The 227,150-nt window shown below is 72.5% G+C and carries 203 protein-coding genes, 9 tRNA genes, 1 other RNA gene, 4 pseudogenes and 1 riboswitch (2 of these 218 cut by a window edge); of the genes and pseudogenes, 62 read left to right on the forward strand and 155 right to left on the reverse strand.

What is annotated here, in order from left to right:
• Window positions 1-135, forward strand: a pseudogene (locus ACZ2G1_RS03860) (sensor histidine kinase) (it extends 512 nt beyond the left edge of the window).
• Window positions 136-215: 80 nt separating this feature from the next.
• Here the strand turns inward: ACZ2G1_RS03860 and ACZ2G1_RS03865 are convergent.
• From ACZ2G1_RS03865 to merA, 6 genes and pseudogenes are all read right to left on the reverse strand, one after another.
• Window positions 216-1,370 carry a heparan-alpha-glucosaminide N-acetyltransferase domain-containing protein gene (locus tag ACZ2G1_RS03865; RefSeq protein ID WP_470377496.1) on the reverse strand — a complete coding sequence of 385 codons (1,155 nt, stop codon included), beginning with the start codon at window positions 1,368-1,370 and terminating at the stop codon, window positions 216-218.
• Window positions 1,371-1,866: 496 nt separating this feature from the next.
• Window positions 1,867-2,256 carry a heavy metal-responsive transcriptional regulator gene (locus ACZ2G1_RS03870; RefSeq protein WP_284563944.1) on the reverse strand — a complete coding sequence of 130 codons (390 nt, stop codon included), beginning with the start codon at window positions 2,254-2,256 and terminating at the stop codon, window positions 1,867-1,869.
• Window positions 2,257-2,374: 118 nt separating this feature from the next.
• Complete coding sequence (locus tag ACZ2G1_RS03875; RefSeq protein WP_470377497.1) at window positions 2,375-3,763, reverse strand: FAD-dependent oxidoreductase; 1,389 nt, start codon at window positions 3,761-3,763, stop codon at window positions 2,375-2,377.
• A 91-nt stretch (window positions 3,764-3,854) separates the two neighbouring features.
• On the reverse strand, window positions 3,855-4,298 hold the full coding sequence (locus ACZ2G1_RS03880; protein ID WP_470377713.1) for a hypothetical protein: 444 nt from the start codon (window positions 4,296-4,298) through the stop codon (window positions 3,855-3,857).
• 24 nt (window positions 4,299-4,322) lie between these two features.
• A pseudogene (locus tag ACZ2G1_RS03885) lies at window positions 4,323-5,204 on the reverse strand (FAD-dependent oxidoreductase); the annotation flags it as partial.
• A gap of 256 nt (window positions 5,205-5,460) precedes the next feature.
• A complete protein-coding gene (gene merA, locus ACZ2G1_RS03890) occupies window positions 5,461-6,906 on the reverse strand; it encodes a mercury(II) reductase (protein WP_101851575.1) in 1,446 nt (481 codons plus the stop codon).
• A 234-nt stretch (window positions 6,907-7,140) separates the two neighbouring features.
• Here merA and ACZ2G1_RS03895 point away from each other — a divergent pair, with 234 nt between their 5' ends.
• Window positions 7,141-8,241 (forward strand): IS30 family transposase, encoded by a 1,101-nt coding sequence (locus ACZ2G1_RS03895; protein ID WP_255219435.1) that lies wholly within the window; start codon window positions 7,141-7,143, stop codon window positions 8,239-8,241.
• Between the two features lie 82 nt (window positions 8,242-8,323).
• Here ACZ2G1_RS03895 and ACZ2G1_RS03900 read toward each other — a convergent pair whose 3' ends face one another.
• The 11 genes from ACZ2G1_RS03900 to ACZ2G1_RS03950 all read right to left on the reverse strand — a co-directional run bounded on the left by ACZ2G1_RS03900 (window position 8,324) and on the right by ACZ2G1_RS03950 (window position 18,411).
• Window positions 8,324-8,788, reverse strand: a complete 465-nt coding sequence (locus ACZ2G1_RS03900) for a hypothetical protein (protein ID WP_424348330.1) — start codon at window positions 8,786-8,788, stop codon at window positions 8,324-8,326.
• Between the two features lie 150 nt (window positions 8,789-8,938).
• Window positions 8,939-9,559: a hypothetical protein gene (locus ACZ2G1_RS03905; RefSeq protein ID WP_424348329.1), complete on the reverse strand. Its 621-nt coding sequence runs from the start codon at window positions 9,557-9,559 to the stop codon at window positions 8,939-8,941.
• 216 nt (window positions 9,560-9,775) lie between these two features.
• Window positions 9,776-10,135 carry a hypothetical protein gene (locus ACZ2G1_RS03910; RefSeq protein ID WP_424348328.1) on the reverse strand — a complete coding sequence of 120 codons (360 nt, stop codon included), beginning with the start codon at window positions 10,133-10,135 and terminating at the stop codon, window positions 9,776-9,778.
• Between the two features lie 417 nt (window positions 10,136-10,552).
• Window positions 10,553-10,897, reverse strand: a complete 345-nt coding sequence (locus ACZ2G1_RS03915) for a hypothetical protein (protein ID WP_101851572.1) — start codon at window positions 10,895-10,897, stop codon at window positions 10,553-10,555.
• A gap of 133 nt (window positions 10,898-11,030) precedes the next feature.
• Complete coding sequence (locus ACZ2G1_RS03920; RefSeq protein WP_101851571.1) at window positions 11,031-11,513, reverse strand: hypothetical protein; 483 nt, start codon at window positions 11,511-11,513, stop codon at window positions 11,031-11,033.
• A gap of 194 nt (window positions 11,514-11,707) precedes the next feature.
• On the reverse strand, window positions 11,708-13,321 hold the full coding sequence (locus ACZ2G1_RS03925) for a hypothetical protein (protein WP_470377498.1): 1,614 nt from the start codon (window positions 13,319-13,321) through the stop codon (window positions 11,708-11,710).
• On the reverse strand, window positions 13,318-13,941 hold the full coding sequence (locus ACZ2G1_RS03930) for an ABC transporter ATP-binding protein (protein WP_470377499.1): 624 nt from the start codon (window positions 13,939-13,941) through the stop codon (window positions 13,318-13,320). Before ACZ2G1_RS03930 ends, ACZ2G1_RS03925 begins: the two co-directional genes overlap by 4 nt.
• A gap of 120 nt (window positions 13,942-14,061) precedes the next feature.
• Window positions 14,062-15,312, reverse strand: a complete 1,251-nt coding sequence (locus ACZ2G1_RS03935; RefSeq protein WP_470377714.1) for an IS256 family transposase — start codon at window positions 15,310-15,312, stop codon at window positions 14,062-14,064.
• A gap of 133 nt (window positions 15,313-15,445) precedes the next feature.
• Window positions 15,446-16,680 (reverse strand): IS3 family transposase gene (locus ACZ2G1_RS03940; RefSeq protein WP_272028149.1). Its coding sequence is split into 2 segments (ribosomal slippage): window positions 15,446-16,371 and window positions 16,371-16,680, totalling 1,236 coding nucleotides; the frame shifts between segments, so codons are not numbered across the junction.
• 892 nt (window positions 16,681-17,572) lie between these two features.
• Complete coding sequence (locus ACZ2G1_RS03945; RefSeq protein ID WP_470377500.1) at window positions 17,573-17,746, reverse strand: hypothetical protein; 174 nt, start codon at window positions 17,744-17,746, stop codon at window positions 17,573-17,575.
• Between the two features lie 116 nt (window positions 17,747-17,862).
• The gene (locus tag ACZ2G1_RS03950) at window positions 17,863-18,411 is read right to left on the reverse strand and encodes a hypothetical protein (RefSeq protein WP_424348324.1); all 549 of its coding nucleotides are present in this window, start codon (window positions 18,409-18,411) and stop codon (window positions 17,863-17,865) included.
• A gap of 273 nt (window positions 18,412-18,684) precedes the next feature.
• Here ACZ2G1_RS03950 and ACZ2G1_RS03955 point away from each other — a divergent pair, with 273 nt between their 5' ends.
• The 4 genes from ACZ2G1_RS03955 (at window position 18,685) to ACZ2G1_RS03970 (ending at window position 21,787) form a co-directional block, all read left to right on the forward strand.
• Window positions 18,685-19,152, forward strand: a complete 468-nt coding sequence (locus tag ACZ2G1_RS03955; RefSeq protein WP_424348323.1) for a hypothetical protein — start codon at window positions 18,685-18,687, stop codon at window positions 19,150-19,152.
• 632 nt (window positions 19,153-19,784) lie between these two features.
• On the forward strand, window positions 19,785-20,057 hold the full coding sequence (locus ACZ2G1_RS03960; protein WP_424348322.1) for a hypothetical protein: 273 nt from the start codon (window positions 19,785-19,787) through the stop codon (window positions 20,055-20,057).
• A gap of 148 nt (window positions 20,058-20,205) precedes the next feature.
• Window positions 20,206-20,613 (forward strand): hypothetical protein, encoded by a 408-nt coding sequence (locus tag ACZ2G1_RS03965; protein WP_424348321.1) that lies wholly within the window; start codon window positions 20,206-20,208, stop codon window positions 20,611-20,613.
• A gap of 628 nt (window positions 20,614-21,241) precedes the next feature.
• On the forward strand, window positions 21,242-21,787 hold the full coding sequence (locus ACZ2G1_RS03970) for a GNAT family N-acetyltransferase (protein WP_424348320.1): 546 nt from the start codon (window positions 21,242-21,244) through the stop codon (window positions 21,785-21,787).
• A gap of 561 nt (window positions 21,788-22,348) precedes the next feature.
• Here the strand turns inward: ACZ2G1_RS03970 and ACZ2G1_RS03975 are convergent.
• Window positions 22,349-23,953 (reverse strand): ORC-CDC6 family AAA ATPase, encoded by a 1,605-nt coding sequence (locus ACZ2G1_RS03975; RefSeq protein ID WP_470377501.1) that lies wholly within the window; start codon window positions 23,951-23,953, stop codon window positions 22,349-22,351.
• Between the two features lie 541 nt (window positions 23,954-24,494).
• On the opposite strand from ACZ2G1_RS03975, the gene ACZ2G1_RS03980 reads away from it, so the two are divergent.
• Entirely contained in the window at window positions 24,495-25,082 is a 588-nt protein-coding gene (locus tag ACZ2G1_RS03980) for a recombinase family protein (RefSeq protein WP_424348318.1), read from the forward strand.
• Window positions 25,083-25,086: 4 nt separating this feature from the next.
• Here ACZ2G1_RS03980 and ACZ2G1_RS03985 read toward each other — a convergent pair whose 3' ends face one another.
• Window positions 25,087-25,677, reverse strand: coding sequence for a recombinase family protein (locus ACZ2G1_RS03985; RefSeq protein ID WP_424348317.1), 591 nt, complete (start codon window positions 25,675-25,677; stop codon window positions 25,087-25,089).
• Window positions 25,678-25,979: 302 nt separating this feature from the next.
• Here ACZ2G1_RS03985 and ACZ2G1_RS03990 point away from each other — a divergent pair, with 302 nt between their 5' ends.
• The gene (locus tag ACZ2G1_RS03990) at window positions 25,980-26,411 is read left to right on the forward strand and encodes a hypothetical protein (protein WP_424348316.1); all 432 of its coding nucleotides are present in this window, start codon (window positions 25,980-25,982) and stop codon (window positions 26,409-26,411) included.
• Between the two features lie 899 nt (window positions 26,412-27,310).
• On the opposite strand, the gene ACZ2G1_RS03995 is transcribed toward ACZ2G1_RS03990, so the two are convergent.
• Window positions 27,311-27,943 (reverse strand): recombinase family protein, encoded by a 633-nt coding sequence (locus ACZ2G1_RS03995; RefSeq protein WP_101851568.1) that lies wholly within the window; start codon window positions 27,941-27,943, stop codon window positions 27,311-27,313.
• Between the two features lie 876 nt (window positions 27,944-28,819).
• Between ACZ2G1_RS03995 and ACZ2G1_RS04000 the strand changes: the two are divergent.
• The 3 genes and pseudogenes from ACZ2G1_RS04000 to ACZ2G1_RS04010 all read left to right on the forward strand — a co-directional run.
• Window positions 28,820-29,692 (forward strand): annotated as a pseudogene (locus ACZ2G1_RS04000) (IS256 family transposase); the annotation flags it as partial.
• Window positions 29,693-29,923: 231 nt separating this feature from the next.
• Entirely contained in the window at window positions 29,924-31,195 is a 1,272-nt protein-coding gene (locus tag ACZ2G1_RS04005) for an IS110 family RNA-guided transposase (protein ID WP_470377502.1), read from the forward strand.
• Between the two features lie 103 nt (window positions 31,196-31,298).
• Window positions 31,299-31,763: pseudogene (locus ACZ2G1_RS04010) on the forward strand (transposase); the annotation flags it as partial.
• A 167-nt stretch (window positions 31,764-31,930) separates the two neighbouring features.
• Here ACZ2G1_RS04010 and ACZ2G1_RS04015 read toward each other — a convergent pair.
• A complete protein-coding gene (locus ACZ2G1_RS04015) occupies window positions 31,931-33,067 on the reverse strand; it encodes a lycopene cyclase family protein (protein WP_470377503.1) in 1,137 nt (378 codons plus the stop codon).
• A gap of 202 nt (window positions 33,068-33,269) precedes the next feature.
• Between ACZ2G1_RS04015 and ACZ2G1_RS04020 the strand changes: the two genes are divergently transcribed.
• A complete protein-coding gene (locus ACZ2G1_RS04020) occupies window positions 33,270-35,357 on the forward strand; it encodes a M3 family metallopeptidase (RefSeq protein WP_470377504.1) in 2,088 nt (695 codons plus the stop codon).
• A gap of 49 nt (window positions 35,358-35,406) precedes the next feature.
• Here the strand turns inward: ACZ2G1_RS04020 and ACZ2G1_RS04025 are convergent, their stop codons facing one another.
• Window positions 35,407-35,985, reverse strand: coding sequence for an HIT family protein (locus tag ACZ2G1_RS04025; RefSeq protein ID WP_017834420.1), 579 nt, complete (start codon window positions 35,983-35,985; stop codon window positions 35,407-35,409).
• Complete coding sequence (gene thrS / locus ACZ2G1_RS04030) at window positions 35,982-38,099, reverse strand: threonine--tRNA ligase (RefSeq protein ID WP_470377505.1); 2,118 nt, start codon at window positions 38,097-38,099, stop codon at window positions 35,982-35,984. The genes ACZ2G1_RS04025 and thrS overlap by 4 nt, the downstream gene beginning before the upstream one ends.
• Window positions 38,100-38,304: 205 nt before the next feature.
• Between thrS and ACZ2G1_RS04035 the strand changes: the two genes are divergently transcribed.
• On the forward strand, window positions 38,305-39,495 hold the full coding sequence (locus ACZ2G1_RS04035; RefSeq protein ID WP_109243888.1) for an MFS transporter: 1,191 nt from the start codon (window positions 38,305-38,307) through the stop codon (window positions 39,493-39,495).
• 73 nt (window positions 39,496-39,568) lie between these two features.
• On the opposite strand, the gene ACZ2G1_RS04040 is transcribed toward ACZ2G1_RS04035, so the two are convergent.
• Both ACZ2G1_RS04040 and ACZ2G1_RS04045 read right to left on the reverse strand, forming a co-directional pair.
• On the reverse strand, window positions 39,569-40,600 hold the full coding sequence (locus ACZ2G1_RS04040; RefSeq protein WP_470377506.1) for a PRC and DUF2382 domain-containing protein: 1,032 nt from the start codon (window positions 40,598-40,600) through the stop codon (window positions 39,569-39,571).
• 185 nt (window positions 40,601-40,785) lie between these two features.
• Window positions 40,786-44,169: a DNA polymerase III subunit alpha gene (locus tag ACZ2G1_RS04045; RefSeq protein ID WP_109243887.1), complete on the reverse strand. Its 3,384-nt coding sequence runs from the start codon at window positions 44,167-44,169 to the stop codon at window positions 40,786-40,788.
• A gap of 280 nt (window positions 44,170-44,449) precedes the next feature.
• Between ACZ2G1_RS04045 and ACZ2G1_RS04050 the strand changes: the two genes are divergently transcribed.
• Together ACZ2G1_RS04050 and ACZ2G1_RS04055 are read left to right on the forward strand one after the other, a co-directional pair.
• On the forward strand, window positions 44,450-45,445 hold the full coding sequence (locus tag ACZ2G1_RS04050) for a LysR family transcriptional regulator (RefSeq protein ID WP_109267963.1): 996 nt from the start codon (window positions 44,450-44,452) through the stop codon (window positions 45,443-45,445).
• Window positions 45,446-45,572: 127 nt separating this feature from the next.
• Window positions 45,573-46,670: a tartrate dehydrogenase gene (locus tag ACZ2G1_RS04055; protein WP_109243885.1), complete on the forward strand. Its 1,098-nt coding sequence runs from the start codon at window positions 45,573-45,575 to the stop codon at window positions 46,668-46,670.
• A gap of 76 nt (window positions 46,671-46,746) precedes the next feature.
• Here the strand turns inward: ACZ2G1_RS04055 and ACZ2G1_RS04060 are convergent, their stop codons facing one another.
• A complete protein-coding gene (locus ACZ2G1_RS04060) occupies window positions 46,747-47,322 on the reverse strand; it encodes a hypothetical protein (RefSeq protein WP_109243884.1) in 576 nt (191 codons plus the stop codon).
• Window positions 47,323-47,577: 255 nt separating this feature from the next.
• Between ACZ2G1_RS04060 and ACZ2G1_RS04065 the strand changes: the two genes are divergently transcribed.
• Window positions 47,578-48,150: an MOSC domain-containing protein gene (locus ACZ2G1_RS04065; RefSeq protein WP_017834644.1), complete on the forward strand. Its 573-nt coding sequence runs from the start codon at window positions 47,578-47,580 to the stop codon at window positions 48,148-48,150.
• A 38-nt stretch (window positions 48,151-48,188) separates the two neighbouring features.
• On the opposite strand, the gene ACZ2G1_RS04070 is transcribed toward ACZ2G1_RS04065, so the two are convergent.
• The 3 genes from ACZ2G1_RS04070 to ACZ2G1_RS04080 form a co-directional block, all read right to left on the reverse strand.
• Window positions 48,189-49,157 (reverse strand): TIGR03885 family FMN-dependent LLM class oxidoreductase, encoded by a 969-nt coding sequence (locus ACZ2G1_RS04070; RefSeq protein WP_368828148.1) that lies wholly within the window; start codon window positions 49,155-49,157, stop codon window positions 48,189-48,191.
• A gap of 130 nt (window positions 49,158-49,287) precedes the next feature.
• Window positions 49,288-50,127 carry a fumarylacetoacetate hydrolase family protein gene (locus tag ACZ2G1_RS04075; RefSeq protein WP_035929081.1) on the reverse strand — a complete coding sequence of 280 codons (840 nt, stop codon included), beginning with the start codon at window positions 50,125-50,127 and terminating at the stop codon, window positions 49,288-49,290.
• Window positions 50,128-50,206: 79 nt separating this feature from the next.
• Window positions 50,207-50,530, reverse strand: coding sequence for a DUF6504 family protein (locus tag ACZ2G1_RS04080; RefSeq protein WP_017834641.1), 324 nt, complete (start codon window positions 50,528-50,530; stop codon window positions 50,207-50,209).
• A gap of 301 nt (window positions 50,531-50,831) precedes the next feature.
• Here ACZ2G1_RS04080 and ACZ2G1_RS04085 point away from each other — a divergent pair, with 301 nt between their 5' ends.
• Window positions 50,832-51,335, forward strand: coding sequence for a GNAT family N-acetyltransferase (locus ACZ2G1_RS04085; RefSeq protein ID WP_017834640.1), 504 nt, complete (start codon window positions 50,832-50,834; stop codon window positions 51,333-51,335).
• Window positions 51,336-51,459: 124 nt separating this feature from the next.
• Here the strand turns inward: ACZ2G1_RS04085 and ACZ2G1_RS04090 are convergent, their stop codons facing one another.
• The 9 genes from ACZ2G1_RS04090 to ACZ2G1_RS04130 all read right to left on the reverse strand — a co-directional run bounded on the left by ACZ2G1_RS04090 (window position 51,460) and on the right by ACZ2G1_RS04130 (window position 58,204).
• Window positions 51,460-51,861 (reverse strand): pyridoxamine 5'-phosphate oxidase family protein, encoded by a 402-nt coding sequence (locus ACZ2G1_RS04090; protein WP_017834639.1) that lies wholly within the window; start codon window positions 51,859-51,861, stop codon window positions 51,460-51,462.
• Between the two features lie 14 nt (window positions 51,862-51,875).
• Window positions 51,876-52,709 (reverse strand): SOS response-associated peptidase, encoded by an 834-nt coding sequence (locus tag ACZ2G1_RS04095; RefSeq protein WP_095650498.1) that lies wholly within the window; start codon window positions 52,707-52,709, stop codon window positions 51,876-51,878.
• 38 nt (window positions 52,710-52,747) lie between these two features.
• Window positions 52,748-53,464: a lipoate--protein ligase family protein gene (locus tag ACZ2G1_RS04100; RefSeq protein WP_017834637.1), complete on the reverse strand. Its 717-nt coding sequence runs from the start codon at window positions 53,462-53,464 to the stop codon at window positions 52,748-52,750.
• Window positions 53,465-53,508: 44 nt separating this feature from the next.
• Entirely contained in the window at window positions 53,509-54,078 is a 570-nt protein-coding gene (locus ACZ2G1_RS04105; protein WP_470377507.1) for a nucleosidase, read from the reverse strand.
• 60 nt (window positions 54,079-54,138) lie between these two features.
• Window positions 54,139-55,146, reverse strand: coding sequence for an MsnO8 family LLM class oxidoreductase (locus tag ACZ2G1_RS04110; RefSeq protein ID WP_035929088.1), 1,008 nt, complete (start codon window positions 55,144-55,146; stop codon window positions 54,139-54,141).
• Between the two features lie 60 nt (window positions 55,147-55,206).
• Window positions 55,207-56,058, reverse strand: coding sequence for a Rieske (2Fe-2S) protein (locus ACZ2G1_RS04115; RefSeq protein ID WP_017834634.1), 852 nt, complete (start codon window positions 56,056-56,058; stop codon window positions 55,207-55,209).
• 97 nt (window positions 56,059-56,155) lie between these two features.
• Complete coding sequence (gene sufU / locus ACZ2G1_RS04120; protein ID WP_035929092.1) at window positions 56,156-56,620, reverse strand: Fe-S cluster assembly sulfur transfer protein SufU; 465 nt, start codon at window positions 56,618-56,620, stop codon at window positions 56,156-56,158.
• Window positions 56,617-57,906, reverse strand: coding sequence for an aminotransferase class V-fold PLP-dependent enzyme (locus tag ACZ2G1_RS04125; protein WP_284563674.1), 1,290 nt, complete (start codon window positions 57,904-57,906; stop codon window positions 56,617-56,619). Before ACZ2G1_RS04125 ends, sufU begins: the two co-directional genes overlap by 4 nt.
• Window positions 57,907-57,973: 67 nt before the next feature.
• Entirely contained in the window at window positions 57,974-58,204 is a 231-nt protein-coding gene (locus ACZ2G1_RS04130; RefSeq protein ID WP_017834631.1) for a hypothetical protein, read from the reverse strand.
• Window positions 58,205-58,457: 253 nt separating this feature from the next.
• Here ACZ2G1_RS04130 and ACZ2G1_RS04135 point away from each other — a divergent pair, with 253 nt between their 5' ends.
• Entirely contained in the window at window positions 58,458-58,925 is a 468-nt protein-coding gene (locus tag ACZ2G1_RS04135; RefSeq protein WP_017834630.1) for an ArsI/CadI family heavy metal resistance metalloenzyme, read from the forward strand.
• Between the two features lie 370 nt (window positions 58,926-59,295).
• Window positions 59,296-60,534, forward strand: coding sequence for an FG-GAP repeat domain-containing protein (locus tag ACZ2G1_RS04140; protein ID WP_284563673.1), 1,239 nt, complete (start codon window positions 59,296-59,298; stop codon window positions 60,532-60,534).
• A gap of 73 nt (window positions 60,535-60,607) precedes the next feature.
• Here the strand turns inward: ACZ2G1_RS04140 and ACZ2G1_RS04145 are convergent, their stop codons facing one another.
• A complete protein-coding gene (locus tag ACZ2G1_RS04145; RefSeq protein WP_138976461.1) occupies window positions 60,608-61,165 on the reverse strand; it encodes a hypothetical protein in 558 nt (185 codons plus the stop codon).
• Between the two features lie 190 nt (window positions 61,166-61,355).
• On the opposite strand from ACZ2G1_RS04145, the gene ACZ2G1_RS04150 reads away from it, so the two are divergent.
• Window positions 61,356-62,468 carry an excalibur calcium-binding domain-containing protein gene (locus tag ACZ2G1_RS04150; RefSeq protein WP_470377508.1) on the forward strand — a complete coding sequence of 371 codons (1,113 nt, stop codon included), beginning with the start codon at window positions 61,356-61,358 and terminating at the stop codon, window positions 62,466-62,468.
• A 135-nt stretch (window positions 62,469-62,603) separates the two neighbouring features.
• Here ACZ2G1_RS04150 and ACZ2G1_RS04155 read toward each other — a convergent pair whose 3' ends face one another.
• Entirely contained in the window at window positions 62,604-62,816 is a 213-nt protein-coding gene (locus ACZ2G1_RS04155) for a hypothetical protein (protein WP_035929114.1), read from the reverse strand.
• A gap of 166 nt (window positions 62,817-62,982) precedes the next feature.
• On the opposite strand from ACZ2G1_RS04155, the gene ACZ2G1_RS04160 reads away from it, so the two are divergent.
• A complete protein-coding gene (locus ACZ2G1_RS04160; protein WP_031283641.1) occupies window positions 62,983-63,735 on the forward strand; it encodes a hypothetical protein in 753 nt (250 codons plus the stop codon).
• A 15-nt stretch (window positions 63,736-63,750) separates the two neighbouring features.
• On the opposite strand, the gene ACZ2G1_RS04165 is transcribed toward ACZ2G1_RS04160, so the two are convergent.
• Both ACZ2G1_RS04165 and ACZ2G1_RS04170 read right to left on the reverse strand, forming a co-directional pair.
• On the reverse strand, window positions 63,751-65,214 hold the full coding sequence (locus ACZ2G1_RS04165) for a protein adenylyltransferase SelO (protein WP_031283640.1): 1,464 nt from the start codon (window positions 65,212-65,214) through the stop codon (window positions 63,751-63,753).
• Window positions 65,215-65,263: 49 nt separating this feature from the next.
• Window positions 65,264-65,878 (reverse strand): class I SAM-dependent methyltransferase, encoded by a 615-nt coding sequence (locus tag ACZ2G1_RS04170; protein WP_109222914.1) that lies wholly within the window; start codon window positions 65,876-65,878, stop codon window positions 65,264-65,266.
• Window positions 65,879-66,258: 380 nt separating this feature from the next.
• On the opposite strand from ACZ2G1_RS04170, the gene ACZ2G1_RS04175 reads away from it, so the two are divergent.
• Window positions 66,259-67,761, forward strand: coding sequence for an FAD-dependent monooxygenase (locus ACZ2G1_RS04175; protein ID WP_470377509.1), 1,503 nt, complete (start codon window positions 66,259-66,261; stop codon window positions 67,759-67,761).
• Here the strand turns inward: ACZ2G1_RS04175 and katG are convergent.
• The gene (gene katG / locus ACZ2G1_RS04180; RefSeq protein ID WP_470377510.1) at window positions 67,730-69,937 is read right to left on the reverse strand and encodes a catalase/peroxidase HPI; all 2,208 of its coding nucleotides are present in this window, start codon (window positions 69,935-69,937) and stop codon (window positions 67,730-67,732) included. The genes ACZ2G1_RS04175 and katG overlap by 32 nt on opposite strands.
• A 105-nt stretch (window positions 69,938-70,042) precedes the next feature.
• Window positions 70,043-70,999, reverse strand: a complete 957-nt coding sequence (locus ACZ2G1_RS04185; protein ID WP_470377511.1) for a M12 family metallopeptidase — start codon at window positions 70,997-70,999, stop codon at window positions 70,043-70,045.
• Window positions 71,000-71,496: 497 nt separating this feature from the next.
• Here ACZ2G1_RS04185 and ACZ2G1_RS04190 point away from each other — a divergent pair, with 497 nt between their 5' ends.
• Window positions 71,497-72,477, forward strand: a complete 981-nt coding sequence (locus tag ACZ2G1_RS04190; protein ID WP_470377512.1) for a patatin-like phospholipase family protein — start codon at window positions 71,497-71,499, stop codon at window positions 72,475-72,477.
• 99 nt (window positions 72,478-72,576) lie between these two features.
• Here the strand turns inward: ACZ2G1_RS04190 and ACZ2G1_RS04195 are convergent, their stop codons facing one another.
• A complete protein-coding gene (locus ACZ2G1_RS04195; RefSeq protein WP_470377513.1) occupies window positions 72,577-74,088 on the reverse strand; it encodes an MFS transporter in 1,512 nt (503 codons plus the stop codon).
• 303 nt (window positions 74,089-74,391) lie between these two features.
• Between ACZ2G1_RS04195 and ACZ2G1_RS04200 the strand changes: the two genes are divergently transcribed.
• The 3 genes from ACZ2G1_RS04200 to ACZ2G1_RS04210 all read left to right on the forward strand — a co-directional run bounded on the left by ACZ2G1_RS04200 (window position 74,392) and on the right by ACZ2G1_RS04210 (window position 76,367).
• Complete coding sequence (locus tag ACZ2G1_RS04200; protein WP_017834617.1) at window positions 74,392-75,012, forward strand: dihydrofolate reductase family protein; 621 nt, start codon at window positions 74,392-74,394, stop codon at window positions 75,010-75,012.
• Window positions 75,013-75,164: 152 nt separating this feature from the next.
• Window positions 75,165-75,587 carry a hypothetical protein gene (locus ACZ2G1_RS04205; protein WP_017834616.1) on the forward strand — a complete coding sequence of 141 codons (423 nt, stop codon included), beginning with the start codon at window positions 75,165-75,167 and terminating at the stop codon, window positions 75,585-75,587.
• A 54-nt stretch (window positions 75,588-75,641) separates the two neighbouring features.
• On the forward strand, window positions 75,642-76,367 hold the full coding sequence (locus tag ACZ2G1_RS04210; RefSeq protein ID WP_109148721.1) for a YwaF family protein: 726 nt from the start codon (window positions 75,642-75,644) through the stop codon (window positions 76,365-76,367).
• A 109-nt stretch (window positions 76,368-76,476) separates the two neighbouring features.
• Here ACZ2G1_RS04210 and nrdF read toward each other — a convergent pair whose 3' ends face one another.
• From nrdF to ACZ2G1_RS04320, 22 genes are all read right to left on the reverse strand, one after another.
• Entirely contained in the window at window positions 76,477-77,475 is a 999-nt protein-coding gene (gene nrdF, locus ACZ2G1_RS04215) for a class 1b ribonucleoside-diphosphate reductase subunit beta (protein WP_017834614.1), read from the reverse strand.
• A 91-nt stretch (window positions 77,476-77,566) separates the two neighbouring features.
• Complete coding sequence (gene nrdE, locus ACZ2G1_RS04220) at window positions 77,567-79,726, reverse strand: class 1b ribonucleoside-diphosphate reductase subunit alpha (RefSeq protein WP_035929990.1); 2,160 nt, start codon at window positions 79,724-79,726, stop codon at window positions 77,567-77,569.
• Window positions 79,723-80,220: a class Ib ribonucleoside-diphosphate reductase assembly flavoprotein NrdI gene (nrdI, locus tag ACZ2G1_RS04225; RefSeq protein WP_109222434.1), complete on the reverse strand. Its 498-nt coding sequence runs from the start codon at window positions 80,218-80,220 to the stop codon at window positions 79,723-79,725. Before nrdI ends, nrdE begins: the two co-directional genes overlap by 4 nt.
• A gap of 74 nt (window positions 80,221-80,294) precedes the next feature.
• Window positions 80,295-80,531, reverse strand: a complete 237-nt coding sequence (nrdH, locus tag ACZ2G1_RS04230) for a glutaredoxin-like protein NrdH (protein WP_017834611.1) — start codon at window positions 80,529-80,531, stop codon at window positions 80,295-80,297.
• 298 nt (window positions 80,532-80,829) lie between these two features.
• Complete coding sequence (locus ACZ2G1_RS04235) at window positions 80,830-82,329, reverse strand: aldehyde dehydrogenase family protein (protein ID WP_470377514.1); 1,500 nt, start codon at window positions 82,327-82,329, stop codon at window positions 80,830-80,832.
• A 42-nt stretch (window positions 82,330-82,371) separates the two neighbouring features.
• Window positions 82,372-83,442 carry an App1 family protein gene (locus tag ACZ2G1_RS04240; protein WP_017834609.1) on the reverse strand — a complete coding sequence of 357 codons (1,071 nt, stop codon included), beginning with the start codon at window positions 83,440-83,442 and terminating at the stop codon, window positions 82,372-82,374.
• Between the two features lie 106 nt (window positions 83,443-83,548).
• Entirely contained in the window at window positions 83,549-84,766 is a 1,218-nt protein-coding gene (fdhA, locus tag ACZ2G1_RS04245; RefSeq protein WP_031283632.1) for a formaldehyde dehydrogenase, glutathione-independent, read from the reverse strand.
• Between the two features lie 240 nt (window positions 84,767-85,006).
• A tRNA-Ala gene (locus ACZ2G1_RS04250) sits at window positions 85,007-85,082 on the reverse strand.
• A gap of 110 nt (window positions 85,083-85,192) precedes the next feature.
• Complete coding sequence (rsfS, locus tag ACZ2G1_RS04255; protein ID WP_017834607.1) at window positions 85,193-85,603, reverse strand: ribosome silencing factor; 411 nt, start codon at window positions 85,601-85,603, stop codon at window positions 85,193-85,195.
• A gap of 116 nt (window positions 85,604-85,719) precedes the next feature.
• Window positions 85,720-86,598: a hypothetical protein gene (locus tag ACZ2G1_RS04260; protein WP_031283631.1), complete on the reverse strand. Its 879-nt coding sequence runs from the start codon at window positions 86,596-86,598 to the stop codon at window positions 85,720-85,722.
• Window positions 86,598-87,320, reverse strand: a complete 723-nt coding sequence (gene nadD, locus ACZ2G1_RS04265; protein WP_419720428.1) for a nicotinate-nucleotide adenylyltransferase — start codon at window positions 87,318-87,320, stop codon at window positions 86,598-86,600. Before nadD ends, ACZ2G1_RS04260 begins: the two co-directional genes overlap by 1 nt.
• Window positions 87,321-87,339: 19 nt before the next feature.
• The gene (locus ACZ2G1_RS04270; RefSeq protein WP_017834605.1) at window positions 87,340-87,588 is read right to left on the reverse strand and encodes a hypothetical protein; all 249 of its coding nucleotides are present in this window, start codon (window positions 87,586-87,588) and stop codon (window positions 87,340-87,342) included.
• Between the two features lie 122 nt (window positions 87,589-87,710).
• Window positions 87,711-89,069, reverse strand: a complete 1,359-nt coding sequence (locus ACZ2G1_RS04275) for a glutamate-5-semialdehyde dehydrogenase (protein WP_336649794.1) — start codon at window positions 89,067-89,069, stop codon at window positions 87,711-87,713.
• Window positions 89,066-90,319, reverse strand: coding sequence for a glutamate 5-kinase (gene proB, locus ACZ2G1_RS04280; protein WP_017834603.1), 1,254 nt, complete (start codon window positions 90,317-90,319; stop codon window positions 89,066-89,068). The genes ACZ2G1_RS04275 and proB overlap by 4 nt, the downstream gene beginning before the upstream one ends.
• A 143-nt stretch (window positions 90,320-90,462) precedes the next feature.
• Complete coding sequence (gene obgE / locus ACZ2G1_RS04285) at window positions 90,463-92,022, reverse strand: GTPase ObgE (RefSeq protein ID WP_470377515.1); 1,560 nt, start codon at window positions 92,020-92,022, stop codon at window positions 90,463-90,465.
• A 142-nt stretch (window positions 92,023-92,164) separates the two neighbouring features.
• Window positions 92,165-92,422, reverse strand: coding sequence for a 50S ribosomal protein L27 (gene rpmA / locus ACZ2G1_RS04290; protein ID WP_017834601.1), 258 nt, complete (start codon window positions 92,420-92,422; stop codon window positions 92,165-92,167).
• Between the two features lie 60 nt (window positions 92,423-92,482).
• Window positions 92,483-92,794 (reverse strand): 50S ribosomal protein L21, encoded by a 312-nt coding sequence (rplU, locus tag ACZ2G1_RS04295; RefSeq protein ID WP_017834600.1) that lies wholly within the window; start codon window positions 92,792-92,794, stop codon window positions 92,483-92,485.
• A gap of 220 nt (window positions 92,795-93,014) precedes the next feature.
• The gene (locus ACZ2G1_RS04300; RefSeq protein ID WP_115162775.1) at window positions 93,015-94,550 is read right to left on the reverse strand and encodes a bifunctional hydroxymethylpyrimidine kinase/phosphomethylpyrimidine kinase; all 1,536 of its coding nucleotides are present in this window, start codon (window positions 94,548-94,550) and stop codon (window positions 93,015-93,017) included.
• On the reverse strand, window positions 94,547-95,230 hold the full coding sequence (gene thiE / locus ACZ2G1_RS04305; RefSeq protein WP_095650521.1) for a thiamine phosphate synthase: 684 nt from the start codon (window positions 95,228-95,230) through the stop codon (window positions 94,547-94,549). The genes ACZ2G1_RS04300 and thiE overlap by 4 nt, the downstream gene beginning before the upstream one ends.
• Window positions 95,227-96,051, reverse strand: coding sequence for a hydroxyethylthiazole kinase (gene thiM / locus ACZ2G1_RS04310; RefSeq protein ID WP_017834597.1), 825 nt, complete (start codon window positions 96,049-96,051; stop codon window positions 95,227-95,229). Before thiM ends, thiE begins: the two co-directional genes overlap by 4 nt.
• A gap of 42 nt (window positions 96,052-96,093) precedes the next feature.
• A riboswitch (TPP riboswitch) is annotated at window positions 96,094-96,187 on the reverse strand.
• 49 nt (window positions 96,188-96,236) lie between these two features.
• The gene (locus ACZ2G1_RS04315) at window positions 96,237-96,971 is read right to left on the reverse strand and encodes a nuclear transport factor 2 family protein (protein WP_470377516.1); all 735 of its coding nucleotides are present in this window, start codon (window positions 96,969-96,971) and stop codon (window positions 96,237-96,239) included.
• 193 nt (window positions 96,972-97,164) lie between these two features.
• On the reverse strand, window positions 97,165-100,545 hold the full coding sequence (locus ACZ2G1_RS04320; protein WP_470377517.1) for an Rne/Rng family ribonuclease: 3,381 nt from the start codon (window positions 100,543-100,545) through the stop codon (window positions 97,165-97,167).
• Between the two features lie 427 nt (window positions 100,546-100,972).
• Here ACZ2G1_RS04320 and ACZ2G1_RS04325 point away from each other — a divergent pair, with 427 nt between their 5' ends.
• A complete protein-coding gene (locus ACZ2G1_RS04325) occupies window positions 100,973-101,605 on the forward strand; it encodes a vitamin K epoxide reductase family protein (protein WP_035930031.1) in 633 nt (210 codons plus the stop codon).
• 121 nt (window positions 101,606-101,726) lie between these two features.
• Here the strand turns inward: ACZ2G1_RS04325 and ndk are convergent, their stop codons facing one another.
• The 5 genes from ndk to ACZ2G1_RS04350 form a co-directional block, all read right to left on the reverse strand.
• Window positions 101,727-102,143 (reverse strand): nucleoside-diphosphate kinase, encoded by a 417-nt coding sequence (ndk, locus tag ACZ2G1_RS04330; RefSeq protein WP_017834593.1) that lies wholly within the window; start codon window positions 102,141-102,143, stop codon window positions 101,727-101,729.
• Window positions 102,144-102,186: 43 nt separating this feature from the next.
• A complete protein-coding gene (locus ACZ2G1_RS04335) occupies window positions 102,187-102,621 on the reverse strand; it encodes a DUF4233 domain-containing protein (protein ID WP_081994585.1) in 435 nt (144 codons plus the stop codon).
• Between the two features lie 64 nt (window positions 102,622-102,685).
• A complete protein-coding gene (locus ACZ2G1_RS04340) occupies window positions 102,686-104,059 on the reverse strand; it encodes a bifunctional folylpolyglutamate synthase/dihydrofolate synthase (RefSeq protein WP_017834591.1) in 1,374 nt (457 codons plus the stop codon).
• Window positions 104,056-107,403 carry an isoleucine--tRNA ligase gene (gene ileS, locus ACZ2G1_RS04345; protein ID WP_115163579.1) on the reverse strand — a complete coding sequence of 1,116 codons (3,348 nt, stop codon included), beginning with the start codon at window positions 107,401-107,403 and terminating at the stop codon, window positions 104,056-104,058. Before ileS ends, ACZ2G1_RS04340 begins: the two co-directional genes overlap by 4 nt.
• Window positions 107,404-107,759: 356 nt before the next feature.
• Window positions 107,760-108,539, reverse strand: a complete 780-nt coding sequence (locus ACZ2G1_RS04350) for an SDR family oxidoreductase (RefSeq protein WP_470377518.1) — start codon at window positions 108,537-108,539, stop codon at window positions 107,760-107,762.
• An 85-nt stretch (window positions 108,540-108,624) separates the two neighbouring features.
• On the opposite strand from ACZ2G1_RS04350, the gene valS reads away from it, so the two are divergent.
• Window positions 108,625-111,297, forward strand: a complete 2,673-nt coding sequence (valS, locus tag ACZ2G1_RS04355; protein ID WP_035930047.1) for a valine--tRNA ligase — start codon at window positions 108,625-108,627, stop codon at window positions 111,295-111,297.
• 90 nt (window positions 111,298-111,387) lie between these two features.
• Here valS and ACZ2G1_RS04360 read toward each other — a convergent pair whose 3' ends face one another.
• The 6 genes from ACZ2G1_RS04360 to ACZ2G1_RS04385 all read right to left on the reverse strand — a co-directional run bounded on the left by ACZ2G1_RS04360 (window position 111,388) and on the right by ACZ2G1_RS04385 (window position 116,679).
• Complete coding sequence (locus ACZ2G1_RS04360; protein ID WP_109267982.1) at window positions 111,388-111,984, reverse strand: mycothiol-dependent nitroreductase Rv2466c family protein; 597 nt, start codon at window positions 111,982-111,984, stop codon at window positions 111,388-111,390.
• Window positions 111,985-112,048: 64 nt separating this feature from the next.
• Window positions 112,049-113,344, reverse strand: coding sequence for an ATP-dependent Clp protease ATP-binding subunit ClpX (clpX, locus tag ACZ2G1_RS04365; RefSeq protein WP_017834586.1), 1,296 nt, complete (start codon window positions 113,342-113,344; stop codon window positions 112,049-112,051).
• A gap of 108 nt (window positions 113,345-113,452) precedes the next feature.
• A complete protein-coding gene (locus tag ACZ2G1_RS04370) occupies window positions 113,453-114,130 on the reverse strand; it encodes an ATP-dependent Clp protease proteolytic subunit (RefSeq protein ID WP_017834585.1) in 678 nt (225 codons plus the stop codon).
• A gap of 61 nt (window positions 114,131-114,191) precedes the next feature.
• Window positions 114,192-114,857 (reverse strand): ATP-dependent Clp protease proteolytic subunit, encoded by a 666-nt coding sequence (locus ACZ2G1_RS04375; protein ID WP_017834584.1) that lies wholly within the window; start codon window positions 114,855-114,857, stop codon window positions 114,192-114,194.
• Between the two features lie 188 nt (window positions 114,858-115,045).
• Window positions 115,046-116,497 (reverse strand): trigger factor, encoded by a 1,452-nt coding sequence (gene tig, locus ACZ2G1_RS04380; protein WP_017834583.1) that lies wholly within the window; start codon window positions 116,495-116,497, stop codon window positions 115,046-115,048.
• A gap of 109 nt (window positions 116,498-116,606) precedes the next feature.
• Window positions 116,607-116,679, reverse strand: a tRNA-Pro gene (locus ACZ2G1_RS04385).
• Window positions 116,680-116,904: 225 nt separating this feature from the next.
• Between ACZ2G1_RS04385 and ACZ2G1_RS04390 the strand changes: the two genes are divergently transcribed.
• A tRNA-Gly gene (locus ACZ2G1_RS04390) sits at window positions 116,905-116,975 on the forward strand.
• 82 nt (window positions 116,976-117,057) lie between these two features.
• On the opposite strand, the gene ACZ2G1_RS04395 is transcribed toward ACZ2G1_RS04390, so the two are convergent.
• From ACZ2G1_RS04395 to ACZ2G1_RS04405, 3 genes are read right to left on the reverse strand one after another with little or no spacing between them, the layout of a single operon-like run.
• Window positions 117,058-117,699, reverse strand: a complete 642-nt coding sequence (locus tag ACZ2G1_RS04395) for a methyltransferase domain-containing protein (protein WP_470377519.1) — start codon at window positions 117,697-117,699, stop codon at window positions 117,058-117,060.
• Window positions 117,700-117,731: 32 nt separating this feature from the next.
• On the reverse strand, window positions 117,732-118,622 hold the full coding sequence (locus ACZ2G1_RS04400; protein WP_470377520.1) for an Fpg/Nei family DNA glycosylase: 891 nt from the start codon (window positions 118,620-118,622) through the stop codon (window positions 117,732-117,734).
• The gene (locus ACZ2G1_RS04405) at window positions 118,623-119,144 is read right to left on the reverse strand and encodes a ribose-5-phosphate isomerase (protein WP_035930062.1); all 522 of its coding nucleotides are present in this window, start codon (window positions 119,142-119,144) and stop codon (window positions 118,623-118,625) included. It abuts the gene before it with no gap.
• Between the two features lie 246 nt (window positions 119,145-119,390).
• Here ACZ2G1_RS04405 and pepN point away from each other — a divergent pair, with 246 nt between their 5' ends.
• Both pepN and ACZ2G1_RS04415 read left to right on the forward strand, forming a co-directional pair.
• Window positions 119,391-121,958 carry an aminopeptidase N gene (gene pepN / locus ACZ2G1_RS04410; RefSeq protein ID WP_470377521.1) on the forward strand — a complete coding sequence of 856 codons (2,568 nt, stop codon included), beginning with the start codon at window positions 119,391-119,393 and terminating at the stop codon, window positions 121,956-121,958.
• Entirely contained in the window at window positions 121,955-122,500 is a 546-nt protein-coding gene (locus ACZ2G1_RS04415; protein ID WP_419720426.1) for a globin, read from the forward strand. The genes pepN and ACZ2G1_RS04415 overlap by 4 nt, the downstream gene beginning before the upstream one ends.
• Before the next feature lie 13 nt (window positions 122,501-122,513).
• On the opposite strand, the gene ACZ2G1_RS04420 is transcribed toward ACZ2G1_RS04415, so the two are convergent.
• Together ACZ2G1_RS04420 and ACZ2G1_RS04425 are read right to left on the reverse strand one after the other, a co-directional pair.
• Window positions 122,514-123,182: a DUF8185 domain-containing protein gene (locus ACZ2G1_RS04420; RefSeq protein WP_284563639.1), complete on the reverse strand. Its 669-nt coding sequence runs from the start codon at window positions 123,180-123,182 to the stop codon at window positions 122,514-122,516.
• 5 nt (window positions 123,183-123,187) lie between these two features.
• Complete coding sequence (locus ACZ2G1_RS04425) at window positions 123,188-123,673, reverse strand: acyl-CoA thioesterase (protein ID WP_017834576.1); 486 nt, start codon at window positions 123,671-123,673, stop codon at window positions 123,188-123,190.
• A 73-nt stretch (window positions 123,674-123,746) separates the two neighbouring features.
• Between ACZ2G1_RS04425 and ACZ2G1_RS04430 the strand changes: the two genes are divergently transcribed.
• A complete protein-coding gene (locus ACZ2G1_RS04430) occupies window positions 123,747-124,637 on the forward strand; it encodes an acyl-CoA thioesterase (RefSeq protein WP_368828118.1) in 891 nt (296 codons plus the stop codon).
• Between the two features lie 108 nt (window positions 124,638-124,745).
• Here ACZ2G1_RS04430 and ettA read toward each other — a convergent pair whose 3' ends face one another.
• The 6 genes from ettA to mptB all read right to left on the reverse strand — a co-directional run bounded on the left by ettA (window position 124,746) and on the right by mptB (window position 130,593).
• Window positions 124,746-126,428, reverse strand: coding sequence for an energy-dependent translational throttle protein EttA (gene ettA, locus ACZ2G1_RS04435; protein WP_368828116.1), 1,683 nt, complete (start codon window positions 126,426-126,428; stop codon window positions 124,746-124,748).
• A 122-nt stretch (window positions 126,429-126,550) separates the two neighbouring features.
• Window positions 126,551-127,144, reverse strand: a complete 594-nt coding sequence (locus ACZ2G1_RS04440; RefSeq protein ID WP_470377522.1) for a single-stranded DNA-binding protein — start codon at window positions 127,142-127,144, stop codon at window positions 126,551-126,553.
• Between the two features lie 205 nt (window positions 127,145-127,349).
• A complete protein-coding gene (locus tag ACZ2G1_RS04445) occupies window positions 127,350-127,484 on the reverse strand; it encodes a hypothetical protein (protein ID WP_470377523.1) in 135 nt (44 codons plus the stop codon).
• Between the two features lie 436 nt (window positions 127,485-127,920).
• A complete protein-coding gene (locus tag ACZ2G1_RS04450) occupies window positions 127,921-128,151 on the reverse strand; it encodes a hypothetical protein (protein ID WP_017834571.1) in 231 nt (76 codons plus the stop codon).
• Window positions 128,152-128,879: 728 nt separating this feature from the next.
• Window positions 128,880-128,952: transfer RNA gene (locus ACZ2G1_RS04455), tRNA-Arg, on the reverse strand.
• Window positions 128,953-129,021: 69 nt separating this feature from the next.
• Window positions 129,022-130,593 carry a polyprenol phosphomannose-dependent alpha 1,6 mannosyltransferase MptB gene (gene mptB / locus ACZ2G1_RS04460; RefSeq protein ID WP_333909567.1) on the reverse strand — a complete coding sequence of 524 codons (1,572 nt, stop codon included), beginning with the start codon at window positions 130,591-130,593 and terminating at the stop codon, window positions 129,022-129,024.
• 198 nt (window positions 130,594-130,791) lie between these two features.
• Between mptB and orn the strand changes: the two genes are divergently transcribed.
• From orn to def, 3 genes are all read left to right on the forward strand, one after another.
• On the forward strand, window positions 130,792-131,367 hold the full coding sequence (orn, locus tag ACZ2G1_RS04465) for an oligoribonuclease (RefSeq protein ID WP_348651676.1): 576 nt from the start codon (window positions 130,792-130,794) through the stop codon (window positions 131,365-131,367).
• Window positions 131,368-131,497: 130 nt separating this feature from the next.
• A tRNA-His gene (locus ACZ2G1_RS04470) sits at window positions 131,498-131,571 on the forward strand.
• A 98-nt stretch (window positions 131,572-131,669) separates the two neighbouring features.
• Window positions 131,670-132,242 (forward strand): peptide deformylase, encoded by a 573-nt coding sequence (gene def, locus ACZ2G1_RS04475; RefSeq protein ID WP_035929883.1) that lies wholly within the window; start codon window positions 131,670-131,672, stop codon window positions 132,240-132,242.
• Between the two features lie 31 nt (window positions 132,243-132,273).
• On the opposite strand, the gene ACZ2G1_RS04480 is transcribed toward def, so the two are convergent.
• Window positions 132,274-133,047 (reverse strand): YaaA family protein, encoded by a 774-nt coding sequence (locus ACZ2G1_RS04480; RefSeq protein ID WP_158279215.1) that lies wholly within the window; start codon window positions 133,045-133,047, stop codon window positions 132,274-132,276.
• 69 nt (window positions 133,048-133,116) lie between these two features.
• Here ACZ2G1_RS04480 and rnpB point away from each other — a divergent pair.
• Window positions 133,117-133,510: RNase P RNA component class A (gene rnpB, locus ACZ2G1_RS04485), an RNA gene on the forward strand.
• A 46-nt stretch (window positions 133,511-133,556) separates the two neighbouring features.
• Here rnpB and ACZ2G1_RS04490 read toward each other — a convergent pair.
• Both ACZ2G1_RS04490 and ACZ2G1_RS04495 read right to left on the reverse strand, forming a co-directional pair.
• Complete coding sequence (locus ACZ2G1_RS04490) at window positions 133,557-134,291, reverse strand: zinc ribbon domain-containing protein (RefSeq protein WP_095650532.1); 735 nt, start codon at window positions 134,289-134,291, stop codon at window positions 133,557-133,559.
• The gene (locus tag ACZ2G1_RS04495) at window positions 134,288-135,247 is read right to left on the reverse strand and encodes a Nif3-like dinuclear metal center hexameric protein (RefSeq protein WP_126350220.1); all 960 of its coding nucleotides are present in this window, start codon (window positions 135,245-135,247) and stop codon (window positions 134,288-134,290) included. The genes ACZ2G1_RS04490 and ACZ2G1_RS04495 overlap by 4 nt, the downstream gene beginning before the upstream one ends.
• 104 nt (window positions 135,248-135,351) lie before the next feature.
• Here ACZ2G1_RS04495 and msrA point away from each other — a divergent pair, with 104 nt between their 5' ends.
• From msrA to epsC, 3 genes are all read left to right on the forward strand, one after another.
• Window positions 135,352-135,954 carry a peptide-methionine (S)-S-oxide reductase MsrA gene (msrA, locus tag ACZ2G1_RS04500; RefSeq protein WP_232035287.1) on the forward strand — a complete coding sequence of 201 codons (603 nt, stop codon included), beginning with the start codon at window positions 135,352-135,354 and terminating at the stop codon, window positions 135,952-135,954.
• Window positions 135,955-136,091: 137 nt separating this feature from the next.
• The gene (gene cysK / locus ACZ2G1_RS04505; protein ID WP_017833731.1) at window positions 136,092-137,027 is read left to right on the forward strand and encodes a cysteine synthase A; all 936 of its coding nucleotides are present in this window, start codon (window positions 136,092-136,094) and stop codon (window positions 137,025-137,027) included.
• Window positions 137,028-137,185: 158 nt separating this feature from the next.
• Window positions 137,186-137,770: a serine O-acetyltransferase EpsC gene (gene epsC / locus ACZ2G1_RS04510; RefSeq protein ID WP_470377524.1), complete on the forward strand. Its 585-nt coding sequence runs from the start codon at window positions 137,186-137,188 to the stop codon at window positions 137,768-137,770.
• A gap of 76 nt (window positions 137,771-137,846) precedes the next feature.
• Here epsC and gndA read toward each other — a convergent pair whose 3' ends face one another.
• Window positions 137,847-139,304, reverse strand: a complete 1,458-nt coding sequence (gene gndA, locus ACZ2G1_RS04515) for an NADP-dependent phosphogluconate dehydrogenase (RefSeq protein ID WP_470377525.1) — start codon at window positions 139,302-139,304, stop codon at window positions 137,847-137,849.
• A 190-nt stretch (window positions 139,305-139,494) separates the two neighbouring features.
• Between gndA and ACZ2G1_RS04520 the strand changes: the two genes are divergently transcribed.
• A complete protein-coding gene (locus ACZ2G1_RS04520) occupies window positions 139,495-139,779 on the forward strand; it encodes a hypothetical protein (RefSeq protein ID WP_017833734.1) in 285 nt (94 codons plus the stop codon).
• Window positions 139,780-139,822: 43 nt separating this feature from the next.
• Here the strand turns inward: ACZ2G1_RS04520 and ACZ2G1_RS04525 are convergent.
• The 4 genes from ACZ2G1_RS04525 to ACZ2G1_RS04540 all read right to left on the reverse strand — a co-directional run bounded on the left by ACZ2G1_RS04525 (window position 139,823) and on the right by ACZ2G1_RS04540 (window position 141,873).
• A tRNA-Val gene (locus ACZ2G1_RS04525) sits at window positions 139,823-139,898 on the reverse strand.
• A gap of 130 nt (window positions 139,899-140,028) precedes the next feature.
• On the reverse strand, window positions 140,029-140,931 hold the full coding sequence (locus ACZ2G1_RS04530) for an NAD-dependent protein deacetylase (RefSeq protein WP_470377526.1): 903 nt from the start codon (window positions 140,929-140,931) through the stop codon (window positions 140,029-140,031).
• Window positions 140,932-140,962: 31 nt separating this feature from the next.
• Window positions 140,963-141,421, reverse strand: coding sequence for a peroxiredoxin (locus ACZ2G1_RS04535; RefSeq protein WP_017833736.1), 459 nt, complete (start codon window positions 141,419-141,421; stop codon window positions 140,963-140,965).
• A 35-nt stretch (window positions 141,422-141,456) separates the two neighbouring features.
• On the reverse strand, window positions 141,457-141,873 hold the full coding sequence (locus ACZ2G1_RS04540) for a DUF3052 domain-containing protein (protein ID WP_017833737.1): 417 nt from the start codon (window positions 141,871-141,873) through the stop codon (window positions 141,457-141,459).
• Window positions 141,874-142,326: 453 nt separating this feature from the next.
• Between ACZ2G1_RS04540 and aceE the strand changes: the two genes are divergently transcribed.
• The 6 genes from aceE (at window position 142,327) to ACZ2G1_RS04570 (ending at window position 150,406) form a co-directional block, all read left to right on the forward strand.
• Window positions 142,327-145,065 (forward strand): pyruvate dehydrogenase (acetyl-transferring), homodimeric type, encoded by a 2,739-nt coding sequence (aceE, locus tag ACZ2G1_RS04545; protein ID WP_115162788.1) that lies wholly within the window; start codon window positions 142,327-142,329, stop codon window positions 145,063-145,065.
• A 69-nt stretch (window positions 145,066-145,134) separates the two neighbouring features.
• Window positions 145,135-146,409 carry a PucR family transcriptional regulator gene (locus tag ACZ2G1_RS04550; protein WP_470377527.1) on the forward strand — a complete coding sequence of 425 codons (1,275 nt, stop codon included), beginning with the start codon at window positions 145,135-145,137 and terminating at the stop codon, window positions 146,407-146,409.
• Between the two features lie 78 nt (window positions 146,410-146,487).
• Window positions 146,488-147,402 carry an ACP S-malonyltransferase gene (locus tag ACZ2G1_RS04555; protein WP_095650538.1) on the forward strand — a complete coding sequence of 305 codons (915 nt, stop codon included), beginning with the start codon at window positions 146,488-146,490 and terminating at the stop codon, window positions 147,400-147,402.
• Window positions 147,403-147,513: 111 nt separating this feature from the next.
• A complete protein-coding gene (locus tag ACZ2G1_RS04560) occupies window positions 147,514-148,581 on the forward strand; it encodes a beta-ketoacyl-ACP synthase III (protein WP_109222449.1) in 1,068 nt (355 codons plus the stop codon).
• 208 nt (window positions 148,582-148,789) lie between these two features.
• Complete coding sequence (locus tag ACZ2G1_RS04565) at window positions 148,790-149,035, forward strand: acyl carrier protein (protein ID WP_017833742.1); 246 nt, start codon at window positions 148,790-148,792, stop codon at window positions 149,033-149,035.
• Window positions 149,036-149,146: 111 nt separating this feature from the next.
• Window positions 149,147-150,406 carry a beta-ketoacyl-[acyl-carrier-protein] synthase family protein gene (locus ACZ2G1_RS04570; protein ID WP_017833743.1) on the forward strand — a complete coding sequence of 420 codons (1,260 nt, stop codon included), beginning with the start codon at window positions 149,147-149,149 and terminating at the stop codon, window positions 150,404-150,406.
• 152 nt (window positions 150,407-150,558) lie between these two features.
• Here the strand turns inward: ACZ2G1_RS04570 and ACZ2G1_RS04575 are convergent, their stop codons facing one another.
• The 25 genes from ACZ2G1_RS04575 to ftsY form a co-directional block, all read right to left on the reverse strand.
• Window positions 150,559-151,062, reverse strand: a complete 504-nt coding sequence (locus tag ACZ2G1_RS04575) for a DUF3145 domain-containing protein (RefSeq protein WP_031283140.1) — start codon at window positions 151,060-151,062, stop codon at window positions 150,559-150,561.
• A 309-nt stretch (window positions 151,063-151,371) separates the two neighbouring features.
• Window positions 151,372-152,322, reverse strand: coding sequence for a tyrosine recombinase XerC (locus tag ACZ2G1_RS04580; protein ID WP_017833745.1), 951 nt, complete (start codon window positions 152,320-152,322; stop codon window positions 151,372-151,374).
• Between the two features lie 9 nt (window positions 152,323-152,331).
• Complete coding sequence (gene dprA / locus ACZ2G1_RS04585; protein WP_251355744.1) at window positions 152,332-153,540, reverse strand: DNA-processing protein DprA; 1,209 nt, start codon at window positions 153,538-153,540, stop codon at window positions 152,332-152,334.
• A 107-nt stretch (window positions 153,541-153,647) separates the two neighbouring features.
• Entirely contained in the window at window positions 153,648-155,219 is a 1,572-nt protein-coding gene (locus ACZ2G1_RS04590; RefSeq protein WP_470377528.1) for a YifB family Mg chelatase-like AAA ATPase, read from the reverse strand.
• Window positions 155,220-155,384: 165 nt separating this feature from the next.
• Window positions 155,385-156,575 carry a hypothetical protein gene (locus ACZ2G1_RS04595; protein ID WP_109244284.1) on the reverse strand — a complete coding sequence of 397 codons (1,191 nt, stop codon included), beginning with the start codon at window positions 156,573-156,575 and terminating at the stop codon, window positions 155,385-155,387.
• A gap of 174 nt (window positions 156,576-156,749) precedes the next feature.
• The gene (locus ACZ2G1_RS04600; RefSeq protein ID WP_035929827.1) at window positions 156,750-157,118 is read right to left on the reverse strand and encodes a YraN family protein; all 369 of its coding nucleotides are present in this window, start codon (window positions 157,116-157,118) and stop codon (window positions 156,750-156,752) included.
• A 112-nt stretch (window positions 157,119-157,230) separates the two neighbouring features.
• Window positions 157,231-157,575 (reverse strand): DUF2469 domain-containing protein, encoded by a 345-nt coding sequence (locus tag ACZ2G1_RS04605; RefSeq protein WP_017833750.1) that lies wholly within the window; start codon window positions 157,573-157,575, stop codon window positions 157,231-157,233.
• Window positions 157,572-158,345 carry a ribonuclease HII gene (locus ACZ2G1_RS04610; protein ID WP_470377529.1) on the reverse strand — a complete coding sequence of 258 codons (774 nt, stop codon included), beginning with the start codon at window positions 158,343-158,345 and terminating at the stop codon, window positions 157,572-157,574. The genes ACZ2G1_RS04605 and ACZ2G1_RS04610 overlap by 4 nt, the downstream gene beginning before the upstream one ends.
• Entirely contained in the window at window positions 158,335-159,240 is a 906-nt protein-coding gene (gene lepB / locus ACZ2G1_RS04615; protein ID WP_017833752.1) for a signal peptidase I, read from the reverse strand. Before lepB (ACZ2G1_RS04615) ends, ACZ2G1_RS04610 begins: the two co-directional genes overlap by 11 nt.
• Window positions 159,241-159,302: 62 nt before the next feature.
• Entirely contained in the window at window positions 159,303-159,983 is a 681-nt protein-coding gene (gene lepB / locus ACZ2G1_RS04620) for a signal peptidase I (RefSeq protein ID WP_017833753.1), read from the reverse strand.
• A gap of 16 nt (window positions 159,984-159,999) precedes the next feature.
• Entirely contained in the window at window positions 160,000-160,404 is a 405-nt protein-coding gene (gene rplS, locus ACZ2G1_RS04625) for a 50S ribosomal protein L19 (RefSeq protein WP_017833754.1), read from the reverse strand.
• Between the two features lie 195 nt (window positions 160,405-160,599).
• Window positions 160,600-161,418 carry a tRNA (guanosine(37)-N1)-methyltransferase TrmD gene (gene trmD, locus ACZ2G1_RS04630; protein WP_017833755.1) on the reverse strand — a complete coding sequence of 273 codons (819 nt, stop codon included), beginning with the start codon at window positions 161,416-161,418 and terminating at the stop codon, window positions 160,600-160,602.
• Window positions 161,418-162,056, reverse strand: coding sequence for a ribosome maturation factor RimM (gene rimM, locus ACZ2G1_RS04635; protein WP_470377530.1), 639 nt, complete (start codon window positions 162,054-162,056; stop codon window positions 161,418-161,420). Before rimM ends, trmD begins: the two co-directional genes overlap by 1 nt.
• A gap of 139 nt (window positions 162,057-162,195) precedes the next feature.
• Window positions 162,196-162,438: an RNA-binding protein gene (locus ACZ2G1_RS04640; protein ID WP_017833757.1), complete on the reverse strand. Its 243-nt coding sequence runs from the start codon at window positions 162,436-162,438 to the stop codon at window positions 162,196-162,198.
• Window positions 162,439-162,440: 2 nt separating this feature from the next.
• A complete protein-coding gene (rpsP, locus tag ACZ2G1_RS04645) occupies window positions 162,441-162,875 on the reverse strand; it encodes a 30S ribosomal protein S16 (protein ID WP_031283142.1) in 435 nt (144 codons plus the stop codon).
• A 181-nt stretch (window positions 162,876-163,056) separates the two neighbouring features.
• Window positions 163,057-164,238, reverse strand: coding sequence for an ABC transporter permease (locus ACZ2G1_RS04650; RefSeq protein ID WP_017833759.1), 1,182 nt, complete (start codon window positions 164,236-164,238; stop codon window positions 163,057-163,059).
• Entirely contained in the window at window positions 164,235-165,176 is a 942-nt protein-coding gene (locus ACZ2G1_RS04655) for an ABC transporter ATP-binding protein (RefSeq protein ID WP_017833760.1), read from the reverse strand. Before ACZ2G1_RS04655 ends, ACZ2G1_RS04650 begins: the two co-directional genes overlap by 4 nt.
• A gap of 160 nt (window positions 165,177-165,336) precedes the next feature.
• Window positions 165,337-166,026 (reverse strand): response regulator, encoded by a 690-nt coding sequence (locus tag ACZ2G1_RS04660; protein ID WP_176337505.1) that lies wholly within the window; start codon window positions 166,024-166,026, stop codon window positions 165,337-165,339.
• On the reverse strand, window positions 166,023-167,531 hold the full coding sequence (locus tag ACZ2G1_RS04665; protein WP_284563622.1) for a sensor histidine kinase: 1,509 nt from the start codon (window positions 167,529-167,531) through the stop codon (window positions 166,023-166,025). The genes ACZ2G1_RS04660 and ACZ2G1_RS04665 overlap by 4 nt, the downstream gene beginning before the upstream one ends.
• 67 nt (window positions 167,532-167,598) lie before the next feature.
• A complete protein-coding gene (locus tag ACZ2G1_RS04670; RefSeq protein WP_052133100.1) occupies window positions 167,599-168,906 on the reverse strand; it encodes a hypothetical protein in 1,308 nt (435 codons plus the stop codon).
• A gap of 71 nt (window positions 168,907-168,977) precedes the next feature.
• Entirely contained in the window at window positions 168,978-169,463 is a 486-nt protein-coding gene (locus tag ACZ2G1_RS04675; RefSeq protein ID WP_017833764.1) for an NUDIX domain-containing protein, read from the reverse strand.
• Between the two features lie 7 nt (window positions 169,464-169,470).
• On the reverse strand, window positions 169,471-171,054 hold the full coding sequence (gene ffh, locus ACZ2G1_RS04680) for a signal recognition particle protein (RefSeq protein ID WP_017833765.1): 1,584 nt from the start codon (window positions 171,052-171,054) through the stop codon (window positions 169,471-169,473).
• A gap of 199 nt (window positions 171,055-171,253) precedes the next feature.
• Window positions 171,254-171,592: a P-II family nitrogen regulator gene (locus ACZ2G1_RS04685; protein ID WP_017833766.1), complete on the reverse strand. Its 339-nt coding sequence runs from the start codon at window positions 171,590-171,592 to the stop codon at window positions 171,254-171,256.
• A gap of 51 nt (window positions 171,593-171,643) precedes the next feature.
• Window positions 171,644-172,957 (reverse strand): ammonium transporter, encoded by a 1,314-nt coding sequence (locus ACZ2G1_RS04690; RefSeq protein WP_081615781.1) that lies wholly within the window; start codon window positions 172,955-172,957, stop codon window positions 171,644-171,646.
• A 208-nt stretch (window positions 172,958-173,165) separates the two neighbouring features.
• Window positions 173,166-174,311 carry a signal recognition particle-docking protein FtsY gene (gene ftsY, locus ACZ2G1_RS04695; RefSeq protein WP_052133099.1) on the reverse strand — a complete coding sequence of 382 codons (1,146 nt, stop codon included), beginning with the start codon at window positions 174,309-174,311 and terminating at the stop codon, window positions 173,166-173,168.
• Between the two features lie 82 nt (window positions 174,312-174,393).
• Between ftsY and ACZ2G1_RS04700 the strand changes: the two genes are divergently transcribed.
• Window positions 174,394-175,629, forward strand: coding sequence for an MFS transporter (locus ACZ2G1_RS04700; protein WP_470377531.1), 1,236 nt, complete (start codon window positions 174,394-174,396; stop codon window positions 175,627-175,629).
• Window positions 175,630-175,654: 25 nt separating this feature from the next.
• On the opposite strand, the gene smc is transcribed toward ACZ2G1_RS04700, so the two are convergent.
• Window positions 175,655-179,353, reverse strand: a complete 3,699-nt coding sequence (smc, locus tag ACZ2G1_RS04705; protein ID WP_470377532.1) for a chromosome segregation protein SMC — start codon at window positions 179,351-179,353, stop codon at window positions 175,655-175,657.
• Window positions 179,354-179,677: 324 nt separating this feature from the next.
• Here smc and ACZ2G1_RS04710 point away from each other — a divergent pair, with 324 nt between their 5' ends.
• The 3 genes from ACZ2G1_RS04710 (at window position 179,678) to ACZ2G1_RS04720 (ending at window position 184,697) form a co-directional block, all read left to right on the forward strand.
• Window positions 179,678-180,703, forward strand: a complete 1,026-nt coding sequence (locus tag ACZ2G1_RS04710) for a 3-oxoacyl-ACP synthase III (protein ID WP_035929796.1) — start codon at window positions 179,678-179,680, stop codon at window positions 180,701-180,703.
• Between the two features lie 134 nt (window positions 180,704-180,837).
• Window positions 180,838-183,525 carry an alpha/beta fold hydrolase gene (locus ACZ2G1_RS04715; RefSeq protein ID WP_470377715.1) on the forward strand — a complete coding sequence of 896 codons (2,688 nt, stop codon included), beginning with the start codon at window positions 180,838-180,840 and terminating at the stop codon, window positions 183,523-183,525.
• Window positions 183,522-184,697 carry an NAD-dependent epimerase/dehydratase family protein gene (locus ACZ2G1_RS04720; RefSeq protein WP_109268002.1) on the forward strand — a complete coding sequence of 392 codons (1,176 nt, stop codon included), beginning with the start codon at window positions 183,522-183,524 and terminating at the stop codon, window positions 184,695-184,697. Before ACZ2G1_RS04715 ends, ACZ2G1_RS04720 begins: the two co-directional genes overlap by 4 nt.
• Window positions 184,698-184,799: 102 nt before the next feature.
• On the opposite strand, the gene ACZ2G1_RS04725 is transcribed toward ACZ2G1_RS04720, so the two are convergent.
• From ACZ2G1_RS04725 to coaD, 6 genes are all read right to left on the reverse strand, one after another.
• On the reverse strand, window positions 184,800-185,843 hold the full coding sequence (locus tag ACZ2G1_RS04725; protein WP_017833171.1) for an NAD(P)-dependent alcohol dehydrogenase: 1,044 nt from the start codon (window positions 185,841-185,843) through the stop codon (window positions 184,800-184,802).
• 324 nt (window positions 185,844-186,167) lie between these two features.
• A complete protein-coding gene (gene mutM, locus ACZ2G1_RS04730; RefSeq protein WP_017833172.1) occupies window positions 186,168-187,109 on the reverse strand; it encodes a bifunctional DNA-formamidopyrimidine glycosylase/DNA-(apurinic or apyrimidinic site) lyase in 942 nt (313 codons plus the stop codon).
• Window positions 187,110-187,129: 20 nt separating this feature from the next.
• A complete protein-coding gene (gene rnc / locus ACZ2G1_RS04735) occupies window positions 187,130-187,828 on the reverse strand; it encodes a ribonuclease III (RefSeq protein ID WP_017833173.1) in 699 nt (232 codons plus the stop codon).
• A gap of 5 nt (window positions 187,829-187,833) precedes the next feature.
• A complete protein-coding gene (gene rpmF / locus ACZ2G1_RS04740; protein ID WP_031282896.1) occupies window positions 187,834-188,037 on the reverse strand; it encodes a 50S ribosomal protein L32 in 204 nt (67 codons plus the stop codon).
• Window positions 188,038-188,039: 2 nt separating this feature from the next.
• Window positions 188,040-188,552: a YceD family protein gene (locus ACZ2G1_RS04745; RefSeq protein ID WP_165440247.1), complete on the reverse strand. Its 513-nt coding sequence runs from the start codon at window positions 188,550-188,552 to the stop codon at window positions 188,040-188,042.
• A gap of 170 nt (window positions 188,553-188,722) precedes the next feature.
• A complete protein-coding gene (gene coaD / locus ACZ2G1_RS04750; RefSeq protein ID WP_031282901.1) occupies window positions 188,723-189,190 on the reverse strand; it encodes a pantetheine-phosphate adenylyltransferase in 468 nt (155 codons plus the stop codon).
• 83 nt (window positions 189,191-189,273) lie between these two features.
• Here coaD and ACZ2G1_RS04755 point away from each other — a divergent pair, with 83 nt between their 5' ends.
• Window positions 189,274-190,602: a wax ester/triacylglycerol synthase domain-containing protein gene (locus tag ACZ2G1_RS04755; protein ID WP_470377533.1), complete on the forward strand. Its 1,329-nt coding sequence runs from the start codon at window positions 189,274-189,276 to the stop codon at window positions 190,600-190,602.
• Between the two features lie 28 nt (window positions 190,603-190,630).
• On the forward strand, window positions 190,631-191,863 hold the full coding sequence (locus ACZ2G1_RS04760; protein ID WP_470377534.1) for an aminotransferase class I/II-fold pyridoxal phosphate-dependent enzyme: 1,233 nt from the start codon (window positions 190,631-190,633) through the stop codon (window positions 191,861-191,863).
• Between the two features lie 96 nt (window positions 191,864-191,959).
• On the opposite strand, the gene ACZ2G1_RS04765 is transcribed toward ACZ2G1_RS04760, so the two are convergent.
• The 5 genes from ACZ2G1_RS04765 to thiL all read right to left on the reverse strand — a co-directional run bounded on the left by ACZ2G1_RS04765 (window position 191,960) and on the right by thiL (window position 198,387).
• Window positions 191,960-193,285, reverse strand: coding sequence for a UDP-glucose dehydrogenase family protein (locus ACZ2G1_RS04765; RefSeq protein WP_035928947.1), 1,326 nt, complete (start codon window positions 193,283-193,285; stop codon window positions 191,960-191,962).
• 89 nt (window positions 193,286-193,374) lie between these two features.
• A complete protein-coding gene (gene rsmD, locus ACZ2G1_RS04770) occupies window positions 193,375-193,974 on the reverse strand; it encodes a 16S rRNA (guanine(966)-N(2))-methyltransferase RsmD (protein WP_251355755.1) in 600 nt (199 codons plus the stop codon).
• Window positions 193,975-194,024: 50 nt separating this feature from the next.
• Window positions 194,025-196,322 carry an ATP-dependent DNA helicase RecG gene (locus ACZ2G1_RS04775; RefSeq protein ID WP_470377535.1) on the reverse strand — a complete coding sequence of 766 codons (2,298 nt, stop codon included), beginning with the start codon at window positions 196,320-196,322 and terminating at the stop codon, window positions 194,025-194,027.
• A 12-nt stretch (window positions 196,323-196,334) separates the two neighbouring features.
• Window positions 196,335-197,294 (reverse strand): DAK2 domain-containing protein, encoded by a 960-nt coding sequence (locus ACZ2G1_RS04780; RefSeq protein WP_313960165.1) that lies wholly within the window; start codon window positions 197,292-197,294, stop codon window positions 196,335-196,337.
• Entirely contained in the window at window positions 197,284-198,387 is a 1,104-nt protein-coding gene (thiL, locus tag ACZ2G1_RS04785; protein WP_470377536.1) for a thiamine-phosphate kinase, read from the reverse strand. Before thiL ends, ACZ2G1_RS04780 begins: the two co-directional genes overlap by 11 nt.
• A 64-nt stretch (window positions 198,388-198,451) precedes the next feature.
• Between thiL and ACZ2G1_RS04790 the strand changes: the two genes are divergently transcribed.
• On the forward strand, window positions 198,452-198,943 hold the full coding sequence (locus tag ACZ2G1_RS04790; RefSeq protein ID WP_095651683.1) for a DUF3515 family protein: 492 nt from the start codon (window positions 198,452-198,454) through the stop codon (window positions 198,941-198,943).
• Window positions 198,944-199,085: 142 nt separating this feature from the next.
• Window positions 199,086-199,391 (forward strand): DUF4193 domain-containing protein, encoded by a 306-nt coding sequence (locus ACZ2G1_RS04795; protein WP_017833185.1) that lies wholly within the window; start codon window positions 199,086-199,088, stop codon window positions 199,389-199,391.
• 31 nt (window positions 199,392-199,422) lie between these two features.
• On the opposite strand, the gene ACZ2G1_RS04800 is transcribed toward ACZ2G1_RS04795, so the two are convergent.
• Together ACZ2G1_RS04800 and ACZ2G1_RS04805 are read right to left on the reverse strand one after the other, a co-directional pair.
• Window positions 199,423-200,703 carry an ABC transporter permease gene (locus tag ACZ2G1_RS04800; RefSeq protein WP_035928937.1) on the reverse strand — a complete coding sequence of 427 codons (1,281 nt, stop codon included), beginning with the start codon at window positions 200,701-200,703 and terminating at the stop codon, window positions 199,423-199,425.
• Window positions 200,700-201,497, reverse strand: coding sequence for an ABC transporter ATP-binding protein (locus tag ACZ2G1_RS04805; protein WP_470377537.1), 798 nt, complete (start codon window positions 201,495-201,497; stop codon window positions 200,700-200,702). The genes ACZ2G1_RS04800 and ACZ2G1_RS04805 overlap by 4 nt, the downstream gene beginning before the upstream one ends.
• A 479-nt stretch (window positions 201,498-201,976) precedes the next feature.
• Here ACZ2G1_RS04805 and ACZ2G1_RS04810 point away from each other — a divergent pair, with 479 nt between their 5' ends.
• Together ACZ2G1_RS04810 and ACZ2G1_RS04815 are read left to right on the forward strand one after the other, a co-directional pair.
• Complete coding sequence (locus tag ACZ2G1_RS04810; protein ID WP_470377538.1) at window positions 201,977-202,678, forward strand: hypothetical protein; 702 nt, start codon at window positions 201,977-201,979, stop codon at window positions 202,676-202,678.
• Between the two features lie 109 nt (window positions 202,679-202,787).
• Entirely contained in the window at window positions 202,788-203,390 is a 603-nt protein-coding gene (locus tag ACZ2G1_RS04815; RefSeq protein ID WP_017833189.1) for a class F sortase, read from the forward strand.
• A gap of 34 nt (window positions 203,391-203,424) precedes the next feature.
• Here ACZ2G1_RS04815 and ACZ2G1_RS04820 read toward each other — a convergent pair whose 3' ends face one another.
• The 6 genes from ACZ2G1_RS04820 to leuC all read right to left on the reverse strand — a co-directional run bounded on the left by ACZ2G1_RS04820 (window position 203,425) and on the right by leuC (window position 210,044).
• Window positions 203,425-204,543, reverse strand: a complete 1,119-nt coding sequence (locus ACZ2G1_RS04820) for a D-alanine--D-alanine ligase family protein (RefSeq protein WP_109222469.1) — start codon at window positions 204,541-204,543, stop codon at window positions 203,425-203,427.
• Complete coding sequence (locus ACZ2G1_RS04825; protein ID WP_052133052.1) at window positions 204,540-205,661, reverse strand: NAD(P)H-dependent glycerol-3-phosphate dehydrogenase; 1,122 nt, start codon at window positions 205,659-205,661, stop codon at window positions 204,540-204,542. The genes ACZ2G1_RS04820 and ACZ2G1_RS04825 overlap by 4 nt, the downstream gene beginning before the upstream one ends.
• Complete coding sequence (locus ACZ2G1_RS04830) at window positions 205,658-206,407, reverse strand: lysophospholipid acyltransferase family protein (RefSeq protein WP_470377539.1); 750 nt, start codon at window positions 206,405-206,407, stop codon at window positions 205,658-205,660. The genes ACZ2G1_RS04825 and ACZ2G1_RS04830 overlap by 4 nt, the downstream gene beginning before the upstream one ends.
• Window positions 206,408-206,420: 13 nt before the next feature.
• Window positions 206,421-207,737 carry a UDP-N-acetylglucosamine 1-carboxyvinyltransferase gene (murA, locus tag ACZ2G1_RS04835; RefSeq protein ID WP_017833193.1) on the reverse strand — a complete coding sequence of 439 codons (1,317 nt, stop codon included), beginning with the start codon at window positions 207,735-207,737 and terminating at the stop codon, window positions 206,421-206,423.
• 172 nt (window positions 207,738-207,909) lie between these two features.
• The gene (gene leuD / locus ACZ2G1_RS04840) at window positions 207,910-208,509 is read right to left on the reverse strand and encodes a 3-isopropylmalate dehydratase small subunit (RefSeq protein WP_470377540.1); all 600 of its coding nucleotides are present in this window, start codon (window positions 208,507-208,509) and stop codon (window positions 207,910-207,912) included.
• A gap of 32 nt (window positions 208,510-208,541) precedes the next feature.
• A complete protein-coding gene (leuC, locus tag ACZ2G1_RS04845) occupies window positions 208,542-210,044 on the reverse strand; it encodes a 3-isopropylmalate dehydratase large subunit (protein ID WP_035928931.1) in 1,503 nt (500 codons plus the stop codon).
• 249 nt (window positions 210,045-210,293) lie between these two features.
• Here leuC and ACZ2G1_RS04850 point away from each other — a divergent pair, with 249 nt between their 5' ends.
• Window positions 210,294-210,971 (forward strand): IclR family transcriptional regulator, encoded by a 678-nt coding sequence (locus ACZ2G1_RS04850; protein ID WP_051063755.1) that lies wholly within the window; start codon window positions 210,294-210,296, stop codon window positions 210,969-210,971.
• 69 nt (window positions 210,972-211,040) lie between these two features.
• Here the strand turns inward: ACZ2G1_RS04850 and ACZ2G1_RS04855 are convergent, their stop codons facing one another.
• The 4 genes from ACZ2G1_RS04855 to ACZ2G1_RS04870 are packed head-to-tail and all read right to left on the reverse strand — an operon-like array spanning window position 211,041 to window position 216,388.
• Window positions 211,041-212,729 carry a dynamin family protein gene (locus ACZ2G1_RS04855; protein WP_035928927.1) on the reverse strand — a complete coding sequence of 563 codons (1,689 nt, stop codon included), beginning with the start codon at window positions 212,727-212,729 and terminating at the stop codon, window positions 211,041-211,043.
• Window positions 212,726-214,489, reverse strand: a complete 1,764-nt coding sequence (locus ACZ2G1_RS04860) for a dynamin family protein (RefSeq protein WP_017833198.1) — start codon at window positions 214,487-214,489, stop codon at window positions 212,726-212,728. Before ACZ2G1_RS04860 ends, ACZ2G1_RS04855 begins: the two co-directional genes overlap by 4 nt.
• Window positions 214,490-214,546: 57 nt before the next feature.
• Entirely contained in the window at window positions 214,547-215,467 is a 921-nt protein-coding gene (locus ACZ2G1_RS04865) for an NADP-dependent oxidoreductase (RefSeq protein ID WP_470377541.1), read from the reverse strand.
• Window positions 215,468-215,512: 45 nt separating this feature from the next.
• Window positions 215,513-216,388 (reverse strand): potassium channel family protein, encoded by an 876-nt coding sequence (locus ACZ2G1_RS04870; RefSeq protein ID WP_426118550.1) that lies wholly within the window; start codon window positions 216,386-216,388, stop codon window positions 215,513-215,515.
• Between the two features lie 178 nt (window positions 216,389-216,566).
• On the opposite strand from ACZ2G1_RS04870, the gene ACZ2G1_RS04875 reads away from it, so the two are divergent.
• Together ACZ2G1_RS04875 and ACZ2G1_RS04880 are read left to right on the forward strand one after the other, a co-directional pair.
• Window positions 216,567-217,814 carry a cation:proton antiporter gene (locus ACZ2G1_RS04875; RefSeq protein WP_470377542.1) on the forward strand — a complete coding sequence of 416 codons (1,248 nt, stop codon included), beginning with the start codon at window positions 216,567-216,569 and terminating at the stop codon, window positions 217,812-217,814.
• A gap of 51 nt (window positions 217,815-217,865) precedes the next feature.
• Window positions 217,866-218,423 (forward strand): DUF421 domain-containing protein, encoded by a 558-nt coding sequence (locus tag ACZ2G1_RS04880; RefSeq protein WP_470377543.1) that lies wholly within the window; start codon window positions 217,866-217,868, stop codon window positions 218,421-218,423.
• A 68-nt stretch (window positions 218,424-218,491) separates the two neighbouring features.
• On the opposite strand, the gene ACZ2G1_RS04885 is transcribed toward ACZ2G1_RS04880, so the two are convergent.
• The 4 genes from ACZ2G1_RS04885 to ACZ2G1_RS04900 all read right to left on the reverse strand — a co-directional run bounded on the left by ACZ2G1_RS04885 (window position 218,492) and on the right by ACZ2G1_RS04900 (window position 221,560).
• On the reverse strand, window positions 218,492-218,767 hold the full coding sequence (locus tag ACZ2G1_RS04885) for an SHOCT domain-containing protein (protein ID WP_470377544.1): 276 nt from the start codon (window positions 218,765-218,767) through the stop codon (window positions 218,492-218,494).
• 158 nt (window positions 218,768-218,925) lie between these two features.
• Window positions 218,926-219,627 (reverse strand): esterase/lipase family protein, encoded by a 702-nt coding sequence (locus ACZ2G1_RS04890; RefSeq protein WP_470377545.1) that lies wholly within the window; start codon window positions 219,625-219,627, stop codon window positions 218,926-218,928.
• Window positions 219,624-220,403, reverse strand: coding sequence for an alpha/beta fold hydrolase (locus ACZ2G1_RS04895; RefSeq protein WP_095651670.1), 780 nt, complete (start codon window positions 220,401-220,403; stop codon window positions 219,624-219,626). Before ACZ2G1_RS04895 ends, ACZ2G1_RS04890 begins: the two co-directional genes overlap by 4 nt.
• Window positions 220,400-221,560, reverse strand: a complete 1,161-nt coding sequence (locus ACZ2G1_RS04900; protein ID WP_470377546.1) for a glutamate--cysteine ligase — start codon at window positions 221,558-221,560, stop codon at window positions 220,400-220,402. The genes ACZ2G1_RS04895 and ACZ2G1_RS04900 overlap by 4 nt, the downstream gene beginning before the upstream one ends.
• Window positions 221,561-221,852: 292 nt before the next feature.
• Here ACZ2G1_RS04900 and ACZ2G1_RS04905 point away from each other — a divergent pair, with 292 nt between their 5' ends.
• The 3 genes from ACZ2G1_RS04905 (at window position 221,853) to ACZ2G1_RS04915 (ending at window position 225,055) form a co-directional block, all read left to right on the forward strand.
• Entirely contained in the window at window positions 221,853-222,902 is a 1,050-nt protein-coding gene (locus ACZ2G1_RS04905; RefSeq protein WP_136341637.1) for a TerC family protein, read from the forward strand.
• 318 nt (window positions 222,903-223,220) lie between these two features.
• Complete coding sequence (locus ACZ2G1_RS04910) at window positions 223,221-224,477, forward strand: heparan-alpha-glucosaminide N-acetyltransferase domain-containing protein (RefSeq protein WP_470377547.1); 1,257 nt, start codon at window positions 223,221-223,223, stop codon at window positions 224,475-224,477.
• Between the two features lie 146 nt (window positions 224,478-224,623).
• The gene (locus tag ACZ2G1_RS04915; RefSeq protein WP_470377548.1) at window positions 224,624-225,055 is read left to right on the forward strand and encodes an OsmC family peroxiredoxin; all 432 of its coding nucleotides are present in this window, start codon (window positions 224,624-224,626) and stop codon (window positions 225,053-225,055) included.
• 161 nt (window positions 225,056-225,216) lie between these two features.
• On the opposite strand, the gene ACZ2G1_RS04920 is transcribed toward ACZ2G1_RS04915, so the two are convergent.
• From ACZ2G1_RS04920 to ACZ2G1_RS04940, 5 genes are all read right to left on the reverse strand, one after another.
• On the reverse strand, window positions 225,217-226,185 hold the full coding sequence (locus tag ACZ2G1_RS04920; protein WP_109243467.1) for an NAD(P)/FAD-dependent oxidoreductase: 969 nt from the start codon (window positions 226,183-226,185) through the stop codon (window positions 225,217-225,219).
• Window positions 226,186-226,411: 226 nt separating this feature from the next.
• Window positions 226,412-226,487 (reverse strand) — tRNA-Glu (locus tag ACZ2G1_RS04925).
• 151 nt (window positions 226,488-226,638) lie between these two features.
• Window positions 226,639-226,714 (reverse strand) — tRNA-Glu (locus tag ACZ2G1_RS04930).
• 22 nt (window positions 226,715-226,736) lie between these two features.
• Window positions 226,737-226,808: transfer RNA gene (locus ACZ2G1_RS04935), tRNA-Gln, on the reverse strand.
• A gap of 88 nt (window positions 226,809-226,896) precedes the next feature.
• Window positions 226,897-227,150: the final stretch of a cupin domain-containing protein gene (locus ACZ2G1_RS04940; RefSeq protein ID WP_336649763.1), read on the reverse strand. It continues 325 nt past the right edge of the window; only the last 254 of its 579 coding nucleotides appear in the window; its start codon lies beyond the right edge, outside the window — the gene reads right to left on this strand; it ends in the stop codon at window positions 226,897-226,899.

The raw sequence follows: 227,150 nt of genomic DNA on the forward strand, positions 1-227,150 counted from the left end.
TCGGGTCTGGGTCTGGCCATCAGTAAGGCCCTGGCCGAGGCCCAGGGCGGGACCCTGAAGACCCCGGAGCTGGGCGCGGAGCCGGCTTCTGGATCCGCCTGCCCCGATACCAACCCGCGAACTGACCGGAGCTAACAGCTCCGGGCCGCGCCCGCCACCGAGGAATCCACCTGCTGTGGCTGGCACGGCGCGTGAGAGTCTGCCTCGACTGTTGCTCACATCCGGTGGAGCCAGTAGGGGCGGTGGAGCACGGTGCGGCGGGTCGTTTCCACGCTGGTGCTCAGCACCCGCTCCAGCGGTCCCTGACCCAGTGCTCGTTGCCAGGCCACCGCGAGCAGTGCCGCGACCACCACGTGGATGACGTACCACAGGTAGGGCTGGTCGTAGGGAGCCTGGAAGGACAGCGCCAGCAGGTGGACGGTGTACAGGGTCAGGGCCATCGCGCCCATCGCCGACAGCGGCAGCAACCATGCCCTGAACTGTTGGGAGACCAGCAGGAAGCTACCCAGCACCAGCAGTCCCACGCCCAGGCTGGCCGCAGTCTCCCACAGAGGGCTGGTGTGCGGGGTAGTGATCGCCAGCCACCAAGTCGTGTCGGTGGGCAAGGAACCCGGGCCCCACACCAGCACCTCGGCTAGCTCGTCCTCGCTCACCCCACCGGTGGTCAGCGACCGGTCATACCCGCCGAAGGCATAGGACACGAAGACGGAGGTGGTCTGGGCAAAAATCACCAGTCCCGCTCCCACCGTCAGCAGCCGACCCTGAATCCCCGTGTCGCGCAGGTGCACCCGCCCCAGGCCCAGTCCGACCAGCAGATAGGTCATGTACGGCAGGGCCGAGTAGGTGCCGGTGAGCAACAGCTGGGAGATCGTCCCCGCAGGCTCGTCCACCACCTCGGCGAAGGTGGGGTTGGAAAAGGTGTATGCGGGAAGGATTTCTGCCAGGCCCTGCATCAGCAGCGGACCCACGATCCAAGAGACCGCCGCGCAAACGAATAACACCGTCGCGGACAGGTGCAGGAACGGGATCGCCAGCAGGAGGAACACCGCGTAATAGATCAAGAGGTTGTCCGCCGGGGCGTCTGCGGGCAGCAGCGCCCCGATCCCCAGACCCACCACGGCGATCAGCACCGCCCGCACGGCCACCCCCACCCGATCTGCGGCCAACCACCTGCCGGTGTGCGGGAACCGCCCCCCGGAACCGAGTGCCAGTCCCACCCCGGCCAGCAGGGCGAACAGTGCCACCACATCCCCCGAAGACATGAGGTGCGACCAGGTCGAGTCCTGGGTCGCATCGTCATACTCGGGCAAGATCTGCATCGAGATCAGCCCGATCAAAGCCAGCCCGCGGGCCGCGTCAATGCCGACCAACCACCTCGCGGGCCTGCAGGCACCGCCCGTGGCACCCACCCGGGCAGGTTCTTCCGTTCTGGACGTCCAACTCATGACTCCCCCGACCTCCCAGGCCCGCCCCGGCACCCCAGGGTCCAGAGTCGAGCCGTATCTGAGGTCCCAGCACCCCCGGGACCATCCCGGACCTAGGATCTCTGCTGCACCTGGCGCTCCAGTTGAGCAATCCTCAAGATTCCATAAAGTCCCGCGAGCCCCACCGTGCACGTAGGTCTCCCCCCATGTGTGCGGACGGACACGATAGGGCGGCTGTGGCTACGCTGAGTTGAGCCCCCGAGGGGTCGGCAGAGGCGAGATCAAACTGCGGAGCTGGCGGCAATACCGGTGGCTGCGGTGGATGCAGGGCCCCCGTTGCCATGGCTACTGCTGACTTTGGCCGAGGTTGCCTCGGTGGTTCCCGGATTCACCGCTGTGTTCGCGCGTCTGGGCGTCCGCGGAGACCGCATCAATGGTGGCCTCAGAGGTAGCTGCAGATCTGCTCGGCATCGCACTGGGCGGGATCCCCCCGGACTGCGACCTGGTAGTACTCGGCCACGGAGGCTCGCAGGGCGGTGAGCTCAGCGATGTGCTGATCGAGGCGGGCCAGTTGCTGGGCCAGCTGGCCGGCCACGTGGGCGCAGGGAGCCTGCCCGGCGTCGCGGACCCGCAGGATCTCGCGGATCTCGGCCAGGGCGAGCCCGGCGATCTTGCTGCGGCGGATGAACTCCAGTCGGGCGAGGGTCTCTGGTGGATAGTCGCGGTACCCGTTGGGACAGCGTTGGGCCGGGGGGAGCAGTCCTTGCTGTTCGTAGAACCGCAGGGCTTTGGTGGTCATGCCGGCGGCCGCGGCCACTTCACCGATCCGCACGGTGCACCCCGATCCTGAACTGGTCCTTGGCCTTCCACGGTAGAGGAAGGTGCTGGTGCAGGGTACTGCCTGACCCTTGCGCGACGGTGACGACTCCGTCCCCGGGAGTCCCCGGGGGTCACCCGGGTTCGGTGCGGGAGCGGTCGGCCTCCACGGCTTGCCAGGTCTTGCGTGCGGCGATCAGCACCGGATCCCACACCGGGGAAAAGGGTGGGGCGTAGGACAGGTCGATGTTCAGCAGCTCCTCCACCGGCGTTTCGTGCCACAGGGCGACTGCGAGCACGTCGATGCGCTTGGCCGCGCCTTCCTCCCCGACGATCTGAGCTCCCAGCAGCCGGCCAGTGCCGCGTTCGGCGATGAGCTTGGTACGGATCGGTTTGGCCCCGGGGTAGTAGCCGGCCCGGGTGGTGGAATCAACCACCGCGGTGACCGGATCGAACCCGGCCGCCTGCGCCTCGGACTCCCCGAGGCCGGTGCGTCCGACTTCGATGTCGCAGATCTTGGTCACGGCCGTACCCAGCACCCCGGGGAAGGTGGCGTAGCCGCCGCCGATGTTGATCCCGGCGGTGCGGCCCTCCTTGTTCGCGTGCGTGCCCAGCGGCAGCGTGACGTGGCGGCGAGAAACACGGTGGAACTTCTCCACGCAGTCCCCTCCGGCCCACACCCCTTCGATCCCGGTGCGCAGCCGGCGGTCCACCGCGATCGCCCCCGTCTCCCCCAGCGGAATCCCCGCCTGGGCGGCCAGGGCCGTGTTCGGTTCCACCCCCAGGCCCAGGATCACCAGATCGGTCGGGATGGTGGCCTGATCAGTCACCACCGCGGTGACCGTCCCGTGACGGGTCCCGAAGCCGGTGACCGTCTCCTCCATCCGCACCTCCATCCCGAAGCCCTCCATCGCGGAGGCGATGAGCATTCCCATGTCCGGATCCAGGCCCGGCAGCGGGGCCGGAGGACGCCCGATCACGGTGATATCCACGCCCCAGGCGCTCAGCGCCTCGGCCAGCTCCAGGCCGATGTACCCGGCCCCGACGACCACCGCCCGGCCCGGCCGGTCCCGCTCCAGCACCGCCCGCAGTGCCAGGCCGTCATCGAGGGTCTGCACCCCGTAGATGCCCTGCGCCTGGATCCCGGGCAGTGGAGGGCGGGCCGGGGTGGCGCCGGTGGCGATCATGAGCTGATCAAAGCCCTCCCACCTCTCCCGTCCCGTGGGCAGCTCACGCACCAGTACGGCGCGCCGGTGAAGGTCGATCTCCTGGACCTCGTGACCGGTCCGGGCGTCGATGTCGTGGTGGTCGCGGAACTGCTGCGGGGTGCGAGCGATCAACTCCGAGGCCTCCGCGACGTCCTTGCCGATGAAGTACGGGATCCCGCAGGCGGAGTAGGAGGTGTAGTGACCGCGCTCAAAAGCCACGATCTCCAACTGACCCCGAGGCAGCTGGCGGCGTGCGGCCGAGGCCGCGCTCATCCCTGCAGCGTCCCCGCCGATGACGATCAATCGCTGGGCCATGTGCTTCCCTTTCCTCGAGCAGTTCTTCGGCTTGCTCTCGCGTTCTGCACCGGATCATCCCCGGTTTCCCGGAGCTGCGCAGGCCCGAGACCTAGACCTCGAGCTTGTCCAGTGCTGCCTGATAGGCCTCGTGGTAGGTGGGGAACTGGGCGACCTGATCGCGCAGGAGCTCTAGCGGCAGCTGCGCCCGGATGGCCAAGGAGGCGTGGTGGATCCATTCTCCGGCCTGCGGGCCGACCGCCCACGCCCCGATCAGCACTCCCCGCTCGGCATCGGCCAGCAGCCCCAGGTGCCCGCGCGGGTCCTGCTCGTAGGTCCAGGGCCGGGCGATGGCCTGGGCCAGATCCAGCTCGGTGGCGGTGGTGCGGATCCCGCGCTGCTGCGCCTGCTCAGCGGTGAGGCCGGCGGCGGCGATCTCTGGGTCGGCGAACACCACCCGCGGGATCCCCTCATAGGTGGCAGGATGCGCCCGGCCGAGGATCGCGTCGGCGGCGATCCGCCCCTGGTACTTCGCCACGTGGGTGAAGGGCAGCACCCCGGTGACATCCCCGATCGCCCACAGATTCTGCCCGGCCCGGGCGTGCTCGTCGATGAGCACCTCGCCGTGCTCGCCCAGGCGTGCCCCGCCCGTCTCGAAGCCCAGACCTTGGGTACGGGGTGCGCGGCCGGTGCCGAAGATCACGACGTCGGCGGCCACCTCACTCCCGTCCTCGAGGGTCACCACACTGTCCGCACCGTTCCGGTGGGCCGTGGCGGCCGAGGCACCCAGGCGGATGTCGACCCCGGCTTCGGTCAGGTAGTCGTGGACGAGCTCCCCCACCCGGGGTTCCTCCCGGCCCAGCAGGCGGTCCCCGCGGTGGATGAGGGTGACCTGCACCCCGAAGCGGGCCAGGAACGTGGCGGTTTCCACCCCGACGGCGCTGCCACCGATGATCACCGCCCGTTGGGGTAGGTCGTGGGTGGTGTAGGTTTCCCGGTTGGTCCAGGCGGTGATCTCCTCGATGCCCTCGATCGGGGGGACCACGGCCTCGGAGCCGGTGGCGATGATGATGTGCTCGGCGGTGATCTCCCGCTCCCCGACCTGGATCCGGCCCGGACCGGTGAGGCGGGCCTCGCCCCGGATCACGGTCGCGCCCTGGTCGGTGTAGCCCTCGGCCTGGGCGGAGTCGTCGAGGTCGCGGATCATGTAGTCGCGTTACTCGCGGGTGGACGCCCAGTCCACCTCGGTCCCGGACACCCCGGCGGCCCGGCGGACCTCGGTGCGGGCCTCGGCCGGGCGCAGCACCGTCTTGGAGGGGACGCACGCCCAGTAGGCGCACTCCCCACCGATCAGCTCCCGCTCCAGGACCACGACGTTCTTCCCCGCCGTGAGCAGGCGGCCGGCGGCGACCTCACCACCGGGGCCCATGCCCAACACGGCCACGTCGAAATGTTCGCCCATGATGTACCTCCTGCAGATTCGGTGGATTTTTCGGTTTCACTCGTCGAACTCGTCGTGCCGCCCCATCTCATCTCGGGGCAGGACGTGAGATCTCAGCAGCAGCCGCCGCCTGGCCTGTTGCCGGAGGTGTCGGCGGAGGCCTGGGTGAGCGTCTGCTCGGCCGTGGTGGCTGCCCGCCCGGTCACCGCAGAGCCATCGTGGCCCTTCACGGTCGTTCCCTCCCACGAGTCGGGTTGCTGGTGGGGTCGAACGGGCCTCAGGCGGCGCAGCAGGACAGTTTGGAGACATCGGTGCGGAAGGACTGGGCGGCGATTTTCAGGCCCTCGGCCATCGTCAGATACGGGCACCACAAGGTGGCGACCTGGTCCACCGTCATGCCCGCGGACAGGATGTAGACCCCGGCCGCAGCGAGGTCCCCGGCCTCCTGGGCCACCGCGGTGATCCCCACGATCCGCCCGGTATCGACCTCAGCGACGATCTTCACGAACCCGCGGGTGTCGCGGTTCACCAGCGCCCGAGGTACGTACTCCAGTGGCAGCACCCGGCACTCACACCGGATGCCGGCCTCCCTGGCCTGCTGGTCGGTCATGCCCACCGCGCCCACGGCCGGGGAGGTGAAGGTGACCCGGGGCAGGTGGGTGTAGTCGATCCGCTGCCCGGTCCCGTTGAAGGCGTTCTCCACCGCGGTCACCCCGTGGGCCGAGGCCACGTAGACGAACTCCGGGTACCCGGTGACATCCCCGGCCGCCCAGATCCGCGGATTCGAGCTCACCAGCGTGTCCTCCACGAGGACCTCCCCCCGCTCCCCGGTGGCCACCCCGACCGCCCCCAGGCCCAGGCCCTCGGTGACCGCCCGGCGCCCGGTGGCCACCAGCAGCCGGTCCGCGGTGAACTCCTGGCGCCCGGCCCGAGTGATGGCGGCCACCACGACGCCCCCGGTGGCCGGGTCGGTGGCCACGGACTCGACCGCAGCCCGGCGCACCACCTGGATGCCCTCATCGGCGAAGACCCCCATCAGCGTCTTCGACACCTCGGGCTCCTCCCCGGACAGCAACCGGGAGCGAACCAGCATCGTGACCCTCGAGCCCAGCCGGGCGAAGAGCTGGGCTTGTTCCAAGGCGACATAGCCGCCGCCGAGCAGGATCATGGACTCCGGGACCTCCTGCAGCTCCATCGCCGTCGTGGAGGTCAGGTAGTCGACCTGCTCCAGGCCATCAACCGGTGGAGCCCACGGGGCCGAGCCCGTGGCCACCAGGTAGTGCCGGGCCCGCACCGTCTCCACGGCCCCGCCGCGGCCGGTGATCTCCAGCACCGGATCCCCGGCGTCGCCGGTGAACGTGGCCTCCCCCGGGCGCAGATCCCACCCGTAGTCCCCGATCAGATCCACGTACTTCTCCGAGCGCATCCCCTCCACCAGGGCGTCCTTGCCCGTGATCAGCCCGGACATCTCCACCGAGCTGGCGGAGGTGCTGATTCCGGGAAACCGACCGGATGCGTCCAGGGCCACATGGCGGGCGTCCGCGGCGGCCAGCAACGCCTTCGACGGCACGCACCCGGTGTTCACACAGGTACCCCCCACCGTGGACCGCTCAACCATCACCACCCGCTGCCCCAGGCTGGAGGCCCGGATCGCGGCGGCGAAAGCACCACCACCGGAACCGATGATGGCCAGGTCGGTCTCGATCACTGCAGTTCCAGCCATGACAACCTCCACAAGTCCGTGAGGAACACTCCCATCGGAAGCCCTCCGCGTGCCCTTCTCCGAGCCAGCCTGCACCTTGCCCCCCGGGGGAAGGTCAAGGTGCCACTGCGATAACAGCTCATAAAGGAACCCCGGGTTCTTGCGGTGGTTGCAACACTGAGCGTTGGGGGTGGTGTTGTGGGTGGGTACTCGATCTTGATCAGGCCGGATCTGCTCCAGGTGTTTTGGGAGCGGATGCAGGCCGGGGAGTTCATCACCGGGGCGGTGGCAGCTATCCGTACAAGCCGGCGCACCGGGGCCCGGGTCCTGGAGGAGGCCGGTGGGGTGCGGCCACGCCGCGGACGCGACCTCAAGGGCCGGTGCCTGAGCTTCGCCGAGCGGGAGGAGATCGCCCTGTTGCGCGTTCAGGGACAGTCTTTGCGGCAGATCGGGGCGGCGATCGGCCGATCACCGTCGACGATCTCTCGAGAGCTGCGACGTAACGCCACCGCCCAAGGCGGCTATCGGGCCACGACAGCGCACGTGCTGGCCTATGAAAGAGCAGCGCGCCCGAAGCCAGCGAAGCTGCACACCCATCCCGAGGTGCGTGCGATCGTCGTGAGAGACCTCGCCAAGAAGTATTCGCCGGAGCAGATCGCTGGGCGCCTGCGACGAGAATTCCCCGACAAGCCGGAGATGTGGGTGTCGACCGAGACGATCTACCAGTCCCTCTACGTGCAGTCCCGTGGGGCCCTGAAACAGGAGCTGACCCGATACCTGCGCACCGGACGAGCTGTGCGCCGGCCCTGCCGCAAGGCCGGGCAACGCAAGAACCGGGTCCCGGACATGATCAACATCAGCGACCGGCCCGCTGAGGCCAAGGACCGCGCAGTGCCGGGCCATTGGGAGGGTGACCTGATCATTGGCAAGAACAATCAGAGCGCCATCGGAACCCTGGTGGAACGCACCACCAACTACACGATGCTTGTTCACCTGCCCGAGGGTTACAAACCCGAACAGGTCCGTGACGGGCTGGCCGCGAAGATCAAGACACTGCCGGAGGCGCTGCGACGGTCGCTGACCTGGGATCAAGGCACGGAAATGCGCGACTGGAAGCAGGTGCGGGTGGACGCCGGGATCGAGATCTTCTTCTGCGACCCACACTCGCCCTGGCAACGCGGTATCAACGAGAACACCAACGGCCTTTTGCGCCAATACTTCCCGAAAGGCGCCGACCTCTCAGCGTTCACTGCCGCAGAGCTCGACGCGGTCGCCGAGGAGCTCAACGACCGTCCCCGCAAACGCCTAGAGTTCCAGAAACCGATCGAAGTGATCGGCGACCTGCTGTTGCAATGACCACCAGAATCCGCCGAACCCCTACCGCAATGAAGAGTCTCAACCTGCCCCAGGCCCTCGGCCCTGCCGGTTCGGGCTCCGGTCACTTCGCCGGATCGAGCTCCGTGTCGCGCTCGTGGAGGTAGACACCCATGGTGAGCATGGCGATGAACTCGAAAGCGAACACGGCGAAGGTCCACTCACCCTGGGTGACGCCGAAGAAGACCGCGACCGGGATGAAGATGAACAGTTTCATCGCGTCGCTGGTGATCATGGACCGTCCACGGGCTCGCGGGGTGTCGATGTAGCCGTGCCCAGGGTAGAACATGCGCCCCTCCACGTGGTCAGGGTCAGCTTCTTCACCGGCCATCTGCTCGGCCCACTCGCGCCGGCGGCGGGCGTAGTGGAACATGCTGATCACCGTGATCACGTACATCAGAGCGGTGAGCCCGGTGACGAACAGGATGATCATCTGCTCGTCCCCGCCAGTGTTCACAGCAGCGCCTGCGCCGACGGCCAGAGGCACCAGCCACAGCGCCAGCAGCACCTTGTCGACCCTGGTCAGCATCGTCCCCTCCCCCAGTCATTGCCTGCGGTAACGGCATCCTGGCACGACAGCACACCACCAGTCTGACCCCTCATCCGAGGCGTGACCCGGCTCCAGCGTCGCCCGAAGAGCCCGCCGGGTCCTACTCCTCGGCCGACACGAGGAGAGACTTCAGGAACCGGTCCCCCGGGGATGTGCCCCCGGCGAAGAGAACTGTCGACGGTCGGCTCGCGCCCCCATCAGGTAGCTGGAACTCATCAGGAAGAACGCCAGGAAAGCCCCCAGCGACTGCCAGTCCCGCGCGATTGCGGAGAGCACACCGAAGGCACCGAAAAGCACGGAGCCGACCACCCCGACACCGATCATGGCCTGCACCCGGTGCGGACGGGCGGCGATGAGCTGGGCGTAGCGCTGCTGTTGCCGCGGCTTCTCGAACAGTGCTGCCACGGGGAACGCCACCAGGACGGGGAACAGCGCGACACCGGCCATGGCCGGCTTCTCCCAGCTGCTGAGCAGCATCAGCACCCCGGCGACCGGCCACCACACCAGCATGATCCAGGTGGACCGTCGCCGGTTCAGCTGCCGAGGAGCCCGACGGAGAACACCACCGATGAGCAGGACGCCGAGAACGACCGCCATCGCCCCGGTGAGCACGCCCAGCCACGGGGCGAAGAGTTCCGAGGTGGCCGGCGAGGTCAGGTGCCCGATGCTCCACCACAGGGGCACCGCCCCGACGGCGATCATGAACAACCCGCCCAGCACCGCCAGCTGCGCCCACCGTCGCTGCTGCACCCGCCACCCCCAGGTCTGGGCGGTCTTTTGTCTTACCGCCCGGTACAAACATCCATCATATGTGCATAAGTGAACGACCGTTGTTGCGAAGGGACATGCGCCGATAGCCATCGCGTCGCGTCAAGAACCCCAGCTGCACCCGTGGATGCTCGGCTTCCGCGCCCTATTCCACGGCAAGGGCCCGTGTCCACCCGGACAGGCTGGACAACTTCCATGTCAGCGAATCTCCCTCCCGCCGCCCTCGGACCCTTGCCCCTGCGCTCGGAAAGTGAACCAGCTAATGGTTCCGATGGTCGCTGCAGCAATCGCCGTGACGGGAAGGATAAACCAGGACATCCCCTCCCCCCGGACGACTTCGGGCAGAAGCATGGCCAGGATCGCCCCCAGCACGAAGACCGCCGTGTAGATCACCCGCTGGGCCTTCGGCGACCTCGGCCCCCAGGCGAGCCGTCGCCCCGGCAGGACGAACAGCAGAGCCAGAATGATGAAGACAATGGGAACCAGAGACCAGGCAAATTCCGGGGACTCGACAACCGTAAGCACGATCAGCAGAAGGCCGAACACACCGATGATCAACCGGGCTATCCCATTCGACGACATCTGCGCTTGCTCCGTTCTGCCGGTCTGCCACCGCTCATGGCGCAGGTAGTCGTATCCTCACACGCCAGTTCCGCTCTGCTCGATCCCCTCTTGTGCGCCAGAAAGACCACGGATGCTCTTCCGGGCTCCCCCTAGAGGCGCCCAGACCCAACCTCAACCGCAGCACAGTGGGTCGACGATTGAACTCCGGATGAGGCCGCCGTGGCCTTCAAGTGGTCTCCTTCCGCGTGTATAGAGGCCTCAGGTAGGTTCGTCCCACGGTATGGCCGACCTGTCGGTAAGGAGCACTCACGGGTTTCGTCTGAGAGGGCGAGAGAAGGGCAGGAAGTAGACCCCGGAGTCTCGCCATACCCTCCATCTGAGCCCGTGGAGGAATTTCTTGCCCTCCATCGATCAAGCAGCGGGTGGGGCCTCGTCGATGAACGTGAACATGACGGTCATGACCGGCCCCAAGGGGTCCTCGGGGTCTGTGGGCACCAAGGCCGCCCGCAAGCGGGCCGGCAGGTCGGGGATCGGTTCCTCCCACGGGATGAATCCTTCCCGGGTGCCATGGACGTAGGTACCGACACGGATCTTGCCCTGCTCATGAAGCCCCACGATGTAGTCAATGGCGTTTTCTTCGGTCCCGGGCAGGCCGTAGGCGGTGGCATCGTCGATCACGTTGGCGACCATCACCCAGTCGATCCCGTTGCGCTCCCGCAGCAGGCGCTCCAGTCCTGCATAGTCCGGGGTGTTCATCGCCGTTCCTTTCCTCAACTGTGCTCGTGGTCCTTGCGCCTGAGATCGCGGGGCCAGGCTTGTCTTCCCAGCGCCTCGACGCGATACCAGCGGTCGTGGGCACGGTCACCCGGCTCACGGGCGCCGTCGAAGCCTATGGGACCCGGACCTCGCAGGTCTTGCCGGTCGGCGCTCCGTCCAGGGTGAACTGGAGTCGGAGGGTCCCGGACACCTCCGAGGGCTGGGGCACGAACTCCCAGGCACTCTCCCACTCGGTGCCGTCCCCGGCCGCCTGTCCGGCCACCAGGCGGTACTCGGTACCGAGCTCATCGCTGAGCACCACCCCGACCCGGTCCAGGACGGAGAACCCCGGCATGAGCGGCACCGGCTCCTCCTCGGTCACCTGGTCCTGCCGCCGCTGGGCCCAGGCCAGGCGGGCAGCCTGGAACTGGCCGTCCCGGCGCATGGTCTCTTCCCCGCGCACCGCGGCGAGGCTGATCCGCACGCCGTTGCCACCCGGTGGCTCCTGCGCTTGGGCAGACAGGCTGGCGTCGAGGTCGATGCCGGCGAAGTGCACATCGATGCCGTCGCTGGTGGCGATCACCAGATCGGCAGGAGCAGACACGATGGATCCCATGCCACCACCGTAGAGACATCGACATGCCTCAGGTTCGCGCGCCACGCGTCCTCGGTCTCCACTGGTCAGCGGAATTCGGAAAGCACCTCAACCGACCGCCGGGCGCTGCCTCGCGCCCGGGCACGAACCCCTATCGCACCTCGGGAGCCCGGTAGGTGTGGTTCGGCTCGGCTGTGGCCCCCAGGATTCGGGTCTCAGTGTTTCCGGTCGGTGCTGATGGCCAGGGCCACGGCGGTGGCCGTCAGGGCGAGGGCGGCTGCCAGGGCCGCCGGCCAGGCGGTGGGGTGGAGCAGTACGGTGGCCGGTGCCGCGAGCAGGGCGGGCACCAGGATGAGCCCCCGGCTGTAGCCGATCAGCTGGGCTACGGGCACCGGTCCCAGGGGGGTGTCGATCGGGGGCTGGGTGTGGTCCGGTTCCGGGCCCAGAGCGCGGTAAAGGCCGGCCGCACCGATTCCGGTCCCGGTCACGGCACCGAGAAGCATCATCACCGCCCAGCTGGTGCCGGCCGCGAGCCCGGCCAGCAGTGCCACGGCGCCCAGGACCGCGGCGTTGAGCACGCACGGGAGGACCAGGTGCATCAGGGCGGCTGCGGTGGGGGCGATCGGGAGGTTCCGTTCGGCGGCGGCCCCGGCGCGCAGATCGGCCAGATAGGCCGTGCCGCGGCCCAGCCCCCGGTATCCCACCACCAGCAGCGCGGCCCAGCCGGCCAGCACCACGGTGTGGGAGAAGGCGGCCAGCAGCACCACGGTCAGCCCGAGGTCGACGACCAGCCCGGACCGCCACCGGCTGGTCCGCAGGGCCGTGAGCGAGGCGAACAGCACCACCGTGCGCGGCCCCGACACCCAGCCCGGTGTGCTCCCCGACAGTCCCCGCACCCCGGTCACCGTGGCGGGGGCCAGCGCGGCGGTCAGGTCCTGGGTCGACAGCAGGGACACGGCGTTGGACAGATGCCGGGTCCGCGCTCCGGACGCCCGCAGGTGCACCCCGTCCAGGCCCCGGGCCCACCGCAGCGACCAGACCCAGAACAGCCCGGCCACTACCACCAGTAATCCTGCGACCCCCACGACCCACAGGGGCGGCACGAGGACATCCCACGGGCCGGTGGCCCCGTCCCGGGTCCCGGCCAACACGACCAGCACAGCCCCCAGCACCAGGAACCAGCCCGCCCAGGGGCGGGACCGCAGCGAGTCCGGCACCCCGCCGGCGGTCTGGGCCCAGACAGAGACCCCGACCGCACTGACCCCCAGACCGGCCCAGCACACCAGCCGTGCCGCCGCCTCCCACCACGGCGCGCCCCGCCCGGCTGCCGGCCCGGCACCCGACAGCAGCAGCAGCCCGGTGCCACCGAACACCGCCCCGGCCGCAACCGCCACCCACAGCATCCGGCGCACACTGCGGATCGGTTCCTGCGCCCCGGCCCCGGGCAGCGGCCACACCCACACCGCCCGCTCCGGGGACACCCCCACCGGTCCCAGCCCCCGCAACAGGTCCACCACACCGACCCAGGCCACCCCCAGCAGCACAGCGACTCCGAGCACCGGCGCCCCGGCCCCCACCCAGGCGGCCGCCGGGCGGTGCAGCATCCCGCCGGGGGAACCGGCGGCCACCAGATCCCCCAACGAGGCCCCGAGACCCAGGACCCCGGCGACCGCCCAGGCCACCAGCACCACCGTGACGAACAGCCCGGTGTAGACATCGACGAACCGATCCGCACCTCGAGCCCGGCCTCGAACCTGCGCCCGGGCGCCTCGCAGGAACACCTCGATCTCAGCGGGCCCGGCAGGCCTCACGCCGACACCGGCCGTCACGACCGTCCCTCCCGTTGCGGGTCAGCAACGACCGGTGGAAGGGCGGTGTCCCTATCGATGGCGAGCACGGTGGTGCCCACCGCCTCCGCCAGCGACGCGTCGTGCGTGGCGATCAGCAACCCCGCCCCCGCGTCGCGGGCGGCGACCAGACGATCGGCCAGCCGGGACCGCATCAGAGTGTCCAGGCGCTGTTCGGGCTCATCGAGGACCAGCAGCTCAAACGGGCGGATCAGGGCTGCGGCCAGCAGCGCCCGCCGGCGCTGGCCCGAAGACAGAGCGAACGGCGAGGCGTCCACCCGGTCGCCCAACCCGAACTCCGCCACCGCCTCGCCCGCCACTACCGCCGCCTCGGCTACCCCGTGACCGCGCAGCACCAATTCCAGGTGATGACCCACCGACACCCCAGGCAAAAAAGCGTCCTCGTCGAACAGACAACTCACCACCCGCCGGTAGACCAGCGAGTTCTCCACCACCGGCCCACCCTTCAGCCACCTGTCCCCGCTCACCGCAGCCTGCTGGCCCACCGACGTGCGCAACACCGTGGACTTGCCCGCCCCATTGGCCCCGAGCAGCACCACCGCCTCCCCTGGCCCCACCTCGAAGCTGACCCCGGCGGTCACCGGCACCCCGGCATAACCACACACCAACTCACGAACAGACAGGACAGGAGCACCACTCACGGACAACGAGCCTTTGGGGGGACTGTCCGATAAACGGTGTGTGGGGCCCGGCGGTTTTCATCAGTGAGCGGTTCTCTCGAACCGTCCGGCAAAGGTGATCGCGAACGCGTTCAGCGCCGGCTTCCACCTCATCACCCACCGTGCTCTGCCTCCGCCGGTGGGGTCAAGGGACCGAGTGACCAGGTACAGGCACTTCAGCGCGGCCTGCTCGTGCGGGAAGTGTCCGCGCGCCCGCACCGCCCTGCGGTAGCGGGCGTTGATCGACTCGATCGCGTTCGTCGTGCAGATCACCCGGCGGATCTCCACGTCGTACTCCAGGAAGGGCACAAACTCCGCCCACGAGGACTCCCACAGCTGCACGATCGCCGGATACCGCTGGCCCCACTCGGCCTTGAACTCGGCGAACCGGTCCTTCGCCGCGTTCTCGCTCGGGGCGGTGTAGACGGGCTTGAGCGCCTTGACGATCCCGTCGCGGTGCTGGCGGCCGGCGTAGCGGAAGGAGTTGCGGATCAGGTGCACGATGCACTGCTGAACCACCGTCTGCGTCCAGGTGGTGCTGATCGCCTCCGGGAGGCCCTTGAGCCCGTCGCAAACGGCGATGAGCACGTCCTCGACGCCCCGGTTCTTCAGCTCGGAGAAGACCTGCAGCCAGAACCGGGCGCCCTCGGCGCCGTCGCCAGCCCAGATCCCGAGGATCTCGCGTTCCCCGTGCACGGTCACGCCCATGACGACGTAGAACGGGGTGTTGCGCACCTGCCCGTCGCGGACCTTCACCACAATCGCGTCGACGAAGAGCACCGGATAGAGCGGGTCCAGCGGACGGGAGGACCACTCGGCCAGCTCACCGGCGACCTTCTCGGTGATCCGGCTGATGGTGTCCTTGGAGACCTTCGCCCCGTAGACCTCCTCGAAGTGCACGGCGATCTCCCCGGTGGTCAGCCCGCGGGCCGACAGGGAGAGGACGATCTGGTCGATCCCATCCAGGCGCCGCTTCCGCTTGGGCACGATCACCGGCTCGAAGGACCCGTCCCGGTCCCGGGGCACCTCGATCTCGACCGGGCCGATCTCGGTCAGCACGGTCTTCGACCTAGTGCCGTTGCGCATGTTGGCCGCGATCGGGGTCTGCCCGTGGTCGTGACCGAGGTGCTCGGTCAGTTCGGCTTCTAGGGCGGTCTCGAGGACGTTCTTCGTGAGCTGGTTCAGCAGACCGCCTGGCCCGACCAGGCTCACGCCTTGCTCTTTGGCCTGGGCGAGCAGCCGTTCAGCGAGGTCCTTCTGATCGATGATCTCTCCGGTCACGGGATCGATCATCGTGCCTGTCATCTCGGTCGTGGACTCTGACACGGCCGTCTCCTTTCGGATCAGGCCGGACCCTCACACACCGTTGTTCTTACAGTCCCCCTTTGGGTCTTGACCCCGGGTCTTGGACACGGTGTCGTTTCGGTTATGCCGCTTCCGGGAGCGTAGCGGACGCAGCGGTCTCGTAGGCGTTCGGGGCGATGTTGCCGATCGCGGAGTGGCGGCGGCGGGTGTTGTAGCGGTTCGCCCACCGGAACACGGCCCGGTAGGCCGTGGCCTGGTCGGGGAACGCGGGGCGACCCTCGAGCAGCTCGCGCTTGAGAGCCGCGTTGAACGATTCGGCCAAGGCGTTGTCCGCGGACGAGCCGATCGCGCCCATCGACTGGGTCACCCCGAGCCGCTCGCAGAGAGTTGCGTACGACTTCGAGGTGTAGACCGACCCGTGGTCCGAGTGGAAGATCGCGCCGCGCAGAGTGCCGCGCTCGCGCCGCGCGGTCCTGAGCGCGTCCTCGACGAGTTCGGTGCGCATGTGCCCGGCCATGCTCCACCCTGCCAGCTTCCGCGAGCCCAGATCGATGCAGGACGCGAGGTAGAGATTCGTGCCGTCGGCGATGGGCAGGTAAGTGATGTCGCCCACGTAGCGGCGGCCCGGCTCCCCAGCGGTGAAGTCTCGGCCGACCAGGTCGGGGAACTTCCGGTCGGACTGGTCCGGCACCGTAGTCTTCACGCGCTTGCGCAGGCGGATGCCGGCCAAGCCGTGCTGACGCATCACGCGGGCCACCCGCTTGTGGTTGACCCGCTCGTCGGCAGGCGCGTCCTCGTTGAGGTCGGCGGTGATCCGCGGCGCCCCGGATGCGCGGTCCCCGCCCTGCTGCGGGTCTTGCAGCGCCCGGATCCGCGCCGCCAGCGCCGCGTCCGCTGCCACCCTCGCGGCCCGTTGCGGCGCGGCGGCCAGCCATGCGTAGAACGACGACCTCGCGATCTCCACGACCTCGCACAACCGCTTCACGCTCCAGGCGTCCTTGTGGTCCTCAACGAACTGGAAGCGGTTCACCAGTTCGTCTCCCCGGCGAAATACTTCGCCGCCTGGCGCAAGATGTCCCGCTCCTCGGCGAGCTTGGCCTGCTCGGTCCGCAGCGCCGCGTTCTCGGCCTCCAGCCGGGCGATCCGCGCAGCCTGCGACTCCGGCCGACCGGCCGGCGCGGCCGTGGGCGCCCCCGCGGTCGTGGTCCTAGAGCCGAGCTTGTCGACCCACTCCTTCAACGAGCCCCGGGACACGCCCAGATCCGCCGCGATCCCCTTGAGCGTCGCGCCCGGCGTGGACTCGTACAAGTCCACCGCCCGGCGACGGAACTCGTCGGTGTAGTTCTTCCTGGCCATCCTTGGATTCTCGCTTCCCCAGCATCGTGCTGGATACCGCGTGTCCAAGATCAAGGGTCAAGCCCCTTTCAACGGCAACACGGCCACCCCATTGTTTCCCGATGCCACCGCCCACAGATCCCCCACCAGCCGGACATCCGACACCGCCACGACCGAACACCAACCCCAACTGCACGTGCCGATGCCCATGGACCCGCAACGATTAGGAGCGTGAGCGGTCCCTGTCGTGACGGAGCCGCCCAGGTGTGAGCATCCCGGACTCGTTCAGAAGGAGTGCACCTCCTGCCGCGGGGAGAAAGAGGAGGGCGGGCAACCATTCAGTAATGGCGAACAGGCCTAGTGCGAGAAGGAGAACGACGATCGCTGCGACTCGGACTTTGGTGTGCATGACATCACTTCCGTTGAGTTCGCGAAGCCTAACATCGGCCCCTAAGACCCCCTGATAACCGACTCGCCGGGCGGACTCCCAGCGCAAACGGGAACCCGTATCGCACCCGGTGGGTGGAATCTAGCCTGGGTTCGGGCTCGTCTCGTGGAGACGCAAGTAGGCCCACGCACGACGCATACGTACCGCTGGTCCCAGTGCGACCAGAACGAACGCAATGAGCACCACCGTCCAGGCCATGTGAGGCCACAGCACCAGGCCCAGTCCTATCGTCAGGCCCAATCCAACGGCGAAAGCAGCTCCTTCGACGTCCTCGCATGACCTGACGGCTGCACCGGTTCGCAAGGAGGAAGAAGCCGGCACGTGCCCGATGCGGACCGTCTCATCACGGGCTCGATCGGCTTGCTTTCGTCCTTCGACACGGCGTACCACAGGGACCGGAATGCGGATGAGCCGTCGCACAGCCAGTCCGATCAGCAACGCTACGAGCAGTCCGACGAGGAAGCGCTAATAATTCAGGCCCCATAGCTGGTCGACGCCCCAGACGACGGTGAGGTTGAGCGCGGTGAAGATGCCGGCGAACGTTGCCGCGGACTGTAGCAGGCGCCGACGGGACGGGATCGGCCGCTGGGCATGCGCCAATTGCACCTGCGCCAAGTCCCCTGGCTCCGCATTGCTCATGCAATGACGTTATCGAGGGGATGGGGACCTGTCTGTCCGCCGTTCCAGCTACCCCTGGAGCATGTAGAACGATGCTAATCAAGGGAACCCCAACCGCGACATGGCAGGTCCAGTGGTCAAGCGGAGCGTGACCCAGCGTGCAGCACGTTCAGATAGCACCAAGCGCGCCGGATCCGGAAGGCGGAACCGATCGCGACCCCCAACGCCCCACAGGAAGCCAGCACCCACGGAAACTCCGGCCGGACGAGCTCACCGAGGAACATGCCCAGCAGGACTGCCACCATCACCACAAGCCCCTCGATGATGGCGCAGGCAGCCAGGCCCGCAGCGGCCCGGACGTCGGGATCCGACGGTACGGTCCTGAACTTCGGTGCCGAGGACAGCGCCCCCTGCCATCGCACCTTGCTGACCTTCTTGTTGAAACGGGGACGTGGGGCCTGAGCGAAGTGGTGGACGAGCATTAGCAACCCGAAGACGGCCAGGGTGGCCAGGAACCACAGCAGCTCCGGCGCAGCATTGGGCAGGAACCACGCCAGCGCCGGAAAGCTGATCACCGCCACTGCACTTGCCGGTAGGGCGCGCCTGATGAGTTGACCAACCGTGGGGATCGAGAGTCCGTCGGCGGGTCGAATGTCACGGCCCACGGCGCCAGCGTCCTCGTCCACGTTCGCGACGTTACCGCCCGATGTGGGCGGCAGTCTCGGCGCACAAAAGGGGACCCTCATCAGGCTCCACCCGAAGCCGAACCTCAACTGCAATGCCCGGGATGCGGCCGCCCAGTAGCGGTACCGCCGTAGTCACGATGGGACCACGACTATGTGGCTGGTAGGCGGAGGTGGGCGCTGATAGATCTAGAAGACAGGCCCCCGCCCCAGGGGGGCTTGTTCGAATAGATCTACTTTGAGGAGTCCAACGATGCGGAAGCAGGCGCAGCCCTGGTGCACACGCAGCGCCCGGCGGGCCCGATGAGAGCGATTGTTCTTGTTTACGCCGGCCTCCTGGTCGTAGGTGCGCTGGGCGTCATCGCCATGGGCGTCTACAACCAAACGGGGTTCGTCATCATCACAGGTGTTGCCTTGCTCATGGGTGCTGTGGTCTTTTTCTGGGCGCTGAAACAGGGGCCACGCTCATCCAAGCCCTCAGGTGATGGGACTCATGCCATTAAGGCGTTCTTGACGGACCTCACCGGATCCGCCCGCCACTTCGGCCTGACCCTCACCGGGGCCGGTGTCGGTGCCGCCCTGGCCATGTTCGTGCTCATGGAAGTCTCGCGTGCCCAAGATCCGACTGGGGTCCCAATTCTCCCGGCCGGCATCTTCATGATCGGGTCCGGATTGGCCTTTCTCGGCTCCATCTTCGTCGTCATCGACGCCGTACATTTCCGCCGCACCGGACGCCCCTTCTAGGGAACCCCAACCGCAGCTGGTCGGAGGTCCCTCATCTGCTTTGGGCGGGTCGGTCGCTTTCCCCATCTACGGAGTGCTTCGCGGTACCAGACGCCGCCACAAGGAGTACTTCAATAGGCCGATCGCCCAGAGGCCCATGGTCGCCCACGTTAAACGGCATTGGAGGCGCCGGCTGGACTGCATGTCCGGCGCAGGGAGTCTGTTTCACAAGAGCCGACAGACTCCCGTGACCCGCCCGTGCAAGGATCTGAAGCTAGGCAGACCGAGCAATTGGAGGGCAGATGACAACAGGGCGATGGGTCCTTGTGGGGCTCGCAAGCGCGGTTCTCGTCGTGTCATTGATCCTGGCCTTCCAAGGGCACCTGGGATCGTGGTTCACCAGCGTGGGCATGGTCTGTGTTTTGCTCAGCGTTTGGGTAGGGGTCCGCCAGACCCGTAAGAACCAGAATCCTCGGATAAATCGGTAGGACGAGCAGGGGCTATAGTCCAGGCCTTAGATCACGCTTGAGGGTCTACGCCTTGATACGTACAGCAATGGGAAGCAGGGCCAAATTGACTGCAGGCCATCAGTGAGAGCGACCACACGGTGGATCACCGCATGCACCGGGCTCACGCTGTTTCCGCTCCTTATCTTGGTCATCCTGCCGAACTTCGAGGACGCGGATGAGGTCGCCCTGCTTTCCCCAGTCTGGGCTCTCGTGTACATGGTCATGTTCGTCAGCTTGCGCCGTACAGGGCCAAAAGCTCGACGATCCGCCGAACGCTTTCTTTTCCTCACCTTCCCCGGCGATTCCACGACTCCACAGGAAATGGAGGCGCTGATGAGGCGGTCCTCGTGGTGCTTCCTGATCGGAGCCGTCCTGCTCCTTGCCGTGCCGGGGCAGTATCTCCTCTTCGTGAGGTGACCAGACCCCCAGGGAACCTCGACTGCACCTCAGCGGGACGCGTTGCCCGGGTTGAGCGACGGAAGAGCCCACATCTTTGACGTTCCGTTTCGCAAACAGGCGTGGTTGGCTGAGGACTGAGTCAGGGTGGATATCGGGGGACTGGGGCATGCACAGGCAGAAGGTCACCGGCTATGCCCTCATGGGATTGATCGTCCTCTGCATCATCGGCACCGGCGCCCTGTTTCAGCTCGGCCGCCCCATCGCCGGCGCTTTCACGGCCGCAGGAGCGGTGGTGCTCTTGCTCATCGGTCAACGTATGCTCACGCGGAGTCGAGCGGCCGAAGCCACCCAAGGTCCAGAAAAGGCAGCCCTTGTCGTCATGGCAGTGTTCCTGGGCATCGGCGTGCTCAGCATCGTCGCCACTGGAGCGTTCCGAATCCTCGAGGGAGCATTTCTCGCCGGGTCAGCCTTCCTGGTCGGCGGCCCCCTCCTCGCCCTCGCAGGCGCAAAGTTCGTCCGCGACCACTGGCCCCGTGGGAAACCGACCAAGGAAGCCCCACCTTTGGATCCATGACCCGAGGCCAGCATTGTTCCTTGGCGCGCACAGCCGGTAGCCCAAGACTAGGTGCGGGAGGCACTCGTGGTGAGCAGAGCCAGGTGACCAACAGCGGGCAGCCCTTCACTCCCGCGTCCCTGTCCAGGGGACGGTCCGCGCGCGGGCGCCCCCGGCTCTCGCTCCTACAGGGGAACCCCAACTGCACGTGCCGATGCCCATGGATCCGCGACGACTAGGAGCGTGAGCGGTCCCTGTCGTTACGAGGCCGCCCAGGTGTGAACATCCCAGTCTCGTTCAGCAGGAGTGCACCCCCTGCTGCGGGGAGAAAGAGGAGGGCGGGCAGCCATTCAGTAATGGCGAACAGGCCTAGAGCGAGAAGGAGAACGACGATCGCTGCGACTCGGACTTTGGTGTGCATGACATCACTTCCGTTGAGTTCGCGAAGCCTAACATCGGCCTCCAGGACCCCTTGCCACCCGACTCGCCGGGCGGACTCCCAGCACAAACGGGAACCCCTCCTGCAACGCGGCAGGACGGATTCGTTTTGAACTTCCCTAGTGCCTGGGTGTTCCGTGGAATCAAACTCAGGCTTCTCCTGTCGGTTCGATTGGATTAGGACCCAAAGGAGCGAGACGCTGACGGCAAAATGGAACACGGCGAACAGCACCTCGTCGTTCGCGATGGCTCGCCCTCCGGACCCGGCAGTCCAAGCGACGGCGACGGTAAGAATCTGCGCCCGTTCCAGGAGACGGACACCGCCTTCTTCACCGACCTGGCCACCGACGAACGCGTGACCCGCTACGTGGGCGACGGCCGCCCCTGGGCGCCGCAGCTCATCCAGGAACGACTTCGCACCGCCTTGCAGCAGATGCCGGTGGAGCAGGCCGGGGCCGTCCGGTGGTTCATCGCCGAGGAAGCCGGCGAGGCGATCGGTCTGGTCGTCTCCACCCGGTGGGAGACGGGTGTGGAGGTCGGCTACTGGGTGTCCCCCGAGCACTGGGGTCGCGGAGTGGCCGGGGCCATGATCGACCTGGCTGCGGCCACGGTCCCGGAGATCTATGGCCGGGCCCGGCTGATCGCCCGAGTCGACCCGGCCAACGCCGCCTCGGCCCGCGTTCTCACCCGCCGCGGTTTTGGACTGGAGGCCAACCACGATGGCCTCGACCACTACGTCCTGGTGCAGACGCAGTAGCCAGTTCCCACTCACTCGGAAGCTCGGGCTGCTCATGAGCAGCCCCGATCCACTCATCGACCGGGAAATTCCGGTTTAGGAGGTGCACAAGGGTACGGCCGACACGACTCAGCTCGGCACGGCGAAACTGGAAAGATTCTTCAACTACCACACGGTTGTGAACGCGAGCGAGTGGCTATTCCATCACCACGAGGACGAGAAATTCGTCCCGAGCAACTACCGGAACCCACTCGTGTGTCTGTCGACACGTCCGGCATGGACCACGAATTCGACGGTGAGCCGTGGTTCATGGCACCGAGGGATGCGTAGCACCCTCGGTGCCATGGGCGGCCTCCATTCGAGACCTACGGACGATACTCATAGTCATATTCGGACATCCCGAAAGCAGAACCTCTTGTGCGTCGTCGACCCGATGGCTTTCGGGATATTAAGCGGCCTTGGGCGATCAGCGCAGTGTTGACAGTAGTGAACTCGGAGTAATGAGGCGTCAAAACCTCCGTCTCAGCACAATTAAATCGAGTTAGGCGAATCTTTTATACATGAAAATTTAAGCCAACCAACTTATTGCGGGAGGCCTCGAAGCATGGTCGGAAGATTGAGAACCGCCCGCCGGATTGCACGGTAGTCGTCTTCGGGTACTTCAACAGCGCCAACAAGGGCGGAAAATGCAGTATCATCTTCTGCCTCGCCCAAAAAGCGTTGTGGGGCGGCAGTCGTTCCTAAAAGATGAACATAGCAACCATAGTCAATCTGCAAAACATCGAACCGCTCCCCGGGATCGTCTTTGCTCGAATACCCTCGCTTGATAATGTGAAGAATGCGATCGTCAACCAGTTGCTGAATCAACGGATGATTGGTTTGCTCTTGAGCAAGGAGGAATGCCCGAGCCTTACGGCCGGAAATGACATCCTGAACAATACGATCCAAAAGCATGCGCGCAGATGGAACCCCGTTAAGTTGAGCGGCCTTAGTAGTTGTATAAAGCTGAGCGGCGGCCTCGCGAACATGAGTTACCGCAATTTTCGAACCTCCCGCCCGAAGACCAGCCCGACCAACAATGTTTAAGGCGTCTCGAGGCACGCCTTCGGCCGCCCTAATCACTTCCTGCAGGGCGGTCACCTGCGTGAATAGAAGACTGACGAGCTCAGCTGGCGATACAGACTCATTGACTCCAATACTTGTCAATGCCTGTGACACGTGACGATGAAGCAGTGAGCGAAAGAAGGAAAGGGAGCGTTCTGCTTGCTCTTCTCGATTCCTTGCAGGGAAAACAACAAACTCATCCAAATCAAGTAACGGAAAAATCTCCGCTCCAATTTCGGCCCCGATATAACTTCCCCGTTCTCCAGCTATGCGCCATTCGGTGCGATGCGGAATGGCGCCGATACGAACCGTCACCTTTGGGATACCGAAGAAAAGCCGCCGCAGCATTTCAGCTAAATAGGGCCGGAGATCGAGCGGTATTCCACTCCACTCATCTATCAATACCCAAAAACGACTAGCAGACGAGGCCTGAATGGCCTGTTTCATCGACTGGGTGACACCCCCGAAGTGAATTCGATATCGTGGCTTTCCCGTCACGCGCACCCGTTGCGAATCTGAAACTTTAGATTCATTATTGCCACCAAGCTTTGCATCCCCACTGAGCCCAGCAAGGTTAGCCTTGATTCCAACAGATGCGTTCGCTCCGCCCTTATCCTCACGGCCGGAAATTCTTTCCTCTTCTGTTTCCTCGACCACTACGACCTGATCGAAGTGATCAAGCATGCGGTCGAGGATTTCTATTTGAGTATCCGCCTTTCCCGAAAAAGCATCTTCAAGCAATCGGGTGTGTACAATGCTAAGGACATCGACGACAAGACGCGTGGCACGCTCGCTTAAGGATAAATTTGTGTCAGCGTAACGGCCTTCCGTTGATCCAACATCTTGCTCCATGTCGATGTAAACTACAGAGTTGCCCTTCGCGCGTTCAATTTCTGCAAGATACTTCAAAGCATGGGTTTTTCCGGTGCCACGGCGGCCATAGACAATACCATTGTCTCGAGTTTTCAGGGCATTGACCAACGAATCAACACCTACGTACGTTGCGATGACGTCCTGTTCACTGACTCGCTCGGCACGCTTTTCAACCTCCTGCAAGGCAGCGAGGAGTGTCTCTGTATTCATCAGAGCCTTCCTTTAATTTTCTATTAAACTGACTTTTGCTCTAAGTCTGATTGTTGCGATATTTATTTAATTTACATTAATATCGCCTAAAATTTCCATTTTGGCTTTGCTGGGCAACTAGCTACTGCGACGTGCAAATTTCAGTCCCCGGGTGGCGTAGAAGCCAACCGGTCCGGTGCCCAAGGAAAATCCCGTCAGTCCAGCACCGACACGGATGTGGGATGCTCGCGGACCCATGTCGGTGCGAACACCTCGGTTTGAAGCTCGAGCTCGCACTCCGGATCCTTGCCTGCCCCATATTCCCATGCATCTAGCTAGACATATCGGCCGCAAATCTACAATCACCCTCACGCGTGACACTGATGGTCGAGGTCTTCACTATTTCGCCTTGACAGTGGTCAAGAAGTGCCCGCCAGGGGGACCCCTCCCGCTGCGGGCCTACATCACGATTTGAAGGCAGGAAACCGACTGGGGTTGATGCCCGTATGCCCCGCCCGTAAGGGGGTGCCCGCACAGGTACGGCATGCGCAACACTGGAAAGGTGAGCGGGAAGAGAATCGGCTACGCCCGCGTCTCCACCATCGAGCAGGACCTCACCGTCCAGCGGGAAGCCCTGCAACGCCTGGGCGTGGCCGAGGAACGGATCTACGTCGACCATGGCCTGACCGGGGCGCACCGGTCCCGCCCGGGACTGCGCGAGGCGATGGCCGCCTGCTGGCCCGGGGACACGCTGGTGGTCACCAAACTCGACCGCCTGGCCCGCTCCCTGCCCGATGCCCGCGACATCGCCGATGAGCTCACCGGCCGGGGAGTGACCCTCTCGCTCGGTGGCAGCGAGTACGACCCCACCGATCCGGTGGGGCGGTTGCTGTTCAACGTGCTGAGCATGGTGGCGGAGTTCGAATCCGACTTGATCCGGATGCGCACCCGCGAGGGTATGGCCATCGCTCGGGCCAAGGGCCGACTGCGTGGGCGGCAGCCGAAGCTCTCCGTGCTGCAGCGCCGGCACCTGATGTCCCTGCACGAGAAGGGCGAGCACACCCAGGCAGAGCTGGCGGAGTTGTTCGGGGTGGCCCGCTCCACGGTCTACCGCACGATCCAGCGAGAGCTGGCCAAGCGCACCAGCTAAAGCTTCACACCACCGTGGAGGGCAGCTCTCGAATCCGCCGGTAGAGCGTCGCCCGAGACATGCCGAGGTCCCGTGCCACTTGGGTGGCCGGCTCTCCGCCCTCGATGAGCCGCAGGGCATTGCGGATCTGGGAATCGGTGAAGGTCCGGCGTCTTCCGCCGAGGTCCTTGCCGGCAGCCCGCCTCTTGGCCACCGAGTCGGTGATCCGTTCCCGTTTGATCTCCAGCTCCATCTGGGCCAGTGCGGCCATGACGGTGAAGACCATCGAACCCATCGGGGTAGCGGTGTCCACGTCTCCCCCACCGAGGTTGAGCACCCGCAGTCCGGCGCCTCTGCCCCGCAGCGCCTCGGCAAAGGTCAGCATGTTCTGCGTCGACCGGCCCAGGCGATCCAACGTGGTGATAACCAGCGTGTCGCTTTCCTCGAGCGCAGCCACGGCACGGTCGAACTGCGGACGTGACGCACGTCCGCCAGACACTCCATGGTCGATATAGATGTCATCGCGTCGCACACCGGCACCAAGCAGGTCAGCGACTTGACGGTCGGCGCCCTGCTGCCGCGTCGACACCCTCGCGTAGCCGATCAGCTTCCCCACATCCACTCCATCTGTCTCGCAACTGACGTTGAGTATCCGATTTTAGGGGCATGGATAAAGCACAAGGATGCGAGACACCCAGATCCGCGGAATCATGCGGGCGCAAATTTTTCGGACGAGACGTCTCGCATCCCATGGTTTGAAAAGCGGCCTGATGTCACATTGCTCAGCCTGCTTCTAGAATTATCGACCCCGCGCCTACCCTGGTAAATCACCACGGGGCCCCGGCCTGCCGGCACGGCCCTGCCCTGCCCCAAGCCGGCGCCGCGGGACCATCCCTTACCTGCGAACAGGAACAACACATGACGACCTCCACCCCTGGAGCCCTGGCCGTCGAGTTGCACCCGGCCTCTCCCACCCAGTGGGCCGCCACCTACTACCCCATGGTGGTCACCCCCGCGGGCCGTTGGGCCGAGGTCACCTGGGAGCTGCACCAGCACCTGATGCCCACCACCTCCGCCCCATGGGAGCCGGCACGGTGGCTGGAGGCGTGCAGCTCCGATCCCGATCACCCCTGCTACGCCGGCCACCAGGAGTGGGCCACCGAACTGGCCGCCGGCTACGCAGCCGCACGCGCCGCCCACGACACCGAGGTCACCGAGGTCACCGAGGAACCCCTCTCGGACCAGGAGACGCAGTTGCTGCGCGAGGACACGCTCGTCGTCCCGGCCGGACAGCTCTCGGAGTGGGTGCTCGACGACCTCGAGGACGAGACCTCGAGCATCGGCGGCTGACCCTGCGCACGGGCCACTCCTTCCCGCCACGCCCGACCACCCCGACCCCTTCTATTCACGACCGCACATTGTTGTTTCAGGTTGTGAACGCGAACACAGCCCCGACATTGCCGCACGGGGCGGGAGCGAGCATCCTGGCTTACCAGGGGGACAGGTGATCTGCATCAGACCATCCTCCAGCTTCGGCCGTGTTGACCGGGCGCACCATGGTTCCGGGGGGATCCATGGTGCGCGCCAGATCATGGTCCGCGACGAAGCAGCACGGGGCGGGATGGCCGGGGGGCCACCCCGCCCCTGCCACATCTATCCACGATCTCGCAGCGACGGCAGGCGCATCCGCCCTCAAGAAGACGTCGCTCAGCCCAGCCCTCGACTGACGAGTCATCCCCTCGGTCGGGCGGCGCCCTTGTGAGCGACGTTGATCCCAGGGCAACTATCGTCATCGACGTCGCCCCCTGGACTCACTCGGTCATACGCGTCCACCACGGCACGAAACCTCTAGTCAGCGGCCCTCACGGTGTTTCACACTGGTGCTGTGGCGGAAAGGCATCTCCCACACAGAAAGCCGGACACCATCCCATGTCCGGCTCTCTGCTTTCCCAGCACAGCGAGGGATTCTCCGCCCAGGAGCAGGACCCGGCCCTGCCCTTGGCCCATCAGCTCTCCCATCCGGTGGTCCTGCGTAGCACCGCCACCGCAGCACCGGCAGTCCAACGCGCTGCTCACCCATGATCCGAGGCGGTCGAGCAGCCAATGCAGAAGCTCGGGACGGACGTCGGGAACACCGGCGTCGGTGCGGAGGGGATCATCGCCACTAACGCCCGTGACCGTGGGCAGAGCCCAGCCAGCTGGGGATGCTCTTCTGGCTGAGCCCGGACAGTCAGGGGTGTGGTGAGGAGTCAGTCTGTCGGACCAGGGTCGGCTTCGGCGGCGGTGACCGGCCCGGCGGTCACCGCCGCCGGAGGCCTCGGCGGCAGGTGGCGGTAGAGGGTGGTGCGGGTGATCCCGGTCTTGGCCACGATCTCAGCCACCGTGTGCCCGCTGGCGCGCAGATGGGCTGCGTAGGCCAGCTTGTCCGGATCCACCACCGAAGGCCGCCCGATCCGCCGGCCCTTGGCCGTGGCCACCGACCGGGCATGGGCGGCGCGCTCGAGGGTGTAGGTCCGTTCCATCTGCCCGAACAGCGCCAGCAGCACCACCGCCAGCTGCGCCATCGGATCATTCGGGTTAGTGGAGTCAACCTTGATCGGGTCCGCCAAGTTGCGCACCCCCACCCCCCGCTCCGCGAGATCGTGGATCAGGTTCAGGGTGTCGCGCACGGTGCGCCCGAGCCGGTCCAGGGTGTGCACCACGATCACGTCGCCTTGGCGGGCGTAGGCCAGGGCCGCGGTCAGTCCGGGACGCTCCGTGGTGGCCCCAGACTTCTTGTCCACATAGATCCGCTCGGGCGCGATCCCGACTTGCCGAAGGGCATCGATCTGCCGGTCGAGGTCCTGTTTGGCCGTCGAGACCCGCGCGTAGCCCAATTCCATGCGCCCAGCGTACCGGAAGTCGAATCCGTACGGCCTAACCGGTTCATGACTTTTGGTCCAAGCTTTGGTACAAGAAACGCCGAGCATGCACATCAGTCAAGGATCTCCACGCGGGTCGTCCCACTACCAAGGAAGTGGAACGTCCCCGCGAGAGCGATCAACACGTCGATCACCTCGAGCTCGGCCGGTCCGACGACTCCGATCGGGAAGCGAGACCTCGATGCCGCCATTTAGCTCCGTCAGAACACCGCCACTTTTCGTTGCGGTTCACAATCATGCGGCCGCAAATTTTTTGGACGAGACGTCTCGCATCCCATGGCTTGAGAAACGAGTCGCTGTCATCTTGTTCAGTTTGCTTCCTGAGTGATCAGCTCAGTGGTTACTCTGGAATATCGCCGACGGGGTTCCCTCCCGACCCGGCGTCGCGGTCCAGCCCCGGCCGTCTCGATCCTTGACCTGTGAACAGGAAAAAGGCATGACATCCTCTGTCTCCGGGGCTCTGGCAGTCGAACTGCGCCCCCATTCCCCCGCCCACTGGATCGCCACCTACTACCCCATGGTGGAGACTCCCGCCGGCCGCTGGGCCGACGTCACCTGGATCCTGCATCAATGTCGGATACCCCCTCCCGCTTCTGTTGCACTGCCTCGGGCGCAATGGCTGGAGCTGCGCAGCCCCGATCCGGGTCACCACGGTTACGCCAACCACCCTGCGTGGAGGGCGGCCCTGGCGAGCGGCTACGCGGCAGCGCTGGCCGTCTACATCGCCGAGGCCGATGACGTTCCCGCACCGACTCAGCAGGCCCAGCGGCCTCGAGCGGGACTGTACGTTTTTCGGTGTAACTCCTGAGCTGGGAGGCATGACCGATGGATGACGTGATGACGTCGCAGGACGTGGAGGTCCAGGAGCCCGTGACCGCTTTTGGGGAACAAGGGCAAGACGCCGAGCAGCGGCTCGGCAAGACGCCGGCGGTGGACCGGACGCTGGTGGCGCAACTGGTCGCCGGAGCCCGGGAGCAGGGCCTGGATCTGGCCGGGGAAAACGGGCTGCTGGGCCAGCTGACGAAGCTGGTGCTGGAGTCTGCCCTGGAAGGCGAGATCACCGATCACCTGGGCTACGAGCCCCACGAACGCGGCGGCTCGACCGACGGCAACAGCCGCAACGGCACCCGATCGAAGACGGTGCTGACCAAGGCAGGCCCGGTGGCGATCGAGGTGCCGCGCGACCGGGCCGGGACCTTCGAGCCTGGCATCGTGAAGAAGCGGCAGCGTCGGCTGGGCAGCGTTGAGGACATGGTGCTCTCGCTGTCCGCCCGCGGACTCACACACGGCGACATCTCCGCGCACCTGGCCGAGGTCTACGGTGCGGAGGTGTCGAAGACGACGATCTCCACGATCACGGACAAGGTCCTCGAGGGCATGGCCGAGTGGCAGAACCGTCCCCTGGACCCGGTGTATCCGGTGGTCTTCGTGGACTGTGTCCACGTCAAGGTGCGCGACGGGCAGGTTGCCAACCGGCCGATCTACATCGCCCTGGCTGTGACCGTGGACGGCAACCGCGACATCCTCGGGCTGTGGGCCGGGGACGGCGGGGAGGGCGCGAAGTACTGGTTGCAGGTCCTGACCGAGATCAAGAACCGCGGGGTCGAGGACGTGCTCATGCTCGTCTGCGACGGCCTCAAGGGTCTGCCCGATTCCGTGGCCACCGTGTGGCCGGCCACGATCGTGCAGACGTTATCCGTTCACACTGTTGGTGACCGAACCCTTCGGTCACCACCTGCACCGTGGCGGTCAGGACCTATGCAGACGAGCCACCTTCGAGGTCCCTATGCAGACCCGTCCGGCCGCCGCGGGGCAGAATCGTGAATCAGCCAGCGGGAGTTGCAGCGCCTTCAGGGTGATTGCCGGGATAAGGTTCTGACGCGAGACTGCCGCGCTTGCCGGTGTCGGGTGGATTCTTCGGTTGAGGAAGGACCAGCTGACATGGCACAACTTCGCGATCCAGGAGAACCCTCCGACGTGTTCGCAGGCATCGACTGGGGCTGCTCGTTCCACCAGCTCTGCCTGATCGATGCCGAGGGACGGACGCTGTTGCAGCAGCGCTTCGAGCACACCGTCGAGGGCCTTGAGCTCTTGGCGGATGCCCTCTTGTCTCAGGGCGGGACTGTTCGAGCGGCGATCGAACGCGCCGAGGGACTGCTGGTCGAGCGGCTTCTGGCGCTGGACATCGAGCTGTTCTGCGTCTCGCCCAAGATTTCTGCCCGTGCCCGGGAACGCTACCGGGTGGCCAGGACGAAGTCGGACACCTTCGACGCGTTCGTCCTGGCCGACACCCTGCGCCACGAGCACCCGTTCTGGCGCCCGCTGCGGCCCGGCTCCGAGACCCTGATGCAATTGCGCGCCACGATCAGGGATCGGGAGGCCCTGATCTGGAACCAACGGGATCTGGAGAACCAGTTACGCGCCACGATGGAGGCCTACAACCCTGCGGTGCTCCACCTGTTCTCGACCCTGGATCGGGACATCTCCCTGCAGTTCATCGGGCGTTACCCGCTGCCCGCCCAAGCAGCTCGCGTCGGGGTGAAACGGATGCAGGGGTTCCTCAGCGCAGAGCACTACAGCGGCAGGACTCCGGCCGGGACGCTCGTCGAGAGGCTCCACCCGCACCTGCTCTCGGCTTCCTCGGGCACGAACCAGGGCAAGGCCTTCGCCGCAGTCCGGCTCGCCGAGCAGCTGCAGCTGCTGAACCGGCACCTGAAGGACTACGACGCCGAGATCGGCCGGCTTCTGGCGCTGCATCCGGACACCGGGATCTTCACCAGCTTCCCGGGCATCGGACCGGTCATCGCTGCGACCTTGCTGGCCGGCATGGGAGAGGACCGCGCCCGGTATCCCTCCGCCCCGGCGCTGTTGGCTGAGGCGGGCCTGGCCCCGGTCACCCGTGCTTCCGGTCGCACCCGTCAGGTGCGGTTCCGCTATGCAGCGAACAAGCGGATGCGTCACGCGGTCGATTGGTGGGCGTTCGTCGCCGTCCGCGAAGATCCGCGCTGGTCGGGGGTGCTCTACGAGCAGGCCCGCGCCGCCGGACAGGGCCACCACCGTGCCCTGCGTGGCATCGGCGCGCGGTGGATGCGCATCCTGTGGAAATGCTGGCACGACGGCGTGGAGTACAACCCCGCACTCCATCCCCACCGTTGGCAAGCCCTCCAAGCCTCGGACGAAGCGGGTGACACCGTCCTGAGAATCGCCAGCTGACCCCGTACTGCAACCCCGCGGACAGGTCACCACGACCCGTCCGCCGCTACCGCCTGCCCACCGCACCAGCGCCCGATCACCCCAGAGGTAGACAGCGGGAGTCTGCGTGATCCATCTGATGAGGGCGAGCTTCCGCTACGCCGCCCGGCAGGACTGGGACGCGATCTCCCGAGCTCTCAAGCCCGTCTATCAGGCCGCGACCGTGGCCGAGGCCGAGGAACGCTTCTTGGAGTTCCAGGAGAAGTGGGGCCGGAAGTACCCGGCGATCGTCAGGCTCTGGTCGAATTCCTGGGCGGAGTTCGTGCCGTTCCTGCAGTTCGACCGCGAGATTCGCCGGGTCGTGTGCACCACGAATGCGATCGAGTCCGTCAACGCCCGAATCCGCAAGGCTGTCAGGGCCCGCGGCCACTTCCCCAACGAGCAGGCTGCGCTCAAGTGCGTCTACCTCGCCGTGATGGCCCTGGACCCGACCGGCAAGGGGCGGGCACGCTGGACCCAACGCTGGAAGGCAGCACTCAACGCATTCGAAATCACCTTCGACGGCCGGCTCTCCGCCGGCCGCCCCTGAACATCAACAACCCGAGTTACACCGAAAACTGGACAGACCCTTGCGGGCAGGGTGCTACGACGTCGGGGGCCCGCAGCGATCCCCGTGCCCCGGTGTCGAAACTGTTGCGACCGCGTGCCGACCGTTGGTGTTCCGGTTCGGCCGGACGAGAGGTCCTGATGACGGGCTCAGATCCAGAGACGCGGCTGCAGGAGCATCGTGACCGGCATGGACCCGAGCAGCCGCCGTTCCTGTGCGAACGTGGTCCGTTCGTCGAGGAAGTCGAGGACGAGATCAGCATCGCCGGAGGTGAATGCGGCTCTCATGAAGTGCACCGCGTGTTCGGGGTCGTGTTCCCACATCTTGAGCAAGGGCCTGTCGTACCAGCGGAAGCGTGGGGACGGCCGGGGAGCGTCGGGTGACCCGGTGGAGGCCAGCGTGGAGGCGAGGTGCTGGGTCTGACGAAGGATCCGGGTGAAGCCGTAGCCCGTGGTGGCCTTGACGGCCCCGGCGGGACATCCGGTGTGCACATGGCGGCCGCGGGGAGAACGGCGGCGGATGCCCAGGGGGATGGACCCTCGCTCCACGGACAACGACGAGAACTCGTTCACACCCCAGACCTTGCGCAGATAGTCCGACGTTGCCTGCTCGAACGAGAAATCCGGGGTGTGAGCCTTCCCCGGCATGATCCGGGTGACTTCGACGACGGCTTCTCGGGCTGAGAGCGGCAGGACGCAGTGGAAGTGCACGGGGTGGTGCTCACCGGACCGGAAATCGATGAAGGTGGCAGTCGACGGGTCGAAGGAGTCGTGCGCAGTCCGCACCCGATGAACCTCACCCGACATGAGCAGTGGTGCCGTGATCCCGGTGGGGGGCAAGGTGCTGTCGAAGCAGTGGGATGCCGTGACGAGCCGGCTGTCGGAGAGGGCCACGTCCACCGAGTCGGCATGAGCCCGTACTCGTGAAACCCGTGCGTCGAGACGGCTGATCTGAGGGTTGGCATCGATGACGTCGTCGAGGCATCGGAAAACGTCCCGTGACGAGGTGAGGCACAGGCGGTGGCGTTCGAGCGGCAGCACCCGCTGGGCAGGTCCTGCGTCAACCGCGAGGCTCGTGAACGTGGCTGCGGGCGTCAGGGGCAGCGGGAGGGCGCCGTCGTGCCAGTAGATCAGGGAGCGGTGCGGGTATCGATCTCCGGCGTCGTCGATGATGAGGATCCGCGCCCCGGACAGCCCTGGTTCCCGGCTCAGGAAGAAGGCGAGGCTGCGCCCGGCAAGTCCACCGCCGGCAATGACGACGTCGTACTCCCTCGCTGGGTGGGTCATGAGCAAGGCACTCCTTCTCCGGACGCAGGCATCTCTGCGGCCACTCCCGAAACCGTCAGTGACCCTCGGGGCGATGTCCAGTCTGGCCGATCCGTCAGGGGTCGTCGACGTCGTCATCGGCGGCGGCACCCGCGTCCACACCCGTTGCACGGGAGGCTAGTCTTGGTCGCACCAGTCCGCCCACCACGACAGAAGCCGGCCCTTGGACAACCCACTCCTGCGCCCCAGCCCGCTCCCCTACGAGCTGCCCGACTTCGGGCGGATCAAGGAGGAGCACTTCCTGCCGGCCTTCGAGGCTGCGATGGCCCAGGACCTCGAGTGCGTGCGGACGGTCCTGGCCGACCCGGACCCGCCCACCTTCGCCAACACCATCGAGGCCCTCGAGCGCGGGGGTCTGGCCCTGGACCGGGTCGAGTCGGTCTTCTTCACGCTGACCGCCGCGCACAACACGGAGGGCATCCAGCGGATCTACCAGGAGCTCGCCCCGCGGCTGTCGGAGCACAAGGCGGACTTCACGCTCAACAAGGAGCTCTACGCCCGGGTCCGGCGGGTGGACCGCACCGACCTGGAGCCGTGGCAGCTGCGCGCCCTGGACGAGTACGTCTCCTGGTTCGCGAACTCCGGTGCGGAGCTGACCCTGGACGACCAGCGGCGGCTCCGGGAGATCAACGACGAGCTCTCGGAGCTGAGCATCGGCTACGGCAACGACCTGATCCGGGAGGTCAACGCCTCCGCCGTGTTCGTCGACGACCGCGCGGAGCTGGACGGGCTGTCCCCCACGGACGTCGAGGCCGCCGCCTCCGCGGCCGCCGAGAACGGGATGCCGGGCCGGTACCTGCTCACGCCCTCGCTGTTCACCGTGCAGCCCGTGCTGTCGGTGCTCACGGACCGCGCGCTGCGCCGGCGGATCCATCTGGCCGCCGTCAACCGCGGCACCGGCGAGCACGGCGGCGAGGGCTCGCAGAGCCGCACGGACCTGCTGCCCGTGGCCGCCCGGATCGCCCGGCTGCGCGCGGAGCAGGCCGGGCTGCTCGGCTACCGCAGCCACGGCGACCACGTCATGGCCGGGAACACAGCGCCGTCCCAGGAGGCGGTGCACGAGATGCTGGAGCGGATCACCGGCCCCGCCGTGCGCAACGCCCTCGAGGAGCGGGCGGAGCTCGAGCAGCTGGCCGGGCACCCGATCGAGGCGTGGGACTGGCCGTTCTGGGCCGAGCGGCTGCGCCGGGAGCGCTACGCCGTGGACGCCTCCGCGCTGCGGGAGCACTTCGAGCTGGAATCCGTGCTGGAGCACGGGATCTTCCGCACCGCCCGGGAGCTTTACGGGCTGGTCTTCACCGAGCGCCCCGACCTGGACGGCTACCTGCCGCAGGTGCGGGTGTGGGAGGTCACCGACGAGGCGGGCCGCGGCGTGGGGCTGTTCCTGGGCGACTGGTTCACGCGGCCCACCAAGCAGGGCGGCGCCTGGATGGGATCGCTGGTGCACCAGAACCGGCTGACCGGTCAGCGCCCCGTCGTCGTCAACAACGCGAACTTCACCCGGCCGCCCGCGGGCAGGCCCAAGCTGCTGACCCTGGACGAGGTGGTGACGGTCTTCCACGAGTTCGGCCACGCGCTGCACGGGCTGCTCTCCGACGTGCACCTGCCCTCGTTCTCCGGGACGAAGGTGCCGCGGGACTTCGTGGAGTACCCCTCCCAGGTGCACGAGATGTGGGTGCTGCACCCGGAGGTGCTCCGGCACTACGCCCGCCACCACCGCACGGGCGAGCCGATCCCCGAGGAGACCCTCGCGGGCCTGCGGGAGGCGTCCGCGCACGGGCAGGGCTACCGGACCGTCGAGTACCTCGCCTCGACCTACCTGGATCTCGCGTGGCACGGGATCGAGGACCCCGCCGAGCTGCCGGACCCCCGGACCGTGGAGCAGGAGGCGCTCGCCCGCGCCGGGGTGGACGTGGACGGCATCGCCCCGCGCTACCGGACCGGGTACTTCAAGCACATCTTCGCCGGCGGCTACTCCGCGGGCTACTACTCCTACATCTGGTCCGAGATCCTCGACGCCGACACGGCGCAGTGGTTCGCGTCCCGCGGCGGACCGACCCGGGAGAACGGGCGGCGCTTCGCCGAGGAGGTGCTCTCCCGGGGCAACGAGACCGCTCCGATGGAGGCCTTCGAGGCCCTGCTGGGACGCCGCCCGCACCTCGGCGCGCTGCTGGAGCGGCGGGGCCTCCAGCCGCGGGAGGAGTTCGTCCACCGGCGGCGCGGTGCTCCCGCCCGGGACGCCCGCGACTGAGCGCCGCGGCGCCCGGGGGCGGAGGGCCCGGGTGTGACGACGACGCGGATCAGGCCGCGGGCCAGGCGTCGGCGATGTCCTGGCGGGTGTCCCCGAGGGTCTGCATGATGGCCTTGGTCCCGGCGAGGACGGGCATGAAGTTGGCGTCCCCGTTCCAGCGCGGCACCACGTGCTGGTGCAGGTGCCCCGAGAGGGAGCCGCCGGCCGCGGCCCCCAGGTTGATGCCCACGTTGAAGGCGTGCGGGGACGCGACGCCGCGGATCGTGGCGACCGCGGTGCGGGTCAGGTCCGTGAGCTCCCGCAGCTCCGCCGGCTCGAGCTCCGTCAGATCGGCCACGTGCCGGTACGGGCAGACCATGAGGTGGCCGGGGTTGTACGGGAACAGGTTGAGGATCACGAAGCAGTGCTCGCCGCGGTGGACGATCAGCGACTCCTCGTCCGCGCGCTGCGGGCCGTTGCAGAACGGGCACCCGGGGTCCTCCCGCACGGACGGGTCCTCGCCGCGCACGTAGGCGAGCCGGTGCGGGGTCCACAGCCGCTGGAAGCTGTCGGGCACCCCGGGGATCTCGAACTCGTCCTGGCGGATCCAGTGGTGCGGGGGCCCGGCGTCGGGCGCCGTACCGGTCACTGCCCCACCCCGGCCGTCTCCGCGGCGGCGCGGGGGTCCTCGGCGGCGGCGGCCGTCGGCTCCTCGTTGATCCGGCGCTGGACGTGCGCCACGATCCGCTCCACGGCCTCGCCGACCGGGACGCCGTTGTCCTGCGAGCCGTCGCGGAAGCGGAAGGACACGGCGTTCGCCTCCGCGTCCTCCCCGCCCGCGATGAGCACGAACGGGACCTTCTCCTTGGAGGCGGTGCGGATCTTCTTGGGGAACCGGTCCGAGCCGGCGTCGAGCTCCACGCGCACGCCGCGGGCCCGGAGCGTGTCCACCACGCCCTGCAGGTAGTCGTTGAAGGCCTCGGCCACCGGGATGGCCACGACCTGGACGGGGGCCAGCCACGCCGGGAACGCCCCGGCGTAGTGCTCCACGAGCACCCCCATGAACCGCTCCACGGAGCCGAACAGGGCCCGGTGGATCATCACGGGCCGCTGCCGGGTGCCGTCGGCGGCCTGGTACTCGAGGTCGAAGCGCTCGGGCAGGTTGAAGTCGAGCTGGATGGTGGACATCTGCCAGGTCCGCCCGATCGCGTCCTTGGCCTGCACCGAAATCTTGGGGCCGTAGAACGCGGCGCCGCCGGCGTCCGGGACCAGGTCCAGCCCGGACTCGGCCGCGACCTCGGCGAGGGTGTTCGTGGCCTCCTCCCAGAGCTCGTCCGAGCCCACGAACTTCTCGGGGTCCTTGGTGGAGAGCTCGAGGTAGAAGTCGTCCAGCCCGTAGTCCTTGAGCAGGTCCAGCACGAAGCCGAGCGTGGTGGTCAGCTCCGCCTTCATCTGCTCCCGGGTGCAGTAGATGTGGGCGTCGTCCTGGGTCATGCCCCGCACCCGGGTCAGGCCGTGCACCACGCCGGACTTCTCGTACCGGTAGACCTGCCCGAACTCGAACAGGCGCAGCGGCAGCTCCCGGTAGGAGCGGCCCCGGGAGCGGAAGATGAGGTTGTGCATCGGGCAGTTCATGGGCTTCAGGTAGTAGTCCTGGCCCTGCTTGGTCAGCTCCCCGGTCTGCGGGTCCCGCTCCTCGTCCACGTGCATCGCGGGGAACATGCCCTCGCGGTACCAGTCGAGGTGGCCGGAGACCTCGTAGAGGTGGCCCTTGGTGATGTGCGGGGTGTAGACGAACTCGTAGCCGGCCTCCGTGTGGCGCTCCCGGGAGTAGTCCTCCATGGTCTTGCGGATGATCCCGCCCCGGGGGTGGAACACCGGAAGGCCGGAGCCGAGCTCGTCGGGGAAGGAGAACAGGTCCATCTCCGAGCCGAGCCGGCGGTGGTCGCGCCGTTCCGCCTCGGCGAGGCGGTTCTTGTACGCGGTGAGGTCCTCCTTGGACGGCCACGCGGTGCCGTAGATGCGCTGGAGCTGCTTGTTCTTCTCGGAACCGCGCCAGTAGGCGGCGGCCGAGCGCATCAGGGCGTAGCCGTTGCCGATCAGCTTGGTGTCCGGCAGGTGCGGGCCGCGGCACAGGTCCTTCCAGACCGTCTCCCCGGTCTTGCGGTCCACGTTGTCGTAGATCGTCAGCTCGCCGGCGGCGACCTCCACGGAGGCGCCCTCCGCGGCGGCGTCCACGTCCGCGCCGGAGCCGGGGCCCTGGGACAGGCCGATGAGCTCGAGCTTGTACGGCTCGTCCGCCATCTCGGCGCGGGCCTCCTCCTCGCTCACCGCACGGCGGCGGAAGGACTGGGTGGAGTTCACGATCCGCTGCATCCGCTTCTCGATGGCCTTGAGGTCCTCGGGCGTGAACGCCTGCTCGACGTCGAAGTCGAAGTAGAAGCCGTCGGTGATGTACGGGCCGATGCCGAGCTTGGCGTCCTCGTGCAGCTGCTGCACGGCCTGGGCCATGACGTGGGCGGCGGAGTGGCGCAGCACCTCGAGGCCCTCGGGCTCGGAGATCAGCACCCGCTCCACGGCGTCCCCGTCGGCCAGCCCGGTGGCGAGGTCCCTGAGCACGCCGTTGACCCGGGCCACCACCACGGAGCGGTCCTCGCGGTACAGGTCCGCGGCGGACGTCCCGGTCCCCACCGTGCGCTGCTCGCCGTCGACGGTGATCGTGAGGGGGGCGGACTCGGGCTGGTGCTCGGGCACGGTGGTCATGGGGAAGGTGCTCCTCGGGTCGGGATCGGCACGCACCGGTACGGGGGGCGCGTGGCAGCGGCACCGGCGGGCGGCGCGCACTGCATCGATGGTACCTGTCGGCCGGTGGGGACCGCGGCGGTGAGATGATGGCCGGCGGAGGTGAGGCCACCCGATGCCCGCAGACGTTCCCGGACCGCCCGACCCGCCCGCACCGGGAGGGGAGGTGCCCTCTCCCCCGCCGCACCGGCTGTGGACCGCCGGCTTCGTGCTGATGTGGGCGGGCCAGTTCCTCATCTCCATGAACTTCTACCTGCTGATGACCGTCATGGCGCTCTACGCCATGGAGCGCTTCGGCACGGACGAGGCGCTGGCCGGGGTGGCCACGAGCGCCTTCATCGTCGGGGCGGTCCTGGCGCGGCTGCTCACCGGCAAGTACATGGAGCTGCTCGGGCGCCGGCGCGTGCTGCTCGCCGCGCTCGTGCTGCTGGCGCTGTGCGCCGCCGCCTACCTGCTCGACACCGGCTTCTGGGGCCTGCTGGTGGTGCGGGTGCTCAACGGCGTGGGCTTCGGCATGGCCACCACCGTGCTGCCCGCGTCCGTCCAGGCCCTCATCCCCGCGCACCGGCGGGGCGAGGGCACCGGGTACTTCATGCTCTCCACCACCCTGGCCGCCGCGCTGGGTCCCCTGGCGGGACTGAGCCTGTCCACGGCGGTGGGCTACGACACGCTCTTCGGGGTGTGCACGGCGGTCGCCCTGCTGGGTCTCGCCGTGGGAGCCGTCACCCGGGTCCCCGAGCTGAGCCTCTCCGCCGAGCAGCGGGCGGGGCTGCGGTCCTTCTCCGTGGGGCAGTTCGTGGAGGCGCGGGCCCTGCCCGTCTCGGCGCTCATGCTCTTCGTGGGCGTGGGGTACTCGGCGGTCCTGTCCTTCCTCAACCCGTTCGCCGTGCAGGCGGACCTCGTGGGCCCCGCGGGCGCGTACTTCGTGGCCTATGCCGTCACCGTCCTGGTGAGCCGCCCGTTCGCGGGCCGGCTGCAGGACCGGCGCGGGGACAACGCGGTGCTGTACCCGTCGCTGCTGCTCTTCGTGGTGGCGCTGCTGCTGCTCGCGGCCGCGGACTCGCCGTTCCTCGTGCTCGCCTCGGGCACGGTGCTGGGCGTGGGCTACGGGGCGGTGCTCTCGGCGGCCCAGGCCGCCGCGGTCCGCTCGGCCCCGCTCACCCGCGTGGGGCTGTCCACGTCGACCTACTTCCTGTGCATGGACGTGGGGGTGGCCCTGGGCCCGATGCTCATGGGGGCCCTGGTCCCTGCGCTGGGCTACCGGGGGATGTACGTGGCGGCCGCGGCGGTGGTCGCGCTGGGCCTGGTCTACTACGCGGCCGTGCCCGGCACGCGGGCCCGGCGGGCAGCGGGGTGAACCGCGTCCGGCACGACGACGGGGCCCCCGTCACCAGAACGGTGACGGGGGCCCCGGAGTCGATCGGGTGCGATCAGATGCGGTCGCGGCGATCGTCGTCGGTCAGGCCGGTGCCGCGGTTGCGGTCGGTCAGGCCGGTGCCGCGCTCGGCGTCGGTCTCGACCTCGACCTGCTCCTTGCGGACCTCGGCGTCGACGCGCTCGGTGTCGCGGACGGTCTCCTTCTCCAGGCCGACCTTCTCGACGCCCACGGTCTCCTTGGCGACGACGGGACGCTCCTCGTGGAGGGTCACGTCGACGTCCTCCTCGCCGATGGTGCCGGCGGTGGCCTCGGTGCCGCTCAGCGGGGTGCGCTCGACACGGACCTCTTCGCGCTCGAGGGGCACGTCCACGGACTCGTTCTCCGTGACCACGTACTTGCGCAGACGGGCGCGGCCGGTCTCCTGGCGCTCCTTGCCGACGTGCAGCTGCTCCTCGTGGCGGACCACGCCGTTGTCGACACTGTCGGTGCGGTCACGGTCGGTGAGCCCGGCGGTGCGGTCGCGGTCGGTGTCGACGTCGGTGATCCCGGCAGTGCGGTCACGGTCACGGTCGGTGTCGGCGTACCCGTCGTTCTCGGGGTAGCCGGCAGTGCCGGTCGCCGGGACGGCGTTGCGGTCGGTGTCCGCGGCGTAGCGGTCGTCGCGGTCGGCGAGACCTGCGGCGCCGGCGGTCCCGGCGGTCCCGGCGGCACCAGCGGTGCCGGCAACGCCGGCGGTGCGGTCACGGTCGGTGCGGTCGCGGTCGTCGGTGCCGGAGTAGTTCATCTTGTAGTAGCGGTAGATCTCCTCCTCCTCGGCCGGGGAGAGGTGCTGGTCCGCGTCCACGTTCGGGGCGTCCTTGACGACGTCCTTGGTGTAGGGAAGGACGAGGCGGTCGCCGTCCTGCTGGGCGCCGTCGGCGGGGACGAAGCTCTCCTTGGTGCCGAAGAGACCGGTGTTGACGGTCACGAAGGTGACCTCTTCGGTGTTGTCGTCCAGGAAGACCTGCTCGACCTTGCCGATCTTGTCGCCGTCCGACCCGTAGGCGGTGGCGGACAGCAGTGCGTTCACGTCGTACGTAGCCATGAGAACTCCTTCTCTATTCTGCGAGGCAACGGGCTCCCCTGGACGGGGGGCTCGCCGCGGACGATCTCCGCCCGGGGAGGCGGGGTGCAGCTCGTCCGCTGTTATTAGTAACCATACTGGCAATCAGTTCGCTGGCCAATGGCTTCACCGAGAGTGAAACCCCTGGATCCGGACGGTCTCCCTGCTCATCCTGCCCCGGCTCCCCGCAGGCTAGGCGGGGCCGCGGCGCGCACCGCGGCCGGGGTTCCGGGGTCGGCGAGGTCCCAGGCCTGCTCGGCGCTGATGCTGATCCCCCGGGGCCCGGTGCGCCGCGTCCGGCCCCGCACCAGCAGCATCCGCGTGCCGAACAGGTGCTGCCCCGAGCGGGCCTGGGCGTCGGAGAAGAAGGCGCAGTCCACCGCGCCCGTGCCGTCGTCGAGGCTGACGAAGACCACCCGCCGGCCGCTGCGCATGGGCGGGGTCATGGTCGAGACCCGCACCCCCGCCACGAGCACCTCGGACCGGTTGCGCAGCTCCAGCAGCCGCTCCGCGGGCGTGACCCCGAGCTCGCCGAGCAGGGGCGCCCAGCTCTCCAGCAGGTGCGCCGAGACGTCCACCGCGAGCAGGTCCAGCTCGGTGCGGACCTTCTCCGCCAGGGTGGGCTCGGGGCGCTCCGCGGGTAGGGCGCGCAGCTCGAGGTCCCCGAGCGGAAGGGCCAGCTGTCCCTCGACCTCCCCGGCCGGCCGGGCGGGCCGGCCGCTGTCCGCCCGGGCCCGCAGGGCGTGCACAAGGTCGGCGCGGGACGCGGGGCCGCCGGAGCGGCGCAGCAGGCCGTCGAAGGCCCCCACGGCGGCGAGACGCTCGAGGGTGCGCCGGGCGGGACGGGCCCGCTGCCGCAGCTCGGCGAGCGAGGCGTAGGGCTGCCCCGCCACGATCCGGCGGACCTCGGCCCGGGAGACCCCGTGGATCCCGGTGAGGGCCAGGCGCACGCCCAGGCGGGCGGGGTCGTCGTCGAGCCGTTCCACCCGGTAGTGCTCGTCGGAGCGGTTGACGTCCACGGGCAGGACGGGGATGCCCATCCGCCGCGCCTCCCCCACGAGCAGGCGCTTGGGGTACATCCCGGGATCGTGCTCCCACAGCCCCGCGAGGAACGCCTCCGGGTGGTGGGCCTTCAGCCACGCGGACTGGTAGGTGGGCACCGCGAACGCCGCGCCGTGGGCCTTGCAGAAGCCGAACGAGCCGAACGCCGCCAGGGTCTCCCAGACCCTGTCCACCACATCCAGGGGGTAGTCCCGCGCACGGGCCCGCTCGCGGAAGAACTCCTCCACCTCGAGCTGGCGCTCGGAGCCCAGCCGGCGGCGCAGCTCGTCGGCCCGGGCGAGACCGCATCCGGTGAAGGTGTCGAGGATGCGCAGGACCTGCTCGTGGAAGACGGTCACGCCGTGGGTCTCGGCGAGGATCGGGTCGAGGGACGGGTGGATCGAGACGGGCGCGGACCAGCCGTGGCGGTGCTCCAGGTAGGGGCGCACCATGTCCGAGTGCATCGGCCCGGGACGGAACAGGGAGATGTCCACGATGAGGTCGCGGAAGCTCGTGGGCGCCATCTTGCCGATGAGCTCGCGCTGGCCCGGGGACTCGATCTGGAAGCACCCCAGGGTGTGGGTCGAGCGGATGAGCTCGAACGTCCTCCCGTCGTCCACGGGGATCGCCTCGAGGTCCAGGCGGGGCCGGTCCGGGTGGGTGCGGGCCACCTCGTCGACGGCGTGGGCGAGCGCCGACTGCATCCGCACGCCGAGGATGTCGAGCTTGAGCATGCCCATGGGGTCCATGTCGTGCTTGTCGAACTGGCTCATGGGCATCCCCGTCCCACTGGACTGCACCGGGGTGCGGTCCAGGAGGCTCAGGTCCCCCAGGATCACCCCGCACGGGTGCATGGAGATGTGTCGGGGCAGCCGGTCCAGGCGCTCGGTGAGGTCCACGAGGAGGTCGAGCTGCTTCTCCTGGGCCACCTGCTCGGCGAAGTCCCGCAGCTCCGGCTGGCGGGCGATGGTCTCCCGCAGCGCCGAGGCCGGCAGGTGCCACAGCTGCTTGGCCGCGCCGTCCACGGTCTCGGGGTCGATGCCGAGCGCCAGCCCGGCGTCCCGGACGGCACCGCGGGCCCGGTAGGCGTTCTGCATGCTCATGAGGCTCACCCGTTCGGGGCCGAAGCGCTCGAAGATCCGCCGGTAGACGCGGTGGCGCTCGGCCGACTCGACATCGATGTCGATGTCCGGGAGGGTCGAGCGGTCGTTGGAGAGGAAGCGCTCGAAGAGCAGCTCGTGCTCGAGCGGGTCCACCTGGGAGACGTCGAGCAGATAGTTGACGAGCGAGGACACCCCCGAGCCGCGGGCGGCGTGGCGGACCCCCATCTGCCCGATCATCGCCGAGACCTCGGCCACGGTGAGGAAGTAGGAGGCGAAGCCGAGGTCCTCGATCACCCCCAGCTCCTGCTCCAGCCGGTCCCGCACGGCCCGTGTCATGCGGCGGCCCGGGTAGCGGCGGCCCAGCCCCGTCTCGCACCGGGCCCGCAGCTCTGCGGGCGCCGGCCGGTCCAGGCCCAGCACGGAGGCCTCGGGCACCACCGGCCGCCCCCAGCCGCAGTCGGCGACCGGGTCCAGCCGGCACCGGTCGGCCACCCGCTGGGTGCCCGCCAGCAGGGCCGCGGCCCCGGCCGCGCCGAGGTCCGCGGCCCGGGCGATCTCCGCGGCGAGCGCGCGCATCTGCCGGGCGGACTTGAGCCAGCCCTGGCCGTTGGGCTGCAGCGGCTCCGGCGCCGTCGTCCGTCGGGACGTCCCGGTCCGCCCGGTGGCCCTGCCGCCGGGGGCGTGGCCGGCGCGCGCCCCGAGGGTCTCGAGCGGGGTGAGGGCGCGGGCGGCGTCGAGGACGTCGGCGGTGGCGGCCTCGGCGGGCGTGGCGTAGCGCACCGCGTTGGTCAGCACGGGGGTCAGCCCCGCCTCGAGGGCGGCGCGCAGCATCCGGGCCGCGTGGGAGGTGCTGCACGCCGTGCCGGGGGCGGCGAGGTGCGAGACCACCTCCACGGCGAGCGCCGGTGCGGGGAGCAGGGTCCGCCACCGGGCCAGGGCGGCGCGCCCGGTGCGGTAGCGGCGGGCCGCGAGCTCCTGCCCGACGTCGGAGGAGGGCCCGAGCAGGACGGTCAGGACCGGCTCCCCGTGCCGGGGCGAGTGTGCGGCGGCCGCGATCTCGGCGGCGGTCACCCCGGGCGGGCCCGCTGCGGCGTGGGCGGTGGAGACGAGCCGGCACAGGGCGGCGTAGCCCGCACCGGCGGTGCCGCCGGCCGCCAGGACCACCACGCGGCCGAGGGCGCGCTCGCGGCCGGGGTCCAGCAGGGCGAGGTCGGCCCCCAGGACCGGGTCGATGCCGTGCTCCCGGCACGCGCCCAGGTGCTTGATCGCGCCGTAGAGCCCGTCCCGGTCGGTGCAGGCGAGCGCGTCCGCGCCGTCCGCCGCGGCGGCGGCCGCCAGGACGGCAGGTCGGCTGACCCCGAAGTGGGCGCTGAAGGCGGTGGCGACGTGCAGGTGCGGAAAGCTCACGCCCCCATTCGAATACGTGTTCGAATCTTAAGTCAATTGCAAACCGCCGGGGCCGCGAGAACTCCGGCTCCTGGGCGTCCGTGGCGGCGCACGCCGGCCCAGGAGGACGCCGGACCCGGGCGGGACACGATCCGCCCACGGCCCGCAGGGGCGCCGCGCACGGGGACGCCCTCGTTCCGGGACGGGGGATGCCGCACTTCTGTGGCATGTTGTTTCCTGCACCCACGGGCAGGACCGAGGGGCCCGCACCCCCGCCGCACGGACGCAGGAGGAGACGACGATGGACGTCCGGCAGCTCATGTACTTCCTGGCCGTGGTGGACCACGGCGGCTTCACCCGCGCCGCGGAGCAGCTGCTCATCGCCCAGCCCTCCCTGTCCCAGACGATCAAGGGCCTCGAGCGGGAACTGGGGGTGCCGCTGTTCCACCGGATCGGGCGGCGGGTGGTGCTCAGCGAGGCCGGCGAGGAGCTGGTGGGCCCGGCCCGGGTGGTGGTCCGGGACCTGGAGGCCGCCCGGTCCGCCGTCGACGACCTGCGCGGGGTGCGCAGCGGCCGCCTGGACGTGGTCGCCATGCCCTCCCCCGGCGTCGAACCGCTCACGTCGATGATCGCCGCCTACGCGCGGGCCCACCCGGCCGTGACGGTCAGCGTGGACGCGGCCTTCACCCCCGAGGAGGTGGCCGACGCGGTGCGCACCGGCCGCGCCGAGATCGGCGTCCTGGGCTCGGAGCACCCGTTCCGCTCCGCCGAGGTCGAGGTGATGCACCTGGAGCAGCAGCCCCTGGTGCTGATCGTGGCACCGCAGGCGGACACCTTCGGTGACGGGCACGCCATCCGCCGGGAGGACCTGGCCGGGCACCGGGTGGTCGTCTCCCAGCAGGGCTCGCTGATGCGGCGGCTGGTCGACGACGCCCTGGCCGGCGGGGTGCCGGTCGAGATCGCCGCCGAGGTCGCCCACCGCACCTCGGTCCTCCCGCTGGTGCTGGCAGGGGTCGGGCACGCGGTGCTGCCCTCCTCCTGGACCCCGCTGGCGCGCGCCGCAGGGCTGCGGGTGCTGCGGATCGAACCGGTCACCGTGCTGCACGTGGCCGTGCTCAGCCGCCCGGCGCACCTGACCCCGGCCGCCCGAGCGTTCCTGGCGGTCGCCGCCGAGCACGCGGCCCGGCACGCCGCGGATTGCTCCCGGGCACCGGAGGGAACGGCGCCGGACCGGGCCGAGAGGGCGGGCCGGCCGGAGGGGACGGCGCCGCAGGACGCGCCGCGGATCGTGTCATAGGGGATTCCTATCCGGGGGATGGGATTCCGGTCTTGGACCTCACGGTGCTCGGGGCGCTCTACTGGAACCCGGTGCCGCACTGCGCTGCGGACACCACGACCAGAGCACCCGAGAAGGAGAGCACCCCATGGCCGAGCACCAGGTCTTCACGATCGCCTCGATCCCCGCCGACGGCGTGGGCCCGGAGGTCGTCGCCGCCGGCCGCACGGTCCTGGACGCGGTGGCCGAGCAGTCGAACGGGGCGTTCTCCTTCGACTGGACCGAGTTCCCCTGGGGCAGTGCGTACTACGCCCAGCACGGGGTGATGATGCCGGCCGACGGGCTGGAGACCCTCCAGGACTTCGACGCCATCTACTTCGGCGCCGTGGGGTGGGAGAACGTCCCCGACCACGTGTCCCTGTGGGGGCTGCGGCTGAACATCACCCAGAACTTCGACCAGTGGGCCAACATCCGCCCCGTGCGCTTCCTCCCCGGCGTGGTCTCCCCGCTGCGCAAGGCCGACGACACCGAACTGGACTGGGTCGTGGTGCGGGAGAACAGCGAGGGCGAGTACGCCGGGCTCGGCGGGCGGAACCTCGCCGGCCGAGGTCCCGGCAACGAGGTCGCCGTCCAGTCCTCCCTGTTCACGGAGAAGGGCTGCGAGCGCATCATCCGCTTCGCCTTCGACCTCGCCCGCACCCGCACGGTGCAGAAGGTCTCCAGCGTCACGAAGTCCAACGCCCAGCAGTACGGCATGGTGCTGTGGGACGAGGTCTTCGCCCGCGTCGCCGCCGACTACCCCGACGTGCAGACGGAGTCGGTGCTGGTGGACGCGATGAGCGCCAAGTTCGTCCTGCACCCCGAGGAGCTCTCCGTGGTGGTGGCCTCCAACCTCAACGCCGACATCCTCTCCGACCTCGGCTCCGCCCTGGCCGGCAGCCTCGGCCTGGCCGCCAGTGCGAACCTCGACCCGGAGCGCCGGTTCCCCTCGATGTTCGAGCCCGTCCACGGCACCGCCCCGGACATCGCCGGCCAGGGCATCTGCAACCCGATCGGGGCGATCGCCAGCGCCGCCCTGATGCTGGACCACTTCGGTCTGCACGCCGAGGCCCGCCGGGTGGAGGCCGCGATCGAGGCCACCACCGCCGCCGGGCACCTCACCCGTGACATCGGCGGCACCGCCGACACCGCCGAGATCACCCGGGCCGTCGTCGACGCCCTGGCCGCCTCCCTGACCTCCGCCTGAGGCTTCCCGTCCCTCCGGCCCCCGCCCCGCCCGGGACACCTCCCGGGACCGGCCGGCGCCGCGCCGGGCGCGGCGGTCAGCGTCCCGTGGCGCAGATCGCCCGCTCGATCAGGGAGGCGCTGCGGCGGTCGATCTCGTCCTCCACGAGCCTGCCGGGCGCCTCGGGGTACCAGCCGAGGTCGTCCCGCACGTCGGCGGCGACCTCGGACCCACCGCCGCGGGGGACCACCCGGAAGGTGGCCCGCAGGGGCAGGGCCCGCCACCCGAACTCGGAGGCCGTCCCGCGCCGGCGGAAGGTGACGTCCGAGCCCACCGAGACCTCCACGCAGCACTCCTGGGAGCGGACCGCCGGGCCGAGGTCCTCGAACGCCGTGCGGATCCGCTCGAGGGCCTCCTCCGGGGGCATCGGGCACGTCCACGCCCGGGTCGTGGTGATGCGCGGCCGGTTCGGGGACCGGCGCGCCAGCCAGGGGACGAGGAACCGCTGGCCGAGCACCAGCGCGACGACGACGAGCGCCGCCGCTCCGAGCGCGAGCTGCGCCACGGAGATCACGCCCCGGAGGAGGAGCTGGACCACGAGGAGGACGACCACGGCCGACCCGGCCGGCCCGGCCAGCCGGTACCGTCCCCCGGCGGAGCGTCTGGCAGACACGCGACCTCCCTCCCCCGTCCGGACCACGGTGCCCCTCGGCTGTCCTCCGTCGCTGCCATTCTTGCCCGCGCGCACCCCCGGACACCAGGTGTGCATCCGTAAAGGGGACAGGCTCGCGGGGCGCTCCCCGGGTGCAGGGAAGATCGGGCGGCGCGGCCCGGCGCCCCGCGGTGTCGCCCGCCCTGCCTATGCTGAGGTCCGGCGACAGCGAGGCGGCGCCGGACCGGCGGCCGCGACGACGGAGGGGTGTGGGCCATGACGGCGACCTATCGGTACGACGTGGAGGTCCTGCACCTGCTCGTGTCACCGGCGCACGCCTACTTCGGCCGCGCCCGGGACGGCGCGGCGGAGGTCCCCACCACAGACGCCGAGCGGGTCGAGCTGGTGGCCGGCAAGGGCGTGGTGGGCGACCGGTTCTTCGGCAAGGCCGCGCACATGGACGCCGCCGTCACCCTGCTCGCCGTCGAGGCGCTCGAGGCTATGGCCGCGGACCTGGGCACGGACCCCTTCGACCCGCTCCTGACCCGGCGCAACGTGGTCCTCCGGGGCGCCCACCTGGCCCCGCTGCTGGGCGAGGAGTTCGCGCTGGAGTCCCGGGGCGCCCTCGTGCGGCTGCGGGGCGGGCGCCCGGCCCACCCCTGCGTGTGGATGGACCGGGTCCTGGCTCCGGGCGCGCACGCCGCCATGCGGGGGCGAGGGGGCCTGCGCTGCCGGCCGCTGTCCAGCGGCGACCTGCACCGCGGACCGGCCGTGCTGCACAGCCCGGTACCGCTCGAGCCGGAGCTGGCCGGCGCGGCCGTGCTGCGGCGCCCGTCCCGGCTGCCGTAGCCCGCCCACCCGGGACCGGCGCCCGGGCCCGCGCCGGGTCAGGCCTGCGCCAGCTGGGGCAGCACCGTCTCCCCGAAGGCGTCGAGGAAGCGGCCCTGCTCCTGCCCCACGTGGTGGAGGTAGATCTCGTCGAAGCCGAGGTCGGCGTACTCGTGCAGCCACTGGGCGTGCCGGCCGAGGTCGGCGGAGACGTTGACCGCCCCGGCGATCTGCTCATCCCCCACGTCCTCCTGGACCGCCTTGCGCAGGTAGTCCTGGGGCGAAGCGAGCTCGGCCATGGTCACGGGGTCGAAGACGTTGGTGCGCCACTGGTCGAAGGCGATCGCGCGGGCCTGCTCCGGGGAGGGCGCCCAGCTCAGGTGCACCTGCAGCGCGGTCCGCCCGGTGCCGCCGGCCTCGCGCCAGGCCTCGAGCATCCGGCGCAGGTCCTCGAGGGGCTGCTGGACGGTGATGAACCCGTCGGCCAGGGGGGCGAAGCGGCGGACCGTCGCCGGGGTGAGCGCGGCCACGCGCAGGGCGGGCAGGACCTCCGGCGGGTCCCAGACCCGGGCGCGGTCGGCGTGGAACGGCTCGCGGCAGGACACCTCCTCGCCCGCGTGCAGCCGGCGGACGGCGTCGAAGCTGCTCTCGAGGAACCGCTGCCGGTGCTCCTTGGCCGGCCAGTCCGGGGTGACGGCCCGCTCGTTGAGCTTCTGCCCGCTGCCCAGGGCGGTCCAGATCCGACCGGGGAACATGCGGGCGAGGGTGGCCGTGGCCTGGGCGGTGACCACGGGGTGGTAGCGCCGGCCCGGGGCGTGCACGAACCCGAAGGGCAGGTCCGTGGTGGCCAGGGCGGCGCCCAGCCAGGACAGGGCGAACCCGGAGTGGCCCTGGTGCGGCGACCATGGCTCGAGGTGGTCCGAGCACATGGCGGCGCCGAAGCCGGCCTGCTGGGCGTGCTCGACGTCGCGCAGCAGCTGCTCGGGAGGGATCTGCTCGTGGGAGGCGTGGAAGCCGATCGTCGCCATGGGGTCCTCCGGTCGAAGGCGGGAACAGGACAGTGGGATCAGGTCACGGGGATCAGGTCACGGGGATCAGGTCACGGGGATCTGGACAGCAGGAGAGGGAGGACGGGACCGGGTGGGGACGGGTGCCGGGTCAGCCGGCCGCCGCCCGGAGGTCCTCGGCGGGGGTGCAGACGTTGCGCAGCTCGCCGATGCCCTCGATCTCGGTGACGACCTCCTGGCCGTCCCGCAACCAGATCCGGCGGGGCTTCTGGGCCAGGCCCACGCCGGCGGGAGTGCCGCAGGCCACGAGGTCCCCGGGCTCGAGGGTCAGGAACCGGCTGAGGTACTCGACCAGCTCCACGGCGGAGAAGATCATCCGGTCGGTGCCGGAGTCCTGGTGCCGCACGCCGTCCACGGTGCAGCGGATCGCCAGTCCCGCCTCGGGGTCGATCTCGTCGGGGGTCACCACCACGGGGCCCACCGGGGTGGTGCGGTCGAAGTTCTTGCCCTGGAACCACTCGGAGGTCCGGCCCTGCCAGTCCCGCACCGAGATGTCGTTCATGATGGTGTACCCGGCGATCGCGGCCCGCGCCTGGTCCGGCGTGGCGTGGCGCAGGGGCGAGCCGATCACCACGGTGAGCTCGGCCTCCCAGTCGATCTTCTCGGACTCCTCCGGCATGGCGATGGGGTCGGTGGGGCCGATGAGCGCGGTGGCGTACTTCGCGAAGATCGTGGGGTGCTCCGGGATCTCCTGACCGACCTCCTCCGCGTGGTCGTAGAAGTTCAGCCCGGCGCACAGGATCTTGCCCGGGCGCAGGACGGGCGTCGCCAGGTCCTCCGGGGCCGGCGCGGGGCCCGGCTCCCCCGGCAGCCGCAGGTCGCCCCCGGCGAGGAGGGCCCCGACGTCGGGGACGGGGAGGTAGACGGTCCGCCCGTCCTCCTGCCGGAAGGCCTGGGTGGTGCCGTCTCGTCGCACGGTGCCGAGTCTCACGGGTGCTCCCTCACGTTCTGCGGTGCGGTCTCCACCGACGATCCTATGCACCTCCGGCGGGAGGGTGCACCGCGGCGGCCTACGCGCAGCGCACCACGCGGATCCCCGAGGCGCTCGTGGCGGCGAGCAGCCGCCAGCGCCCGGTGTCGAGGGTGTGGACGAGCTCGAGGGTCAGCAGCTCGGAGCGGGTGTTCAGCTGCACCTGGACCCGCCACATCTGCTGGTCCACCGCACCGATCCCCCGGTCCTTGGGCAGCCGCGCGTCCTCGGACCACCAGGCGCGGCGCTCGTACCAGCGCACGGGTCCCTGGGCCACCAGGTAGTCCCGCCCGCGCCAGCGCACGCCCACCGGCACCCCGTCCGTGTCGCAGTCCACGTCGACGCTCTCCGTCAGGAAACCCACGACGGCTCCTCTCTCCCTCGGCCCGGCGCCCGTCCCCGGTGCGCCCTGTTCCCTGGAAGCTAGAACACCTGTACGACACGCTAACCCGGAAGAGCGCGGAAAAGGAACAGGTGTTCCCGTGAAGTCCCCGCTCCGACCTGGCCGTTCACTTTTGCGATCGAGGACGGCGAAGCATGGACAAGCCCAGCGAAATGGATACGCTGAATGCACGGAGGGCCTGCCCTGCGCGGCCCTCCCGGACGTCCCCTGTCCCTCGTCCGCCCCGCCGGAGCAACCGGCGTCGACCTCACGGAGGCCTTCCATGACCGGAACCATCACGCTGATCGCCCACACCGCGGCGAACACCAAGAAGCCCGCGGTGAATCTGCGTCCGTCCGGCCCGGAGGACGCCGAGAGCCTCGCCCAGCTCTACTACTCCTCCTACGAGCAGGGCGGGGTCTCCAGTCTGGAGGAGGCCCGCCAGGTGATCCGGGGAGTCTTCGACGGGGAGTACGGGCCCTTCCTGCCCGAGGCCTCGCCGGTGGTGGTCGACGACGACGGGACCGTGGTGGCCGCCGCGCTCGTGCTGTCCCGGCGGGTCGGCGACGACCTCCCTGACGTCCCCTACATCTTCGAGCTGTTCACGGCGGCCTCCCGCCGCCGCCAGGGCCTGGCCGAGCAGCTGGTGCGCTGCGCCATGGGCACCCTCTACGACAACGGCTACGACCAGGTCAGCCTGCGGATCGCCGAGGACAACGCGGCGGCGCTCGCGCTCTACCTGACGCTCGACTTCAACCGGTGGGTCCCCGAGACGGACGACGTCTGAGCCCGGCGGGCGCTCCGGACCGGGGGACGCCGGAGGGGACGCCGGCACGAACAGGGCCCGGCACCCGGCCGTGGAAGAGGCCCGGGACCCGCGATGCGGGTCCCGGGCCTCTTCTGTGACCGGCTCAGAGCGAGAACTCCTCCCGGACGGGGGGATCGGCGGCGATGTCGACGAATCGCGCCCAGCGGGGGCGCACCGCCACGAGCCGGGTGCTGTCCTTGTCCGTGGCCCCCGGGTGCCGGGACTCCAGCACCTCGCCGGCGTCCTGCGCGGCGGAGCCCTCCAGCACGGCGGCCTCGCCCTCGAGCTGGAACTCCTGGCCCGTCCCGGAGACCACCACGAGGGAGACCCGGGGGTCGGCGAGGAGGTTGGCGTACTTGCGGCTGCGCTCGTTCGTGCCGAAGACCAGCCGCCCGTCCCCGAGGGCCGCGAGGTTGATCCACGCGGACTCGGGGCAGCCGGCGCCGCTGTTGGTCGCCACGACCCCGCCGCCGTGGGCGCGGACGAAGGCGGTGACCCGGTCCACGGGCTCCCGGGGGCTCAGAACAGGCTCCGCTGCGGCTCGACGAGCTCCGGGGAGTTGTTGCGCACGTTGCCGACCGCCGGGCCCACCGGGTCGAGCACCCAGCGGGCGGCCGTCCGGTGCGCCTCGGCCCGGACCAGGTCCACGAGCTGCGGGGCGTCGTCCTCCCCGGGGCGCAGCCAGTCCCCCACGTGCTCGGGCGCCAGCGGGATCGGCATCCGGTCGTGCAGACCGTGCAGCTCCGTGAGCACGGGGTGCTCGTCGGAGGGCTCCGGGGAGTCGGTGGTGAGGATGGAGCAGGACAGCAACCAGGTGCTCCCGCCGCCGTCCCTGCCCGGCTGCAGGGCCGCGGAGTGCAGCTCCGTGCCCTCGGGCACCCGCCACCACTCGTAGATCCCGGCGAACCAGATGGTCTCCTCCGGATCGGCCGGGTGGACGTAGTAGGGCTGCTTGCGCCCGCCCTTCCCGGCGCCGGGCTCCTTCTTCCACTCGTAGTAGCCGTTGGCCGGGACCGCGCACCGGCGGGCCCGGACCGCCTTGCGGAAGGACGGCTTCTCGAGGACGGTCTCCGAGCGGGCGTTGAACATCTTCGACCCGACCGCCGGGTCCTTGGCCCAGCCCGGGACCAGTCCCCAGCGGGCCACGTGCAGCTCGCGCACCAGCTCCCCGTCGTCCCGGCCGTTCCCGCCGGTGAGGCGTTCCAGGACGATCGGCACGTCGGTGGTGGGCGCGGTGTTCCAGTTGGCCCGCAGCCGCTCGGTGTCGGCCTCGCCCAGGCTCTCGTCCGGGACCGCCCCGGTCGCGGCGACGAGGTCGCCCACGGCCCGGGCGATGACGTAGCGTCCGCACATCTGCTGCCTCCTCGGTCTGCCCGGCCCGCGGCCGGGGCTCAGTCGGTGAGCGGCCCGTACCCCAGGTACCGGGAGTACATGCCGTACACCTTGCGGATCCCGCGCTCCACGTCGGCCACGGTGGTGCCCGGGCGCAGGTCGTCCACGGCCCCGGCGGTGGCCGGGTCCCAGTCCAGGTCGAGGGCCGAGTAGACGTCGGTGAGCACCGAGCGGATGGGCTCGGACTGCTCGACCACGAGCACGGTGCTGAAGTACCAGGCGCCCGCGACCACCCGCTGGGCCGTCCCGGCCAGCTTCACCTTCCGGCCCGGGGTGGACGACGACGCCGGGTGTGTCCCGTGCACGCTGTGCTCGCCGGCACAGTACTCGCCCGGGATCTCGCCGACGTCGGCCTCGACCTCGAGCTCCTCCAGGGCGGCCACGATCATGTCGCCGAAGAGCCGGTAGCGGTCCTGGATGCCCGAGGTGGGGTCCTCGGCGGCCTCGAGGTGGTCGATGATCAGGCACCCGCCGTGGTAGGCCGCGGCGCGGCCCCCCACCTTGCGGACCAGGGGCTCGAACCCGCTCTCGCGGGCGGCCCGGGCGGCGTCGGGGAAGCCCGGGCGCAGCTCGTCCCGGCGGCCGAAGGCGACCGTGGGGGCCGGTTCGTACAGGCGCAGGACGGGCCCGCTGCGGCGCACGTCGGCGAGGAGGGTCATGGCGCTCTCGTAGTCCTGCTGGGCGCCCAGGGACTCGCGCTGGCGGAGAAGTTTCATGCTGGCCCCAGTCTAGTGGCGGATCCGGACGGTCCTGCGGCAGGTCACGCCCCGGTGATCCCGCTGCCGCGGAACCAGCGCCCCAGGGCCAGGGCGCTGAGCTCGACCTTCTCGGCCCACGCGACCGCCTCCTCGTCGGCGGCGTCCGAGACGTGCTTGACCATCCGCAGCGGCACGCCCAGGTGCCGGCAGGCCACCGCGATCGCCCAGCCCTCCATGTCCACGAGGTCCGCCCGGGCGGCCAGGGCGTCCCGGGCGGGTCCGCCGGCCACGAAGGAGTCCCCGGTGGCGAGCACGGGGCCGTCGCCGCCGAGCTCGATGACGTTGTCCACGGGGATCCCGGCCGCGCGCAGCAGCTCCTCGTCCACGTCCCGGTTGATCATCCGGGAGGGCTCGAGCACCCCGGTCAGCCCGTGCTTCAGGGCGCCGGCGCTGCCGATGTTGAGCACCGTCAGCTCCGCCCGGCGCGCGGGGTCCGGGCAGCGGGTCAGCACCGCCTCGGTGGTGCGCACCGCCGCGGCCGACATCCCGACACCGGTCAGGACCAGGTCGATGTCCTCCGGGAAGTACTTGGTCTCCAGGGGGTGGGCGGCGAGAACGAGCAGCTGTGGCACCCCGTCACTCTATCCGCACTCCCTCCCGCTCCCGCCCGGCCTGACCTCCCGGCGGGGAGGTCAGGCCGGGCGGGTGGTGAACAGCGCGGCGAGCCGCCGGTCGGAGTCCGCCTGGGCGTCGAGATCGTGCGCGCCACCCGTCACGAGCAGCTCGTCCGCCCCGGTGCGCGCGAGCAGCCGTTCCAGCTGGTCCCGGACCTCCGGGGCCGTGCCGTGGACGGAGGACGTGAGGGTCTCCTGCACGAGGGCCCGCTCCCGGGCCGTGAGCCCGTCCGGCTCCGCGGGCCGTGCGGGCGCCAGGGGCGGGAACTCGCCCCGCGTGCGGGAGGCGGCCAGGGCGCGGGCCTCGGGCAGCAGCAGTTCACGGGCGGCCGCGCGGGTCCGCGCCACCGCGACGTTCGCCGAGACCACCGCGTAGGGCTCCGGCCACCACGACGACGGGCGGAACTGCGCGCGGTACCGCTCGAGCACCGCGGCGCCGCCGCCGGGGCCCTCGCGGAAGATCGCCGGGCCGCCGAGCACCACGGCGAGTCCCGCCCGGGCCGCGGTCTCCACCCCGGCGCCGGTCGCCAGGACGAAGACCGGCGTGGCGGCGTGGTTGCGGGGCCGGGCGGTCACCGGGGCCGCGCCGGAGAGGTGCGCGAGCAGCTCGGCCAGGTCGTCCCCGAAGCGGTCCGCGGCCTCCTTGCCGGTGCGCAGCGCGTCCCGGACCGCGGCGGTGAAGCCGAGGGAGCGGCCCACGCCGAGGTCGATCCGGCCGGGGTGCAGGGCCTCGAGGGTGGCGGCCTGCTCGGCGACCACGAGGGGCTGGTGGTTGGGGAGCATGATCCCGCCGGAGCCGATCCGGAGACGTCGGGTCCGGGCGGCCAGAGCGGCCATCAGCACCGCCGGCGCGGACCCGGCGATCCCGGGCACCGCGTGGTGCTCGGCCACCCAGAACCGGTGGTAGCCCAGCTCCTCCGCGCGCTCGGCCCGCTCCAGGACGCGGGCGAGGTCCTCGGCCTCCGTGGAGCCGTCCCGGGTGTTGGCGCGGTCGAGGAGGGAGAGCGGGACGTCGGAGAGGGCCATGGTGCGCACAACCCGGGCGGCGCCGGAAGCATTCCGGGCCGCTGCCGGAGTCCGGGACGGTCAGGGCCGGCGCCGGACCTGGATCCGTCCCTCCTCGACGCGGGTCTCGTAGCTGGGCTGCGCGGCGGTCGCCGGTCCGCGGACCACGGCGCCGTCCGCGAGCCGGAAGGTGCTGCCGTGCCAGGGGCAGGTGACGCAGCCGCCGTCGACCGTCCCCTCCTCGAGCGGGCCGCCCAGGTGGCTGCAGACGCTGTCGAGGGCCTCGACCCGGTCCCCGTCGCGGACGAGCAGCACCGAGACGCTGCCGGCCGGCACCCGTCGGTGCTCGCCGGCGGCGAGCTCGGCGTCGGCGAGGACGTCGGTCCACCGCCGTGGGCCTCTCCGCCAGGCGGTGCGGTTGACGTTGACGCCCCGCGCGAAGACGAGGTGGCCGCCCAGGTAGCCCCCGCCCGTGACGCAGCCGTAGCCGACCAGGGCGAGGGCCCTGCCGGCGCCGCGCCGGCCCCGGAGCCGGGCGGCGAGCGAGGCCGCGTAGAACGTCAGGGCCACGCTGTTGGCGGTCGCGTGCACCAGACCGATGCGCCGGTCGGCGCCCTGGGTGTCGGACCAGTCGTTGAGCCCGGTCGCCGCCGTGGGGACGGCGGCGGCCAGCCCCGCGGCCACGAGCACGTCGGCGGCGCGGGCCGTTCTGGGGCCGCCGGCCAGGTCCAGCACCGCCGCCATGGTCCACGCACCGATCGGGACGTCGGTGAGGAGGGGGTGCAAGGGGTGCCCGATCACTGTGCCGCTCAGCACGTTGCGCACCGGCGTGGGCCGCACCGCCCGGCCCACGGCGCGGGCCAGGGGCTCGGCCACCCGGTCCAGCGCCTTCCACGTCTCCACGCGGGCCACCAGGTCCTCGAGCTGTGTCATGACCGCCTCCTCAGCGCCGGGGCGGTCAGTGTCCCACCCCGCGCCGGGCGGGACAAGGACGTCCTGGTGTGTGAAGACCGGTGGCGCCGGGAGCCGTTCAGCCGGCGCGGTCGAGGGCCTCCTCGGCGGCGACCCAGCCGAGCATGGCGCACTTGACGCGGGCCACGAACCGGGAGACCCCGGCGAAGGCGGCGGCGTCGCCGAGGACCTCCTCGTCGGGGACCACGGTGCCCCGCGAGCGCAGGAGGTCCCGGAACGCGCCGATCATTTCCACCAGCTCGGCCCGCGTCATCCCGGGGGCGGTCTCGGCCAGCACGGAGGCCGCGGCCATGGAGATCGAGCAGCCCTCGCCCTCCCAGCTGAGTCGGGTCACCACCGGCTCCGCGTCCCCGGGGCCGGTCGCGAGCTCGACCCGCACGGTGATCTCGTCGCCGCATGTGGGGTTGTACTGGTGGGACTCCCCGGCCCCGTGCCCGGGTGCCGGGGCGGCCAGGCCCTCGCCGGAGCGCCGCTTGGCGTGGTCGAGGATGACCTCCTGGTACATCCCGTCCAGCGCGCTCATCGCGTGTTCTCCAAGCGGAAGTAGCCGCGGACCCCGGCGAGCTCGGCCAGGAACCGGTCGACGTCGGCGGTGGTGTTGTACAGGTAAGCGCTGGCCCGCGTGCTGGCGGTCAGCCCCAGCGCCCGGTGCAGCGGCTGGGCGCAGTGGTGGCCCACCCGCACGGCCACCCCGGCGGAGTCCAGCACCTGCCCGACGTCGTGGGCGTGCACCCCCGCCACGTCCACGGCCGCCAGACCCACCCGTTCGGCGCTCGGGGGCGGGCCGATCAGCCGGACCCCCTCCAGCTGTCCGAGACCGGCCGCGAGCCGCTGCCCCAGCTCGTGCTCGTGGGCGGCGACCCGCTCCATCCCGATGCCCTGCAGGTAGCGCACCGCCTCGGCCAGGCCCACGGCCTGGGCGACCCGCTGGGTGCCGGCCTCGAAGCGGGTGGGGGCCGGCAGGTAGCGGGCGGACTCCATCGTGACCTTCGTGATCATGGATCCGCCGGTGAGGAACGGGGGCATCGCGTCCAGCAGCTCGGACCGCCCCCACAGCGCTCCGATGCCGGTGGGACCGAGCATCTTGTGCCCGGAGAACACCGCGAAGTCGACCCCCAGGGCGGGGAGGTCCACGGGCAGGTGCGGCACCGACTGACAGGCGTCCAGCACGGTCAGTGCCTCCGCCGCCCGGGCCAGCTCGACGAGACGGGCGACGTCGGTGATCGCACCGGTGACGTTGGAGACGTGGCTGAAGGCCACCACCCGGGTGCGCTCGCCGATGACCTCGACAGCGGCCCCGAGATCGAGGGCGCCGGTCTCATCGACGGGGATCCAGCGCAGGGCGGCCCCGGTGCGGGCGGCCAGCTCCTGCCACGGGATGAGGTTGGCGTGGTGCTCGGCCTCCGTGGTGACGATCTCGTCGCCGGGGCCCAGCCGGAAGCGGGCGGCGTCCTGCCCCCCGCGTCCGGCCGAGGCGTTGGAGAAGGAGTAGGTGATCAGGTTGATCGCCTCGGTGGCGTTGGAGGTCCACACCAGCTCCCGCTCGGTGCCGCCCACGAAGCCGGCCACCACCCGGCGGGCCTCCTCGTAGGCGTCGGTGGCCTCCACGGCCAGGGCGTGGGCGCCGCGGTGGACCGCGGCGTTGCGGTGCAGGTAGAAGTCCCGCTCGGCGTCCAGGACGGCCAGGGGCTTCTGCGAGGTCGCCCCGGAGTCCAGGTAGACCGACGGGCTGTTCGTCAGCAGCGGGAAGTCCTCCCGCAGCGCACGCACCTCGGGATCGGTCAGGGGCAGCACGTGGTTTCCTTCCATGCTCCGACACTGTACGGCCCGGGCCCCGGGGTTCTCCGGCCGGACGCCTCCCGGCGTCACGGGCGGGCTACCGGTGGCGGGGGCGCAGATAGGTGTTGCCGTTCGCGTCCTTCTCGACCACGAACTCGTCCTGCAGGTCCTGGTACCACTGCTGCGTCTGCTCGCTGGGCTGGTCCTGGCCCCGGAGGTCGCGGGGACTGCGCACGGCGGGCCCGTAGAACCGCATGGCGAAGTCGTCGAAGCGCCGGAACAGGCTGCGCCGGGGCTCGTCGTCGTCGGCGTGCTGGTGCTTGCGCATGGTGTCCTTCCGGGTGGCGGGCCGGGCCGTCTCCCCCCATGATCTCCCGCCGGTCCGCGGAAGGCGAACCCGGAACGGTGCGCGAGGAGTCACAGCCGGCGCTACGGGGCGACGGCGGCCCCGGTCCGACCGGGTGAACGGCCTGTCAGGAGAACGCCCGAACGTATTGACGGCCATCGATGCTGGTGGCACTCTTCCACATAGACGAACGTCGATACCAAGGAGCGTTCGTCGCACCCGAAAGGAACCCGTCATGTCCAGAGTCCAGCTCGCCCTGCGTGTGGCCGACCTCGAGCGCTCCATCGAGTTCTACTCCACCCTGTTCCGCACGGCCCCGGCCAAACGGCGCCCGGGCTACGCCAACTTCGCCATCGCGGAGCCGCCGCTGAAGCTCGTGCTGCTGGAGGGCGAACCCGGTGACGACACCCGCATGGACCACCTCGGCGTGGAGGTGGAGAGCACCGAGATCGTCGAGGCGGCCGCGCAGCGCCTGGCCGACGCCGGCCTGGCCACCCGCCCGGAGGAGCAGACCACCTGCTGCTACGCCGTCCAGGACAAGGTCTGGGTGACCGGACCGGGCCGGGAGCCGTGGGAGGTCTACACCGTCACCGCCGACGCCCGGCCCGACCTGGAGGGCAGGACCGGCCGGGAGCTCTCCGAGGTGGGCGGCGACGGCTCGTGCTGCACCTCCGACCCCCGGCCGGAGCCCGTCAGCCCGTGACGGCCCCGCCGCGGTCGGCGACTCCGGCGGGTGCCGCCGACCGCGGCGGGCGCAGGACAGCCCTCGCCGCACCGCCGGAGCGGTGACCGGAGCAGTGGCCGGGGTGGTGGCCGGGACAGCCCCGTGGACCGGGCCGTCCAATGGCGTCACGAAAGGGAACGCCCCTGGTGACCACCTGATTGCAGGAGTAAACTGACACCCTCAGCTGTTGCGCCTCGGCGCCGGGACGTCGTTCCCGGTGCCACCGGTTCCCCGGGGGCGCACCGCGTCCCGGGGACGTCTCCCGGTCGGCCGGGGGCCGGCCGAGGACTCCGGCACGCGCCACCGGCGCCCGTGCCGACGATCCGTCTCATGACCTCGGGGACCCGCCATGAAACACCCACTCCTCTCGCGCGTGCTCACCGGCGCGTCGGCCACCGTGCTGGCGACCGCCGGGCTCGCCGTGGGCGCACCCGCCCACGCCGCGACCGCGCAGCCCATGTTCTCCTACGCCCAGGGCTGGCGCACCGACCAGCACGTGCGCGAGCTCGCGGACGTCAACGGCGACGGCCGCGCCGACGTCGTCGGCTTCGGCGGCGCCGGCGTCCAGGTCGCCTTCGGCCGGGCCGACGGCACCTTCGGCACGCCGCGCATGAGCGTGCGCGACTTCGGCACCGCGCAGGGCTGGTCCAGCGCACGGCACGCGCGCACGCTCGCGGACGTCGACGGCGACCGCCGGGACGACATCGTGGGCTTCGGCGACGCCGGCGTCTACGTGGCCTACTCCCAGGGCGACGGCAGCTTCACCGCACCGCAGCTCAAGGTCCGCGACTTCGGCTGGAACCAGGGCTGGCGCGTCGACCGGCACCCGCGCGAGCTCGCCGACCTCAACGGCAACCTGACCGCCGACATCGTGGGCTTCGGGCACTCGGGCGTCACCGTCTCCCACGGACTGTCCAACCGGACGTTCACCGGGACCGGCAAGCGCATCGACAGCTACGGCTGGGACCGCGGCTGGCGGGTCGACAAGAACCCCCGGATGCTCGCGGACGTCGACGGCAACAGCACCGCCGACATCGTGGGCTTCGGGGACGCCGGCACGTACGTCTCCTACTTCTCGGCGCTCGGGGACACGTTCACCCAGCCCGCCCTGGAGATCCGCAACTTCGGCTACGCCCAGGGCTGGCGCGTGGGCCAGCACCCGCGGATGCTGGCCGACGTCAATGTCAACCCCGCCGGCAACGCCGCGGCGGACATCATCGGCTTCGGCTACTCCGGGGTCTCCGTGGCGCACTCGCTCAACGGAGGGAACTACACCGGCGTGGCACTGCGGGTGAACGACTTCGGCCAGGCCCAGGGGTGGCGGGGCGACCGGCACCTGCGGACCCACGCGGACATCAACGTCGACGGCATCCAGGACCTGGTGGGCTTCGGCAACGCCGGGGTCCACGTGGCCCACGGCCGGGCGGACGGCACCTTCGCCCCGGTGTACCTGAAGGTCGCCGCCTTCGGCTACGACCAGGGGTGGACGGAGGACCGGTATCCGCGCCTGCTCGGTGACGTCAACGGCGACGGCCGCGACGACGTCGTCGGCTTCGGGCACTCGGCCACGTACGTGCAGCTCTCGTGAGCCCGCCGGCCGCGATCCGTCGCGGCCGGGCCACGGCTCCGCCCCCGTCCGCACGGACAGGGACGGGGCCGTGCTACGTGACGGGCTTCGGCTCCGCACCGCGCTCGTGCACGTAGGCGGCCATGGTGATCACGGTGACGAGCTGCACGGCGACCACCACGAAGGTCCAGCCGCCCTCCGCGACGACGTAGACGGCGGCGGAGACGGCGAGCACCAGCGGCAGGACGCGCGACGCGGCGAGCGCGCGGCCGGACTCCCCGGGGGCCCCCGGCGGGTCGGGGCCGTGCCCGGCGGCCGGCTCCGCGTGCTCCGGGAGATCCGACGGTTCCGGGGGTTCCGGGGGTTCCGGGGCGGGCTCGGCAGCGGGCTCGGTCCGTCGGCGTCGCCCGGTGTGGACGGTGCTGACCAGCACCGCCACGTAGAGGGCCGCGACGAGACCGGTGACGAACAGCATGACGGTGCCGTCGTCGTCTCCGACGTACAGCCCCACGACGAGACCGAGGGCCACCGGCAGGAGCCAGAGCCCCAGGAGCAGCCTGTCGCGCACGGTCAGCACGAGGCCCTCCCCCCGTTCGACGATCCCCGTGACCGCATCCTCGCACCCGGCGACCCCGCGTGTCTGACCCCTCATCCGGGGATGGCGCGGGCGTCCCCGGACGGCGCGGTGACCTCCGGCGTCACACACGCGGGGGCCGCCGTCCTCTGCGGCGCGCCGTGCGGTGCCGGACGGGCACCGGACGTAGAACAGGAGGGTGCCTCGCGCGATCCCCCGACGCGTGCCCTCCCCCAGGCGCACTTCCTCTCGTCCCCCCAGGAGCACCATGCGCAACACCCTCTTCCCCTCGCCTGCCCCGGGAGCGGACCCGGCGTCCCGCCGCGGTGTCGCCGCGGGCCGGTGGATCGTGGCGGGGCCGCTGCACCTCGTCCTGGCGATCGGGCTGGTGGCGGGCTGCGCGTCAAGCACCGCGTCCACCGACCCGGCCCCCGGCCCCGTCCCGGGGACCGTGACGACGGTGCCCGCCGCCCCCTCCCCGAGCGCCGAGCCCGGCAGCACGCCCTCGCCCACGGCCTCGAGGACACCGGGGACGGTCACCACGGTCACCCCGTCGCCGAGCTCCGCCCCGGAGCCGTCGGAGACCCCCGTCCGGGCCGTCGCCCCGCCCTCGGGGGCGTTCCTCGCCCTGGAGGACCTCCCGGTCGCCGCCGCCGGGACGATGTCCGACTACGACCGCGACGCCCTGTTCGGCGGGTGGATCGACGCCGACGGCGACTGCGAGGACTCCCGCAACGAGGTCCTGGCCCGGGACCTGACCGGCATCACCTCCGCCGACGGGTGCAGGGTCGACACCGGCACCCTCGCCGACCCGTACACGGGGGCGTCCATCGACTTCGTCCGCGGGGTCGCGACCTCCGCCGACGTCCAGGTGGACCACGTGGTCTCGCTCGGCAACGCCTGGGTCACCGGGGCGCGCCGGCTCTCCCCGGCCGACCGCGTGGCCCTCGCCAACGACCCGCTGAACCTGCTGGCGGTCGACGGCCCGGCCAACGGCTCGAAGTCCGACCAGGACGCCTCGCGGTGGCTGCCCTCGAACCGGGCCTTCGCCTGCGAGATGGTGGCCGTCCAGATCGCGGTGAAGACCCGCTACGGCCTGTGGGTCAGCGCCCCGGAGAAGACCGCCATGGCCGAGGTGCTCTCCGGCTGCCCCGACCAGCAGCTGCCCGGCGGCACGCCGTTCGGCGACATCCCCGGGGGCGCCGGGGCCGCCCCGGCGCCCGTCGAGAAGGCCCCGGCCGATCAGGCTCCCGTGCCCGCGGACGTGCACTACGCCAACTGCACGGCCGCCCGGGAGGCCGGCGCCGCACCGCTGCTGCGCGGGGAGCCCGGTTACCGCGAGGCCATGGACGGCGACTCCGACGGCGTCGCGTGCGAGTAGGACGACAGCGGGACGGGGACCGCACGACGGACGCCACCCGCTGCGTCGCCGCCCCCACCGTCCCCGCGGCCGCCGCCGGCCGGCGCCGGGGACGCGCGGCCGCCGCCGGCCGGCGCCGGGGACGCGCGGCCGCGCTCAGCCCTGCCAGGCGGTCCGACCACCGGCGCGGCGGGCGAACTCCGCGGCGCGGCGGTGCGGCAGCGCGTCCCACAGGGACCCCGCAGCCATGCCGACGAACCACAGGCACGGGAACCACCAGCGCCCGCCGCCCAGGTACAGATAGCACGACACGACGAGGACGAGGGTCAGCGCGATGTTGAGGAACATCAGCGTCATCTGGTGCGGCACAGCGGCCCCCTTCACAGTTCTGCGGCATGCCCTCCGCATCGTGGCACGGCCCGCCCCTCCCCGTCTGACCCCTCTTGGGTGGGCAACTCTCCGGCGGGCCACCCCGGTTCGCCGCCCGGCCCGCCTACAGTGGGAACCCCGCCCCCCAGCGAAGCAGAGGCACCCCATGAGCACGAAGGCCGTCGTCACCAGTCTGTTCCTCGCGTCCGGTCTCGCCCTGGCCGGCTGCGCCGGCGACCCCCCGGTCCAGGAGGACACCCCCGCCGCCCGGACCTCGCCCTCCCCCACGGGCACGGCCCCGGAGACGACGCCGGAGCCGACCCCCGAGTCGACCCCCGAGCCCACGGAGCCCCCGGAGTCCACGGAGCCCGCGGCGCAGCCCGACGACGCGGACGAGGAGCCGGCCGCGGAGTCGCCGGCGCAGCCCGGGGCCGCGCCCGCGGAGCCCGTCCCCGCCGACGCGTGGTCCGCGTTCTCCACGACGCCCGAAGGGCAGCCCTACGCCGGGACCGTCTCCGGGATCGAGCAGCAGGCGGCCCCGGGCGGCGGTCTCGTGCACCGGCTCACCGCGGACACGAACGACCGCGCCGTGGCCGTCGAGATCTGCCGGGCCTACCAGGCCGCGATGAGCACCGGCCAGGACCGGATCGACGTCGTCGACACCGTCGGGCAGCTCCTCGCCTTCGCCCCGGGCGGCCCCGGGACCTGCCAGGTGCAGGTCAGCACGGACGTCGGGGCCGTGCCCTTCCCGGCGAAGTTCAGCTACGAGGAGGCACTGGCCGCGTGGCGGAGCGGGGTGCCCTACTACGACGCCTTCTGCATCAACTACGACCCGGTGACGGAGGCCGGCGCCGCCCAGTGCACGGGCATCGAGAACGGCACCGTGGACAGCGTGACCGGGGAGTACATCGGCGGCTGACCTCGGGCCGGCGCCTCAGGTCCCGCAGTAGGTCGTGTAGGCGCCGAAGTCCTCCGGGGGGCCGGCGGCGTAGCGCTCCAGGCCCGGACGCTCCTCGTAGGGGGCGGTCACCGCCTCCAGGAGCCGTCCCAGCGGGTCGAGGTCGCCGTCCACGGCGGCGGCGAGGGCCTCCTCCACGAGGTGGTTGCGGGGGATGTGCACGGGATTCACGCGGTCCATCGCCTCGGGGTCCGGCCCCACGGCGAGCCAGCGCTCGGCCCAGGCGTCGAAGGCCGGCAGATCGAGGACCAGGTCGCGCGCGGCGGTCGCGCCGGTGCGGGCGGTCCCGGCGAGGGCGCGGAAGAACGAGGTCCAGTCGACGCGGTTCTGCTGGAGCAGCACGAGCAGGTCGTCGACCAGGAACGAGGCGACCTCGTCGTCGAGGTCCTCGGGCAGGCCGAGCTTCGAGCGGATCCCCGCGGACCAGGCCGCGCTGTACTGCGGCGCGAACGCCCCGAGCGCCCCCTCCGCCAGGGACACCGCCCGGTCCTGGTCCTCGTCCAGCAGCGGCAGCATGGCCTCGGCGAGCCGGGCGAGGTTCCACTGCGCGGCGACCGGCTGGTTCCGGTAGGAGTAGCGCCCGCCGTGGTCGATCGAGCTGTACACCGCGGCCGGGTCGAAGGCGTCCAGGAACGCGCACGGCCCGTAGTCGATGGTCTCCCCCGAGATGGTCGTGTTGTCGGTGTTCATCACCCCGTGCACGAACCCCAGGAGCATCCACCGGGCCACGAGCGAGGCCTGGGCGGCGACGACCGCCTCGAAGAGCGCGAGGTACGGGTGCTCGGCGCCGGCGGCGCCGGGGTGGTGGCGGCTGATGGCGTGGTCGGCGAGCCGGCGCAGGAGGTCGGGGTCGCCCGTGGCGCGGGCGTACTGGAAGGTGCCCACGCGCAGGTGGCTGCTCGCCACCCGGGCGAGCACGGCCCCCGGCATCAGGGTCTCGCGGCGCACCTGCCGCCCGGTGGCCACCACGGCCAGGGATCGGGTGGTGGGGACGCCCAGGGCGTGCATCGCCTCGCTGACGATGTACTCGCGCAGCATGGGCCCGATCGCCGCGAGACCGTCGCCGCCGCGCGCGAACGGCGTCCGCCCGGAGCCCTTGAGGTGCAGGTCCCGCCGGCGGCCGCCGGCGTCCACGATCTCGCCCAGCAGCAGGGCGCGCCCGTCGCCGAGGCGCGGGGAGAACGCGCCGAACTGGTGCCCGGAGTAGGCCTGCGCCACCGGTGTCGCCCCGGGCGGCACGAGGTTGCCGACCAGCAGGCGTGCGCCCTCCGGGCCGCTGAGCCACTCCGGGTCCAGCCCCAGGTCGGCGGCGAGGGGCTCGTTGAGCACCAGCAGCCGGGGCTCGGCGACGTCGTCGGCCCGCCAGGGCACGGACAGCTCCCCCAGCTCCTGGGCGAAGCGGCTCTCGAAGGTGACGGTGGACAGGGCTGCGGTGCTCACGATGTCCACGCTACCCCGCGGACCCGTCGCCGCCGAGGGGTCGGCGGGATCAGGAGTGCTCGGCGGTCCGCAGCACGGCCACGAGGAAGTCGCTGTCCTCCCGGAACGGGCGCAGGTCCCAGGTGGAGAGCAGCACATCGGGCACGAGCCCGGCCCGCTCGGCGTCCTGCAGGAACTCCGCGAACGGGTAGCCGCGGCCGGCGCCGAAGCCCACGGCCGCCCGGCCGTCGGCGGCCAGGTGGAGTCGGAGACGGCGCAGCACCTCGAGGCGCGTGCTGGGGGCCAGGAAGGCCATCACGTTGCCGGCGCACACCACGGCGTCGAAGGGCTCCGGGACGCCCCGGGCGGGCAGGTCCAGCTCGGCCAGGTCCCCCACGAGCCACCGGGGACCCGGGTGGTCCTCCCGGGCGGCGGAGACCAGCGCGGGGTCGACGTCGATCCCGACGACGGTGTGCCCGCGGCGGTGCAGGTGGCCGCCCAGCCGGCCGGGACCGCACCCGGCGTCGAGGATCCGGGAGCCGGGCGGGACCATGGCCTCGACCAGCCGCGCCTCCCCCACGACGTCCTCACCGGCGGCCGCCATGGTCCGGAACCGTTCGACGTACCACGACGAGTGCCCGGGATCCGCGCGCACCTTCTGCATCCACATGCTCTGCTCGACCACACGGCCAGGGTACCGCCCGCCAGGCGGCCTCCCGCGGTCCGGTCGCGGCGGGCCCGTTGCGGGGCCTCGAGCTCCGCGACCCGGTTGACGGGCTGGTTGCCGTCGTCGTCGACGTCGCGGTTGGGGTGGACCACCATCTTGCCGCCGGCCAGCCAGCCGACACGGGTCATGCTCGCCCCCGTGAGGAAGGGCGGCGCCAAGTGCCCGCGCTGCAGGAGACGGCGGGTCAGATCGGCGGACTGCTCTGGCCGGCGGTGACCGGGCCCGCCCTCTTCCCTCCGTTTTCAGGCTACAGCGCGCCGGGGGGCTTGCGGCAAGACCCCGGTCGCGCCGCAGAATGCTCGGGCCGGGAGCGGCACCTGCGGACGGAGGGGCAGCAGATGGACGAGCACGAGGTGGTGGTCGTCGGCGGCGGGCCGACGGGTCTGATGCTGGCGGGAGAGCTGGCACTGGCGGGGGTCGACGTCGTCGTCCTCGAGCGGAGGACCGGTCAGGAGCTCGTCGGCTCGCGCGCCGGCGGGCTGCACGCGCGGACCATCGAGGTCCTCGACCAGCGCGGCGTCGCCGACCGGTTCCTCGCTGAGGGCACGACCGCCCAGGTCGCCGGGTTCGCCGGGACCCCCCTGGACATCAGCGACTTCCCCACCCGGCACCCCTACGGTCTCGCGCTGTGGCAGAACCACATCGAGCGGCTCCTGGCCGGCTGGATCGGCGAGCTGGGGGTGCCGGTCCGCTACGGGCACGAGGTGACGGGCGTGGCCCAGGACGGCACGGGCGTCGACGTCGAGCCGGCCGACGGCCGGCCGCTGCGGGCGCAGTACGTCGTCGGGTGCGACGGAGGACGGAGCCGGATCCGGAAGGCTGCGGGCATCGGGTTCCCCGGGTGGGACCCGACGACGAGCAGTCTGCTCGCCGAGGTGGAGCTGGCCGAGGAGCCGGAGTGGGGCATCCACCAGGACGCCGTCGGCAAGCACGCCTTCCGCCGGCCCCAGGACGGAGGGCCGGCGGGGGTCATGGTGACCGAGCGCCACGTGGGGCCCGGCCGTGAGCCCACCCTGCGCGATCTCCGCGCGGCGCTCGTGGCGGTGTACGGGACGGACTACGGGGTGCACAGCCCCACCTGGATCACGCGGTTCACCGACACGACCCGGCAGGCGGCGTCCTACCGGAGCGGGCGCGTCCTGCTGGCCGGCGACGCCGCGCACGTGCACGCCCCGGACGGTGGGCAGGGCCTCAACACCGGGGTGCAGGACGCGGTGAACCTGGGCTGGAAGCTGGCCCAGGTCGTCGGAGGGACCTCACCGGAGGACCTCCTGGACAGCTACCACGCCGAACGACACCCGGTGGCCGCCCGCGTGCTGCGCCTCACCATGGCGCAGGTCGCGCTGCGCCGCCCCGACGACCGCGTCCGGGCCGTGGGCGAGACGGTCGCCGAGCTCCTGGCCATGGACGAGCCGCGCCGGCGGTACGCGGCGACGATGTCCGGCCTGGACATCCACTACGACCTCGGCGCGGGACACCCGCTGCTCGGGCGCCGCATGCCTGATCTCGACCTCCGCACGGCCGGCGGCCCGGCGCGGGTCTTCGCCCTCCTGCACGAGGCACGGCCGGTGCTGCTCGAGCTCGGCACGCCCGGCGGTGTCGACATCGGGCCCTGGGCGGACCGCGTGCGACTGGTCACCGCCGCGCACCACGGCCGCTGGGAGCTCCCGGTGCTCGGGCCGGTCACCCCGCCCACCGCGGTGCTGATCCGGCCGGACGGGCACGTGGCCTGGGTGGGCGAGGGCGACACGTCAGGGCTCGAGGCCGCGCTCACCACCTGGTGCGGTCCGCCGGCGGAGCCCCGTGCCGTCAGCGCAGATCGAACCGGTCGAGCTCCATGACCTTGACCCACGCGGCGACGAAGTCGCGCACGAACTTCTCCTGCGCGTCGTCGCTCGCATAGACCTCCGAGATCGCCCGCAGCTGGGAGTGCGAGCCGAAGACCAGATCGGCGGCGGTGGCAGTCCACCTGAGCTCGTCCGTGGCGAGATCACGGATCTCGAAGACCTCCTCCGCATCCTCGGACGCCCTCCACTGCGTGCCGGCGGTGAGGAGATTGACGAAGAAGTCGTTGGTCAGCGCCTCCTTCCGGTCGGTGAGGACGCCGTGCTCCGACTGCCCGTGGTTCGTCCCCAGGCTCCGCATGCCGCCGACCAGGACCGTCATCTCGGGGGCGGTGAGGTTGAGCATGTACGCGCGGTCGAGCAGCAGCGTCTCGGGCGAGAGCCGCACGTCGGACTGCACGAAGTTCCGGAAGCCGTCGGCCTGCGGCTCGAGCACGGCGAAGGACTCGACGTCGGTCTGCTCCTGCGCGGCGTCCGTGCGCCCGGGCCGGAACGGGACCCGGACCGGGTGACCGGCGTTCCGGGCCGCGCGCTCGACGGCCGCGCAGCCGCCGAGCACGATCAGGTCGGCCAGCGAGATCCTCGTGCCGTCGGACCGGGCGCCGTTGAAGTCCTCCCGGACCTGCTCGAGGACGCGCAGCACCTCGGCCAGCCGCTCCGGCTCGTTCACCTCCCAGCCGCGCTGCGGCTCGAGCCGGATGCGGGCGCCGTTGGCCCCGCCCCGGTTGTCGGTGCCCCGGAAGCTCGCCGCGGAGGCCCACGCGGTGGAGGCCAGCTGCGCCACGGTCAGCCCCGAGCCGAGGAGGGTCTCCTTCAGGGCGGCGACGTCCTCGTCCCCGACCAGCTCGTGGTCGACCGCCGGGACCGGGTCCTGCCACAGCTGCGGCTCCGGGACCCACGGCCCCAGGAAGCGCGTGACCGGGCCCATGTCGCGGTGCAGCAGCTTGTACCAGGCCTTGGCGAACGCCTCGGCGAACTCGTCCGGGTGCTCGTGGAACCGCCGCGAGATCTTCTCGTACACCGGGTCCGCCCGGAGCGCGAGGTCGGTCGTCAGCATCGTCGGCCGGTGCTTCCGCCCCGGGTCGAAGGCGTCCGGGACGGTCTCGGTCGCGTCCTCGGCGACCCACTGGTGGGCCCCCGCCGGGCTCTCGGTCAGCTCCCACTCGTGGCCGAACAGGTTGCCGAAGAAGCCGTTGCCCCACTGGGTCGGGGTGCTGGTCCAGGTCACCTCCAGACCGCTGGTGATCGTGTCCGGCCCCCTGCCCGTCCCGTAGCTGCTCCTCCAGCCCAGGCCCTGCCCCGTGACCGGGCACGCCTCGGGCTCGGGGCCCACGTGATCAGCGGGCCCGGCCCCGTGGGTCTTCCCGAAGGAGTGCCCGCCGGCGATGAGCGCGACCGTCTCCTCGTCGTTCATCGCCATGCGGCCGAACGTGTCGCGGATGTCCCGGGCGGACGCGAGCGGGTCGGGGTTGCCGCCGGGGCCCTCGGGGTTGACGTAGATCAGCCCCATCTGGACCGCGGCCAGCGGGCCCGAGAGCTCGCGGTCGCCGGCGTAGCGCTCGTCGCCGAGCCAGGTGTCCTCCGGGCCCCAGAACATCTCCTCGGGCTCCCACACGTCCTCGCGCCCGAAACCGAAGCCGAACGTCCGGAAGCCCATCGACTCGAGCGCCACGTTCCCGGCGAGCACCAGCAGGTCGGCCCACGAGATCTTCCGGCCGTGCTTCTGCTTGACCGGCCACAGCAGACGCCGGGCCTTGTCCAGGTTGGCGTTGTCCGGCCAGCTGTTGAGCGGGGCGAACCGCTGGGCGCCCTCCCCGGCTCCCCCGCGGCCGTCCGCGATCCGGTAGGTGCCGGCCGAGTGCCAGCTCATCCGGATGAACAGCCCTCCGTAGTGCCCGAAGTCGGCGGGCCACCAGGCCTGCGAGGTGGTCATGAGCTCGACGAGGTCGCGCTTGAGCTCCTCGACGTCGAGCGTGGCGAACTCCTTCGCGTAGTCGAAGCCGGGGCCCAGCGGGTCGGTCGTGGTCGAGTGCTTCCGCAGGACGTTCAGGTCCAGCTGGTTGGGCCACCAGTCCTGGACCGTCCGCGGCTGACCGGTCTTGGGGGTGGGCGCGTCGATCGCCGGGTTCTCGCTCTCGCTGCCGTGCACGGGAGCGTCAGGCGTCTGGGACATGGGTCTTCCTTCCAGGATGGCGGTACCGGTCCGGGGCCGGCGGTGGCCGGGTGGGGTGCTGGGCCGAGGGGCGCCGCTCAGGGAACCGAGCCGGTCCCGCCCCGGCTACCAGCACATGATGGCGGTGTCCCCGGACTGTCCTGCCCATGCGAGCCTGACGCGGACGACGTACCGCCTCCCCCGGAAGAGCTTCGCCGACAGGGTGGAGTTGCGGTCCTCCCCGCTGTCGTCGTCGCCGGCGAGGAAGCGCAGCTCTCCGTCGACCTCCTCGAAGAGCACCAGGGTGGTGTCCGCCGTCCCAAAGGTGGCGATCTGGTGCTTCCGCGACAGGGCGGGGGTGATCTCGAAGTCCGCCTGCTGCCCCGGGACCAGGGTCAGGGGCGTGGACCGGAACGGCTCGAGCGTCGGGAGCACGTGCGGCAGGACCGGGTAGAACTTCCGCACCCAGTCCTGGTCCTTGGCCGACAGGCCGCCCGGAGGGCTGATGCCCGGCTGGTAGCGGGCGGGCTCCTTGATGAGGCCTCCGGGGAAGGAGTACTGCATCACCGAGTCGGGGTCCCAGGTCGAGCCCTCCACCTCGTCCTGGCCCAGTTTGCGCAGGACGTTGTGGTGCGTGGTCTCCGGGGACCAGTGGTTCGGTGCCCCGGCGAAGAACGCGTAGACCTTCGCCTCGTCCCAGACGATCCCGGCGAACGGGTTCTGGTGCTCGTGGGGCAGGCCCATCGTGTGGCCGATCTCGTGCAGCGCCGTGGTGCGCCCGTACTCGTCGGTCAGGTCCCAGCCGAAGTTCATGGTCGCGTCCTGGGTGCCGATCGTCAGGACGTCCCTGCCCAGATAGGACCACGACCCGTCGGCCTGGTCGAAGGAGATCCGGACCTCGGCCTCCCCCGGCTCGTCCACCTCCTGGAATCCGAGGCCGATCTCCAGGTCCTTCCACTCCCGGAACGCGCTGCGCACCGCCTGGCGCTGCGGCTCGGGGCCCCCTCGGAACGCGTAGCGGAGCACGGTACCGTTGACCCACTTCTGGGCCATCACCCGGACGAGGCGCTGTCTGATGCCCACCAGCCCCTCCGGGAGGGGACGCACGATGCGTGGCTTGGCAGCACAGTAGGGACGAACTGAGGAATTCATCGTTCTCGGCTTCTGGACAAGCGCCTGTCGTGTGATCGCGACTCCCGCACGTCCCGTTCGGGGTGGCAGGAGGACCCCCGGCAATCGTTCTCCAACGCTTTTTTGCGGCGTACGGAGAATACCGGCGGAGTGATGTGCATCGACATAATCACGGGTGGGTCGCACGTCAAAGCAGACGGACGTTCCCGTGCTGCGGCTGTGACCATGTGACGCCGAGATGAAGATTTCCGGTGCACGGGTTCGTGCCCTGGTCAGAGCGTGTTTCGGTGTGCTGACGGGAATACCAGGGAATTTCCGCGACCGCTGATTGTTGTCGGGCGAATTCTTTCCCGTCACACGGGGCCCGATATCGGGCAGCCGTTCCGTGCCCGCACGGCATTTGCTGTACTGACCTCGGGGATCGAACCTGCCGAAGGGGCGTGGACAGCATGGAACGGTATGCCGACCTGGTGCTGGAGGGCGGGGGCGTCAAGGGCATCGCCCTGGTCGGGGCCATCGAGGTCCTCGAGGAGCACGGCTACCGCTTCAAACGGGTCGCCGGGACCTCCGCCGGAGCGATCGTCGGGGCCCTGGTCGCCGCCGGCGCCCCGGCGGCGAAGCTGGTGGACATCATCGGCTCCGTCCAGTACCCGGACTTCCGCGACGGCTCCCGCCTCACGCGCTACACCGCGGGCCAGGCCGCCGGGATCCTGGCCCGCAACGGCATCTACCTCGGCGAGCACCTCCGGTCCTGGCTGCAGTCCCAGCTCGACGAGTACGGGGTGCGGACCTTCGCCGACCTGCCCTACACCGACGAGGAACGGCCCCCCGCCCCGGAGCGGTCCTACCGGCTGGTGGTCACCGCCTCGGACATCAGCAGGGGCCGGCTGCGCTACCTGCCCTGGGACTACGACGACTTCGGCCGTGACCGGAGCGCCCAGCACGTGGTCGAGGCGGTCCGGGCCTCGATGTCCATCCCTTTCTTCTACCGGCCCGTCCGCTGGGACACCGCCGACGGGAAGAAGGCCTGGCTGGTCGACGGCGGCATGCTCTCCAACTTCCCGATCGCCGCCTTCGACGCCCCGCCGGGCACCGTTCCGCGGTGGCCCACGCTGGGCATCAAGCTCTCGGCCCATCCGGACGCGGTCCAGGGCAAGGGGTACCCGATCAAGGGGCCGGTGAGCATGAGCCGGGCGATGCTCAAGACCATGACCGGCTTCTACGACCAGATGCACATCGAGTCCCCCGACGCCCAGGCCCGCACGATCTTCGTCGACACCGGCACCATCCGCGCCACCGACTTCAACCTCACCGACGAGGACCGGGACTTCCTCTACCGCAGCGGCCGGGCGGCCGCCGAGAAGTTCCTCGACGGCTCGCCCACCCGACCGCCGTGGGATTTCGACGCCTACATCGCCGCCCATCGCTGAGGCGTGCCCGGGCCTGCCGATCCGGTCGAGCCGGAGTGCCGGCCCCGTCCCGCCCGCCGGCCGGAAGCCCGGGCTCACCGGGCCGGCGGTGGGACTCGTTCATGCGGAGGACCGGGAGGCGGTGACGCCGTCCGCGGCGTCCTCCGCCGCGACCTGGGCGTACGACGCCGAGACCCGGCGGTAGACCGGGGTCAGGAAGGCCAGCAGCGCGGCGGCGATCATGACGATGCCGGCCACCAGGAACACCAGGGCGATGCCGCGCGAGGTGCCCTCGCCGAGCAGCGGGGCCAGCTGGGCGCCGCCCTCCGCGGACCGCGCGTACGGGATGATCCAGAACTGGGCGATCGGTGCGATGAGGAACGCGGTGACCGGCGCCGCCGCGGACTCGAACGCCATGGCGAAGCCGAAGACACGGCCCTGCCGCTCCAGCGGCACGACCCGCTGGATGACCGTCTGTTCCGCCGCCTCCACGAAGGGGAAGAGCGCCATGTAGAGCCAGATGCCCAGGACGTACAGCCAGGCCCACTCCCGTACGGTGAACACCGCGCCGAGCACGCCCATCGCCATCACCGCGAACAACATGGTGCGCAGCGGATTGGACCCCAGCCCGAACTTGCCGATCAGCGCCCCGCCCACGATGAAGCCGGTGGCGCCGAGCGCGAAGACCGCGCCCCAGATCTCCACGGGAAACATCTCCAGACCGTACGGGTCCATCAAGGCCATGTAGACGCCGCCGATGAAGTTGTTGAACGTCGAGAACAGGATCAGCGCGAACAGCCCGGACACGGCCAGCACGGCGGCGAACGCCCCCCGCAGGTCGAAGCTGCCGTGGGCGTCCGTGGCCGCGGCGCGCACCTCCTCGGGCATGCGCAGCGTCAACAGGTGCCCGAAGGCCGCGGCCGTGAGCGCCACGGCGACCACGACCGTCCAGCCCATGCCCAGCAGTCCGACCGACAGCCCGGAGAGCACCGAGGTCACGATGAACATCAGGCCCTGCACCATGCCCACCAGGCCGTTGGCGTTGGCGCGCCGATCCGGCTCGATGAGGATCGTGACCGTGGTGGACAGGGCGATGTTGCGCATGTTCTCGACCACCGCCCCGATCAGGACGACCAGGGCGAAGACCCAGATCCACGGGCGGGTCAGGTCCGCCATCGAGGCCGCCGGGGCGAGGAGGAACAGGACGCCCGCCAGCACGAACATCACCAGGGTGAAGGCTGCGGCGAAGCGCATCACGGCGAGCTTGCGGTAGCGGTCCACGAAGGTGCCGAAGCTGATGCTGGAGAGCGCGATGAGCAGCATGTACGCGCCGCCGACCACCCCGGTGGCGATGACGTTGCGCGTCTCCAGATACACCCAGAACGTCAGGGCGAACCAGAGGTAGCTGGTCGTGATGTTGGCGAGGGCGGTGTTCACCAGGATCCCGGCGAAGGTGCGAGACCGCTGCGCCGGGCTGCGCACCGAGGTGTCCACGGCCTCGGGATCGATCAGCCCCGGTGATGCCCCGGCTTCATCGATCGGAGCGGACGTGTCGGTCGCGTCCGCGGGAAGTGCCGCACGGCCTGCGGGTGCCGAGGCGGCCCGGGACCGGCCCGGTTCCTGCTCGTTCATGCGGCTCAGTCTAGTGACGGGCGCGGACAGGCTAACGGCTCGGAGCCGACGACAGAACACCGCCGTGACCGCCCGGCGACCCGCCACTCCCGGGTCCGGCCGAGCCCGCCGCACCGGACGATCCCCGCCGGACAACCCCGCCGTTCCGAGGCCGACGAGCCCGCGCCTCGTGCTGAGGACGCACGAGGATTCCCGCTCGCGCCTGGGCGCGCCGTCATCCGGGGGCAACGGGTTGACCCCCGGATCCCGTGGCGAAAAACTGGGCACCACGGATGTCGTCGGAGCACACCGAAGGACCACGTCATGGGCATCATCCAGGTCGACCTCTTCCTCACCCTCGACGGCGTCTACCAGGCGCCGGGCGGGCCCGACGAGGACCGTGCGGGCGGCTTCGATCTCGGCGGCTGGCAGGGGGCGTACTTCGACGACGAATCGGGCGCGACGATCGGCGCCGGGATCGAGCGCATCGACGCGCTGCTGCTCGGTCGCCGGACCTACGACATCTTCGCCGGCTACTGGCCGGACCACGGCGACGCCGACCCGATCGCCGCGACGTTCAACACGGTGCCGAAGTTCGTCGTGTCCCGCACGCTGACCGACCCGTCGTGGGAGGGCACCACGGTGCTGACGGAGGTCGCCGCCGAGGTGCGCGCCCTCAAGGACCGGTTCGGCGAGATCCACGTCATCGGCAGCGGCGACCTCGTGCGGACGCTGCTGAGGGAAGACCTCGTCGACCGGCTGAACCTGCTCCTCTATCCGCTGGTGCTGGGCTCGGGCAAGCGCGTCTTCGGCGACGGCACCGTCCCGGCCGCCTTCACCCTGGCGCAGCCGCCGCGGGCGTTCCCGAAGGGAGCGGTCTCACTCGTCTACGAGCGGGCCGGCGACCCGGTCACCGGCGTGGACGTCTCCCAGCCGACGCGGTGAACGACTCCGTGACGCCCTGATCTCCGCATCCCTCTCACCGGCAACCGGGTCTCCGGGTGACCGGTGCCGCCGCCGCGTCGATCACGTGGAGGAAGACATCCAGAGGGATCCGCTATAATGCGGCCGTCCGAACCCGCGAAGAAGGGCCTGGGATGGACGAGCTGGAGGCACCGCGGTACCGGGTGCCGTTGCGGCTGCAGGGTGTGGAAGGCAGGATCGCGACCTTCGTGGTGCCGTCGGAGTTCGCAGAGCACATTGCCTCGGCCACGCCGGCGAAGAACGCCTGGACCCGCGATTTCAACACCGGTCTCGTCGGCGGGGTCCGCATCGATCGATCCACCACGCCGCCGACGGTGGTCAGCTACCTCACCCGGCCCTTGAAGCAGATCGACGTTGCCGGCGAAGGATGGGTGGCGCTGCTCCGGCGTGACACGCGGCCCCGGGCCAAGAGGCCCTACCAGTTGGTCTCCGTGACCCGCAGCATCGGTCCGGGCAAGGCCAAGAGCTCGGACGGCGGTCCGGCGCCGGTTCCGGTCCACACTGCCCCGCCCATGGCCCTGGACGACCGGATCTGATGTCCTGGCCTCACGGGCGCACCACCCAGGAGACCCGGTGGAGGGGGGACGGCGATGCCGAACGAGGAGGTCTTCGTACCCTACGGCCCCACTCACTGGGCCGCTCTGGGCATCTGCGTCCTCGGGGCTGTGCTCGTGGTGATGCTGGGCCGCCGCCTTCGGGATTCCCCGGCCGAGGTGGTGTTCTCGCGGGCCTTCGCCGCGGTGCTGACCACGTACACGGTGACGATGCTCGTCTACCGATCGGTGCCGGACAATTTCGACGTCCACATCTCTCTGCCGGTCCACCTCTCGGACCTCGCGTGGATGGTCGCTGTCATCGCCCTGTGGACACGGGCCCGCTGGGCGACGGCGCTCACCTACTACTGGGGACTGACTCTCAACCCGCAGGCCATCCTCACCCCGGCACTCGACTCGCCGGACTTCCCCCACATCGACTTCATCGACCTCTGGGTCCAGCACATCCTGGTCCTCTGGGCCACCCTGTACCTGATCTGGGGACGCGTCGGCCGCGTCGACTGGGGCAGCTACCGCCTGGCCATGGTCGTCACCGTCATGTGGGCCATGGCTGCCTTCGCACTCAACAGCTGGCTGGGGACCAACTACGGCTTCCTCAACGGCAAGCCGGACAACCCCTCGATCCTCGACCTGCTCGGACCCTGGCCGTGGTACCTGCTGGTCGAGTTCCTCATCATCGCCGTGGCCTGGGCGCTCATCACCTGGCCCTGGACGATCCGGCGACAGAGCACCGCCGACCCCCGGGTCGGCGCGGCAGGCTGAGGCAGCACGGCACCACGGGATCGAGTCATGCCTGTCGACGACGGCGGTCCGGCCCACCTCGGGAAGGTGGACCGGACCGCCGTCGTCGTCCTCATGGTTCAGGCCGGGATCAGAAATCCCAGTCCTCGTCCTCCGTGTTCACGGCCTTGCCGATCACGTAGGAGGAGCCCGAGCCGGAGAAGAAGTCGTGGTTCTCGTCGGCGTTCGGGGACAGCGCGGACAGGATGGCCGCCGAGACGTCGGTCATCTCCTTCGGGAACAGCGCCTCGAAGCCCAGGTTGTTCAGGGCCTTGTTGGCGTTGTAGTGCAGGAACTTCTTGACGTCCTCGGTCCACCCGACACCGTCGTAGAGGGACTCGGTGTAGCGCACCTCGTTCTCGTAGAGCTCCTCGAGCAACTCGTAGGTGTAGAGCTTCAGCTCGTCCTGACGCTCCTGGGACTCCAGGGCCATGGCGCGCTGGAACTTGTAGCCGATGTAGTAGCCGTGCACGGCCTCGTCACGGATGATGAGGCGCACCAGGTCGGCCGTGTTCGTCAGCTTGGCCCGGGAGGACCAGTACATGGGCAGGTAGAACCCGGAGTAGAAGAGGAAGGACTCGAGCAGGGTCGAGGCCACCTTCTTCTTCAGCGGGTCGTCGCCCTTGTAGTACTTGATGATGATGTCGGCCTTCTTCTGCAGGTACGGGTTCTCCCGTGACCAGCGGAAGACGTCGTCGATCTCCTTCATGGAGGACAGCGTCGAGAAGATGGAGGAGTAGGACTTCGCGTGCACCGACTCCATGAACGCGATGTTGGTGTACACCGCCTCCTCATGCAGGGTGACGGCGTCCGGGATCAGGGAGACGGCGCCCACGGTGCCCTGGATGGTGTCCAGCAGCGTCAGACCGGTGAACACCCGCATGGTGAGCTGCTGCTCCTCCGCGGTGAGGGTCTTCCACGAGGGGACGTCGTTGGAGATCGGCACCTTCTCGGGCAGCCAGAAGTTCGCGGTCAGCCGGTCCCAGACCTCGTCGTCCTTGGGGTCCTCGATCCGGTTCCAGTTGATGGCCTGGGCCTGGTGGTGGAGCAGCTGCACCTTGTCGATGCTCTCGCTCTTCTCCAGAGTCATGATCTGTCTCTTCCTCGAACGGGGTGGACCCCCGCGCGCGTCCTGCGGACGCGCGCGGGGAGTTGTGGGGTGGTCGCCGGGGCTCCGGCGGTCAGAGCATGCAGGAGACGCAGCCCTCGACCTCGGTGCCCTCCAGCGCCAGCTGGCGGATGCGGGAGTAGTACATCGTCTTGATGCCCTTGCGCCACGCGTAGATCTGCGCCCGGTTGATGTCCCGGGTGGTGGCCGTGTCCTTGAAGAACAGGGTCAGCGACAGGCCCTGGTCCACGTGCTGGGTGGCCGCGGCGTAGGTGTCGATGATCTTCTCGTAGCCGATCTCGTACGCGTCCTGGAAGTACTCCAGATTCTCGTTGTTCATGAAGGGCGCCGGGTAGTACACGCGGCCCAGCTTGCCCTCCTTCCGGATCTCGATCTTCGAGGCGATCGGGTGGATCGAGGACGTCGAGTTGTTGATGTAGGAGATCGACCCGGTCGGCGGCACGGCCTGCAGGTTCTGGTTGTACATGCCGTGCTCCATGACCGAGGCCTTGAGCTGCTCCCAGTCCGCCCGGGTGGGGATGTGCACGCCCGCCTCGGCGAACAGCTCCCGCACCCGCCCGGTGGCCGGGACCCAGTCACGGTCGGTGTACTTGGTGAAGTACTCCCCCGACGCGTACTGGGACCGCTCGAAGCCGGCGAACACCGCCTTGCGCTCCTTCGCGATCTCGTTCGACGCGCGGACCGCGTGGTACGTGACCGTGTAGAAGTAGATGTTCGTGAAGTCGAGGCCCTCCTCGGAGCCGTAGTGGATGTGCTCCTTGGCGAGGTAGCCGTGCAGGTTCATCTGCCCGAGGCCCACGGCGTGGGACATCTGGTTGCCGCGCTCGATCGAGGGCACCGAGGTGATGTCGGACATGTCCGACACCGCGGTGAGCCCGCGGATCGCGGTCTCCACGGACTGCCCGAAGTCCGGGGACTCCATGGTCAGCGCGATGTTGAGGGAGCCGAGGTTGCAGGAGATGTCCTTGCCGACCTCGTCGTAGTTCAGGTCCTCGTGGTACGTGGACGGCTCGGAGACCTGGAGGATCTCGGAGCAGAGGTTGGACATGATGATCTTGCCGTCGATCGGGTTGGCCCGGTTCACCGTGTCCTCGAACATGACGTACGGGTAGCCGGACTCGAACTGGACCTCGGCGAGGGTCTGGAAGAACTCGCGGGCGTTGATCTTCTTCTTGGTGATCCGGCCGTCCGCGACCATCTCGTGGTACTTCTCGGACACGTTGACGTCGGAGAACGGCATGCCGTAGACCCGCTCCACGTCGTACGGGGAGAACAGGTACATGTCCTGGTTCTTCTTGGCCAGCTCGAACGTGATGTCCGGGATGACCACGCCCAGGGAGAGGGTCTTGATCCGGATCTTCTCGTCCGCGTTCTCCCGCTTGGTGTCCAGGAAGCTGTAGATGTCCGGGTGGTGGGCGTGCAGGTACACCGCGCCCGCGCCCTGGCGGGCGCCCAGCTGGTTGGCGTAGGAGAAGGAGTCCTCCAGCAGCTTCATGATGGGGATGATGCCCGAGGACTGGTTCTCGATCTTCTTGATCGGGGCCCCGGCCTCGCGGACGTTGGTCAGCGCGAACGCCACGCCGCCGCCGCGCTTGGACAGCTGCAGGGCGGAGTTGATCGACCGCCCGATGGACTCCATGTTGTCCTCGATGCGGAGCAGGAAGCAGGAGACGAGCTCGCCGCGCTGCTGCTTGCCCGCGTTGAGGAACGTGGGGGTCGCCGGCTGGAAGCGCCCGGAGATGATTTCGTCGACCAGCTGCGTGGCGAGCAGCTCGTTGCCGTCGGCGAGGTAGAGGGAGACCATGACCACACGGTCCTCGAAGCGCTCGAGGTAGCGCTGGCCGTCGAAGGTCTTCAGCGTGTAGGACGTGTAGAACTTGAACGCGCCCAGGAAGGTCTCGAAGCGGAACTTCTGGGAGTACGCGCGCTTGGAGAGCTCCTTGATGAACTCCATGCTGTACTTCGCCAGGACCTCGGGCTCGTAGTACTGGTGCGAGACCAGGTAGTCGAGCTTCTCCTCGAGGTCGTGGAAGAAGACGGTGTTGTTGTTCACGTGCTGCAGGAAGTACTGCCGGGCGGCCTGCCGGTCGGCGTCGAACTGGATGTGGCCGTCGGCGTCGTAGAGGTTCAGCAGGGCGTTGAGCTCGTGGTAGCCCAGGCCCCGGTACTTCTCGGGGACGCGCGTGTCCTCGTGGCCGGGCTCGACGCTCACGCCCGGAGCTGCGGAAATTGTCGCCAAAACTGTTCCAATCCTTGATTTACCTGGTGGACATCCTCGGGGGTGCCCATGAGTTCGAACTTGTAGAGGACGGGGACGCCGCACTTGGTCGCGATCTTGTCCGCGGCCAGGCAGAACGCCGACCCGAAGTTGGTGTTGCCCGCGCCGATGACGCCGCGCAGGAACCGCCGGTTGGTCTCCTTGTTGAGGAACTTCACGACCTGCGGCGGGACGGCCCCGCTGCCGTTGGGCCGCCCGTACGTCGGGGCGGCCAGCACGAAGGGCTCGGTGATCTCGGGGGGCTCCTCCCCGGTCAGAAGAGGAAGGCGCAGCACGCGGGCGTCGAGCTTCTCGACGAAGCGGTGCGTGTTGTTGGAGACCGAGGAGAAGTAGACCACCAGTGGGGCGTGGCTGTCCGGTGCCGCGGCGGTGTCGCCGTGGTCCTGCTGAGCGGTCCCGGGACGGGTGCCGGGGTGGTGCGTGCTCATTGCTTCCGCGCTCCGAAATGGGGTCGGTGGTGGATGGACCGGGGCGCCGCGGGGAAGCGGGCGGCGCTCCGGCCTCAGGCCGAGAGGAGGACGGCCAGGGAGGTGATCTTGTCCGGGCGGTAGCCGGACCAGTGCTCGGTCGCCGTCTCGACGACCGGGACCTGCTGGTAGCCGAGGGCCAGGACGTGGGCCAGGGCGGCCTCGTCCTCGGTGACGTCGACGACGTTGTACTCGATGCCCTTCTTGGTCAGGGCCCGGTAGGTGGCATTGCACTGGACGCAGGCCGGCTTGCTGTACACGGTCACGGACATCGCTGTTTCCCCTTGGTCGATCGGGTGGTTTGTGGGGGAGATCCGGGACTTCCGCAGGGTCTGCGGCGGTGTAGGGGTCTCTCCGGGTGGCTGATTTCAATACTACATCTAGTGCCAGGAAGGGGAAGCGACCCCTAGATGCAGTGGTGAGGGTTGTCCACAGCTCCTCTCTCGCTATCCCCAGAACCACCGCCGGCCATCCACAGGCGGCCTCCGCGGGGGGTCGCGGAATCCCGCCGCCGGGGTCCCGTTGTGCACAGGCTGTGCGCACCGCGGGACCCCCGGCCGGTGGACAGGATTAATTTTCGGACACGGCGTGTCGGGTCCGGCGGCGGGGCCGGCGCAGCCCGACCGCCGCGGCCGCGAGGCGGGCCCGCAGACCCCGGTAGGGCGGGTAGACGACCCGCAGCGTGTCGGGGGCGAGCGGCTTGTCCAGGACCGCGCGCGCGTGGGAGAACGTGGTGAACGAGAACTTCCCGTGGTAGGCGCCGGTGCCGCTCTCACCCACGCCGCCGAACGGCAGCTGGGGGCTGGTCAGGTGCAGCAGCGGGGCGTTGAAGGACAGTCCACCGGAGGACGTGCGCCGGCGGAACAGCTCCTTCACCGAGCGCTCCTCGGAGAACACGTAGAGGGCCAGCGGCTTGTCCCCGGCGGTGATCAGCTCGACGGCGTGCTCCGCGGAGGCGACCGGGACCAGGGGCAGGACGGGACCGAAGAGCTCCTCGGCCATGAGCGGGCCGTCCGGGGCGGAGCGCACCACCGTGGGCGCGAGGTAGCGCTCCCCCGGCTCGGCGGTCCCGCCGCAGACGACGTCGTGGGCGGGGACCTGCTCCAGGAGCCCCACCAGCCGGTCGAGGTGGCGCGCGGTGACGATCCGCCCGTAGGAGTCGCTGCGGGACGGGTCCTCGCCGTAGTGCTCCTCCACGGCCCGCAGGAGCTCCGGTTCGAGGGCGGCGAGCGTCTCCGGGGTGCCGAGCACGTGGTCCGGGGCCACGCAGGTCTGGCCGGCGTTGAGGAACTTCCCCCACACGATCCGCCGGGCGGCGGTGCGCAGGTCGGTCGAGCCGTCCACCCAGACCGGGGACTTCCCGCCCAGCTCGAGGGTCACCGGGGTCAGGTGCCGGGCCGCGGCGGCCATCACGATCCGGGCCACCGTCCCGTTGCCGGTGTAGAAGACGTGGTCGAAGCGGTGCTCGAGCAGCCGCGTGGTCTCCGGCACGCCGCCCTCGACCACGCGCACGCAGTCCCCCAGGTAGCGCTCGAGCAGCTCGGCCAGCACCCCGGAGACGGTCGCGGAGACCTCGGAGGGCTTGACGACGACGGTGTTGCCGGCGGCGAGCGCTCCCGCCAGGGGGCTCAGGACGAGCTGGACGGGATAGTTCCACGGCGCCATCACGAGCACGGTCCCGAGCGGCTGGTGCTCCACGCGGGAGCGGGCCGGGGCGAGGCTCAGCGGGACGGGGACGCGGGCCGGGGTCACCCAGCGGCCGAGCTCCTTGCGGATGCCGGCGATCTCCTCGAGGGTGAAGCCGAGCTCGGTCAGCCACGCCTCCGCCGGGGGCTTGCCGAGGTCGGTGGACAGCGCCTCCTCGAGCACCGTCCGGTTCTCCCGCACGAGGTCCTCGAGCCGGTGCAGCCGGTCCAGCCGGGTCGCGAGGTCGACGTCGGGCACGAAGGCCGCCCGGGCACCGGCGACGGCGGCGTCCACGGCCGGGAAGTCCGCCGAAGTGTCCGCCGGGACGTCTGCCGAGTCGTCTGCCGGTGCGGGGGCGGGGAGGGTGCTGCGGGTGCTGGTCATGGGTCCAGGGTAGGGCCCGGCTCGGACGCCGCAGCCCGCCGGTCAGAGCAGGCCGTGCTCCGCGAGCTGCCGCGAGATCGAGGCGCCGTCGTTGCCCTCGATCCACAGCGTGCCCTCGGGGATGGTGACCCGCCGCTCCTCGTTGACCAGCGGGGTGCCGGCCAGCACGGCCTCCGCCGGGGACAGGTTGCGGATCACGATGGCGGCCACGTGCTCGGGATAGCGGTGCACGAAGCCGCTGTAGATCTCGGGGTCGTGCTGGCCGTCGTCGCCGATGAGGATCCAGCGCACGTGCGGGAAATTGCGGGCCAGCCGCTCGAGGTTCTGCACCTTGTGCGCGGCCCCGGCCCGGAACCACCGGTCCGTGGTGGGTCCCCAGTCGGTGAGCAGCAGGGCCCCGGCCGGGTAGGCGTTGCGCGTGAGGAAGCGGCGCAGGGTCGGCGCCACGTTCCACGCCCCCGTGGAGAGGTAGAGGAACGGCGCCTCGTGGTGGCGGTGCAGCAGCCGGTCCATCATGACCGCCATCCCGGGGGTGGGCGTGCGGGCGTGCTCGTTGAGCACGAACGAGTTCCAGGCGGCCAGCATGGGCCGGGGCAGGGCCGTGACCATGACGGTGTCGTCGATGTCGGAGACCACCCCGATGCGCTGCTCGTCGGCCACGACGAACACGCGGGACTCGACCGTCTCGGAGCCCTCCGTCTGCATCCACACGGTGTGCTCGCCGGGGGCCAGGGACACCTGCAGGTCGACGTCGACCACCCCGCCCTTGTCGGCCACCAGGTGGAACTCGAACTCGTCGATCCAGATGTTGACGTGGGCGAAGGCGATGGGCACGGAGGTGAACGAGCGCCAGCCGCGGATGGACTCGGCGCTCTCGTCGGTGGACTCGATCAGCCCCCGGGTCTTCAGCAGGGCCCGGCCCAGGACCCGCACGTGGTGCTCGGAGCCGTAGCCCTCGAAGGCCACCATGACCGGGATGTCCCCGCGGGCCTCGGCGCGCCGCTGCCGGAACCGGTGGAGCCGCTGCTCGAGGCGGTAGCCCACGTTGATGGCTTCCTCGGCGACCTGGTCGACGGTCTGCTTGAGCTCCGAGCTGCTGGATTTCTTGGCCATGCGCCCAGTCTTCCACAGGGCACACCGCGGACACGGCGGCGCCCGCGGGGCGGGCCGCGCCGGAGGTCCGGTGCGGCCCGCCCCGCGGGCGGTCGGGGTCCGCGGACTAGTTCTTGATGTAGCCGTTGGGGTTGAGCACGTACTTGGTGGCCGCCCCGGCGTCGAACTCGGCGTAGCCCTGCGGCGCCTCCTCCAGCGGGATGGCCTTGGCGTTGACGGCCTTGGCGATCTGGATCTTGTCGTGCAGGATCGCCATCATCAGCTGCCGGTTGTACTTCATCACCGGGCACTGCCCCGTGGTGAAGGACAGCGACTTCGCCCATCCCGTGCCGAGGCTGATCGACAGGGACCCCTTCTTCGCGGCCTCGTCCACGGCTCCGGGATCCCCGGTGACGTACAGGCCCGGAATGCCCAGCGCCCCGCCGGCGGCGGTGATGTCCATCAGGGAGTTGAGCACGGTGGCCGGGGCCTCGTGGGAGGCGTCCTTGCCGTGCCCACGGGCCTCGAAGCCGACGGCGTCCACGCCGCAGTCGACCTCCGGGACACCCAGGATCTGCTCGATCTGCTCGGCGGGCGAGCCCTTCGAGACGTCGACGGTCTCGCAGCCGAAGCTGCGGGCCTGGGCCAGCCGCTGCTCGTTCATGTCGCCCACGATCACCACCGCGGCTCCCAGCAGGTGCGCCGAGGCCGCCGCGGCCAGGCCCACCGGTCCGGCACCGGCGATGTAGACGGTCGAGCCCACGCCCACCCCGGCCGTCACCACGCCGTGGTAGCCGGTGGGCAGGATGTCGGAGAGCATGGTCAGGTCCATGATCTTCTCCAGGGCCTGGTCCCGGTCCGGGAACTTCAGCAGGTTCCAGTCCGCGTAGGGCACCAGCACGTACTCGGCCTGACCGCCGACCCAGCCGCCCATGTCCACGTAGCCGTAGGCGGAGCCCGGCCGGTCCGGGTTGACGTTGAGGCAGATGCCGGTCTTGCGCTCCTTGCAGTTGCGGCACCGGCCGCAGGAGATGTTGAACGGGACGGAGACGATGTCCCCGACCTTGATGAACTCGACGTCCGGCCCGCACTCGATGACCTCGCCCGTGATCTCGTGACCGAGGACCAGGTCCGTGGGGGCCGTGGTGCGCCCGCGCACCATGTGCTGGTCCGAGCCGCAGATGTTGGTGGCCACGGTCCGGAGGATGACCCCGTGCGGGACCTTCCGGCCGATGTTGGCCGGGTTGATCCCCGGCGCGTCCTTGAGATCGAACTCCGGGTACTCGGTGTCGATGACCTCGACCTTGCCGGGACCCTTGTAGGCGACCGCTCTGTTCCCTGCCATCATGACCTCTTCCGTGGTGGATGTCCGTCACGGGCGTCCACGGTGGGTCTCCACCGTCGACGCCCTTGTCCCCGACGGAACTCCCCACGCTGTGGCCTCGAGCTCGCTGTGACCCGGGTCACGGAGGACGGCCGCCGGTGGTGCTGACGGTAACAGGACGCGTCAACGAACGGAAGGGAAGGAAGCTGAGAAAACGCGAAAGAGCCCGCCCCGCGTGATGCGGAACGGGCTCTTTCATCCTGGTGGAGCTGAGGGGACTCGAACCCCTGACCCTTTGCATGCCATGCAAATGCGCTACCAGCTGCGCCACAGCCCCAGGTCGTTACCTCGGAGACATTATCACAACCTTCACGGGCTCCTTTTCAGTCACCCTTTTCCGGTTGTTCCAGCGCCTCGCTGGGCAACGCATTCATAGTAGACAGCCGATCAGGCTCCAGGCAAATCGTCGGTGGCGGGGGCCGCGGCGGTCCGGCCGGAGAGCGGTCCGAGGTCCACCACGGGGCTGTCCCGCCACAGCCGCTCGAGGGCGTAGAACGCCCGGTCCTCGTCGTGCTGCACGTGGATCACGACGTCGCCGTAGTCCAGGAGCACCCAGCGCCCCTCGGAGCGGCCCTCGCGGCGGATCGGGCGCAGCTCGAGGCGCTCGACGAGCTTCTCCTCGATCTCGTCGACCACGGCGTTGACGAGCCGCTCGTTGGAGGCGGAGGCGACGAGGAAGGCGTCGGTGATGCCCAGGGCCTCGCTGACGTCGAGGGCCACGATGTCGTGGGCCTGCTTGGCGTCCGCCGCGGCGGCCGCGACCTGGAGGATGGAGAGGGAGAGATCGTTGACAGTCAAGGAGGATCCTTTCCCGGCGAACCGGAGGTCCCGTCCCGTGGGGACGGTTGGAGTGGACGAGTCGTGCAGGTACGGGTGGTGCGGGAACGGTCGGTGCGGTGGAGCCGGCGGGGTGCTCAGAGCACGAACAGCACGAGCACGACGGCGAGGGCCGCGAGCACCGCCAGCAGCAGGAACCACCAGGCGCCGTTCGTGCGGCGGCGGTACTCCCGGGGCTCCAGCAGCTCGAGCCCCTCGGCGGTGCTGGCCGGCACGGGGGCGGCCGGCGGATCGTCCTCGGCCGCGGGCCACGACGCCGCGGGCCCGGACGGAACGGCCCCCGGCGGAGCCGGTGGGTCCTCCGCGTGCCCGTGCTCCTCGTGGTCACCGGCCGCGGCGGGCGCGACCGGTGTGGAGCCGTGGTGCTCGGGATCCGTGGGCGCGACGATCTCGATGTGCGTGAGCGCCGCCAGGTCCTCCGGGGCGAGCCGGTTGCTGAACAGGGCCGGGTCGACGTGCACCGGGTCGTGGGACACGTGCTCGTCCGGCCCGTCCGGGCCGCCGCCGGGGAACACGACGGTGATCTGCTCGAGCGGCTCCTGCGGGTCCTCCGGCACCGCCGGAGGACGCGGGGCCGCAGCGGGCTGCCCCGGGCCGGGCGGTGCGGAGCCGGGCGCCGGGGCCTCCGGAGCCGCCACCGGCTCCCGGACCGCGGTGTCAGCGCCCGGGTCGGCCTGCGCGGCGCCGGCCTGGGCGGCGAGCTCCGCGAACCGGCGCTGCTTCTCGAGCAGCTCGGGGTCCGCCGGGCCGGCGCCGGCCTCCTCGAGCTCGCGGGCGCGCTCGGCCAGCTCGCGCTGCAAACGGGCCAGCCGCCGCGGCCCGAGAGGCTTGACGGGGCGGACCGGCACGCCGTCCCCCCCGAGGTCGATGATGGGCGCCGGTCCGGAGGGCGGCGGCGCCGGGGCGCGGTCGGGGTCCGGTGCGGCGCCGTCCCGCACGTCGTCCTCGCCGGCCATCAGGGTGCCTTAGCCGAGACGCCGCGGGCGCCGACGTGGTCCGTCGTCGTCCCGTCCTCGGGTCCGAGGTAGAGGCCGTACTTGTTGATGTACTGCACCACGCCGTCGGGCACGAGGTACCAGACGGGCTTGTGCTCGGCCACGCGGGCGCGGCAGTCCGTGGAGGAGATCGCCATCGCGGGCACCTCGAGCAGGTTCACGCCGCTGGAGCCCACGGGCGCGGCCAGGTCGTGGCCCGGCCGGGTGACGCCGACGAAGTGCGCGAGCTGCCAGAGCTCCTCGGCGCCCTTCCACGTCAGGATCTCCGCCATGACGTCCGCGCCCGTGATGAAGAACAGGTCCGCCTCCGGGCGCTGCCGCTTCAGGTCCCGCAGGGTGTCGACCGTGAACGTGGGGCCGTCGCGCTCGATGTCCACCCGGCTCACCGTGAACCGCGGGTTGGAGGCCGTGGCGATCACCGTCATGAGGTAGCGGTGCTCCGCGGGGCTCACCGCCCCTGCGGCCTTCTGCCAGGGGTGCCCGGTCGGGACGAACACGACCTCGTCGAGGTCGAACTCCCCCGCCACCTCGGACGCGGCCACGAGGTGGCCGTGGTGGATGGGGTCGAACGTCCCGCCCATGACGCCGAGCCGGGTGCGGCCCGGCATCCGGGGCGGGACGGCCGTGCCCGTCAGGGGCAGGTCCCGGGTCCGGGCGGCGGTGTCCTGCGGAGCGGTCGTCACGACGGTGGGGTTCGCCGGCTCAGCCGTGGCGCTTGGCCGCGTACTCGTCGAGCATGGCTCGCTCGTCCGCGGGCAGGTCGGCGGGGTCCTGGTGCTGGCCGACCTCCGGGCTGAGGCCCCGGTTCGCGAAGGAGAGCGTCACCACCATGAGGCCGATCAGCACGACGAACACGGAGGCGCCCCAGACCCACGGGGGAACTCCGGCCTCGGCGGCGGCGTGCCCGCCCTCGGCTGCTGCGAGGACGGTGGTGACGGTCTGCTGGAACATGGGGATCCCTTCTGTCGCCGACGTGGCGGCGGGTGGTCGGTGGACGGCCCTGCCGCCTCGGCCGGCTGGCCCGGACGGCTCTCATCGTACTGAATCCGCGGCGGGCCCGCCGCGTCCGGGGCTCAGGCGCGGACGTGCCCGTCGCCCTGGACGATCCACTTCGTGGTGGTCAGCTCCTCCAGGCCCATGGGTCCGCGCGCGTGCATCTTCTGGGTGGAGATGCCGATCTCGGCGCCGAGGCCCAGCTGGCCCCCGTCGGTGAACCGGGTGGAGGCGTTGACCATGACCGCGGCGGCGTCGATTTCGGCGACGAACCGCTCGGCGGAGGCGAGGTCGTTGGTCACGATCGCCTCGGTGTGCCGGGTGGACCACCGGTCGATGTGCTGGAGCGCCTCGCCCAGGGAGTCCACCACCTTCACGGCCAGGTCCATGGACAGGTACTCGGTGCCCCAGTCCTCGTCGGTGGCGCGCAGGTGGTGGCTGCCGGCCGGCAGCAGGGCCTCGGCCCGCTCGTCCACGTGCAGCGTGACGCCGGCCCGGTCGAGGGCCGCGAGCACCGCGGCCCCGTGCTCGAAGCCGCGGTGCAGCAGGAGGGTCTCCGTGGTGTTGCACGTGCTCGTGCGGTGGGTCTTGGAGTTGACGACCACGTCCACGGCCATCTTCTTCGACGCCGAGTGGTCGACGAAGAGGTGGACGTTGCCCTCGCCGGTCTCGATGACGGGGACCTTGGCGTTCTGGACGACGGACTGGATCAGACCGTGCCCGCCGCGCGGGATGAGGACGTCGACTTTACCGCGGGCCGCCATGAGCGCGTTCGCGCCCTCGCGGCCGTACTCGTCGACGCTCTGGACGCAGTCCACGGGCAGCTTCACGTCGGCCAGGGAGTCCCGGATGATGCCCACGAGGGCCCGGTTGGACTCCTCCGCGGCCGAGCCGCCGCGCAGCAGCACCGCATTGCCGGACTTCAGGGCGATCCCGGCGATGTCCACGGTCACGTTGGGGCGGGCCTCGTAGATGGCGCCGACCACGCCCATCGGCACGCGCACCTGGCGCATCCGCAGGCCGTTGGGCAGGGTGCTGCCGCGGACGAACCCGCCCACGGGGTCGGGCAGCGCGGCGAGCTCGCGCAGGCTCTCGGCCAGGCCGGTGATCCGCTCGGCGTCCAGCTTGAGCCGGTCCAGGAGGGCGGTGGAGGTCCCGTTCACGCGGCCGCGCTCGAGGTCCTTGGCGTTCGCGGCGAGCACCACGTCCTGCTTGCGCTCGATGCGGTCGGCGATGGCGAGCAGCGCCCGGTCCTTCCAGGCCCGGGTGGCGCGGCCCAGGACGCGGGCGGAGTCCCGGGCGTCGTCGGCCATCGCGGCGACGCCGGCGACGGGGTCCTCCCCGAAGGTGGCGATGACGCCGGTGTCGGTCACGACCGCCTTGCCGGTCGTGCGGGTGGCTTCGTCGGTGGTCACGGAATCGTGTGCGGCGGAAGTCATTTCTTCAGTTTAGTCCGTGCGCCGCGGGCGCGCAGGACCACGAGGTTGTCCACGTGCACGAGCTCCCGGCTGTAGTCGTCCCCGAGCTCCTCCGCCAGCACGGAGGTGGACTTGCCGAGCATCGGCGGGATCTCGTCCGAGGAGTAGTTGCTGAGCCCGTGGGCGATCTCCTTGCCCTCCTCGTCCCGCAGCGAGACGGGCTCCCCCGCCTCGAAGGTCCCGGACACGCCGGTGACCCCGGCAGCCAGCAGCGAGTTGCGGTCGCGGATCGCCTCGACGGCGCCCGGGTCCAGGGTCAGGGAGCCCTTGATGTCCGCGAGGTGGGCCAGCCACAGCAGCCGGACGTTGCGCCGCCCGCCGGAGGTCGCGAACCAGGTGCCGACGTCCTCGCCGTCCAGGGCGCGGGTGATGTTCTGGGCCGAGGTGACGAGCGCGGGGATGCCCGAGGCCGCGGCGATCCGGGCCGCCTGGACCTTGGTGACCATGCCGCCGGAGCCGACGCCGGCGCGGCCGACCGACCCGATCTGCACGCCCTCGAGGTCCTTGATGGGGTCGTTCACCACCGGGATCCGCTCCCCGCCCTTGCGGGGGTCCATGGTGTAGAGGGCGTCGACGTCGGAGAGCAGCAGCAGGACGTCGGCCTTGATCAGGTGGGCGATCAGGGCGGCGATCCGGTCGTTGTCGCCGAACTTGATCTCCTGGCTGGACACGGCGTCGTTCTCGTTGACGATGGGCAGCACCCCGAAGTCCAGGAGCCGTTCGATCTGGCGGTGGGTGTTCTTGTAGTGGCTGCGCCGCATCAGGTCCTCGGCGGTGACCAGCACCTGGCCCACCGTGACGCCGTAGCGGGCGAAGGACTCGATGTAGCGGCCCATGAGCAGGCCCTGGCCCACGGCCGCGGCCGCCTGCTTGCCGGCCAGGTTCTTCGGCCGCCGGGACAGCCCCAGGGGCGCCAGACCGGCCGTGATGGCGCCCGAGGACACGAACACGAGCTCGATGCCGCGGGCCTTCGTCTCGCCGAGGGCGTCCACGATCATCCGCACGGCCTGCTCGTCGATCGAGCTCTCGATGGACGTCAGCGAGGACGAGCCGACCTTGACCACCACGCGGTGGGCGCGCGGGATGTCCTCGCGGCGCTCGATGGGGCTGCGCCGGTTCTTGCCGCGGTTCTCGCTGCTGAGCTGGACCGCGGACTTCTCCGCGACCTCCTCGAGCTGCTCGACGTCGATCTCGTTCGTCTGCTCGTTCATCCTGGGCGTCTCCCTCGTCCGGTGGGCGTCGTCGGTGTGTCGGTCAGTCGGTGTGTCGGGTCGGTCGGTGTGTCGGGTCGGTCGTCGGGTGGTGGCCTGGGGGCTCCCGGCACGTGCGGCCGCGGTCCGCCCCGCGGGCGGGCTCAGTCGTCGGTGCCGGCCGGGGCCTCGCCGCGCCGGGCGTCGACCGACTCGGTCCACACCCCGGCGGAGCGCTCGGCCTCGAGCTCGGCGCGGGCGGCGGCCTTGGCGTCCTTGCGGTCCTGGTACTGCTGGCGCTTCTGCTCGCGGGTGGGACGGTCGATGTCCGCGAAGCGCAGGTCGGTGCCGCGGGGCCCGGCCAGCAGCTCGGCGCCGCCGACCATCGTGGGCTCCCAGTCGAAGACCACGCCGTCGTCCTCGGGACCGATGAGCACGGCGTCGCCGGGCCGGGCGCCCTGCTTGAACAGCTCCGTCTCAACACCGAGCTTCGCGAGCCGGTCGGCGAGGTAGCCGACGGCCTCCTCGTTGTTGAAGTCGGTCTGCAGGATCCACCGGTCGGGCTTGTCGCCGCGCACGTGCCACAGCGGCTCGAGGTTGCGCTCCTCCCGGGTGATGGTGAACTCCGGCCCGCGCACCCCCTTGGGGCGCAGCACGACCCGCGGGGCCTCCGTCGGGGCGGGGCGGGCCGCACGGGCCTCCTGCACGACCTCGCCCATGGCGAAGGTCAGCGCCCGCAGCCCCTCGTGGGAGGCGGTGGAGATCTCGAACACGCGGTAGCCGCGGGACTCGAGCTCGGGTCGCACGAACTCGGCGAGCTCCCGGGCCTCGAGGACGTCGATCTTGTTCAGCACCACGAGCCGGGGCCGGTCGTTGAGCGGCACCGCCTGGCCGCCGTCGAGGTCGCCGTCGACGGCGTAGCCGGCGAGCTCCGCCTCGATCGTCTCGAGGTCGGAGACCGGGTCCCGCCCGGGCTCGAGGGTCGCGCAGTCGAGGACGTGCACGAGCGCGGCGCAGCGCTCGACGTGGCGGAGGAACTCCAGCCCCAGGCCCTTGCCCTCGGAGGCGCCGGGGATCAGGCCCGGGACGTCCGCCACGGTGTAGCGCACGTCCCCGGCCTCCACCACGCCGAGGTTCGGGACGAGCGTGGTGAACGGGTAGTCGGCGATCTTGGGGCGGGCGGCGCTGATCGCGGCGATCAGGCTGGACTTGCCGGCGGAGGGGTAGCCGACCAGGGCGATGTCGGCGATGGACTTCAGCTCCAGGACCACGTCCCGGGCCGAGCCCGGCGTGCCGAGGAGCGCGAAGCCGGGGGCCTTGCGCTTGACCGAGGCCAGCGCGGCGTTACCCAGCCCGCCCTGCCCGCCGGGGGCGGCCACGAACTCGGAGCCCTGGCCCACGAGGTCGGCCAGGACGTTGCCGTCCTGGTCCTTGACCACGGTGCCGTCGGGGACGGACAGGACGAGGTCCTCGCCCTTGTGCCCGTGGCGGAGGTCGCCCTTGCCGGGTCCGCCGTTGGGGGCGGACTGGTGCGGGGCGTGGTGGTAGTTCAGCAGCGTGGTGGTCTGGCCGTCCACGCGCAGCACCACGCTGCCGCCGTCCCCCCCGTTGCCGCCGTCCGGACCGCCGAGCGGCTTGAACTTCTCGCGGCGGATGGACACGCAGCCGTGCCCGCCGGAGCCGCCGGAGACGTGCAGGACGACGCGGTCGACGAAACTGGCCACGGGGAACTCCTCTGGTTCAAGAACGGACGGGCCACGTTAAGACTGTAGAGGGCGGGCGCTGGACGCACCCACCCTCTACAGACCAAACATGGGTGGTGCGGGTCGTGACCCGCACCGGGGCCGGCAGCGCCGGCCCTGTGGACTACTCTGCGGCAGCCTGGATGTTGACGACCTTGCGGCCCCGGCGGGTGCCGAACTCGACCTGACCGGCGGCCAGGGCGAACAGGGTGTCGTCGCCACCGCGGCCGACGTTGAGGCCGGGGTGGAAGTGCGTGCCGCGCTGCCGGACGAGGATCTCGCCGGCGTTGACGGTCTGGCCGCCGAAGCGCTTCACGCCGAGGTACTGCGCGTTGGAGTCGCGACCGTTGCGAGTGGAGCTCGCGCCCTTCTTGTGTGCCATGAGGTGTGCCTACCTTCGGGTCTTTACTGGCTGGTGGAGTCTGGACGGGGACCGGGCCGGTCAGGCGTCGATGCCGGTCACCTTCACGGTGGTCAGCTCGGCACGGAAGCCCTGGCGCTTCTTGTAGCCGGTCTTGTTCTTGAACTTCTGGATGGAGATCTTGGGACCGCGGAGGTTCTCGACGATCTCGGCCGTGACCTTGACGCTCGCCAGGGTCTGGGCATCCGAGGTGATCTTGTCCCCGTCGACCAGCAGCAGGGCAGGGAGCTCGATGGTGCTGCCTGCTCCGCCGGCGACGCGGTCAAGGGTAACGAGGTCTCCGACGGAAACCTTTTCCTGGCGGCCGCCAGCGCGGACAATCGCGTACACCACTTGGGAACTCACTTCTCTCGACGTCATGTGTAAACAGTGTGGGTCGAGCGCATACCTGTCAGGACCAACGACGTTGAGACGAGCTGACGGTGACCGGCCCGTGGGACTAGGCCGAGGTCAGCGCAGGTTCGCCGCAATTCAGGAACTGCACCCGCATGTGCCGCCAGGTGGGGTGTCGAGTTTTTACACGCGCGCACCGGCAGGGCACCGAAGATCAAGACTACTCGATCCGGTCAGCGCCCGCCAACCGGCGCTCCGCCACCGGCGCGGCGAAGAAGTCCCGCTCGAGCGCGCAGGCCTCCAGGAACACCTCCCGCATCCTCGCCCGGACGTCCGCAGGGGCCGCGCGGGCGGCGTCGTCGAGCAGCCGGCGGGCCGTGCGGGTGGCCTCCTGGAATCCCTCGTCCGCGTACGTGGCCAGCCAGTCCGCGTAGGGGTGCCCGTCGGTCCCGTCGGCCGCGGCGAGCTCGTTCAGGTGGCGGCCCACGTCCGCGTAGACCCAGTAGCACGGCAGCACGGCGGCCAGGCCCACCGGGTAGGGCTCGGCGGCGGTGGCCGCGAGCAGGAACGTGGTGTAGCGCCGCGTCACCTCGCCGAGGCCGTCCCGGGCACTGCCGGCCCGGGCTCCGCCGTCCCCGGCGTGCCGCAGCCGGGCCCGGTGCAGCTGCGCCTCGGTCTCGGTGCAGGACACGGCGCCGGCGGCGAAGAACAGCCGCTGCTCCTCGTCGGGCGCCCTGGCGGCCAGCAGGGCCAGCGCCCGGCTGTAGCCGTCGAGGTACTGCAGGTCCTGGTCGAGGTAGGCGAGGAAGCGGTCCGGCTCGAGCCGGCCGTCGCCGAGGAGGCGGACGAACTCGAGCTCCTCGATCTCCCGCCGCACGGCCGCGGAGGCCTCCCACAGCTCGTCGGTGAACCGCTTCGGCGCCGTGCCCCAGCTCTCGAGGGCGTCCTGGACGTGGTGGAAGTGGTGGACGGGCCCGCTGCCGTGGCCGACCTCGAGGTCCCCGGCGGCCTCGAGGGCCCCGCGCAGCCAGTTCCGGGCGATCCGCAGGCTCCGGGGCCAGTCCCCGTGCCTGGCCTGGAGGGTGGCCAGGGCCGAGGAGAGGGAGCAGCCGGTGCCGTGGGAGTTCTCGGTGGGCACGCGGGCGCCGTCGAAGGCCACGAGGGGCTCGGGGGCGTCCGGGCCCACGAGCGCGTCGGGCGTCCGGTCCCCCGTGAGGTGCCCGCCCTTGACGAGCACCAGGGTGCCGTGGGCGCGGGCCACGCGGTGGCCCTGCGCGAGGGCCTCGTCCCACGACGACGCCGTGTCCTCCCCGGCGAGCACGGCGAGCTCCTGCAGGTTCGGGGTGATCAGGTCGGCGAGGCCGAGCATCGCGCGCAGGGCGTCCTCGGCCTCGCGCTCCAGCAGGCGGCCCCCGGAGGTCGCGACCATGACGGGGTCCAGGACCACGACCGGCGGCCGGTGGGTCCCGAGCCACCGGGTGACGGCCTCGATGACCGGCACGGACCCGAGCATCCCGATCTTGACGGCGTCGATCTCGACGTCCTCGGCGACCGCGTCCAGCTGTGCCGAGAGGAACTCGACCGGCGGGACGTGGATGTCGCGCACGCCCACGGTGTTCTGGACGACGACGGCGGTGACGGCGCTCATCCCGTAGCCGCCCATCGCGGCGATCGACTTGAGGTCCGCGTGCTGGCCGGCGCCGCCCGTGGGGTCGGTGCCGGCGATGGCCAGGACGCGGGGCACGCGGGCGGTCACGGGGCCACCTCCCCGGCGGGCACGGCGGTGAAGGCCCGCAGGTAGCGAGCGGCCGCGGCGGCGGGGTCCGGGTCGGCGCAGATCCCGGAGACCACGGCCAGCCCCGCGGCGCCGGCGGCGCGCAGGCCGGGGGCGTCCTCGACCCGCACCCCGCCGATGGCCAGGCAGGGCAGGGCCGTGCGGGCCGCGGCGCGGGCGAAGCCCTCGACGCCCAGCGGCTCGGGGTGGTCGGGCTTGGTGCGGGTCGCCCGCACCGCCCCGACGCCCAGGTAGTCGACCGTCCCGGCCGGCAGCGCGGCGGCAGCATCGAGCTCCTCCGCCGTGGCGGCGCTGAGGCCGAGCACGGCGTGCGGGCCGCAGATCTCCCGGGCGAGCGCCACGGGCAGGTCCGACTGGCCCACATGCACGCCGGCCACGGGGGCGCCGGCCGCGCGGGCGGCGAGGTACACGTCGGCGCGGTCGTCCACGAGCACGGGCACCTCCCGGCCCACGCGCTCGGCCACGGCCGTCAGCAGGGCGACGAGCTCGCGGACCGGGGCGTCCTTCTCCCGCACCTGGACCATGGTGGCTCCGCCGCGCACGGCGGCGGCCACGACGTCCGGGACCGCCCGGGGAGCGCTCAGGGCGGTGTCCGTCACCAGGTGCAGGGACAGGGCCGCGGGGTCGAGGCTCGGGCTCACCGGGCGACCTCCTCGCGCACGAGCTCCGCCCGGGCGGCGATCCCCTCCGGGGTGACGGCGTGCAGCCGGTCCAGCAGCGCCACGGCGAAGGAGCCGGGCCCGGCGGAGTCGGCGGCCGCGTCCTCGGCCGCGAGGGTGTACACCGTGGTGGCGGCCACCGCCGCGGCGGCCGGGTCCGTGCGCACGGCGGTGAACGCCGCCATGAGGGCACCCAGGGCGCACCCGCCGCCGGTGATGCGGGTCAGCAGGGGCGTGCCGTGCGGCACCCGGACCACCGTGCCGTCCGGGGAGCGCACGAGGTCCACGGGCCCGGACACGGCCACCGCCGAGCCGGCCCGCTCGGCGAGCGCGGCGGCGGCGTCCCGGGCCGCGTCGACGCCGTGGGTCGCGTCCGTGCCGCGGCCGCCGGCGCCGCCGGCGAGGGCGATGACCTCGGAGGCGTTGCCGCGCACGATCGCCGGCTCGAACCCGAGCAGGTCGCGGGCCAGCGCCGTGCGCACGGGCAGGGCACCCACCGCCACCGGGTCCAGGACCCAGGCCCGGCCCGCGCGGCGCCGGGCCCCGACGGCCTCGTAGGCGGCGCCGCGCTGCTCGGCGGTGGGCGTGCCGGTGTTGACGAGGAGGCCGTCGGCGAGCTCCGCGAAGACCCCGCCCTCGCCCTGGATGTCGGTCATCGCCGGGGACGCGCCCACGGCGAGCAGCACGTTGGCGGTGAAGTTGGTGACCACGGCGTTGGTGATGCACTGCACCAGCGGCGCCGCGGCGCGCAGGTCCGCCAGGGCCGCGGCGGCGTCCTCGGCGAGCGCGGGGTCCGGCGGCACCGGCCTCCCGGGTCCTGGTGTGCGGTCGGACGGGGGTACGGCATCGCGCATCTGCGACATCCCTTCGCTAGTACTGGCTAGATCAGGTTCGACGGGTGTGTTCTCAGCCGCTCGTGCGGCACCCCGTGTCTGGTGTCCTGCCAGTCTAGTCGTCGTGCGGGAGCCGGCACGGACCCCGCACGGGATCAGAACATGCCGTTGGCGTGGGCCATCCGCTCGGGCACCGGCTGCGCGACGCCCCAGTGCTCCACGATCCGGCCGTCGTCGAGGCGCCAGAGGTCGTAGCAGACCACAGTTCCGGTGGGTCCCCCGTCGCTGTTCCCTCCGGGCACGGCCTCCGCGACGGTCAGCACGAAGTTCCCCTCGCCGACCACGCGGCGCAGCCGCTGGTACGCGGGCTGCGGGCCGTCCGGCGTGCCGCCGGTGTGCTCGGTGCAGCCCCGGGGGCTCATGTGGTCCTGGACGGCGTGGCGGTCGCCCCCGACGAGGGCGGCCTCGACCCACTCGGCGGCGATGCGCTTGTTGTCCTGCGTCCGCTCGTGGTCCGTGACCGCGACGGGACCGTCGAGCTGGGGGCGGGCGCCGTCGGGGCCCGTGCGCAGGGGCTCGAGGACGTCCCAGTGCTCGGCGATCCGTCCGTCCTCCCCCCGGAAGACGTCGAAGCCGACCAGCGGCTCCGGACCGAGCCCTTCGTACACCGAGTGGACGGCCACCGTCCCGTGGTCGTCGAGCATCCGGACCATGTCCACGCGGAAGTCGTCGGGCATGCTCTGCACGAACTGCCTGAGACCCTCGCGCCCGTCCGGCGCGAGCGGCGAGTGCTGGACGAAGTCCTCCGTGTAGTGACGGTCCACGGCCGACGGATCCCGGTGGACGAACAGTTCCGTGCCGGTGGTGCGGATGATGTCTGCACTGGTCATGGCGATGCTCCCTGGAACGGGCGGCCGCTCTCCCGGCGGACGGGCCGGCGGCCCCGGGTGTGCTGTGGTGCGCACCACGGTACGCCGCCGTGCGGAGGGCGGGCAGGCCGGGACGGTCCGTGACGGTCCGCGACGACGGAGGACCCCGACCGTGCCGGTCGGGGTCCTCCGTGGTGCTGCTCGGCGGGGCGGGTCAGCCCCGGTCGGCGGGCCGGCCGCTGGTGAGGTCCTCGGCCTTGACGCCGACGCCGACGACGGTCGGCGCCCGGCGGGAAGGCTCCTCCGGGGCGCGCTGGGCGACGGTCTTCGCCTCGTGCCGGGCGCCCTCCGCGGCGGCCGCCCGGCCGGCGGTCACCTCGGCCTCGCCGGGCCGCGCCGTCGGGGCCGAGGCCCGCCGGGAGCGCCGCCGGGGCCGCACGGGCTCGACGTCCGCCTGCTCCGCGGCAACCGCCGCGGCCGGGGCGGGCGCCTGCCGCTCCGTGCGGTCCTGTGCCGTGCTCTCCTGTGCCGGGGCCTCCGCCGCGGCGGTGGCCCCCTCCGCGGCGTCATCCGCACCGGTGACCGCCTCGGCGGCGGCCTCCGGGGTAGCGGAGCCGGCGTCCGGTCCCCGCTGCCCGAAGACCTCCGCGAGGGAGTCCAGGCTCAGCGGCCGGGCCTCGACGGGCTCGACGACCACGGCGTGGCCCTGCGGCAGCTCGATGACCTCGCCGTTGATGGTCAGGCGCGAGCCCTGCTCGCCCGGCGCCTCCTCGGCGGGGAGCTGCTCCGGGGCGGCGGGGGCGGTGTCCTCCCCCTCCTCCGGCTGCTGCTCGGCGGCGGTGTCCCCGCCCTGGCCGCGGCCGCGGCTGCGCTTGCCGCGGCGCTTCTTCCGGGAGCGCCCCGAGCCCTCGGGCCGGGACTCCACCGGCTGAGCGGCCTCCTCGGCGCGCTCCGGCTCGTCCGCGGCCGCCTCCTCGTGGTGGGTGGCGGCGGCGATCGTCGCGAACGCCGTCCGCGCGGCCTCGGCCTTGGCCTTCTCCGCGGGGTCGGCCTCGGCGGAGCGCTGCTCCGTCCGGGCGGGCTGCTGCTCGTTGCGGCCCCCGCGGCCGCGCTTGCGCTCCGTGCGGTTCGGCCGCTGGTCGCGGGACTCGCTCGTGGCACCGCCGGAGCGGCCCTCGAGCGGGTGGTCGTGGACCACCACGCCGCGGCCGGCGCAGTGCTCGCACGGCTCGGAGAACACCTCCAGCAGTCCGGTGCCCATGCGCTTGCGGGTCATCTGCACGAGGCCCAGCGAGGTCACCTCCGCCACCTGGTGCTTGGTGCGGTCCCGGCCCAGGCACTCCACCAGCCGGCGCAGCACGAGGTCCCGGTTGGACTCGAGGACCATGTCGATGAAGTCGATCACGATGATCCCGCCGATGTCCCGCAGCCGCAGCTGCCGGACGATCTCCTCGGCCGCCTCCAGGTTGTTCTTGGTGACGGTCTCCTCGAGGTTGCCCCCGGAGCCGGTGAACTTGCCGGTGTTCACGTCGACCACCGTCATCGCCTCGGTGCGGTCGATGACGAGCGAGCCGCCCGAGGGCAGGAAGACCTTGCGCTCGAGTGCCTTCTGGATCTGTTCCTCCACGCGGTAGTTCACGAACAGGTCCTCGTCCTCGTCCCACTTCTTGAGCCGGTCGAGCAGGTCCGGTGCGACGTAGGTCACGTACGCCTCGATGTTGTCCCACGCCTCGTCGCCCTGGACGACCATGGTGGTGAAGTCCTCGTTGAAGACGTCGCGCACCGTCTTGATCGTGAGGTCCGGCTCCGCGTAGAGCATCTCGGGCGCGAGCGTCCTGGTCGACCCGGCCCGCTCCTGGATCTGCTCCCACTGGGCGCGCAGCCGGTTGATGTCGTGGGTGAGCTCCTGCTCGGAGGCCCCCTCGGCGGCGGTGCGCACGATGACGCCCGCCCCGTCCGGCAGACGGTCCTTGAGGATCTTCTTCAGCCGGGCGCGCTCCACATCGGGCAGCTTCCGGGAGATCCCGGTCATCGACCCGCCCGGGACGTAGACCAGGTACCGGCCGGGCAGGGAGATCTGGCTCGTGAGCCGGGCGCCCTTGTGCCCCACCGGGTCCTTGGTGACCTGCACCAGGACCGAGTCCCCGGACTTCAGCGCGACCTCGATCCGGCGCGGCCCGCCCTCGAGCCGCGACGCGTCCCAGTTGACCTCGCCGGCGTAGAGCACGGCGTTGCGGCCCCGGCCGATGTCGATGAACGCGGCCTCCATGGACGGCAGCACGTTCTGCACCTTGCCCACGTAGACGTTGCCGATCAGGGAGTCCTGCTGGGTGTGCGAGACGAAGTGCTCGGCCAGGACGCCGTCCTCGAGGACGCCGATCTGGATCCGGTTGTCCTTCTGCCGGACCAGCATCTGCCGCTCGACCGACTCGCGGCGGGCCAGGAACTCGGCCTCGGTGATCACCTGGCGGCGGCGGCCCGTCTGGCGGGACTCGCGCCGGCGCTGCTTCTTGGCCTCGAGCCGCGTGGAGCCCTTCACGGCCACGACCTCGTCGACCGTGGCGGTCTCCGCGGCGCGGGGCGCCCGGACCCGGGTCACCGTGTTGGGCGGGTCGTCGTCGCTGCCGCCCACGAGCTCCATGTCGACCTCGCCGCGGCGGCGGCGCCGACGGCGGCGGCTGGTGGCGCTCCCGCCGGTCCCCTGGCCGGCCTCATCGCCCTCGTCGGCGAGCTCCGCCGTGTCCGGCTCCTCGGGACCGTCGCCCGGGTCCTCGGCGGAGGCGTTCTCCTCCTGCTGGCGGCGCCGCGCCTCCCGGCGGCGGGCGGCGCGCTGCTGAGCGGCCTCGCGCAGCTCGTCGAGGTCCGGGGCGTGGAACATGAGCGAGGTCGCCGTCACCGCGGCGGCCGGCGCCGTGCGCGGCTCCCCGTCGTCGTCGGTGTCCTCGTCGTCGGTGTCCTCGTCAACGGTGTCCGCGCCGTCGTCGGTGTCCGCCTCGTCGTCCTCGGCGGACGGGGCGGAGTCCTGCCCGGCTCCGGCCGGCGCGTCGGCGGCCGGCGCGTCGGCGGCCGGCGCCTGGGCCCCGGGGCCCAGGTCCTCGGTCTCGCCGGCGGGCTCGACGCCCTCGGCGGCCTCCTCGGCACCGGGCGTGCCGGGCGCGGGGTTCGCGGGAGCGGCGGCCTCCTCGGCCACCGCACCGGGGCGCTCGTCGCCGGGGACCGCGGTCCCGGGCGCGACGTCGAGGGTGTCGGTCCCCGCGGCGTCGCCGGTGGCCGGCGCGGACGGCACGGTCTCCGACGGCTCGCCGGGGACCTCGCCCGGCGTGCCGGGCCCGGCCTCCGGGACGCCGTCCGGCGCGGCCGGCGCCTCCTCCGACGGCTCCTCGAGCACGTGGCCCGAGACCTCGGGGGCGATGTCCGGCACGGCCGGTGCGTCCTCCGACGGCTCCTCGGGCACGTGGCCCGGGGTCTCGGGGGCGGTGTCCTGCACCGTTGCCTCCGCCACCGGGAGGTCCCGGTGGGCGTCGTGCGATGTGTTCTGCTGACCAGCGTCCAGGGCGTCCTGCGCCCCGGCCTGGTTCACCTGTTCGGCATCCATATACAGCTGTGCTCCTGCCGCGGTACGCCGTCCGTACCCGGTCCCCGCAGCTGCTTGGTCGGCGTATCGCCGGTGGGGGTCCACGCGGCGGCCAGAAGTCCTGTGCGTACCCGTCGCGTCCCGCACACCTCGCGAACGGGCGGGGACGGCAGCGAGCCAGTCCGGGGCTTCGAGCCGCTGCTCACGAGGGCAACGGTCTTGGGCCGGCGGCGGACGCGCTCAATCCGATGAGAGCCGCGGGTCCTGCCGACCTGGGGTCGAAGTCCGACTGGGCCGAGATCCCGCGTACGGGCGGGCTCGACCGTGGCCAGTATCTCACAGACGCCCCGGTGCGGGCCGGATTGGCTCCGTCACGGCCCGCAACCCGCGGGCACGGGGCCGGGAGAGCCCCCGGGGAGCATCAGGGGGCATCGCCTAGGATCGGCGTGTGACCTCCACTCCGCCCCGCCTCGACGACTCCCCCGCCGTGTCCCGCGGCCCGGACGCCCGCGCCGACCGGCGCTGGGGCCTCGTGGCCCTCGTGACCGGGCTCCTGGGCTTCTACGGCGCCGCCACGCTGGTGTACGAGCGGCTCCAGCTCTTCCTCGACGCCGGCCACCGCACCAGCTGCGACATCAACTCGTGGCTGTCCTGCGGCACCGTCATGCGCACGCCCCAGGCGGAGGCCTTCGGCTTCCCCAACCCCTTCATCGGCATCGTCGCCTACGCGGTCGTCGTGGCCGTGGCGCTCGCGGTGCTGGCGGGTGCGCGGTTCGCCGCCTGGTACTGGTGGGGGCTGCAGATCGGGGTGACCCTCGGCTGGGTCTTCGTGCTGTGGCTGTGGTGGCAGACCACCTTCGAGATCAACGCCCTGTGCCTGTACTGCATGCTCGTGTGGGTGATGCAGACCGTCCTGCTGGTGCACACCACGACCCGCAACCTGCGCGGCGGGGTGCTGCCGGCGCCGGCCGGCGTGGCGCGCGGCGCCGAGCAGTGGGCGTGGTTCGTCTCCGCCGCCCTGCTCGTGCTGCTCTTCGGGACCGTCCTGGTCCGGTTCGCCGGGGTCATCTTCCCGGCCTGAGCCCGCCCGGTGCCGTGCGGCTCCGCCGGACGCGGCACGGCACCGACGACGAACGGCCTCCGCCCGTGCTGGGCGGAGGCCGTCGTCGTCGGTGCGCACCGGGGTCCGGCGGGCTCAGGGCTCAGGCGAACCAGATGCCGATCTCGCGCTCGGCGGACTCCGGGGAGTCGGAGCCGTGCACGATGTTCTGCTGGACCTTCTCGCCCCAGTCCCGGCCGAGGTCGCCGCGGATCGTGCCCGGCGCAGCGGTGGTCGGCTCGGTGGTCCCGGCCAGGGACCGGAAGCCCTCGATCACCCGGTGGCCCTCGACGACGGCGGCCACGACCGGGCCGCTCAGCATGAACTCGACGAGCGGCTCGTAGAACGGCTTCCCCTGGTGCTCGGCGTAGTGCTGCTCCAGCACGGAGCGCTCCGCGTGCAGCAGGCGCAGATCGACGAGGCGGTAGCCCTTCGCCTCGATCCGGGCGAGCACCTCGCCGGTGAGGCCGCGGGCCACGCCGTCGGGCTTGACGAGGACGAGGGTGCGTTCCGTGGTCATGGGGGTCCTTCCGAGGTGCGGGTCCAGGATGTCGGTGCCCAGCCTAGCCGTCCGGGTGCTCCCGCTCCCACTGCGCCTGGGCGGCGTCGCGAGCGGCGTTCTCCCGGTCCAGCCGCGCCCCGGTGCGCACGGCGTACCACCAGGCGAGCACGGACAGTCCACCCACGAAGAACATCGTGGGCAGCACGAAGCCGGTGGCCAGGAACACGGCCTGCAGGACCCAGCCGACCGTGTACCCCCAGGGCCGGCCCAGCACGGCGGGGGCCAGCCCCAGGAGCAGCGCGAGCGCGGTCCCGCCGGCCAGGATCGCCGTCCGGGCCCCGTCCCCGAGCTCCCGGCCGAGGACACCGTAGGCGGTGAGGGCCGCGAAGAACGCGATGAACGCCTCCATGACCAGCACCGAGGAGGCGAACATCGTGCGGATCGAGCGCCGCGGCCGGGGCTGCCCGGGGCTCCGGTCGCGCTGGGCTCTGGTCATGCGTGCCACGTGGGACGGGTCCTCTCCTGCGGGGGGTGCGGTCGGTGCGGGGCGCGGGGCACGGTCACAGCCCCAGCAGCGTGCGGGCCTCGCCGACCACGGTGATCGAGCCCGTGACCAGCACGGCGCCGTCGAACTCCGGGCGGGCGGCGGCGTCCTGGACGGCCTCGGTCATCGCGTCGTCGAGCTGCGGGACGGCGTGGACCACGTCCTCCGGGAAGCCGAGGTCCACGGCGAGCTCCACGAGCTCCTGCGGGTCGACCGCCCGGGGCGAGGAGGACCGGGTGAACCAGAACTCGGTGTGGAACTCCTCGTACTCGTCGAGCAGGACCCGCAGCATCGCCTCGGCGTCCTTCTCCCGGAGCATCCCCACCACGAGGTTGAGCTTCCCGAACGTGAAGGCCTCCTTGAGGGCGGCCGCCGCGGCCGTGAGCCCGTGCGGGTTGTGCGCGGCGTCGAGGACCACCGGGGGCGCCTTGCGGGCCAGCTCCAGGCGTCCCGGAGACTCGACGGCGCCCAGCCCGGTGCGGACCAGCTCGGGGTTGAGCTCCTTCTCCCCGCCGCCCAGGAAGGCCTCCACAGCGGCGAGGGCCAGGGCCGCGTTCTCCGCCTGGTGGGCGCCGAACAGCGGCAGCAGGACCTCGGGGTACCGCCCGGCCAGGCCCTGGAGCGTGAGCACCTGACCGCCCACGGCCGTGGCGCGGGCCTCCACGCCGAACTCCACGCCGCCGAAGCGGAACGGGACGCCGAGCTCCCGGGCCCGGGCGAGGAGCACCTCGGCGGCCTCCGGGTCCTGCGCGGCGGAGACGAGGAACCCGCCCGGCTTGAGGATCCCGGCCTTCTCGGCGGCGATCTCCCCGAGCGTGTCGCCGAGCAGGTCCGTGTGGTCGAGGTCGATCGGGGTCACCACGGACACCGCGGCGTCCGCCACGTTCGTGGCGTCCCAGGAGCCGCCGATGCCCACCTCGAGGACGACGACGTCGACCGGCGCGTCCGCGAAGACCGCGAACGCGAGCGCCGTGACGGTCTCGAAGTAGCTGAGCCGGGGCTCCCCCCGCTCGGCCAGCTCGGCGTCCACGAAGCCCAGGTACGGGGCGATCTCGCCGAAGACGCGCACGAAGGTCTCGTCGTCGACGGGCGCGCCGTCCACGCTGATCCGCTCGGTGACCCGGGAGAGGTGGGGGCTGGTGTAGCGGCCCACCCGCAGGTCGTGGGCGAGCAGCAGGGCCTCCACCATCCGGGCGGTCGAGGTCTTGCCGTTCGTGCCGGTCAGGTGGATCACCGGGGCGGCGCGCTGCGGCTCCCCCAGGACCTCCATGGTCCGGCGCATCGCGTCCAGGCGCGGGGCCATCCGGTTCTCGGGGGCGCGCTCGAGCAGCCGGGAGTAGACCTCCTCGACGGTCCCCGCCCCACCGGTCCCGGCGAAGGGGGCGCTCACGCCCGCACCGCCCCGGTGCCGGCGGAGGCTCCGGTCGGGGCGCCCACGACGGACACGGCCACGGCCGGTTCGCCCACGCGCAGCTCGAGCTCGGCGGAGAGCGTCTCGCCGGCCACGAGCCCGCGGTTGGCCTCGAGGGCGGCGACCGTCCGCTCGTCGGCGGTGACGACGGTACGGATCCGGTCGGAGACCTGGAGGGCGGCGTCCTTGCGGGCCTGCTGGATCGCCCGGACCATGTCCCGGGCGGTGCCCTCGGCCTCGAGCTCGGGGGTGAGCTCGGTGTCGAGGACGAGGAAGCCGCCGCCGGGCAGGACCGCCACGGCGCGGGACCCGGCCGCGGCGTCCTGCGCCACGACGGTCTCGAGCTCGTACTCGCCCTCCTGCAGCGCCGTTCCGCCGGCGGTGACGGTGCCGTCCTCGGCCGTGCCCCAGTCCCCGGACTTCGCGGCCTTGATCACGGCCTGCACGCCCTTGCCCAGGCGGGGTCCCGCGGCGCGGGCGTTGACCTTGAGCTGCTGGGAGATGCCGAACTGCTCCGCGGAGGCCTGGCCGGCGTCGAGCAGGGTCACCGACTTGAGGTTCAGCTCGTCCGCGACGATGCGCTCGAAGGTGCCCGCGAGCTCGTCTCCCCCGGGCACCACCACGGTCATCCCGGCCAGCGGCTGGCGCACGCGCAGCTGGTGGGCCTTGCGCAGGGCGGAGCCGTTGGAGCAGATCGTGCGGGTCGTCTCCATGCGCGCCACCAGGTCGGCCTCGGCGGGGAACAGCGAGGCGTCCGGCCAGTCGGTCAGGTGCACGGAACGCCCGGCGGTCAGCCCGCGCCAGATCTCCTCCGCAACCAGGGGCAGCAGCGGGGCGGCCACCCGGCAGACGGTCTCCAGGCAGGTGTACAGCACGTCGAAGGCGACGGTGTCCTCGTCGAAGAACCGGTCCCGGGAGCGGCGCACGTACCAGTTGGTCAGGGTGTCCATGTAGGAGCGCAGGCGCTCCGCGGCCCCGGAGACGTCGTAGCGGTCGAAGGCGTCCTGGACGTCCGTCACGAGCCGGCCGGTGGCGGCCAGCACGAAGCGGTCCATCACGTGCTCCGAGTCGTGGCGGGTCCGGGCCTCGTAGCCGGCGCCGCCGTTCGCGGCGTTCGTGTAGAGGCCGAAGAAGTGGTAGACGTTCCACAGCGGCAGCATCATCTGGCGCACGCCGTCGCGGATGCTCTGCTCCGTGACCACCAGGTTCCCGCCGCGCAGGATGGGGCTGGACATCAGGAACCAGCGCATCGCGTCCGCGCCGTCCCGGTCCAGGACCTCGTTGACGTCCGGGTAGTTGCGCAGGGACTTCGACATCTTCTGCCCGTCCGAGCCCAGCACGATGCCGTGGCTGATGACGTTGCGGAACGCGGGCCGGTCGAACAGCGCGGTCGCCAGGATGTGCAGCGTGTAGAACCAGCCGCGGGTCTGGCCGATGTACTCCACGATGAAGTCGCCGGGGTTGTGGGTCTCGAACCACTCCCGGTTCTCCATGGGGTAGTGCACCTGGGCGTACGGCATCGACCCGGAGTCGAACCACACGTCCAGCACCTCGGGCACGCGGCGCATCGTGGCGGCGCCCGTCGGGTCGTCGGGGTTCGGGCGGGTCAGCTCGTCGATCCAGGGCCGGTGCAGGTCGACCTCGCCCCGGTCGTTGACGGGCAGCCGGCCGAAGTCGGCCTCCAGCTCGGCGAGGGAGCCGTAGACGTCGCGGCGCGGGTGCTCGGGGTCGTCGGACTCCCACACCGGGATGGGCGTGCCCCAGTACCGGTTGCGGGAGATCGACCAGTCGCGGGCGTTCTCCAGCCACTTGCCGAACTGGCCGTCCTTGACGTTCTCCGGGATCCAGGTGATCTGCTGGTTGAGCTCGACCATCCGCTCCTTGATCCGGGTGACCTCCACGAACCAGGAGGACACCGCGCGGTAGATGAGCGGGTTCCGGCAGCGCCAGCAGTGCGGGTACGGGTGCTCGTAGCTGGCCTCCCGGACCAGCCGGCCCTGGGCCCTGAGGTCCCGGACCACCGTGCGGGCCACGTCCTTGTCGAAGACGTTGCGCCCGGCGATCCCGGCCAGGGGCGCGCCGGGGGCGAGCCGCTCGTCCTCGAAGAGCCGGTAGAACACCCCGGACTCGTCGAGGGAGAGCACCACGGGGATGTCGTAGCGGGCGCAGACGTTCTGGTCGTCCTCGCCGTAGGCGGGCGCCTGGTGCACGAGCCCGGTGCCGTCGGTGGTGGTGACGTAGTCGGCCACGACGAACTGCCAGGACGTGCCCGTGCCGAAGCGCTCGGCGTCCGCGAAGTAGTCCCACAGCCGCTGGTAGCGCAGCCCCTCGAGGTCGGCCCCGCGGTGCCGGGCGGTCACGGCCGCGGCCGCGGCCGCCGCCGGGTCCTCGGCCTCGCCCCAGCCGAGGTCCTTCGCGTAGGCGCCCAGCAGCTCCTCGGCGACCAGGAAGCGCCGGCCCTCGAGCTCGCCGGCGCCGGGGACCACGGCGTAGACGATCTCGGGGCCCACGGCGATCGCCTGGTTGGTCGGCAGCGTCCAGGGCGTGGTGGTCCAGGCGAGGGCCTCCACCCCGGCGAGCTCGGCGGCCAGTTCGGGCCGGACCGCCCACGAGGCGTCGTCGAGCACGGGGAAGGTGACGGTCACCGTCTGGTCCTGGCGGTCCTGGTAGACGTCGTCGTCCATCCGCAGCTCGTGGTTGGACAGCGGGGTCTCGTCCTTCCAGCAGTAAGGGAGGACGCGGTAGCCGGAGTAGACGAGGCCCTTGTCGTCGAGCGCCTTGAACGCGGCGATCACGGACTCCATGTAGTCCGGGTTGAGGGTCTTGTAGTCGTTGTCGAAGTCGACCCACCGGGCCTGGCGGGTGACGTAGTCCTGCCACTCGGAGGCGTACTTCATCACGGAGGACCGGCAGGCGTCGTTGAACGCCGCGACGCCCATCCGCTCGATCTCCTGCTTGTCCGCCATCCCGAGCTGCTTCATCGCCTCGAGCTCGGCGGGCAGGCCGTGGGTGTCCCAGCCGAAGCGGCGCTCCACCCGGCGGCCCCGCTGGGTCTGGTAGCGGGCCACGAGGTCCTTGACGTAGCCCGTGAGGAGGTGCCCGTAGTGCGGCAGTCCGTTGGCGAAGGGCGGGCCGTCGTAGAAGACGAACTCGTTGGAGCCGTCCCGGCCGGGGTCGCGCTGGTCCACGCTGGCCTGGAACGTGCGGTCCTGCGCCCAATAGGCGAGGACGCGCTCCTCCACGGCCGGGAACGCGGGCGCCGCGGGCACGCCCCGGGCCGCGGGGTCGGTGGTCGCCTTGGGGTAGACGGGCTGGTCTGACACGGGGTCCATCCTCGTTCTGACGTCGGTGCTGCTCGTGCGGGTCAGGGTGCAAGGACGCTGCCGGCCGGTCGCCCGGGGCGGAACGCGGTACCACCTCGCTTGCGCCCCGGTCCCCTGGGGGACGCGGGCCGCCGCTCGTCGACTGCTGTGACGGGCTTACCCGTTCGGTTCTACTGGGGGCCCGGGGGCCCTGTTCTTCCGAAGACTCCCCGGTGATGGCCGGATCGACGCCGTGATGACTGCCCCCATCTTAACCCACCCGGGGCGTCGCCGAGATTGCGGCTGCCGGCGACCCGGCGGTCTCCGGTGGCCGCCAGCCACGACCTCGGCGGGGGCGGGTGAGTTCGCGGGGAGGGCTACCGGCCGCGGATCAGCTTGTGCGGGGCCGCCTGGGCGACCGGCTTGATGGTCACGGTGTCGAGGTCCACGTGGTGGGGCAGGTTCACCGCGAAGGCGCACACCTGGGCGACGTCCTCTGAGGTGAGGGGCTTGTCCACGCCCGCGTAGACCTTCTCCGCGACCTCCTGGTCCCCGCCGAGACGGTTGAGGGAGAACTCCGGGGTGTGCACGAGGCCCGGGGCGATCTCGACGACGCGCACGTTGTGCTCGGCCTCCTCGAGCCGCAGCGCCTCCGTCATGGCCCGCTCGGCGAACTTCGCGGCGTTGTAGCCGCCGCCGCCCTCGTAGGCCCGGTGCGCGGCGAGGGACGTGAGGTTCAGGACGGTGCCCTCGCCGTTCGCGCGCAGCGCCGGGAGGAAGGCGCGGGTCAGGCGCATCGTGCCGAGCACGTTGACCTGGTACATCCACTCCCAGTCCTCGGTGCTGGCCTCGGCCACGCGGTCCGTGCCGCGGGCGCCGCCGGAGATGTTGAGCAGCGCGTCCACGCGGCCCTGCTCCTCCAGCACCTGGTCCCGGAGGGCCTCGACGTCGGCGTCCGAGGTGATGTCGCACGGCGCGGGCACGGCCCCCGTCTCGCGGGCCAGGGCCTCGAGCCGTTCGGCGCGGCGGGCCACCGCGTAGACGGTCCAGCCGGACCGGCGCAGCTCGCGCGCGGTGGCCTCCCCGATTCCGGTCGACGCGCCGGTGACGACGGCGACCCTGCCGGTGTGCGTGGTGGAGCTCTGCTGATCGGTCATGGGCCCCACGCTAGCCGGGCACCGGGCGCCGCCCAAGCACCGGGGCGTCGGGGCGCGCGCCGGGGCTCGTGAGAGACTGGTCGGCATGGCTGACAACACGCAGGGCACAGACACGCCCGGGACCGCACCGGAGACCACGCCCGAGACCACGCCCGAGACCACGCCCGTGACCGTTCCCGACAAGCCCGCCCTGGAGGGCCTCGAGCAGAAGTACGCGCGCAGGTGGCGCGAGGAGGGCACCTTCGCCTTCGACGAGGACACCACGCGCGAGCAGGTCTACTCGATCGATACTCCCCCGCCGACCGCCTCGGGCTCCCTGCACGTCGGCCACATGTTCTCCTACACGCAGACGGACGTGATCGCCCGCTTCCAGCGGATGAGCGGCAAGAACGTCTTCTACCCGCTGGGCTGGGACGACAACGGCCTGCCCACCGAGCGCCGCGTGCAGAACTACTACGGCGTGCGCTGCGACCCCACGAGGCCCTACGTCGAGGGCTACCGCCCGCCGGAGAAGCCCGCGAAGAACCAGCGCGACTGGGACGTGGTCTCCCGCAAGAACTTCATCGAGCTCTGCGAGGAGCTGGCGGTCGAGGACGAGAAGGTCTTCGAGCAGCTGTTCTCCACCCTGGGCCTGTCCGTGGACTGGACCCGCACCTACCGCACCATCGACGCCCGCTCCCGGGCCGTCTCCCAGCGCGCCTTCCTCCAGGACCTCGCGGCCGGCAACGCCTACATGGCCGAGGCCCCCACCCTGTGGGACGTCACCTTCCGCACCGCCGTGGCCCAGGCCGAGCTCGAGGACCGGGAGCGGGAGGGCACCTACCACCGGGTCGCCTTCCACCGTCCCGACGGCGAGCCGGTGCACATCGAGACCACCCGCCCCGAGCTGCTGCCCGCGTGCGTGGCCCTCGTGGCCCACCCGGACGACGAGCGCTACCAGCCGCTGTTCGGCACCACGGTGCGCTCCCCCCTGTTCGACGTCGAGGTCGAGGTGCGGGCGCACCCGCTGGCCAAGCCGGACAAGGGCTCCGGGATCGCCATGATCTGCACCTTCGGCGACCTCACCGACGTGACGTGGTGGCGGGAGCTGGACCTCCCGACCCGGGCGCTGATCGGCCGTGACGGCCGCTTCGCGAGCGAGACCCCGGAGTGGATCGCCGCCGGCGCCCCGGCCGAGCGCTACGCCGAGGTGGCGGGCAGGACCGTGTTCTCGGCGCAGCAGGCCGTCGTGGAGATGCTCCGGGAGTCCGGGGACCTGGTGGGCGAGCCCCGGAAGGTCATGCACCCGGTGAACTTCTACGAGAAGGGCGACAAGCCGCTCGAGGTCGTCACCTCCCGCCAGTGGTACATCCGCAACGGCGGCCGCGACGCCGACCGGCGCGAGGCGCTCATCGGGCGCGGGCGTGAGATGGCCTGGCACCCCGCGTTCATGCGGTCCCGGTACGAGAACTGGATCGAGGGCCTGCACGGCGACTGGCTGATCTCCCGCCAGCGCTTCTTCGGGGTGCCCTTCCCGGTCTGGTACCGGCTCGACGGCGACGGCAACCCGGACTACGACGACCCCGTCCTGCCCGCCCTCGACCAGCTGCCCGTGGACCCGGCCGCCGACCCGGCCCCCGGCTTCGACGAGACCCAGCGGGATCAGCCGCACGGCTTCACCGGCGACCCGGACGTGCTCGACACCTGGGCGACGTCCTCGCTGTCCCCCCAGATCGCCACCGGCTGGGCGTTCGACGAGCGGCTGCACGCCAACACCTTCCCGATGGACCTCCGGCCCCAGGGCCACGACATCATCCGCACCTGGCTGTTCTCCACGGTGGTGCGCTCCGAGTCGCTGGCCGGCACGGTGCCCTGGACCAACACCGCGCTCTCCGGGTGGATCCTCGACCCGGACCGCAAGAAGATGTCCAAGTCCAAGGGCAACGTGGTGGTCCCCACCGAGGTGCTCGAGAACTACGGGGCCGACGCGGTGCGCTACTGGGCCGCCTCCGCCCGCCTGGGCGCGGACACCGCCTACGACGAGGGGCAGATGAAGATCGGCCGCCGGCTGGCCATCAAGCTGCTCAACGCCTCGAAGTTCGTCCTCGCCCAGGGCGTCACCGAGGCCTCCGTGCTCGGCGCCGGGGCGTCCGCGGACGTCGTGACCGACGCGGTGGACCGTGCGCTGCTCGCCCAGCTGGCCACGGTCGTGGAGCGCGCCGGCCAGGCGTTCCGGGACTACGAGTACGCCCGGGCCCTGCAGCTCACCGAGCAGTTCTTCTGGACCTTCACCGACGACTACGTCGAGCTCGTGAAGGACCGGGCCTACGGGGCCCGCGGGGCGGCCGCGCAGGCGTCCGTGCACGCCGCGCTCGCCACGACCCTCGACGCGCTGCTGCGCCTGTTCGCCCCCGTCCTGCCGTTCGCCACGGACGAGGTCTGGTCCTGGTGGCGCACCGGCTCCGTGCACCGGGCCTCGTGGCCGGGCGTCGAGGGCTTCGCGGACGCCGTGACCGACGCCGACCCGGAGGTGCTCACGACCGTGGGCGAGGCCCTCTCGGGGCTGCGCAAGGCCAAGTCCGAGGCCAAGGTCAAGCAGCGCACCGAGGTGCGCTCGGCGACCATCACGGCCGCCGCCGAGGACGTCGCCCGCCTCGAGGCGGGCCTGGGCGACCTCAAGGCCGCGGGCAACGCCGCCGAGCTCGTGCTCGTCGCCGGGCCCGAGGGCCTCGCCGTGCGCGACGTCGAGCTGGTCCCCGCGGAGGAGCCGGCCCGGTAGCGCCGTCCCCGGTGCGCAGCACGAGGGCCCGGCCGCCGCGGCGGCCGGGCCCTCGTGCTGTCCGGGACCCGGGTCGGTCCGGGTCGCTGCTCAGTCGAAGATCGGGCCCTCGTCACGACCGCGCTTGAGCTCGTAGAACCCGTGGTGGGAGACCAGGGCCAGGCAGCCGTCCCAGACCCGGGCGGCGTCCTCGCCCCGGGGCGCCGGCGTGAAGACCGGGCCGAAGAAGCCCACGCCGTTGACGGAGATGCAGGGCGTGCCGATGTCCTCGCCGGCGACCGCCTGGGCGGCCTCCGTGGAGGCCCGCAGCGCGTCGTCGAACTCGGTGGCGTGCCGGGCCGCGGCGAGCTCCGCGGGCAGGCCGACCTCCTCGAGGGACTCGGTGATGATCCGCTCCAGGTCCTCGATCCCCCCGGGGTGGCGCCGCGTGCCCATGGCGTCGTAGAGCCTCTTGTTGTACTCGTCACCGTGGGCACGGGCCGCGGCCTCGACCACGCGCACGAGCCACATCGACTCCTCGTGGCCGTGGTGGTGGCTGCCGGGGTTCTCCTCGTTGAGGATGCCCAGCGAGATGATCCGCCAGTGCACCTCGACGTCGCGCAACCGCTCGACCTCCTCCATCCACCGCGAGGTCATCCAGGCCCAGGGGCACAGGGGGTCGAACCAGAACTCCACCTTGTCCGTCATCAGCTTCCTCTCGTGCGGGCGTCCGCCGGGAGTGGCGGACGCTTCACCGGGTAGAAGCCACGGCTCAGGCTGTTTTGTTCCGGTTCTGCTCCTCGCGGATCATCTCGTGGGTGATGATCTCCGGCTCGGCCTGCTTGGCCACGGCCTCGGCGGTGACCAGCACGGCGGCGATGTCCTCCCGGCTGGGGAGCTCGAACATGACGGGCTGGAGCACGTCCTCGAGGATGGCGCGCAGCCCGCGGGCGCCCGTGCCCCGCTGGATCGCGAGCTCGGCGACGGCGGTCAGCGCCTCGGGGTCGAACGTCAGCTCGACGCCGTCCAGCTGGAACATCTTCTTGTACTGCTTCACGAGCGCGTTGCGCGGCTCCGTGAGGATGCGGGTGAGGTCGGCCACCGACAGCTCGCGCAGCGTGGTCACCACGGGCAGACGGCCGATCAGCTCGGGGATCAGGCCGAACTTCAGCAGGTCCTCCGGCATGACGTCGGCCATCACCTCGTGGCGCGGCCCGCTCTGCTTCAGCTCCGCGCCGAAGCCGATGCTCGTCCGGCCCGCCCGGGAGTCCACGATGTCCTCGAGCCCGGCGAAGGCGCCGGCCACGACGAACAGCACGTTGGTGGTGTCGATCTGGATGAACTCCTGCTGCGGGTGCTTGCGCCCGCCCTGCGGGGGCACCGAGGCCACGGTGCCCTCCAGGATCTTCAGCAGCGCCTGCTGCACGCCCTCGCCGGAGACGTCGCGGGTGATCGAGGGGTTCTCGGACTTGCGGGAGATCTTGTCGATCTCGTCGATGTAGATGATCCCCGTCTCGGCCCGCTTGACGTCGTAGTCCGCCGCCTGGATGAGCTTGAGCAGGATGTTCTCGACGTCCTCGCCGACGTAGCCGGCCTCCGTGAGGGACGTGGCGTCCGCCACCGCGAAGGGCACGTCGAGCTTGCGGGCCAGGGACTGGGCCAGGTACGTCTTGCCGGAGCCGGTGGGGCCGACCAGCAGGATGTTGGACTTGGCGATCTCGACGTCCTCGTCACCGGCCGCCGTGGCCAGGGACAGGGGCTTGCCGTTCTCGCCGGCCCGGACCCGCTTGTAGTGGTTGTACACGGCCACGGCCAGCGCCCGCTTGGCGGTCTCCTGGCCGATCACGTACTGGTGGAGGTGCTGGTAGATCTCGTGGGGCGTGGGGAGCTCCTGCTGCTCGAGGTCCTTGACCTCGCTCAGCTCCTCCTCGATGATCTCGTTGCACAGCTCGATGCACTCGTCGCAGATGTAGACGCGCGGGCCCGCGATGAGCTTGCGGACCTGCTTCTGGCTCTTGCCGCAGAAGGAGCACTTGAGCAGATCCGCGGTCTCGCCGATGCGCGCCATGAAACAGTCCTCTGGTCGGGGTACGGGAATCCTCGTCCAGGATAGGCGAGGACCGGGTCCCGCCCCAACACCGGGGCGCTGCGGGTGGGCTGCGGCGGGTCGCCCGGGTCAGGAGGTGACGGTCGCGGGCTTGTGGATCTTCCGGGACTCCAGGACGTGGTCCACGATCCCGTACTCCTTGGCGGCGGACGCGGTGAGGATCTTGTCGCGCTCGATGTCCCGGTTGACCTCCTCGGCGGTCTTGCCGGAGTGCAGGGCCAGGGTCTCCTCCAGCCACTCGCGCATGCGCATGATCTCGTTGGCCTGGATCTCGATGTCCGAGGCCTGGCCCCCGCCCTGACCGGACATGGCCGGCTGGTGGATGAGCACGCGGGCGTTCGGCAGGGCCAGGCGCTTGCCGGGGGTGCCGCCGGCGAGCAGGACGGCCGCCGCGGACGCGGCCTGTCCGAGGCACACCGTCTGGACCTCGGGGCGGATGAACTGCATGGTGTCGTAGATCGCGGTCATCGCGGTGAACGACCCGCCCGGGGAGTTGATGTACATCGTGATGTCCCGGTCGGCGTCCTGCGCCTCGAGCACGAGCAGCTGCGCCATGACGTCGTCGGCCGAGGCGTCGTCGACCTGGACGCCCAGGAAGATGATCCGGTCCTCGAACAGCTTGGTATAGGGGTTCTGCCGGCGGTACCCGTAGGGGGTGCGCTCCTCGAAGTCCGGGAGCACGTAGCGGCTGGTGGGCAGGGCGGCCGCGGAACCGGCCGTGGACGAAGGTCCGTGGGTGAAGGTCATGGTTGAGTTCCTCGGAGGTCTGGAAGAGCGTGCCTGATGACGTGGTGGGACCGCCGAGGTCCTACTCCTGGTCCTTCATGGTCCCGCCGCCGCCGGTCATGGAGCCGGCCGAGCTGGCGATGTGGTCGAAGAAGCCGTACTCGAGGCCGCGCTGGGCGTCGAACCAGTTGTCGCGGTCGTTGTCCCGGAGGATCGTCTCCAGGGACTGGCCGGTCTGCTCGGCGGTGAGCTCCGCGAGTCGCTGCTTCATCGACAGGATCAGCTCGGCCTGCACCCGGATGTCCGAGGCGGTGCCGCCCATGCCGCCGGAGGGCTGGTGCATGAGGATCCGGGCGTTCGGGGTGGAGTAGCGCTTGCCCTTGGTGCCCGAGGACAGCAGGAACTGGCCCATCGACGCGGCCAGGCCGGTGGCCACGGTCACCACGTCGTTCGGGATGAGCTGCATGGTGTCGTAGATCGCCATGCCCGCGGTGACGGAGCCGCCCGGGGAGTTGATGTACAGGAAGATGTCCGCCTGGGGGTCCTCGGCCGAGAGCAGCAGCATCTGCGAGCAGATGAGGTTCGCGTTGTCGTCGCGCACCTCGGAGCCCAGCCAGATGATGCGCTCCTTGAGCAGCCGGTTGTAGACGTAGTCGTCCTGGCCGCCCATGGGGCCGCCGCCCTGCAGGCGCGGTCCGGTGGAGGTTGCGTGGGTCGAGCCGAACGGCGACTCGTGAGCGGAGGTCATGTAACAGTGCCTCTTTCGTCCGTGTGGTCCGGTGATCTCTGAACAGAACACTAGTGCCCGCCCCGGGTCCCGGCCGGTCCCCGTCCGGGTTGTTCGCTGATGGCGCATGGTCTTAGGGCGCCCGTCGCACACGACGACGCCGCCGTCCCGGGCGGGACGGCGGCGTCGTCGGGAGCGGCGTCAGGACGTCACTTGGCGGAGTCCGGGGAGTCGGCAGAGTCGGCCGACTCCGGGGAGTCGGCGGACTCCGCGGACTCGGGCGAGTCGGCGGACTCCTCCTCGGTGCCCGGGGTCGGGGCCGCGGTGGTCTCCTCGGGCTCGACCTCCTCGGCGGGCTCCCCCGCCTGCTCCTCGCCCTGCGGGCGCACGAACTCGGAGAGGTCCACCGTGTTGCCCTCGGTGTCGGTGACCGTCGCGTACTCCAGGACCTTGGCCAGGGCCTTGCGGCGGCGCACCTCGCCCACCATCAGGCCGGCCTGGCCCGAGGAGTCGAGCAGCTGGGCGAACTGGTTCGGGTCCATGCCGTACTGCTGGGACATGTTGATGATGTAGTCGATCAGCTCGGACTGCTCGACGCCGATCTCCTCGGCCTCGGCGACCGCGTCCAGCACGATCTCGTTGCGGAACGCGTCCTCGGCGTTCTTCTGCACCTCGGCCCGGTGGTCCGCGGTGTCGTGGTCCGCCTCGGCCTGCGGGTTGTCGAAGTGCTGGGCGATCTGCTCATCGATCACGGCCTGCGGCACGGGGATCTCCACGAGGGCCAGCAGCTTCTCCAGGACCTTGTCGCGGGCCTCGACGCCCTGCTCCACCACGGTGCCCTCGGCGGCCTGCTTCTTCAGGTCCTCCTTGAGCTCCTCGATGGTGTCGAACTCGGAGGCCAGCTGGGCGAACTCGTCGTCGGCCTCGGGCAGCTCGCGCTCCTTGACGGCGGTGACCTTGACCTTGACGACGGCGTCCTCGCCGCTGTGCTCGCCGCCGGCGAGCTTGGTCTCGAAGGTGGCGTCCTCGTCGGCGGACAGACCGGTGATGGCCTCGTCCATGCCCTCGAGCATCGTGCCGGCGCCCACCTGGTAGGACAGGTCGTTGGCGGCGTCGACCTCCTCGCCGTCGACCAGGGCCTGCAGGTCGAGGGTGACGAAGTCGCCCTCGGCGGCGGGACGGTCCACGGTCTTGAGGGTGCCGAAGCGCCCGCGCAGCTCGTCGAGGGCCTTCTGCTCGTCCTCGGCGGAGGCCTCGCGGGCCTCCACCTCGACCTCGAGGCCCTTGTAGTCCGGCAGCTCGATCTCGGGGCGCACGGCCACGTCGATCTCGACCTTGACGTCGGCCTCGCGGTCCGTCTCGTCCGGCTTGGCGAGGACCTCGACCTGGGGCTGGGTCAGCGGGGTGATCTCGTTCTCCGCCAGCGCCTGCTGGAAGAAGGTGTTCAGGCCCTCGTTGAGCGCGTTCTCGACGACGAAGTCGAAGCCCACGCGCTGCTCGATCAGCCGCGCCGGAACCTTGCCGCGGCGGAAGCCGGGGACCTGGATCTGGTTGGCGAGCGAGGTGTAGGTCTGGTCGATGAACGGCTTCAGTTCCGCGAACGGGACGTCCACCACGATCTTGACCTGGGTGGGGTTGAGTTTCTCGACGGCGCTCTTCACTTCCGCTGCACTCCTGAGTGGTAGGTCGGTTGGGTCTTCCGGTGCCGCTCTCCGGCCCGGGACAGTCGGGAAGGCGGCTGCCCGGCAGGACCGGGCAGCCGCTCCAACGTCGGGGCGACAGGACTCGAACCTGCGATCTCCTGCTCCCAAAGCAGGCGCGCTAGCCACTACGCTACGCCCCGGTACCTGCAGCCTCGGCTGCAACGACTGCGGTCCGGTGCACGAGCACGGACCACCGGCGAGTCTACCGGCTGGGCGGACGGGGCCGCACCTCGGCCCGCCGGACCCCGCTCCGCACGGCCCGCCGGCGTTCTGCCGGCCGCGCTCCGCGGGTGCGACGAGGCCCCGGGATTTGACACCGCGCGCGCCGGGCCGGTTAATGGGAAGGCCTCGACAGAGCGCTGCGCGGGGATGTAGCTCAATGGTAGAGCCTCAGTCTTCCAAACTGATTACGCGGGTTCGATTCCCGTCATCCCCTCTCCGTGCACGAACGCCCCGGTCCCGCTGGACCGGGGCGTTCGTCGTCCCCGGCGGCACCTCGGCCCGGCCCCCGGCGCGTCTCAGCGGCGCAGCCCGACCACCCGCCACACCGCGCCCCGGTCCGCGTGCACGGGACGCAGCCCGTGCTCCTGCAGGACGGCGAGCATGGCCGCCGGGGAGTGCACGTAGGTGCGGAAGGGCGTCCCGGCGGCGCGGAGGCCCAGGTTCTCCAGGGCGGCGAGCGCCCGCAGGAGGCGGTGCCCGGGCGGGTGGCTGAACACGAGCAGGCGCGTGGCACGGTCCGCGGCGGCGCCCAGGAGCCGTTCGTGGTCGGGGTAGCAGCACACGACCCGGTGCAGCACCACGACGTCGTGCGGGGCGACCGCCTCCGGGTCCGTCGCGATGTCGAGCTGCATGCGCACCACGCGGACGGACATCCCGGCAGCGGCGGCCAGCTCCGCGGCCTCGGCCTCGTAGGAGTCCACGAGCTCCAGGTTCGTGCTCCGCGCGGCGCCCCGGCGCAGCAGCTCGAGCTGGATCCCGCCCACGCCGCCGCCGATCTCCAGCACGCTGGCCCCCTCGACGCCCTGGGCGGCGAGGAAATCCACGACCCGCCGGGAGGCACGGTCGAGGCCCCGCCGCCGGTACCGGCGGGCGAGGCGCCGCGCGAAGCGGGGGCCGAAGACGCGCCGGTAGCCGGGCGCGCCGCAGCAACTGGACACGGCTCCAGGCTACGCCGTGGGCCCCGGCGCGGTCAGCGCTGGCAGGAGGGGCACCAGTAGAGCGTGCGCCCCTCCAGCTCCCCCGCCGCCACGGGCGTCCCGCACCGGCGGCACGGCAGGCCCTGGCGCTTGTAGACGAGGTGGGCGTGCCCGGGCCACGCCTGTGCCTCCGAGATCCCCGGGCGGTCAGCGGCGTCGGTCGTCAGGATCCGGCCCAGCCGCACGCCCGTGCGCATGAGGGCCGCGTTCTCCGCCCACAGCCCCAGCAGCGCCGGCTCGTCGAGGGCGCGCCCCGGCGTCATCGGGTCCAGTCCGCGGCGGAACAGGGACTCCGTCCGGAAGATGTTGCCCACCCCGGCCAGCACGGCCTGGTCCATGAGCAGCGCGCCCACCGGGCGGCGGCTGCGCCGCACGGCGGCCACGAAGGGCGCGGGGTCCGCGTGCGGGTCGAGCGGGTCCGGGCCCAGCCGCGCCCGGGCCGCCTCGGCCTCGGCGGAGCTCTCCAGCACGCACAGCGCCGGCCCGCGCAGATCGGCCCAGCCCTCGTCCCCGACCAGCCGCACGCGCACCGCCCCCACGGGCGCCGGCGGCAGCAGCGGGCCGGCGGGGGCGGCGTCGTCGTCGTGCGCCTCCCGCTCCCCGATCCGGCGCGGGGCCCCGATGGAGGAGGCGCCGCGGAAGCGGTCGGTGCCGCCGAAGCTCCACGCGCCGTAGAGGCCGAGGTGCGAGCGCAGCACCCGGTCCCCGGCGAAGTCGAGGAACAGCTGCTTGCCGTGGGCCCGTGCCCCCTCGAGCACGGCGCCGTCCAGGGCGTGCGCCCCGGCGGCGAAGCGCCCCTGCGGGGAGCTCACGGCCAGGGCCTGGCCTGAGAAGCAGTCGGCGAACTGGCGGGCGAGGCGGTGGACCGAGTGGCCCTCCGGCACTCAGGCCTCCCGGGCGGCCGGGAACTCGCGCGGGCGCAGGTCCTCGAGTTTTCCCGCGACGGTGCCGGTGGACTCGTACTCGCCGATCTGGGCGATCCGGCGCTCGTGGCGCTCGTCGCCGGAGAAGGGCTCCGCGAGGAACGCCCGGACGATGGCCAGCGCCTCCTCCTGCGGGTGCTGGCGTCCCCCGACGGCCACGACCTGGGCGTCGTTGTGCTGGCGCGCGAGCCGGGCGGTGTCCAGGTTCCAGGCCAGGGCGGCACGGATGCCCTCGACCTTGTTGGCGGCGATCTGCTCGCCGTTGCCCGACCCGCCCAGGACGATCCCGAGGGAGTCGAGCCCCGCCTCCCGGTCCGCCCGGACGGCGCGCGCGGCGCTGATGCAGAACGCGGGGTAGTCGTCGAGGGCGTCGTACTCGGCGGGGCCGTGGTCGACGAGGTCGTAGCCGGCGGCGACGAGCTCCTCGACCAGGTAGCGGGAGAGGTCCAGGCCGGCGTGGTCGGTGGCGATGTGGACGCGCATGGGCGGCGTGCTCCTGGGGTTCGCGGGAACGGGGCGGGATCGAGGCGCAGGGCCCGCGCGGACGGACCGGCCGCCCTCCAGCGTAGTGCGTGCCGCGCACACCGCAGGGCCTCCCCGGGCGGCCGGGACCCGGCTGACATAATGGGACGATCCCCTGCGGCCCACCGGTCGCGGACGCCCCGATCCCGAGCCATCCCGACCCGACCCCGACCCCGACCCCGACCCCGACGAGAGGACGGCACTGAAGTGCCCGGAACCAACCTGACCCGCCAGGAGGCGGCCGCGCGGGCCGAGACCGTGGCGGTGGACGCCTACGAGGTGGTCCTCGACCTGACCCGCGGCGAGCGCGTCTTCCGCTCCACGACCACCGTGCGCTTCCGGGCGACCCCGGGCGCCTCGACGTTCATCGACGCGATCACCGACGCGGTGCACTCCGTGGTGCTCAACGGCACCGTGCTCGATCCCGCCGAGGTCTCGGACGGCGTGCGGATCCGGCTGCCCGGGCTCGCCGCGGACAACGTGCTCACGGTCGAGTCGGACTGCCGGTACATGAACACCGGCGAGGGCCTGCACCGGTTCGTGGACCCGGTCGACGACGAGGTCTACCTCTACACCCAGTTCGAGGTGGCGGACACCCGGCGCGTGTTCGCCGTGTTCGAGCAGCCGGACCTCAAGGCGCGCTTCGCGTTCACGGTCACGGCCCCCGCGCACTGGACGGTCGTCTCGACCCAGCCCACCCCGGAGCCCGTCGCCGCCGGCGAGGGCGCCGCCACGTGGTCCTTCACCCCCACCCCGGTGGTCCCCTGCTACGTCACGGCGCTGATCGCCGGCCCGTACGCGTCCGTGCACGACGAGCTCACCAGCGCCGACGGCCGCACGATCCCCCTGGGCCTGTACGCCCGCCGCTCGCTCGTGGAGCACGTCGAGGCGGAGGAGATGTTCGGCATCACCAAGCGCGGCTTCGAGTTCTTCGAGGCGCAGTTCGGGGTGCCCTACCCGTTCGAGAAGTACGACCAGCTGTTCGTCCCGCAGTTCAACGCCGGGGCCATGGAGAACGCCGGCGCGGTGACCTTCGTGGAGCTCTACGTCTTCCGCTCCCGGCCCACGCAGGCCCGGGTGGAGCGGCGGGCCATCACGGTCCTGCACGAGCTGGCCCACATGTGGTTCGGGGACTTCGTGACCATGCGTTGGTGGAACGACCTGTGGCTCAACGAGTCCTTCGCCGAGTTCATGTCCACCCTCGCCGCGGCGGAGAACACCCGGTACACGGAGGCGTGGACCACGTTCGCCGCCGGGGAGAAGTCCTGGGGCTACGAGCAGGACCAGCTGCCCACCACCCACCCCATCAAGGCCGAGATCCGGGACCTCGAGGACGTGCTGGTGAACTTCGACGGCATCACCTACGCCAAGGGCGCCTCGGTGCTCAAGCAGCTGGTGGCCTGGGTGGGCCAGGCGCAGTTCATGGCCGGGCTGAACCGGTACTTCCGGGAGCACGCGTGGGGCAACACCGAGCTGCGCGACCTCATGGTCCGGCTCGAGGAGGCCAGCGGCCGGGACCTCGACGAGTGGGCCGCGAAGTGGCTCGAGACCGCCGGGGTGAACACGCTGACCCCGGAGCTCGAGACCGACCAGGACGGGATCATCCGCTCCTTCCGGATCCGGCAGACCGCCCCCGACGAGCACCCCACGCTGCGCCCGCACCGCCTGGCCGTGGGCTTCTACGACCACGACGGGGAGCAGGGCAAGCTCGTGCGCACGCACCGGGTCGAGCTCGACGTCGACGGCCCGTCCACGGAGGTGCCGCAGCTGGTGGGCCGGGAGCTGCCGGACCTCGTGCTGCTCAACGACGACGACCTCGCCTACGCGAAGATCCGCCTCGACGAGTGCTCCCTGGACACCGCCCTGACCCACCTGAAGAACTTCGAGGACACGCTCCCGCGCGCCCTCGTCCAGGCGTCCGTGTGGGACGGCGTGCACGACGGCGAGACGCCCGCCCGCCGCTACGTGGAGCTCGTGCTCGGCAACATCGCCCACGAGACGTCCTCGACCGGCATCCAGGTGCAGCTGCGCCAGCTGGACACCGTGCTCGACGGCTACGTGGCCGAGCCCGTGCGCGGGGCCACCGTGCGCGCCGCCGCCGACCGGCTCCGCCGGCTCACCGAGGAGGCGGCGCCCGGCTCCGACCAGCAGCTGCAGTTCCTCCGGGCCTTCGCCCGGCACGCCCGCACCGACGAGCAGCTGGACGTCCTCGAGCAGCTCCTCGACGGGCGGCGCGCCCTGGAGGGCCTGGCGCTGGACACCGACCTGCGCTGGAGCCTGCTCACCGCGCTGTGCGCCGGCGGGCGGACCGGCGACGCGGAGGTGAACGCGATGCTCGCGCAGGACAACACCGAGAACGGCGCGATCGCGGCCGCCCGCGCCCGGGCCGCCATCCCCACGGCCGAGGCCAAGGCCCGGGCGTGGCAGCAGATCATGGTGGACGGGTCCCTGCCCAACTCCATCCAGGACGCGGCGATCGACGGGTTCCGCACGGCCGCCGACACCTCCCTGCTGGCGCCCTGGGCGGAGGGGTACTTCGCGGCGATCCCGGGCGTGTGGCGCACCCGGACCCACGAGCTGGCCCAGCAGATCGCGACCGGCATGTACCCGAACATCCCCGCCCAGGAGACCGTCGACGCCGCGGACGCCTTCCTCGCGGACCTGCCCGAGGACCTGCACGGACTCCGCCGGCTGGTCCTCGAGCAGCGCGACGCGACGGCCCGCGCGGTCCGGGCGCAGGCCGTGGACGCCGCCTACGAGGTGGTGCGCGCATGAGCGACGAGCAGCAGCGCCCCGGTCCGGCCGGCCAGGACCCGCGCACCGACCCCGCCGCCGCGGCGCCGCCCGGGGCGCGCTCCTTCGCGGTCGGGGCGCCCCTGTCCCAGCTGCGCCGCCCCGTGCCGCAGGTCGGCGACGAGCGGGAGCAGGCCGAGGCCGGCGCGGCGTCGTCGTTCTACGACCAGGTGGGCGGGCACGAGACGTTCGTGAAGCTCGTGCACGAGTTCTACGCCCGGGTGGCCGAGGACGAGCGGTTCCGGGCGCTCTACCCGGAGGACGACCTCGGCCCCGCCGAGGAGCGGCTGCGGATGTTCCTCGAGCAGTACTGGGGCGGGCCGACCACCTACTCGGAGCAGCGCGGGCACCCGCGGCTGCGGATGCGGCACATGCCGTTCCCCGTGGACACGTGGGCGCGCGAGACGTGGCTGACGCACATGCGCGCGGCCCTGGACACCCTGGAGCTCTCCCCGCTGCACGACGGGATCATCTGGGACTACTTCGACCGCGCCGCCCACGCCATGATCAACCGTCCCGGCTGATCCCCCGGGAGTCTCAGCGCTTGGCCAGGACGTGCCCGCCGGGGGTGCTCAGGCGCACCCAGCGGCCGTTCTCCGCGACGGCGACCTCCGCGCCCGGGCGCAGGAAGCCGAGCGAGTACGCGGCGAACGCCGCGCCGTCCGGCAGCGGCGCCCCGGTCAGCCGCCCCGCGAGCGGCTCCGCCCACCCGGACGACCGACCCCAGACCTGCGAGCGCACGGTGTCCACGACGGCGGCGCCCGCGTCCGTGGGCACCGCCCGGGCGACCTCGGCGATCCCGGCCCGGGCGACCTCGCGCAGCGCGTCCCCGGCGACGGAGCCCACCGGGGTCCACCCGCCCAGGGGCGGGGCGATGCCCGCCCACGAGACGTTCGCGTCCACGGGGGGCAGGCCCACGTCCGTGGCGTCCTGGTCCTGGCGCGGCATCCGGTCGAGGACCCCGCCGAGCGGGACGGTGACGTCCAGGGCCTGCTCCCCGGACAGCGCGGCGGTGCGCAGGCCCAGGACCGTGGGCGTGGTGTCGAGCAGGCCGTGGGGCTCGAGCACGCACACGTAGACGCCGAGGGCCCGCCCGCGCGCCTGGAAGCGCACCGCGCCCTGCGGGTCCACCCCGCGGGCCCGGGACAGGTACGTCCGCAGGTCGGCGACGTCCCGCGGATCCGTCAGCGGGAGGGACCGGCCCACGGGGCTCAGGCCTCCGCCGGCGCGGGCCGGCGGGCGAAGCGGGTCGGGGCGTCCTGCCACTGCTCGAGCAGGCCCCGCTGCGTGTCGTCGAGGCGCACCGGCCGCCCGGAGGAGCGGTCGATCACGACGACGACCGTCTGGGCCACGGCGTAGACGCGCGACCCGTCCTCCTCCTGGACCGCGTAGTCCAGCACGAAGCTCGACCCGCCCACGGAGGAGACCCACACCCGCACGGACACCGGGTCGTCGCGGTACAGCAGCTGCTGCGTGTACTCGACCTCCTGCCGGCCGATCACGGTCATCAGGTCCCCCAGCAGGGTGCGGAACGTCGCGCCCTCCGGCACCCCCGCGGCGGCGTCCTCGGGCAGCGGACGGGCCATGAGCCGGACCCGGGCGTCCTCGAGGTACTGGAGCATGGTGACGTTGTTGACGTGGCCGTAGCTGTCGATGTCGCCGAAGCGCATCTGGATGGGGATCAGCAGCGAAGACATGCCCCCATCCCATCACACCCGGGCGCGCCGGACGCGCCCCGGCGCGACCGGCGGCTTGGCTAGAGTGAAGGCCATGACCTACAGCCCGATCCCGGACCCCACGCAGGCCCTGCTCGACATGCTCGACCTCGCGGACGGGGGTGGCGCGCGCACGCTCGAGGACATCTACGTGGGCCACTCCATCTCCCCCGCACGCGGCCGGGTCTACGGTGGGCAGGTCCTGGCGCAGGCCGCGACCGCCGCCATGCGCACCGTGGAGCCGGAGCGGATCATTCACTCGATGCACGCGTACTTCCTGCGCGCCGGGGACGTGTCCCAGCCGATCACCTTCGGGGTGGAGCGGATCCGGGACGGGCGGTCCTTCTCCGCCCGCCGGGTGCACGCCTACCAGGACGGGCGCGCCATCCTCTCGGCCATCGCGTCCTTCCAGGCCCCGGCCCGGGGCCTGGACCACCAGGACGAGTCCCCCCGGAACCTGCCCGAGCCGGAGTCCCTGCCCAGCGCCGTGGAGCTGCTGGGTCACGTCGACGCCCCCGAGGCGCAGGCGATCGCGCACGAGCGGCCCTTCGACATGCGGTACATCACGGAGCCGATCTACTTCAAGCCGGACTCCCGGGGCGAGCCGTTCAACGCGGTGTGGATCAAGACCCTCAAGCCACTGCCGGACGACCCGAACATCCACCGCGCCGCACTCGCCTACGCGAGCGACTACACGCTGCTCGAGCCCATCCTGCGCCTGCACGGCAGGACATGGATCGAGCCCGGCATGAACATCGCCTCCCTCGACCACGCGATGTGGTGGCACCGGGAGACCCGCGCGGACGAGTGGCTGCTCTACGTGCAGTCCTCCCCCAACGCCTCCTCGGCCCGCGGCCTCGGGGTGGGCCGGATGTTCTCCCGGGACGGCCGGCTCGTCGCCACCACCGCCCAGGAGGGCATGATGCGCTTCCCGGAGTTCTCCTAGCCGCACCGGAGCACGCCGAAGGGGCCCGCCGGGCGGGAAGGAGCTGCTCCTTCCCGCCCGGCGTGCCCCTTCGGCGGCACGGGGTCCGGGCGCGGCCCGGCCCCCGGGTCAGTCGCGGGTGAGGCGGCGGTGCGTGACGCGGTGCGGCCGCGCGGCGTCCGCGCCGAGGCGCTCCACCTTGTTGGCCTCGTAGGACTCGAAGTTGCCCTCGAACCAGTACCACTGGTCCGGCTCGTCCTCGGTGCCCTCCCACGCCAGGATGTGGGTGGCGACCCGGTCGAGGAACCACCGGTCGTGGGAGACGACCACGGCGCAGCCCGGGAACTCCAGCAGCGCGTTCTCCAGGGAGCCGAGGGTCTCGACGTCGAGGTCGTTGGTGGGCTCGTCGAGGAGCAGCAGGTTGCCGCCCTGCTTGAGGGTCATGGCCAGGTTCAGCCGGTTGCGCTCTCCGCCCGAGAGCACCCCCGCCTTCTTCTGCTGGTCGGGGCCCTTGAAGCCGAACGCGGAGACGTAGGCGCGCGAGGGCATCTCGACGTTGCCGACGTTGATGTAGTCCAGGCCGTCCGAGACGACCTCCCACAGCGACTTGCTGGCGTCGAGGTTCGCACGGTTCTGGTCCACGTAGGAGATCTTGACGGAGTCGCCGATCTTCAGCTCCCCGCCGTCCAGCTCCTCCATGCCGACGATGGTCTTGAACAGGGTCGACTTGCCGACGCCGTTGGGGCCGATGACGCCCACGATGCCGTTGCGCGGCAGGGAGAAGGACAGGCCCTTGATGAGGGAGCGGTCCCCGAAGCCCTTCTGCAGGTCCTTCGCCTCGATCACGAGGTTGCCCAGGCGCGGTCCCGGCGGGATCTGGATCTCCTCGAAGTCCAGCTTGCGGGTCTTCTCGGCCTCGGCGGCCATCTCCTCGTAGCGGGCCAGGCGGGCCTTCGACTTCGCCTGGCGGCCCTTGGCGTTGGAGCGCACCCACTCGAGCTCGTCGGCCAGCCGCTTGGCCTGCTTGGCGTCCTTCTTGCCCTGCACCTCCATGCGGGCGCGCTTGGTCTCGAGGTAGGCCGAGTAGTTGCCCTCGTAGCCGTACAGCCGGCCACGGTCGACCTCGCAGATCCACTCGGCCACGTGGTCGAGGAAGTACCGGTCGTGGGTCACGGCCATGACGGCACCGTGGTAGTCCTTCAGGTGCTGCTCCAGCCACAGCACGGACTCGGCGTCGAGGTGGTTGGTGGGCTCGTCGAGGAGCAGGAGGTCCGGCTTCTGCAGCAGCAGCTTGCACAGGGCCACGCGGCGGCGCTCACCACCGGAGAGGACCGAGACGTCGGCGTCCGGCGGCGGGCAGCGCAGGGCGTCCATCGCCTGCTCCAGCTGGGAGTCGAGGTCCCAGGCGTTGGCGGCGTCGATGTCCTCCTGGAGCTTGCCCATCTCCTCCATGAGGGAGTCGAAGTCGGCGTCCGGCTGGGCCATCTCCTCGGAGATCGCGTTGAAGCGGTCGACCTTCGCCTTGATCTCGCCCACGCCCTCCTCGACGTTGCCCAGGACGGTCTTCTCCTCGTTCAGCGGCGGCTCCTGGAGCAGGATGCCGACGGTGTAGCCGGGGCTGAGCCGGGCCTCGCCGTTGGACGGCTGGTCGAGGCCGGCCATGATCTTGAGGATGGTGGACTTGCCGGCCCCGTTGGGTCCCACGACGCCGATCTTCGCGCCGGGGTAGAACGACATGGTGACGTCGTCCAGGATGACTTTGTCGCCCACGGTCTTGCGGGCCTTGGACATTGTGTAGATGAATTCCGCCATGCCCTCAAGGCTACCCCGCCCGGCGGAGGCCGAGGGGCGGCCACCGGGCGGGGACGGACCGGGGGCTGGGGCGCCGCAGCCCCCGCTCCGTCCCCGCGCCGGGACGGCTCCGCCCGGGAAGCTCAGGCGGTGGCGGGCTGGCGGCGCGGGCGCCGTCCCGGCCCGGCAGCGGCCCCGAGGAGCTCACCGGTCTCCGGGTCGACGCCCTCCGGGAGCACGGGGGCCCCGCCGTCGAGGTCGCCGCTCGACTCCGACGGGTCCCCGTCCGGGGCCGCCGGGGCGTCCGCGGCCCCGGTCGCCGCCGCGTCCTCGGGCTGCCCGGCGGGCCGCTCCCCCGTCTGGTCGGCGGGCGGCGAGGAGGTCACGGTGCGCTGGAAGCAGGCCGTGCCGAGGGCGAGGTCGTGCCCGAGGGACACGGCGTCCACGTCCACGGCCGTGTTGCGCCCGTGCTCGCCCTCCCAGAACCGGACCTTGAGCTTGCCGACCACCACCACGGGCTGGCCCTTCTTGATGCTGGCCAGCGCGTTGAGCCCCAGCGCACGGAACGCCTGGACGGAGAACCAGTTGGTGTGCCCGTCCCGCCACGAACCGGCCTGCTGGTCGAACCAGCGCGGGGTGGAGGCGAGGCGGAAGGTCACCACCACGGTGCCGTCGGGCAGGTTGCGGGACTCGGGGTCCGTGGCCACGTAGCCGCGGACGGTGATCTGCTCGGTCATCGGGAACTCCTCTGGACGGCGGCCGGTGCGGCCGGTGCTGGCCCCGGTGGCGGGGTGCACCCAGCGTCCTGCAGGAGCCGGTGCCGCCGCGGCGGACGGGCCCCGGTTGTGGACGGCCGCGCTCCTCGGGTCCGGAGACCGTGTGCTGTGCAGTGCGACCGCCGTGCGAGCTTCGTGCGACCGGCTCACGGTCCGCGAGCGCCCGTCAGTCGATGTCGACGGCGTTCCAGGCGATCACGGAGAGGGGCTCCCGGTGCCGCTCCTGCTCGTGGGAGCACGCCCAGCACCACGGGCCGTAGAGCGGTGGGGCGCCGCACTGGCAGAGTCGGATCCGGGCCATCGGACTCACCTCGATGTTCGTTGCAGTGGCCTGGCAGGTGGCGGCCTGCCGGACGACATCCTGCGCGGGTGTCCTCACCCCTACTACCGGCGCAGTGGCTCCTGTGGATGCACCGCGGACCGGTTTTCGTGGCCGGCGCGGCGCCCGGACCGCCGGAGCGGGCGCCGCGCCTACCCCGTCCCCGCGCGTCGCCCCGCTGCGCGGAGCCGTCGCCCCGCCCCTCGGAGCCGTCGCTCCGCGCGGCGGGGCGTCGACCGCGGACGTCAGCCACGGGCGTCGGCCGCGATCTCGCCACGGCAGGCCGGTGCCGGTGCAGTGCGGGCGCCCGGACGGGAGGCGGCGGTCGGCCTCGCATGCGACGACCCCCGCAGTCTCCCGGGCACGGCGCAGCGGCGCCGTGCCCGGTTCGCCGCCGGCCCCCGTGCGTTCCGTTCGACTAGGCGGCGTGCCCCGGCTCGACCACGATGCAGTCCTCCCGGAAGTCGAGGTGCATGCAGTGCAGCGCGACGACGCCCCGGGTGATCGCCTCCAGCTGCTGCGGATCGATGTCCGGGCCGACGTTGCGGACGATGAAGTCACGGGTGTCCTCCGTGGCCTCCTCCACCGTGTCGTAGTGGTAGTAACGGGCCCCCCGGCCGGTCCACTGCCTGATGATGGTGACGCTCATGGTTACTCCCCCTGAATCGGATCCGGACGCGTGGTCCGTGGCCGCCCCGGGCACCCCGTCCGGGAACTGCGGCCGTCCCGGCGGGCTGCCGCCGGGGTCGTCGCGGAGGTGCTGCTCCGGCTCCTCGTCCGTCCTGGCGCGGAGCTCAGGTGGCCGGATCACTGCACCCCTCGATGTGCTACTTAACGTATGCGAATTCACAGGGTGGTGCTTGTCCACACTTTCGCGACCGCAAACAATCCAGAGCGGGTTGTAGCTCGGGAAGAGGCACCGGCAGGACTGCCCGGGAGGGGGACGGCCGGGCCGTGCCCGCCGAGGGCCGGAGCTGGGCCGGTCGTCCGGGGTGTGGCGGGAAAGTGCTCCGGCTCCGGGCGCCTGCCGGGACGCCGCTCAGCACCTGCCGGCTCCGCCACCGACGAAAGATGGCCCGCCCGGTCCAGTAAGACCGAGCGAGCCGCGGACACACAGACGGCGAGATCTGCGTGCCCACCGCACAGCCTACTCCGCCTCCGCTCCGCTCGGAGGTACCGGTCCACCGAACGGGCGCCGGCACGCTCATCCGGTCCGCCGGCCCTGCCCGCAAGGGCCGTGCGTCTCGCCACCGGAGAGATCCCGCCGGGCACCGCAGCACGATGTGCCGTCGGATCTGCCGTCGGATCTGGCGTCGGAGACGACGAGATCCCCGCCACCCTGAGCCGTGAGGGCCGGAATGGCGGGGATCGCGAGTGTGCCCCAGGAGGGAGTCGAACCCCCGACCAAGAGATTAGAAGGCTCCTGCTCTATCCACTGAGCTACTGGGGCGTGCCGCCCGGGACCGCGTCCCGGGCACCGCGGTCGAGTTTATCAACTCGCGGGGGCCACACCGGCTCCTCAGATCACGGCGCTCTGCACCGGGGGCTGGTAGCGGCCGCGGAAGAGCCGCCGGGTCGCCGGGTCGATGAACCACAGGTACACGCCGTAGGAGAGGGCGACGACCGCCGCGATCAGCCGGCCGGAGCTGAGGTCGAGGTCCAGGTACGGGAAGACGTCCAGCTGGTCGGAGACCGCGTAGATCATGAAGAAGACGGTGAGGAAGAACAGGATGTCGACCTGCCAGTCGCTGCGGATGCCCGTGACCGCGAACAGCGGGATGAGCCACACCACGTACCAGGCCTGGATCATCGGGGAGAACAGCACGATCGCGGCGAACGCCCAGGTCAGCCGGCGGATGATCCGCTCGTCCCGGCCCACGAACATCAGCCAGAGGATGACGGGCACCGCGAAGGCCTGGCCCACCGTGTGGACCACCTCCCGCCACTGGCCCGCGTCGGCGCCCACGGCCGCGGCCAGGGTGGTGGCGAGCACGCCGGCGAGACCCACCGGGGCGTACCAGATGGACACCGAGCCGGGGGTGGACATGGCGGAGACCCAGCCGAAGCCGAAGCCGTTGAGCAGCCCCATCAGCCCGAGCAGGGCGACCGAGTAGACGAGGACCAGGAACCAGATGACGAAGCGGCGGGTCCACGACGCGTTCCGGCCCGCCCACAGCAGGCCGATGAAGGGCAGGAAGACGAGGGTGATGGGCTTGATCGCCACGGACAGCGTGACGAGCGTGGTCCCGAGCAGACCGCCCTTCCAGTTGCGGTGCGCGGCGGCCGCGTAGGTGCCGCCGAGGGCGAGGGCGATCATGATGGCGTCGTTGTGCACGGAGACGATGAAGTTCGTGAGGAACAGGGGGTTCGCCACGCTGAGCCACAGGGCCCGAGCCGGGTTGATGCCGTGCAGCCGCGCGAGCCGCGGGATCAGCCACATGCAGGCGATCACGGCGAGCACGCACATCCCCCGGAACCAGAGCACCCCGGCGTCCGGGTCCGCGCCGGTGACGGCCACCACGAACTGCTCGAGCCACAGGAAGAGCGGCCCGTAGGGCGGCGGGGACTCCGACCACATCTGGTCGGCCCCGAGCTGGAAGAAGTTGTCGATCGTGGAGACGCCGTGCTCGTAGGGGTTCAGCCCGCTGGCCATCACCCGGCCCTGGCCGATGTAGGAGTACACGTCCCGGCTGAACAGGGGGATCGTCACGAGCATGGGGGCGGCCCACGCCGCGATGGCGATGAGCACCCACCGGCCGCTGCCGGGTCCCCACGTGTTGAGCTTCTGCCCCAGGCGCAGCCACTCACGGATCAGGAGCATCCCGCCCACGGCGAGCAGGAGGATGGAGACGATCACCCCGGTAGTCGTGAAGCGCATGCCGATGATGACCGGCGCCTGCCGCAGCGGGGAGACGGAGGCGAGCCAGCCGACGCCCAGGGAGCCGACCAGGAGCATGAGCGACCCGAGCGTGCCCATGAGCACCGTCCGCAGGAGGGAGTCGGAGTCGTACCACGAGCTCCCGGGATCCGCCGGCGGCCGGACGCCGTCGGGTCCCTCGCCCGGCGCCGGCGTCGTCGAAGTGGTCTGCACTGCTCTCCCGATGCGCCCGTCCGGTGGCTGCGGGCGCCCCGGCTGGGCGCAGCACGGACCCGTGGTCGCCCCGATCCTATCCCCGGCTCCTCGGGGAGTCCCCGACCGGTCCCGGCGGCGACCGGCGGCGTCGGGGCGGCACGGTAGATTGTCCGGGTGGCTAATTCGAACGGACGCATTGTGTGGATCGACTGCGAGATGACGGGGCTGTCCATCGAGGACGACGCCCTGATCGAGGTCGCGGCGCTCGTCACCGACGACGAGCTCAACGTCCTCGGGGAGGGCGTCGACGTCGTGATCCGCCCGGACGAGGCGGCGCTGGCGCAGATGGGGGACTTCGTGCGGAACATGCACACCTCCTCCAAGCTGCTCGACGAGCTCCCCTCCGGTCTGACGATGGAGCAGGCGCAGGAGCAGGTCCTCGCCTACATCAAGGAGTGGGTGCCCGAGCCCGGCAAGGCCCCGCTGGGCGGGAACTCGGTGGGCACGGACCGCACGTTCCTGGTGCGCGACATGCCGGAGCTCGTGGCGCACCTGCACTACCGCGTGATCGACGTCTCCACCATCAAGGAGCTCTCCCGCCGGTGGTTCCCGCGCGCCTACTTCCAGGCCCCGCCGAAGACCGGCAACCACCGGGCCCTGGGCGACATCCGGGACTCGATCGACGAGCTGCGGTACTACCGCCGCGCCGTGTTCGCCGCCGAGCCGGGGCCGGACTCGGAGACCGCGAAGGGCATCGCCGCGGAGATCGCCGCGTCCCGCACGGGCGCCTGAGTCCCCCGTCCGGCGCCGGGACCCCGGCCCGGACGGGCGGGCGTCCCGGCGTGGTCCGGAGCCCTCCGGGAATGCGGTACACTCGTATGCGTTGCCCAGCGGAAGCACGGTCTTCCGGCGGGCGTTCATGGTGGGCGTAGCTCAGTTCGGCAGAGCGCCTGGTTGTGGTCCAGGAGGTCGCGGGTTCAACCCCCGTCGCTCACCCACTGTGAAAGGCCGTCCCGTTGACTCGGGGCGGCCTTTCGTCGTTCCCGAACCGGTTCGAAGGGGCGCAGGCCCCGGCAAGTCGAAGGAAGTGCGTCATGGCCGTCCGTCCCGTGGTGATCACCGGCGATCCCGTCCTCCACCGCCCCGCCGCCAAGGTGGCGCAGTTCGACGAGGACCTGCACGCCCTCGTGGCGGACATGTACGAGACCATGGACGCCGCCCACGGCGTGGGGCTCGCCGCCCCGCAGATCGGCGTGGGGCTGCGGATCTTCACCTACACGTTCCAGAACGACGACGACGTGGCGCCGCGCGGCGTCCTCGTCAACCCCGTGCTGACGCCGGGGAAGATATCCCAGGAGGCGCCGGACCCGGACGAGGAGTCCGAGGGCTGCCTGTCCGTGCCCGGCTACAGCTGGCCGCTGAAGCGGGCGGACTGGGTCCGGGTCGCCGGCTTCGACGTGGAGGGCCGTCCGGTCGACTTCGAGGCCACCGGGTGGTTCGCCCGCGTCATGCAGCACGAGTATGACCACCTGGACGGCAAGCTCTACGTGGACCGGCTCAACGACAAGTGGTCCCGCAAGGCCCGGAAGGCGGTCAAGGCCGAGGGCTGGGGCCGCGGCGGCCACACCTGGACCCCTGGCGTCGACGAGGACCCGTTCGGCCACTGATCCGTCCGCGCACCGGCCCCGGCGCGCCCGCTCAGTCCTCCGTCAGCACGACGACGAGCTCGCCCGCCGACCGGGCCGTGGGCTCCGTCAGCTCGGCCCGCCAGCGCTCCTGCGCCGCCGAGAGCAGGTCCAGCGGCGTCTCCAGGCGTTCGCCGGCGGCGGCGCGCTCGACGAGGTGCCGGGCCAGCAGGCCGCGGGTGTGCTTGGCCATGTGCGAGACGACCTGGCGCCTCCCGTTCCGCTCCCGCACCGCTTTCACCCCCACCGTCCGGGCCCGGGGACCGCGCCACGCCGCCGCGTAGGCGGCCGACCGGCAGTCCACGACGAGCCCGTCCCCGGCCGCCGGCTCCAGCACCGCGGGCAGGTGGTGCTTCCAGTGCGCCGCGAGCCTGCCGAGCCCCGGCAGCTCGGCACCCATGGACAGGCGGTAGGCCGGGATCCGGTCGTCGGGGCGCACCGCGCCCCACAGCGCCGAGACGACGACGAGGGAGGCCGCCGCGGCGGTCCGCTGCGCCCCGGTCATCCCGGCCGGGTCGAGGGCGTCGTAGAGCACCCCGGTGTAGACGCTCAGGGCCGGTGCGGCCGGCTCGGCGCCCAGCCGGGTGTTGCGCTCGACCTCGCCGCGCAGCCGCTCCCCCACGCCCAGCACCTCGAGCGCGTCCTCGCGGGCGCTCGTCGCGGCAAGCTCGGCGAGCACCTGCTCCCGGGCGGCCGTGAGCTCGGGGAAGGACAGGACGGCGGGGTCCACGGGGGCGCCGGCGCCGGGGGCGGTCTTGGTCTCGGAGGGCGGGAGGAGGATCAGCACTCGCAGCAGTCTAGTGACCCCGCGGGCCGGTCCGGGCGCCCCGGACCGGCGGGTAGGATGGGCCTCGGACAGGTCGGCCGGGTGACCGCGGGCCGCGCAGCTCCGGCTGTCGCGGCGCGAGGAAAGTCCGGGCTCCGCAGAGCAGGATGGTGGGCAACGCCCACTCGGGGAGACCCGCAGGAAAGTGCCACAGAGAACAGACCGCCCGTCCCCGGTCCGTCCGGGCGGCGGGTCAGGGTGAAAAGGTGGTGTAAGAGACCACCAGCGCGCCGGGTGACCGGCGCGGCTCGGTAAACCCCATCCGGAGCAAGGCCAGACAGGGTGCGCCCGAGGGCTGCTCGCCCGAGCACCCGGGTAGGCCGCTCGAGCCCACCGGCAACGGTGGGCCTAGATGGATGGTCACCGGCACGGCACGGGCGACCGGCCGTGCGCACAGAACCCGGCTTACAGGCCGGCCTGTCCCCCGCCCCCGCACCGCGCGCTCCGGGCTCGAGCGGCACCGTGAAACCTCAGGAGCGGACGAGCAGAACCCCGCACTCGGGGCACGTGAGCACCTCGTCCGGGGCCGCAGCCCGGAACGTCGCGGCGTCCGTGGGGCTGAGCGCCGTGCCGCAGGACCCGCACGCGGTGCCCCGCAGCTCCGCGGCCGCCGGACGGTCGGTGCCGCGCCCGGTCCGGATCTTCTCGTACCGTGCGAGCAGCCCGGGGTGCCCCACGCCCTCCGCGGCGGCGGGGCGCGTGCGGGCCAGCTCGTCCCGCTCGGCCGTCAGGGCGCGGCCCTCCGCGTCCCGGGCCTCGACCCGGCGCCGGGCCTCCGTGTCGGCCTCCTTGAGCCGCGGCGTGATCCGGGCCCGGTGCGCCACGGCGTCCTCGAGCTCCTGCATGACCTCCAGCTCCGCCTCCTCCGCCTCTGCCAGCTGCCGGGTGCGGGTGTCGATCTCGTGCTGCAGGCCCATGAGGTCCTTGGCGGAGCCGCCCTGCTCGAGGCGCCGGCGGTCCTTCTCGATCGAGGCCTGGACACGGGCGACCTTCTGCTCGGCGGCGGCCAGCCGGTCCCGGACGTCCTGCTCGGCGGCCCCGAGCTCCTTGGCGGTGGCGATCGCCCGGGCCCGGAGCTGCAGCGCGGCGGCGACCTCGGGGTCGGTCTGCAGCTCCGCGATCCGGGCGGCGATCCGGCGCAGCCGGGCGTCCACCCGCTCGAGCTCCAGCAGGGCTCGTTGCTGCTCGGGCGTGGCGGTGCTCATGCGGGTCCTCCTGCGGTCGGTGCGGCGGGGTCGGGGGCGGAACGGTCGTGGCCGGACCGGACGGGGTCGGACCCGTCGTGGCCGGGGTGGTCGAGGCGGAAGTCCCACGGGTCGGAGCACCGCTCGGAGACGTCGACCTGGACGTCGTGGCCGCGCGCCGCGAGCGCCTCCCGCAGCGCGGCGGCGCCCACGGGCAGCCACAGCCACTCGCTCGCGAAGTGGGAGAGGTCCACGAGGTACGGGGTGCCGCCGGCGCCGGGGCCCAGTGCGGCCTCGCGCGCCTCGGACGCCGGGTGGTGGCGCAGGTCCGCGGTCACGTAGACGTCGGCCCCGGAGGACCGCACCGCGTCGAAGAGCGAGTCCCCGGCTCCCCCGCACACGGCGACACGCCGGACGAGGGCGTCGGGGTCCCCGGCCACCCGGACCCCGTGGGCGGTGGGCGGCACGGCGTCGGCCAGGCGCCGGGCCAGCTCCCGCAGGCGCACGGGCCGCGCCAGGTCCCCGACGCGTCCGATGCCCACGGCCGGGTCGGCGGGGTGCGGCGCGAGGGGCGTCGTCGTCGTGAGGCCGGCGGCCCGTGCCACGGCGTCCGAGACGCCGTCCGGGGCGGAGTCCGCGTTGGTGTGGCAGGCGAGCAGGGCGCACCGGTGCTCGATGAGCTCGTGCACCACGGCGCCCTTGAAGCCGTCGGCGGCCACGGACGTCACGCCGCGCAGGAGCAGGGGGTGGTGGGTGACCAGCAGGTCGGCGCCGGCGGACACGGCCTCGGCGACGACCCCGGCCACGGGGTCCACGGCGAACAGGATCCGGCGCACGGGCTGGTCGGGGCGGCCGGTGACGAGCCCGCTGGCGTCCCAGGGCTCCTGCAGGTGCATCGGCCACAGCTGCTCGACGGTCTCGAGCACCTCCGACAGGGTGGGGGCGGGCCGGGGCGGGGACGTGCTCTGCTCGCTCATGCGCCCCAGTCTAGGAGTCCGTTCCGCGCCGGCCGCCGAGGCGGGCGCGGAGACGCCCGGGGCGGGTGCGGGAATGATGCGGGCCGTGCGGTGTTGTACGGGTCATGGCCTACTCCGCGCACGACGACGACGACGCACGCCCCGCCCCCGATCCCCGCCCGGACGCGGCGGAGCCCGCCGCGACCGAGACGTTCGTGCTCGCGGGCGGGTGCTTCTGGTGCCTCGACGCGGTCTACCGGATCACCCGGGGCGTCACCTCCGTGGTCTCCGGCTACACCGGCGGCGACCCCGGGCGTGCCGACTACTACGCGGTGTGCACGGGCACCACCGGCCACGCGGAGGCGGTCGCCGTGACCTTCGACCCGGCGGTGGTGCCGGCGGACGTGATCCTGGACCTGTTCTTCACCGGTCACGACCCGACCACCCTCAACCGGCAGGGCTACGACGTGGGCACCCAGTACCGGTCCGCCATGTTCTGGGCCGACGAGGCCCAGCGGGAGCTGTTCGAGCAGTCGATCCGCCGGACGCAGCCGGCGTGGGACCAGCCGATCGTCACGACGCTGGAGCCGCTGGGCCCGTTCTGGGAGGCGGAGCCCGAGCACCAGGACTTCTACGCCGCGCAGCCCTGGAACGGCTACTGCCAGGTGATCATCAACCCCAAGCTGGCGAAGGTCCGGAAACGTTACTCCGCGTGGCTTACCGCATAGTAGCGCTTGCGGCGCGTGGCTAGGCTGAGCTAGGACCGCGCCGCCGCGGGCCCCCCAGAGCGCCGGCGGCCGCAGCACGACCCGAGCAGCACCCAGATCCGACAGAGAACCGACCACGCAGAAACCGAGGTACGCACATGCCGAAGATCTACAACGACGTCACCGAGATCGTGGGCCGCACCCCGCTCGTCCACCTCAACCGGCTCGACGAGGGCCTGCCCGGCAACGTCGCCGTGAAGCTGGAGTTCTACAACCCGGCGAACTCCGTCAAGGACCGGATCGGCGTGGCCATCATCGACGCCGCCGAGAAGTCCGGCCAGCTGAAGCCGGGCGGCACGATCGTCGAGGGCACCTCCGGGAACACCGGCATCGCGCTGGCCATGGTCGGCGCCGCCCGCGGCTACAAGGTCATCCTGACCATGCCGGAGACCATGTCCACGGAGCGCCGGGTCATGCTCCGCGCCTACGGCGCCCAGATCGTGCTCACCCCGGGCGCGGAGGGCATGCGCGGCGCCGTCGAGAAGGCCCAGGAGATCGTCGACACCACCGACAACGCGGTCCTCGCCAGCCAGTTCGCCAACGAGGCCAACCCGGCCATCCACTACGCGACCACGGGCCCGGAGATCTGGGAGGACACCGACGGCCAGGTCGACGTGTTCATCTCCGGAGTGGGCACCGGCGGCACCATCACGGGTGCGGGCCGCTACCTGCGCGAGCAGAAGCCGGACGTGCGCCTCGTCGTCGTCGAGCCCGCCGACTCGCCCCTGCTCACCGAGGGCAAGGCCGGTCCGCACAAGATCCAGGGCCTCGGCGCGAACTTCATCCCCGACATCCTGGACCGCGAGATCTACGACGACGTCTACGACGTGACGGTCGAGGACTCCGTGCGGGTCGCCCGCGAGCTCGGCACCAAGGAGGGCATCCTCGGCGGGATCTCCTCGGGCGCCATCGTGTGGGCCGCCCTCCAGGAGGCGGCCAAGGAGGAGAACCGGGACAAGCTGATCGTCGCCATCGTGTGCGACTTCGGCGAGCGCTACATCTCCACCCTGCTCTACGAGGACATCCGGGGCTGAGCCGCGCCGCGGACCACGACCCGTCCCCGCCGGGAATAGCGCCGCCTGCCGGTGACGTTGCTCCCGGTGATGGGCGGGTCGTTCCCGTCCGCGCCCCAGCACGTCCCGCCGGTCCCGGCGGGCCAGGACCCCCGCCCCCGGAAGAACAGAGGAAGACCGTGAGTTTTTGGAGCAGACTCGCCGAGGACCTGCAGACGGCTCAGACGCACGACCCGGCCGCGCGGTCCAGGGTGGAGATCGCCCTCAACTACTCGGGTCTGCACGCCATCTGGGTCCACCGCCTGTCCCACCGGCTGTGGCAGCACCCCGACCGGCGGCTGCTGGCCCGCACGGTCTCCCAGCTCGGCCGCTTCCTCACGGGCGTCGAGATCCACCCGGGGGCGACCATCGGGCGCCGCTTCTTCATCGACCACGGCATGGGCGTGGTCATCGGGGAGACCGCGGAGATCGGCGAGGACGTGATGATCTACCACGGGGTGACCCTGGGCGGGCGCTCCCTGGAGAAGGTCAAGCGGCACCCCACCGTGGGCGACCGCGTGGTGATCGGCGCCGGGGCGAAGATCCTGGGCCCCGTGGAGATCGGCGCCGACTCCGCCGTGGGCGCCAACGCCGTGGTGGTCAAGGACGTGCCGGAGGACTCGATCGTGACCGGGATCCCCGGCAAGGTCCGCCCGCGCACCCCCGAGAAGCAGCAGCCCCTCGTGGACCCCTCCAGCTACATCGACCCCGCGATGTGGATCTGACCCTGCCCCGCTGCGACGCCGGCCGGCCGCCCCCGGGACGGGGACGGCCGGCCGGCGTCGTCGTGCGGGGTCCGGGTCAGGAGACGACCTCGGAGCGGTCCCCGCTCCACAGGGTGTGGTAGACACCCTCGGCGTCGTCGGTGCGCCGGTAGGTGTGGGCGCCGAAGAAGTCCCGCAGCCCCTGCGTCAGGGCCGCGTTGAGCCGGGGCCGGCGCAGCGAGTCGTAGTAGTTCAGCGTGGTGGCGAACACCGGCGCGGGGATGCCGCGCTCCACGGCCCGGGCCACGACGCGACGCCAGGACGGCAGGGCCTCCTCGACGGCGGCGACGAACTCCGGGGCGAAGAGCAGGTTCAGCGGCTGCTTGTCCCCCTTGTACGCCTCCATGATGACCTCGAGCAGCTCCGCCCGGATGATGCAGCCCTCCCGCCACAGGCCCGCGATGGTCGCGAGGTCCAGGTCCCAGCCGTACTCCCGGCCGGCCATGGTGAGCATGTCGAGTCCCTGGGCGTAGCTGACCAGCTTCGAGGCGTAGAGGGCCTTGCGCACGTCCTCCACGAACTCGGGGTCGTGCACGACGTCCTCGGTGGTGCCGCCGATGCCGGCGGGCAGCACGCGCTGCGCCTCGAGGCGCATCTCCGGCTCGGCGGAGGACAGCGCCCGGGCGAAGACGGACTCGGCGATCGCGGTGACCGGGGAGCCGAGCTCGAGGGCCTCCTGGACGGTCCAGCGGCCGGTGCCCTTCTGCCCCGCGGCGTCCACGATCACGTCGATGAGGGGCTGGTCCGTGCGGGCGTCGACCTGGCGCAGCACGTGCGCGGTGATCTCGATGAGGTAGGAGGCCAGCTCGGTGCGGTTCCACTGCTCGAAGACGTCGGCCTGCTCGGCCGGCTCGAGCCCGGCGACGGAGCGCAGCAGCTCGTGCGCCTCGCCGATGACCTGCATGTCGGCGTACTCGATGCCGTTGTGCACCATCTTCACGAAGTGGCCGGCGCCGTCCGTGTCGATCCAGGCGCAGCACGGCGTGCCGTCCTCCGCCTTGGCCGCGATGTCCTCGAGGAGGGGGCCGAGGGAGTCGTAGGACTTGCGGGGTCCGCCGGGCATGATGGAGGGCCCGAGCAGGGCGCCCTCCTCACCGCCCGAGACGCCGATGCCCACGAAGTCCAGGCCCTTCTCGGCGAGCTCGCGCTCGCGGCGCCGGGTGTCCTGGAAGTAGGAGTTGCCGCCGTCGATGATGATGTCGTCCTTCTCGAGCAGCGGCACGAGCTGCTCGATGACGGCGTCCACGGGGGCGCCGGCCTTGACCATCACGAGGATGCGGCGGGGGGTCTCGAGGGCGTCCACGAGTTCCTGGAGGGTCTCCGTGCGGAGGAACGTCCCCTCGTCGCCGTGGGCGTCGAGCAGGGCGTCCGTCTTCTCGACGGAGCGGTTGTGGAGGGCGACGGTGTAACCGTGCCGGGCGAAGTTGCGGGCGAGGTTCGCGCCCATGACCGCGAGGCCGGTGACCCCGATCTGAGCTTTCTGTTCTGCTGCCATGCCCCCAGCCTACAAACTCCGGGAGGGCGCTCCGTCCGGTGCGCACTTGTTGCCGCGATCCCCAAGGGAAGGAGGGCCTGGGAGGGCCGACGGCGACATCCGGAAAACGAGCCCCGTCACAATCTCCGTTCGCCCCCGGAGGCTCCTACATTTACATTAGTGCTGGAACACGACGAGCCGGGGGGCCGGGATGGACGCGTGGAAGAGCGCACTGACGGTGGCCGTGGCCGGTGCCGCACTGTGGTCGGGCGCCGGGCTCGCACCTGCGGCGGCCGCCGAGGGCAGTGTCGACCTGGTCCTCGGCACCAAAGTGGTGCTCGATGAGGCGACGATCGCCCAGGTCACCGAGGGGGCGTCGCGGCTGTGCGGGGGCACGGCCTCCAGCTACGCGGCGCGGGCCCGGAAGGCCGATCGCACAGGCAGCATCGTGGTCCTGTGCACCCGGCCCGGGAACAAACAGGTTTACTTCCGCTGACCGCGCTCCGCGCCGGCTCCCGCGGGCGGTGCCGACCAGCTCGTGGTGGGTCCTACCGGGATCGAACCGATGACATCCACGGTGTAAACGTGGCGCTCTACCAGCTGAGCTAAAGACCCTGACAACCGGGTGGGCGGTTTTCGCAACCGCCGGCACCCGGTTCCCGAACAGGCTACCCGCCGGGGCGCATCGGTGCCGACCGGGTGCGGGCCCGGCCCGGCGTGACGTTCGCCATATTCGCGGTCCGCCCTACGGCCGGGCGAGTCGCTGTTCGAGCCCCACCAGGAAGGCGGTCGCGGACGCGTCGACCTTCAGCCGCGCCGCGGCGTCCCCCCGGGTGCGCCCGTGGTTGAGGATCACCACGGGCACGTCGGCGCGCACCGCGTGCCGGACGAAGCGGCGCCCCGAGTTCACGGTCAGGGACGAGCCCACGACCAGCAGGGCGTCGGCGGCGTCCACCATGCGCAGCGCGCGCAGCACCCGGTGCCGGGGCGCGTTCTCCCCGAAGAACACGACGTCGGGCTTCAGGACCCCGCCGCAGACCGGGCAGTCCGGCACCCGGAACCCGGCCGTTCGCGGCACCACCGCGTCGGCGTCCGGGGCGAAGTCGATGTCGTCCGGGGACGAGATCGAGTCGTAGAAGCCGGGGTTGAGCTCGTCGAACAGGTCGGAGAGCACCGCCCGGGGGATGCGGGTGGCGCAGCGCATGCACCCGACCTGCGTGTAGCGCCCGTGCAGGTCCACGACGTTGAGGGACCCCGCGGCCTGGTGCAGGCGGTCGATGTTCTGGGTGACCACGCCCGTGACGGACCCCCACTCCTCGAGCCGGGCCAGGGCCGCGTGCCCGGCGTTGGGCCGGGCCCGCGCCAGGTGGCGCCACCCGTACTGGTTGCGCGCCCAGTAGTGGCTGCGCATGGCGGCGCTGCCCATGAACTCGTCGAAGGTCATGGGGGTGCGGGGAGTGGAGCCGGGGCCGCGGTAGTCCGGGATCCCGGACTCCGTGCTGATGCCCGCGCCCGTCAGGACGGCGGTCCGCCGCCCGCCCAGCAGGGCGGCCGCACCGGCCAGCCCCGCCTCGAGCCCGGCGGCGTCGGGGTCCGGGAACTGGTCGGGGTGCTCGGGGGCGCCGTAGCCGGCGCGGACGGTGGGCATCGCTGCTCGCTGGGGACCGGGCCGGCCGGGCTCAGCCGTGCAGCTTGGTGAGGGCGGTGCGGTAGGCCTCGAGCTCCCGCGGCGTGCCGCGCTCCGACCGGAAGGCGTCGACGACGACGCCCTGCGCGTCCAGCACGAAGGTGGCCCGCTCCGCCAGACCGGCCACCGGGTCGAACACCCCGTAGCGCTGGGCCACCTCCCCGTGGGGCCAGAAGTCGGACAGCAGATCGAAGTCGAAGGACTCCTCCCGCGCGAACGCCCGCAGCGTGTACTTCGAGTCCACGGACACCGCGAGCAGCTTCACCCCGGCGTCGTCGAACACGGAGAGGCTGTCCTGGAGCCGGCACAGCTCGCCGGTGCAGACCCCGGAGAACGCGAACGGGTAGAACACGATCGCCACGGGGCGGCCGCGGAGGGCGCTCAGGGTCACCGGCTCGCCGAACTGGTTCTTGAGGGTGAAGTCCGGGGCGGGCGCGCCGATCTCGAGCATGCGTGGTCTCCTCCGCTGGGGTCCGGGACGCCCGGTCAGACGTTGCGCTTGGGCATGAGCCGGGTCGCGGCCCAGTCCGCGCTGACGCGTGCGGTCGTGGTCACGTGCAGGCCCGCCGTGGGCGCGGCCTCCTGGACCTCCGCGGGCGGCACGTAGCCGTCGCGGCCCGCCTTGGGGGTCAGCACCCACACCACGCCGCCCTCGTCCAGGGTGGTGGTGACGTCCACCAGCGTGTCGACGAGATCACCGTCACCCTCGCGGAACCAGAGGAGCACCGCGTCGACGACCTCCTGGTCGTCCTCGTCCAGCAGGTCCGACCCGATCACTTCCTCGATGCCGTCCCTCAGGTCGAGGTCGACGTCCTCGTCGTATCCGAACTCCTGGATGTAGTCGCCATCCTTGAAACCGAGCTGGACTACCGCGTCACCCGCGGTGGTCTTGGCCTCGCTCACTGTTCTTGCTCCTTCTGGGATCGGGCCGACGAACGACGACCACGCACTGCGTACCGGTGCTGGGCTCCGCCTGCCCGTCGGCGGACCGCGGGGGCACGGTGGCGGGCCGGATACCGGCTTCACCGTCCAGACAACACCGGATCAGGGACTCTTTCAAGCTCCCGCACGGTGAGCGCCTCCGAATCATGGGGGTGACGCGTGGGCTGACACGCCGTGTGACGGCCGGCCCCGGGTGTGGAAGCATGGTCCCCACAGACACCCCGTACGCCCGAGACGGCCCCGGCGGCGCGATCCGCACGACGGGCCCGGTTCCCGGACGTCCGCCCCTTCCGGGTGGCGTTCGGACAGCGGAACGGGCAACGGGTATTTTGAGACTGTCGGACGTCCCGGCCGCGCCCTCGCGCGCGCACCCGCCCGGGATCCGTCGGACAACTCGACGAAGAGAGGTTGAACGTGCCTTCATCCAGCAACCACCACATCCTCAGTGGCTTGACCAACAACCTGAAGGACTCCGACACCGAGGAGACCCGGGAGTGGATCGAGTCCTTCGAGGGCCTGATCGAGACGCAGGGCACGGAACGGGCGCAGTACATCATGCGCGCCCTCCTCCAGCACGCCGGCGCGAAGAGCGTGGGCGTGCCGATGGTCACCACCACGGACTACGTGAACTCGATCCCGGTGGACCAGGAGCCGGAGTTCCCGGGCGACGAGGAGATCGAGCGGCGCTACCGTGCGTTCCTGCGCTGGAACGCCGCCGTGATGGTGCACCGGGCCCAGCGCCCGGAGATCGGCGTGGGCGGTCACATCTCCTCCTACGCCGGTGTGGCGACCCTCTACGAGGTGGGCCTCAACCACTTCTTCCGCGGCCCGGAGCACCCCGGCGGCGGCGACCAGGTCTTCTGGCAGGGCCACTCGGCCCCCGGCAACTACGCGCGCGCCTATCTCGAGGGCCGGCTCACCGAGGAGCAGCTGGACGGGTTCCGGCAGGAGAAGACGAAGGCCCCGAACGGGCTGCCCTCCTACCCGCACCCCCGCTCCATGCCCGACTTCTGGCAGTTCCCGACCGTGTCCATGGGCATCGGGCCGATGAACGCGATCTACCAGGCCCAGTTCAACCGCTACCTGCACAACCGCGGGATCAAGGACACCTCGGAGCAGCACGTGTGGGCGTTCCTGGGCGACGGCGAGATGGACGAGCCGGAGTCGCGCGGCCTGCTGCAGCTGGCCGCCAACGACAAGCTCGACAACCTCACGTTCGTCGTCAACTGCAACCTGCAGCGCCTGGACGGGCCGGTGCGCGGCAACGGCAAGATCGTCCAGGAGCTCGAGGCCTTCTTCCGCGGCGCGGGCTGGAACGTCGTGAAGGTCCTCTGGGGCCGCGAGTGGGACCAGCTGCTCGCCAAGGACGAGGACGGCGAGCTGGTCCGGATCATGAACGAGACCCTCGACGGCGACTTCCAGACCTACAAGGCCGAGTCCGGCGGGTTCATCCGCGACCACTTCTTCGGCAAGTCCCCGGCCACCAAGGAGCTCGTCGCGGACATGACCGACGACGAGATCTGGGAGCTCAAGCGCGGCGCCCACGACTACCAGAAGGTCTACGCCGCCTACAAGGCCGCGACCGAGCACGAGGGCCAGCCGACCGTGGTGCTGGCGCAGGGCGTGAAGGGCTACGGCCTGGGCAGCCACTTCGAGGCGCGCAACGCGACCCACCAGATGAAGAAGCTGACCCTGGAGGACCTCAAGGCCTTCCGCGACCAGCTGCGCATCCCCATCTCGGACGAGGAGCTGGAGAGCGACCTCTACGGCGCGCCCTACTACCACCCCGGCAAGGACTCGCCGGAGGTCAAGTACCTCCTGGAGCGCCGCAAGGAGCTCGGCGGCTTCGTCCCGGACCGCCCGCACGAGCAGCACGAGATCGCGCTGCCCACGGACGCCGCGTACAAGTCCGCGAAGAAGGGCTCGGGCAAGCAGATGGCGGCCACCACCATGGCCTTCGTGCGCATCCTGAAGGACCTCCTGCGGGAGAAGGAGTTCGGCCACCGGATCGTGCCCATCGTCCCCGACGAGGCCCGCACCTTCGGCATGGACTCGTTCTTCCCCACGGCGAAGATCTACAACCCCAACGGGCAGAACTACCTCTCCGTGGACCGCGAGCTGATGCTGGCCTACAAGGAGTCCCCGCAGGGCCAGATCCTGCACGCGGGGATCAACGAGGCCGGCTCCGTCGCGGCGTTCACCGCCGCGGGCACCGCCTACGCCACCCACGGCGAGCCGATGGTGCCGGTCTACATCTTCTACTCGATGTTCGGCTTCCAGCGCACCGGCGACTCCTTCTGGGCCGCCGCCGACCAGATGACCCGCGGGTTCATCATCGGGGCCACCGCCGGGCGCACCACGCTCACCGGCGAGGGCCTCCAGCACGCCGACGGCCACTCGCCGCTGCTGGCCGCGACCAACCCGGCGGTCATCCACTACGACCCCGCGTACGGCTACGAGATCGCCCACATCGTCCGGCGCGGCCTCGAGCACATGTACGGCACGGGCGACGAGGACCACAACGTCATGTACTACGTGACGGTCTACAACGAGCCGTACCAGCAGCCGGCCGAGCCGGAGGACGTCGACGTCGAGGGCATCCTCAAGGGCATCTACCTGCTCAAGCCCGCCGAGAACGAGGGGCCCCGGGCGCAGCTGCTCGCCTCCGGCGTGGCCGTGCCGTGGGCGCTCGAGGCGCAGAAGCTGCTCGCCGAGGACTGGGGGGTCTCCGCCGACGTGTGGTCGGTGACCTCGTGGGTCGAGCTGCGCCGCGACGGCGTGGCCGCCGAGAAGGAGGCGTTCCTCAACCCCGGCGACGGGACGCGGACCCCGTTCGTGGCCCAGCAGCTGGCCGGGGCCACGGGCCCGGTCGTGGCCGTCTCGGACTTCAGCGCGGACCTGCCGGACAAGATCCGCCAGTTCGTCCCGAACGAGTTCGCGTCCCTGGGCGCCGACAGCTTCGGCTTCTCGGACACCCGCGCCGGCGCCCGCCGGTTCTTCAAGATCGACTCCCACTCCATGGTGGTCCGCGCCCTGGAGATGCTCGCCAAGCGCGGCGAGGTCGACTGGCGCGCTCCCGGCGAGGCGATCGAGAAGTACTCGCTCAAGGACGTCACCGCCGGCACCTCCGGCAACGCCGGCGGCGACGCCTGAGCCGAGCCCTCCGGTGCACCACGGCGCCCCGGGTCCGGGGCGGCGATCCGGTGCTCTAAGCTCGGAGGCATGGCTGGACAGGACGGGAACACCACGACGCGCTGGCTGCGCCCCTCGCGCAGACGGTCCACCGACCGGCACCGTCCCGTCGCCCCGCCCCACCCCAGGACGCTCGAGAACCTCAAGGCCAACCTGGGCGCGATCTCCACGGTCGCGACCCGCCGGCTCGAGACGGACCTCGGCTGGTTCGAGGAGCTGCGCGCCGACGAGCGCTCCGAGCTGGGCCTCGTGGCCCAGCGGGGCATCTCCTCGTTCGTGCGCTGGTACGAGGACCCGGAGGAGCCCCTGTGGGTGCTCACCCAGGTCTTCCGGGGCGCCCCCACGGACCTGACCCGCTCCATCTCCCTCCAGCACGCCCTGCAGCTGCTGCGGATCGTCGTGGACGTCGTGGAGGAGAAGGTCCCGGAGCTCGCCAAGCACCACGACGAGGCCGCGCTGCGGGAGGCCGTGCTGCGCTACTCGCGGGAGATCGCCTTCGCCGCCGCGGACGTGTACGCCCGCGCCGCCGAGAACCGCGGGTCGTGGGACGCCCGGCTGGAGTCCCTCGTGGTCGACGGGATCCTCCGGGGGGAGCACTCCGACGCGCTGCGCTCCCGCGTCGCGGCCCTGGGCTGGACCTCGACGGGCCCGGTCACCGTGCTCACGGGCTCCGCGCCCGAGGGCGCCGGCCCGTCCACCGTGGCCCGGCTGCGCAGGCTCGCCGGCCGCCACGCGCAGGACTCTCTCGTCTCCATCCAGGGCGACCGGCTCGTGCTCATCCTCGGAGGGCTGTCCGACCGGGACCTCGCCCTCGAGAAGCTCGCCGCCGCGTTCGGGCCGGGACCGGTGGCCTACGGCCCGGAGTCCCCCACGGTCTTCGCGGCGGGACGCTCCGCCCGGCTCGCCCACGCCGCCCTGTCCGTGGCGCCGGCCTGGCCCGCGGCGCCCCGCCCGGTGCACTCCGAGGACCTGTGGCCGGAGCGGGCCATGGCCGGGGACGAGAGCGCGCGCACGGCGATGATCGAGTCGGTCTACCGCCCGCTGACGCGCTCCGCGACCGGGCTCGTGGAGACCCTGTCCGCCTACGTCTCCGTCGGCCACTCCCTCGAGGCCACCGCCCGGGAGCTGTTCGTGCACGCCAACACGGTGCGCTACCGGCTGCGCCGGATCAGCGACCTCACCGGCTGGGACCCCCTGGTCCCCCGCGACGCGTTCGTGCTGCACTGCGCCCTCGTGGCGGGCCGGCTCGCGGACTCGTGCGCCCCCATCGACACCTCCACCCCCGCCGTGGGACCGGTCTTGTAGCATCCCTACAAACACCGCCGCCGGGCTTGGTGGCCTCCGGGCCACCGCGCGGGGGCCCATCCTTGCGAAGCTGTAGCGGTGATCGCGATCGTCTGCCCCGGACAGGGCTCCCAGAAACCCGGCTTCCTCACCGAATGGCTCGCCCTCGACGGCGTCCGCGCCCACCTCGAGGAGCTGGGCGAGGCCGCAGGACTCGACCTCGTGCACTACGGCACCGAGGCCGACGAGGACACCATCAAGGACACCGCGGTGGCCCAGCCCCTCATCGTGGCCGCCGGCCTCGTCGCGGGCCGGCTTCTCGGCGACCGGATCGGCCCCGGCCGGGACGACCTGGTCTTCGCGGGGCACTCGGTGGGTGAGATCACCGCCTCCGCCCTGGCCGGCGCCCTCACCGAGGCCGACGCCATGGCCTTCGTGCGCACCCGGGCCAACGCCATGGCCCGGGCGGCCGCCGCCGTCCCCACCGGCATGAGCGCCGTGCTCGGCGGCAAGGAGGACGAGGTCCTCGCCGCCATCGAGGCCGCGGGCCTGACGCCCGCCAACGCCAACGGGGGCGGGCAGACCGTGGCCGCCGGCACCCTCGAGCAGCTGGCCGCCCTCGCCGCGGCCCCGCCGGCCCGCGCCCGGGTGATCCCCCTCAAGGTGGCCGGCGCCTTCCACACCGAGCACATGGCCCCGGCCCTGGAGCCCCTGCACGAGCTGGTCCCCCGGCTCTCGCCCGCCGACCCCGTGCACCCGCTGCTCTCCAACGCCGACGGCGAGCCCGTGAGCGGCGGCGCCGCGAACCTCGAGTCGCTCGTGGCCCAGGTCTGCCGGCCCGTGCGCTGGGACCTGTGCACGCGGACCCTCCTGGAGCGCGGCGTCGAGCAGCTCGTCGAGCTCCCGCCGGCGGGCACCCTCGTCGGCCTGGCCAAGCGGGGCATGAAGGGCGTCCCGGCCCTGGCCGTGAACTCCGCGGCGGAGCTGGAGCAGGCCAGGAGTATTCTTGACTGACGTCCGCGCGCGCACCGCGTGCGCCGCCCGTCCCGAGGCCGGAGCAGCCGTTCCGCCCCGCCCAGCCGGCCCGTCCGTCCCGCCCGGCCGCACGAAGGAGCAACGACCCCTGTGGTGACCCTGAAGCAGCAACAGACCAACGCGCACTCCCGGATCCTCGGCCTGGGCGTCTACCGCCCGGACGTGGTGGTGACCAACGACGACGTCTGCCAGTGGATCGAGTCCTCGGACGAGTGGATCCAGCAGCGCACCGGCATCAGGACCCGGCACCGCGCCGCCGAGGACGTGAGCGTCCTCGACATGTCCGAGCACGCCGCCCGCGAGGCGCTGGCCGCGGCCGGCATCGAGGCCTCGCAGCTCGGGGCGGTCATCGTCTCCACGATCTCCTTCCCCTACCTCACGCCGTCCGCCGCCGCGGCCCTGGCGGACCGCCTGGGCGCCACCCCGGCACCGGCCTTCGACATCTCGGCGGCCTGCGCCGGGTACTGCTACGGCGTCGCCCAGGCCGACGCGCTCGTCCGCTCGGGCGCGGCCGACTACGTGCTGGTCATCGGCGTGGAGAAGCTCTCCGACGTCATCGACAACAGCGAGCGCTCCATCTCCTTCCTGCTCGGCGACGGCGCGGGCGCCGTGGTCATCGGCCCCTCCGACACCCCCGGCATCGGCCCGTCCGTGTGGGGCTCCGACGGCTCCAAGTGGGACGCCATCCGGATGACCCACCCGCTCACCGACATCCGGGCGGTGGAGCAGGGGCGCGAGCGGGCCCAGTCCCCCGACCTCCTCGACCCGGAGACCGGCGCGGTGCGCGAGGACGCCACCCTCTGGCCGACCCTGCGCCAGGACGGGCAGACGGTCTTCCGCTGGGCCTCGTGGGAGGTCGCCAAGCGCGCGCAGGAGGCCATGGACGTGGCCGGGGTGCGGCCCGAGGACCTGAGCGCCTTCATCCCCCACCAGGCGAACATGCGGATCATCGACCAGATGGCCAAGACGCTCAAGCTCCCCGAGTCCGTGGTCATCGCCCGGGACATCGCCGACTCCGGCAACACGTCCGCCGCGTCCGTGCCCCTCGCCACGCACCGCCTGCTCGCCGAGCACCCGGAGCTGTCCGGGAAGCTGGCGCTGCAGATCGGCTTCGGCGCCGGCCTCGTCTACGGGGCGCAGGTCGTCGTCCTCCCCTGACCGCCGCCGGCACGCGGACCGGGCCCCCGGGGTCCTGCTCACGTGTCGGTGCCGCCGCGGGGCCCTGCGAGTCGTCGTAGGGTTGAACCGCACACCCGATGTCCCCCGGTCCGGGCCCACGGCCCGACCGGGACAGATGCACCCGGCACCTGCCCGGGGCGCACGTCACCACCGGCTGCTCCGGCAGCCGCAGAGAAAGGAAGCCACCATGGCGAGCAAAGAGGAAATCCTGACCGGCCTGGCCGAGATCGTCAACGAGGAGACCGGCCTCGAGACCGAGGCCGTCCAGCTGGACAAGTCCTTCACCGAGGACCTCGACATCGACTCCATCTCGATGATGACCATCGTGGTCAACGCCGAGGAGAAGTTCGACGTGACCATCCCCGACGAAGAGGTCAAGAACCTCAAGACCGTCGAGGACGCCGTCAACTTCATCGACAACGCCCAGGCCTGATCCGGCCGGTCGGTGCGGGGCGCGGCGGACCGCAGGATCCGCCGCGCCGCACCGACCCGCGACCGGGCGGGCCGCCCGCCGCATCACCCCAGGACACGAGGAAGTGCAGTCATGACCCGCAAAGTAGTCGTCACCGGTCTCGGTGCCACCACCCCGATCGGTGGCACCGTCCCCGAGCTGTGGCGCAGCGCCACCACGGGCGTCTCCGGTGTCAGAGCCATCGAGCACGACTGGGTGGACACCTACGATCTGGGCGTGCGGATCGCCGCGCCCGTCTCGACCCCCGCCAGCGAGGTGCTCTCCCGGGTCGAGGCCAAGCGTCTGGACCCCTCCGGGCAGCTGTCCGTCATCGCCGCCCGCGAGGCGTGGGCCGACGCCGGCTTCTCCGGCAACAACGCAGAGACCTCCGAGGAGGTCGACCCGGACCGCTTCGCCGTGGCCTTCGGCACCGGCATCGGCGGGGTCTGGACCCTGCTGGACGCCTACGACACCCTCCAGAAGCGCGGCGCCCGGCGCGTCATGCCCCTCACCGTCCCCATGCTGATGCCCAACGGCAACGCGGCGGCCGTGGGCATGGACCTCAAGGCCCGGGCCGCGTCCATCACGCCCGTCTCCGCGTGCGCCTCCGGCACGGAGGCCTTCTACCAGGGCATGAACCTCATCCGCTCCGGCAAGGCGGACCTCGTGGTGGTGGGCGGCGCCGAGTCCGCGATCCACCCCGTGACCATCGCGGCGTTCGCCTCCATGCAGGCGCTGTCGAAGCGCAACGACGAGCCGGAGCGCGCCTCCCGCCCCTACGACACGGCCCGCGACGGGTTCGTGATGGGCGAGGGCGCCGGCGCCGTGGTCCTCGAGTCGGAGGAGCACGCCCGCGCCCGCGGCGCACGGATCTACGCCGAGCTCGCCGGCGCCGGCCTCACCTCGGACGCCTACCACATCACCGCGCCCGACGAGGAGGGCCGCGGGGCGGCCCGCGCCCTCGCGGAGGCCATGGAGACCGGGGAGTTCGGTCCGGCCGACGTCAAGCACGTCAACGCCCACGCGACGTCCACGCCCAAGGGCGACGCCCCCGAGGCCGGCGCCCTGCGCCGGGCGTTCGGCTCGGCGGTGGACGACATGTGCGTCTCGGCGACCAAGTCGATGACGGGCCACATCCTCGGCGGCTCGGGCGCCGTCGAGGCCGTGCTCACCGTGCTGGCCGTCCACCACCGCACCGCGCCCTGCACCATCAACCTGGAGAACCAGGACCCGGAGATCGACCTCGACGTCGTCACCGACGCCCGCGACCTTCCCTCCGGGGACTTCGTGGCCGTGTCCAACTCCTTCGGCTTCGGCGGCCACAACGCGGTCGCCGCGTTCCGCACCGTCTGAGCGCACGCCCGCCGCGCCCGCGCCGTCGGGCGCAGCCCGTCCGGGCGCGGACCGTTCGGACGCACGGAAGAGGGCCGTCCCGCTGATCGCGGGACGGCCCTCTTGCGCGCTGCGGGCCCGTGCCCCCGGAGGCGGGGCGGGGCCGCGGGGGCTCAGCCGACGCGGTGCAGCCAGCGCACCGGGGCGCCCTCCGCGGCGTGCCGGAAGGGCTCGAGCTCCTCGTCCCAGGCCTCCCCCAGGGCGAGGGAGAGCTCGTTGATGACGAGCAGCGGGTTGCCGGCCGCCGTCTCGTAGGCGTAGCGGATCCGGTCCTCGGAGACCATGATGTTGCCGGCGGCGTCCGTGGTCGCGTGGAAGATCCCGAGGTCGGGGGTGAAGGACCAGCGGGCGCCGTCGTGGCCGCGGCACGGGTTCTCGGTGACCTCGAACCGGAGGCGGCCCATCGTGCGCAGCGCCGAGGCGAGGAGGGCGCCGGTCCCCGCGGGTCCGGACCACTCCAGCTCGGCGCGCACGGAACCGGGCTCGGCGTTCTGCTGGGTCCACTCGAGCTCCGTGCGCTGGCGCGCGACCGACTCCAGCGCCCACTGGATGTGCGGGCACAGCGCTCGCGGAGCCGAGTGCACGTAGAGCACTCCGCGCGTGGTGGGTGCAGACATGACCTGTTCCTCCGTCGTGTAGGTACGTCTTCCCCAACGCCCTGCACGGAAGCGGTCCCACCCGTCGGGCCGCGGCGAGCGTGCCGCGACCGGACGATGCTGTTGTCCGGGCTCGCGTCCCGCCGCGGGGATTCGAGGCCCGCGCGGCGTCCGGTCGCCCGGGTGCCGCACCCGTCGTTCCGGCCGGCTCCGAGCGTGTTGCCGTGTCCGGGACGTCGAGTACAATACGCCACTCATTCAACTGCAAACATTCCACGGGCGTCAACCCGGGACGCCGTGTTGCTCCGCGATCCTCCGCCCCGGCGCACCTCAGGCCCGGGGGTGGGCCTGACGGTAGACGGTTCCCAGGCGGTCCACGGAGACGTGCGTGTAGATCTGGGTGGTCGCCACGGAGGCGTGCCCCAGCAGCTCCTGCACCGTGCGCAGGTCGGCGCCGCCGTCCACGAGGTGCGTGGCCGCCGAGTGGCGCAGGGCGTGCGGACCCCGGGCGGCGGTGTCGGGGACGGTGCCGAGCTCCCGCTCCACGACGCGCCGGACCTGTCGGGCGTCGATCCGGCCGCCCCGGGACCCGAGGAACAGCGCCGGCCCGCTGCCCGCCGCGGCCAGCACGGGCCGGCGGGCCAGCCAGAGCTGCAGCGCGTCGTCGGCGGGGCGGCCGAAGGGCACCGTGCGCTGCTTGTCGCCCTTGCCGATCACCGTGAGGACGCGGCGGGAGCGGTCGACGTCGTCGACGTCGGCACCCGTGAGCTCGCCCACCCGCGCACCGGTGGCGTAGAGCAGCTCGAGGAGGGCGCGGTCCCGGGCGACGAGCGCGCCCTCCACCCCCGCGGTCCCGGGCTCGGTGGAGCGGGCCGCGAGATCGTCCAGCAGCTCGCGCATCCCGTCGGCGGGCACGACGTCCGGGAGGTGGCGCCGGCGGCGCGGGGCGACGAGCCGCAGACTGGGGTCGGCGCCCACCAGGCCGGTGCCGGCGGCCCAGCCGAAGAAACCGCGGACCGACGCCGTCCAGCGGGCCATGGACGAGCGGCCCGCCCCCTCGGCGTGCCGGGCGGCCAGCCAGGCCCGGAGCATCTCCAGGTCCACGGCGGCCGGCGCGGCGACCCCGTACCGGGCGTGCAGCCAGGTGAAGAGGGCACGGAGGTCGCCCGTGTAGGCGTCCACGGTGCGGGGGCTGCGCGCCAGCTCGTGCACCAGGTGGTCCGTGTACCGCTCCAGGGCCCGGACCACGGCCGTGGGCAGCGGGGCGGCGTCGGAGGTCATGCGGCGATTCTAGCGGCGGCGCCACCCCTCCCCCGCCCCCTCCGCCAGGCCGCGCTCCTCGAGCCGGCGCAGCCCGCCCAGCACCTCGCGGACGGACAGGCCGGCGACGCGGGACAGGTGGTCCGGGCGGCTGCGCACCCTCAGGGGCAGCGCGTCGAGGAGCACGCGGTCCCGGTCCGAGAGCCCGTCGACGACGGAGGCCGGGGCGGGGCGGTCGGGCGCCGGCGCCGTCCCGAGGGGCTGGACGAGCTCGAGCACCTCGTCGACGTCCGTGACCAGGACGGCGGTGCCCTCCCGCACCAGCCGGTGGCAGCCGGCGGAGGTGCCGGCGTGGACGCTGCCGGGCACCGCGCCCACCGGGCGGCTGAGCCCGTCCGCGTGGTGGGCCGTGTTCTGAGCCCCGGACCGCCACCGGGCCTCGACCACCACCGTGCCGGCGGAGAGGGCTGCGATGATCCGGTTGCGCTGGAGGAAGCGGTAGCGGCTGGGCGTGCACCCGGGGGCGGCCTCGGCCAGCAGCAGCCCGGCGGCCTCGACCCGGTGGAGCAGCTCGTGGTTGCCCGGAGGATAGAGGCGGTCGATCCCGCACGCCATGACCGACACCGTGGGCGGGTGCGCGGTGCCGGTGGCCAGCGCGGCCGAGTGGGCGGCCTGGTCGATGCCGTGGGCACCGCCGGAGACCACCGTCCAGCCGCGGGCGGCCAGGGCGCCGGCGATGTCCAGGGCGACCTGCCGGCCGTAGGTCGAGCAGTCCCGGGAGCCGACGACGGCGACGGAGCGGGCGGCGGGGAAGCCGAGGAGCCGCCGGTCGCCGCGGCCCCACAGGCCCACCGGCTGGAACAGGCCCAGGTCGGCCAGCGCCGCCGGCCAGTCGGGGTCCTCGGGGATCGCGAACCACGCTCCCGCCCGGGCGGCGATCCCCAGGTCGGCGGAGGGGTCGAGGTCCGCCGCCCGGGGCGCCCAGCGGGCCAGGGCGCGCCGGAGGTCGACCTGCCGGGGACCGTACCCGGCCTCGGCGGCCGCCCGCACGAACACCGGGTGCTCCCCGGCGCCGATGGGGCGCGTCCCCGTGGCGATCTCGAGCGCGGCGACCGGTCCGAGCGCCGCCAGCAGCAGCATGGCGGTGGCGTCGGTCGGCTCCACGAGCCGGGACAGCCCGGCGCGGGCCAGCAGCAGCGGGTCGTGGCCGGAGCGTGTGCCGGGCGGGGCGGAGTGCATGGCGGGCCTTCCTGTCGCGGACGGGTCGGACTAGACGGAATGGGTCGGACCGGACCAACCGGGCCGGACGGGGCGGGACGGGCGGGACGGGGCGGATGCGGCGGCGCTCAGGCCGGGACGAGGGAGCGGAAGTACAGCGCGGTGTCGACGTCGTCGAGCACCGGGACGCCCCGGCCCTCCAGGTCGGCCAGCGTCCAGGCGACCCGGAGCACCCGCTGGTGCCCTCGGGCGGTCAGCGAGCCTCGGTCCATGGCCCGCTCCAGCGGGGCGGTGACCGGGCGCGGGGGACGCAGGGCACCGTGCAGGAGGCTGCCCCCGAGCTCGGCGTTCGTGCGCAGCCCCAGGCCGCGCAGACGCTCCGCCTGGGCCGCCCGCGCCCGGGCGACGCGCACGGCGACCTCCGCCGTGCTCTCCCCCTGTCCCGCCCCGGCGGCGAGCTCGCCGTAGGAGACCTTCGGCACCGCGATCTGCAGGTCCACCCGGTCCAGCAGCGGACCGCTCAGCTTGCCGAAGTAGTTGCGGCGCATCCGTGGGGTGCACGTGCAGTCGGCGCCCCGGCCCCCGGCCTGCCCGCACGGGCAGGGGTTCGCCGCGAGGACCAGCTGGAAGCGGGCCGGATAGACCGCCGAGGCCGTGGACCGGTCGATCACGACCCGGCCGTTCTCGAGGGGCTGGCGCAGCGCGTCGACGACCCCACGGTCGAACTCGGGGGCCTCGTCGAGGAAGAGGACGCCGCGGTGCGCCCGGGAGGCGGCACCGGGGCGCGGGATCCCGGACCCGCCCCCGAACAGGGCGGCCGCCGAGGCGGTGTGGTGCGGCGCCTCGAAGGGAGGGCGCCGGATCAGGGCGGTGCACCGCCCGGCGGCCCCGTTGAGCGAGTGGACGGCCGTCACCTCCATCGCGGCGTCGTCCTCGAGGTCCGGCAGCAGGCCCGGGAGCCGCTCGGCGAGCATCGTCTTGCCGGATCCTGGCGGGCCCACCATGAGCAGGTGGTGCCCGCCGGCGGCGGCGATCTCCAGGGCCAGGCGCCCGTCGGTCTGCCCGGCGACGTCGGCGAGATCCGGTGCGGCGCGGGGTGCGGGGTGGGTCCCCACGCCGTCCGTCCCGGGCAGGCCCGGCGCTGCCCCGCCCGGGACGGACCCGGCAGGTGCCGGCCGGCACAGACCGGCGGGATCGGCCCCGGCGCCGGCGAGCACGTCGGCGAGGCAGCTGAAGCCCTCCACCCGTGCGCCGGGGACCAGCCCCGCCTCCGCCGCGTTGGCCGCCGGGACGACGATCCGCTCGTGCCCGGCGCGCACGGCGGCCATGACCGCCGGCAGGATGCCGCGCACCGGCCGCAGCGCCCCGTCCAGGCCCAGTTCGGCCAGGAAGACGGTCCGTCCGGTTGCGGGCACGTCACCGGCGGCCTGCAGGGCGCTCATCACGATGGCGAGGTCGAAGAGGGATCCCCGCTTGGGCAGCGTCGCGGGGGTCAGGTTGACCGTGAGCTTGCGCGGGCTCAGGGGCATCCCGCTGTTGCGCGCCGCCGCCCGCAGCCGTTCCCTCGCCTCGTTGAGCGCGGCGTCCGGCAGCCCCACGATGGAGAAGGCGGGCAGGGTCTGCCCGATGTCCGCCTCGACCTCCACCATCGACCCGTCGAGCCCGACCAGGGCCACCGCCCAGGTGCGTGCGAAGCCCATCAGCGCACCCCGGTGGCGGGCGCGACGGGGTCCCGGGGGCGGCGCCCGGGGACGGGGAACGGAAGGGGACGACGACGGTGCATGGGAACCTCCTCGTTCCCAGACTGTGCCGTGCCGGCGGAGCGCGGCGGTGTCGCCCGCCCGACGGTGGAGAAGTCCGCCGGCTCAGGCCAGTTCGGCCCCGCTGGGGAGCGAGGGTGACGGCCCGGGCGTCGCGGCCGGTGACGGAGCGCCCGTGGAGGCCGTGGGGGTGGGTGTCGCCGTGGGGGACGGAGCGGGCGACGGAGCGGTGGTCGAGGCCGACGGCGCGGGCGTCGGCGTGGACTCCGGGCGCGGGGGCCAGTTCCAGCGCCTGGAGGTGCTCGGCGAGGGCGAGGCCGAGGCGCCGGCGGTGGCCCCGGGGGTGGCGACCTCGCCCCTGGCGGGGTTCTCGGCGGGAGGCATGGTCTCCTCCGGCGGTGGCGCGACCGGGGGAACGGGCGTCGGCGTGGGCTCCGGCGTCGGCTCCGCGGGAGGCATGACGGGAGGGACGACGGGAGGGATCACCGGGTCCACCGGCTGCTGGGGGTTCGCCGGTTCCACCGGCGGCTGCGGCGCCGCCGGCTCGGGCTCGGGCTCGGGGGCCGGTGCGGGTTCGGCCGGCACCGGCGCGGCAGGCACGCGAGGCGGCTGCGCGGCGGGACGGGCGGGTTCGGGTGCCGCCGGTGCCGGCGCCGGTTCCGCCTCGATCCGCTCCCGGGGCGCCGGCTTCGGCACCCCGGCCCGGTACTGGCGCTGCTCGGGCCCGTGCCCGACCGGGGCGGGGTCCTGTGACCGGTCGTTGGGGTACGGGGACAGCTCGATGTCGTCGAAGGTCTTCGGCAGCTTCTCGAAGTCGCCGACCATGAGCTCCCGGCCCGTGGCGCCGACCGGCACGGCGCCGGTGTACTGGGCGATCAGCTCGTGCGTGCGGGCGTCGAGCCGGGCGCCCTCCTGCGGGTCGAGGGGGGAGCCGTCGGCGCCCCAGAAGCCGCCCTCCCCGGAGCGGTTGGGGTCCCAGTCCGAGAGGACCTCGGCGACCGGCTCGAACGGGAACTGCCCGCCCTCGTGGCTGATCACCTTGAGGTCGTCGATCTGGACGGTGCGGGTGCCCTCGGTGTTGTCGATGTGCAGCTCCACGTAGACCACCGGCTCCACGCTCAAGTCCCGCCGCAGCTGCTCGACGTCGTCGTCGGGGGCCGGCACGGTGGGCAGGTCGAAGGTGATGACCGCGCCCTCGTCGGTGGTGAGGGCGTACGGGCCCGGGCTGAGACCGCTGGGCGCGGTGGTCACGGTGCCCGGCTGCGCGATCGCGTCGGGCTCCGGGGCCTTCAGCACGCCGCACCCGGTGGCGGTCAGCGCGACAGCCGCCGCGAGAGCCGCAGCGCGTCGTGGAGCGGCGAGCGGTCCCGCAGCGACCACAGCACACCTCCGTCGTTACTCCCGGTCATCGACGGTTCAACATTGGCACGTCGCACGAGGCATGTCACGCGGGCCCGGGCGCGCCGCGTCTCATTGGATCTGCCGCAGGACCTCGATCTCCGGCCCTCCGCCGTGTGCGAAAGTAATTGCAACGGCATCGACCCTGACCACCCGGGGGTCGCGGTCGTGGGCCCGCGCCCAGGCGGCCGCCAGGCGGTGCAGACGGACGATCTTCTGCCGCGTAATGGACTCGAACGGATGCCCGTACCGCAGGCTCGAGCGGGTCTTCACCTCGACGACGACCACCCAGCCCTCGTGCTCCGCGACGAGGTCGGCCTCCCCCCGCAGTCCGTCCCGGGAGGGCCGTGCGCGCCAGTTGCGCTCCAGGACGCGGTACCCCCGCGCCTCGAGGTGGGCGGCCGCCAGCTGCTCGCCGCGCGCGCCCAGTCCCTCGGACACGGGACACCTCCCTGCTCGGCGGCGCCGTCCCGGCGGCGGCCGGTCGGGTGCCCTCATCGTGCGCCGCGCCGGTCCCCCGCCGAGGGGCCCCAGGGGCCGTGTGCAGGGCGGATCAGGGGGCCGCGGGCCCCTCCGGCACGGGCCCGGCGGCGCCCGGCACCGCGAAAGGGTCCGCGTGGGCGAGCTCCTCCACGTTGACGTCCTTGAAGCTCATGACGTGCACGTGCTTCACGAAGCGGGCGGAGCGGTAGACGTCCCACACCCAGGCGTCCTTGAGCTCCACGTCGAAGTACAGCCCGTTCTTCGTCTCGACCGGCTCGACCCGGACCGAGTTGGCCAGGTAGAAGCGGCGGTCCGTCTCCACCACGAACTGGAAGAGCCCGGCGACGTCCCGGTACTCGCGGTACAGCTGCAGCTCGAGGTCCGTCTCGAAGTTCTCGAGTTCTTCGGCGCTCATGTCGTCCCGTCTCCGCTCGTGCTCGGCGCGGCCGCGGGCGGCGCCTGCGTGAGCCGCCAGCTGAGCCGGTGGTGCGGCGTGGTCCCGTGCTCCTCGAGGGCGCGGCGGTGCCGGACGGCGCCGTAGCCCTTGTTGCTGTCCCAACCGTACTGCGGCCAGCCCGCGGAGAGCTCGCCCATGACCCGGTCCCGCTCGACCTTCGCGAGCACGCTGGCGGCGGCGACGGACGCGCACGTCAGGTCGGCCTTGACGCGGGTCACGACCTGTCCGTCCCACCCGTGCACCGGGAGGCCGTCCGCCGCGGGCGGGGGGTCTCCGAAGAGCGTCCCGGCGCCGGGCTCCGAGAGCCAGTCGTGCGCGCCGTCGAGGAGCACGACGTCGGGCGGCGTCCCCCGCCGCGCCGCGGCCGCGATCGCCCGGTGTCCGGCCAGGCGCAGCGCGGCCGTCAGCCCGAGTCCGTCGATCTCCTGCGGCGAGGCGTGGCCGACGCCGGCGGCCGCGCACCAGGCGAGGATGCGGGGGACGAGCGCCTCTCGCCGTGCAGGGGTGAGCAGCTTGCTGTCCAGCAGCCCGGGGACCCCGCGCCCGGTCCCGGGTCGCAGGACGACCAGCCCGGCGGTGACGGGTCCGGCGAGGGCCCCGCGGCCCACCTCGTCCATCCCGCCGACGAGCCGCCCGTCCGGCTCCTGCAGGGACCGCTCGACGACGAGCCCCGGGGCCCCGCCCCGGGGCGGCGCCGCGCGCCGGCCCGGCCGGGGCTCAGGAGCCACCGGCGGACCGGTCGGCGACGTCGGCGAAGACCTCGTCCGGGTTCTGCAGCAGCTGGAACCGGTCCAGCGGCCAGGCGATGACGAACGCGGTCCCGACGACGTCGTCGTGGCTGATGAACGCGCCGTTGTCCGCGATCTCGGCCAGGTGCACCCGGGCGTCGGCGGACGCGTCCCGGTGGTCGCCCAGCACGAAGTAGTGGTTCTCGGGGACCTCGACCTCGAACTCGAGCTCCGAGGGCGCGGACCCGGGGTGGAGGTACGCGTCCTGCTCCTCGAGGGCCTCCCCGTTGACGGTGACCCGCCCCGAGGCGTCGCAGCACGCCACGGTGTCGCCCCCGACCCCGATGACGCGCTTGATGAGGTGCTGGTCGGTGCGGTCGGGCAGCACGCCGACGAAGGCCAGGGCGTCGTAGACGGCGTCGGTCGGCCCGCCCCCGCTGTCGGGCTGGGCCGGCAGCCAGCCCTTGGCGTCCTCGAAGACCACGATGTCCCCGCGCTCGAGCGGGCCGAAGGTGGGCTCGAGCACGTTGACGAAGATGCGGTCGTTGAGCTGGAGGGTGTTCTCCATCGAGCCGGAGGGGATGTAGAACCCCCGCACCAGCAGGGTCTTCACGACGAACGCGATGAGCACGGCCCAGACCAGCACGAGGAGGATCTCCCGCGCCGAGCCCCAGAAGGTGTCGGGGCGCTTCTTGCGGGAGCGCCGGTCGGAGGAGCGCCGGCCCGCGCGGCGCGACGACGCCTGGTCCGGCCCGTCCTCGGCGCCGTCGAGGGGTGCGCTGGCGCGCTCCGCGTCGGCGGTGGGCGCTGCCGGGACGGGAACGGCGGCGTCACCGTGGACGCCGTGGTTCTCCTGGGGCACGCCGTCGCCGGCGGGCTGGGTCCTGTCGGCCACTGCTCTCGTCCTTCCTGGGCGGACGCCTGTGGGCGTCCGGATCCGGATCCGTGCGGATCGCGTCAGAGCTGCCCGGCCCGGTCCCGGGGCCACAGAACAGCAATGGGTTCTCCGATGACCTTATCCGCTCGGACCAGTCCGCCACCGGGCGCGCCGAGCAGGCTGCGCGAGTCCACCGACACCGACCGGTGGTCGCCCATCAGCCAGAGCCTGCCCTCCGGGACCACCGCGGTGAACTCGACCTCGCTGGGCCGGTCCCCGTCGAGGACGTAGTCCTCGACGATCTCCTCGCCGTCGACCTCGAGGCGGCCGGAGGGACCGCAGCAGGCGACGGTGTCCCCGGGGGTGCCGATGACCCGCTTGAGGTACACGCTGTCCGAGCCGGTGAGCCCGCTCCACCGGCCGAGGGTCTGCAGGACCTGCACGGGCCACGGGTCGTCGCTGTGCAGCGGGGCGAAGCTGCCCCGCCCGTCGAAGACCACGAGGTCGCCCCGTTCGAGAGCGTCCTCGTCGACGAGCTTGCCCACGAGCACCCGGTCCCCCGGTTCGACCGTGGGCTGCATCGAGTCCGACCCGATCCAGTAGACGTCCAGCACGAAGGCGCGCAGCAGACCCGTGACCAGCACGGCCGCCAGGAGGGCGAGGACGACGGAACGCCAGCCCCGAGCACGGGGCTGGCGTTCTCGCCGAACGGCGTGGGACCCGGTGGCGCGGGGGTCCCGTGCGCGGGTTCCGGTGGACACCGAAGCGCGCGCTGTCCTACTTGCCGGACTTGCCGGACTTGACGGCCTTGCCGGACTTCGAGGACTTGGCCGTGGTGTTGTCGCGCTTCTCGCGGATGCGGGCGGCCTTGCCGTGGCGGTCGCGCATGTAGTAGAGCTTCGCGCGGCGGACGTCACCGCGGGTGACGACCTCGATCTTCTCGATGACCGGGGAGTGCACCGGGAAGGTGCGCTCCACGCCCACGCCGAAGGAGACCTTGCGGACGGTGAAGGTCTCGTGCACGCCGGCGCCCTGGCGGCCGAGGACGAAGCCCTTGAAGACCTGGACGCGGGAGCGGCTGCCCTCGACGATGTTGACGTGCACGTTGAGGGTGTCGCCCGGACGGAAGTCGGGGACGTCGCTGCGCAGCGACTTGGCGTCGAGCTGGTCGAGAATGTTCATGGTGACTCTCCTGGTGAACGCCGCAGGTCGCTCACGTGGGTCGGCACGGATCCGTGGTGGCGGGGCGGTGCCCGGTCCGGGTGCGGGATCCGCAAGACGTGGTGACGGGAGCCCTGTTCGGGGTCCCGGGTGTCCGGCTGTTGGTCGCTCATCCCCCTGCGGCAGGGGCGTGCCCAGCAGACACACAGCTGAACATTATGCCACAGGTTCCCCGGAGGCGCCGTCCCCGGCGCGCACCACGTGTCCGCCCGAGACGACCCACCCGGCCTCGGCCAGGACGGCGCGGTCCGCGCGGTCCAGGCCGGCGGGGTCGAGGGACGCGACGAGGTCGGGGCGGCGGGCGGCGGTGCGCTGCAGCTGGCGGTCCCGCCGCCAGCGGGCGATCCGGCCGTGGTGGCCGGAGAGCAGGACCTCGGGGACCGGCCGGTCCCGCCACAGCGCGGGCTTGGTGTAGACGGGGTACTCGAGCAGGCCGTCGGCGTGGGACTCCTCCACGAGGGACTCGGGGTTGCCGAGCACGCCGGGCACGAGGCGCCCGATGGCCTCGACCATGGCGAGCACGGCGACCTCCCCGCCGTTGAGGACGTAGTCGCCGAGGCTCATGGGGCGGACCTCGAAGTGCTCGCGGGACCAGTCGACCACGCGCTCGTCGATGCCCTCGTAGCGCCCGCACGCGAAGACGAGGTGCTCCCGCAGGGCCAGCTCGCGGGCGGTGGCCTGAGTGAAGACCTCACCGGCCGGGGAGGGCACGACCAGCACCGGCCGCTCCCCCGCCGGCGCGGGTCCGCCGCCGAGGACGGCGCCGAGCGCCGCGGCCCACGGCTCCGGCTTCATCACCATGCCGGCCCCGCCGCCGTAGGGGGTGTCGTCCACGGTGCGGTGCCGGTCGGTCGTGAACTCGCGCAGGTCCGTCACGGTCAGCTCGAGGAGGCCCTGCTGCCGGGCCTTGCCGATCAGGGAGAGGTCCAGGGCGGAGAGGTACTCGGGGAAGATGCTGACGACGTCGATGCGCATCAGCGCCCGCCCTCCGTCGCCTCGTCCGCGGGGTCCCCGGTGCCGGGGTTCACGGCGTCGCCGTTCCCGTCGTCGTCGTTCCCCTCGTCGGGCTTCCCGCCGTCGAGGCCGAGCTCGAGCAGCCCCGGCGGAGGGGTCACTACGACGAAGCCCCCCTCGGGGTCGACGACCGGGACGATCTCCTCGACGAAGGGGAGCACGGCCTCGCGCCGCCCCTCGTCGAGCTCGATCTCCAGCAGGTCCTGGACGGGCAGGGTGCGCAGCCCGGTGACCACGCCGATCCGCGGGCCCGACCCGTCCTCGGGGCCGGTGCGCACCTCGAGGTCGACCAGCTCGTGCTCGTACCACTCGTCGGACTCGGGGTCCTCCTCCAGCGCCTCGGCGTAGAGGTGGGCTCCGCGCAGGGTCTCGGCCCCGTTGCGGTCGGGGACCTCCTCGAAGGCCACCACGAGCACGGCCTTGTTCCAGCGCGCCCCGCGCACGGTGACCACGCCCTCGGGGGCGAGGGGGACGGACGGCTCGAGCAGCAGCCGGGCGCCGGGGGCGAAGCGCTCCTCCGGGGCGTCGGTGAACAGCTGCACGGTGACCTCCCCCCGGATGCCGTGGGGCTTGCCGACGCGGGCGACCTGGACCTTCATGGATCTCCTGGGGGTCGGCGGCCGGGTGGCCGCGGGGAGGGGTGCGGTGGCGGGGAAAAGCCGACGGTCCCCGCATCCGGTGCGGATGCGGGGACCGTGCGGGCGGCGGGACCGGACGCCGGGGCGCCCGGTGCGCGCCTCAGCGGGTGCGGTCGGTGTCGACGACGTCGATCCGGACCGGGCCGTCCTCGGCGAGTGCGCCCACGACGGTGCGCAGCGCCTTGGCCGTGCGGCCCTGGCGGCCGATGACCCGCCCGAGGTCGTCCGGGTGCACCCGGACCTCGAGGGTCTCCGACCGGCGCCCGCTCTTGACACGGACGTCGACGTCATCGGGGCTGTCCACGATCCCGCGGACCAGGTGCTCCAACGCGTCGGCGAGCATGACTACTCGGCCTTCTCGGCGTCAGCCGCGGGGGCGTCGTCGGACTCGGCACCGGGGGCGGCCGGCTCGGCCTTCTCGCCCTTGGGGGTGATCGCCTCGGGGACGATCACGGAGCCCTTGTCGGGGGCGACGAACTCGGCCTTGGGCTCGCGCGTCCGGAGGGTGCCCTCGGCGCCCTCCTCGCCCTTGAACCGCTGCCAGTCGCCGGTCACCTTCAGGATGGCGGCGACGGCCTCGGACGGCTGGGCGCCGACGCCGAGCCAGTACTGGGCCCGGTCCGAGACGACCTCGATGTAGGAGGGGTGCTCGGTCGGGTGGTACTTGCCGATCTCCTCGATGACGCGGCCGTCGCGCTTCTTGCGGGAGTCGACGACGACGACGCGGTAACGGGGATCGCGCATCTTGCCCATGCGCTTGAGACGGATCTTAACAGCCACTGGTGTGGACTCTCCTGGTTCTTGGATGAGGTGAACGCCCTGGTCTCGCTCCCGTGGGGCGGGCCGGTCACAGGGGTTCTGTGGACACGAAAAAAGTGCGGCGAGAGGGACCGCACGCATCGAGTACCCGTCCAGTATGCCAGACGCCGTCAAGTCCGGCGTCCGGCGGCGCGCTGCCCGCTCACTGCTCGAGGCGTGCGGCCTCCCGCCACGTGAGGGAGCGTCCGCCCTGGAACACGGCGCGCTGGTAGATCCGCTCCCCGAGGCGCAGCAGCACCCAGGCCGCGGCGAGGGCCAGCGCGAGGGACAGCACGGGCTGCCACCAGGCGACGCCGCCGTCCAGCATCCGGATGGGCATCGCCACCGAGGAGACGACCGGGACGAAGGACGCGGCCGTGAGCCACGCGCCCTCGGCGTAGAGGCCCACGAAGAGGGCTCCGATGAGCACCGTCATGATCGGCCCGGTGCTCGTCTGGAGGTCCTCGGAGCGGGAGGCCAGGGAGCCGAGGACCGCCCAGACGGAGGCCTGCGCGGCGAAGCCCGCCACGAAGAAGGCCACGAACCAGCCGGACGCGGCGAGGATCCAGCCGACGTCCGCGGCGGCGCCCGTGACGTTGACGCCGACGAGGCCGACCGCGGCGTAGAGCCCGATCTGGCCGAACGCGAGCAGGGAGTTGCCGAGCACCTTGCCGTAGAGCAGCTGCCGGACGGGGACGGCGGTGGCCAGGATCTCCACGACCCGGTTCTGCTTCTCCTCGAGCACGGAGTTGGCGATGGCCATGCCGAAGAGGATGGCGGCCAGGTAGAACAGGAACGCGAAGACGAAGCCCACCACGAGCCGTGCGGGGCCGCGGTCCTGTCCGCCGGACAGCAGCTCGGTGCGCACCTCGGCACCCGCGGTCAGCTCCTCGGCGGTCGTCCCGGCGGCCCGGGCGCCGGCCGCCAGCATCTCCGCGGCCACCGCGTCCTCGAGGACCCGCGCGAGGGCGGGGTCGACGTCGTCCTGGCCGACCACCGTCCACCCGTCGAGGTCCCGCAGCAGGGCGGCGTCGGCGGTCCCGTCGGCCACCGCCTCGCGGGCCGCGTCCGGGGAGTGGGCGGAGTGCACGGTGAGGGTGTCCTCGCCGCGCTCGGCCAGCTCCTGCGCGGCCCGCGCCGCGACGGGCGCCGCGTCGGGCGCCGCGGTCGCCAGGACGTGGTCGGCGGCCCGGCCTCCGAACAGGGCGGAGGCGGCGATCGAGGCGGCCACGAGGAGCACCGTGACCACCGTGGAGAGCAGGAAGGACCGGTCCCGCAGCTTGACGGAGATCTCGCGGGACGTGACGATCCACCAGGGACGGGCTGCGGGCGGGCGGGCGCTCATCGGGTGACCTCCCGGTAGACGTCGGACAGGGAGGGCACGATCTCGGCGAACTCCAGGAGCCCGCGGGGCACGGCGGTCTCGAGGACGCGGCGGCGGGCGGCGGCGTCCGCGAGCTCGAGCACCGCGGCGGGTCCGTCGACGTCGACGACGCGCACGCCCGGCAGGTCCCGCACCCAGCCGGCGTCCTGCTCGCAGCGCAGCCGGTGCCGGCGGGGACCGGTGCGGCGCAGGTCCTCGGCCGTGCCGGAGGCCAGGACCCGGCCGCCGGAGAGGACGACCAGGGAGTCGCAGAGCCGGTCGACGAGATCGAGCTGGTGGCTCGAGAAGAGCACGGGCACGCCCTGGGCCGTGTGCTCGCGCAGCAGCTCGACCATGGAGTCCACCGCCACGGGGTCCAGGCCGGAGAACGGCTCGTCCAGCACCAGGGCGGCGGGCCCGTGCAGGAGCGCGGCGGCGACCTGCACCCGCTGCTGGTTGCCGAGGGAGAGGGACTCCAGCCTGTCCTTCCCGCGCTCGGCCAGGCCGAAGCGCTCCAGCAGCCGCCCGGCCTCCGCGAGGGCGTCCCGGCGGTCCATGCCGTGGAGCCGGCCGAGGTAGCCGAGCTGGTCGAGCACCGGCTGCTTGGGGTAGAGCCCCCGCTCCTCGGGCATGTACCCGAAGCGGGCCCGGTCCGCCGCGGTGGCGGGACGTCCGTCCCACAGGACCTCGCCGGCGGAGACGCGCAGCACGCCCATCAGCATCCGCATGGTCGTGGTCTTGCCCGCGCCGTTGGCGCCGACGAAGCCGGTCATCCGGCCGGGCTCGACCCGGAAGGAGACGTCCTCGACCACGGTGCGGCCCCCGAAGGACCGGCTCAGGCCGCGCGCCTCCAGGACGTGCCCCTCGGGGCGGCTCCGGAAGCGGGTCGTGGTCGCGGCGGGGGTGGTGCTGGTGCTCATGGGCCCGGGTCCTCTCGGGGTGCGTCCTCCCGGTGGGTGCCGGGCGGCTCGTGGTCAGCCTACGAACGCGGGGGCCCCGGCGGATCCCCACCCGGGCGGAGTGCGGGTGCCCCGGGGAGCGGGTCGCGGCCGGCTGCCTCCGTCCCGGGGCGGAGCCCGCTCAGCCGACGAGGCCTGCCCGGTGGGCGAAGACGACGGCCTGCACCCGGTCCCGGGAGCCCGTCTTGGCGAGGATGTTGGACACGTGCGTCTTGACGGTGGCGGGCCCGAGGAACAGCCGCTGGGCGATCTCCGCGTTGGACAGCCCGTCCGAGACCAGCAGCAGCACCTCGTGCTCCCGCTCGGTGAGGGACTCGACGACCCGGCGCCGGGCGGGGTCGGACGGCAGGGGGTCGGCCGGCGCGGGAGCGGCTTCGGGGGCGGGTGCCGGGGCGTCCGCGGTCAGGGCCCGGATGACGCGCAGCGTGGCCTCGGGGGCGAGCAGCGCGTGGCCGCCGGCCACGGCGCGCACGGCCTCCACGAGGTCGTCCGGGTCGGCGTTCTTCAGCAGGAACCCGCTGGCCCCGGCGGCGAGCGCGTCGAAGAGGTAGTCCTCGCGGTCGAACGTGGTGACGATCACGACCTTCGCGCACCCGGTCCCGACGATCCGGCGGGTGGCCTCGATGCCGTCCATGACCGGCATCTGCACGTCGAGCAGCGCCACGTCCACGGCCCCGTCGCGGGCGGCGGCGACGGCCTGCGCGCCGTCGGAGGCCTGGGCCACGACCTCGATGTCGTCCTCCACGGACAGGACCATGGCGAAGCCGGAGCGCACGAGGGCGTGGTCGTCGGCGAGCAGGACACGGATCATGCCTCCGATCCTCGCAGAATCCCGTCCGGGGCGCCGGAGGCGGCGCCGGCGGCCGCGTCCGGGGCGTCCTCCCCGGTGCCGCCGGGGGGCAGGGGGCAGCGGGTGCGGACCCGCCAGCCGGGCCGGCCGGAGCGCGGCCCGATCTCCGCCTCGCCGCCGTGCAGGCGGACGCGCTCGCGCAGCCCCTGGAGGCCGAACCCGGTGCCGGCGGTGCCGCGGCGGGGCGAGCCGTCGTCGAGGACCTCGAGCTCGAACCACGGCTGCCCCTCCGGGCCGCGGCCGGTGCGCAGGGTGACGGACGCGGTGCCGGCCGTGGAGTGGCGGATCACGTTGGACAGGGACTCCTGGGCGCACCGGAAGACGGACAGGCCGAGGGCCGGCGGGATCCTGTCCAGGTCACCCGGGACGGCCTCGACGGTGCGGACGTCCACCGCGAGCCCGTTGTCCGCGTGCCGGCGGGCGAGGGCCGCGATGTCGGCGAGGCCGGGGTCCGGCCGGCGCGCGGCGTCGGGGGCGCCTCCGCCGGGGCCCGGGGCGCCCTCCTCGCCCTCGGCGCGGAGCACGCCGAGCAGCTGGCGCATCTCCCCCACGGCGGTCCGACTGGACGCCTCGATCGTGCGCAGGGCGGTGGTGGCGGCGGCGGGGTCACGGTCCAGGACCTTGCGCGCCGCCCCCGCCTGGATGCCGATGACGGACACGTGGTGGGCGACGACGTCGTGCAGCTCCCTGGCGATGCGCAGCCGTTCGTCGACGACGGCGCGGCGGGCGATCTCGGCGGACTGGTCCCGGATCCGCTGCGCCTGGGCCGCGAGGCGGTGCTGCTGCAGCGCGGCCCGCCAGGACGCGCGCCCGGCCAGCACCGCCCCCCCGAAGTACACGGCGTTCACGATCAGGGTGTACACCGCGTAGGACGGCAGCTGGGGCAGCGGCCCGTCGACCTCGCCCAGACCGGAGAGGAAGTCCGCGTAGGCGTTGGTGATGGTGAAGGCGCCGAGCAGCCACAACCCCATGGTGCCCACGACCACCGACATGGCGACCCACAGGGCCTGGCGGTCGCGCGACCAGGCGACGGCGGCGTAGAGGGCCGCGAAGTAGGCGCCCTGGAAGGGCAGCGTCATGGCGGCCGTGGGGCTCGCGTACGTCAGCCCCAGGAACAGCGCGGAGGACGCGACCACGACCGGCAGCGGGAAGCGGCGGCGCACGGCGAGGGGCACCACGATGAGCACGGTGCTGAGGTAGAAGCGCCAGGGCTCGTCCCCCTCGGCGAGCCCCGCGTAGCTGTGCAGCAGCACGGAGGCGAGGAGGGTGACGAGCAGGAAGCCCAGGGCGGCCAGCACGTCGTTCCGCCGCTGGGCCGCCGTGGGCGCGGGCCGGGACCAGAACGGGTCCTCGGGGTCGTTCAGCCAGGCGGTGACGCGCACCGCGAGCGGAGCGCGCCGGACGGGGGCCGGGTCCGGTCCCGCGTCCGGGTCGGTGTCCGGGTCGGTGGTGGGTCGGGTGTGCACGCCCCCACGGTAGCCCGCGGCGGCGGCGCGGGACTTCCGCCCCGCGGGGGATCCTGTGGGGGCGCTCTCAGCCGCGGTGCAGGCCGAAGAAGCGGCGCAGGCGTGCTCGCGAGCCGGGGGCTGCGGAGGGCTCGGAGAGCTGGGCGGCGGGCCCGGGGGCCGCGGGCCGCTCCTCGTTCCGCCGGCGGCGCGCGCCGCGCAGGGCGGCGTAGTAGGCGCTCTCCGCGGCGGCGTCCGCGAGCAGCGCCGCGGAGAGGGTGCCGAGCACGCGCGCCCCGGCCCCGCCGCGCCGGGCCGCGCCGGCGAGCCCCACCCCGAGGGCCGTCTCGGTGCCGGCGACGGCCAGCAGCAGCTCCGGGCGGCGGACGAGGGCCCGCTGGTACCGCGCGAACAGCCCGTCGCCGGTGGGCTCGGTGGTCATCCCCCGCAGCAGGGCCGAGCCCACGCCCGTGGGCTCGTAGTGCTCGGCGCCCTCGGTGGCCGTGAGCTCCCGGTGGCCCTCGACGACCTTGGCGGCGAGCACGGGCAGGCCCAGCAGCTGCAGGACGGACTCCAGGACCAGGTCGGTGGACTCCCCCAGCACGTAGTTGCGCAGCCGGTTGGTCTCGGCCGGGTCCAGGTCGAAGACGGAGGCCACGGACTCGATCTGCAGGTCCGAGGTGCCGCCGGAGCACAGCCGGACGAGGTCGCGCTCGAACCGGGCGGCCGGCGTCTGCTCGGCCTCGACGGACACGCCGCCCGCGGGGAGCCAGTCGGGGCCCCACTCGAGGGCGCACACGGCGTCGGCCGCATCGAGGTCGGTGACGGACGCCGGGTCCTCCCCCGCGAGCAGGACCTCGAAGGAGCGGGTGGCCCCGTCCGAGGACAGCGCCACGGCGGTCTCGGCGAGACCGGTGCGCACGGCCCAGAAGTCGACCTCGGCGTCGAAGACCACCACGGACCAGCCGTGCCGGGACACGGCGGTGAAGCCGGTGCCGGACAGGGCCGCCAGCACGGGCAGCTCGGGGGCGTCCAGGTGCACGAGCAGCACCCGGCGAAGCCCCGGGTGCTCGGGCTGGAGCTGCTGGCCGGTCATCCGCACGAAGGTCTCGGAGAGCTCGTCGAGGGTGCAGCCGGGCTGCACGGAGCCGTCCTCGGCCCCCTGCGCCAGCCGGCCCTCGGCGTCGGCGAGGAACATCAGCTGCGTGGCCCGGGGGCCCTCGGCGTAGGCGCTGATCAGGCGGTGGTGGGCGATGACCTTGCGCATCCCCTCGCAGGTGGGGCGCGGCCCGGGTCCTTCGGACGCGGTGTCCTCCGTCGCGCACAGCACCGTGGCCGGGACCAGGTCCCACGCGGAGGTGGGGGATGCGATGTCGTCGGCGGGGAGTGAGGTCATGGCGTCCATGCTACGCCGTCGCCGGGGCCGGGCCGGGGGTCCGGGGCGTGCGCCCGGTGGCCCCGGGGCGCTCAGCGGGGCCCGTCGACGAGCTCGGCCGTGGTGCCGTCCTCGAGGGCGGCCAGGCCCGCCCGCAGGCGGCGGGCCAGTCCGGGCCGCAGGTACCGGTCCAGGTCCTCCGGCGCCGTCCAGCGGTGGCTGAGCAGCTCCTCCTCCTGGATCGTGATGGGCGTGTCGGCGCCGATGACGCCGCCGTCGTAGACGAAGGAGACCGAGTCCCCCCACAGGCCCATCGCCACGCCGTGGTGGACGACGAGCAGCCGGCCCTCGGGCAGGTGCAGGCCGACCTCCTCGACGACCTCGCGGAAGCACCCGGTGCGGGGGTCCTCCCCCGCCTCGACGGTGCCTCCGGGCACGGTCCAGTCGGACTTGTAGTTGGGCTCCACGAGGAGCACGCGGCCCTCGGGGTCCCGGATGAGGGCCTCCGCGGCGAGGCGGCGGGTGGGCAGCGAGTCGACGAACTGCTTCAGCTCGGTCTCGGACAGGTAGGAGCTCACGGCGCGATCACTGCCCCAGGAACTTCTCGAAGCCCTTGGGCAGGTTCAGGTCCGCGGGGTCCGGCTGCCCCGGTGCCGCGCCGAACGCCGATCCGGCGGGTGCCTTCTGCTTGCGCTGCTGCTCGAGGGCCGCGTTCTCCTGCGCCCGCTTGGCGGGGTTGCCGGAGCGGGACCCGCCCTTCTTCGCGGCGCCCTTGCCCTTGCCCTTCTTCGGGCCGCCGCCCGCACCGGGCATGCCGGGGATGCCGGCGGGCATGCCGGGCACGCCCTTGCCCTGGGCCAGGCGCTTCATCATCTTCTGCGCCTGGGCGAAGCGCTCCATGAGCTGGTTCACCTCGGAGACGGTGACGCCCGAGCCCTTCGCGATGCGGGCGCGGCGTGAGCCGTTGATGATCTTGGGCGCGACCCGCTCGTGCGGGGTCATGGACCGGACGATGGCCTCGACGCGGTCGATCTCGCGCTCGTCGAAGTTCTCGAGCTGCTCGCGCATGCCGGCGGCGCCCGGCATCATCATGAGCATCTTCTTCATCGACCCCATCTTGCGCAGCTGCTGCATCTGCGCGAGGAAGTCCTCGAAGGTGAAGTCCTCCTGGTCGGTGAACTTCCGGGCCATCTTCTCGGCCTCGTCGCGGTCCCACTGCTTCTCGGCCTGCTCGATCAGCGTGAGGACGTCGCCCATGTCGAGGATGCGGGACGCCATGCGGTCCGGGTGGAACTGCTCGAAGTCGTCGACGTTCTCCCCGGTGGAGGCGAACATGATGGGCTTGCCGGTCACGGAGGCCACGGACAGCGCGGCGCCGCCGCGGGCGTCGCCGTCGAGCTTGGACAGGACCACGCCGGTGAAGTCGACGCCCTCGTTGAAGGCCTGGGCCGTGTTCACGGCGTCCTGGCCGATCATGGCGTCGATGACGAAGAGCACCTCGTCGGGCCGGACGGCGTCGCGGATGTCGCGGGCCTGGTCCATGAGGGCCTCGTCGATGCCGAGGCGGCCGGCGGTGTCCACGATGACCACGTCGTGCAGCCGCGCGCGGGCCTGGGCCACGCCGTCCCGGGCGACCTGCACGGGGTCGCCCGTGGGGTCGTCGAACTCCGAGGTGGTGCCCGGGTGCGGGGCGAAGACCGGCACGCCGGCGCGCTCGCCCACGACCTTGAGCTGGGTGACCGCGTTGGGCCGCTGGAGGTCGGAGGCCACGAGCAGGGGGCGGTGGCCCTGGCCCTTGAGCCACTTGCCGAGCTTGCCGGCCAGGGTGGTCTTGCCGGCGCCCTGGAGGCCGGCGAGCATGATGATCGTGGGCCCGGTCTTGGCCATCCGGATCCGGCGGGTCTGGCCGCCGAGGATGTTCTGCAGCTCCTCGTTGACGATCTTCACGACCTGCTGGCCGGGGTTCAGCGCCTCGGAGACCTCGAGCCCGAGGGCGCGCTCCTTGACCGCGGCGGTGAACTCCCGCACGACCGGCACGGCGACGTCGGCGTCGAGCAGGGCGCGGCGGATCTCCCGCACGGTGGCGTCGACGTCCGCCTCGGTCAGGCGTCCCTTGCCTTTGAGGTTCTTGAAGGTGGCGGTCAACCGGTCGGACAGTGAATTGAACACGGGTCGAAAGCTGCTTTCGTCGAGGGAGGCGGCCGGTGCCCCGCGGTCTGCGCCGCGGGCCGCGGCCCGGCCCGGTGTGGCGGGTCAGTGTCCAAGGTTAGCAACTCCGGGCGGCGCGGGGCCCGCCCCGTCGCCGTGCGGGGACGACGACGGCCGGCCCCCTCCCGGTGGAGGGGGCCGGCCGTCGGGACGGGTGGGGTCAGAGCGCCGTCTCGTCGCGCTCGCCGGTGCGCACGCGCACGGCCTGGTGCACGTCGGTGACCCACACCTTCCCGTCACCGGCGCGGCCGGTGTTCGCGGAGGAGACGATGACGTCGACGATGTCCGTGGCCTGGTGGTTGTCCACGAGGATCTCGACCCGGACCTTCTCGAGCAGGTCCACCGTGTACTCCGCGCCGCGGTAGACCTCGGTGTGCCCGCGCTGCTGCCCGTAGCCGTGCACGTTCTGGACCGTCATGCCCTGGACGCCGTAGGACTCGAGGGCGGACTTGATGTCCTTGAACTTCTCGGGGCGCACGATCGCGGTGACGAGTTTCATGGAAGGGATGCCTTTCGTGAGGAGGGAATGCGCCGGCGGTCGCCGCACGGCTCAGCTGTGCACCGGCTCGGAGCGGCCGGGCTCGAAGGACGAGGCGTCCTCGCCCGCGGCGTGCCGGCCGGGGCTGAAGGAGCCCGTGGCGTCCCCGGCCAGGGCGTAGCCGGACTCGGCGTGCTGGGTGATGTCGATGCCGTCGATCTCGTCCCGCTCCGTGATCCGGAAGCCGATGGTCTTGTCGATCGCGATGGCGATGACGAAGGTGAGCACGGCGCAGTACAGGACAGAGACCAGCACCGCGACGACCTGGGTGAGCAGCAGGCCGAAGCCGCCGCCGTAGAACAGGCCCGCGGTGCCCTCGGAGGGCAGCGCCACGAAGCCCAGGGCCACGGTGCCGACGATGCCGGAGACGAGGTGCACGCCGATGACGTCCAGGGAGTCGTCCATGCGCAGCCGGTACTTCAGGCCCACGGCGAGGGCGGAGCAGATGCCGGCCACGAAGCCGATCACGATCGCCCAGACCGGGGAGACGTTGGCGCAGGCCGGAGTGATGGCCACGAGCCCGGCCACGGCGCCGGAGGCGGCGCCCAGGGAGGTGGCGTGCTTGTCGCGGATGCGCTCGGTGAGCAGCCAGCCCAGCATGGCCGCGGAGGGGGCCACGAGGGTGTTGATCCAGATGAGGCCGGCCTGCTCGGCGGTGCCCGCGGCACCGGCGTTGAAGCCGAACCAGCCGAACCACAGGATCGCGGCGCCGAGCATCACGAGCGGCAGGTTGTGGGGGCGCTGGCTCGGGTCCTTGCCGAAGCCCTGGCGGGCGCCGACGATCATGATGAGGATCAGCGCGGCCACGCCGGCGTTGATGTGCACCACGAGGCCGCCGGCGAAGTCGATGGCCTCGCCGATCGCGGAGCCCACGGCGCCGTCCTCGGTGAGCAGCCCGCCGCCCCAGACCATGTAGGCCAGGGGGGCGTAGACGAGCGTGGCCCAGACGGGCACGAACACGGCCCAGGCGCCGAAGCGGGCCCGGTCTGCGATCGCCCCGGAGATCAGGGCGACGGTGATGATGGCGAAGGTCCCGCCGTAGGCGGCGCCGAGGAGGTCCTCGGTGCCCATGATGTCGGCCAGGGCGAAGGACGGCACGGGGCTGCCCGTGAGTCCGCCCAGCAGCGGGTCCCCGCCGCTCATGGAGTAGCCCCACAGGACCCACACCACGGAGACGAACGCGATGGAGATGAAGCTCATCATCATCATGTTCAGGACGCCCTTGGCGCGGGTCATCCCTCCGTAGAACAGGGCCAGTCCGGGGGTCATGAAGAAGACCAGGGCTGCCGCCACGATCGTCCACACGTGTCCAGCGGTGATTTCCACGATGTGCACCTCTCTCTGAAGCTTGTCAGGTCACCGGTGCCACTGGCCCGTTCCCCGAGGGGCCGTCCGGTGCTCACCGTTCACTGTCGAGTCTCCGAGAGAGATGTTTCGCCTGCCGCCGCGCGGGGTTGCGGACATGTTTCACGCCCGCCGCAATGGTTACGAGCACGTGAACTGCGGCGGGCGTGTGGGGGAAAAGGGGGACGGATCAGTCGAGCAGGGCGTCCACGAAGCTCTCGGGCTCGAAGGGCGCGAGGTCGTCGGGTCCCTCGCCGAGGCCGATGAGCTTGACCGGCACCCCGAGGCTCTTCTGGATGGCGACCACGATGCCGCCCTTGGCGGTGCCGTCCAGCTTGGTGAGGACGATGCCGGTGACGTCGACCACCTCGGCGAAGACCCGCGCCTGGGTCATGCCGTTCTGCCCGGTGGTCGCGTCGATGACGAGCAGCACCTCGTCGACGGCGGCGGCCTTCTCCACGACCCGCTTGATCTTCCCGAGCTGGTCCATCAGCCCCGCCTTGTTCTGGAGCCGGCCGGCGGTGTCGATCATCACGACGTCCACCTCGTGCTCGATGCCGGCGGTCACGGCGTCGTAGGCCACCGAGGCGGGGTCGGCGCCCTCGACGTGCGAGCGCACGGTGGGCACGCCCACGCGGGCGCCCCAAGTGGAGAGCTGGTCGGCGGCCGCGGCGCGGAAGGTGTCCGCGGCGCCGAGCACCACGTCCTTCTCCTCGGCGACGAGCACGCGCGCGAGCTTGCCCACGGTGGTGGTCTTGCCCACGCCGTTGACGCCCACCACGAGGACGACGGCGGGGACCGGCCCCTTTCGCTCCACGGCCAGGGACCGGTCCATCGACGGGTCGACCAGTGCGAGGAGCTCCTCCCGGAGCATGGCCTTCACGTGGGCGGGGTCGTTGGTGCCCTCGACCTTGACCCGGCGCTGGAGGGCCTCGACGAGGGCCATGGACGAGTCGGTGCCGAGGTCGGCGAGGAGCAGCGTCTCCTCGATCTCGTCCCACACGTCCTGGTCGATGCGGTCGCGCGAGAGCAGGGCCAGCAGGCCCTTGCCGAAGACGTTGTTGGACCTGGCCAGCCGCCCGCGCAGCCGCGCCATCCGGGACGCGGCGGACTCGGGGCGGTCGAGGGCCGGCCGGGTGTCGGCGGGCGGGACCGGAGCGGTGCCGGGCTCCAGGTCCCCGGGGGCCGCGACGGGGCCGCCCTCGAGGTCGTCGGGGTCCCGGGTGGAGGGGTAGCCGCCGCGGGGCGCCTTGGGCCCCCGCAGCAGGACCAGCCCGAGCAGACCGAGGACCACGACGGCGATGAGCACGTATGCGAGAACGGGTATCGAATCCACGTCGCCCAGCTTCTCACACCGCCCGGTCTCCGGGCCGGGGGCCGCGGGGCCGGGTAGCCGCCCGGGGTCCTAGACTCGACGGGTGCCTGTCCAGCCCGCCGCCGCCGCGCCCGAGCGCGACCGCGTTCCCCAGCAGATCACGGTGCTCATCGCCGCCGCCTTCGTCATCGCGATCGGCTACGGCATCGTGGCCCCGGTGCTCCCCCAGTTCGCCACGACCTTCGGGGTCGGGGTGGCCGCGGCCTCGGCCGTGGTCAGCGTCTTCGCCGTGGCCCGCCTCCTCTTCGCGCCGGCGGGCGGGCGGATCCTCAACCGGATCGGCGAGCGCCCGACCTATGTGACCGGCGTGCTCATCGTCGCGCTGTCCTCCGCGGCCACCGCCTTCGCCCAGACCTACTGGCAGCTGCTGCTGTTCCGGGGCCTCGGCGGGATCGGCTCGGTGATGTTCACGATCTCGGCGATGGGGCTGATCGTGCGGCTGGCGCCGCCGCGGATGCGCGGGCGCGTCTCGGGCTACTACGCCTCTGCGTTCCTGGTGGGCGGGGTGCTCGGCCCCGTGGTCGGCGGCCTGCTCGCCGGCTTCGGCATGCAGGCGCCGTTCCTGATCTACGCGGTGTCGCTGCTGGTGGCCGTGGCCGTGGTGCACTTCCGGCTCAAGGACGAGGTGCTCGGCGGCGGCGCGGACCGCCGGAACCAGCCGGTGATGACCGTGGCCGAGGCGCGCCGGGTGGGGGCCTACCGCTCCGCCCTGGTCTCCAGCTTCGCCAACGGGTGGACCGCCCACGGGATCCGGGTGGCCCTCGTGCCGCTGTTCGCGGTGGCCGTGCTGGGGGCCGGCCCGGCCGTGGCCGGCCTGGCCCTGGCGGTCTACGCCGCGGGCAACGCGATGACCCTGCCGGTCACCGGCCGGCTCACGGACCGGTTCGGGCGCAGGCCGCTCGTGCTCTCGGGCCTGGTGCTCAACGGGGTCGCGACCATGGGGCTGGGCCTGGTCCAGGACGTCCCGTGGTTCGTGGTCCTCTCGCTCGTGGCCGGGATGGGCTCCGGGACCCTGAACCCGGGCCAGCAGGCGACCGTGGCCGACGTCATCGGACCGGACCGGGCCGGCGGACCGGTGCTGGCCCGGTTCCAGATGAGCGCCGACGCCGGGCAGATCCTCGGCCCCGTGGTGGCCGGTGCGCTGGCGGACGCCGCGGGCTTCGGCTGGGCCTTCGGGGTCTCCGGGGCGATCATGCTGCTGGCCGCCGGGGCGTGGCTGCCGGTGCGGGACACGATGGAGCGGCCCGAGACCCCGCCCGTGCGCGGCGCCGGGCAGTAGCGCCCCGGACACGAGCACGGCGGGCTCAGCGCAGTTCGGCGAGCCGCTGCCCGATCACGGTGGTCACGCCGTCCCCGCGCATCGCGACCCCGTAGAGGGCGTCGGCGATCTCCATGGTCCGCTTCTGGTGGGTGATGATGATCAGCTGCGAGGTCTCCTGCAGCTGGCGGAAGATGCTCAGCAGCCGCCCGAGGTTGCGGTCGTCGAGGGCCGCCTCGACCTCGTCCATGACGTAGAAGGGCGAGGGGCGGGCCTTGAAGATCGCCACGAGCAGCGCGATCGCCGTCAGCGACCGCTCCCCGCCGGAGAGCAGGGACAGCCGCTTGATCTTCTTGCCGGCCGGGCGCGCCTCCACGTCGATCCCGGTGCTGAGCATGTCTGTGGGGTCGGTGAGGCGCAGCCGGCCCTCCCCGCCCGGGAACAGGGTGGCGAAGACGCCCTCGAACTCCCGGGCGGTGTCGGCGTAGGCCTCCGCGAAGACGCGCTCCACGTGCTCGTCGACGTCGCGGATGATGCTGCGCAGGTCCTGCCGCGAGCGCTTGAGGTCCTCGAGCTGCTCGGCCAGGAAGCGGTGGCGCTCCTCGAGGGCGGCGAACTCCTCCAGCGCCAGCGGGTTCACCCGCCCCAGGGAGGCGAGCTCCTTCTCGGCCCGGCGCAGCCGCGCCTCCTGCTGGGCGCGCACGTAGGGGGCGCCTCCCGCGGCCTCGGCCGGGTCGCCGGACGCGACGCCGAACAGGGCGTCCTGGCCGTCCTGGGCCGCAGCCGGCGCGGTGCCCGCCCGCCCGTTGCCCTCCGGCGCCCCGGGGCCGCTGTCGGCGCCGGGGTCGAGGTCGGGGTCGGGGATCAGCAAGTGCGGCCCGTAGTGCTCCACGAGCGCGTCCGGGGTGAGCCCCAGCTCCTCGAGGGAGCGGTCCTCCAGGGCCTGGATCCGGGCGCGCTGCTGGGTGCGGGCCAGCTCGTCCCGGTGCACGGAGTCGGTGAGCCCGGCGAGCCGCGCGGCGAGCCGGTCGTTGGCGGCGCGCAGGTCCGTCAGCTCCGCGTCCAGCCCGGCGCGGACGGCCTCGGCCCGGTCCCGCTCCGCGGCGGCGACCGCCGCGGACGCCGCCACGAGCTCGAGCAGCTGCTCGGCGCCGGCGAGCACCGCCTCGGCGTTGCGGGCCTGGATCCGGCGGCGCCGGGCCCGCCGCTCCGCCTCCTCCCGCGCCCGGCGCTCGGCGGCGGCGGCCCGCTCCTGGGACGCGGCCCGGTTGCCGAGGGCCCGGGCCTGCTCCTCGAGGGAGCGCAGGGCGAGCCGGGCCTCCGTCTCCGCGGTGCGGGCCGTCGTGGCGGCCCGGTGCAGCTCGTCGCGGCGGGCGGCGGCCTCGAGCTGGACGGTCTCGGTGTCCTCCTCGCCGTGCTCCTCGGCGGCCCCGAGCCGCTCGGCGGCCTCGCGCAGCCGCTCCTGCTCCCGGGCCAGGTGCTCCCGCGCGGCCGCGACCTGCTCGTCGTAGCGCCGGGTCTCCGCCTCGGCCGAGTCCAGCACGGCCCGGACCCGGGAGAGCTCGGACGCGGCCCGGTCCGCCGTGCGCTCGGCGGCGCGCAGCAGCCCCGCGGTCTCCTCGGCGGCCCGGCGGGCGGTGTCCCGCGCCGCGGCCGCCGCGCCGGAGGCGGCCCGCGCCCGGTCGAGGGCCGCGCCCAGCTCGGCCCGCTCCGCCTCGGCGGCCTCGGCCGCGGCGCGGGTCTCGAGCGTGCCGGCCGCCTCCGCGGCGCCGCCCCAGGCGCTGCTGCCCGTGAACACGTCGCCGCCCCGGGTGACGGCCGTCAGCTCGGGCCGGTCGGCCACGATCCGGGCGGCCGTGGCGGCGTCCTCCGTGAGCACGGTCGCGGCCAGCAGGGCCCGGACGGCGGCCGCTCCGCGCCGCGCGTCGTCGTCGCCCGGGCCGGCGCCCTCGCCGTCCCGCAGCACCGCGGCGGCGGGCCGGACCCCGGGACGGTCGGGGAGCGCCGGGGCGGGGCCGGACCGTTCCGGGGCGCCGGCGGCCACCAGCAGGTGCACCCGGCCCACGCCGTCGGCGCGCAGGGACTCGAAGACGGAGACGGCCGCGCCGTGGGAGCGCACGGCGAGGGCCTCGGCGAAGGGGCCCATGGCGGCGGTGACCGCCCGCTCCCAGCCGGGCTCGACGTCGACGAGGTCGACGACGGCGCCGAGCACGGCGTCGGCGTGCCCGTCGAGGACCGCCGCGGAGCCGTCGGGCTGGCGCAGGGCGGCGCGCAGGGTCTCGGCGCGGGCGCGCTGGGCGTCGTGGGCGCGCAGCAGCTCCTGGGCCGCGGCCTCGGCCTCCCGAGCGGCGGCGCGGGCGCCGGCGGCGGCCTCGGCGTCCTGCTCGTGGCGGGCGCGGGCCCGTTCGGCGGCGCCGGCGGCGTCCTGGGCCGCGAGCGCCAGGCTGTCCGCCTCGGCGCCGGCCTGCACCCGGCGCCGCCCGGCGTCCGCGTGGGTGGTGTGCAGGCGGGAGAGCTCGTTCTCGGCCGCCTCGACCCGGGAGCGGGCCGCCGCGACCGCGCCGGTGAGCCGGGCCGTGCCCTCCCGGCGGTCGGCGGCCGCCCGGAGCAGACCGGTGACCACGCCGTCCTGGTCGCGCGCCGCGGCCTCCGCGTCCTCGCGCTCCTGGATGGCCTCGGCGAGGGCGTCGACGGCGTCCTCGACCTGCTCGAGGAGCTGGTGCTGCTCCTCGCGGGTGCGGGCCGCCTGGGCGTCGAGCCGGTCCGGGTCCCGCCCCGGGTCCGCGGGCTCGGCCGCGGACCCGAGCAGCCGGCGCCGCTCGGCGGCGAGCGAGGCGAGGGACCGGTAGCGCTCCTGCACGGCGGTGAGCTGGTACCACGTGTCCCGCGCGGTGTTCAGGGCGGGGGTCGCCTCGGCGGCGCGCGCCTCGACGTCGGCCTGCCGGGCGCGGCCGGTGTCGAGGGCCTGCTCGGCCTCGGCGCGCTCGGCGCGCAGCCGGCGCTCGGCGTCCTCGTCGACGGCGAGGCTCGTGCGGGCCTGCACGAGGTCGTCGGCCAGCAGCCGGGCGCGGGCGTCGCGGACGTCGTGCTGGATCCGCTGGGCACGCCGGGCCGTCCTGGCCTGCCGGCCCAGCGGGGTGAGCTGGCGGCGGATCTCGGCGGTGAGGTCCTCGAGCCGGTCGAGGTTGGCCTGCATCGCCTCGAGCTTGCGCAGCGTCCGCTCCTTGCGGCGCCGGTGCTTGAGGACCCCGGACGCCTCCTCGACGAAGCCGCGGCGCTCCTCCGGGGTGGCGTGCAGGATGCGGTCGAGCTGGCCCTGGCCCACGATGACGTGCATCTCCCGGCCGAGCCCGGAGTCGGAGAGCAGCTCCTGGATGTCGAGCAGCCGGCACGGCCGGCCGTTGATCGCGTACTCGGAGCCCCCCGAGCGGAAGAGCGTGCGCGAGATCGTGACCTCGGAGTACTCGATGGGCAGGGCGCCGTCGGCGTTGTCGATGGTCAGCGACACGTGGGCCCGGCCGAGCGGGGCCCGGCCGGCGGTGCCGGCGAAGATGACGTCCTCCATCTTCCCGCCGCGCAGGGACTTCGCGCCCTGCTCCCCCATGACCCACGCCAGGGCGTCCACCACGTTGGACTTGCCCGAGCCGTTGGGGCCGACGACGGCGGTGACCCCGGGCTCGAACTCGAAGGTGGTGGCCGAGGCGAAGGACTTGAACCCCCGCACGGTCAGGGTCTTCAGGTGCACGGGTGTCCGGTCTCCTGGGGTGGGCGTGGCGGGCAGGGGGTCGCCACCACTGTACTCGCGCGCCCCGACGGCCCCGCGGCCGCCGGCCGGGCGCCGCGCACCGGAGGGAGCGCCGGCCCGCCCGGAGCGGGCGCGGGCGGAGACGAGGAGCGGGGACGAGGAGCGGAGAAGATGATCAGCCTACAGAGAAACGGCCGGGCCCCGGCCGGCGCCGCGGAACCGGCCGGTAGACTGACCGCGACCAGCACGACCTGCCCTCCCCGCGACCGCGCCCTCCGTGGGCGGGCCGGGGCGTCGGCGAGACCCTAACGAAAGCCAGAGACCTTGACCGGTAATTCCTCGATCCGTCACCGCAACGCCGCCCTCCTGGCCATCACCAAGGTCGAGGCCGACGAGGTGGTGCCCTCGTCCCACGCCGACGAGGTCCTGGCGGACACGTTCGCCCGGCTGAAGATGCCGAAGGGCCTGCTCGAGCGGCTCGCGGGCGTCAACGAGCGGCGCGTCTGGGCCCCCGGGCGCCACTTCACCGACGGCGCCGTGGAGGCGGGCGAGGCGGCCCTCGCCCGCGCGGGCGTGCGCCCGGACCAGGTGGGGCTCCTGATCAACGCCTCGGTGACCCGCGACGGCTACGAGCCCGCGGTCTCGGTGTCCGTGCACCACCGGCTCGGCCTGGCCCCCTCCGCCCTGAACTTCGACGTCACCAACGCGTGCCTGGGCTTCGTCAACGGGCTCACGATCGCGTCCACGATGATCGACGCGGGCGCGATCGACTACGCCGTCGTCGTCGCCGGCGAGGACCCGACCCCCTGGCACCGCGAGACGTACGAGCGGCTGCAGGGCCCGGACGTGACCCGGGCGGACGTGGTGCGCGAGTTCGCCACCCTGACCCTCGGCTGCGGCGCGGCCGCCGCCGTGGTCGGCCCCGCCGACCGGCACCCGGAGGGCCACCGCATCGCGGGGTCCGTGACCCGGTCCGCGACCGAGCACCACGGGCTGTGCATCGGGGGCTTCGACGGCATGTACACCGACGCCACGGGGCTGCTCAAGCACGGCGTGGGACTGCTCGCGGACGCGTGGCACGACGCGCACGAGGACGGCTGGGACTGGGCGGACATGGACCGCTACATCGGCCACCAGGTCTCCATGTCCCACACCAACAAGCTGTTCCAGGACGTCGGGATCGACCCGGAGAAGTTCCCCCTGACCTTCCCGTTCTGGGGCAACGTCGCGGCCGCCGCGCTGCCGATGACCCTCGCCCTGGAGGCCGAGCGGCTCCGGCCCGACGAGCGCGTGCTGCTGCTCGGCGTGGGCTCCGGGCTCAACGCGACCTACATGGAGATCGACTGGTGAACCGCCGGCGCTGACGCCGCGCCCGCCCGAGACACCCCGCACGAGACGCACCCTCGAGGAGCCCCACGACCATGGCACGCACACGACCGTCCACGACCCAGCAGCCCGGAGGGCCGGACGCGGCGCGGCTGCCCATGACGGAGGTCCCCCTGCCCGGGGTGGACCCGGCGTGGTCCCGCACGGTCACGGTGGCCTCGACGGCCCCCGTGGAGCCGGTCCCCGGCCGGCGGCGCCGCTGGCACGTCCTCGACAACGCGGCCTCCCTGGAGGCCGCCGGGCTCACCCCCCGGGGCACGGTCCTCGCCGTGCACGGCAACCCCACCTGGTCCTACCTGTGGCGCGACGTGCTGGCCGCCGGGACGGACCCCGCGAACCCCTGGCGGGTGATCGCCGTGGACCAGCTCGACATGGGGTTCTCCGAGCGGACCGGGCTCTTCCGCCGCCTCGACGACCGGGTCCGCGACCTGGGCGACCTCACGGCCGAGCTCGGCCTGGACGCGAGCGAGGCCCCCGTGGTGACCCTCGCCCACGACTGGGGCGGGCTCGTGTCCTCCGGCTGGGCCCTGGAGCACCAGGACGTCCACCGCGCCACGATCCTCACCAACACCGCCGTCCACCACGACAACGCCGAGCGGATCCCCGCCTCGCTGCGGCTGGCACTGGCCCCGGCCGCGCACGGGCTGCTTACCGAGCGGACCACGAGCTTCCTCGACGTGGCCCTGGCACTGGCGGAGCCGTCCCTGTCCCGCGAGGTGCGGGCGGCCTACCGGGCGCCCTACGCCACGCGCGCCCGGCGGGAGGCGATCCGCAACTTCGTGGCCGACATCCCGGCCGCCCCGGACCACCCCTCGCACGCCCGCTACGAGCAGATCGCCGCCGGCGTGGCCGCCCGCGAGGTCCCCGCCCTGCTGCTGTGGGGCATCGGCGACCCCGTGTTCCAGGAGCGCTACCTGCAGGACCTCGTGCGCCGCATGCCGCACGCCGACGTCCACCGCTACGAGGGAGCCCTGCACCTGCTGCCCGAGGACCGGGACGTCGCGACGCCGGTGATGGCCTGGCTCGCGGACCGCTTCGGCCCCGGCCCCCGCCGCCGCGAGCTGCACCTGCAGCGGCGCGCCGTCTCCCGCGGCGAGCACGTCCCCTTCCCCGCGGAGCTCGACGCGCGGCGGGCCGACCTCGGCCTCGCCGTCGTGGACATGGCCCCCGCCTCCGGGGACGCGGGCGCGGGGGCGCACGCGGCCCCGGTGCGGGCGAGCCTGAGCTGGGCGGAGCTCGCCGACCGCGTGGACCGCCTCGCCGCGGGGCTCACCGGCATCGGGGTGCGCCCCGGGGACCGCGTGAGCCTCATGGTGCCGCCGGGCTCCGACCTCACCGCGCTGCTCTACGCGTGCCTGCGCATCGGCGCCGTCGTCGTCGTGGCGGACTCCGGACTCGGCCCCAAGGGCCTCACCCGGGCGCTGCGGGGGGCCGCCCCGGCCTGGCTCGTGGGCATCCGCAGGGCGCTCGTCGCCGGCCGGGCCCTCGGCTGGCCGGGCACCCGCATCTCGCTCGAGGCCCTCGACCCCGTGTCCCGCCGGGCCCTCGGCGTGGCGCACGACGTCCCCGCGCTGCTGGACTCGGCCCCGCGCGCCGACCTGCCCGCGCCGGACCCGGACGCGGACGCCGCGGTGCTGTTCACCTCCGGGTCCACGGGCCCGGCCAAGGGCGTCGTCTACACCCACCGCCAGCTCTCCGCCATGCGGGACGCCGTGCGCGGCACGTACGGGCTCACCGCCGGCACGGGGCTCGTGGCGGGCTTCGCGCCCTTCGCGCTGCTCGGGCCCGCCATGGGCACCACGTCCGTGACCCCGGACATGGACGTGACCGCGCCGAAGACCCTCACCGCCCGCGCCCTGGCCGACGCCGCCTCGGCCATCCAGGCCACGGCCGTGTTCCTCTCCCCCGCGGCGATCGCCAACGTCCTCGCGACCCGGCACGAGCTCGACGAGGGGCAGCGGCGGGCGCTCGAGCTCGTGGAGCTCGTGCTCTCGGCCGGGGCACCCCTCCCGGAGCCGCTCCTGGAGCAGCTGCAGGAGCTCGTACCCGCGGCGACGCTGCACACCCCCTACGGGATGACCGAGGGGCTGCCCCTCACGGACGTGACCCTCGGGACCATCCGGCAGGCCGGCCTGGACAGCGCGGGATCCGCCGTGGCCGGCGCCGGCAACGGCGTGTGCGTGGGCACCGCCGTGCACGGCGCCGAGCTGGGGGTCACCGCCCTGGGCCCGGACGGCGTCCCCGACGACGGGATCACCACCGAGCCCGGGGTCACCGGCGAGATCGTCGCCCGCGCCCCGCACGTCAAGGACCGCTACGACCGGCTCTGGTACACGGAGCACCTCAGCACCCAGCTGCCCGGCTGGCACCGCACCGGGGACGTCGGGCACTTCGACGCCGCCGGGCGGCTGTGGGTCGAGGGCCGCCTCGCCCACGTCATCGTCTCCGCCGGCGGCGTGCTGACGCCGGTCGCCGCGGAGCACGCGGCCCGGACCGTGCCCGGCGTCGGCCGCACCGCCGTCGTCGGGGTCGGCCCGGCGGGCACGCAGGTGCCCGTGGCCGTCGTGGAGACCGTCCCGGCGGCCCCGCGCCCGGGCCCCGCCGACCCGCTGCTCTCCGGTGCCGTGCGCGCCGCCGTGCGCGAGGCCACGGGCCTGGACCTCGCGGCCGTGCTCGTGGTCCCCGAGCACCCCACCGACATCCGGCACAACTCCAAGATCGACCGAGCCCTGCTGGCCGGATGGGCGGAGCACGCCCTGGCCGGAGGAAGGATCAGGAACCCGTGAACGGCAAGCACCGCCAGGACGGCACGCACGACGACAAGGTCCCCGCCTACGACGCCTCCGTGACGGAGGGCGCCCCGCCGGCCGGCACCGGCAGCCACGAGGTGGAGCGCGGGCGGCAGGAGCTGTCCGGCGACGGGCGGACGGTGCTCGTCACCGGCGCCTCCGGGATGCTCGGGGAGCACGTGGCGCGGCTGCTCGCCGCCCGCCACTGGACGGTCCGGCTGCTCCAGCGCCGGCACGCACCGCTGGCCGACCAGCCGAACGTCGAGGAGGTCCTGGGCTCGGTCACGGACCCGGACGCCGTGGCGCGGGCCATGGAGGGCGTCGACGACGTCGTGCACCTCGCCGCCAAGGTCTCCTTCGCCGGGGACTGGGACGAGTTCGTGCTGACCAACGTCACCGGCACCCGCGTGGTCCTGGAGACCGCGCGGCGGGCCGGCGTGGACAACGTGGTGTTCGTCTCCTCGCCGTCGGTCGCCCACACGGGCGACTCCATCGTGGGCGAGCCCGCCCGGGCGGCCGACCCCGTGCACGCCCGCGGCAACTACGCCCGGTCCAAGGCCGCGGCCGAGCTGCTCGCGCTCGAGGCCGACGGCCGTGGGATGCGCGTCACGGCCGTGCGCCCGCACATCGTGTGGGGCCCCGGGGACACCCAGCTCGTCGAGCGGATCGTCGACCGCGCCGCGAAGGGGCGGCTGCCGCTGCTGGACCACGGGGCGGCCCTGATCGACACCACCTACGTGGACAACGCGGCCGAGGCGGTCGTGCGGGCGCTGGAGCGGATCGAGTGGGCGCACGGGCGGGCGCTGGTGGTCACGAACGGCCAGCCCCGCACCGTGGGCGAGCTCGTGGCGGGTTTCTGCCGGGCGGCCGGCGTGGAGCCGCCCACGCGCAGGATCCCCGGCGTCCTGGCCCGCCTCGCCGGCACGGTCATCGAGAAGGTGTGGGCGGTCCGCCCGGGGACGGACGAGCCGCCGATGACGGCCTTCCTGGCCGAGCAGATGTCCACGGCCCACTGGTTCGAGCAGCAGAGCACCCGCGAGGTGCTCGACTGGACGCCGTCCGTGACGGTCGAGGAGGGCATGGCGCGGCTGGCCGAGTACTACCGGACCCACCCCCTGGGCGCCCACGACGCCCCGATGCCCGCCACCGGGTCCACCGCCGCCCGCTGATCCCCCGCCGCGTCGGGCGGCGGGCCGGTCGGCGGTCTGCGCGCGGCGCACCCCCGGGGCGGCCGCACGTGCGGTCGCCCCGGGGGTGCGCGGGGCCGGGGATCAGACCAGCGTGGCGGTGTCGATCACGAACCGGTAGCGCACGTCCGAGTTCTGCACCCGCTCGTAGGCCTCGTTGATCTGCTCGGCCGAGATGACCTCGATCTCGGCGCCCACCCCGTGCTCGGCGCAGAAGTCGAGCATCTCCTGGGTCTCCCCGATGCCGCCGATCATGGACCCGGCGAAGGTGCGGCGGTTGGCCAGCAGCGAGAACACGTTGACGTCCAGCGGCTCCGCCGGGGCGCCGACGTTGACCATGGCCCCGTTGACGTTCAGCAACGACAGGTGGGCGTCGAGGTCGATCTTCGCGCTGACCGTGTTGAGGACCAGGTCGAAGGTCCCGGCCAGCTCCTCGAACGTCTGCGGGTCGCTCGTGGCGTAGTAGGCGTCGGCGCCCAGGGCCAGCCCGGCCTCCTTCTTGCGCAGCGACTGGGAGAGCACCGTGACCTCCGCGCCCATGGCGTGGGCGATCTTCACGCCCAGGTGCCCCAGCCCGCCCAGACCCACGACGGCGACCTTCTTGCCGGGGCCGGCCTTCCAGTGGTTCAGCGGGGAGAAGGTGGTGATGCCGGCGCACAGCAGGGGCGCGGCGACGTCGAGCTCGATGCCCTCCGGGATGCGCAGCACGAAGTCCTCGGTGACCACCACGTGGGTGGAGTACCCGCCCTGGGTGACCGTGCCGTCGCGGTCCTCGGCGCCGTAGGTCATCACGGCGCCGTCGAGGCAGTACTGCTCGTCGCCGGCCCGGCAGTTGGCGCACTCGCCGCAGGAGTTGACCATGCACCCGACCCCGACCCGGTCGCCGACCGCGTGGCGGGTGACGCCGGCGCCGACCTCGGTGACGATCCCGGCGATCTCGTGCCCGGGGGTCAGCGGGTACTGCTGGGGGCCCCAGTCCCCCTGGACGGTGTGCAGGTCGGAGTGGCAGATCCCGGCGTACTTGATCTCGATGAGGACGTCGTGGGCGCCGAGGTCCCGGCGCTCGAGAGTGGTCGGGACCAGCGGTGCGCCGGCGGACGGGGCGGCGTAGGCGTTGACGGTGCGCAAGAGGTGCTCCTCGGAGGGTGTGGGTGCAGAAGTGTGCGTGCAGCAGTGCGGGTGCGGCGGAAGGGGGCGCCCGCCCGGGCGCACGGCGGCCTCCGGAACCGGGTGCGGCTCCTGGTGCCGGCGGTGACCGGGGGTCGCGACCGCAGGGGCGGCCGCCACGGAGGGTGGAGGACGGTGCGGGGCCGGCGCGGGGTCTTCCCCGACGGGATCATGGCGAGTCGCACGTCCTCGACGAGCCTACACGCGCAGGAAGTTGGAAAGGAAGCTGATCGATTCCGGGCCGCCGGGGACCGGCGCCCCCCGTGCCACGCCCGGGGCCCGGTCTCAGAACCGGGCGTTGCGGGGCGTGCGCTGGCAGACCGGGCAGCGGTAGGAGGAGCGGTTCATGAACTGCTCCCGCACGATCAGGGTGCTCCGCCCCTCCTCCGCGCAGCGCGGGCAGGGCAGGGAGGCCCGGCCGTAGGCGGAGAGGGAGCGGGCGAAGTAGCCGGACTCGCCGTTGACGTTGACGTAGAGGGAGTCGAAGCTCGTCCCGCCGGCCGCCAGCGCGCGGTCCATGACCTCGCGGACGGCCGCGAGAAGGCGCAGCGTCTCGGGCCGCCGGAGCGTGTCGGTGGGCCGCGCCCAGTGCAGGCGCGCCTGCCACAGGGCCTCGTCCGCGTAGATGTTGCCGATCCCGGAGACCAGCGCCTGGTCCAGCAGCGCGCGCTTGAGCCCGGTCCGGCGCCGGCGCAGCCGGTCGTGGAGGCGCTCCGCGTCGAAGGCGGGGTCCAGCGGGTCCCGGGCGATGTGGGCGGCCCGGGCGGGCACCAGCGGGACGCCCGTGGCCGAGCGGCCGCCCGGGGCGCCGTCGTCGGTGGGGACGAGCCGGTCGAGGAGCATGCCGCCGAAGATCCGCTGGTCCACGAAGCGCAGCTCCGCCGGGGTGCCGGGGCGCTCGGACAGGCCCAGCCGCACCTTGAGGTGCTTCTCGTCGGGCAGCCCGGCGTCCTTGACCAGCAGCTGCCCGCTCATCCCCAGGTGCACCAGCAGCGCCTCCTGCGGCGGGGCGCCGTCCGCCCCGGTCAGCGGCAGCCACAGGAACTTGCCGCGGCGCACCGCGTCGGCCACGACCGCGCCGTCGAGCTCGTGGCCGAAGGAGACGGGGCCGGGCTCGTGGCGGCGCACCGAGCGGGGGTCCAGGACCTGCACGGACTCGATCCGGCGGCCGACCACCCAGCGCTCCACCCCGCGGCGGACCACCTCGACCTCGGGCAGCTCAGGCACGGGCGCTCCGGGGCGTGCGCTCAGCCACCGCGGCGGGCCACCAGGGTCGCGTAGGCCTGCGCCGCGGCGGAGCGCTCGGCCTCCTTCTTGGTGGTGCCGGTGCCCGTGCCGTGGTCCTGACCGCCGACGAGCACGTGCGCCTCGTAGCGGCGGTCGTGGTCGGGGCCCGTGCCCTCCACGGCGTAGCGCACGGGGCCCAGGGCGCGGGCCGCCGCCAGCTCCTGGATCTCGGTCTTCCAGTCCCGGCCCTCGCTCATCACGAAGCCGTCCTCGAGCAGGGGCACCACGAGCCGCAGCACGAAGGCCCGGGCCGCGTCGAGGCCGGTGCTCACGTACACGGCGCCGATCAGCGCCTCCATGGTGTCGGCGAGGATCGAGGCCTTCTCGTGCCCGTTGGTGCGCACCTCGCCCTTGCCCAGGCGGATGTGGGGGCCCACGTCCAGGGACCGGGCGAGGTCGGCGAGCGTGCGGGTGCTGACCACGGCCGAGCGGATCTTCGCGAGGTTGCCCTCGGAGTCGTCGGGGTAGCGGTGGAAGATCTCGTCGGTGACCGCGAGACCCAGCACGGAGTCCCCGAGGAACTCGAGCCGCTCGTTGTGGCCCTGCCCCTCGTGCTCGTACGCGTAGGAGCGGTGGGTCAGGGCAAGACGAAGCGTCCCGGCGTCGATGTCGACGCCGAGACGCTCCAGCAGGTCCTGAGGTGTCGCGGTGGAGGTCACCGTGGTCAGGCGTCGGCCACCTTGCGGCCCTTGTACTCCAGGAACAGCGCGGTGCCGGCGGAGTCGGTCACGACCTTCGCCTGGTGCGGCAGGCTGTAGGTGACCTTGCCGTTCTCGACGGTCTTGACCAGCTTGGGCGCGGTCGCCTTCCACTGCGAACGGCGTGCACGGGTGTTGGCACGGGACATTTTCCGCTTCGGAACAGCCACGGCTATCTCTCTTCTCTCGGTTCGGTCGTCTGGGTCGAGGTGTCCTGCTCGAGCAGCCCCGACAGGGCGCTCCAGCGAGGATCGAGCACCTCGTGGTGGTGTCCCGGGTCGTCCTCCAGGCGCGCGCCGCACTGGGCGCACAACCCCTGGCAGTCCTCCCGGCACACCGGTTGGAACGGCAGCTGCGTGATCACTGCGTCCCGAAGCATGGGCTCGAGGTCGATGGTCTCGTCCTGAACTTCATACATCTGGTCGTCCTCGGAGTCCTCCCCGCCGTCGGCGGCGGGGTCGAAGACGTAGAGCTCCTGCACGTCGACGTCCAGATCGTAGTCGATCGGGTCGAGGCACCGGCTGCACTCGCCGTGGATGGCCACGGCGGCCGTGCCGGACACCAGGATCCCGTCGTGGACGGATTCCAGCCGGAGGTCCAGGTCGATGTCCGAGCCCTCCGGGGCGCCGATGAGTGCGTTGCCGAAGTTCTCCGGCGCGGGCACAACTTCTTCCAGGCGTCGCATCGTCCCCGGGCGGTGCTCGAGGTCTCGGACACCGATGGTGAGGGGCGAACTGTTCTCGCGACTGATGACTGACTCCTGGTGAAATTCTGACCGACAGACCATGTTAGCGTGCCGCCCCGCGCGTTCTCAAACGGGCCGGGTCCGGGCGCGCCGGGACGGGCCGCGCCCGCTCAGCCCTGCAGGGCCCGCAGCACGGGCGCCGGCACGAACCCGGAGACGTCGCCGCCGAGGCCCTGGACCTCCTTCACGAGGGTCGAGGACAGGTGCAGGAACCGGGGGTCGCCGGGCAGGAAGACCGTCTCCACCCCCGTGAGGTGGCGGTTCATCGTGGCCATCGGCACCTCGTACTCGAAGTCCTCGCCCGAGCGCAGCCCCTTGACCAGGGCCACCGCCCCCCGCTGCGCCGCGTACTCCGCGAGCAGGCCCGCGCCCATGGGCTCGACGACGACGCCGGCGACGTCCGCGAGGCTCTCCGCCACCAGGGCCAGCCGCCGGTCAGCGTCGAAGCGGTAGCGCTTGTGCGGGTTGGTGGAGACCGCGACGACGACCTCGTCGAAGAGCGCCGCGGCGCGCGCGACGACCTCCACGTGGCCGTTGTGCAGGGGGTCGAAGGAGCCGGGGCAGATCGCTCGGTGCATGGGTGCCATCCTAGGGGCGCTCCGTGCCGGGGCGGCGTACCGTGGTGGACGAGGGAGTCCTCCGGCCAGAGCGGAGCACCGACATGGGCATGCAGTGCCGCCGGGCGCGGACCGGGGAGCGGATCAGCGCCCTGGACGAGGCCAACCTCCGCGTGGAGCGGCGCGGGGTGCCCATGCACGTCGCGGCCCTGGCCCTTCTGGAGGCCGGTCCCCTGCTCGATGCCGGCGGGCGCGTCCGGCTGGCGGAGGTGCGGGAGCACGTCGAGCGGCGCACCCGGGACGTCCGGCCGCTGCGCCGGCTGCTCACCCGCCCCGGGGGCGGACGCCCCGTGTGGCTCGACGACCCGGTCTTCGACGTCTCCCGGCACGTGCGCAGCCGTCCGGTGCCGCCGCCCGGGGACGAGGAGAGCCTGCTCCGGGTGTGCGCCGGGATCGCCGCCGTCCCGCTGCCCCGGGACCGGCCCCTGTGGGAGCTGTGGCTGCTCCCCGGCCTCGCCGGCGGCCGGGTCGGCCTGCTGATCCGGTGGCACCACGTGCTCGCCGACGGTCTCGCGGCGCTGACCCTGCTCGCGCCCCTGTTCGATCCCGCGCCCGGCGGCGCCCCGCGCGCCCCGGACGCGCCGGGTCGCCCGGGGACGGGCGGCGGCCCGCCGCCCGTCCCTGCCACGGCCCGCGCTCCGGCCCGCGCCGCTGCCCGCCTGCTCGGCGCCGCGGCCCAGGTCCGCGGCGCGCTCGCGGAGGGCCGCGCCCCGGCGCTGTCCGTCAACCGGCCCGTGGGCGCGCGGCGCCGGGCGGTGCTGGTGCGCGCCGACCTGGCGGCGGTCCGGGAGCTGGCCCACCGGCACGGCGGGACGGTCAACGACGTGGTGCTCACCGCCGTGGCGGGCGGCGCCCGGCGGCTGCTGGCCGCGCGCGGCGAGCTGGCCGGCGTGCCGGAGCTGAAGGTGTCGGTGGCCGCCTCCGTGCGCGCGGCGGGGGACCCCGCCGGCGGCAACCGGGCCGGTGTGCGCGTCGTGGCCGTGCCCGTCGACGAGCCCGACCCGGTGGCCGGGCTGCGGCGGATCGCGGCCACCACCTCCCGGCAGCGAGCCCGTCCGCCGTACCGGCCGGGCGGCCGCCTGGCCCAGCGCTGGATGGTCCGGGTCATGGACCGGCAGCGGCTCGTCAACGTGCTGCTCAGCAACGTGCGCGGCCCCGCGGCGCCCCTGCTCTTCGCGGGGGCACCGGTGCTCGAGCTATTCCAGCTCGGCGCCGTGCAGGGCAACCTGGCCCTCGCCGTGGGCGTCGTCTCCTACGCGGGGACCCTGGGCATCGACGTGGTGGCCGACGCCGACGTGGTGCCGGACCTCCCGGTGTTCGTCGAGGGGCTTGCCGGGACTCTCGTGCGCCTCGGCGCCGGGCCGCCGCCCTGAGCCGCCGCGGGACCCTAGACTGGCGGCCATGGATGCCACCGACGCCGCCGTCCCGTCCACGCACACGTCCGGCCCCCCGTGGGAGCGGATGGCCCGCGGGGGCGGTCTGCTGACCGGGGCCGGGGAGCTCACCGGGACCGTCTTCGAGGAGATGTCGCGGCTGGCCGCGCGCACGGGCGCGATCAACCTGGGCCAGGGCTTCCCGGACGTCGACGGTCCGCGGGAGATGCTCGACGCCGCGACGGCCGCACTGCACGGCGGCGGCAACCAGTACTCGCCGGTGGCGGGTCTGCCGCTGCTGCAGGAGGCCGTCGCCGCGCACCAGCACCGGTTCTACGGGATCGACCTGGACCCGGCCTCCGGGGTGGTCGTGACCGTGGGCGCGTCCGAGGGGCTGGCCGCGAGCCTGCTCGCGTTCCTGCGCCCCGGGGACGAGGTGGTCGTGTTCGAGCCGCACTACGACCTCTACGGCGCCGTGGTGGAGTTCGCCGGCGCGCGGCTGGTCACGGTCCCCCTCGAGCCGCCGCACTTCTCCCCCGACCTCGACCGCCTCGCCGCGGCCTTCGGGCCCCGCACCCGCATGGTGATCCTCAACGACCCGCACAACCCGACCGGGACGGTGTTCGACGACGCCGTCCTGGCCCGCGTGGCCGGACTCGCCGCCGAGCACGACTGCGTGGTGGTGACCGACGAGGTCTACGAGCACCTGCGCTACGCCGGCGGGCACCGGCCGCTCGCCGCGCTGCCGGGGGCCTTCGAACGGACCCTCACCGTCTCCTCCGTGGGCAAGTCCTTCTCGGTCACGGGCTGGCGGGTGGGCTGGGTCAGCGGGCCGGCGCACCTCGTGGGTCCGGTGCGCGCCACGAAGGCCTATCTCACGCACAGCGCCGCCACGCCGCTGCAGATCGGGGCGGCCACCGCCCTGGGCCTGCCGGACGGGTTCTACGACCGGCTCACGGAGGACTTCCGGCGGCGGCGCGACGTGCTCGTGCGGGGCCTGGCCGCGGCGGGCGCCGAGCCGTTCGAGCCGCAGGGCACGTTCTTCGTCGTGGCGGACGTCCGCGGCCTGTGCGAGCGGTACGGGGTCGAGGACGCCGCGCACCTGGCGCCGGTGCTGGCCGAGCGGGCCGGTGTGGTGGGCGTGCCCGTGCCGGCCCTCGCCTCCGCGGAGCACCGGGAGCTCTACGCGTCCTGGATGCGCTTCTCGTTCGGCAAGCGCCTGGACGTCCTGGAGCGGGCCGGGCGGCAGCTGGCCGGCTGAGCCGGTCCGCACGGCGGGGAGCTCGCCGCCCGCCCTCGTGCCGGCTCCCCGGCGGAGGGGAACCGGCGCGCGGGACGCCGCCCCGCGCGCCGCGGCTCAGACGGCGCTCGCCCGGCGGCCCAGGGCCCGGTAGGTGAAGCCGGCCGCGGTCCAGCGGTCGGGGTCGAGCACGTTGCGGCCGTCGAGGATCTGCGGGACGGCCACCAGCGGGTCGAGCTGCTCCGGGGTCATCGCCTTGAACTCGGCCCACTCGGTCAGCAGCACCACGACCTCGGCCCCGGTGACGGCGGCCTCGAGGGAGTCCACGTAGTCCAGGCGCGGATAGCGCTTGGCGGCGTTGGCGTTGGCCTTGGGGTCGTAGACGGCCACCTCGGCGCCGATCGAGTGCAGCCGGGCGGCGATGTCCAGGGCCGGGGAGTCGCGCACGTCGTCGGAGTCCGGCTTGAAGGCCGCCCCGAGCACGGCGACCTGCCGGCCCACCACGGTCCCGCCCAGCATCTGGGTGACCGTCTCCACCGTGTGGCCGCGGCGGCGGACGTTGATGTCGTCGACCTCCGCGAGGAAGCGCACCGACTGCTCCACCCCGAGCTCCGCGGCCCTGGCGCGCAGGGCGCGGATGTCCTTCGGCAGGCAGCCGCCGCCGAAGCCCACGCCGGCGTTGAGGAACTTGCGCCCGATCCGCTCGTCGAGGCCGATCGCGTCGGCCAGGGTGCGGATGTCCCCGCCGACCGCCTCGGTGAGCTCGGACAGGGCGTTGATGAAGGAGATCTTGGTGGCCAGGAAGGCGTTGGCCGCGACCTTGACGAGCTCGGCGGTCTCGAAGTCGGTGACGATCAGCGGGACGCCGGCCTCCAGCTGCCGGGCGTAGACCCGGCGCATCACGGCCTCGGCGGCCGGGTCCTGACAGCCCAGCACCATCCGGTCCGGGGCCAGGGTGTCCTCCACGGCGTAGCCCTCGCGCAGGAACTCGGGGTTCCACACCAGGGACACGTCCACGCCCTCCCGCGCCGAGGCCTTCGCCAGGTCCGCCAGGCGGCGGGCGGAGCCCACGGGGACCGTGGACTTGCCGGCGATCACGCAGTCCTTCGTGGCGGCCGCGGCGATGGAGCCGACCGCGGCATCGACGTAGCGCATGTCCGCCGCGAAGCTCCCGGCCCGCTGCGGGGTGCCGACCCCGACGAAGTGGACGTCGCCGAAGGCGCCGGCCTCCTCGTAGCTCGTGGTGAAGCGCAGCCGGCCGGTGCCCACGTGCTTGCGCAGCAGCTCGCCCAGGCCCGGCTCGTGGAAGGGCAGCTCGCCGCGGGACAGGGCGTCGACCTTCTCGGGGTCCACGTCCAGCCCCAGCACCTCGAAGCCCATCTCCGCCATCGACGCGGCGTGCGTGGCCCCCAGGTAGCCCGTTCCCAGAACCGTGATCCTCATGGACGTCCTCCGTTCCTCCCGGGCGCTGACCCGGGCTCGATGCTGCCTGTCGAATCTTGTCAAAGGGGGTGCGCCCAGCGGCGCAGGTGTCAGTCCGGCGCGCCGGGGGACGCGGACGATGTGACGTCCGTCTCGGCGAACCACACGGTGGTCTCCCCGTGCCGCTTCTGCTCGAAGCGGCGCAGCCCGGCCGGCCAGCCGGGCTCCGGGGACCGGGTGGAGCGCTCGACCACGAGCACCCCGCCCTCCCGCAGCCGGCCCACCAGCGGGGCGAGGACCGCGGCGAGCTCCGCCTCTGGCAGGGGGTAGGGCGGGTCGGCCAGCACGAGGTCCCACGGCCCCTCGGCGGGATCCGCGAGGTAGCCGCCCACCGCCCCGTGCCGGACCGTGACGACGTCCTCGCGCCCGAGGGCCCGGTGGACCGTCGCGGCGTTGGCGCGGCAGACCCGCGCCGCGCCCGCGTGCCGCTCCACGAGGGTCACGGCGGCCGCGCCGCGGCTCGCGGCCTCGCAGCCGAGGGCCCCGGAGCCCGCGAAGAGGTCGAGGACCCTGGCGTCCCGGAGCATGCCCCACGCCTCGAGCCGCGCGAAGAGGGACTCCTTGACCCGGTCGGTGGTGGGCCGGGTGTCCCGGCCCGGCACGGACTGCAGGCGCAGCCCCCCGGCGGCCCCGGCGATGATCCTGCTCATGGGTGCTCCTCTCGGGTGCCCGGCGGCACGCGGCTCGGCGGCACGGGGGCTCAGCCCCGGTCCAGGAACGCCTCGGCGTCCGGGTCGAGGTAGCGCTCGATGGCCTCGGCCAGTTCGGGGTGCTCCAGCAGCTGGGGGTCCTCGCCCAGGATCGTCACGGCGTCCCGGCGGGCGCGCTCGATGAGCTCGGCGTCGTCGAGGGCCCGCAGCAGGCGCAGGGTGGAGCGGCCGCCGGACTGCGCGGCGCCGAGGATGTCGCCCTCGCGGCGCAGCTCGAGGTCCGCCCGGGCCAGCTCGAAGCCGTCCGTGGACCCGGCCACCACCTCGATCCGCTCCCGCGACGGGTGCTCGGCGGGGCGCCGGGTGACGAGCAGGCACGTCCCGGCGTGCCCGCCGCGCCCGATCCGGCCGCGCAGCTGGTGCAGCTGGGAGATGCCGAACCGGTCGGCGTCGACGATGATCATCAGCGTGGCGTTGGGCACGTCCACGCCGACCTCGACCACGGTGGTGCACACGAGCAGCTGCACGTCCCCGGCCGCGAACTCCTCCATGAGGCGGGACTTCCGGTCCGTGTCGAGCCGGCCGTGCAGCACCTCGGCGCGCACGCCGGCCAGGACGGGCTCGGCGGCCACGAGCTCGGCGAGCCAGGTGACGGACGCCATCGTCGCCTCGGACTCCTCGTCCTCGGAGGCCGCCGCGAGGGCGGACTCCGCGAGGGAGGCGTGGGGCGGGGGCTCGTCGTCGTCGCCGATCTTGGGCGCGACCACGTAGACCTGGCGGCCCGCGTCGATCTCCTCCCGGGCGCGCCGCCACAGGCGCCGCTCCCAGCCCGGGTGCTCCACGAGCCCCACGGTGTGGGTGGCGATCGGCTGCCGGCCGGCCGGGAGCTCGTCGAGGACGGAGACGTCCAGGTCGCCGAAGACGGTCATCGCCACGGTGCGCGGGATGGGGGTCGCGGTCATCACCAGCAGGTGCGGGGGCCGCCCGGCCTTGTCCCGCAGCCGGTCGCGCTGCTCGACGCCGAAGCGGTGCTGCTCGTCCACCACGACCAGTCCGAGGTCGGCGAACTGGACGACCTCGGAGAGCAGGGCGTGGGTGCCGATGACGATCCCGGCCTCCCCCGACGCGATCCGCAGCAGGGCCCGCTTGCGCGCCGCGGCGCCCATGGACCCCGTGAGCAGCACGACCTGGGTGCCGTCCGGGTCCCCGCCGAGCAGGTCTGCCTGCGCGAGCGGGCCCAGGGAGCGGACCACGGAGCCGTGGTGCTGGGCGGCGAGCACCTCGGTGGGGGCCAGCAGCGCGGCCTGCGCGCCGGAGTCCACGACCTGCAGCATCGCGCGCAGGGCCACGAGCGTCTTGCCCGAGCCGACGTCGCCCTGGAGCAGCCGGTTCATGGGGCGGGTGCCCGCGAGCTCCGCGGCGAGCTGCTCCCCCACGGTCCGCTGCCCGGCGGTGAGCTCGAAGGGCAGCCCGGCGTCGAACCGGGCGAGCACCCCCGCGGGGACGCCCGGGCGGGCGGTGGTGGGGTGGGCGGCGAGCTCGGCGCGGCGGCGGGCCAGGGCGCACTGGAGCAGGAACGCCTCCTGGTAGCGGAACCGGCGGCGCGCCTCCCCGTGCGCCCGGGTGTCCCTCGGGCGGTGGACCTGCCAGTACGCCTCCTCGAGCCCCATGAGCCCTTCCCGCTCCCGGATCCCGTCCGGCAGCGGGTCCGGGACGGCCCCGAAGTCCACGACGGGCAGCAGCGAGTGCACGGCGCGGGCGATCTTGTCCGTGGTCAGCTTGGCCGTGGCCGGGTAGATCGGGATGGGCCGGCCCGCCCGCTCCTCGGCGGTCTCCCCGGCCTCCGGGGCGTCCGGGTCGAGGATCGCGTAGTGCGGGTTCGTCATGGTCACGCCGCCGTTGTACAGCCCGACCTTCCCGGAGAACAGGGCGTGCGTTCCGGTGGGCAGGTCCCTGGCGGCGGTCCAGGCGTTGAAGAAGCTCAGCCGCATCGTCCGGCCGGGGCCCGGGTCGCCGTCCGCGAAGAGCCGCTGCGGGTCGGAGGAGACGCGGTCCGTGATCACCACGTCCGTGATGGACCCGCGCCGCGAGCGCATCTGGCGGGTGGAGGCGTGCACGACCTCGGCCACGATGGTGACCTGCTGGTCGATGCGCAGCTCCGAGAACGGGGTGAGCTCGCCCCGCGGCATGTACCGGCGGGGGAAGTGGTCGAGCAGCTGCCCGATCGTGGACACCGAGAGCTGCCGGGCCAGCTGGTCGGCCGTGGTCCGCCCCAGCAGCCGGGCCAGCGGCTGGTCGAGCTCGGAGACCGGGTCGGGGAACGCCCCGCCGCCGTGGGTCGGGGTCATCTCAGGGGTGCCTCATCCGTCCGCCTCCGAGAGGGAGGTCACCGTGAGGTTCACGGCCTTGCCGCGGGCGCCGATCACGGTGAGGGCGTCCTCGGGCCGCGGCACGTGGACGTGCACGCGCCAGCGGTAGCCGTCCCCCGTCTCGGTCACCGCGCTCATGATCACGCTGGTGCCCACCTCGCTGAGCTCGTGGCGCAGCTCCGCGGCGTCCAGCGGGGTGAGCTCCACGGTGCACATCACCTCCACGCCGCCGTGCACGGTGTGCGGGGCGTCCCCGGCGCCGGCGGCCCGGGCCGCGGCGGCGTCGATCAGCGCGTCGAGGGCGTTCTCGTCGCCGGCGTCGTCGCCGCCCACGGTGCGGGCCAGGGCGTCGAAGACCACGAGCATGCCCAGGGCGCCGGCGTCGACCGTGCCGGTCTCGCGCAGGATCTCGAGCTGGTCCGGGGTGACGAGGACCGCGGCGCGGGCGGCGGTGCTGACGGCGGCCAGGAACTCCTTGAGCTGCTGGTTGGACCCGTCCTCCACGCCCTGCGGCACGGGCACGGCGGCGGCGGCCTCCAGGACGGAGAGCATGGTCCCGTCCACGGGGTCCGTCAGGACGCTCCAGGCGCGCACGTGGCCGGCGTGCAGGGCCAGCCGGACGGACTCGGCGCTCATCCTGGTGCTCCCCTCGAGGGAGCGGCCCACGGCCGTGAGGAAGACGGAGAACAGGGTGCCCGAGTTGCCGCGGGCCTCCTCGAGGGCGGCCTGGCCGGCGAGGGAGAGCAGCTCCCCGACGTCGCCGGTCTCGAGCACGGCGGCGGCCTCGGCGGCGGCGCGCACGGTGGTCGCGAGGTTGGTCCCGGTGTCGGCGTCCGCGACCGGGAAGACGTTGAGGGCGTTGAGGACGGGGCTGTGGCGCACGAGATCACGGTGGGCCAGGTCGAGCCACCGCCGCATGACGGCCGCGTTCGATCCGATCCTATGGTTCAAAGTGATCCCATCCTTCGCCGACCGGGTGCCCGAGGGCGAGGTGCGGCGCTCGTCCGTCGAGCAGCACCCGGGGGAGGGTGTCGTCGTGCGCGGGGGGCGCGGGCGCACACGAGCCTATCGCACGGAACATCCCCGGCAGCGGCACGCCCCGGGGGAAGACGGCGAGCAGCCCGTGGTCCTCGCCGCCGGTCAGCACCCAGTCGCGGGGGTCCGCGCCGAGCAGCCGGGCGGCCGGGCGCAGGGGCTCGGCGAGGCCGGCCACGGCCGCGCCGTCGAGGTCGATGACGACGCCGCTGGCGGCCGCGACCCGCCCGGCGTCGCGGAGCAGGCCGTCGGAGAGGTCGATCATCGCGGTGGCGCCGGCGCGGGCGGCCGCGGGGCCGGCGGTCACCGGGGCGCACGGCCGCAGCTGCGCCGCCGCGAGCCCGTCCAGGAGCGCGTCCCGGCCGGGCCGGTAGCGGCCGTCCTCGAGCAGCGCCACGCCCGCCGCCGCCCGCCCGGTGGTCCCGGCGAGCGCCACCGTGCCGCCCTCGCCCGCCCCGGAGCGGCGCACCGGGTCCCGGCCCTCGAGGTCGCCCGTCACCGTGGCGGTGACCGACAACTCCCGGCCGGCGCCCAGGTCCCCGCCGACCACGGCGCAGCGGTCCGCGCCCATGGCCTCGAACCCGGCCAGGAGGCCGCGGGCGAAGTCCTCGGGCCAGGACACGGGCGTGCCCGGCGGCAGGGTGAGCGAGACGACGGCGGCCGACGGGACGGCGCCCATCGCGGCGACGTCGGCGAGGTTCTGCGCCGCGCACTTCACCCCGGTGTCGTAGCCCGTGGTGACCGCGCCGCCGGTCCAGGCGAGCCGGAAGTCCTGGTCCTGCACCTGGGTGTCCGTGGTGATCACGTACCGCCCGTCCGGGGCCGCGACCACGGCGCAGTCGTCGCCGGGGCCGAGCAGCACCAGGTCCGCTCCGGGGCGGGGGGCGGGGCGCAGGAGCAGCGGGAGCACCCGGGCCAGCAGCTCGGCCTCGGAGAGCTCCCCGACGGTGGGCCCCGGACCGGGCGGGGCGTCGGGCACGGGGGACGGCTCCGCTGGGGGTCGGGTCATGGCGCTCATCCTAACGACGGCCCCGGACGCGGGAACGGGCGCCCCCGAGGATTACGCTGGGGGCATGCCCTCGCCCTCCCTGTCCCGATCCGCCCGTGCCCTGCTGGGGGCGGGAGCCCTGGTGGCGGTCCTCGCGGGGTGCTCCCCCGCCGTCACCGTGGACCCCGCCGAGAACGCCGCCGACCCGGGGTGCGCCCCGGCGATGCTGGCCATGCCGGAGACCGTCGGCGAGCACGAGAGGCGCGAGACCACCAGCCAGGCCACCACGGCCTACGGCGAGCCCACGGCGGCGGTCGTGCGGTGCGGCGTGACCCCGCCCGGGCCCACCACGGACGCCTGCTCCTCCGTCAACGACGTCGACTGGCTGATCCGCCAGGACGAGGACGGGAGCACCTGGACCGCCACGACCTACGGCCGGGACCCGGCCGTCGAGGTGGTCTTCGACAGCACCGCCGTGGCCTCCTCCACCCTGCTGGTCGAGCTGGGCTCCGCGGTGGAGCAGATCCCCGCCGAGCGCCGGTGCCTGGACCTCCAGGACACCGTGGAGGGCCTCTGAGCCGGGGCCGGACGGAGGGGTCCGCCCCCTCCCCCGGGACGCCCCGGGGGTTCGGGAATAGGCCCGTGCCCCGCCCGGTTGTGGCGTGGACACGCGCGCGAGCCCACCACGCCCCACCACCACGCCAGAAGGAGGCACATCCGTGGCCACCGATTACGACGAGCCCCGCGTCAAGCCCGAGGACGAGCCCGCCAACGAGTCCCTCGAGGTGATCCAGGCGCAGCGCAGCGCCACCGCGCAGAGCCCGGCGATCGACGTCGACGACTCGGACACGGCGGAGGGCATCGACCTGCCGGGGGCGGACCTGTCCCAGGAGGAGCTGCTCATCCAGGTGGTGCCCGAGCAGGACGACGAGTTCACCTGCATGTCCTGCTTCCTGGTCCGCCACCGCAGCCAGCTCGCCCGCGAGCAGGACGGCGCCCGGTACTGCATCGAGTGCGAGGGCTGACGGCCGCGGCACCCGCCCCGGGCCCGCCCGGTCACTCGTGGCGCAGGGAGGCGATGGGGTCCTTCCGCGCGGCCCGGACGGCGGGGATCGTCCCGGCCAGGAACGCGATCCCCATGACCGAGAGCACGATCAGGGCCACCCGCCACGACTCGAACGCGAACAGCGACAGCCCCGGCAGCCCGGACAGGAACCCGTCGGCCAGCGCCCCGCTCAGGGCCGAGCCGCCGACGACGCCCGTGACGGCGCCGACGACCGCCCCGAGGAACCCGATGAAGACGGCCTCGAGGGAGAACAGGCCGAAGACCCTGCCCCCGCTCATGCCCATGGCCTTCATCAGGCCGATCTCCCGGGTCCGCTCCTGGACCGACATCAGCAGGGTGTTGACGATGCCGAGCCCGGCGGCCACGAGCGCGATGACGGCGCAGGCGTTGAGGATCCACACGATGGCGTTGATGACGGCGCGGAACATGCCGAGCTGGTCCTCCACGGTGAGCCCGAGCATGTCCTGCTCCTCCAGCCGCGCCTGGATCCCGGGGGCCAGGGCCATGTCCTCGACCGTGACCGTGGCCATCGCGAAGCTCTCCGGGACCTCCTCCGGGACGCCGCTGACCTGGTAGTCGTAGAGCCGCTCGTTGAACGTGTCCGACGGGATGGGGTTCAGGGAGGTCCCGACGAGACTGGCCTGCGTCACCCCGGAGATCGTGGCGGGGAACGCCCGGTCCTGCTCCGCCATGTTGGTCATGACCACGTCGACGCGGCCCCCGACGGCCTCCTGCGCGGAGGAGAAGCCCAGGTCGGCGACCCAGCTGTCGGGCACCGCGATCTCGTCCCGGCCCGCGGCGGGCGCTCCGCCGGCCACCATCTGCAGACCCACGGCGTCGACGGGGATCCCCGGGGAGAGCTGGAACCGGCTGCCGTCGGCGGCCTCCAGGTAGGTGGGGGCCACGGAGTACATCGGCTTGACGGAGCGCACCCCGTCCAGGTCCTCGATGACCTCGATGTCCTCGGGGGTCAGCCCTTCGAAGGACACGCCGAACCCCGTGCGGATCCGGGTGGTGTCCGGGTCGTACTCCCGCGGGCCCGAGGTCGAGGACAGCTCGATGAGGGGCTGCGACTTCTGGACGTAGAGCGCGTCGGCGTCGCCGAACGCCGCCACGGTGTCGTCGATGTACCGGTTCACCCCGGTGCCCATGCCGGAGGTGAGGGTCAGGGCGAACGCACCGATGAAGACGGCGAGCACGGTCAGGGTGGCGCGGATCCTGGCGCGCGCGGTGTTGGCGACCGCCGAGGCCAGCAGGTCGGACCACCTCACCGGGCACCTCCGACCGCTCCGACGACGACCTCGTCGTCCGCGCCGGCGTCGTCCCCTCCTGCGGCGTCCCCTCCTGCGGCGTCCGCTCCGGCGACGGGGGCCTGCCGGGGTGCGGGGGCGTCCACGACGAGACCGTCGTGCAGGTGCACCTGGCGTCCGCAGCGCCGGGCGAGGTCCTCGTCGTGGGTGACGACGACGAGGGTGATGCCGCGCTCCCGATGGAGCTCGAGCAGGAGGTCCTGGACCACCGCGCCGGTGGCCGAGTCGAGGTTGCCCGTGGGCTCGTCGGCGAAGATCACGGAGGGGTCGTTGACCAGGGCCCGGGCGATCGCGACCCGCTGCTTCTGCCCGCCCGACAGGTCGGCGGCACGGCTGGAGGCCTTCTCCGCCACGTCCAGGCGCTCCAGCACGTCCAGGGCGCGGCGCCGGCGCGCTGCGGGGCGGACCCCGGCGATGCGCAGCGGAAGCACCACGTTCTCCAGGACCGTCTGGTCCGGGGTCAGGTAGAACTGCTGGAACACGAACCCGAACGCGGCGTTGCGCGTCTCGTTGAGCTCACGGGCCGTCATCGACGCCGCCGGCCTGCCGTCCAGGGACACCGTGCCGCGGGTGGGCGCGTCGAGCAGCGCGAGCAGGTGCATCAGGGTCGACTTGCCCGAGCCGGACTTCCCGACGACGGCGACGGACTCCCCGTGCCGGATGCGCAGGTCCACGCCCCGCAGCGCGGCGAAACGGGTGTCCCCCCGGCCGTAGATCTTGACCAGGTTCTCGGCCTCGAGCACCGCGGACGTCATCGAATTCCCCCTGTCGGGGCGACCGTCCCCCCGGACGGCCGCCGCGGGACCACGTCCCTCCCCCATCATGTGCGCAAGCGAATGGTGGCGGCGACCCGATCCGTGTCCCCACTAGTGCTGTCCCGTGCCCCGCGCGGACCGGGACGGCTGCGGAGGACACCCCCGGCGGACCGGTCACGAGGGGCCGGAGGCGCTCGCCGGATCCGGTGCTGCAGGCCGGGACTCCTCCCGTCACGTAACAGTTCACCCTTGCTAATGCCGGGATGTGGACGATAGTTAACAGCACAGCTGTTCTTCGGCAGGGGGTTCCGGCTCCGGGGGACGGGCGCACGCCCCGTCCGCGCCGAACGACGAGCGGCACGACGTGACGGGGGTCCGTCCGCGCGGGGGCGCGGCAAGGACCCCGGTGGGGCCGTGCGGCGCGCTGGCGGTCCTGGGGTGGGCCCGGGCCGACTACGGAGTACAGGAGACGCATCGACATGACAACTACGAGAAGACTGGCTGTTGCCGGTGCCTCGGCGACCGTGCTGGTGGGGGGCCTGTTCCTGGGCGTCCCGGCGGCCGTCGCGGCACCTGGCGACGCCCCGCCGGTCGACGCCCCACCGGGCGCGGTCGCATCCACCGAGGTGGCCGGTGCCGTGGCGGAGCTGCCGGCCGCGGTGCCCGCGGACGTCCCGGTCGCCGAGGTCCTGGTCGCCGAGGCGGCTCCGCCCGCACCGGCGGAGGTCCCGGTCGCCGAGCCCGCACCGGTCGTCGCCGACGTGGCGGCGCCCGAGCTGCCGGCCGCGGCCCTCGCGGACGTCCCGGTCGCCGCGCCCGTGGACGTCCCGGTCGCCGCGCCCGTGGACGTGCCGGCCGCCGAGGAGGTCCTGCCCGCACCGGCGGAGGCGCCGGCTCCGTTCGTGGCCGACGTGGCGCCGGAGGCACCGGCGCTGTCCGACGCGGCACCCGCTGCGCCGGCCGCAGCCGCGGTCCAGCAGGAGGTGGTCCCGGAGCTCGCGCCCCAGGAGGCCGCCGCCGGGGCCGCGAACCCGGGGCTCAACGTGGACACCCGCCTCACCGCGGCACCGATGGGGCAGGCGGCCGGCGCCGGTCTGCTCACGGCGCTGCTCGCGGCGGCAGTGGCCCTTCCCGGTGCGCTCGCGTACCGGGCCCGGAGGCTCGGGCGCAGCGGCGCCTGAGCCGCGTGCCGTGCCGGTGGTGCCCGCGGGGCGGCGCCGGCACGGCACCGACCCCGGCGGAACGCGCCGGGGTCGGAGAACAGGTCAGGTCGGAGGAGGACAGCACAGCATGGCAACGAGCACCGTGGCGGGACCGCCGCGCCCCGTCCCGGCCGAGGAGAGGGATCCCCTGGTCCGGCGGGCGGCGGTGGTGACGCTGTGCGCCGCCGTGCTGTGGGTGGCGCTCATGAACCAGTGGTTCCTCGCCCAGCACCTCCTGGGGCACGTGCCGGCCGCGGCGTCGCCGGTGCGCCTGAGCATAGACTCGGTCGGCTTCGACGCCGACGTGCTCCCCTACGACCCGACCGACGAGGACCTCGAGGGCGGCTCGCTCGTGCCTCCGCAGACCTACAGCGGCTACCGGCTCACGCCGTACGGGATGCCCGGCGAGGGGTCGACGAACACCACGTACATCGCGGGGCACAGCTACGACAAGGTGGAGCTGCCCTTCAACAAGCTGAGCGACCCGACCCTGGTCGGGGAGGAGCTCGAGGTCGAGACCGTGGACGGGACCCTCGACTACGTGGTGGACTCGGTGACCACCTACGAGAAGGACACGCTGAAGGACAGCGAGATCTGGCGGATCGTCCCGAACCGCATCGTCCTGATCAGCTGCTACACCCAGGACGCGGTCGGCAAGAACGTCGTCGTCACCGCGTCGCCCGCTGCGTGAGCCGGGGGCTCCGCCCCCGGTGGCGTGCCGCGGCTCAGCGCAGCCCGACCGGCCGTTCCAGGGCGAGGCCCAGGAGCTCGTCGATCAGCTCGGCGTAGTCGAGCCCGGAGGCGGCCCACATCCGGGGGTACATCGAGATCGGTGTGAACCCCGGCATCGTGTTGATCTCGTTGATGACCACCCGCCCGTCGGGGGTGTAGAAGAAGTCGGCCCGGCACAGGCCCTCCCCGTCCAGCGCCTCGAACGCGGTCACGGCGCTGCGGCGGATCGTCCCGATCGCCTCCTGCGGCAGGTCCGCGGGGCAGCTGAGCCGCGCGGAGGCCTGCGAGACGTACTTCGCCTCGAAGTCGTAGAACGCGTGCTCGTCGACGATCTCGATCTCGCCGGGCATGGAGGTCCGGGCGGCGGCGGTCCCGCGGCCCTGGAGGACGGCGCACTCGATCTCCCGCCCCACGATCCCCGCCTCGACCACCAGCTTGCGGTCGTGCTCGCGGGCGGTCTCGATCGCGGCGTCCAGATCCTCGGCGCGCTCCACCTTCGTGATGCCGAAGGAGGACCCCGCCCGGGCGGGCTTGACGAACACGGGGAAGCCCAGCGCGGCGATGCGCTCGCGCACGTCCTGGGGGTCCACGGCCCACTGCCGGTCGGTCACCACGGTGTAGGGGCCCACCGCCAGGCCCGCCGCCTCGAAGGCGAGCTTCATGAAGTGCTTGTCCATCCCCACCGCCGAGGCCGTGACGCCGCAGCCCACGTAGCGCAGATCGGCGAGCTCGAGCAGACCCTGCAGGGTGCCGTCCTCGCCGAAGGGCCCGTGCAGCAGGGGCAGCACCACGTCGATGTGCCGGTCCCGGCTGACGGTCTGCCCGCAGGGACCGTCCTGGCGCACGATGAGCTCGCTCTCCCCGACCTTCAGCGGCAGGCTCACGAGCCCGTCGCCCACGGGCAGCTCCGCGATCGGGTTCGCGTCCAGCAGCGCCTCCAGCTCCTCCTGCGGGCAGAGGAACCACTCGCCGGAGGTGGCGATGCCGACGGTCACCACGTCCCACTTGTCCCGGTCGATGGCGCGCAGGACCCCGAGGGCGGTGATGAGGGAGATGGAGTGCTCGCTGGAGCGTCCGCCGAACAGCACGGCGACGCAGGGGCGGGGGGTCATGGGGCGGTCCCTTCGGATTTGATCTCGCGGCCCAGCAGGAGCGGGGCCACGTCGTCGATGGTGATCTCCTCGCGGAGGATGGCCACGACGGCCTCGGTGATGGGCATGTCCACGCCGTGGCGGCGGGCCAGGGCGAGCACGGCGGGGGCGGACTTGATGCCCTCGGCGGTCTGGGTCATCTCCTCCTGGACCTCCGCCGGGGTGAGGCCCAGGCCGAGGAGCCGGCCCGCGGTGCGGTTGCGGGACAGCGGGGAGGAGCAGGTGGCCACGAGGTCGCCCAGTCCGGCGAGGCCGGAGAGGGTCTCCAGCCTCCCGCCGAGGGCGAGCGCGAGCCGGGTGGTCTCGGCGAGCCCGCGGGTGATGATGGAGGCCTTCGAGTTCTCCCCGAAGTGGCGGCCGTCGGCGATGCCCACCCCGAGGGCGATGACGTTCTTGACGACGCCGCCGATCTCGGTGCCCACCACGTCCGTGTTCGTGTAGGGGCGGAAGTAGCGGGTCCGGCAGGCGTGGGCCACCCAGGTGGCCAGGTCCGTGGCGGGGGCCGCCACGACGGAGGCCGTGGGCTGCTCCTCGGCGATCTCCATGGCCAGGTTGGGCCCGGACAGCACGCACGTGCGCGCCCGCCAGTGCCGGGGGCCCAGCCCGGTGGCCCGCCCCAGCTCCTCGGCGACGACCTCGCTCATCCGCAGCCCCGTGTCCCGCTCGAGCCCCTTGGCGAGGGACAGCACCACGGCGTCGCGCTCGAGGTGTCCGGCCACGGCGGTCAGCTGGGCGCGCAGGGACTGGGCGGGCACGGCGAGGACCACCAGGTCCGCGCCGCGCACGGCGGCGGCGAGGTCGGCGGTGATCTCCAGGCGCTCGGGCAGCCGGATGCCGGGCACGTAGCGGTCGTTGACGCGGGTGCGCGCGGTGTGGTCCATCGCGGGGGAGCTGCGTCCCCACAGGGCCACGGTCCGCCCGATCGGCTCGGCCCGGGCGTGGGCGGACTCGCGGGCGCTGTCGGCGAGGATCTTGGCGAAGGTCGTGCCCCAGGACCCGGCGCCCAGCACGGCGATCCTCCGCGGCCCGGCGGCGGGCAGGCCGCCGGCAGGGGCCGCGGCGGTCTCGGGGGGCGTCACGGGCGGCCTCCCCGGCGCCGGTCCCAGAGGACTGCCGGCGCGTCCGTGCCGCGCAGCACCGCGAGCTCCCGGGTCACGGCGCGCATGACGGCGTCGGTGGCGTCCTCGAGCCGCGCCGCATGGCGGCCCACCGGATGGGTCAGGTCGGGGACGTCGTCCCGCCACGGGGTGAGGTCCATGGGCGGGCCGATCCGCACGCGCACGTCCTTCCGGGGGAACAGGCTGACCGTGCGCCGGCCGGTGGAGCGGTCGTGGTCGAGGACCTCCTGGTCCCCCCAGTGCGCCACCGGGACCACCGGGGCCCCGGTCGCGAGGGCCAGGCGCGCGGCGCCCGTGTGCCCGGTCATCGGCCACCGGTCGGGGTCCCGGGTGAGGGTGCCCTCGGGGTAGATCACCACGGCGCCGCCGGAGGCGAGCTCGGCGCGGGCGGCCGTGAGCGCCGCCGCGGCGTCGGCCGTGCCGCGCAGCACGGGGACCTGGCCGGTGGCCCGGAGCACCGTCCCCACCCCGGGGGCGCGGAACAGGGACTCCTTCGCCAGGAACCGCGGCATGATCCCGTTGTCGTAGAGCGTGATCGCGACCGTCAGGGGGTCGAGCTCGGTGAGGTGGTTGGGCACCACGATGAACCCGCCCTCGGCGGGCAGGTGCTCCTCCCCCGTCCAGCGCAGCCGGGCCGCCAGCCGGTAGGCCGGCTTGACGACGCCCGCGAGCACGCGGAACAGGCGGCGGTTCGAGGTGCGGCTCATCGGCGGGCCCGGCTCACTCGCCGTCGAGCTCGAAGGACGCCCCGAGCCCCGTCAGCTTGTCGGTGAAGTGCTCGTAGCCGCGCTCGATGAGCTCCACGCCGGTGACGTGGGACGTGCCCTCGGCGGCCATCGCCGCGATGAGGTGGGAGAAGCCGCCGCGGAGGTCGGGGATGTTGATCTCGGAGGCCTGCAGCGGGGTGGGCCCGGAGATCACGGCCGAGTGCACGAAGTTGCGCTGGCCGAAGCGGCAGGGCACGGAGCCCAGGCACTCGCGGTGCAGCTGGATCGTGGCCCCCATCCGGTTGAGGGCGGCGGTGAAGCCGAAGCGGTTCTCGTAGACGGTCTCGTGCACGATGGACACGCCCGTGGCCTGGGTCAGGGCGACCACGAGCGGCTGCTGCCAGTCGGTCATGAAGCCGGGGTGGACGTCGGTCTCCACGATGAGCGGGTTGAGGTCCCCGCCGGGGTGGTAGAAGCGGATGCCCTCCTCCCGGATGTCGAGGCCCCCGCCGATCTTGCGGAACGTGTTGAGGAAGGTCATCATGTCGGACTGCCGGGCCCCGGCCACGAAGATGTCGCCGCCGGTGGCCAGCGCGGCGGAGCCCCAGGAGGCGGCCTCGATGCGGTCGGGCATGGCCCGGTGCCGGTAGCCGGTGAGCTCGGGAACGCCCTCGATGCGGATCACCCGGTCGGTCTGGACGGTGATGATGGCGCCCATCTTCTGCAGGATCGCGATGAGGTCCATGATCTCGGGCTCGGTGGCGGCGCCGCGCAGCTCGGTGTGGCCGTCGGCCCGGGTGGCGGTGAGCAGCACCTGCTCGGTCGCGCCGACCGAGGGGTAGGGCAGCTCCACCTTGGCGCCGTGCAGGCCGTGCGGGGCGCTCATCCGGATCCCGGACTCCAGCTTCTCGACACGGGCGCCGAAGTGGCGCAGCACGTCGAGGTGGTAGTTGATGGGCCGGTCGCCGATCTTGCACCCGCCGAGGTCGGGGATGAACGCCTCGCCGATGGCGTGCAGCAGGGGCCCGCACAGCAGGATCGGGATCCGCGAGTCCCCGGCGTGGGCATCGATGTCCGCGTGCCGCGCCGTGGTGACGTTGCAGGGGTCCAGGGCCAGCCGGCCGTCCTCGCGCCCCACGTCGACCCCGTGCAGCGCCAGCAGGTTGGTGACGACCTGGACGTCCTTGATCTGGGGCACGTTCTCCAGGACGGACGGTGTGGAGCCCAGGAGGGCGGCCACCATGGCCTTGGGGACGAGGTTCTTGGCACCTCGCACGGTGACCTGCCCGGACAGGGGGATTCCGCCCGTGATGTGCAGTGCGCTGCTCATGACCTTCCGATCTGCTGTTGCCGGGCCACCCCCGAGCGGGAGCGGCACCCGTACAGTGTAGGTTCCCCGGCGAGGGCCCCCGCACAGGGGCGGGCGTCGTGCGTGTCCGGGACAGCACGACGGCCCGGCGGGCCGTGGGAGGCTCCGCCGGGCCGTGCCGGGCGTGACGGGGTCAGGTGCGGGCGGGCAGCGTGGTCGGCTTGAAGGCGGGACGGCCCGCCTCGAACGCGGCGATGTCCTCCTCGCGCTGGAGGGTGAGCCCGATGTCGTCGAGGCCCTCCATGAGGCGCCAGCGCGTGTAGTCGTCGATCGTGAACGGCACCGTCACCGTGTCGCACGTCACCGTGCGGGACTCGAGGTCGACCTCGATCTCGGTGCCGGCGTGCTCCTCGATCAGCTTCCACAGCAGCTCGACGTCCGCCTGGTCGACCTGCGCGGCCAGCAGCCCCTGCTTGCCCGAGTTGCCGCGGAAGATGTCCGCGAACCGGGAGGAGATGACGGCCTGGAAGCCGTAGTCGCGCAGCGCCCACACCGCGTGCTCCCGGGAGGAGCCGGTGCCGAAGTCGGGCCCGGCCACCAGCACGGAGCCGTGCCGGTACGGCTCCCGGTTGAGCACGAAGTCCTCGTTCTTGCGCCAGGCGGCGAACAGGGCGTCCTCGAAGCCGGTCTTGGTGATCCGCTTGAGGTAGACGGCCGGGATGATCTGGTCGGTGTCCACGTTGGACTGGCGCAGCGGGACGCCGACACCCCGGTGGGTGGTGAACTTCTCCATGGCAGGGCCTTTCTGGGCTTCGGGTCGAGGGCTCAGGCGCCGGCGGACGCGAGGTCCGTGGGGGCGCCGGCGGGCTCGAGGTCGGACGGGGAGGACAGCGTGCCGCGCACCGCGGTGGCGGCGGCCACCACGGGCGAGACGAGGTGGGTGCGCCCGCCCTTGCCCTGCCGGCCCTCGAAGTTGCGGTTCGACGTCGAGGCGCACCGCTCGCCGGGGGCGAGCTGGTCCGGGTTCATGCCCAGGCACATCGAGCAGCCCGCGAAGCGCCAGTCCGCGCCGAAGTCCTTGAACACCCGGTCCAGGCCCTCGGCCTCGGCCTGCAGCCGCACCTTGGCCGAGCCCGGCACCACCATCATCCGGACGTTCTGCGCCTTGGCGCGGCCCTTGACGATCTCCGCCGCCGCCCGCAGGTCCTCGATCCGGGAGTTGGTGCAGGAGCCCAGGAAGACGGTGTCCACCGGGATCTCCTTCATCGGGGTGCCGGCGGCCAGGCCCATGTACTCGAGGGCCCGGCGGGCGTTGGCCTTGTCGTTCTCGTCCCCGATGTCCTCGGGGTCGGGGACGGCCTGGGACAGGGGGACGCCCTGGCCGGGGTTGGTGCCCCAGGTGACGAACGGCTCGAGCTCGTCCGCGTCGAGGAAGACCTCGGCGTCGAAGACGGCGTCCTCGTCGGTGCGCAGGGTCCGCCAGTACTCGACGGCCGCGTCCCAGTCGGCGCCCTGCGGCGCGTGCGGACGGCCCTGGACGTAGTCGAACGTGGTGTCGTCGGGGGCGATCATGCCCGCGCGGGCGCCGGCCTCGATCGACATGTTGCAGATGGTCATCCGAGCCTCCATGGACAGGGCCCGGATGGCCGAGCCCCGGTACTCCAGGACGTAGCCCTGTCCGCCGCCGGTGCCGATCTTGGCGATCACGGCCAGGATGATGTCCTTGGCGGACACCCCCGGGCGCAGCGTGCCCTCGACGTTGATGGCCATGGTCCGGAACGGGGCGAGCGGCAGCGTCTGGGTGGCCATCACGTGCTCGACCTCGGAGGTGCCGATGCCGAAGGCCAGGGCCCCGAACGCGCCGTGGGTGGAGGTGTGGGAGTCGCCGCAGACCACGGTCATCCCGGGCTGGGTGAGGCCCAGCTGGGGACCCACCACGTGCACGATGCCCTGCTCGGCGTCCCCGAGCGGGTGCAGGCGCACGCCGAACTCGGCGCAGTTGGCCCGCAGGGTCTCGATCTGCTTGCGGGACGTGTCGTCGGCGATGCGGGAGAAGATGTCCTGCGTGGGCGTGTTGTGGTCCTCGGTGGCGATCGTGAGCTCGGGCCGGCGCAGCGGGCGGCCCGCCAGGCGCAGCCCCTCGAAGGCCTGCGGCGAGGTGACCTCGTGGAGCAGGTGGAGGTCGATGTAGAGCAGGTCCGGCCGGCCGTCCTCGCCCTGGCGCACGAGGTGGTCCGCCCAGACCTTCTCGGCGAGGGTGCGCCCGCCCCGGGGCCCGGAGGGTGCGGCGGAGGTCGTGGAGGGGGTCGAGGACTGGTAGTCCGGCATGGCGGATCCTTCCGTGCTGCCTGTGCAACGTGTTTCCTCCATGGTCGGCGCCCGGCTCGCGACGGGCCAGCTTTCGGGCTTGCTTCTCACATTTTGAGACGTCAGTATCAGTGCATGGACACATCTGGACACATGGATCCGTCCGGCGCCCCGCTCGGCACGCCGCTGGGCGGGCAGGGCACCGGGGAGTCGCTCGCGCTGACCGCGACCACCGCGCCCAGCGGGGTGGGGGTGGTCGACAAGGCCGCGATGATCCTCGACGCCCTCGAGGCGGGGCCGGCGACGCTGGCCCAGCTGGTGAGCGCCACGGGCCTCGCCCGGCCCACCGTGCACCGGCTGGCCGTGGCACTGGCCCACCACCGGTTCGTGGGACGGGACATCCAGGGCCGGTTCGTGCTCGGCTCCCGGCTCGTGGAGCTGGCGTCCGCGGCCGGCGAGGACCGCCTGATCGCGGCCGCCGGCCCCGTCCTGATGAACCTGCGGGACGCCACCGGGGAGTCCGCGCAGATCTTCCGCCGGCAGGGCGACTGGCGCGTGTGCGTGGCCTCCGCCGAGCGGCCGATCGGGCTGCGGGACACGATCCCGGTGGGCACGCAGCTGTCGATGAAGGCGGGCTCCGCCGCGCAGGTGCTCGTCGCGTGGGAGGACCACGACCGCCTGCTCGAGGGCCTGCGCCACGCGCGGTTCTCCGCGACCGTGCTGGCCGGGGTGCGCCGCCGGGGCTGGGCGCAGTCGCTGGGCGAGCGCGAACCGGGCATCGCCTCCGTCTCGGCCCCGGTGCGCGGACCCTCGGGCCGGGTGATCGCCGCGGTGTCGATCTCCGGACCGATCGAACGGCTCACCCGCCAGCCGGGCCGGCTGCACGCCGAGGTCGTGGTGCAGGCCGCGCGCCAGCTCACGGAGGCGGTCCGGGCCACCACCCAGTAGCCGGGCGCCGGCGGCCCCCGCCCTGCCGTCCCCCGCCGTGCGGCGGGGGACGCTCCGCGGCCGCCGCGCTCAGCCGCGCAGGACGGCCAGCGCCCTCCGGAAGGCGGCGAAGGCCTCGAGCTCCGCCCGCACGGGGTCGACGACGGTGCGCCGGGCCGCCTCGGCCACCGACTCGCGCAGCCGGCGCCGCACCGAGCGCTCCCGCATCCGGGCGCCGAAGCCGGCGAGGACCCGGCCGGTCAGGGCCGTGAAGATCCCGAGCACCACCCCGGCGAGGACGAGCAGCGTGGGCACGGGCAGCGGGAAGCCCTCGACGTACGGGGGCGGCGGGACGGGGATCTGGAACCACTCGAGCAGGAACAGGCCCAGGAGCCACAGCAGCCCCGCGACCACCGCGAGCATCGCGAGCCACTGGACGACGTCGAGGACGAGCCACCACCAGGAGTTCCGCCCGGCCCGGAAGTCGGTGCGGGCGACGGCCTGGTCGATCGCGTCCGGCAGCCTCTCCTCGTGGGTGCGCGCGGCCTGCCGGACCGACCGGGTCCACGGTTCGGCGGCCCCGTCCGCGGCGTCGTGGGCGAAGGTGCGCACCGCGGAGTCGGCCGCGGCCCGCTGGGCGGCGCCCATGGGCGGCAGGGACGTGCGGTTGACCTCGGGGTTCACGGTCCCGCCCCGGTCGAGGTTCAGCCGCCGCATCGGGTCCTTGCGGAACCTCAGCAGCCACCGGGTGGGGATCCACCCCGTGTGCTCCGCCGCGTGCAGGGCGTAGGACCTCCCGGCGGCCCGGGCGATCCCGGGCACGTTGGCGGCCTGCGCCAGCCCGTCGGTGAGCCGCTCCTGCGCCGGCTCGGTGATCCCGGCAGGCTCCCCGTCCCCGGAGGCCTCGGCGAGCAGCGCGGCGGCGTCGTCCACGTCGGCGTCGAGCCGGGCGCCGGCCGCCGCCCTGGTGTCGGCCACCTGGCGGATCCGCGCGCGGAGGGCCTCGACGCCCTCCCCCGTCACCGCGGAGACGGCCACCGGCTTCGACAGCCCCGTGGTGGGCAGCCCGTCCTGGGCCACGAGCTCCTCGAGGGAGGCCATCACGGCGGGGACCTCGGCGTCCGGCAGCCGGTCCACCTGGTTCATCACCACCATGGTCACGGCCCCGTGCCGGGCCAGCGGCGCGATGAACTCCTGGTGGATGACCGCGTCGGCGTACTTCTGCGGGTCCACGACCCACACCACGACGTCGACCATGCCGACGAGACGCTGCACGATGGTGCGGTGGTGCAGGCTCACGGAGTCGAAGTCCGGCAGGTCGAGCAGGATCAGACCGCCGGGCGCCTCCGCGGCGGGCGCGCCCGTGATCCGCTCCTTGACGCGCGTCCACCGGCCGGCGTCCGCGTGCCCGGTGGGCAGGGGCGTGTCGACGTGGTGGCGCTGGGTGACACCGAGCCAGTCCAGCAGGGCCTCGCTGCCCGGCTCCCCCCAGACGGCGGCCAGCGGCTCGGAGGTGGTGGGGCGGCGGGCGGCGGCCCGGGCGATGTCCCGTCCCACGACCGCGTTGAACAGGGTGGACTTCCCGGACCCGGTCGCCCCGAAGAAGCCCACCACGGTGTGGTCGGCGGACAGGGAGCGCCGCTCGGCGGCGCGGTCCAGGACGGTGCGGGACGCCGCCACGGCCACGTCGTCGAGCCGGCCGGAGGCCAGCTCCGTGGCGCGCGCGAGCGCGGTGAGCCGTTCGGAGAGAGTCGGCGCCGCCTGCCGGGCGGGGCTCATGCGCTCTCCCCCAGCGTCCGCCCGGCGGCGCGGATGCGCTCGGCCACGGCCACGAGCTCGTCGGCCTCCGGGTGCCCGTCCAGGACGTCGAGGCGCCGCAGGAACACGGACGCCTGCTGGTCCATGACCGTGTGGATCCGGGACTCGAGGTTCTTGCGGGCGTCCTCGGCCATCCGCCGCACGGCGTCCTCCCCGAAGACCGCCTCGAGCAGCTTGGTGCCCACCACGCCGGAGCCGCCGGCGATGCCGACCTCCAGCCCGGTGAGCCCGCCCGTCATGGAGAACACGCCGATCATGAGGATCACGGTGAGCGCGTTCACACCCAGCGACATGGCCCGCGCCCTGGTCCGCTTGTCCGCGCCCTCGCGCTGGATCAGCTCCATGAGGTCGCCCTGCCAGGCGCGCACCTGCTCTGCCGTGCGCTCGCGGAAGTCCGGGGGCAGCGAGCCGAGGTCGGACCCGCCGAGCAGGACCCGGCCCGCAGGCTCGTCCAGCCAGCGGCGCTCCGCGGTCTCGGAGGCGCGCGCGGCCTCCTCAACGATCACGGTCTGCAGACCGGTCTCGATGGCCTCCTCGACCTGGACCTCGGGTGCCGGCCGCCCGCTGAAGAAGGCGGTGAGCCGGTCCCGCATCCGGCCGATCCCGGCCTCGAGGTTGCGGAAGAACTCGCCGGTGCCCACGAAGTCCTGCCAGCGGGCGAGGACCTCGCCGCGCAGCAGGGTCCCGTCCCGGGTCGACTCGATGACGGCGGCGAGCGCCTCGTCGAAGGCGCGGTCCACGTCGTGGCGCAGCTGCGCCTCGACGCGGTGCTGGGAGAGCACCGCCGTCCCGGCCGCGCCGGTGCGCTCCGCGATGGAGCGGACCGCGCCGCCGAGGGTCCGGCGGGCGATCTCCGAGCGGGAGGCGGCGTTGCGCCCCAGTTCGGCCAGGAAGTCCACCACGGGGGCGACGACGTGGGGCGGGAGCATGCCCATCTCGTTGAGCGGTGACTCCGGGACGGTGAACACCGGGGCGTCCCCGAGGCCCTGCTCGGCGAGCATCCGCCGGAGGTCGTCCTCGATCTCGGCCTCGAGCCCCTGCGGGACCCGGTCGAGGACCACGGCCACCGTGATGTCCCGCTGGGCGGCCTCGACGAGCAGCCGCCACGGCACGGCGTCGGCGTAGCGGTTCGCGGTGGTCACGAACAGCCACAGGTCGGCGGCGGCCAGCAGCTGCCCCGCGAGCCGGCGGTTCTCGTCGGAGATCGAGTCGACGTCCGGGGCGTCGAGCAGGGCGACGCCCTCGGGGATCCGCGGCTCGGCGAGCAGCACGAGGGCCTGGCCGTCCGCGGTGCCGGGCAGCGCGGACGGGGAGGCGGTGTCCGCGGCGGTCGAGCCGGCGGGGATGACCTTCCGCGCGTGGATCCGGCTCAGGTGCGGGAGCACCCGCTGGGTCGAGAACGCCTCGGCGTCGCGCGGGTGGTGGATCAGGATGGGCTGCCGGGTGGTCGGGCGGATAGCCCCGGACCGGGTCACGGGGTGCCCCACGACCGCGTTGACCAGGGTCGACTTGCCGGCGCCCGTGGAGCCGCCGACCACCGCGAGCAGCGGCGCGTCGAGGGAGCGCACCCGGGGCAGCACGTAGTCGTCGAGCTGGGCGACGGCACGGTCGATGTCCTCGCGCTCGCGCAGCACGTCGGTCGTGGACAGCGGGAGGGTCGACGCCGCGAGCAGCGCCCGCGCGTCCTCGAGGGCGCTCAGGATCTCTGTCTGGTCGGTCACAGGGACATTGTGCCAGTCAGCCTGCTGTGCACCTACGCGGCGCGGGTTGCCGGGGGCTCACGCCATCCGGACGGCGATCTTGCCGCGGACGTGCCCCTCCTGGCTGAGGCGGTAGGCTTCCACGCCCTCGGCCAGGGGCACGCTGCGGGCGAGCTCGATCCGCAGCGCGCCCCGGTCCACCAGACGGCCCAGCTCGGTGAGGTCCTCGGCGGAGGGACGCACCCACATCCACGTCCCGCCGTGGGCCTCGACCGCGTCGTCGGCCACGGAGGCGTGCCGCCCCCCGTTCTTCAGGACGGCGAGCGTCTGCTCCACGACCCCGCCTACGAGGTCGACCACGACGTCCACGCCGTCCGGAGCCAGCTCCCGGACCCGCTCGGGCAGCCCGTCCCCGTAGGCCACGGGCTCCGCGCCGAGACCGCGCAGGTACTCGTGGTTGACCTCCGACGCCGTGCCGATCACGCGGGCGCCCCGGGCCGCGGCGAGCTGGACGGCGTAGCCGCCCACGCCCCCGGAGGCGTTGTGCACGAGCACGGTGTCTCCCGCGGCCACCTCCAGGCGGCCGAGGACCTGGTAGGCCGTGAGCCCGGCCAGCGGCAGCGCGGCCGCCCGGTCCCAGTCCACGGAGGCCGGCTTCGGCGCGAGCAGGCGTGCGGGCAGGGCGACGTACTCGGCCATCGTCCCGCCGTGCACCCAGTCCGTGCGGGCGTAGGAGATCACCTCGTCGCCCGGGGCCCACTCCGGGACGTCGATGCCGACGGCCTCCACGACCCCGGACACGTCCCAGCCGGGCACCACCGGGAACTGGACCTCCATCAGCGGATCGAGGCCGCCGGCCATGATCTTCCAGTCCACGGGGTTGATCGCGGCGCTGCGCACCTTCAGGAGCACCCAGCCCGGGGGGACCTTGGGCTCGGGGAGGTCGGTGAGCTCGAGGACTTCGGGGCCGCCGTAGCGGGCGTACGTCAATGCCTTCATGCTCCGCGCAACCGGCGGTCCCGGGAATCTGTTCCCGGCCGCGGGTCAGCGGCCCGGCTCCCGCAGGTGATCCGCGGCGTAGGCGGCGAACACCTCCCCGGGGGCCTCCCCCGTGCTGACGAAGTCCTCCCGCAGCTTTCGCGCGAGCTGCTCCAGGGCCAGGCCCAGGCGGCGGGCGCTCGTGCGCACCGGCGGCGCCGAGGACGCGGCGGCACGGTCGCGCAGCTCGAGGGCGTAGGCCAGCTGCCGGGCCAGGGAGAGGTCCGGGTCCTCCTCCTGGAAGTAGTACGTCTCGCCGTGCTGGGTGAAGTCGATCCGGGCCCGGGACACCTCCGCGGTCAGCCCGTCCAGCACCCGGGCCGCCGTCACGGGGTCCTCCTCCGCGATCCCGTCCGCGTACTCCACCTCGGCGAGGGACGTCAGCTCGAGCGCCAGGGCCCGGCGGCGGGACAGCGGCGGATAGATCTGGGTGAACCACGTCAGGGCCGCCGTGAGCAGGGCGAACCCGGTCAGCGCCTCCAGCGGGGTGGCCAGCCGGATCCAGGGGTCGGTGGCCACGACGTCCCCGAACCCCAGCGTCGCCAGGGTGACGAACGAGAGGTAGAGGGCCTCGAGGAGATCGGGGTAGGCGGCCGGGTCCACCCCGGGCGAGTACGTGAAGCCCTCGGGGACGTGCGGCAAGTAGATCAGGGCCCAGCCGACTCCCTGCAGGAGCACCCACAGGAGCACCACCGTGATCATCGAGCCCGGGCCCACGGCCGAGCCGAAGCGGTGCCCGGTGCGCCGGGAGATCCACCAGACGCCCGACTGCACCCGGCCGCCGACGGCGCCCGAGCCGCTGGGGTGCAGCAGGCTGTGGTAGATGTCCCACAGGCCGACCACGACGATCGCGGTCCCCAGCAGCGTCAGCAGCACGTCCACGTCGTCGCTCCGTCCCAGTCGATGACCGTCCTTCCCGGGGACCCTACCCGGTGGCGCCCGGGCCCGTCCCGGAGGTACGGCCTCCGTGCTTGCCCCGGGGACCATCAGCAGGGTTACGGTGGAAGCATCCGCTGCCCCGGACGGCGACGCGGCCCCCCACAGGGACGGAAGGACGACGATGGACATCAACCTGGTGCTGGCGCTCTTCGCCGGAGCCGTCCTGCTGATCTCGGCGTTCTCGACGCTGCTGCAGCGGATCAGTCTCCCCGGCCCGGTGCTCGCCCTCGCGTTCGGCGCGCTGATCGGCCCCTACGCGCTGGACCTCGTGCGGATCGAGGACTTGGGCCTGCCCCCGGGAACGCTGCTGGAGCAGGCGGCGCGGATCACCCTGGCGGTGGGCCTGGCCGGGGTCGCCCTGCGCCTGCCGCACGGCTACTGGCGCAGCGACGCCCGCTGGATCGCCGTGGTCATCGGGCTGGGCATGGCCCTGATGCTCGTCGTGGCCACCGGCGTGCTGTGGGCGGCGCTGGGCGTGCCGTTCCTGGTGGCGCTGCTGCTGGGCGCGATCATCACCCCGACCGACCCCGTGGTCACCACCCCGATCGTCACGGGTTCCCTGGCCGTGGAGCGGATTCCCGAGCGGGTCCGGCACAACCTCTCGGCCGAGAGCGGGCTCAACGACGGACTGGCCTACCTCTTCGTCCTCCTCCCGGTGCTGCTGCTGACCGAGCCGGACCGGGCGTGGCACGAGCTGCTGACCACCGTCCTGCTGTGGGAGGTGCTCGGCGCGGCGGTGTTCGGGGCGCTGGCGGGCTTCCTGCTGGGCAGGCTGTTCGTCGTCGTCCGCCGGCACGGGCTCATGGAGGAGAGCTCCTACCTGGCCTTCGTGGTGCCGCTGGCACTCGTGCTGCTCGGGACCGGCAAGCTGCTGGGCACCGACGCCCTGCTGGCCGTCTTCGTGGGCGTCGCGGTCTTCGGGCAGGTGATCCCCCAGCGGGACGAGGCGCAGGAGGACAAGGTCCAGGACGCCGTGGCCCGGCTGTTCCTGCTGCCGGTGTTCATCCTGCTCGGCCTGGCGCTGCCGGTCGGTGAGTGGACGGAACTGGGCTGGGGTGCTCCCCTGGTCCTCGGCGCGGCGCTGCTGCTGCGCCGCTTCGTCGCCCTGTGGGCGCTCCGGCCGCTGCTGCGGGGCGTGCACGACCGCGCCGAGACGCTCGTCCTGAGCTGGTTCGGGCCCATCGGCGTCTCCGCCCTGTTCTACGCGACGCTGGCCGAACGGCACACCGGCAACCACGAGATCTTCGTCCACACCACCCTGGCCGTCACCCTGTCCGTGCTCGTCCACGGGCTGTCCACCGCACCGCTGAGCGCGTGGCTCCAGCACCGGGAGCCGGAGCGCAAGCAGGAGAAGGAGACCACCGCATGACATGGCAGCAGCCCTGCCCGACGAGCCCGAAGACCGACCGGAGGCCGTTCCGTGTGGTTTGACTCCTGGTCCGACATCCTGCGGATCATCCTCGTCGGCGCCGCCTCCTACACGACGCTGGTGGCGATCCTGCGCCTGTCCGGCAAGCGCACCCTCGGCCAGCTCAACGTCTTCGACTTCGTGGTGACGGTGGCCCTCGGTTCGACCCTCGCCACGATCTTCCTCAGCACGGACGTCTCCTGGGCCGAGGGCGCCACTGCCCTCGGCCTGCTCGCCGCCCTCCAGCTGCTCGTGGCCTGGATCTCCGCGCGCTGGCCGCGGATGCGCGGTGTCTTCAGCGCCGAACCGGCGCTGCTGCTGGCCGGGGGACGGTTCCGCCACGACGCGATGCGGCGGAACCGGCTCACCGAGTCGGAGCTGCGCCAGGCCGTGCGGATGCAGGGCACCGGCGACCTCTCCCGGGTCGAGGCGGTCGTGCTCGAGACCAACGGCAAGCTCAGCGTCATCACATCGAGCTCCTACGGCGACGGGTCCGCGCTCGCGGACGTCCGCGGGACCGAGGCCCTGGGCGACGACGACCGCCGGGGACCGGCCGGCCCGGAGGCGTGAACCGCACGGCGCGGTGGCGCTGCGCCGGGCCCGGTGCTCGCACGTTCCCGCCCCCGGCCCCGGGGCGGTCAGGGGCCGGAGCGGCCCTCCTGCTCGAGCAGCCGCAGCCGCTCCCGGTACTCGTCCTCGGTGAGCTCTCCGGCGGCGTGGCGCTCCAGCAGGCCGTCCCGGGCCCGGCGCAGGCCGAGCCGGGTGCGCGACCTGCGGTTCCAGCGGGTGTTCTGCCCGTAGCGTCCCACGAGCCACCGGACGCCCCGGGCCACGGTCCACACGGCGGCGGCGGCCAGCAGGGCCCAGGACATCACCTCCCAGCCCTGGAAGGGGGTCAGTCCCAGTTCGCCCACGGTCCCACCGTCCCTCCGGCGTCGTCCGTCGTTCCTGTCTCCGGCGGCGCGCCGTCCGGGGCGCGCTCGGTGGCCGAAGAGTAGCAGTCGCCTCCGACGCCGGGCCGGGGCGGTCCGGTCGGGTCGGCGGCCGCCGGGGCCCCCGGGCGCCGGCGGGGTCAGCGGGTGAGCGTGCCGATCCCCTCGAGGATCGCCGCGTGCACGCGCGGGTCGCTGAGCGGCAGGAAGTGACCGCGCGTGCCGAGCTGGACGTTGCGCGCCCCTTCCAGGTGGCTGCCGCCCGGGATGTGGGGGTCGAACAGGCCGTAGACGGAGACGATGTGCTGGTTGACCTCCCGGCGGGTGGTCAGCGCGGTGAGCTCCGGGGAGTGGGGCAGGAACACCCGGATCGTCGGGAGGGGCAGGAGCCGGGCGAGCTCGGAGCCCGTGAAGGGGGTGTTGACGGCCACGAGCCCCTGGATCACGGTGCCCTTGTTGTGGTGGGCCAGGAGGTGCTTGCCGATCAGCCCGCCCTTGCTGTGCGCCACCAGCACGCAGCGCTCGATCCCCTCCCGGCGGATGTGCTCGTCGACCAGCGCCGCCATGTCCTCGATGGTCCCGGTGTTGAACCTCAGGTCCTCCACCACGTGGACGTCGTGGCCGTGCTCCCGCAGCAGCCCGGCCACCGGGAGCATGAACGTCCACGACTCGTAGATCCCGGGGATCAGCACGACCGGCGTCCGCCCCGGCTCTCCCGGGCCCCGGTAGTGGGCGGGCTCCCACCGGCCGAGGACGCCCGCGGCCTGCCACCGGAGCGCGTAGACGTAGTCGCGGGCCCAGGCCGCGAGATTCGCGGCCGCCGCGCCCAGCCGCGGGATCACACCGGGCTCCCGGGACGGCAGGCGGCGAGGAAGGGCGCGCAGGCGGCGGCGAGCTCCCGGGGGTCGGTGTGCTGGACGTTGTGCGGGGCCCCGGGGATCTCCAGGAAGCGGGCGTCGGGGGCCGCCCGGGCCAGCCGGCGGGACCAGTCCCGCCGGGCGATGGGGTCCCGGGACCCGCGCACCACCAGCCCGGGGGGCGTGCAGCCCCGGATGTCCTCCTCGATCCGGTCGCGGAGCATGTGCCGGGTCGTGCGCAGATAGCGGAGCGGGCCCATCCGGAGGTAGTCGCGGACGACCACGGCGTTGGTGCGCAGGGGCTCGCGCGCGGTGTCCCGCAGCAGCCGCCGTCCCTGGCCGAGCAGACTGCGCGCGGTGGGGTCGACGGTCGGTCCCACCAGCACGTAGCCGGCGCACAGCCCGGGGTGGTCCCTGACCGCGTCCACGACGACCTGGCAGCCCATGGAGTGCCCCACGACCACGGGAGCCCGCAGCCCCAGCGCCTCGACGGCCCCTGCGACCACGCGGCCGAGCTCGGGCACCGACAGGGGCCGGGCGGGGCGCGGTGAGGACCCGCAGCCCGGCAGGTCGACGGCGTAGACGTCGTGCGTGGCCGCGAGCGCGTCCGCGAGCCGCAGGAAGTAACGGCCCGACATGCCGATGCCGTGCACGAGGACCACCGGGGGCCGCGCGCGGTCGAAGGTCCCCCGCACGTCGACCGCGTGGGTGCCGGCGACGACGCGCCGCCGCTCGAGCCCCGGGTGCCCCCGCGCCCTCACCGGTGGGTCGCCTCGAGCGCCAGGCGCACGACGTCGAGCGGGTCCCGCCGCGCGGCGTGGGCCGCCAGCTGCCGCCGGGCGCCGGAGCCGTCCCGCAGGACGCCGGCCACCACGGACTCCACCTGCGCGGCCTCGTCCCACTCGGCGAGCACGGGGCGCACGACGGCCAGCAGCTCCGCCACGACGTCCGCGGCCGGGGCGGGCACGCCGGAGGCCGGGCTGATCAACGGCCCCTCGACGCCGGCCCTGCTGGCCTGCCAGGACCAGGTCCGCAGCTGCGCCGCGCTCACCGGCGGCGCGGGGAGGCCCGCCCGCCACTGGCGGGCGGCCGTCTCGACCAGCGCCCGGCCGAGGGCGGCCAGCACCCCGGCGTGCTCCGCGTCCAGGCACATGTCGGTGATCCGGATCTCCACGGTGGGGTAGCGGGCCGAGAGCCGGGCGTCGAAGTAGATCATGCCGAGGTCGAGGGGCACCCCGGAGCGCAGCAGGGCCTCGCGCTGCCGGTCGTGCTCCTCGACCGAGCCGAAGACCTCCGTGGGACCGGAGGTGGGCCAGCGGACCCAGGCCTGGTAGCGGTAGCTGCTGAAGCCGCTCTCCCGGCCGTACCAGAACGGGGAGTTGCCGCTCAGGGCGAGCAGGACGGGCAGCCACACCCGGATGCGGTCCAGCACGGCCACGCCCTCCTCGCGGCTGCCGACGCCCACGTGGACGTGGAGGCCGCAGGTCAGCTGCTCGGCGGCCACCAGCCCGAAGCGCTCCTGGAGCCACCGGAAGCGCGGTGCGGGCACGAGGTGCGGGGCGCCCGCCGTGACCGGTGAGGCGAGGGCGACGGCGCGGGCACCCACCGCGCGGGCGGCGGCGTCGGCCAGGCGGCGCCCCTGACGGATCGCGGCGATCTGCTCCGGGAGGCCGGTCAGCGGAGGACTCGCGACCTCGATCTGCTCCTGCTGCAGCTCGGTGGTGACCTGGTGCGCCGGTGCCGTCGCCGGGGAGGAGCGGACGCCGGCGGCGTGCGCGTCCACGGCGTCCGGGCCGGCGGGGGCGGGCTCCAGCGTCACGGCGTCCACGAGGAGCAGCTCCTCCTCCACGCCGAAGGTGCGGGTGGGGCCGGTGGTCGCTGCGGGGGACGGGTGCGGGAAAACGGTGATCACCACCATCCGGGAGGGGCTGGAGCGGTGCGGACGGGCGGGGCGGGAGGCCCCGCCGTCGTCGCCGGGCGGATCCCCCGGCTCACTGCGGAGCGTAGCACCGGGGACCCGCGCAGCGCCGCTGCGGGGGCTCGCGACGCCTCTTGACGCGGAGGGCGGTGCGGGGTTCGCTGGAGGGGCCAGGAGGGGAGTATCCCCCCGCGCAGCGTCGTCACGACGGTCCCACCGCAGGATCCGGCGCGCGGGCCCGGAACGGGCCGGGAGAGACCTCCGGTCGGGAACCGGAGGGTGGCTGGTGGCGATGGACGTCCCGTTCTGGGGGTGGGCCGCGGTGATCGGCGGCATCGTGGTCCTGCTGGCCGTGGACCTGCTCGCCCACCGGCGCCCGCACGCGATCGGGCTGCGCGAGGCCGCGGTGTGGACGGCGGTGTGGGTGGCCTGCGGGACGGGCTTCGGGGTGGTGGTCTGGGCCGTCTTCGGGTCGCAGGCCGGCCAGCAGTACTTCGCCGGGTACCTGATCGAGAAGTCGCTCTCCGTGGACAACGTGTTCGTCTGGGCGGTCCTGCTCACGTACTTCGCCGTCCCCCGCGCCTACCAGCACCAGGTGCTGTTCCTGGGCGTCTTCGGGGCGCTGGTGCTGCGCGGCGCCTTCATCGCCGCGGGCGCGGCGCTGATCCACGCCTTCGAGGGAGTGCTCTACCTCTTCGCCGCGTTCCTGCTCTGCACCGGGTGGCGGATGCTCCGGCAGCGGGAGGCGCGTCTTGACCCGGACCGGTCGGCGGTGCTGCGGGTCTTCCGCCGCTGCGTGCCGATGACCGAGGTGTTCTACGGGCAGCGGCTCGTGGTGCGCGTCGGCGGGGCGCTGCGGGCCACGCCGCTGCTGGCGGTGCTGGTGCTGATCGAGGCCACCGACGTGGTCTTCGCCGTCGACTCGATCCCGGCCGTCTTCGCGGTCACCGACGAGGTCTACATCGTCTTCACCGCCAACGCCTTCGCCGTGCTGGGGCTGCGGGCCATGTACTTCCTGCTGGCGGACCTGATGCACCGTTTCGTGCACCTGCGCGCCGGGCTGGCCCTGGTCCTGGTGTGGGTGGGGGTGAAGATGGCGCTCAAGGTCGACGTGGTCGACATCCCCACGGGAGTCTCCCTCGCGGTGATCACGGCCGTCCTGGTCGTGTCGGTCGGCACGAGCCTGCGCGCCACCCGCGGGCAGGGGCGGCGGGCGCCGCAGTGCCCGGAGGCCCCGCCGTTCCGGACCGCGACCCCCGCCGAGCTCGCGGCGCTCCAACCCCTGCGGCCGTCCCGGGCCGCCTCCGCGGACCGGGACGAGGACGGCCGGAGCGGCCCCTGAGGGGCGCGGACCGCGCCCCGTGGGAGGGTCGCCGCCCCGTGAAGGAGCCGACCCCGTGCACCGCAAGCTCTCCGTCCTCGTCGAGGCGGACCCCGACGGCCGGTTCGTCCGGGTCAGCGTGACCGGTCCCCTGACCCGCGCGAACCAGCAGGCCCTCCACGCCGCCGCCGGGGCCGGCGCTGCGCGAGGCCTCCTGAGCCTTCCGGCGCAACGTTGCCGCGACCGACGGCCCGGATGCGAAGATTGGCGGCAGTGCACACGACATCCTGAGCGCGACCCACCGTGGGGCCGGGGATGAGGAACAGGACGGCGGGACCCATGAACGACCACCCCACGAGAGACCGGGCCGCGGAGGCCACCGGCGGGCTCGACCCCCGCCGGTCGGCCGGACGCCTGGTCGCCGTGGACGCCGCCCGGGGACTGGCTCTCGTGGGGCTGACGGCGGTCCACTTCCTGCCGCCGTCCTATCCCGACAACGACCGGCCGACGCTGTCCTGGCTGCTGTTCGCCGGGGACTCCGCGGCGCTGTTCGCGCTGCTCGCCGGGGTCGGCCTCGCCTTCTCCACCGGAGCGCGCAGACCCCGCAGGGGCCGGGACCTGACCGCCGCCCGCGCGGGGATCGCGGTGCGCGCGCTGCTGATCATGGTGATCGGGCTGACCGTCGGGTACCTGATGCCGGCGGACCCGCCGGCCGTCGGCATCCTGGTCCACTACGGGCTCTTCTTCCTGCTCGCGCTGCCCTTCCTGGGGCTGCGGGCACGGACCCTGCTCCTGTGCTCGGGCGCGTTCCTGCTCCTCGGGCCCCTCCTGATCCACTGGCTGGGCGACGTGGTGCCCGAGCACAGCGCCGCCAACCCGACGTTCGCCCACCTCGTCACCGAACCGGTCGCGCTCTTCTGGCAGCTGACGCTGACCGGCACGTACCCGGCCGTGACGTACATGGCGTACCTGCTCGCCGGGCTGGCCCTCGGCCGCCTCAACCTCAAGAGCCTGCGTCTGCAGAGCCGCCTCCTGGCCGCGGGACTCGGCCTCGCGGCCCTCGCCAAGCTCGTCTCCTGGGTGCTCCTCTACGGCATGGACGGCTACAACGTGCTGCTCTACAGCATCGTCTCCCTCACCCGGGCGGACCTGGACCACCTCGTCGTCTTCGGCGCCGACGGGCCCCTGCCGACGTCCTCGCTGTGGTGGCAGGCGCTCTCCGCCCCGCACACCAACACGCTCCTCTCGGTGGCCTGGAGCCTCGGGGTGAGCACGGCCGTGCTCGGCGCCCTCCTGCTCGCCGGCCGCGAGTTCGGCAAGTGGCTGCTGCCGCTCACGGCCATGGGGGCGATGACCCTGTCCCTGTACACGGGACAGCTGGTCCTGCTGGCCACCGAGGTCCACTACAGCAGCCCGCTGCTCTGGTTCGCCGCCTGCCTCCTCGTCTCGGCGCTCGTGGCGCTCGCCTGGCGGCACGCCTTCGGACGGGGTCCGCTGGAACGGCTCGTGTCCGCGGCCGCGCACGCGACCACCCGTGCCGTCGCCGATCGGGGGACGCCCCGCGGCCCGGAGACCCCCAGGAGGCCCCTGGGGTAGCACGTGCCTCCGCCGGCCGGACACGCGCCGACGGCTGAAACACGGCCCCGGCCGCTCGCGGGCCGCACGGATCCGTTAGCGTGACAGCAGCGCCGCCCGGCGCCGGCAGGCGGAGCGCCCGCCTGCCGTGGACCTCAGGAGGAACCATGCCGAAACCCGTCATCAGCAAGGCCAGCACCGTCTGGACCGGCGATCTCTTCAACGGCTCGGGCACCACCAGCCTGACCGGCTCGGGCCTGGGCCCCTTCGACGTGGACTGGGACACCCGCGCGGAGAGCGGCGCCGGCGCCAAGACGAGCCCCGAGGAGCTCCTGGCCTCCGCGCACGCCACCTGCTACGCCATGGCGTTCTCCAACATGCTCGCCCAGAACGAGACCCCGCCGACCCGGATGGACTCCTCGGCCGAGGTGACCTTCGTGGCGGGCGAGGGCATCAAGGGGGTCGAGCTGACCGTGGTGGCGCAGGTGGAGAACATCTCCGCGGAGGACTTCGCGCGCATCGCCGAGGAGGCCAAGGCCGGCTGCCCGGTCTCCCAGGCCCTGTCCGTGGACATCACCCTGGACGCCTCGCTGGCCTGATCCGGTGCCCGGCCCCGCCGACCCGGGCAGTGCCCGGGCCGGCGGGGCCGGGCGCGTCCGGCGTATCGGTGACGGCGGCCCGGCCGGCGAGGGCGTGGAAGGTCGCGCGCGTCCGCTCCTGCTCCTCGTGGATCCGCTCCTGGTCAACCGGACCCGTGACGTCAGGCGCGGTCGCGTTCGGCGAGCGCCCGGCCGAGGTCCTCGGCCTGCAGGTCGGCGTTGACGGCCGTGGCGGTCGTGAGCCCGGCCGCTGCCGCGGCGAGGACCTGGGCGTGGAGGTCCGTGACGTTGCCCGCCACGTAGACCCCCGGCACGTCCGTGCCGCCCGTGGGCGCCGAGGGCACGTACGTGCCGACGGCATGGCCCTTCTCCTCCACCTGGGCCGTGCGCAGGCCGAGGGAGTCGATGAGGGCGGAGCGGACCGTGAAGCGCGGCACCACGACCACGGCCCGGCACGGCACGAGCTCGCCGGAGACCAGCCGCAGACCGGTGATCCGGTCCCCCGACACCTCCACGCGCCGCACCTCGCCCGCCACGCACGCGATGCCGAGGGCCGCCAGGTGCTCGCGCTCCTCGTCGTCCGGCGCCGGGGCGGTGTGCTGCACGAAGATGATGTCGCGGCTCCACTGCCGGAACAGCTGCGCCTGCTGCACGCCCAGGGGGCCGGTGCCCAGCACCGCCAGCGGCTCGTCCCGCCACTCCCAGCCGTGGCAGTAGGGGCAGTGGACGACGTCGCGGCCCCACCGCTGCGCCACGCCCGGGACGTCCGGCAGCTCGTCGGTGAGTCCGGTGGTGATCAGCACGCGGCGCGCCCGCACCGACCGGCCGTCCTCGAGCGCCAGCAGGAACCGGACGCCGTGGCCGTCGTCCCCGGCGGGACGGGCGGAGACCACCGTGCCGTCGACGACGTCCGCTCCGTAGCCGGTGACCTCGGCACGCCCGTCCGCGAGCAGCGCGCCCGGGGCGTCGCCGTCGCGGCCGAGGTAGTTGTGCACGTGCTCCGCGGGGTCGTTGCGCGGGGCCCCGGCGTCCACCACGAGGACCGTGCGCCGGGCGCGGGCCAGGCACAGCGCCCCGGCGAGGCCCGCGGGCCCCCCACCGACGACGACCACGTCGTAGCTCTCGTCCATCGTGCCTTCCCCCGTCCCGGAGCCGGTCCCGGCAGCAGTCCTGCGCCGCTCTGCCAACGTAGCAGTGCCGGGACGGGGATGTAAGCCTGCTGACTGTAGGCGGCGCCGGAGCATTCGGCGGGCGCGCCTCCCCCTGGCGGGGCAGCGCCGGACCGGGCGGTGCCGGTGCTCGTCGTGGTGGAACGACGACGTCCCCCGGACCGTGTGGTCCGGGGGACGTCTTCCGTGGTGACCCCAGCGGGATTCGAACCCGCGTTACCGCCGTGAGAGGGCGGCGTACTAGGCCGCTATACGATGGGGCCGCACCGATCCGGTCCGCGGTTTCCCGCGACCGGCCTCGTACACTGTACCAGGTCCCGGGCCCCGTTCCGGACGCCGGCCCTGCTCCGGCGGCGCAGCGCACCCCGGACACGAGAACACCCCCGGACCGTGTGGTCCGGGGGTGTTCTGCGGTGGTGACCCCAGCGGGATTCGAACCCGCGTTACCGCCGTGAGAGGGCGGCGTACTAGGCCGCTATACGATGGGGCCGTACTGATCCGATGGAGCAGCGCTGGGATACCAGGACTCGAACCTAGAATGACGGTACCAGAAACCGTAGTGTTGCCAATTACACCATATCCCACTGTCGTCCCCGGTCCGGCGGTTTCCCGCGGCGACCGGCGCAACGCAAAAGAACTATACCGGCCTTCCGGCGGGGCGGCAAATCGGGCTCAACGGCAGTAGCGGTCCTCGAGCTCCGCGTCGATCCCCCGGCGGCGGGCGATGCCCGCCAGCGCCCGGACGACCGGCCCCAGCCAGCGGTAGAGCCCCGGGAGGTTGATGTCGGTCCACTCGATGAGCAGCGCCGTGCGGAGCAGGCTCCGCGGGCGGCCGTCCCGGCGGGTGCGCCCGTCCCGGGCGAGCCCGTACAGGGCCACCAGGCCCTTCTCGAAGCCCTCGTGGGCGGGCCGCACCTCGACCACGA

This window comes from Kocuria sp. KKT182, from assembly GCF_055635395.1.

Coding starts and splice junctions, on each gene's coding strand:
- ACZ2G1_RS03875 (WP_470377497.1), bottom strand. CDS start 3,763: ATGGCCCAGCGATTGATCGTCATCGGCGGGGACGCTGCAGGGATGAGC.
- merA (WP_101851575.1), bottom strand. CDS start 6,906: ATGGCTGGAACTGCAGTGATCGAGACCGACCTGGCCATCATCGGTTCC.
- ACZ2G1_RS03895 (WP_255219435.1), top strand. CDS start 7,141: ATGCAGGCCGGGGAGTTCATCACCGGGGCGGTGGCAGCTATCCGTACA.
- ACZ2G1_RS03900 (WP_424348330.1), bottom strand. CDS start 8,788: ATGCTGACCAGGGTCGACAAGGTGCTGCTGGCGCTGTGGCTGGTGCCT.
- ACZ2G1_RS03915 (WP_101851572.1), bottom strand. CDS start 10,897: ATGAACACCCCGGACTATGCAGGACTGGAGCGCCTGCTGCGGGAGCGC.
- ACZ2G1_RS03920 (WP_101851571.1), bottom strand. CDS start 11,513: ATGGGATCCATCGTGTCTGCTCCTGCCGATCTGGTGATCGCCACCAGC.
- ACZ2G1_RS03935 (WP_470377714.1), bottom strand. CDS start 15,312: ATGATCGATCCCGTGACCGGAGAGATCATCGATCAGAAGGACCTCGCT.
- ACZ2G1_RS03945 (WP_470377500.1), bottom strand. CDS start 17,746: ATGAGCAATGCGGAGCCAGGGGACTTGGCGCAGGTGCAATTGGCGCAT.
- ACZ2G1_RS03965 (WP_424348321.1), top strand. CDS start 20,206: ATGCACAGGCAGAAGGTCACCGGCTATGCCCTCATGGGATTGATCGTC.
- ACZ2G1_RS03970 (WP_424348320.1), top strand. CDS start 21,242: ATGGAACACGGCGAACAGCACCTCGTCGTTCGCGATGGCTCGCCCTCC.
- ACZ2G1_RS03975 (WP_470377501.1), bottom strand. CDS start 23,953: ATGAATACAGAGACACTCCTCGCTGCCTTGCAGGAGGTTGAAAAGCGT.
- ACZ2G1_RS03990 (WP_424348316.1), top strand. CDS start 25,980: ATGACGACCTCCACCCCTGGAGCCCTGGCCGTCGAGTTGCACCCGGCC.
- ACZ2G1_RS03995 (WP_101851568.1), bottom strand. CDS start 27,943: ATGGAATTGGGCTACGCGCGGGTCTCGACGGCCAAACAGGACCTCGAC.
- ACZ2G1_RS04005 (WP_470377502.1), top strand. CDS start 29,924: ATGGCACAACTTCGCGATCCAGGAGAACCCTCCGACGTGTTCGCAGGC.
- ACZ2G1_RS04015 (WP_470377503.1), bottom strand. CDS start 33,067: ATGACCCACCCAGCGAGGGAGTACGACGTCGTCATTGCCGGCGGTGGA.
- thrS (WP_470377505.1), bottom strand. CDS start 38,099: ATGACCACCGTGCCCGAGCACCAGCCCGAGTCCGCCCCCCTCACGATC.
- ACZ2G1_RS04040 (WP_470377506.1), bottom strand. CDS start 40,600: ATGGCTACGTACGACGTGAACGCACTGCTGTCCGCCACCGCCTACGGG.
- ACZ2G1_RS04050 (WP_109267963.1), top strand. CDS start 44,450: ATGGACGTCCGGCAGCTCATGTACTTCCTGGCCGTGGTGGACCACGGC.
- ACZ2G1_RS04055 (WP_109243885.1), top strand. CDS start 45,573: ATGGCCGAGCACCAGGTCTTCACGATCGCCTCGATCCCCGCCGACGGC.
- ACZ2G1_RS04065 (WP_017834644.1), top strand. CDS start 47,578: ATGACGGCGACCTATCGGTACGACGTGGAGGTCCTGCACCTGCTCGTG.
- ACZ2G1_RS04070 (WP_368828148.1), bottom strand. CDS start 49,157: ATGGCGACGATCGGCTTCCACGCCTCCCACGAGCAGATCCCTCCCGAG.
- ACZ2G1_RS04085 (WP_017834640.1), top strand. CDS start 50,832: ATGACCGGAACCATCACGCTGATCGCCCACACCGCGGCGAACACCAAG.
- ACZ2G1_RS04095 (WP_095650498.1), bottom strand. CDS start 52,709: ATGTGCGGACGCTACGTCATCGCCCGGGCCGTGGGCGACCTCGTCGCC.
- ACZ2G1_RS04100 (WP_017834637.1), bottom strand. CDS start 53,464: ATGAAACTTCTCCGCCAGCGCGAGTCCCTGGGCGCCCAGCAGGACTAC.
- ACZ2G1_RS04110 (WP_035929088.1), bottom strand. CDS start 55,146: ATGGCCCTCTCCGACGTCCCGCTCTCCCTCCTCGACCGCGCCAACACC.
- ACZ2G1_RS04115 (WP_017834634.1), bottom strand. CDS start 56,058: ATGACACAGCTCGAGGACCTGGTGGCCCGCGTGGAGACGTGGAAGGCG.
- sufU (WP_035929092.1), bottom strand. CDS start 56,620: ATGAGCGCGCTGGACGGGATGTACCAGGAGGTCATCCTCGACCACGCC.
- ACZ2G1_RS04125 (WP_284563674.1), bottom strand. CDS start 57,906: ATGGAAGGAAACCACGTGCTGCCCCTGACCGATCCCGAGGTGCGTGCG.
- ACZ2G1_RS04130 (WP_017834631.1), bottom strand. CDS start 58,204: ATGCGCAAGCACCAGCACGCCGACGACGACGAGCCCCGGCGCAGCCTG.
- ACZ2G1_RS04135 (WP_017834630.1), top strand. CDS start 58,458: ATGTCCAGAGTCCAGCTCGCCCTGCGTGTGGCCGACCTCGAGCGCTCC.
- ACZ2G1_RS04140 (WP_284563673.1), top strand. CDS start 59,296: ATGAAACACCCACTCCTCTCGCGCGTGCTCACCGGCGCGTCGGCCACC.
- ACZ2G1_RS04145 (WP_138976461.1), bottom strand. CDS start 61,165: ATGAGGGGTCAGACACGCGGGGTCGCCGGGTGCGAGGATGCGGTCACG.
- ACZ2G1_RS04150 (WP_470377508.1), top strand. CDS start 61,356: ATGCGCAACACCCTCTTCCCCTCGCCTGCCCCGGGAGCGGACCCGGCG.
- ACZ2G1_RS04160 (WP_031283641.1), top strand. CDS start 62,983: ATGAGCACGAAGGCCGTCGTCACCAGTCTGTTCCTCGCGTCCGGTCTC.
- ACZ2G1_RS04175 (WP_470377509.1), top strand. CDS start 66,259: ATGGACGAGCACGAGGTGGTGGTCGTCGGCGGCGGGCCGACGGGTCTG.
- katG (WP_470377510.1), bottom strand. CDS start 69,937: ATGTCCCAGACGCCTGACGCTCCCGTGCACGGCAGCGAGAGCGAGAAC.
- ACZ2G1_RS04190 (WP_470377512.1), top strand. CDS start 71,497: ATGGAACGGTATGCCGACCTGGTGCTGGAGGGCGGGGGCGTCAAGGGC.
- ACZ2G1_RS04195 (WP_470377513.1), bottom strand. CDS start 74,088: ATGAACGAGCAGGAACCGGGCCGGTCCCGGGCCGCCTCGGCACCCGCA.
- ACZ2G1_RS04200 (WP_017834617.1), top strand. CDS start 74,392: ATGGGCATCATCCAGGTCGACCTCTTCCTCACCCTCGACGGCGTCTAC.
- ACZ2G1_RS04205 (WP_017834616.1), top strand. CDS start 75,165: ATGGACGAGCTGGAGGCACCGCGGTACCGGGTGCCGTTGCGGCTGCAG.
- ACZ2G1_RS04210 (WP_109148721.1), top strand. CDS start 75,642: ATGCCGAACGAGGAGGTCTTCGTACCCTACGGCCCCACTCACTGGGCC.
- nrdF (WP_017834614.1), bottom strand. CDS start 77,475: ATGACTCTGGAGAAGAGCGAGAGCATCGACAAGGTGCAGCTGCTCCAC.
- nrdI (WP_109222434.1), bottom strand. CDS start 80,220: ATGAGCACGCACCACCCCGGCACCCGTCCCGGGACCGCTCAGCAGGAC.
- nrdH (WP_017834611.1), bottom strand. CDS start 80,531: ATGTCCGTGACCGTGTACAGCAAGCCGGCCTGCGTCCAGTGCAATGCC.
- ACZ2G1_RS04235 (WP_470377514.1), bottom strand. CDS start 82,329: ATGACCAGCACCCGCAGCACCCTCCCCGCCCCCGCACCGGCAGACGAC.
- ACZ2G1_RS04240 (WP_017834609.1), bottom strand. CDS start 83,442: ATGGCCAAGAAATCCAGCAGCTCGGAGCTCAAGCAGACCGTCGACCAG.
- fdhA (WP_031283632.1), bottom strand. CDS start 84,766: ATGGCAGGGAACAGAGCGGTCGCCTACAAGGGTCCCGGCAAGGTCGAG.
- ACZ2G1_RS04260 (WP_031283631.1), bottom strand. CDS start 86,598: ATGGCCGGCGAGGACGACGTGCGGGACGGCGCCGCACCGGACCCCGAC.
- ACZ2G1_RS04270 (WP_017834605.1), bottom strand. CDS start 87,588: ATGTTCCAGCAGACCGTCACCACCGTCCTCGCAGCAGCCGAGGGCGGG.
- ACZ2G1_RS04275 (WP_336649794.1), bottom strand. CDS start 89,069: ATGACTTCCGCCGCACACGATTCCGTGACCACCGACGAAGCCACCCGC.
- proB (WP_017834603.1), bottom strand. CDS start 90,319: ATGAACGAGCAGACGAACGAGATCGACGTCGAGCAGCTCGAGGAGGTC.
- rpmA (WP_017834601.1), bottom strand. CDS start 92,422: ATGGCACACAAGAAGGGCGCGAGCTCCACTCGCAACGGTCGCGACTCC.
- ACZ2G1_RS04315 (WP_470377516.1), bottom strand. CDS start 96,971: ATGACCAGTGCAGACATCATCCGCACCACCGGCACGGAACTGTTCGTC.
- ACZ2G1_RS04320 (WP_470377517.1), bottom strand. CDS start 100,545: ATGGATGCCGAACAGGTGAACCAGGCCGGGGCGCAGGACGCCCTGGAC.
- ndk (WP_017834593.1), bottom strand. CDS start 102,143: ATGACCACGGAACGCACCCTCGTCCTCGTCAAGCCCGACGGCGTGGCC.
- ACZ2G1_RS04335 (WP_081994585.1), bottom strand. CDS start 102,621: ATGACCAGAGCCCAGCGCGACCGGAGCCCCGGGCAGCCCCGGCCGCGG.
- ACZ2G1_RS04350 (WP_470377518.1), bottom strand. CDS start 108,539: ATGACCGATCAGCAGAGCTCCACCACGCACACCGGCAGGGTCGCCGTC.
- valS (WP_035930047.1), top strand. CDS start 108,625: ATGGCTGACAACACGCAGGGCACAGACACGCCCGGGACCGCACCGGAG.
- ACZ2G1_RS04360 (WP_109267982.1), bottom strand. CDS start 111,984: ATGACGGACAAGGTGGAGTTCTGGTTCGACCCCCTGTGCCCCTGGGCC.
- clpX (WP_017834586.1), bottom strand. CDS start 113,344: ATGGCGCGCATCGGCGAGACCGCGGATCTGCTCAAGTGCTCCTTCTGC.
- ACZ2G1_RS04370 (WP_017834585.1), bottom strand. CDS start 114,130: ATGACCTTCACCCACGGACCTTCGTCCACGGCCGGTTCCGCGGCCGCC.
- ACZ2G1_RS04375 (WP_017834584.1), bottom strand. CDS start 114,857: ATGACCTCCGCTCACGAGTCGCCGTTCGGCTCGACCCACGCAACCTCC.
- ACZ2G1_RS04405 (WP_035930062.1), bottom strand. CDS start 119,144: ATGCGCGTCCACATCGCCACCGACCACGCCGGCCTGGACCTCTCCCGC.
- ACZ2G1_RS04415 (WP_419720426.1), top strand. CDS start 121,955: ATGAGCGACGAGCAGCAGCGCCCCGGTCCGGCCGGCCAGGACCCGCGC.
- ACZ2G1_RS04425 (WP_017834576.1), bottom strand. CDS start 123,673: ATGTCTTCGCTGCTGATCCCCATCCAGATGCGCTTCGGCGACATCGAC.
- ACZ2G1_RS04430 (WP_368828118.1), top strand. CDS start 123,747: ATGACCTACAGCCCGATCCCGGACCCCACGCAGGCCCTGCTCGACATG.
- ettA (WP_368828116.1), bottom strand. CDS start 126,428: ATGGCGGAATTCATCTACACAATGTCCAAGGCCCGCAAGACCGTGGGC.
- ACZ2G1_RS04440 (WP_470377522.1), bottom strand. CDS start 127,144: ATGACCGAGCAGATCACCGTCCGCGGCTACGTGGCCACGGACCCCGAG.
- ACZ2G1_RS04445 (WP_470377523.1), bottom strand. CDS start 127,484: ATGGCCCGGATCCGACTCTGCCAGTGCGGCGCCCCACCGCTCTACGGC.
- ACZ2G1_RS04450 (WP_017834571.1), bottom strand. CDS start 128,151: ATGAGCGTCACCATCATCAGGCAGTGGACCGGCCGGGGGGCCCGTTAC.
- orn (WP_348651676.1), top strand. CDS start 130,792: ATGACGGGGCTGTCCATCGAGGACGACGCCCTGATCGAGGTCGCGGCG.
- def (WP_035929883.1), top strand. CDS start 131,670: ATGGCCGTCCGTCCCGTGGTGATCACCGGCGATCCCGTCCTCCACCGC.
- ACZ2G1_RS04490 (WP_095650532.1), bottom strand. CDS start 134,291: ATGAGCACCGCCACGCCCGAGCAGCAACGAGCCCTGCTGGAGCTCGAG.
- ACZ2G1_RS04495 (WP_126350220.1), bottom strand. CDS start 135,247: ATGAGCGAGCAGAGCACGTCCCCGCCCCGGCCCGCCCCCACCCTGTCG.
- msrA (WP_232035287.1), top strand. CDS start 135,352: ATGGCCTACTCCGCGCACGACGACGACGACGCACGCCCCGCCCCCGAT.
- cysK (WP_017833731.1), top strand. CDS start 136,092: ATGCCGAAGATCTACAACGACGTCACCGAGATCGTGGGCCGCACCCCG.
- gndA (WP_470377525.1), bottom strand. CDS start 139,304: ATGGCAGCAGAACAGAAAGCTCAGATCGGGGTCACCGGCCTCGCGGTC.
- ACZ2G1_RS04520 (WP_017833734.1), top strand. CDS start 139,495: ATGGACGCGTGGAAGAGCGCACTGACGGTGGCCGTGGCCGGTGCCGCA.
- ACZ2G1_RS04530 (WP_470377526.1), bottom strand. CDS start 140,931: ATGCCCACCGTCCGCGCCGGCTACGGCGCCCCCGAGCACCCCGACCAG.
- ACZ2G1_RS04535 (WP_017833736.1), bottom strand. CDS start 141,421: ATGCTCGAGATCGGCGCGCCCGCCCCGGACTTCACCCTCAAGAACCAG.
- ACZ2G1_RS04550 (WP_470377527.1), top strand. CDS start 145,135: ATGGCTGGACAGGACGGGAACACCACGACGCGCTGGCTGCGCCCCTCG.
- ACZ2G1_RS04565 (WP_017833742.1), top strand. CDS start 148,790: ATGGCGAGCAAAGAGGAAATCCTGACCGGCCTGGCCGAGATCGTCAAC.
- ACZ2G1_RS04570 (WP_017833743.1), top strand. CDS start 149,147: ATGACCCGCAAAGTAGTCGTCACCGGTCTCGGTGCCACCACCCCGATC.
- ACZ2G1_RS04575 (WP_031283140.1), bottom strand. CDS start 151,062: ATGTCTGCACCCACCACGCGCGGAGTGCTCTACGTGCACTCGGCTCCG.
- ACZ2G1_RS04580 (WP_017833745.1), bottom strand. CDS start 152,322: ATGACCTCCGACGCCGCCCCGCTGCCCACGGCCGTGGTCCGGGCCCTG.
- dprA (WP_251355744.1), bottom strand. CDS start 153,540: ATGCACTCCGCCCCGCCCGGCACACGCTCCGGCCACGACCCGCTGCTG.
- ACZ2G1_RS04590 (WP_470377528.1), bottom strand. CDS start 155,219: ATGGGCTTCGCACGCACCTGGGCGGTGGCCCTGGTCGGGCTCGACGGG.
- ACZ2G1_RS04605 (WP_017833750.1), bottom strand. CDS start 157,575: ATGAGCGCCGAAGAACTCGAGAACTTCGAGACGGACCTCGAGCTGCAG.
- rplS (WP_017833754.1), bottom strand. CDS start 160,404: ATGAACATTCTCGACCAGCTCGACGCCAAGTCGCTGCGCAGCGACGTC.
- trmD (WP_017833755.1), bottom strand. CDS start 161,418: ATGCGCATCGACGTCGTCAGCATCTTCCCCGAGTACCTCTCCGCCCTG.
- rimM (WP_470377530.1), bottom strand. CDS start 162,056: ATGAAGGTCCAGGTCGCCCGCGTCGGCAAGCCCCACGGCATCCGGGGG.
- ACZ2G1_RS04640 (WP_017833757.1), bottom strand. CDS start 162,438: ATGCTCGCCGACGCGTTGGAGCACCTGGTCCGCGGGATCGTGGACAGC.
- ACZ2G1_RS04650 (WP_017833759.1), bottom strand. CDS start 164,238: ATGAGCGCCCGCCCGCCCGCAGCCCGTCCCTGGTGGATCGTCACGTCC.
- ACZ2G1_RS04655 (WP_017833760.1), bottom strand. CDS start 165,176: ATGAGCACCAGCACCACCCCCGCCGCGACCACGACCCGCTTCCGGAGC.
- ACZ2G1_RS04660 (WP_176337505.1), bottom strand. CDS start 166,026: ATGATCCGTGTCCTGCTCGCCGACGACCACGCCCTCGTGCGCTCCGGC.
- ACZ2G1_RS04670 (WP_052133100.1), bottom strand. CDS start 168,906: ATGACCTCACTCCCCGCCGACGACATCGCATCCCCCACCTCCGCGTGG.
- ACZ2G1_RS04685 (WP_017833766.1), bottom strand. CDS start 171,592: ATGAAACTCGTCACCGCGATCGTGCGCCCCGAGAAGTTCAAGGACATC.
- ACZ2G1_RS04715 (WP_470377715.1), top strand. CDS start 180,838: ATGACGGAGGTCCCCCTGCCCGGGGTGGACCCGGCGTGGTCCCGCACG.
- ACZ2G1_RS04745 (WP_165440247.1), bottom strand. CDS start 188,552: ATGCGACGCCTGGAAGAAGTTGTGCCCGCGCCGGAGAACTTCGGCAAC.
- coaD (WP_031282901.1), bottom strand. CDS start 189,190: ATGCACCGAGCGATCTGCCCCGGCTCCTTCGACCCCCTGCACAACGGC.
- ACZ2G1_RS04755 (WP_470377533.1), top strand. CDS start 189,274: ATGGGCATGCAGTGCCGCCGGGCGCGGACCGGGGAGCGGATCAGCGCC.
- ACZ2G1_RS04760 (WP_470377534.1), top strand. CDS start 190,631: ATGGATGCCACCGACGCCGCCGTCCCGTCCACGCACACGTCCGGCCCC.
- ACZ2G1_RS04765 (WP_035928947.1), bottom strand. CDS start 193,285: ATGAGGATCACGGTTCTGGGAACGGGCTACCTGGGGGCCACGCACGCC.
- rsmD (WP_251355755.1), bottom strand. CDS start 193,974: ATGAGCAGGATCATCGCCGGGGCCGCCGGGGGGCTGCGCCTGCAGTCC.
- ACZ2G1_RS04775 (WP_470377535.1), bottom strand. CDS start 196,322: ATGACCCCGACCCACGGCGGCGGGGCGTTCCCCGACCCGGTCTCCGAG.
- thiL (WP_470377536.1), bottom strand. CDS start 198,387: ATGACCCGACCCCCAGCGGAGCCGTCCCCCGTGCCCGACGCCCCGCCC.
- ACZ2G1_RS04790 (WP_095651683.1), top strand. CDS start 198,452: ATGCCCTCGCCCTCCCTGTCCCGATCCGCCCGTGCCCTGCTGGGGGCG.
- ACZ2G1_RS04805 (WP_470377537.1), bottom strand. CDS start 201,497: ATGACGTCCGCGGTGCTCGAGGCCGAGAACCTGGTCAAGATCTACGGC.
- ACZ2G1_RS04810 (WP_470377538.1), top strand. CDS start 201,977: ATGACAACTACGAGAAGACTGGCTGTTGCCGGTGCCTCGGCGACCGTG.
- ACZ2G1_RS04815 (WP_017833189.1), top strand. CDS start 202,788: ATGGCAACGAGCACCGTGGCGGGACCGCCGCGCCCCGTCCCGGCCGAG.
- ACZ2G1_RS04820 (WP_109222469.1), bottom strand. CDS start 204,543: ATGACCCCCCGCCCCTGCGTCGCCGTGCTGTTCGGCGGACGCTCCAGC.
- ACZ2G1_RS04830 (WP_470377539.1), bottom strand. CDS start 206,407: ATGAGCCGCACCTCGAACCGCCGCCTGTTCCGCGTGCTCGCGGGCGTC.
- murA (WP_017833193.1), bottom strand. CDS start 207,737: ATGAGCAGCGCACTGCACATCACGGGCGGAATCCCCCTGTCCGGGCAG.
- leuD (WP_470377540.1), bottom strand. CDS start 208,509: ATGGAGAAGTTCACCACCCACCGGGGTGTCGGCGTCCCGCTGCGCCAG.
- leuC (WP_035928931.1), bottom strand. CDS start 210,044: ATGCCGGACTACCAGTCCTCGACCCCCTCCACGACCTCCGCCGCACCC.
- ACZ2G1_RS04850 (WP_051063755.1), top strand. CDS start 210,294: ATGATCCTCGACGCCCTCGAGGCGGGGCCGGCGACGCTGGCCCAGCTG.
- ACZ2G1_RS04855 (WP_035928927.1), bottom strand. CDS start 212,729: ATGAGCCCCGCCCGGCAGGCGGCGCCGACTCTCTCCGAACGGCTCACC.
- ACZ2G1_RS04865 (WP_470377541.1), bottom strand. CDS start 215,467: ATGAAGGCATTGACGTACGCCCGCTACGGCGGCCCCGAAGTCCTCGAG.
- ACZ2G1_RS04875 (WP_470377542.1), top strand. CDS start 216,567: ATGGACATCAACCTGGTGCTGGCGCTCTTCGCCGGAGCCGTCCTGCTG.
- ACZ2G1_RS04900 (WP_470377546.1), bottom strand. CDS start 221,560: ATGGTGGTGATCACCGTTTTCCCGCACCCGTCCCCCGCAGCGACCACC.
- ACZ2G1_RS04905 (WP_136341637.1), top strand. CDS start 221,853: ATGGACGTCCCGTTCTGGGGGTGGGCCGCGGTGATCGGCGGCATCGTG.
- ACZ2G1_RS04910 (WP_470377547.1), top strand. CDS start 223,221: ATGAACGACCACCCCACGAGAGACCGGGCCGCGGAGGCCACCGGCGGG.
- ACZ2G1_RS04915 (WP_470377548.1), top strand. CDS start 224,624: ATGCCGAAACCCGTCATCAGCAAGGCCAGCACCGTCTGGACCGGCGAT.
- ACZ2G1_RS04920 (WP_109243467.1), bottom strand. CDS start 226,185: ATGGACGAGAGCTACGACGTGGTCGTCGTCGGTGGGGGGCCCGCGGGC.